Annotated in this window: 210 protein-coding genes, 2 tRNA genes, 1 other RNA gene, 1 pseudogene and 1 riboswitch (1 of these 215 cut by a window edge); of the genes and pseudogenes, 130 read left to right on the top strand and 84 right to left on the bottom strand. The window is 62.1% G+C overall.

Features of this window, described 5'->3' with window-relative positions:
- Positions 1-91: 91 nt before the first annotated feature.
- The 4 genes from FHS78_RS04390 to FHS78_RS04405 are packed head-to-tail and all read right to left on the bottom strand — an operon-like array spanning position 92 to position 3,192.
- Positions 92-469, bottom strand: coding sequence for a hypothetical protein (locus tag FHS78_RS04390; RefSeq protein ID WP_167090790.1), 378 nt, complete (start codon positions 467-469; stop codon positions 92-94).
- A gap of 16 nt (positions 470-485) precedes the next feature.
- On the bottom strand, positions 486-1,310 hold the full coding sequence (locus FHS78_RS04395) for an IS5 family transposase (protein WP_167090793.1): 825 nt from the start codon (positions 1,308-1,310) through the stop codon (positions 486-488).
- Positions 1,244-2,035 carry a tetratricopeptide repeat protein gene (locus tag FHS78_RS04400; protein WP_167090796.1) on the bottom strand — a complete coding sequence of 264 codons (792 nt, stop codon included), beginning with the start codon at positions 2,033-2,035 and terminating at the stop codon, positions 1,244-1,246. Before FHS78_RS04400 ends, FHS78_RS04395 begins: the two co-directional genes overlap by 67 nt.
- Positions 2,014-3,192, bottom strand: a complete 1,179-nt coding sequence (locus FHS78_RS04405) for a hypothetical protein (protein ID WP_167090799.1) — start codon at positions 3,190-3,192, stop codon at positions 2,014-2,016. Before FHS78_RS04405 ends, FHS78_RS04400 begins: the two co-directional genes overlap by 22 nt.
- 106 nt (positions 3,193-3,298) lie before the next feature.
- Here FHS78_RS04405 and FHS78_RS04410 point away from each other — a divergent pair, with 106 nt between their 5' ends.
- Both FHS78_RS04410 and FHS78_RS04415 read left to right on the top strand, forming a co-directional pair.
- Positions 3,299-4,159, top strand: a complete 861-nt coding sequence (locus FHS78_RS04410) for a response regulator (RefSeq protein WP_246220346.1) — start codon at positions 3,299-3,301, stop codon at positions 4,157-4,159.
- A 41-nt stretch (positions 4,160-4,200) separates the two neighbouring features.
- A complete protein-coding gene (locus tag FHS78_RS04415; protein WP_167090802.1) occupies positions 4,201-6,006 on the top strand; it encodes a sensor histidine kinase in 1,806 nt (601 codons plus the stop codon).
- A 45-nt stretch (positions 6,007-6,051) separates the two neighbouring features.
- Here FHS78_RS04415 and FHS78_RS19750 read toward each other — a convergent pair whose 3' ends face one another.
- Positions 6,052-6,366, bottom strand: a complete 315-nt coding sequence (locus FHS78_RS19750; protein ID WP_425500289.1) for a 2Fe-2S iron-sulfur cluster-binding protein — start codon at positions 6,364-6,366, stop codon at positions 6,052-6,054.
- 64 nt (positions 6,367-6,430) lie between these two features.
- Here FHS78_RS19750 and FHS78_RS04425 point away from each other — a divergent pair, with 64 nt between their 5' ends.
- The 6 genes from FHS78_RS04425 (at position 6,431) to FHS78_RS19220 (ending at position 11,209) form a co-directional block, all read left to right on the top strand.
- Positions 6,431-7,606: a thiolase domain-containing protein gene (locus tag FHS78_RS04425; protein WP_167090808.1), complete on the top strand. Its 1,176-nt coding sequence runs from the start codon at positions 6,431-6,433 to the stop codon at positions 7,604-7,606.
- A complete protein-coding gene (locus FHS78_RS04430) occupies positions 7,603-7,992 on the top strand; it encodes a Zn-ribbon domain-containing OB-fold protein (protein WP_167090811.1) in 390 nt (129 codons plus the stop codon). The genes FHS78_RS04425 and FHS78_RS04430 overlap by 4 nt, the downstream gene beginning before the upstream one ends.
- Positions 7,993-8,145: 153 nt before the next feature.
- Positions 8,146-9,756, top strand: a complete 1,611-nt coding sequence (locus tag FHS78_RS04435; protein ID WP_167090814.1) for an acyl-CoA synthetase — start codon at positions 8,146-8,148, stop codon at positions 9,754-9,756.
- Positions 9,757-9,781: 25 nt separating this feature from the next.
- Entirely contained in the window at positions 9,782-10,567 is a 786-nt protein-coding gene (locus FHS78_RS04440; protein ID WP_246220347.1) for a glucose 1-dehydrogenase, read from the top strand.
- Positions 10,568-10,684: 117 nt separating this feature from the next.
- A complete protein-coding gene (locus FHS78_RS19580; protein WP_281356561.1) occupies positions 10,685-10,960 on the top strand; it encodes a hypothetical protein in 276 nt (91 codons plus the stop codon).
- A gap of 33 nt (positions 10,961-10,993) precedes the next feature.
- A complete protein-coding gene (locus FHS78_RS19220) occupies positions 10,994-11,209 on the top strand; it encodes a 4-hydroxythreonine-4-phosphate dehydrogenase PdxA (protein ID WP_205305200.1) in 216 nt (71 codons plus the stop codon).
- 17 nt (positions 11,210-11,226) lie between these two features.
- Here FHS78_RS19220 and FHS78_RS04455 read toward each other — a convergent pair whose 3' ends face one another.
- Positions 11,227-11,694, bottom strand: coding sequence for a MaoC family dehydratase (locus FHS78_RS04455; RefSeq protein WP_167090817.1), 468 nt, complete (start codon positions 11,692-11,694; stop codon positions 11,227-11,229).
- An 88-nt stretch (positions 11,695-11,782) separates the two neighbouring features.
- Positions 11,783-13,048, bottom strand: coding sequence for a cytochrome P450 (locus tag FHS78_RS04460; protein ID WP_167091717.1), 1,266 nt, complete (start codon positions 13,046-13,048; stop codon positions 11,783-11,785).
- Positions 13,049-13,162: 114 nt separating this feature from the next.
- Here FHS78_RS04460 and FHS78_RS19325 point away from each other — a divergent pair.
- Positions 13,163-13,300, top strand: a pseudogene (locus FHS78_RS19325) (cytochrome P450); the annotation flags it as partial.
- Between the two features lie 82 nt (positions 13,301-13,382).
- Here FHS78_RS19325 and FHS78_RS04465 read toward each other — a convergent pair.
- Both FHS78_RS04465 and FHS78_RS04470 read right to left on the bottom strand, forming a co-directional pair.
- Positions 13,383-14,123: an enoyl-CoA hydratase/isomerase family protein gene (locus FHS78_RS04465; RefSeq protein ID WP_167090820.1), complete on the bottom strand. Its 741-nt coding sequence runs from the start codon at positions 14,121-14,123 to the stop codon at positions 13,383-13,385.
- Positions 14,124-14,217: 94 nt separating this feature from the next.
- The gene (locus FHS78_RS04470) at positions 14,218-15,093 is read right to left on the bottom strand and encodes an alpha/beta fold hydrolase (protein WP_167090823.1); all 876 of its coding nucleotides are present in this window, start codon (positions 15,091-15,093) and stop codon (positions 14,218-14,220) included.
- Between the two features lie 139 nt (positions 15,094-15,232).
- Here FHS78_RS04470 and FHS78_RS04475 point away from each other — a divergent pair, with 139 nt between their 5' ends.
- The 6 genes from FHS78_RS04475 to FHS78_RS04500 all read left to right on the top strand — a co-directional run bounded on the left by FHS78_RS04475 (position 15,233) and on the right by FHS78_RS04500 (position 21,397).
- Complete coding sequence (locus tag FHS78_RS04475) at positions 15,233-16,063, top strand: FadR/GntR family transcriptional regulator (protein WP_167090827.1); 831 nt, start codon at positions 15,233-15,235, stop codon at positions 16,061-16,063.
- A gap of 115 nt (positions 16,064-16,178) precedes the next feature.
- The gene (locus FHS78_RS04480) at positions 16,179-17,312 is read left to right on the top strand and encodes an NAD(P)H-dependent flavin oxidoreductase (protein ID WP_167090830.1); all 1,134 of its coding nucleotides are present in this window, start codon (positions 16,179-16,181) and stop codon (positions 17,310-17,312) included.
- Positions 17,313-17,363: 51 nt separating this feature from the next.
- Complete coding sequence (locus FHS78_RS04485; protein WP_167090833.1) at positions 17,364-17,810, top strand: PaaI family thioesterase; 447 nt, start codon at positions 17,364-17,366, stop codon at positions 17,808-17,810.
- 124 nt (positions 17,811-17,934) lie between these two features.
- The gene (locus FHS78_RS04490; RefSeq protein ID WP_167090838.1) at positions 17,935-19,569 is read left to right on the top strand and encodes a flavin-containing monooxygenase; all 1,635 of its coding nucleotides are present in this window, start codon (positions 17,935-17,937) and stop codon (positions 19,567-19,569) included.
- A gap of 167 nt (positions 19,570-19,736) precedes the next feature.
- On the top strand, positions 19,737-20,990 hold the full coding sequence (locus FHS78_RS04495) for a cytochrome P450 (RefSeq protein WP_167090841.1): 1,254 nt from the start codon (positions 19,737-19,739) through the stop codon (positions 20,988-20,990).
- An 80-nt stretch (positions 20,991-21,070) separates the two neighbouring features.
- Entirely contained in the window at positions 21,071-21,397 is a 327-nt protein-coding gene (locus FHS78_RS04500) for a 2Fe-2S iron-sulfur cluster-binding protein (protein ID WP_167090844.1), read from the top strand.
- Between the two features lie 160 nt (positions 21,398-21,557).
- On the opposite strand, the gene FHS78_RS19755 is transcribed toward FHS78_RS04500, so the two are convergent.
- Genes FHS78_RS19755 through FHS78_RS04515 form a run of 3 tightly spaced genes read right to left on the bottom strand, consistent with a single transcriptional unit; the run spans position 21,558 to position 23,832 of the window.
- The gene (locus tag FHS78_RS19755; protein ID WP_167090847.1) at positions 21,558-21,854 is read right to left on the bottom strand and encodes a hypothetical protein; all 297 of its coding nucleotides are present in this window, start codon (positions 21,852-21,854) and stop codon (positions 21,558-21,560) included.
- 37 nt (positions 21,855-21,891) lie between these two features.
- Positions 21,892-22,980 (bottom strand): LLM class flavin-dependent oxidoreductase, encoded by a 1,089-nt coding sequence (locus FHS78_RS04510; protein ID WP_045448710.1) that lies wholly within the window; start codon positions 22,978-22,980, stop codon positions 21,892-21,894.
- Positions 22,981-23,019: 39 nt separating this feature from the next.
- Positions 23,020-23,832, bottom strand: coding sequence for an enoyl-CoA hydratase-related protein (locus FHS78_RS04515; protein ID WP_167090850.1), 813 nt, complete (start codon positions 23,830-23,832; stop codon positions 23,020-23,022).
- Between the two features lie 157 nt (positions 23,833-23,989).
- Between FHS78_RS04515 and FHS78_RS04520 the strand changes: the two genes are divergently transcribed.
- From FHS78_RS04520 to FHS78_RS04530, 3 genes are read left to right on the top strand one after another with little or no spacing between them, the layout of a single operon-like run.
- On the top strand, positions 23,990-25,093 hold the full coding sequence (locus FHS78_RS04520) for an amidohydrolase family protein (protein ID WP_167090853.1): 1,104 nt from the start codon (positions 23,990-23,992) through the stop codon (positions 25,091-25,093).
- 58 nt (positions 25,094-25,151) lie between these two features.
- Positions 25,152-26,834: an N-acyl-D-amino-acid deacylase family protein gene (locus FHS78_RS04525; protein ID WP_167090856.1), complete on the top strand. Its 1,683-nt coding sequence runs from the start codon at positions 25,152-25,154 to the stop codon at positions 26,832-26,834.
- 14 nt (positions 26,835-26,848) lie between these two features.
- Entirely contained in the window at positions 26,849-27,742 is an 894-nt protein-coding gene (locus FHS78_RS04530; RefSeq protein ID WP_167090859.1) for an alpha/beta hydrolase, read from the top strand.
- Here FHS78_RS04530 and FHS78_RS04535 read toward each other — a convergent pair whose 3' ends face one another.
- Genes FHS78_RS04535 through FHS78_RS04550 form a run of 4 tightly spaced genes read right to left on the bottom strand, consistent with a single transcriptional unit; the run spans position 27,743 to position 32,159 of the window.
- Positions 27,743-28,582: an IclR family transcriptional regulator gene (locus tag FHS78_RS04535; RefSeq protein WP_167090862.1), complete on the bottom strand. Its 840-nt coding sequence runs from the start codon at positions 28,580-28,582 to the stop codon at positions 27,743-27,745.
- Between the two features lie 54 nt (positions 28,583-28,636).
- Positions 28,637-30,682: an oxidoreductase gene (locus tag FHS78_RS04540; protein WP_167091718.1), complete on the bottom strand. Its 2,046-nt coding sequence runs from the start codon at positions 30,680-30,682 to the stop codon at positions 28,637-28,639.
- A gap of 19 nt (positions 30,683-30,701) precedes the next feature.
- Positions 30,702-31,550 (bottom strand): MaoC/PaaZ C-terminal domain-containing protein, encoded by an 849-nt coding sequence (locus FHS78_RS04545; RefSeq protein ID WP_167090865.1) that lies wholly within the window; start codon positions 31,548-31,550, stop codon positions 30,702-30,704.
- 39 nt (positions 31,551-31,589) lie between these two features.
- The gene (locus tag FHS78_RS04550) at positions 31,590-32,159 is read right to left on the bottom strand and encodes a carboxymuconolactone decarboxylase family protein (RefSeq protein ID WP_167090867.1); all 570 of its coding nucleotides are present in this window, start codon (positions 32,157-32,159) and stop codon (positions 31,590-31,592) included.
- A gap of 149 nt (positions 32,160-32,308) precedes the next feature.
- On the opposite strand from FHS78_RS04550, the gene FHS78_RS04555 reads away from it, so the two are divergent.
- From FHS78_RS04555 to FHS78_RS04580, 6 genes are all read left to right on the top strand, one after another.
- On the top strand, positions 32,309-33,403 hold the full coding sequence (locus FHS78_RS04555; protein ID WP_167090871.1) for a zinc-dependent alcohol dehydrogenase: 1,095 nt from the start codon (positions 32,309-32,311) through the stop codon (positions 33,401-33,403).
- Positions 33,404-33,433: 30 nt separating this feature from the next.
- A complete protein-coding gene (locus tag FHS78_RS04560) occupies positions 33,434-34,660 on the top strand; it encodes a thiolase C-terminal domain-containing protein (protein ID WP_244444463.1) in 1,227 nt (408 codons plus the stop codon).
- 2 nt (positions 34,661-34,662) lie between these two features.
- A complete protein-coding gene (locus FHS78_RS04565) occupies positions 34,663-35,085 on the top strand; it encodes a Zn-ribbon domain-containing OB-fold protein (protein WP_045448726.1) in 423 nt (140 codons plus the stop codon).
- A 38-nt stretch (positions 35,086-35,123) separates the two neighbouring features.
- Positions 35,124-36,317 carry an acyl-CoA dehydrogenase family protein gene (locus FHS78_RS04570; RefSeq protein ID WP_167090874.1) on the top strand — a complete coding sequence of 398 codons (1,194 nt, stop codon included), beginning with the start codon at positions 35,124-35,126 and terminating at the stop codon, positions 36,315-36,317.
- Between the two features lie 11 nt (positions 36,318-36,328).
- A complete protein-coding gene (locus FHS78_RS04575; RefSeq protein ID WP_167090878.1) occupies positions 36,329-37,414 on the top strand; it encodes an acyl-CoA dehydrogenase family protein in 1,086 nt (361 codons plus the stop codon).
- A 234-nt stretch (positions 37,415-37,648) separates the two neighbouring features.
- A complete protein-coding gene (locus tag FHS78_RS04580) occupies positions 37,649-38,848 on the top strand; it encodes an acyl-CoA dehydrogenase family protein (protein WP_167091721.1) in 1,200 nt (399 codons plus the stop codon).
- Between the two features lie 54 nt (positions 38,849-38,902).
- On the opposite strand, the gene FHS78_RS04585 is transcribed toward FHS78_RS04580, so the two are convergent.
- From FHS78_RS04585 to FHS78_RS04600, 4 genes are all read right to left on the bottom strand, one after another.
- The gene (locus tag FHS78_RS04585) at positions 38,903-39,106 is read right to left on the bottom strand and encodes a hypothetical protein (protein WP_167090881.1); all 204 of its coding nucleotides are present in this window, start codon (positions 39,104-39,106) and stop codon (positions 38,903-38,905) included.
- A 477-nt stretch (positions 39,107-39,583) separates the two neighbouring features.
- Complete coding sequence (locus tag FHS78_RS04590; RefSeq protein WP_167090884.1) at positions 39,584-40,705, bottom strand: ABC transporter permease; 1,122 nt, start codon at positions 40,703-40,705, stop codon at positions 39,584-39,586.
- Positions 40,706-40,708: 3 nt separating this feature from the next.
- The gene (gene rbbA, locus FHS78_RS04595; protein WP_167090887.1) at positions 40,709-43,510 is read right to left on the bottom strand and encodes a ribosome-associated ATPase/putative transporter RbbA; all 2,802 of its coding nucleotides are present in this window, start codon (positions 43,508-43,510) and stop codon (positions 40,709-40,711) included.
- A complete protein-coding gene (locus tag FHS78_RS04600) occupies positions 43,507-44,580 on the bottom strand; it encodes an HlyD family secretion protein (RefSeq protein ID WP_167090890.1) in 1,074 nt (357 codons plus the stop codon). Before FHS78_RS04600 ends, rbbA begins: the two co-directional genes overlap by 4 nt.
- 454 nt (positions 44,581-45,034) lie before the next feature.
- Between FHS78_RS04600 and mobA the strand changes: the two genes are divergently transcribed.
- The 11 genes from mobA to cobA all read left to right on the top strand — a co-directional run bounded on the left by mobA (position 45,035) and on the right by cobA (position 57,945).
- Complete coding sequence (gene mobA, locus FHS78_RS04605) at positions 45,035-45,652, top strand: molybdenum cofactor guanylyltransferase MobA (protein ID WP_167090894.1); 618 nt, start codon at positions 45,035-45,037, stop codon at positions 45,650-45,652.
- Positions 45,649-46,149 (top strand): molybdopterin-guanine dinucleotide biosynthesis protein B, encoded by a 501-nt coding sequence (gene mobB, locus FHS78_RS04610; RefSeq protein ID WP_167090897.1) that lies wholly within the window; start codon positions 45,649-45,651, stop codon positions 46,147-46,149. Before mobA ends, mobB begins: the two co-directional genes overlap by 4 nt.
- Positions 46,150-46,248: 99 nt before the next feature.
- Positions 46,249-46,857, top strand: coding sequence for an ANTAR domain-containing response regulator (locus FHS78_RS04615; RefSeq protein ID WP_167090901.1), 609 nt, complete (start codon positions 46,249-46,251; stop codon positions 46,855-46,857).
- 293 nt (positions 46,858-47,150) lie between these two features.
- Positions 47,151-48,386: a hypothetical protein gene (locus FHS78_RS04620; RefSeq protein ID WP_167090904.1), complete on the top strand. Its 1,236-nt coding sequence runs from the start codon at positions 47,151-47,153 to the stop codon at positions 48,384-48,386.
- A gap of 40 nt (positions 48,387-48,426) precedes the next feature.
- On the top strand, positions 48,427-49,848 hold the full coding sequence (locus FHS78_RS04625; protein ID WP_167090907.1) for a CmpA/NrtA family ABC transporter substrate-binding protein: 1,422 nt from the start codon (positions 48,427-48,429) through the stop codon (positions 49,846-49,848).
- Between the two features lie 11 nt (positions 49,849-49,859).
- Positions 49,860-50,783, top strand: coding sequence for a nitrate ABC transporter permease (ntrB, locus tag FHS78_RS04630; protein ID WP_167090910.1), 924 nt, complete (start codon positions 49,860-49,862; stop codon positions 50,781-50,783).
- Positions 50,784-50,787: 4 nt separating this feature from the next.
- Positions 50,788-51,588 carry an ABC transporter ATP-binding protein gene (locus tag FHS78_RS04635; protein ID WP_167090913.1) on the top strand — a complete coding sequence of 267 codons (801 nt, stop codon included), beginning with the start codon at positions 50,788-50,790 and terminating at the stop codon, positions 51,586-51,588.
- 2 nt (positions 51,589-51,590) lie between these two features.
- The gene (nirB, locus tag FHS78_RS04640) at positions 51,591-54,047 is read left to right on the top strand and encodes a nitrite reductase large subunit NirB (RefSeq protein WP_167090916.1); all 2,457 of its coding nucleotides are present in this window, start codon (positions 51,591-51,593) and stop codon (positions 54,045-54,047) included.
- A 5-nt stretch (positions 54,048-54,052) separates the two neighbouring features.
- Positions 54,053-54,388, top strand: coding sequence for a nitrite reductase small subunit NirD (gene nirD / locus FHS78_RS04645; protein ID WP_167090919.1), 336 nt, complete (start codon positions 54,053-54,055; stop codon positions 54,386-54,388).
- A 54-nt stretch (positions 54,389-54,442) separates the two neighbouring features.
- A complete protein-coding gene (locus FHS78_RS04650; RefSeq protein WP_167090923.1) occupies positions 54,443-57,115 on the top strand; it encodes a nitrate reductase in 2,673 nt (890 codons plus the stop codon).
- Positions 57,112-57,945 carry a uroporphyrinogen-III C-methyltransferase gene (cobA, locus tag FHS78_RS04655; RefSeq protein ID WP_167090926.1) on the top strand — a complete coding sequence of 278 codons (834 nt, stop codon included), beginning with the start codon at positions 57,112-57,114 and terminating at the stop codon, positions 57,943-57,945. The genes FHS78_RS04650 and cobA overlap by 4 nt, the downstream gene beginning before the upstream one ends.
- 57 nt (positions 57,946-58,002) lie before the next feature.
- Here the strand turns inward: cobA and FHS78_RS04660 are convergent, their stop codons facing one another.
- On the bottom strand, positions 58,003-58,383 hold the full coding sequence (locus FHS78_RS04660; RefSeq protein ID WP_167090929.1) for a helix-turn-helix domain-containing protein: 381 nt from the start codon (positions 58,381-58,383) through the stop codon (positions 58,003-58,005).
- Between the two features lie 132 nt (positions 58,384-58,515).
- Here FHS78_RS04660 and FHS78_RS04665 point away from each other — a divergent pair, with 132 nt between their 5' ends.
- The 10 genes from FHS78_RS04665 to FHS78_RS04710 all read left to right on the top strand — a co-directional run bounded on the left by FHS78_RS04665 (position 58,516) and on the right by FHS78_RS04710 (position 68,613).
- Positions 58,516-59,535 carry a fatty acid desaturase family protein gene (locus FHS78_RS04665; protein WP_167090932.1) on the top strand — a complete coding sequence of 340 codons (1,020 nt, stop codon included), beginning with the start codon at positions 58,516-58,518 and terminating at the stop codon, positions 59,533-59,535.
- 11 nt (positions 59,536-59,546) lie between these two features.
- Complete coding sequence (locus FHS78_RS04670) at positions 59,547-60,305, top strand: SDR family oxidoreductase (RefSeq protein WP_205305203.1); 759 nt, start codon at positions 59,547-59,549, stop codon at positions 60,303-60,305.
- A 14-nt stretch (positions 60,306-60,319) separates the two neighbouring features.
- Positions 60,320-61,102 (top strand): creatininase, encoded by a 783-nt coding sequence (locus FHS78_RS04675; protein ID WP_167090936.1) that lies wholly within the window; start codon positions 60,320-60,322, stop codon positions 61,100-61,102.
- Positions 61,103-61,382: 280 nt separating this feature from the next.
- Complete coding sequence (locus FHS78_RS04680) at positions 61,383-61,898, top strand: RNA polymerase sigma factor (protein ID WP_167090940.1); 516 nt, start codon at positions 61,383-61,385, stop codon at positions 61,896-61,898.
- Positions 61,899-62,016: 118 nt separating this feature from the next.
- Positions 62,017-62,973: a FecR family protein gene (locus FHS78_RS04685; protein WP_167090943.1), complete on the top strand. Its 957-nt coding sequence runs from the start codon at positions 62,017-62,019 to the stop codon at positions 62,971-62,973.
- 136 nt (positions 62,974-63,109) lie between these two features.
- Positions 63,110-65,734, top strand: coding sequence for a TonB-dependent receptor (locus FHS78_RS04690; protein ID WP_167090946.1), 2,625 nt, complete (start codon positions 63,110-63,112; stop codon positions 65,732-65,734).
- 55 nt (positions 65,735-65,789) lie between these two features.
- Entirely contained in the window at positions 65,790-66,383 is a 594-nt protein-coding gene (locus FHS78_RS04695) for a biliverdin-producing heme oxygenase (protein WP_167090949.1), read from the top strand.
- Positions 66,380-67,372, top strand: a complete 993-nt coding sequence (gene exbB / locus FHS78_RS04700) for a tonB-system energizer ExbB (RefSeq protein WP_167090952.1) — start codon at positions 66,380-66,382, stop codon at positions 67,370-67,372. Before FHS78_RS04695 ends, exbB begins: the two co-directional genes overlap by 4 nt.
- Positions 67,373-67,375: 3 nt before the next feature.
- On the top strand, positions 67,376-67,804 hold the full coding sequence (gene exbD / locus FHS78_RS04705) for a TonB system transport protein ExbD (protein ID WP_167090955.1): 429 nt from the start codon (positions 67,376-67,378) through the stop codon (positions 67,802-67,804).
- A complete protein-coding gene (locus tag FHS78_RS04710; protein WP_167090958.1) occupies positions 67,801-68,613 on the top strand; it encodes an energy transducer TonB in 813 nt (270 codons plus the stop codon). The genes exbD and FHS78_RS04710 overlap by 4 nt, the downstream gene beginning before the upstream one ends.
- Positions 68,614-68,659: 46 nt before the next feature.
- On the opposite strand, the gene FHS78_RS04715 is transcribed toward FHS78_RS04710, so the two are convergent.
- Positions 68,660-69,100 (bottom strand): PaaI family thioesterase, encoded by a 441-nt coding sequence (locus FHS78_RS04715; RefSeq protein ID WP_167090961.1) that lies wholly within the window; start codon positions 69,098-69,100, stop codon positions 68,660-68,662.
- A gap of 230 nt (positions 69,101-69,330) precedes the next feature.
- Between FHS78_RS04715 and FHS78_RS04720 the strand changes: the two genes are divergently transcribed.
- The gene (locus FHS78_RS04720; protein WP_167090964.1) at positions 69,331-70,122 is read left to right on the top strand and encodes an SDR family NAD(P)-dependent oxidoreductase; all 792 of its coding nucleotides are present in this window, start codon (positions 69,331-69,333) and stop codon (positions 70,120-70,122) included.
- 49 nt (positions 70,123-70,171) lie between these two features.
- On the opposite strand, the gene FHS78_RS04725 is transcribed toward FHS78_RS04720, so the two are convergent.
- The 6 genes from FHS78_RS04725 to FHS78_RS04750 are packed head-to-tail and all read right to left on the bottom strand — an operon-like array spanning position 70,172 to position 75,971.
- On the bottom strand, positions 70,172-71,416 hold the full coding sequence (locus tag FHS78_RS04725) for a hypothetical protein (RefSeq protein ID WP_167090967.1): 1,245 nt from the start codon (positions 71,414-71,416) through the stop codon (positions 70,172-70,174).
- A 6-nt stretch (positions 71,417-71,422) separates the two neighbouring features.
- Positions 71,423-72,127 (bottom strand): ABC transporter ATP-binding protein, encoded by a 705-nt coding sequence (locus tag FHS78_RS04730; RefSeq protein WP_167090970.1) that lies wholly within the window; start codon positions 72,125-72,127, stop codon positions 71,423-71,425.
- Positions 72,128-72,144: 17 nt separating this feature from the next.
- Positions 72,145-73,371: an ABC transporter permease gene (locus tag FHS78_RS04735; RefSeq protein WP_167090973.1), complete on the bottom strand. Its 1,227-nt coding sequence runs from the start codon at positions 73,369-73,371 to the stop codon at positions 72,145-72,147.
- Positions 73,368-74,588 (bottom strand): ABC transporter permease, encoded by a 1,221-nt coding sequence (locus tag FHS78_RS04740; RefSeq protein ID WP_167090976.1) that lies wholly within the window; start codon positions 74,586-74,588, stop codon positions 73,368-73,370. The genes FHS78_RS04735 and FHS78_RS04740 overlap by 4 nt, the downstream gene beginning before the upstream one ends.
- Positions 74,589-74,592: 4 nt before the next feature.
- Entirely contained in the window at positions 74,593-75,354 is a 762-nt protein-coding gene (locus FHS78_RS04745; protein ID WP_167090979.1) for an outer membrane lipoprotein-sorting protein, read from the bottom strand.
- Positions 75,351-75,971, bottom strand: coding sequence for a TetR/AcrR family transcriptional regulator (locus FHS78_RS04750; RefSeq protein WP_167090982.1), 621 nt, complete (start codon positions 75,969-75,971; stop codon positions 75,351-75,353). Before FHS78_RS04750 ends, FHS78_RS04745 begins: the two co-directional genes overlap by 4 nt.
- A gap of 179 nt (positions 75,972-76,150) precedes the next feature.
- Between FHS78_RS04750 and FHS78_RS04755 the strand changes: the two genes are divergently transcribed.
- Together FHS78_RS04755 and FHS78_RS04760 are read left to right on the top strand one after the other, a co-directional pair.
- Positions 76,151-77,941, top strand: a complete 1,791-nt coding sequence (locus FHS78_RS04755; protein ID WP_167090985.1) for a mechanosensitive ion channel family protein — start codon at positions 76,151-76,153, stop codon at positions 77,939-77,941.
- Positions 77,942-78,036: 95 nt separating this feature from the next.
- On the top strand, positions 78,037-79,104 hold the full coding sequence (locus FHS78_RS04760; protein ID WP_246220360.1) for a calcium:cation antiporter: 1,068 nt from the start codon (positions 78,037-78,039) through the stop codon (positions 79,102-79,104).
- A 24-nt stretch (positions 79,105-79,128) separates the two neighbouring features.
- Here the strand turns inward: FHS78_RS04760 and FHS78_RS04765 are convergent, their stop codons facing one another.
- Positions 79,129-80,451, bottom strand: a complete 1,323-nt coding sequence (locus FHS78_RS04765; protein ID WP_167090988.1) for a cytochrome P450 — start codon at positions 80,449-80,451, stop codon at positions 79,129-79,131.
- A gap of 272 nt (positions 80,452-80,723) precedes the next feature.
- Here FHS78_RS04765 and FHS78_RS04770 point away from each other — a divergent pair, with 272 nt between their 5' ends.
- From FHS78_RS04770 to uca, 10 genes are all read left to right on the top strand, one after another.
- On the top strand, positions 80,724-81,812 hold the full coding sequence (locus tag FHS78_RS04770) for an NADH:flavin oxidoreductase (RefSeq protein ID WP_167090991.1): 1,089 nt from the start codon (positions 80,724-80,726) through the stop codon (positions 81,810-81,812).
- Positions 81,813-82,065: 253 nt separating this feature from the next.
- Complete coding sequence (locus FHS78_RS04775) at positions 82,066-83,031, top strand: ABC transporter substrate-binding protein (protein WP_246220348.1); 966 nt, start codon at positions 82,066-82,068, stop codon at positions 83,029-83,031.
- A 44-nt stretch (positions 83,032-83,075) separates the two neighbouring features.
- Positions 83,076-84,035, top strand: a complete 960-nt coding sequence (locus tag FHS78_RS04780) for an ABC transporter permease (protein WP_167090997.1) — start codon at positions 83,076-83,078, stop codon at positions 84,033-84,035.
- A 12-nt stretch (positions 84,036-84,047) separates the two neighbouring features.
- On the top strand, positions 84,048-84,968 hold the full coding sequence (locus FHS78_RS04785) for an ABC transporter ATP-binding protein (protein WP_167090999.1): 921 nt from the start codon (positions 84,048-84,050) through the stop codon (positions 84,966-84,968).
- 5 nt (positions 84,969-84,973) lie between these two features.
- Complete coding sequence (locus FHS78_RS04790; protein WP_167091001.1) at positions 84,974-85,735, top strand: creatininase family protein; 762 nt, start codon at positions 84,974-84,976, stop codon at positions 85,733-85,735.
- A gap of 102 nt (positions 85,736-85,837) precedes the next feature.
- Positions 85,838-87,199: a type III glutamate--ammonia ligase gene (gene glnT / locus FHS78_RS04795; protein ID WP_167091004.1), complete on the top strand. Its 1,362-nt coding sequence runs from the start codon at positions 85,838-85,840 to the stop codon at positions 87,197-87,199.
- A gap of 10 nt (positions 87,200-87,209) precedes the next feature.
- Positions 87,210-87,695, top strand: a complete 486-nt coding sequence (gene nikR, locus FHS78_RS04800; protein WP_167091007.1) for a nickel-responsive transcriptional regulator NikR — start codon at positions 87,210-87,212, stop codon at positions 87,693-87,695.
- A 133-nt stretch (positions 87,696-87,828) separates the two neighbouring features.
- Positions 87,829-87,951: riboswitch (guanidine-I (ykkC/yxkD leader) on the top strand.
- A 179-nt stretch (positions 87,952-88,130) separates the two neighbouring features.
- Positions 88,131-88,937 carry an urea amidolyase associated protein UAAP1 gene (locus tag FHS78_RS04805; RefSeq protein WP_167091010.1) on the top strand — a complete coding sequence of 269 codons (807 nt, stop codon included), beginning with the start codon at positions 88,131-88,133 and terminating at the stop codon, positions 88,935-88,937.
- A 15-nt stretch (positions 88,938-88,952) separates the two neighbouring features.
- A complete protein-coding gene (locus tag FHS78_RS04810; RefSeq protein ID WP_167091013.1) occupies positions 88,953-89,582 on the top strand; it encodes an urea amidolyase associated protein UAAP2 in 630 nt (209 codons plus the stop codon).
- A 41-nt stretch (positions 89,583-89,623) separates the two neighbouring features.
- Complete coding sequence (gene uca / locus FHS78_RS04815) at positions 89,624-93,229, top strand: urea carboxylase (protein ID WP_167091015.1); 3,606 nt, start codon at positions 89,624-89,626, stop codon at positions 93,227-93,229.
- 55 nt (positions 93,230-93,284) lie between these two features.
- Here the strand turns inward: uca and FHS78_RS04820 are convergent, their stop codons facing one another.
- Together FHS78_RS04820 and FHS78_RS04825 are read right to left on the bottom strand one after the other, a co-directional pair.
- On the bottom strand, positions 93,285-96,455 hold the full coding sequence (locus FHS78_RS04820) for an efflux RND transporter permease subunit (RefSeq protein WP_167091017.1): 3,171 nt from the start codon (positions 96,453-96,455) through the stop codon (positions 93,285-93,287).
- Positions 96,456-96,517: 62 nt separating this feature from the next.
- Entirely contained in the window at positions 96,518-97,753 is a 1,236-nt protein-coding gene (locus FHS78_RS04825) for an efflux RND transporter periplasmic adaptor subunit (RefSeq protein ID WP_167091020.1), read from the bottom strand.
- A 486-nt stretch (positions 97,754-98,239) separates the two neighbouring features.
- On the opposite strand from FHS78_RS04825, the gene FHS78_RS04830 reads away from it, so the two are divergent.
- From FHS78_RS04830 to FHS78_RS04845, 4 genes are all read left to right on the top strand, one after another.
- Positions 98,240-99,184 carry a LysR family transcriptional regulator gene (locus FHS78_RS04830; RefSeq protein WP_167091024.1) on the top strand — a complete coding sequence of 315 codons (945 nt, stop codon included), beginning with the start codon at positions 98,240-98,242 and terminating at the stop codon, positions 99,182-99,184.
- 89 nt (positions 99,185-99,273) lie between these two features.
- Positions 99,274-100,971, top strand: a complete 1,698-nt coding sequence (locus FHS78_RS04835) for an AMP-binding protein (RefSeq protein WP_167091027.1) — start codon at positions 99,274-99,276, stop codon at positions 100,969-100,971.
- A gap of 148 nt (positions 100,972-101,119) precedes the next feature.
- Entirely contained in the window at positions 101,120-102,244 is a 1,125-nt protein-coding gene (locus FHS78_RS04840; RefSeq protein WP_167091030.1) for an Rv3169 family protein, read from the top strand.
- Between the two features lie 122 nt (positions 102,245-102,366).
- The gene (locus FHS78_RS04845) at positions 102,367-102,723 is read left to right on the top strand and encodes a DUF6984 family protein (protein WP_167091033.1); all 357 of its coding nucleotides are present in this window, start codon (positions 102,367-102,369) and stop codon (positions 102,721-102,723) included.
- 15 nt (positions 102,724-102,738) lie between these two features.
- Here the strand turns inward: FHS78_RS04845 and FHS78_RS04850 are convergent, their stop codons facing one another.
- Both FHS78_RS04850 and FHS78_RS04855 read right to left on the bottom strand, forming a co-directional pair.
- Positions 102,739-104,370 carry a flavin-containing monooxygenase gene (locus FHS78_RS04850; RefSeq protein ID WP_167091035.1) on the bottom strand — a complete coding sequence of 544 codons (1,632 nt, stop codon included), beginning with the start codon at positions 104,368-104,370 and terminating at the stop codon, positions 102,739-102,741.
- Positions 104,371-104,508: 138 nt separating this feature from the next.
- Positions 104,509-106,038 carry a hypothetical protein gene (locus tag FHS78_RS04855; protein ID WP_167091038.1) on the bottom strand — a complete coding sequence of 510 codons (1,530 nt, stop codon included), beginning with the start codon at positions 106,036-106,038 and terminating at the stop codon, positions 104,509-104,511.
- 178 nt (positions 106,039-106,216) lie between these two features.
- On the opposite strand from FHS78_RS04855, the gene FHS78_RS04860 reads away from it, so the two are divergent.
- The 5 genes from FHS78_RS04860 to FHS78_RS04880 all read left to right on the top strand — a co-directional run bounded on the left by FHS78_RS04860 (position 106,217) and on the right by FHS78_RS04880 (position 112,128).
- Positions 106,217-107,899, top strand: a complete 1,683-nt coding sequence (locus FHS78_RS04860; RefSeq protein WP_246220349.1) for an FMN-binding glutamate synthase family protein — start codon at positions 106,217-106,219, stop codon at positions 107,897-107,899.
- A 69-nt stretch (positions 107,900-107,968) separates the two neighbouring features.
- Positions 107,969-109,036 carry a GDP-mannose 4,6-dehydratase gene (gene gmd / locus FHS78_RS04865; protein ID WP_167091041.1) on the top strand — a complete coding sequence of 356 codons (1,068 nt, stop codon included), beginning with the start codon at positions 107,969-107,971 and terminating at the stop codon, positions 109,034-109,036.
- 7 nt (positions 109,037-109,043) lie between these two features.
- Entirely contained in the window at positions 109,044-109,991 is a 948-nt protein-coding gene (gene fcl / locus FHS78_RS04870) for a GDP-L-fucose synthase (RefSeq protein ID WP_425500291.1), read from the top strand.
- A 178-nt stretch (positions 109,992-110,169) separates the two neighbouring features.
- Positions 110,170-111,222, top strand: coding sequence for a GDP-mannose 4,6-dehydratase (gene gmd / locus FHS78_RS04875; RefSeq protein WP_343041925.1), 1,053 nt, complete (start codon positions 110,170-110,172; stop codon positions 111,220-111,222).
- A gap of 87 nt (positions 111,223-111,309) precedes the next feature.
- Positions 111,310-112,128 (top strand): acyl-CoA thioesterase, encoded by an 819-nt coding sequence (locus FHS78_RS04880; protein WP_167091044.1) that lies wholly within the window; start codon positions 111,310-111,312, stop codon positions 112,126-112,128.
- Positions 112,129-112,173: 45 nt separating this feature from the next.
- Here FHS78_RS04880 and FHS78_RS04885 read toward each other — a convergent pair whose 3' ends face one another.
- Genes FHS78_RS04885 through FHS78_RS04900 form a run of 4 tightly spaced genes read right to left on the bottom strand, consistent with a single transcriptional unit; the run spans position 112,174 to position 116,106 of the window.
- Entirely contained in the window at positions 112,174-112,884 is a 711-nt protein-coding gene (locus FHS78_RS04885; RefSeq protein ID WP_167091047.1) for a copper resistance protein B, read from the bottom strand.
- Positions 112,881-114,602: a copper resistance system multicopper oxidase gene (locus FHS78_RS04890; protein ID WP_167091050.1), complete on the bottom strand. Its 1,722-nt coding sequence runs from the start codon at positions 114,600-114,602 to the stop codon at positions 112,881-112,883. The genes FHS78_RS04885 and FHS78_RS04890 overlap by 4 nt, the downstream gene beginning before the upstream one ends.
- A gap of 42 nt (positions 114,603-114,644) precedes the next feature.
- Positions 114,645-114,995: a hypothetical protein gene (locus FHS78_RS04895; RefSeq protein ID WP_167091053.1), complete on the bottom strand. Its 351-nt coding sequence runs from the start codon at positions 114,993-114,995 to the stop codon at positions 114,645-114,647.
- Between the two features lie 43 nt (positions 114,996-115,038).
- Positions 115,039-116,106, bottom strand: a complete 1,068-nt coding sequence (locus FHS78_RS04900; protein ID WP_167091739.1) for a carboxylesterase family protein — start codon at positions 116,104-116,106, stop codon at positions 115,039-115,041.
- Positions 116,107-116,269: 163 nt separating this feature from the next.
- Here FHS78_RS04900 and FHS78_RS04905 point away from each other — a divergent pair, with 163 nt between their 5' ends.
- Positions 116,270-119,575, top strand: a complete 3,306-nt coding sequence (locus FHS78_RS04905; RefSeq protein WP_167091056.1) for a carboxyl transferase domain-containing protein — start codon at positions 116,270-116,272, stop codon at positions 119,573-119,575.
- A 6-nt stretch (positions 119,576-119,581) separates the two neighbouring features.
- On the opposite strand, the gene FHS78_RS04910 is transcribed toward FHS78_RS04905, so the two are convergent.
- Positions 119,582-120,286, bottom strand: coding sequence for a TIGR02466 family protein (locus FHS78_RS04910; RefSeq protein ID WP_167091059.1), 705 nt, complete (start codon positions 120,284-120,286; stop codon positions 119,582-119,584).
- 40 nt (positions 120,287-120,326) lie between these two features.
- Complete coding sequence (locus FHS78_RS04915) at positions 120,327-121,250, bottom strand: PGAP1-like alpha/beta domain-containing protein (RefSeq protein WP_246220350.1); 924 nt, start codon at positions 121,248-121,250, stop codon at positions 120,327-120,329.
- Positions 121,251-121,316: 66 nt separating this feature from the next.
- Between FHS78_RS04915 and FHS78_RS04920 the strand changes: the two genes are divergently transcribed.
- The 4 genes from FHS78_RS04920 (at position 121,317) to FHS78_RS04935 (ending at position 130,988) form a co-directional block, all read left to right on the top strand.
- Positions 121,317-122,591 carry a TIGR03032 family protein gene (locus FHS78_RS04920; protein ID WP_167090787.1) on the top strand — a complete coding sequence of 425 codons (1,275 nt, stop codon included), beginning with the start codon at positions 121,317-121,319 and terminating at the stop codon, positions 122,589-122,591.
- A gap of 267 nt (positions 122,592-122,858) precedes the next feature.
- Positions 122,859-129,170: an autotransporter outer membrane beta-barrel domain-containing protein gene (locus tag FHS78_RS04925; RefSeq protein ID WP_167091062.1), complete on the top strand. Its 6,312-nt coding sequence runs from the start codon at positions 122,859-122,861 to the stop codon at positions 129,168-129,170.
- Positions 129,127-130,251, top strand: coding sequence for a hypothetical protein (locus tag FHS78_RS04930; protein WP_167091065.1), 1,125 nt, complete (start codon positions 129,127-129,129; stop codon positions 130,249-130,251). Before FHS78_RS04925 ends, FHS78_RS04930 begins: the two co-directional genes overlap by 44 nt.
- Before the next feature lie 122 nt (positions 130,252-130,373).
- On the top strand, positions 130,374-130,988 hold the full coding sequence (locus tag FHS78_RS04935; protein ID WP_167091068.1) for a hypothetical protein: 615 nt from the start codon (positions 130,374-130,376) through the stop codon (positions 130,986-130,988).
- Between the two features lie 17 nt (positions 130,989-131,005).
- Here FHS78_RS04935 and FHS78_RS04940 read toward each other — a convergent pair whose 3' ends face one another.
- Positions 131,006-134,128, bottom strand: a complete 3,123-nt coding sequence (locus tag FHS78_RS04940) for an efflux RND transporter permease subunit (protein WP_167091071.1) — start codon at positions 134,126-134,128, stop codon at positions 131,006-131,008.
- A complete protein-coding gene (locus FHS78_RS04945) occupies positions 134,125-135,222 on the bottom strand; it encodes an efflux RND transporter periplasmic adaptor subunit (protein ID WP_167091074.1) in 1,098 nt (365 codons plus the stop codon). The genes FHS78_RS04940 and FHS78_RS04945 overlap by 4 nt, the downstream gene beginning before the upstream one ends.
- Positions 135,223-135,380: 158 nt before the next feature.
- Here FHS78_RS04945 and FHS78_RS04950 point away from each other — a divergent pair, with 158 nt between their 5' ends.
- Positions 135,381-136,397 carry a GNAT family N-acetyltransferase gene (locus FHS78_RS04950; RefSeq protein ID WP_167091077.1) on the top strand — a complete coding sequence of 339 codons (1,017 nt, stop codon included), beginning with the start codon at positions 135,381-135,383 and terminating at the stop codon, positions 136,395-136,397.
- A gap of 65 nt (positions 136,398-136,462) precedes the next feature.
- Here FHS78_RS04950 and FHS78_RS04955 read toward each other — a convergent pair whose 3' ends face one another.
- On the bottom strand, positions 136,463-137,065 hold the full coding sequence (locus FHS78_RS04955; RefSeq protein ID WP_167091080.1) for a superoxide dismutase: 603 nt from the start codon (positions 137,063-137,065) through the stop codon (positions 136,463-136,465).
- A gap of 450 nt (positions 137,066-137,515) precedes the next feature.
- On the opposite strand from FHS78_RS04955, the gene FHS78_RS04960 reads away from it, so the two are divergent.
- Positions 137,516-138,025 (top strand): Hsp20 family protein, encoded by a 510-nt coding sequence (locus tag FHS78_RS04960; RefSeq protein ID WP_167091083.1) that lies wholly within the window; start codon positions 137,516-137,518, stop codon positions 138,023-138,025.
- A gap of 106 nt (positions 138,026-138,131) precedes the next feature.
- Positions 138,132-138,443, top strand: a complete 312-nt coding sequence (locus FHS78_RS04965) for a DUF1150 family protein (RefSeq protein ID WP_167091086.1) — start codon at positions 138,132-138,134, stop codon at positions 138,441-138,443.
- Positions 138,444-138,533: 90 nt separating this feature from the next.
- Here the strand turns inward: FHS78_RS04965 and ptsN are convergent, their stop codons facing one another.
- From ptsN to FHS78_RS05005, 8 genes are all read right to left on the bottom strand, one after another.
- Positions 138,534-138,998: a PTS IIA-like nitrogen regulatory protein PtsN gene (ptsN, locus tag FHS78_RS04970; RefSeq protein ID WP_167091089.1), complete on the bottom strand. Its 465-nt coding sequence runs from the start codon at positions 138,996-138,998 to the stop codon at positions 138,534-138,536.
- Positions 138,999-139,107: 109 nt separating this feature from the next.
- Complete coding sequence (gene hpf / locus FHS78_RS04975) at positions 139,108-139,686, bottom strand: ribosome hibernation-promoting factor, HPF/YfiA family (RefSeq protein ID WP_167091091.1); 579 nt, start codon at positions 139,684-139,686, stop codon at positions 139,108-139,110.
- Positions 139,687-139,952: 266 nt separating this feature from the next.
- Positions 139,953-141,482, bottom strand: coding sequence for an RNA polymerase factor sigma-54 (gene rpoN, locus FHS78_RS04980; protein WP_167091094.1), 1,530 nt, complete (start codon positions 141,480-141,482; stop codon positions 139,953-139,955).
- Positions 141,483-141,538: 56 nt separating this feature from the next.
- Complete coding sequence (gene lptB / locus FHS78_RS04985) at positions 141,539-142,369, bottom strand: LPS export ABC transporter ATP-binding protein (protein WP_167091097.1); 831 nt, start codon at positions 142,367-142,369, stop codon at positions 141,539-141,541.
- A gap of 78 nt (positions 142,370-142,447) precedes the next feature.
- Entirely contained in the window at positions 142,448-143,062 is a 615-nt protein-coding gene (lptA, locus tag FHS78_RS04990; protein WP_167091100.1) for a lipopolysaccharide transport periplasmic protein LptA, read from the bottom strand.
- On the bottom strand, positions 143,059-143,817 hold the full coding sequence (gene lptC / locus FHS78_RS04995) for an LPS export ABC transporter periplasmic protein LptC (protein WP_167091103.1): 759 nt from the start codon (positions 143,815-143,817) through the stop codon (positions 143,059-143,061). The genes lptA and lptC overlap by 4 nt, the downstream gene beginning before the upstream one ends.
- Positions 143,818-144,074: 257 nt before the next feature.
- Positions 144,075-144,692 carry a ribonuclease D gene (locus FHS78_RS05000; RefSeq protein WP_167091106.1) on the bottom strand — a complete coding sequence of 206 codons (618 nt, stop codon included), beginning with the start codon at positions 144,690-144,692 and terminating at the stop codon, positions 144,075-144,077.
- Between the two features lie 49 nt (positions 144,693-144,741).
- Positions 144,742-144,828: transfer RNA gene (locus FHS78_RS05005), tRNA-Leu, on the bottom strand.
- A 185-nt stretch (positions 144,829-145,013) separates the two neighbouring features.
- On the opposite strand from FHS78_RS05005, the gene FHS78_RS05010 reads away from it, so the two are divergent.
- The 4 genes from FHS78_RS05010 to queG all read left to right on the top strand — a co-directional run bounded on the left by FHS78_RS05010 (position 145,014) and on the right by queG (position 148,395).
- Complete coding sequence (locus FHS78_RS05010; RefSeq protein ID WP_167091109.1) at positions 145,014-146,012, top strand: complex I NDUFA9 subunit family protein; 999 nt, start codon at positions 145,014-145,016, stop codon at positions 146,010-146,012.
- 51 nt (positions 146,013-146,063) lie between these two features.
- Positions 146,064-146,474 (top strand): Cu(I)-responsive transcriptional regulator, encoded by a 411-nt coding sequence (gene cueR, locus FHS78_RS05015; RefSeq protein ID WP_167091113.1) that lies wholly within the window; start codon positions 146,064-146,066, stop codon positions 146,472-146,474.
- A 120-nt stretch (positions 146,475-146,594) separates the two neighbouring features.
- On the top strand, positions 146,595-147,275 hold the full coding sequence (locus FHS78_RS05020) for a glutathione S-transferase family protein (protein WP_167091117.1): 681 nt from the start codon (positions 146,595-146,597) through the stop codon (positions 147,273-147,275).
- On the top strand, positions 147,256-148,395 hold the full coding sequence (queG, locus tag FHS78_RS05025) for a tRNA epoxyqueuosine(34) reductase QueG (protein WP_167091120.1): 1,140 nt from the start codon (positions 147,256-147,258) through the stop codon (positions 148,393-148,395). The genes FHS78_RS05020 and queG overlap by 20 nt, the downstream gene beginning before the upstream one ends.
- 2 nt (positions 148,396-148,397) lie before the next feature.
- Here the strand turns inward: queG and FHS78_RS05030 are convergent, their stop codons facing one another.
- A complete protein-coding gene (locus tag FHS78_RS05030; protein ID WP_167091123.1) occupies positions 148,398-149,174 on the bottom strand; it encodes a tetratricopeptide repeat protein in 777 nt (258 codons plus the stop codon).
- Positions 149,175-149,240: 66 nt separating this feature from the next.
- On the opposite strand from FHS78_RS05030, the gene FHS78_RS05035 reads away from it, so the two are divergent.
- On the top strand, positions 149,241-150,107 hold the full coding sequence (locus FHS78_RS05035) for an SDR family oxidoreductase (RefSeq protein WP_167091126.1): 867 nt from the start codon (positions 149,241-149,243) through the stop codon (positions 150,105-150,107).
- Between the two features lie 93 nt (positions 150,108-150,200).
- The gene (locus FHS78_RS05040; RefSeq protein ID WP_167091129.1) at positions 150,201-150,614 is read left to right on the top strand and encodes a translational machinery protein; all 414 of its coding nucleotides are present in this window, start codon (positions 150,201-150,203) and stop codon (positions 150,612-150,614) included.
- A gap of 7 nt (positions 150,615-150,621) precedes the next feature.
- On the opposite strand, the gene FHS78_RS05045 is transcribed toward FHS78_RS05040, so the two are convergent.
- The gene (locus tag FHS78_RS05045; protein WP_167091132.1) at positions 150,622-151,419 is read right to left on the bottom strand and encodes an alpha/beta hydrolase; all 798 of its coding nucleotides are present in this window, start codon (positions 151,417-151,419) and stop codon (positions 150,622-150,624) included.
- Between the two features lie 77 nt (positions 151,420-151,496).
- Between FHS78_RS05045 and FHS78_RS05050 the strand changes: the two genes are divergently transcribed.
- The 3 genes from FHS78_RS05050 to infC all read left to right on the top strand — a co-directional run bounded on the left by FHS78_RS05050 (position 151,497) and on the right by infC (position 153,763).
- Positions 151,497-152,696, top strand: coding sequence for a glycosyltransferase (locus FHS78_RS05050; RefSeq protein WP_167091135.1), 1,200 nt, complete (start codon positions 151,497-151,499; stop codon positions 152,694-152,696).
- Positions 152,693-153,049, top strand: coding sequence for a hypothetical protein (locus tag FHS78_RS05055; protein WP_167091137.1), 357 nt, complete (start codon positions 152,693-152,695; stop codon positions 153,047-153,049). Before FHS78_RS05050 ends, FHS78_RS05055 begins: the two co-directional genes overlap by 4 nt.
- A gap of 174 nt (positions 153,050-153,223) precedes the next feature.
- Positions 153,224-153,763, top strand: coding sequence for a translation initiation factor IF-3 (gene infC, locus FHS78_RS05060; protein ID WP_167091742.1), 540 nt, complete (start codon positions 153,224-153,226; stop codon positions 153,761-153,763).
- 57 nt (positions 153,764-153,820) lie between these two features.
- Here the strand turns inward: infC and FHS78_RS05065 are convergent, their stop codons facing one another.
- Entirely contained in the window at positions 153,821-154,780 is a 960-nt protein-coding gene (locus FHS78_RS05065) for a glycerophosphodiester phosphodiesterase family protein (RefSeq protein ID WP_167091140.1), read from the bottom strand.
- 208 nt (positions 154,781-154,988) lie between these two features.
- Between FHS78_RS05065 and FHS78_RS05070 the strand changes: the two genes are divergently transcribed.
- The 7 genes from FHS78_RS05070 to FHS78_RS05100 all read left to right on the top strand — a co-directional run bounded on the left by FHS78_RS05070 (position 154,989) and on the right by FHS78_RS05100 (position 161,232).
- On the top strand, positions 154,989-155,282 hold the full coding sequence (locus FHS78_RS05070) for a hypothetical protein (RefSeq protein WP_167091143.1): 294 nt from the start codon (positions 154,989-154,991) through the stop codon (positions 155,280-155,282).
- Positions 155,283-155,539: 257 nt separating this feature from the next.
- Complete coding sequence (locus FHS78_RS05075; protein WP_167091146.1) at positions 155,540-155,788, top strand: hypothetical protein; 249 nt, start codon at positions 155,540-155,542, stop codon at positions 155,786-155,788.
- Positions 155,789-155,897: 109 nt separating this feature from the next.
- Entirely contained in the window at positions 155,898-157,145 is a 1,248-nt protein-coding gene (locus tag FHS78_RS05080) for an LLM class flavin-dependent oxidoreductase (protein ID WP_167091149.1), read from the top strand.
- 11 nt (positions 157,146-157,156) lie between these two features.
- Positions 157,157-157,495, top strand: coding sequence for an I78 family peptidase inhibitor (locus tag FHS78_RS05085; protein WP_167091152.1), 339 nt, complete (start codon positions 157,157-157,159; stop codon positions 157,493-157,495).
- 112 nt (positions 157,496-157,607) lie between these two features.
- Positions 157,608-158,954, top strand: a complete 1,347-nt coding sequence (locus FHS78_RS05090; protein WP_167091155.1) for a sensor histidine kinase — start codon at positions 157,608-157,610, stop codon at positions 158,952-158,954.
- Between the two features lie 103 nt (positions 158,955-159,057).
- Complete coding sequence (locus FHS78_RS05095; RefSeq protein WP_167091158.1) at positions 159,058-160,194, top strand: iron-containing alcohol dehydrogenase; 1,137 nt, start codon at positions 159,058-159,060, stop codon at positions 160,192-160,194.
- 183 nt (positions 160,195-160,377) lie between these two features.
- Complete coding sequence (locus tag FHS78_RS05100; protein WP_167091161.1) at positions 160,378-161,232, top strand: phytanoyl-CoA dioxygenase family protein; 855 nt, start codon at positions 160,378-160,380, stop codon at positions 161,230-161,232.
- An 8-nt stretch (positions 161,233-161,240) separates the two neighbouring features.
- Here FHS78_RS05100 and FHS78_RS05105 read toward each other — a convergent pair whose 3' ends face one another.
- The 4 genes from FHS78_RS05105 to FHS78_RS05120 form a co-directional block, all read right to left on the bottom strand.
- On the bottom strand, positions 161,241-162,212 hold the full coding sequence (locus FHS78_RS05105) for a magnesium transporter (RefSeq protein ID WP_167091164.1): 972 nt from the start codon (positions 162,210-162,212) through the stop codon (positions 161,241-161,243).
- Between the two features lie 82 nt (positions 162,213-162,294).
- Entirely contained in the window at positions 162,295-162,822 is a 528-nt protein-coding gene (locus FHS78_RS05110; protein ID WP_167091167.1) for a VOC family protein, read from the bottom strand.
- A gap of 10 nt (positions 162,823-162,832) precedes the next feature.
- Positions 162,833-163,150: a CcdB family protein gene (locus FHS78_RS05115; protein ID WP_167091172.1), complete on the bottom strand. Its 318-nt coding sequence runs from the start codon at positions 163,148-163,150 to the stop codon at positions 162,833-162,835.
- Positions 163,151-163,161: 11 nt separating this feature from the next.
- Positions 163,162-163,383, bottom strand: a complete 222-nt coding sequence (locus tag FHS78_RS05120; protein WP_246220352.1) for a type II toxin-antitoxin system CcdA family antitoxin — start codon at positions 163,381-163,383, stop codon at positions 163,162-163,164.
- Positions 163,384-163,608: 225 nt separating this feature from the next.
- On the opposite strand from FHS78_RS05120, the gene rpmI reads away from it, so the two are divergent.
- The 6 genes from rpmI to FHS78_RS05150 all read left to right on the top strand — a co-directional run bounded on the left by rpmI (position 163,609) and on the right by FHS78_RS05150 (position 169,809).
- Positions 163,609-163,815, top strand: a complete 207-nt coding sequence (gene rpmI / locus FHS78_RS05125) for a 50S ribosomal protein L35 (protein WP_167091178.1) — start codon at positions 163,609-163,611, stop codon at positions 163,813-163,815.
- A 57-nt stretch (positions 163,816-163,872) separates the two neighbouring features.
- A complete protein-coding gene (gene rplT / locus FHS78_RS05130) occupies positions 163,873-164,229 on the top strand; it encodes a 50S ribosomal protein L20 (protein WP_167091181.1) in 357 nt (118 codons plus the stop codon).
- Positions 164,230-164,409: 180 nt separating this feature from the next.
- Positions 164,410-165,501 (top strand): phenylalanine--tRNA ligase subunit alpha, encoded by a 1,092-nt coding sequence (pheS, locus tag FHS78_RS05135; RefSeq protein ID WP_167091183.1) that lies wholly within the window; start codon positions 164,410-164,412, stop codon positions 165,499-165,501.
- Between the two features lie 175 nt (positions 165,502-165,676).
- Positions 165,677-168,109 (top strand): phenylalanine--tRNA ligase subunit beta, encoded by a 2,433-nt coding sequence (gene pheT, locus FHS78_RS05140; protein WP_167091185.1) that lies wholly within the window; start codon positions 165,677-165,679, stop codon positions 168,107-168,109.
- Between the two features lie 66 nt (positions 168,110-168,175).
- Positions 168,176-168,976, top strand: a complete 801-nt coding sequence (locus FHS78_RS05145) for an alpha/beta fold hydrolase (RefSeq protein ID WP_167091188.1) — start codon at positions 168,176-168,178, stop codon at positions 168,974-168,976.
- A gap of 8 nt (positions 168,977-168,984) precedes the next feature.
- Positions 168,985-169,809, top strand: a complete 825-nt coding sequence (locus tag FHS78_RS05150) for an enoyl-CoA hydratase-related protein (RefSeq protein ID WP_167091191.1) — start codon at positions 168,985-168,987, stop codon at positions 169,807-169,809.
- A 3-nt stretch (positions 169,810-169,812) separates the two neighbouring features.
- Here FHS78_RS05150 and FHS78_RS05155 read toward each other — a convergent pair whose 3' ends face one another.
- Positions 169,813-170,688, bottom strand: a complete 876-nt coding sequence (locus FHS78_RS05155) for a 5'-nucleotidase, lipoprotein e(P4) family (protein WP_246220353.1) — start codon at positions 170,686-170,688, stop codon at positions 169,813-169,815.
- 105 nt (positions 170,689-170,793) lie between these two features.
- Between FHS78_RS05155 and lepA the strand changes: the two genes are divergently transcribed.
- A complete protein-coding gene (gene lepA / locus FHS78_RS05160; RefSeq protein WP_167091193.1) occupies positions 170,794-172,596 on the top strand; it encodes a translation elongation factor 4 in 1,803 nt (600 codons plus the stop codon).
- A gap of 93 nt (positions 172,597-172,689) precedes the next feature.
- Here the strand turns inward: lepA and FHS78_RS05165 are convergent, their stop codons facing one another.
- Positions 172,690-172,986, bottom strand: coding sequence for a hypothetical protein (locus FHS78_RS05165; protein ID WP_167091196.1), 297 nt, complete (start codon positions 172,984-172,986; stop codon positions 172,690-172,692).
- Positions 172,987-173,169: 183 nt separating this feature from the next.
- Between FHS78_RS05165 and FHS78_RS05170 the strand changes: the two genes are divergently transcribed.
- Positions 173,170-173,259, top strand: a tRNA-Ser gene (locus FHS78_RS05170).
- 188 nt (positions 173,260-173,447) lie between these two features.
- Here FHS78_RS05170 and FHS78_RS05175 read toward each other — a convergent pair.
- Both FHS78_RS05175 and FHS78_RS05180 read right to left on the bottom strand, forming a co-directional pair.
- Positions 173,448-174,002 carry a TadE/TadG family type IV pilus assembly protein gene (locus FHS78_RS05175; RefSeq protein ID WP_167091199.1) on the bottom strand — a complete coding sequence of 185 codons (555 nt, stop codon included), beginning with the start codon at positions 174,000-174,002 and terminating at the stop codon, positions 173,448-173,450.
- A 3-nt stretch (positions 174,003-174,005) separates the two neighbouring features.
- Positions 174,006-174,572: a TadE/TadG family type IV pilus assembly protein gene (locus FHS78_RS05180; protein WP_167091202.1), complete on the bottom strand. Its 567-nt coding sequence runs from the start codon at positions 174,570-174,572 to the stop codon at positions 174,006-174,008.
- A gap of 305 nt (positions 174,573-174,877) precedes the next feature.
- On the opposite strand from FHS78_RS05180, the gene FHS78_RS05185 reads away from it, so the two are divergent.
- Positions 174,878-176,185: a TadE/TadG family type IV pilus assembly protein gene (locus FHS78_RS05185; RefSeq protein ID WP_167091205.1), complete on the top strand. Its 1,308-nt coding sequence runs from the start codon at positions 174,878-174,880 to the stop codon at positions 176,183-176,185.
- Positions 176,186-176,316: 131 nt separating this feature from the next.
- Here the strand turns inward: FHS78_RS05185 and FHS78_RS05190 are convergent, their stop codons facing one another.
- Positions 176,317-176,835, bottom strand: coding sequence for a pilus assembly protein N-terminal domain-containing protein (locus FHS78_RS05190; RefSeq protein ID WP_167091208.1), 519 nt, complete (start codon positions 176,833-176,835; stop codon positions 176,317-176,319).
- A 214-nt stretch (positions 176,836-177,049) separates the two neighbouring features.
- On the opposite strand from FHS78_RS05190, the gene FHS78_RS05195 reads away from it, so the two are divergent.
- The 10 genes from FHS78_RS05195 (at position 177,050) to FHS78_RS05240 (ending at position 186,883) form a co-directional block, all read left to right on the top strand.
- Positions 177,050-177,805 carry a Crp/Fnr family transcriptional regulator gene (locus FHS78_RS05195; RefSeq protein WP_167091211.1) on the top strand — a complete coding sequence of 252 codons (756 nt, stop codon included), beginning with the start codon at positions 177,050-177,052 and terminating at the stop codon, positions 177,803-177,805.
- A gap of 282 nt (positions 177,806-178,087) precedes the next feature.
- Entirely contained in the window at positions 178,088-178,255 is a 168-nt protein-coding gene (locus FHS78_RS05200) for a Flp family type IVb pilin (RefSeq protein ID WP_167091247.1), read from the top strand.
- A gap of 234 nt (positions 178,256-178,489) precedes the next feature.
- Complete coding sequence (locus FHS78_RS05205; RefSeq protein ID WP_167091250.1) at positions 178,490-179,011, top strand: A24 family peptidase; 522 nt, start codon at positions 178,490-178,492, stop codon at positions 179,009-179,011.
- A 37-nt stretch (positions 179,012-179,048) separates the two neighbouring features.
- A complete protein-coding gene (cpaB, locus tag FHS78_RS05210) occupies positions 179,049-179,834 on the top strand; it encodes a Flp pilus assembly protein CpaB (protein WP_167091253.1) in 786 nt (261 codons plus the stop codon).
- A gap of 20 nt (positions 179,835-179,854) precedes the next feature.
- Positions 179,855-181,312, top strand: coding sequence for a type II and III secretion system protein family protein (locus FHS78_RS05215; protein ID WP_246220354.1), 1,458 nt, complete (start codon positions 179,855-179,857; stop codon positions 181,310-181,312).
- 37 nt (positions 181,313-181,349) lie between these two features.
- Positions 181,350-182,060 carry a CpaD family pilus assembly protein gene (locus FHS78_RS05220; RefSeq protein ID WP_167091259.1) on the top strand — a complete coding sequence of 237 codons (711 nt, stop codon included), beginning with the start codon at positions 181,350-181,352 and terminating at the stop codon, positions 182,058-182,060.
- Positions 182,060-183,415, top strand: a complete 1,356-nt coding sequence (locus FHS78_RS05225) for a CpaE/TadZ family protein (protein WP_246220355.1) — start codon at positions 182,060-182,062, stop codon at positions 183,413-183,415. Before FHS78_RS05220 ends, FHS78_RS05225 begins: the two co-directional genes overlap by 1 nt.
- A gap of 17 nt (positions 183,416-183,432) precedes the next feature.
- Positions 183,433-184,899: an ATPase, T2SS/T4P/T4SS family gene (locus FHS78_RS05230; protein WP_167091262.1), complete on the top strand. Its 1,467-nt coding sequence runs from the start codon at positions 183,433-183,435 to the stop codon at positions 184,897-184,899.
- Positions 184,900-184,916: 17 nt separating this feature from the next.
- Positions 184,917-185,903 (top strand): type II secretion system F family protein, encoded by a 987-nt coding sequence (locus FHS78_RS05235; RefSeq protein ID WP_167091265.1) that lies wholly within the window; start codon positions 184,917-184,919, stop codon positions 185,901-185,903.
- Between the two features lie 8 nt (positions 185,904-185,911).
- On the top strand, positions 185,912-186,883 hold the full coding sequence (locus FHS78_RS05240; protein ID WP_167091268.1) for a type II secretion system F family protein: 972 nt from the start codon (positions 185,912-185,914) through the stop codon (positions 186,881-186,883).
- Between the two features lie 84 nt (positions 186,884-186,967).
- Here the strand turns inward: FHS78_RS05240 and FHS78_RS05245 are convergent, their stop codons facing one another.
- Entirely contained in the window at positions 186,968-187,918 is a 951-nt protein-coding gene (locus FHS78_RS05245; RefSeq protein WP_167091271.1) for a tetratricopeptide repeat protein, read from the bottom strand.
- A gap of 187 nt (positions 187,919-188,105) precedes the next feature.
- Here FHS78_RS05245 and FHS78_RS05250 point away from each other — a divergent pair, with 187 nt between their 5' ends.
- Positions 188,106-189,236, top strand: coding sequence for a TAXI family TRAP transporter solute-binding subunit (locus tag FHS78_RS05250; RefSeq protein ID WP_167091274.1), 1,131 nt, complete (start codon positions 188,106-188,108; stop codon positions 189,234-189,236).
- A gap of 22 nt (positions 189,237-189,258) precedes the next feature.
- Here the strand turns inward: FHS78_RS05250 and FHS78_RS05255 are convergent, their stop codons facing one another.
- The gene (locus FHS78_RS05255) at positions 189,259-189,942 is read right to left on the bottom strand and encodes a glutathione S-transferase family protein (RefSeq protein WP_167091277.1); all 684 of its coding nucleotides are present in this window, start codon (positions 189,940-189,942) and stop codon (positions 189,259-189,261) included.
- A gap of 128 nt (positions 189,943-190,070) precedes the next feature.
- Between FHS78_RS05255 and FHS78_RS05260 the strand changes: the two genes are divergently transcribed.
- The 3 genes from FHS78_RS05260 to FHS78_RS05270 all read left to right on the top strand — a co-directional run bounded on the left by FHS78_RS05260 (position 190,071) and on the right by FHS78_RS05270 (position 192,760).
- Positions 190,071-191,444, top strand: coding sequence for a leucyl aminopeptidase family protein (locus FHS78_RS05260; RefSeq protein WP_167091280.1), 1,374 nt, complete (start codon positions 190,071-190,073; stop codon positions 191,442-191,444).
- 81 nt (positions 191,445-191,525) lie between these two features.
- On the top strand, positions 191,526-191,888 hold the full coding sequence (locus FHS78_RS05265) for a MarR family transcriptional regulator (protein WP_167091283.1): 363 nt from the start codon (positions 191,526-191,528) through the stop codon (positions 191,886-191,888).
- Positions 191,885-192,760 carry a C40 family peptidase gene (locus tag FHS78_RS05270; protein WP_167091286.1) on the top strand — a complete coding sequence of 292 codons (876 nt, stop codon included), beginning with the start codon at positions 191,885-191,887 and terminating at the stop codon, positions 192,758-192,760. The genes FHS78_RS05265 and FHS78_RS05270 overlap by 4 nt, the downstream gene beginning before the upstream one ends.
- Positions 192,761-192,763: 3 nt before the next feature.
- Here FHS78_RS05270 and FHS78_RS05275 read toward each other — a convergent pair whose 3' ends face one another.
- The 6 genes from FHS78_RS05275 to FHS78_RS05300 form a co-directional block, all read right to left on the bottom strand.
- A complete protein-coding gene (locus tag FHS78_RS05275) occupies positions 192,764-194,392 on the bottom strand; it encodes an ABC transporter ATP-binding protein (protein WP_167091289.1) in 1,629 nt (542 codons plus the stop codon).
- Positions 194,389-195,456, bottom strand: a complete 1,068-nt coding sequence (locus FHS78_RS05280; protein ID WP_167091292.1) for an ABC transporter permease — start codon at positions 195,454-195,456, stop codon at positions 194,389-194,391. Before FHS78_RS05280 ends, FHS78_RS05275 begins: the two co-directional genes overlap by 4 nt.
- Positions 195,457-195,459: 3 nt before the next feature.
- Positions 195,460-196,566 carry a microcin C ABC transporter permease YejB gene (locus tag FHS78_RS05285; protein WP_167091295.1) on the bottom strand — a complete coding sequence of 369 codons (1,107 nt, stop codon included), beginning with the start codon at positions 196,564-196,566 and terminating at the stop codon, positions 195,460-195,462.
- Between the two features lie 9 nt (positions 196,567-196,575).
- Positions 196,576-198,489, bottom strand: coding sequence for an extracellular solute-binding protein (locus FHS78_RS05290; RefSeq protein ID WP_167091298.1), 1,914 nt, complete (start codon positions 198,487-198,489; stop codon positions 196,576-196,578).
- On the bottom strand, positions 198,486-200,339 hold the full coding sequence (locus tag FHS78_RS05295) for an extracellular solute-binding protein (RefSeq protein ID WP_343041926.1): 1,854 nt from the start codon (positions 200,337-200,339) through the stop codon (positions 198,486-198,488). Before FHS78_RS05295 ends, FHS78_RS05290 begins: the two co-directional genes overlap by 4 nt.
- 138 nt (positions 200,340-200,477) lie before the next feature.
- Positions 200,478-201,119 carry a c-type cytochrome gene (locus FHS78_RS05300; protein WP_167091304.1) on the bottom strand — a complete coding sequence of 214 codons (642 nt, stop codon included), beginning with the start codon at positions 201,117-201,119 and terminating at the stop codon, positions 200,478-200,480.
- Between the two features lie 322 nt (positions 201,120-201,441).
- On the opposite strand from FHS78_RS05300, the gene FHS78_RS05305 reads away from it, so the two are divergent.
- Together FHS78_RS05305 and FHS78_RS05310 are read left to right on the top strand one after the other, a co-directional pair.
- Positions 201,442-202,239 (top strand): 3-deoxy-manno-octulosonate cytidylyltransferase, encoded by a 798-nt coding sequence (locus tag FHS78_RS05305; protein ID WP_167091307.1) that lies wholly within the window; start codon positions 201,442-201,444, stop codon positions 202,237-202,239.
- 40 nt (positions 202,240-202,279) lie between these two features.
- Positions 202,280-203,155 carry a prephenate dehydratase gene (locus FHS78_RS05310; RefSeq protein ID WP_167091310.1) on the top strand — a complete coding sequence of 292 codons (876 nt, stop codon included), beginning with the start codon at positions 202,280-202,282 and terminating at the stop codon, positions 203,153-203,155.
- A 3-nt stretch (positions 203,156-203,158) separates the two neighbouring features.
- Here the strand turns inward: FHS78_RS05310 and nudC are convergent, their stop codons facing one another.
- Positions 203,159-204,103: an NAD(+) diphosphatase gene (gene nudC / locus FHS78_RS05315; RefSeq protein WP_167091313.1), complete on the bottom strand. Its 945-nt coding sequence runs from the start codon at positions 204,101-204,103 to the stop codon at positions 203,159-203,161.
- A gap of 156 nt (positions 204,104-204,259) precedes the next feature.
- Here nudC and ffs point away from each other — a divergent pair.
- The 4 genes from ffs (at position 204,260) to recR (ending at position 207,244) form a co-directional block, all read left to right on the top strand.
- Positions 204,260-204,356: signal recognition particle sRNA small type (ffs, locus tag FHS78_RS05320), an RNA gene on the top strand.
- Positions 204,357-204,417: 61 nt separating this feature from the next.
- On the top strand, positions 204,418-206,310 hold the full coding sequence (locus tag FHS78_RS05325; RefSeq protein WP_167091316.1) for a DNA polymerase III subunit gamma/tau: 1,893 nt from the start codon (positions 204,418-204,420) through the stop codon (positions 206,308-206,310).
- 3 nt (positions 206,311-206,313) lie between these two features.
- On the top strand, positions 206,314-206,631 hold the full coding sequence (locus tag FHS78_RS05330) for a YbaB/EbfC family nucleoid-associated protein (RefSeq protein WP_167091319.1): 318 nt from the start codon (positions 206,314-206,316) through the stop codon (positions 206,629-206,631).
- Between the two features lie 13 nt (positions 206,632-206,644).
- Complete coding sequence (gene recR, locus FHS78_RS05335; protein ID WP_167091322.1) at positions 206,645-207,244, top strand: recombination mediator RecR; 600 nt, start codon at positions 206,645-206,647, stop codon at positions 207,242-207,244.
- 2 nt (positions 207,245-207,246) lie between these two features.
- Here recR and FHS78_RS05340 read toward each other — a convergent pair whose 3' ends face one another.
- The 3 genes from FHS78_RS05340 to FHS78_RS05350 all read right to left on the bottom strand — a co-directional run bounded on the left by FHS78_RS05340 (position 207,247) and on the right by FHS78_RS05350 (position 210,616).
- A complete protein-coding gene (locus tag FHS78_RS05340) occupies positions 207,247-208,593 on the bottom strand; it encodes an alanine/glycine:cation symporter family protein (protein ID WP_167091325.1) in 1,347 nt (448 codons plus the stop codon).
- A gap of 112 nt (positions 208,594-208,705) precedes the next feature.
- Positions 208,706-209,362, bottom strand: coding sequence for a cytochrome b/b6 domain-containing protein (locus FHS78_RS05345; protein WP_167091328.1), 657 nt, complete (start codon positions 209,360-209,362; stop codon positions 208,706-208,708).
- A 135-nt stretch (positions 209,363-209,497) separates the two neighbouring features.
- On the bottom strand, positions 209,498-210,616 hold the full coding sequence (locus FHS78_RS05350) for a DNA recombination protein RmuC (RefSeq protein WP_167091331.1): 1,119 nt from the start codon (positions 210,614-210,616) through the stop codon (positions 209,498-209,500).
- Positions 210,617-210,757: 141 nt separating this feature from the next.
- Between FHS78_RS05350 and def the strand changes: the two genes are divergently transcribed.
- Genes def through truA form a run of 3 tightly spaced genes read left to right on the top strand, consistent with a single transcriptional unit; the run spans position 210,758 to position 212,957 of the window.
- Positions 210,758-211,276 carry a peptide deformylase gene (gene def / locus FHS78_RS05355; RefSeq protein ID WP_167091334.1) on the top strand — a complete coding sequence of 173 codons (519 nt, stop codon included), beginning with the start codon at positions 210,758-210,760 and terminating at the stop codon, positions 211,274-211,276.
- A 5-nt stretch (positions 211,277-211,281) separates the two neighbouring features.
- Positions 211,282-212,214, top strand: coding sequence for a methionyl-tRNA formyltransferase (gene fmt / locus FHS78_RS05360; protein ID WP_246220363.1), 933 nt, complete (start codon positions 211,282-211,284; stop codon positions 212,212-212,214).
- Positions 212,214-212,957 carry a tRNA pseudouridine(38-40) synthase TruA gene (truA, locus tag FHS78_RS05365; protein WP_167091337.1) on the top strand — a complete coding sequence of 248 codons (744 nt, stop codon included), beginning with the start codon at positions 212,214-212,216 and terminating at the stop codon, positions 212,955-212,957. The genes fmt and truA overlap by 1 nt, the downstream gene beginning before the upstream one ends.
- Positions 212,958-212,990: 33 nt before the next feature.
- Here the strand turns inward: truA and FHS78_RS05370 are convergent, their stop codons facing one another.
- The 5 genes from FHS78_RS05370 to FHS78_RS05390 form a co-directional block, all read right to left on the bottom strand.
- Positions 212,991-213,599, bottom strand: a complete 609-nt coding sequence (locus tag FHS78_RS05370; RefSeq protein WP_167091340.1) for a hypothetical protein — start codon at positions 213,597-213,599, stop codon at positions 212,991-212,993.
- Positions 213,600-213,610: 11 nt separating this feature from the next.
- On the bottom strand, positions 213,611-214,786 hold the full coding sequence (dapE, locus tag FHS78_RS05375) for a succinyl-diaminopimelate desuccinylase (protein ID WP_167091343.1): 1,176 nt from the start codon (positions 214,784-214,786) through the stop codon (positions 213,611-213,613).
- Positions 214,787-214,831: 45 nt separating this feature from the next.
- A complete protein-coding gene (gene dapD, locus FHS78_RS05380) occupies positions 214,832-215,683 on the bottom strand; it encodes a 2,3,4,5-tetrahydropyridine-2,6-dicarboxylate N-succinyltransferase (protein ID WP_167091345.1) in 852 nt (283 codons plus the stop codon).
- 87 nt (positions 215,684-215,770) lie between these two features.
- Complete coding sequence (locus tag FHS78_RS05385) at positions 215,771-217,057, bottom strand: EAL domain-containing protein (protein WP_167091348.1); 1,287 nt, start codon at positions 217,055-217,057, stop codon at positions 215,771-215,773.
- A gap of 136 nt (positions 217,058-217,193) precedes the next feature.
- Positions 217,194-218,570 (bottom strand): carcinine hydrolase/isopenicillin-N N-acyltransferase family protein, encoded by a 1,377-nt coding sequence (locus FHS78_RS05390; RefSeq protein ID WP_167091351.1) that lies wholly within the window; start codon positions 218,568-218,570, stop codon positions 217,194-217,196.
- Positions 218,571-218,689: 119 nt separating this feature from the next.
- On the opposite strand from FHS78_RS05390, the gene FHS78_RS05395 reads away from it, so the two are divergent.
- Complete coding sequence (locus FHS78_RS05395; protein ID WP_167091354.1) at positions 218,690-219,169, top strand: glutathione peroxidase; 480 nt, start codon at positions 218,690-218,692, stop codon at positions 219,167-219,169.
- Between the two features lie 89 nt (positions 219,170-219,258).
- On the opposite strand, the gene FHS78_RS05400 is transcribed toward FHS78_RS05395, so the two are convergent.
- Entirely contained in the window at positions 219,259-219,921 is a 663-nt protein-coding gene (locus FHS78_RS05400; RefSeq protein WP_167091754.1) for a YiaD family glycine zipper/OmpA-like lipoprotein, read from the bottom strand.
- A 393-nt stretch (positions 219,922-220,314) separates the two neighbouring features.
- Here FHS78_RS05400 and FHS78_RS05405 point away from each other — a divergent pair, with 393 nt between their 5' ends.
- The 4 genes from FHS78_RS05405 to FHS78_RS05420 all read left to right on the top strand — a co-directional run bounded on the left by FHS78_RS05405 (position 220,315) and on the right by FHS78_RS05420 (position 223,898).
- Complete coding sequence (locus tag FHS78_RS05405) at positions 220,315-221,079, top strand: SDR family NAD(P)-dependent oxidoreductase (RefSeq protein WP_167091356.1); 765 nt, start codon at positions 220,315-220,317, stop codon at positions 221,077-221,079.
- A gap of 8 nt (positions 221,080-221,087) precedes the next feature.
- The gene (locus FHS78_RS05410; RefSeq protein ID WP_167091359.1) at positions 221,088-221,543 is read left to right on the top strand and encodes a GNAT family N-acetyltransferase; all 456 of its coding nucleotides are present in this window, start codon (positions 221,088-221,090) and stop codon (positions 221,541-221,543) included.
- 77 nt (positions 221,544-221,620) lie between these two features.
- Entirely contained in the window at positions 221,621-222,475 is an 855-nt protein-coding gene (locus FHS78_RS05415; RefSeq protein WP_167091362.1) for an SDR family oxidoreductase, read from the top strand.
- A 118-nt stretch (positions 222,476-222,593) separates the two neighbouring features.
- Positions 222,594-223,898 (top strand): alkyl sulfatase dimerization domain-containing protein, encoded by a 1,305-nt coding sequence (locus FHS78_RS05420; protein WP_167091365.1) that lies wholly within the window; start codon positions 222,594-222,596, stop codon positions 223,896-223,898.
- Between the two features lie 213 nt (positions 223,899-224,111).
- Here FHS78_RS05420 and aptA read toward each other — a convergent pair whose 3' ends face one another.
- Positions 224,112-225,440 (bottom strand): omega-aminotransferase AptA, encoded by a 1,329-nt coding sequence (gene aptA, locus FHS78_RS05425; RefSeq protein WP_167091368.1) that lies wholly within the window; start codon positions 225,438-225,440, stop codon positions 224,112-224,114.
- 142 nt (positions 225,441-225,582) lie between these two features.
- Between aptA and FHS78_RS05430 the strand changes: the two genes are divergently transcribed.
- Positions 225,583-226,212 carry a cupin domain-containing protein gene (locus FHS78_RS05430; RefSeq protein WP_167091371.1) on the top strand — a complete coding sequence of 210 codons (630 nt, stop codon included), beginning with the start codon at positions 225,583-225,585 and terminating at the stop codon, positions 226,210-226,212.
- A 222-nt stretch (positions 226,213-226,434) separates the two neighbouring features.
- Complete coding sequence (locus FHS78_RS05435) at positions 226,435-228,084, top strand: autotransporter domain-containing protein (protein ID WP_167091374.1); 1,650 nt, start codon at positions 226,435-226,437, stop codon at positions 228,082-228,084.
- A gap of 3 nt (positions 228,085-228,087) precedes the next feature.
- On the opposite strand, the gene FHS78_RS05440 is transcribed toward FHS78_RS05435, so the two are convergent.
- The 3 genes in view from FHS78_RS05440 to FHS78_RS05445 are tightly spaced (at most 43 nt apart) and all read right to left on the bottom strand, a layout consistent with a single transcriptional unit that may run on beyond the window.
- On the bottom strand, positions 228,088-228,603 hold the full coding sequence (locus tag FHS78_RS05440; RefSeq protein WP_167091377.1) for a hypothetical protein: 516 nt from the start codon (positions 228,601-228,603) through the stop codon (positions 228,088-228,090).
- Between the two features lie 43 nt (positions 228,604-228,646).
- Entirely contained in the window at positions 228,647-228,859 is a 213-nt protein-coding gene (locus tag FHS78_RS19225) for a hypothetical protein (RefSeq protein ID WP_205305207.1), read from the bottom strand.
- Positions 228,781-229,120, bottom strand: partial view of a VOC family protein gene (locus FHS78_RS05445; RefSeq protein ID WP_205305208.1) — the 3' portion only. It continues 62 nt past the right edge of the window; the window shows 340 of its 402 coding nt (coding positions 63-402); its start codon lies beyond the right edge, outside the window — the gene reads right to left on this strand; its stop codon occupies positions 228,781-228,783. The genes FHS78_RS19225 and FHS78_RS05445 overlap by 79 nt, the downstream gene beginning before the upstream one ends.

A 229,120-nucleotide genomic window follows, 5' to 3' on the forward strand; every position in this document is an offset into this window, starting at 1 on the left:
TAGCCTCCATGGAGAAACTCCTTCCCGCCAATCAACGGGAAGCAAAATCAATCATCACCTCAAAATGCGAAAGGTGGGGCTACAACACCGCTTACGAATTGTAGAGGATGGTCTTGTTCGATCCTTCATGAATTTCGGACTCCTCGCCGATCGAGGTGACCACCGACGGCGCCGCGTTCACATATACGCTGCTATTCACATTCTGCGGCGTGAGGCGCACGGCATATTCGATTTCAGGGATCGAAAGAGACAGCTCACTCAGTATACTGACAGTAGATTCTCCGGCCTCCTTCTGCCAGTCCTGCGTGCGCGTCGCTCCGAGTTGAACCGTCAAATCGTTGAAGAAGTCGGTTCCTCTCGATTTGGAATCCGTGGAATAGCGGCGCACGAAATAGATATTCGCAACGATATTGAGGTTACGGCAGATGTCGTCCCTGGCGTTCTTGTCGCATGTCAGAGCCTGAATCATAAAGGCGGCAATGATTTCATGGCCTTGCGAGACGTCGTGTGACGATGCGGATGTGGGCGATGAAGAGCCATGCGATGGCGCTTTCGATGGTTCTCTCCCAGTCTTTGGCGAGGCGGCGTGACCTGCCAAGCCATGCGAAGGTGCGCTCGACCACCCATCGGCGCGGCAACACCTCGAAGCCTTTGGCGAGATCGGAGCGCTTGATGACCTCGACCCTCCACTCTCCGATCTTCGTCAAGGCGCCGCGCAGTTTTTGCCCTGCATATCCGCCATCGGCGAAGACATGACGCAGCCATGGGAAGCGGTAGCGCGCCCTGGCGAGCACAGCAGGCGCGCCGTCACGGTCCTGGATATCGGCGGCGTGAACGAGGGCGGTGACGAGGAAGCCTTCCGTATCGGTCAGGATATGACGCTTCCTGCCTTTTGTTTTCTTGCCGGCATCATAGCCCACCGGGCCACCGCTTTCGGTGGTTTTCACGCTCTGGCTGTCGATCACACCGGCCGTCGGCTGAGCCTCTCGTCCCATCCGCTCCCGGGCAGCAAACAAAAGGTGGTGGTTGATCGTCTCCAGCAAACGCTCGTCACGCCAGCGGTAGAAATATTTCTGCACCGTGGAGAAAGGCGGAAAGTCCTTCGGCAGAAAGCGCCATTGGCAGCCCGTCGAGGCGATGTACAAAAGCGCGTTCACGACCTCCCGCAAATCCGTCCGGCGCGGTCGGCCGATCCGGTTGGGCACCGGCATGAAAGGCTCGATAAGTGCCCATTCCCCGTCCGTCAGGTCGCTTGCGTAGCGCGCGCTATCCCGCTCATACTGCGCACGTGTGATTTCAGTCCACGGCATATCGATCTCCTGTTAGTTCGCAAACCAACAGAATCATAAGCCGCTGAAATCACACACCTCTTTTTGGAACAGGCTCTCAGGCCTTTCTCCGCCTGCACATTATCGGCTTCGTGCGGAATGGTCGCGATCGGGCTGGAATAGGCCGTGTCGCCCGGCAGATAGACGGCGCGGATGAAGCGGGTGGCCGGGTCGTCGTCCTGTATATGCGAGGCCTGCATGGCATCGAAAAGGGAGCGGGCGACGATTTCGTCGCCATTCTTCAGCGCCGCCATGGCGGACAATGCCCAGTATGTGCTGCGGTCGTCGATCAGCGCGGCATTCAGGAAGGCGATTTGTGCCGAAGCGAAATTTCCCAGGGACATCTCGGAAACGCCGAGTCCTATGTAGGCCGGTGCATAATCCTGGGAAAAGCGTGCCGCGCTTGAAAAGGCCGCGCGGGCAAAGACGTTCTTGTTGACCGCAAGGCTGTCGTCTTCCAGCAATTGAAGACCGTATGCGAAATGCCTGTGCCAGTCATGCCCCAGATTCTGAAACGGTATGGGCCGGTTTTCAACGCGGGGCAACCCGCCAAAACACCCGGAAAGCATGACGCATAAGCCGGCGGCCAGAGCCGCGCGACCCTGTCTGGCAAAAGAGGAAAAACGTCCGGAACGATACCGCTCCGGACGTTCAACCATTACCGTCGTGGCAGACGCCGATACGGTCAACTGCACGATTTCTTCCACTCGTCGGCCTTGTCCTTGAGGTCTTCAAAGCCGCCGAATAGCGAGGCGATACGGTCCGCGACCTTGGACTGCAGATCCTGCATCTTCTTCTCCTTCATATCGGAGACGTCTGCGAGATATCCGAAGGGCGCGGGAACCGTGACCGAGCCGAGGCTGACGCCGTGGGTTTCGCCCTTGTACTTAAACTTGGCGCGACTCTTTACCTTGATCTCGGTGTCGCTCATCGACTCGACCTTGGAGCAAAGCTTCACTTTCACGCTGCTCGTGATCGGAATCTTCGCCCAGCAGAATTCGTCTTCGTCATGATCGTCGACGAGCTTCTGGAACAGGTTGAGCTCGGTCCAGTTGTTGTCGCTCCATTTGAAATAGGAGTTGTAGGAAAGGTTGATCTTCTCCAACTGGCCGAGCAGGACGGGCTGCCCGGTCGGGTTGTCGTTTCCGCCCGCATCATCCGGGTATTCAGGATAGAGACGAAGGTCGACCTTGAGCTGAATGGTCCGGCTGTGCCCGTCAAAGCTCTTCTTCTCCTTGGCGTGCAGATAAAAGAGCGAATAGCCGTTTTCCCGAATCTCGTTGAGTTTCTCCCGCTTGTCCTGGAGGCTGGCAAGCACATGAACGATCCGGCAGGCCGTCTTCTTGGCCGACTTGTATTTCGAAACCGTGGAGCTGTCCGCCTGGTCCAGGAATGCGCCGAGAGCGGCATCTTCCGTGTCCTGATTGCATCGCATATCTGCGATATCGAGCTTGGTGTTGTCTTCATCCAACGCCGCCTGCGCAAGCTCGTTGGCATTGCTCATCGTGATGGTGACCTGCGGCGGGATGTGCTTCTGAACGTTTCCTTCGCTCAGCGGCGAGGTGTATCCGGTAAGGTCATAGGTCTTGTTGATGAGGTCGGCGGCGTCCTGAGCCTTGCTGTTGTAGTTATCGAGCTTTTCGAAGAAATCCTTCGCATAGCTGCTGGAAGTGGCGCTCGCATAGTCGTTCTCGACCTGATCGGAGGTCTTGTCCGCATCGCTCTGGAAATCGGAAATCCCCGCGGCGACATCTCCCGATTGCGCCGAACAGCTTTCGGCGGCGAGGACCGGATTGGACATGAGCGCCAGAATCGCGGCTACCGATGTCGTGCAACGGGCCCATTTCAGCACCCGGTCACACATTCTTGTCTCTGCAGTAGAAGTCACCCTGTTTCCCCTTCACGCTGGTGTGTGAGCAGGGGGTAGAACGCCCGAAAACACGTCAGGAGCTCAATACCAAGAACTGGGTATGGGCAAAGACGCGCCGCTGCCTGAAGTGCTTACCTGCATTGTGAGCGCGGGAAAGGCGGAAATCCGCCCTTCTTTGGCCGCGCCGGGGGTGTCAGGGGCATGGTTGCTGCAGCATACTTACCGGGAAGTGCGGCATTGTGAGCAGGAGAGAGGGCGGCTTCACATGAGTGTTTCAGACGGTGACGGGCAATCCGGAAAACGCGGCGCCTCCATATGCCGGATTATCGTGACGGAGGATGACGACGCCGTAAGGGAGCGGTTTGTCCGTCTGATCGCGGATTGGGATGGCGGGGAGCTGGTGGCTGAAAGCGCGACGCTGTCGGACACGCTCGCCGCGATCCGGGAAAGCGAGATAGATCTGCTGATCACCGACCTGAATCTCCCCGACGGCAATGGGATAGAGGCAATCAAGGCTCTTGGCGTGATTCAGCCGCACGCCGAGGCGATGGTCATCTCGGTCCTTGCCGATGATCGGACCGTGCTCGATTCGATCGAGGCGGGCGCATCGGGCTACCTCCTGAAAGATGCCGATCCGGTCGATCTGGTCGAGGCGATCAACGACTTGATGGCGGGGCGATCGCCCATTTCGTCCCGCATCGCGCGCGTTCTCGTCAAACGTCTGGCCGAGCGGGCGGAGCGCGCGGCGGAAGACAAGGATGCGCCGAAAATGACCCCGCGAGAAATGGATATCCTTTGGGGTATAGCGAAGGGACTTACCAGTGACGAACTGGCTGCCAGCCTCGGCATATCCCGGCAGACGATACCGGTTCACATTCGCAACATATACAGAAAGCTGCAGGTCTCGAACCGCTCGGAAGCGGTGTTCGAAGCGACGCGGCAGGGGATCATCCGGCTATGACGGCGATCCATATGACGGCTTCTGTCCCGAGAGGGCGGCATATGGCCTTGCTGGTGCTTGTCGCCGTCATCGCATTCATCGCAGCGCTTCCGCAAATCGTGCAGATTCCCGAACCGCGCCATTACTATCGTCTCGACACGGCCGAGTTCCATGAAGGGGGGAAACCGGACCGGATCGTCAGCCTGCCCGCGCGCTGGGTTCACGAGACGGCATTCGGTCCGGAAACGGCAACCTATCGTATATCGTTCGTTCCGAAGGATTTGCCTGATACCGAACTTGCTCTCTTTATTCCGGTGGTGCGGCAGACGATCGAGGTTCGTCTGAACGGGCATCTCCTGCCCCGGATGCCGCGCTCCTCATGGTCGAGCCCCAGAAGCGGATATGCTTATGCCGCAACATTGCCGCGGCGTTTCATCGACATCGGCGGAAACAACGATCTCGAAATACGTTTGATCCGGACGGATGGATGGCTCTCGGGCTATCTGTCACCCGTCTATGTTTCAGCGGCAAAGGACGTCAAAGGGTATCGCCGGATCGCCGACATGCTGACCGAACAATGGCGCGCGATGACCTTTGCCCTCCATGTCGTCGCCGTGATGGGGTTCGTGACGATCCTGCTGTTCCGATATCACGATCCTGTATTCCAGTGGCTGACGCTCGTCACCGGCTGGAGCCTGGTTCTCGTTCTCTCCCAGTCGCCGGTTGTTGGGCAATTTCTCGATGGTAGCAGGCTTTACCTCCTCCCGGGCGTCGCCGGGGTGGGACTGATGGCCATCGGTGTGGCCATGGCGCTGACGGGCCGGGACCACCCACATTGGCTCCGCATTTCCGTCTGGCTTGTGCCGCTGGCACTGTTCCTGTTCGGAGTGAGTGGTGTTGTCGGCTTACCCGCCGCCATTGTGGCCGGTATCGCCATCATGATCGTTTCCTATGCCGTTGCGGCATCGATCCTGATCCGGGGTTTCTCGCAGAACGGCGGGTGGCAAGGCGCGATGCTGTCGGTGCCCTTCGCCTTGAGCGCCTGGTTCGCCGCGCATGATCTGCTGATGGGGCTGGGCCTCAATGACGGCGTGTTCCTGCTGACGCCCTATATGCGGACGATGATCCTCGTCGTCATTATGATCGTTCTCATGGGGCGTCTGGCGCAGAGCCTTAATCTGGTCGATCAGGCCAATGATGTCCTGCTCCGGCGCCTCGCCGAACAGGAGGAGGAGCTGAATGAACTCCATGAGAGGGATCGCTGTCTGAGAGAGCAAAGCGTTCTGGAGCGGGAACGGCAGAGGCTGATGTCCGATCTCCATGACGGTCTCAGCGGCCATCTGGTATCGATCATCGCACTGGCCGAGCGCAGCGATGTGAACGGCGCCTTTATCAGTTCTTCGGCGCGTGAAGCGCTGGACGATCTTCGTCTCGTGATCCAGTCGCTGGATATCGGCGATAGCGATCTGCTTGTCGCGCTTGCGGGCTGGCGCGAGCGTCTTGAGCCGCGGTTGCGCCGGATAGGCGTCAAACTGGAATGGTCCATGGAAGCCATGCCGCAGATCACCGGCGTAACCCCTGCAAACGCACTGGCGGTATTGAGGATTATGCAGGAGGCGGTCACCAATGCCCTGAAGCATGGACCTGCGACGCGCATCTTAATTCGGGGGGAACCTCGCAGCAGGGGAGCTGCGATCATTGTCGAAAACGACCTGCACGATCCGGTGAAACCAGGCAAAGGCCATGGCGTCGTCAATATGCAGAGGCGGGCCGAAGGCTTTGGGGCTTCAGTTCGTCTTGACTTCGCAAAGTCGTGTGCCCGTTTGGAGCTGATGCTTCCCGGAAGACTTGTAAGTGAGAATTCATAACGGGTGATGCTGCTTGTGAGCAAACGGTATACCTGAGAGCTGCGGCTATTGGACGGGTTTTCGACTGGTTTCCTTGGGAACGTGAGCGCGAGAGCGCTCATTGTCACCATCAGCGGTCTGGCTGATACTCGATCGCTCGGGACCTATCATCCAGGCCTTGCCCATCTTCCCGATTACCTGGACGGACAGATCGCTGCGCGGACTAATACGACACGCAAGCACTTGTCCTTCACGTAAATCGTCTTCGCTGACATGCTGGCGACTCATGACGTCCGCTTCGTAGGCGTCTTCTATCACCCGGATTTTGCATATGCCGCAGCCGCCGTTTGACCAGCCCGCCCGGTCCAAGGTTGGGGGCAAGTTCAGGTGGACGTATCCCCCACGAATGCGCTAAGCAATAAGAAAATCATGATAAGGGATAGGGATGGGTATCAACGGAAAGTCCTATATAGTCGGAATCTACGAGCATCCGTGCCGCGCGGCGCTGGACAAGACGCTGCCGCAACTTCACGCCGAGATCGCGAAGGGCGCGCTGGCGGACGCTGGTCTTTCAAAGGACGATGTTGACGCATATTTCTGCGCCGGCGACGCACCGGGGTTGGGCCCGATCAACATGATCGAATATATGGGCCTCAACAATGTGCGTCATATGGACAGCACGGAGACCGGCGGGTCTTCCTACATCGTCCATGTCAATCACGCAGCGCAGGCCATCGCTGCGGGGCATTGCAATGTGGCGCTGATCACGCTGGCAGGCAGGCCGGTTGCCGACGCAAAAGAAGGTAAGCCCGTCCGTTACTACAACCAGCAGGCGCCGGACTTTCCGTTCGAAATGCCTTATGGCCCCAACGTCACGAATATGTACGCCATGTGTGCGATGCGGCATATGCATGAATACGGCACCACCAGCGAGCAACTCGCATGGATCAAGGTCGCCGCATCCCATCACGCCCAGCACAATGAACATGCCAGGCTCCGCGATGTTGTGACCGTGGAGGATGTCATCAATTCGCCGATGATTGCCGATCCGTTACACAGGCTCGACTGTTGCGTTATCACCGACGGTGGTGGCGGCATTGTAATGGCGAGCCCGGCAGTGGCGAAGTCGCTGAAGCGTAGCCGCGTCAAGGTTCTCGGCGCCGGTGAGGCGCCCAAGCATCTCGCGGCGGGCCAGGTCGATCTGACCTATTCCGGCGCGCGTTGGAGCGGGCCCAAAGCGTTCGCCGAAGCCGGTGTCACGCCCGCCGACATCAAATACGCCTCCATCTATGATTCCTTCACTATTACAGTGCTGGAAACGCTCGAAGATCTGGGTTTTTGCAAAAAAGGCGACGGCGGAAAGTTTGTTTCGGACGGCAATCTGATTTCCGGCGTCGGCAAACTGCCCTTCAACACGGATGGCGGAGGATTGTGCAACAATCACCCGGGCAATCGCGGCGGCATGACCAAGGTTCTTGAAGCGGTTCGTCAGGTTCGCGGTGAGGCTCACCCAAAGGTTCAGGTTCGCAATTGCGATATTGCGCTGGCGCATGGAACCGGCGGGCTTCTGGGATCGCGGATGGGCAGCGCAACCGTTATTCTGGGAAATGAAGACGCATGAGCACCGACCAGAAAAAGATCGATCTTGTGGTCAATTCCGAGAGCAAGCCCTATTGGGAAGGCGCCGCCAGGGGACAACTCCTGATCCGGGTTTGCAACGCCTGCGGCAAGGCGCATTACTATCCGCGGACGATTTGCCCGCATTGCTTCTCGGAGGACACGGCGTTCGTCGAGGCTTCGGGCAATGGCGTTATCTACAGCTATTCGGTCACGCGGCAAGCCAAGCCTCCTTATGTCATTGCCTATGTTGAGCTTGATGAAGGGGTTTCGATGCTCACGAATATCGTCGATTGCGAAATCGACAAGATTCGCATCGGACAGAAAGTCAGGGTCAAATTTACCGAGGCCGGCGAGGGATACGCGCTGCCGGTGTTCACACCCGTATGATGCGGGATTTTCGATGAACGGCATTCCGGCGTGCTTGACGGCTTGCCGGAACGTCCGGCGACGGGTCGGTTGAGGCAACGGACGGTTAAGGACGGAACGGCGTGATCGCAAAAAAGCCGACCCCCGAAGACCGGATTTTTCAGGGAGGATCATATGGCTTGGAATTTCGGTGACATTCTCGACAGTATCTCGGCGGTTTTACCGCAGGAAGCGCCCGCTCTCATTCATGGCGATCGGGTGATCACATGGGCGGAAACGACACGGAGGTCCAACAATCTCGGGCGGGCGCTGATCGCACGCGGTGCCAGGCCCGGCGACAAGGTCGCGTTCTATATGCGAAACCGGCCCGAATATGTCGAGACCATGGCGGCCTGCTTCAAGAGCCGTCTTGTCCATGTCAACATCAACTACCGCTACAAGGCGGACGAAGTTTTCTACATCTTCAATGACTCCGACGCCCAAACGGTCGTTTACGGTTCCGAGTTCCGGGACATCATCGTCGAACTGAAAGACCGGCTGACAAAAGTCGCCACTTTCATTGAAGTGAACGAAGACGGATCCGCCGCGCCCTTCGCGGAAAATTACGAAAAGATCGTCACTGGCGGAGATGGCGCGCCGCTCGGCATCGAGCGGTCTCCGGACGATTTGCTGTTCATCTATACGGGCGGCACGACGGGCATGCCCAAGGGCGTGATGTGGCGGCACAACGACATGCGCGAAGCTCAGCTGACGACGCTTCGGGCGCTGGGGCCGATCCCCGAGACACTTCCCGAGTTGGTTGAGTTTATCGCGGCTTCCGGTCCGGGACCCGTATCGATGCCTGCCTGCCCGCTGATGCACGGCACCGGCTTCATTACGGCTATAGGCAACATGATGAGCGGCGGCTGCATCGTCACGCTGGAGAGCCCGACCCTCGACGCGCATGAACTCTGGACGGCGGTTTCGCGCCATGGTGTCAATTCGCTGGCAATTGTCGGCGACGCTTTCGCCCGGCCGATGCTGGCGGCGCTCGACGAGGCGCCTGGCAAATACAACCTGGCCAGCGTCGTCTCGATCATTTCTTCCGGCGTTATGTGGAGCGCGGAAGTGAAGCGTGGTCTGCTCAGGCATTTGCCGAATGTCATTCTGATGGATTCTTTCGGTGCCTCGGAGGGACTCGGTTTCGGCAGTTCGATCATGACGGGCGCCGGCGAGGTCAAGACCGCCAAGTTCCAGATCGGCGGCCGGTGCCGCGTGTTCGATGAAAACGATCAGCCGGTCGAACCAGGCAGCGGCAAGCCGGGCATCATCGCCCTAGGGGGACCGATTCCCGTTGGCTACTACAAGGATCCGCAAAAGACGGCCAAGACATTCAAGACCATTGGCGGCGAACGCTATTCCATTCCCGGCGATTGGTGCGTTGTGGAAAAGGACGGCAGCCTGACATTGCTGGGACGCGGCAGCGTTTGCATTAACACCGCGGGCGAGAAGGTCTACCCGGAGGAGGTCGAGGAAGTTCTGAAGACTCACCCATCCGTGGAGGACGCACTTGTTGTCGGCGTGCCCGATCAGAAATGGGGTCAGGCGGTCACCGGCATCGTCACGCTGGCGAACGGCGCGAAGTTTGACGAAGAGGATTTGCGCAAGCACGTCCGCTCGCACCTCGCCGGCTACAAAACGCCCAAGCGCATCCTGGTGGGCGCCGTGCCTCTTCGCGCGCCGAACGGCAAGGCCGACTACAAGAGCGTTACCGATTTCGCGAAACGCGAGCTCGGAGTTGCGTAGACGGCGGTTTGAGTGACGGCGCCGGATGCGGCCGCCGCACTCGCAACGGGAGGACTGGATGGGACGGGTAGACGGAAAAATCGCCCTTGTGACGGGCGGCGCCAATGGCATGGGGCGTTCCCACGCCTTGCTGCTTGCGCGCGAAGGCGCAACGCTGATCGTTACCGACATGGACGAGAAGGGCGGCAAAGCCGTGGTCGAGGAGATTAACGATAACGGTGGGCAGGCGCGATTTTTCAGGCACGATGTGTCGAGCGTCCCGGATTGGGAGCGGATTTCACAGCAGGCGAAGTCCACTTTCGGACGCGTCGACATCCTCGTGAACAATGCCGGTATTCTCGTTTTTTCTGCTGTGCAAGACACCTCGAATGAAGACTTCGCACGTGTTCTCGACGTCAATGTAAAAAGCGTATTCTATGGCACGAAATATATATTACCCGCGATGAAGGCGGCTGGCGGCGGTTCGATCGTCAATATTTCCTCGATCTACGGACTGATCGGTGCGCCCGCCACGGCGGCGTATCAGGCATCGAAGGGCGCCGTTCGCTTGCTGACGAAATCGACGGCTGTGGATTATGCGCCTTTCAAGATTCGCGTGAATTCCGTGCACCCCGGAATCATTCGCACGAATATGACAAAGGATCTCCTCGGAGATGCGGATGTCGCCAAACAGGTCCTGAGCGCCACGCTCATCGGCCGGCCGGCCGAACCCGTCGAGGTTTCCTATGCGGTCCTGTTTCTGGCATCCGACGAGTCGTCCTACATGACCGGCTCCGAGGTTGTCGTCGACGGAGGCTACACGACCATGTGACACCTTGCGATGCGATGGACTCCGGATTTGTTGAGGGTCGAAGCCGGTTTGTCGCCGGGCAGGAAAATAATCGTGTGTCAGTCTCGTGGCTGGCCAAACGGCGAGGAAGGAAGCGCAATGCGTGCATCCGGTGTGAGCAACCCACTCGATCGCATTCGCCACAGGCTCGATTCTTGGCTTTTCGAGGACACATCGAGCGGGCGCTTCATGCTCAATCGCGCCATATTCACCGATCCCGAGTTGTTCGATCTCGAGATGAAGCACATCTTCGAGCACAACTGGGTGTTTCTCGCCCGGCGAAAGCTATCTTGTTCTGCTGACCGGGCCGCTCCGCGTCGCGCATCTGACCGACCATATTCCGCTCCGGCGCGTTTGCGAAATCATCAGCCCTGATTTCGTGGCGGCCGATACGATATCGTCCTCGGCATGTATCACGATCAGGGACACAGCGCGGTCAAGACATGGGGCTTTTCCGGCAATTGCGCCATCATCCTCGGGCCGTCCTACCTGCATGTGACGGTCGCGCATGGAACGGCCTATGACATTGCGGGCAAGGGCAGCGCCGATCCGGCGATGATGCTGAGCGCCATGCGCACGGTGGCCTCTCTTGCCGCGGGCCGAGGATTTCCCGAGGAACGCTGACGGCCGTATGCCGTATTTTATGTTCGGGAGGCGTCGAACCGGCCGGCCATCATTCGCAACGGCGTATATTCGATCACCGTTTCGTTCCGTTGGGTCACGATCCGGTTGCGGGTGCGCACCAGACCGCGCCCCCTGGATGTCGGTCGCGCCTGAAGCACTTTGCATTCCACATGAATTGTGTCGCCGACAAAGGTAGGTCCCTTGACGTTGAACTCCATGTGCAGGAAGGCGAGGCCCGTCTCCTGCATCATCGACTGGACGAGCAAACCTTCGGCCATGCAATAGACCAGCGCGCCGGGCACCACACGGCCGTTCATGGGGCCATGGGCCTTGAGATATTCGATATCGGTGAAGAGCACTTCCACCATGCCTGTCGTGTTGATGAAATTGACCAGGTCGGTTTCGGTGATCGTCCGGCCGATGGTGCGGAACTCCTCGCCGGCGGTGAGGTCGTTCCAGCACATGCCGAGTCCTATTTTTCGCATGCCCTCTCCTTGCAGGTAGCGGCGGCGACACGGCCCCGCCCGCGACATCCTGTGACTGATGCCCGGAAATGCGTTCCGGTGTTTTGCATCAGCCTGGAATTCTGACCGGCATGCTCGAGTAACCCTTGATCAGATTTGAAAAAACCCGCGTCGGTTCGCCAACCACTTCGATCGGCTTGTCGGGCCAGCGTTTCAGGATCTCTTCCCAGACGACGCGGAGCTGCATTTCCGCCAGCCGGTTGCCGACGCAGCGATGGATGCCGAAGCCGAAGGACAGGTGCTGGCGGGGGTGCTTGCGGTCAATGATGAAGCTGTTGGCGTTTTCGATTGCCTCCTCGTCCCGGTTTCCCGAGACGTACCACATGACGACTTTGTCGCCCTTCTTGATCTGCTTGCCGCCAAGCTCCGTATCCTGAAGAGCGGTGCGGCGCATATGCGACAAGGGTGTCTGCCAACGGATGATTTCGGGGACCATGGATTCGACGAGCGATGGGTTGTCCCGCAGCTTGTTGTATTGAACCGGGTTCTCGTTCAGGGCCAGAAGGCCACCGGTGATCGAGTTGCGGGTCGTGTCGTTCCCGCCGACGATCAGGAGAAGAATATTTCCCAGATACTCCATCGGCCCCATGTTTTTCGTCGCTTCGCCCTGAGCCAGCATGGTGATGAGATCGTTTCCCGGCTCGGTCGCGTTGACACGCTGATTCCACAACTCGGTGAAGTAGGCGGCGCAATCGCGCAATTCATTCCTGCGAGCCTTCTCTGCCTCCTCATCGCCGAAGGCGGTGCCCGCGGTGGCGACATCCGACCAGCGGGTGAGCTTCCGGCGTTCTTCCCAGGGGAAATCGAAAAGAGTGGCGAGCATCTGCGTTGTCAGTTCGATCGACACGCGATCCACCCAGTCAAAGGTTTCATTGATGGGCAGGGAATCGAGAATTTTGCCGGCGCGCTCGCGGATCGTGCTTTCGAGTTTCGCCAGATTGCCGGGTGCGACGATCGGGCTCACAACCTTGCGCTGCGCGTCGTGCTTCGGCGGGTCCATCATGATGAACATGGGCAGGAAGAAACCTTCTTCCTGATTGCGGAGGGCGACGCCGCCCAGGGTCGCTTCAGACGAATAGATGCCGTGGTTGGTGTCGACATGCATGATGTCTTTGTATTTTGTCACCGACCAGAACGAGCCGTATTCGCTTTCCTTGCAGTAATGGACCGGATCTTCGCGGCGCAACCGCTCGAAATACGGCCAGATCGCATTCGCCCTAAAGAGCTCCGGATTACTGACATCGATCTCCTCAAGCGGGATCGCGTAGGCGTCCGCAATCGGCTTGTCTCGAGCGGCACCCAGGGATTCACTCATGACGGCGTCTCCATTGCGTTTCCAGAAGCCTGCGAATGCGTGACATAGGGGGTGCCGGTTAGCCGACTCTCTCCCTGTTAAATTATTATAAGCATATTCCGGTGGGTTGCCAGATTGCATTTCCGCATCGTCTGGGAAGAAATTCTGAAGCGCCGACCCGATAATCCGATCGAAGTGGTCGGCTAACCAAAGCGGGTCATTTCCAACTTCATCAAGGGCTATGAGGCCTTGCCGGCAAGAATCCCGGGCTGAACCTGGGGGTGGCGGGTGGAAAACTTCCACCCGCCACATAAGATCGAAGGAGGTCGAAGGCAGCGCGGCGCGTGGCCCGCCGTCATTTTTTTCCGAATGAGGCGACCCGGTCGCGCGCGTCGTAGCAGGCACCGGGGCTATGCGCGAGTTCGTAGGCCAGCCCCGCCTGGGCGGTCATGCCGTCGGTCGCGCCCAGCAGACTTTTGTTGACCTGATTGCTGTAGGTTGAATTGGCGGCGATACGCTGAGCAAGGTCATTTGTCGCCTGTTCCAGTTCGACATCGTCGACACAAATGTCGACCAGCCCCATACGCTCCGCCGCCTCCGCCGCGAAAATATCGGAGGTAAACATCATCTGCTTGGCCTTCGACAGCCCGACGCGACGCGGCAGTCTTAGCGTCATGCCCCAGAGCGGGCTCAGTCCCCACTTGCTATGCGTGTCGCCGAACATGGCGGAGCGCGCGGCGATGATGATGTCCGCCGCGAGCGCAAGCTCCAGTCCGCCAGTATAGCAATGCCCGTGGATGCGGGCGACGACCGGTTGCGGCAGCTCGGCCAGCGCCTGAATGGTCTTCGCCTGGAAATGCGGTTCCGGCGGGCGCTCGCCATTCTGGATGTCCTTCAGATCGTGGCCGGCTGAAAAAGCCTTGCCTGCGCCCGTGATGATGACGCACGCTACCCCGTTAGCCTGTCCACGAAGCGCATCCACATGCCCGCGCAGTTCCTCGAACAGCGGGACATTGAGTGCGTTCAAGGTTTCCGGACGGTTGAGCGTCAGCGTACAAATACGCCCGCTGTCCTTGCGAAGAACCAGATTCGACATCGGCTTCCTCCCTTCCTCTTCTCGATCTTCATCTGTCTGACTTGTGTTCATCTGTCGAAGGCGTCGCGCGTGAATGAATCCGTCCGGGCTGGGGCTACGATGCGTCTGCGGCAGGTGCCATTCGCGTCAGAAAATCCAGAACGGCGCTTGTAAAGATGTCGTTCTTGTCGCCCGCCACCATATGGCCCGCATTTGCGACATCGATAAACTCGGAATGAGGAACAATCTCGGCGAATTGCCGCGCTGCTTCGACCGTTACGAGGTCGCTGTCGCGGCCGCGGACAAGGAGCGTCGGTATTTTCAGGGAACGTGCCGCCATTTGGAGGCGTTCGGGTTCGCGGCTGCCTTGCGGCCTTTGCGTGCCGGTGACGAAACGCGGATCCCAATGCCAGTAGTAGCGACCATTTTCCCTGAGGCGAAGGTTCTTCGCCAGTCCGCTCAGATTTTTGGGACGAGGCCGGCCGGGCATGTAGCGCGAGATCGTATCGGCTGCTTCCTCAAGTGAGGCGAAGCCCTCTTCCACATTCGACGACATGAATCCGAGGATTTTTTGAACACCCTCCATATTCATCTGAGGGGTGATGTCGACGAGGACCAGCGCCGCAAATCCGCGCCGTCCGGCCTTTGCGTATTCTCCCTGCGCGATCATGCCCGCAATGCCGCCTAGAGATGCGCCGACCAGGACCGGAGGCACGCAGAAGCCGTCCGCGATGTCGAGGAGATCCTCCGCGAAGCGCTCCATTCTGTAGTCTCCGTCCGGAGACCAGTCGCTTTCGCCATGCCCGCGCAAATCGACGGCGAGGGTGTAATATCCGTTCTGTCCCAACCTTTTACCGCAGGCTTGCCAAGCATGGCGTGTCTGTCCGCCGCCATGGGCGAGCATGACCGGACGCCCATGGTCGGGGCCGAATGCATCCGCCGCAATTTTGAGATTTTGGACAAGGGTGAACAAGGTCCGGTTTTCTGACATCAAACGCTTTTTCCAATGTTCTTCGTATGTATATTAAGAGTCAGAATCCATTATGATAAATTGATGGAATGTTGCAAACACGGACGATGGTGTTGTAGTCGGGTTCGCCCAATCGTTTCCTGATGGGGGGCGATTGGTCTTGAAAACGAAGAATGCGGGTATCCGAATGAAAGCGAGCGTGTCCGTTTCGCGAGTCGGCCGATTTCCGAAAGGATCCGGCAAGCGTGCCCTCACAGTTGCGAGGCAGATTGTCGAGGACATTGAGCGGCAAGGTGCAGAGGTCGGAGATCGCTTGCCACCGGAACAGGAGATGCTCGTACGGTATGGCGTGGCCCGCGCGACTTTGCGGGAGGCGCTCAGGTTTCTGGAACTGCAGGGCATTATTTTTCTGCGGCCCGGCCCCGGGGGGGGGCCGATCGTTCAGGAGCCCCGACCGAAAGATTTTGCCAGTACAATGGCGTTGCTGCTGCAGTTTCTCGGCACCACATTCCGTTCGCTGATTGAAGTGAGGCAAGCGATGGGCCCGACCATGGCGGCGCTTGCGGCGGAGCGTGCGTCCGATGAGGATATCGACAAGCTGAATACGTCATTGGCCACTTTGAAGACGCTGTCCGTATCTTGCGACTCCTATATGGAGGAGAACAGGCGTTTCCACGACGTGCTTGCGTGGGCGTCTGGCAATCCCTTGATCGGATTTCTGATCAGTTCGCTTCACAACATTACGAATGCGTCGGAAGTCGGCATAACTTACACCGAAGGCGAGCGTGATTATCAGATCAAGGCGTACGGACGGCTTCTCAAGGCGATTGAAGATCGCAATCCGGACCTCGCTTTCACCGAAATGTCCCGGTTCATAAGTCGATCCGACAAGTATCTGGAATCTCGTCATCCCGACATCATGTCCAAAATCGTGCGTTGGCAGGATGTGGACGACCTGAGTGTGCCGCGAACTCCCCGACGGAAACGCTAGGCGAGTGCTAGCGATTTCGATGTCGTTTTTTGCGGCACTTGCGCCGCTCCTTGGGCGTCGCTAATTTATGATCATAAATAACGCGACCGATGAAGTCGCCCATGGGAGGTTAGCTATGACTCTGCATAGCCGAGTATGTGATATTCTGGGAATTAAATACCCGATCTTGCTGGCCGGTATGGGCGGCGCTAGCGTTCCACGGCTTGCGGCGGCGGTATCGAATGCGGGTGGCCTCGGTGTGCTTGGCGCGGCTGCTTGTTCTCCCGATCAGCTGCGCGAATGGATTCGGGAAACGCGATCGTTGACGGACAAACCATTTGGGGTAGACACGCTGCTGCCAGCCTCAGTGCGCAGGGAAGCCTACAAAGGCAAGGCGGGTCCGTCTCCGATGGATTTGCTGCCTGAGTACCAAAAATTCGCGCAAGATTTTCTGAAGAAGGAAAACATTCCGCCGCTGAAATCCAGGGCGCGGGAATCCGAGGAAGCTCACCGGTCGTCAAAATCGAACGCGCCGCTGTTTTCCAAGGAATTCTTCGAAGCGCAAATGGAAGTCGTTGTTGAGGAGCGGGTTCCTGTCTATGCGGCGGGTCTCGGCAATCCGGGGCCATGGCTTGATCGGCTTCACGCCAACGGCACCAAGGTGATGGCGGTCGTCGGCGCGGTAAAGCATGCCCTGCAGGTGGCCAATTCCGGCATCGACCTGATCGTTGCGCAAGGCCATGACGGGGGTGGGCACAATTCACCCGTTGGAACGATGGCGCTCATTCCGCAGGTTGTCGATGCGATCGCGGGCCGCATTCCCGTGCTTGGTGCGGGCGGCATTTCCGATGGGCGCGGCATCGCGGCTGCAATGATGCTCGGCGCCGAAGGTGCCTGGATCGGTACGGCGTTTCTCGCCACCGACGAGGCGGGCATCGAGGACTTCCAGAAGGAAGCGATTGTCGAGTCGGGCGACGGTGACACACTTGTTTCTCGAACCGTCACCGGAAAGCCGGCCCGGATCATTCGCAACAAGTGGTCCGAGGCTTTTGTCGAGGCGGGTCTGGAGCCGTTGCCCATGCCCTTCCAGCCCATGGTTGCGATGCCGGTGCTGGCGGCGGCGGCGGCGGTAAAGCGGAAAGACATCGCTCCCGGTTTCGCAGGGCAGGGCATGGGTCTCATTCACAAGGTAAAGCCGGCTGCGGAAGTCATGGCCGATCTCGTGAAAAGCGCCGAAAGCTCGTTGAGCAGCGCAAACGCCTATCTGTAAGCCTCGGCTGCGCGCCCTGGGATCATTCATTGAAGGTTCGGAGAAAACGAAATGACAATTGTTGCAAAACTGCCGGAGTTCAACCAGGAGATCGCGGAGGGTTTCATAAACGCCAGCAATTCAATGAAAGGGTTGCCCGAATTTCTGGGGGTCCGCATCACGCATATCGAGCCGGGCAAGCTCACTGCCGAGATGGAAGTTTCCGACCGGCTGTTGACGCCGATCGGAAACATGCATGGTGGGGTGCTGGCTGCGATGTGCGACCATGTTCTCGGCTGCGTTTGCTATCCGCATATGCGGAAAGGACAGTGGGCGGCCACGACGGAATTCAAGCTCAATCTGCTGGCGCCGGTATCGTCGGGCAAGGTGGTAGCAGTGGCCGAATTGATCGCGATGACAAAATCGACTGCGGTGGTTCGTATAGATGTGACGAACGAGGGCCGCGCCTGTTGTGCGGCTCAGGGCACCGTTCTCATTCGCGATCCAAAGCCCGCTTAGGCAACGCAGCTCCCCTCCCGGCGCTGCGAGGAAGATGCTCGGCGACCGAATATGATTTCGATGAGGTAAATTCCGGAACGACACTCACCGCTTCGTGGTGGGGATATGAAGGAAAGCGGTTTTCATGAGTTCGGTACAATCCAGCCAGACGCAAAAAAATGACGATGCCGAAGTGTTCGATGCCCTCATTGTCGGAGCGGGATTCAATGGCATCTATCAGCTTCACCGCTTGCGGCAAGAAGGTTTCAAAGTGCGCCTGTTTGAGGCCGGTGCCGACATGGGGGGCATCTGGTACTGGAACTGCTATCCTGGCGCGCGGGTCGATTCTCATGTCCCGATTTATGAATTTTCGATCGAGGAGTTATGGCGCGACTGGAACTGGACAGAGAGGTTTCCGGCCTGGGATGAGTTGCGCCGCTATTTCCATTACGTCGACCAAAAACTCGATCTCAGCCGTGACATAAGATTTGGCACGCGCGTCAGCGCGGCGGAATTCGACGAAGCGCGCGATCAATGGGTCATCCGCACGACCGATGGCGCCGTCGTGCACGCCCGGTTCTTTATCCTTTGCACAGGTTTTGCTTCGAAACCCTATATTCCGAACTACAAGGGTCTTGAAAGTTTCGCTGGAGAATCCATTCACACGGGATTGTGGCCCCAGGAAGGCGCCAGTTTCACGGGCAAGCGGGTTGGCGTCGTGGGAACCGGCGCGAGCGGCGTTCAGGTGGTACAGGAAGCCAGCAAGGACGCGGCACATCTGACGGTGTTCCAGCGCACGCCGATCCTCGCTCTGCCGATGCAGCAGCGCAAGCTCGACGTCGAGACGCAGGAGCGGATGAAGGCCGATTATCCGGAGATATTCCGTATACGGCGGGAGACGTTTGGCGGATTCGACATCCTTAGGGACGAAAGATCCGCGCTGGACGTGCCGCCGGAAGAGCGCTGCGCGCTTTATGAAAGGCTTTGGCAGAAAGGCGGCTTCCACCCCTGGATCGGTGGTTTCTCCGACATCCTGACGAATGAGGAAGCAAATCGTACCGTGTACGATTTCTGGCGCGACAAGACCCGCGCCCGGATCAAGGATCCGGCATTGGCCGATAAACTCGCGCCGATGGAGCCGCCACATCCCTTCGGCGTCAAGCGGCCTTCGCTGGAGCAGTGGTATTACGAAGTGTTCAATCAGGACAACGTCAGCCTGGTCGATGTGCGTGAGACGCCCATCGTGGAAATAGTTCCCGAAGGCGTGCGCACGGCGGATGGTCTGGTTGAACTCGATATGCTTGTTCTGGCGACGGGGTTCGACGCCGTGACCGGCGGGTTGACCCAGATCGATATACGCGGGACGGGCGGTGTGACGCTCAAGGAAAGATGGACCGAAGGCGCGCGTACTTATCTCGGTTTCGCGACGTCGGGATTCCCGAACATGCTTTTTCTTTACGGTCCGCAGAGTCCTTCCGGATTCTGCAACGGCCCGACATGCGCCGAATTGCAGGGTGAGTGGGTCGTCGGTTGCCTCAAACATATGCGCGAGAATAACAAGCGGCGGATCGAGGCGACCGCTCAGGCGGAGGAAGAATGGACGCAGTTCCTGAACGCCATCGCCGACATGACGCTCTTTCCCCGGGCCGATTCCTGGTACATGGGTGCCAACGTTCCCGGGAAACCGCGGCAGCTTCTGAATTTCCCCGGCGTGCCCATGTATATGGACCGGTGCAATACCGCTGCGGCCAAGGATTATGAGGGATTCGTCTTGGATTAATGGAGCTGCGGTAGCCTCGCTGCCGGTTTTTTTGGGGGGGGGGGCGCGCCTGAGGGACAAAAGCGTTTGACGCTGAATCGTCCATGATTTATTATAATGAATTATACAAAAGATTGCATACGCTATGATGGGGATGCTGCATAGCTGTCGAGTGGGAGGACGGAGAGATGACGACCGACACATTGGCTAGAGATCCGGCTTCGACGGTCCCGCTTTCTCAGATGGATGTCAGCGACCCGAAGCTCTTTCAAAGCGACACGATCGGGAGCTACTTCGCTCGGCTGCGGCGGGAAGACCCCGTCCATTATTGTCCCGAGAGCGCCTACGGGCCCTACTGGTCGGTAACGAAATTCAACGACATCATGCAGGTCGAGGTGAACCACCAGACGTTCTCCTCGGAAGCTAAACTTGGTGGCATCGCCCTGCAGGACATGCAGGGCGGCGAAGCGTCGCTTGAACTAGAGATGTTCATTGCGATGGATCCGCCCAAGCACGACGCTCAGCGCAAGGCAGTCAGTCCGGTGGTCGCCCCGTCCAATCTTGCTCTGCTGGAGCCCATCATCCGCGAGCGTGCAGGGTTTATTCTCGATTCGCTACCCATCGGCGAGGAGATCGACTGGGTTGATCGGGTTTCCATCGAGCTTACGACGATGACGCTGGCGACACTGTTCGACTTCCCCTGGGAGGAGCGGCGCAAGCTCACGCGCTGGTCGGATGTTACGACAGCAACGCCGGAGACGGGCGTGGTTTCTTCGTTTGAGCAGCGCCGCGAGGAGCTCCTCGAATGTGCGCAATACTTCAAGGACCTTTGGGACAAGCGGGCCAACGAGCCGCCGAAGCCCGATCTGATCTCGATGATGGTGCATTCGCCGGCGACGCGGGACATGCCGTATCTCGAATTTCTGGGCAACCTGCTTCTTCTGATCGTCGGCGGTAACGACACCACGCGCAATTCCATCAGCGGCGGGGTGCTCGCCCTTAATCAGAACCCGGCCGAATACCGCAAGCTCATGGCCGATCCGGGCCTCATCCCGAAAATGATCCCGGAGATCATCCGCTGGCAGACGCCGCTGACGCATATGCGTCGGACGGCGCTCATGGACGCCGAAATCGGTGGCAGAAAGATCAGAAAGGGCGACAAGGTCGTCATGTGGTACCTCTCGGGAAACCGGGACGACGAGGTGATCGACCGTCCGAACGAGTTCATCATCGACCGCCCGAATTCCCGTCACCATCTTTCCTTCGGTTTCGGCGTCCATCGCTGTATGGGGAACCGCGTGGCGGAGTTGCAGTTGCGCATCATCTGGGAAGAAATCCTGAAGCGTTTTAGCAAGGTGGAGGTCGTCGGCGCGCCGGAGAGAACGCTGTCCAACTTCATTCGCGGGTTCACCTATTTGCCGGTGAAACTGCACCCGCATTAGTTCGCGACGGAGCGGCGCCCCCCGTTCCATCGCGAAAACGCTCCAGGCGCCGTTTCATCCTGCATGATTGATGAGAAAAAATGCCTACAATCATTTTCATCGAGCCGGACGGCGCCGAATATCCCATCGCGGTCAAGAGCGGCACAACCGCGAGGGATGCCGCGGTCAACAACGGTGTGCCGGGCATCGATGGCGATTGCGGGGGCGAGTGCGCCTGCGCGACCTGCCATGTGCATGTCGATGCCGCGTGGATGGCCCGGACCGGCATGGCCGAGCCCGGCGGCATGGAAGCCAACTTGCTACAATTTGCCGAAGGTTCGACGGAAAACAGCCGCCTTGCTTGTCAGATCACGATGACCGACGATCTCGACGGTCTCATGTTGAGAATACCTGACGGTCAGCACTAGTCGCAGTCGGCGCGCGGGTTTCGAGGTTCCTCCCCCCGATCCTCCCCTTGAAAGACGGGCGTCGACTGCCCCTTGGGTCGAGATGGATCCCCCCGACCCAAACCTCGTCTTCGTGCTGATCCTGAAAGTCGGCGGCGTTGGAATACCGAATCAACCGAAATCATTTGCCTTCGACGGTGCCGCTCTTCCCGGGTGTCAGCATAACAGCGCTGTCGTCATCTTTTCCGGCCCGCGAAGTTCGTTTATTTCGTGAGGGTTCGATCTTGCGGGCCATGCGTTCGATCTTGAGCGAGGAGAGGCGCTCGCCATCGCTGCACTGTCCCGGCAATTTCCGGACCGGCTCATCGGGCAGGCATCCCTGTGATCGGAGAGATGCATCGGAGCATCCGGCTTTCCACGCCGCCAGATCGCCGTTACCAAGGGATCGACGATAAAGCCGGGTCGTCGCCGAATTCATGGACCAGACCGGAACGAGGCTTCCAGAAGCGGACGCGTCAAGCCACCTTGCGTTTGCTGCTCTTTCTCAGGGCCGGTATGACGTGTCTGGCAAACGAACGCATGCTTTCGGCTGCTTCCTCGTAGCTCATGCCACCGAAAAGGAAGCAGGGATTGATGTCGAATTCGCCCAGAAGCGATTTGCGATATTCGAACTTCTCGACGATTTCCTTGGGCGTCCCCCAGGCCGTGACATCGAGGTAGGTCTTGGCCATTCCATCCTTGCCGAGCGCGCGAATGGCGTCGACGGCCTGGGCATAGGACTCGTAGCCCTTGGCGTTCTTAAAATGCTCGCCGGCCAGTTCATAGTGATCGAGTACCGAAAGCAGATAGTTGGTCACATATTTCTGTCCCAACTCCTTCGCGCGAGCAGGATCGGTGTCGCAATAGGTGAAGTCGCATATCATGATCGGCGGCGCGTCTTCGCCATGCTGCGCCTTGTACGCAGCCTTGTATTCCTTGACGGCCTCGGCCTGAGCTTCCCACGGCTTTTGAGCGAAGATCACCATCCGCGCGCCAGCCTTCGCGCACTGAAGAACGGATTCCGGCGACATGGCGACCTGATAGATGCGCCCCTTGAAGGAGCCGCGCGGATTGGGACGGATTTCTATCCGCTTCTGCGGATAGAAGGGGCCGCTTCCTTCGATGAAGCCGGTCTCGAGAGCGTCTATAATCATCGGGCTTGCTTCATCGAAGCGTTGGCGGGCTTCGTCCATGTTCACGCCCATGCCGTCATATTCCTTGCGCGCCAGACCGCGCCCCATCCCGAAGAGCGTTCGGCCTTGGCAAAGGTGATCCAGCAGGACGACCTTTTCCGCGATCCGAACGGGCACATTCCAGGGAAGGATGACAGCGCCGGTGCCCAACTTGATGCGTTTGGTGCGCGCCGCCATGTAACTCAGGAACTGGGTGTTGTCGGGACAAAACGAATAGTCCTCGAAATGATGCTCGACGGGCCACAATGCGTCAAAGCCGAGTTCTTCCGCCAAAAGCCCGAGACGGATCTCCTCGTCATAGACCTGGCCGTCGGTTACGCCAGAGTTGGCTCTGTCGAAATTCTGAAAAACCATCTGAATGCCGAACTGCATCGGAACGTCTCCCCGTGGTAATGATTTCGGTTTCTTGCTTCAACGGCCCTTATAGTTTGGCTTGCGCTTCTCCATGAATGCCTTGGGCCCCTCGCGGGCATCCTCGGTCTTGAACACGGGGGCTGCGAAGCGCGACTCCATACCCATCGCCTCGCTCTCGGGGCGTCCCAGACATTCGCGGGCGGATTTGCGAATCGCCTGAACGGCGATCGGCCCATTCGCGGCGATCTTCTCCGCGAGTTCGAATGCTGCGTCGAGCACCTGCTTCTGGGGGACGACACGATTCAGGAATCCCAGATCGTAGGCCTCCTGCGCGCTGATCAGGTCGCCGGTGAGCAGCAGTTCCATCGCCCTTGCATAGGGTATCTGGCGCGGAAGACGCACCGTTGAGCCGCCGCCCGGAAAAATCGCCCATTTGACCTCCTGCACGCCGAGCTTTGCCGTATCCGCGGCGATACGCATGTCGGTTCCTTGTGCCAGCTCCATCCCGCCTGCGACGGCAAAGCCGTTGATCGCGGCGATGACCGGCTTTGTCACATCGAATGTGCGCAACAAGCCGTTGGCCAGGATATTCGGATCATCCAGAATTTTCTGGTCCCATTCGTTTTGCGGCTTGCGTGCGCCATTTATGAGCGGGATGAGCTGCCCGAGATCCGCGCCCGAACAAAACGCCTTGTCTCCGGCGCCGGTGACGATGGCGACGCGGATATTCGCGTCGTCGCGCACCTCCTCCCAATGGCCGGCAAGCCTGACCAACATTTCCGGACTGAACGAGTTACGCGCTTCCGGGCGGTTGAGCGTGATCAGCGCAATATGGCCCTTTTTTTCGAGCAGGGCCGGTTCCATCGTCATATTCGCGTCTCCCCTGAATAACAGATATGTGTTTTTGATTGCATGAATATAATTTATCTGGACTCGGGTTGTGCCGCCAGCGAAGATTTATGATCAGAAATTGTCAAATTAAAAGAGTCGCGACCTTGAAACCAAATGCGATGCTGGGAGAGCGCCAATGATCAAGAAGCCCATATCCGCGGATTCGCACATCACCGAACCTCCGCATTGCTATGTTGATTACATTGATCCCAAATTCCGCGATCGCGCGCCGCGCATCCAGCGGATCGACAAGATTGGCGACGCTTTCATCGTCGATGGTATGGGGTCTCCGGTTCCGATGGGGCTGGTGGCCGCCGCCGGCAAGGATCCGGCGGAGATCACGACGGAGGGTGTCGCTTTCGAAGACCTGTGGAAGAGCGGCTGGGACGCCAAGTTCCGCGTTGCGGACCAGGAGAAGGATGGCATTGCGGCCGAGTTCATCTATCCGACGGTCGGAATGGTGATCTGCAACCATCCCGACTTCGACTACAAGAAGGCCTGCTTCGACGCTTATAATCGCTGGTTGCAGGAATACTGCGGGGAGGCACCCGACCGTCTTTACGGTCTTGCGCAGGTTTCCATGCGATCACCGGAAGATGGCGTTGCGGAAATCAGGCATGCGAAGGAGATGGGCTTCAAGGGTGTGATGATGCCCGGAAACCCCGCCGTCGAGGATTATGATTCAACTGTATACGACAAGGTCTGGGCGACCGCTGTCGAGTGCGACATGCCACTCTCGTTCCACATCCTGACCGGCAAATCGGACAGTCTTTCGGGGCAGGTCCGGGGTCCGCGTATCAACGGCTTCCTGTCGATCATTCGTGGCTGCCAGGACGTGATGGGCACCTTCATATTCGGCGGTGTCTTCGATCGCTTCCCCGACCTAAAGGTTGTCTGCGTCGAGGCCGATGCGGGCTGGGTTCCGCACTACATGTATCGCATGGACCATGCCTACAAGCGTCATCGCTACTGGATGAAGGCGCCGCCGCTCAAGCGGATGCCGAGCGACTATTTCAACGACAACATCTATGTGACGTTCCAGGACGACTGGGTTGCCTTCAGGATGAAGGATATGTGCAATGTTCGCCGCCTGATGTGGGCGAACGATTTCCCGCATTCGGATTCGACCTGGCCCTGGTCGCAGGCAATGCTGGAAGAGCACACGAAAAATCTGAGCGAGCAGGAACGCAACTGGATATGCCACGACAACGTCGCTGAACTCTACAAGCTCGCCGTTTGACGATCCGTATACTGATGTCAAGGCGCGGGTTTTTTCGATTCACGGGGAGGACGTTTTCATGGACTACGATCTGAAGATCGTGGGTGGATTCATTGTCGACGGCACCGGCTCTCCGGGCTATGCCGGAGACATCGGTATTCGCGATGGCAAAGTTGTGGCTATGGGGCAGGCCCCCGCCGGGGCGAGGACGACTATCGACGCCCGGGGGCAGGTCGTTGCCCCCGGCGTCGTCGATATACATACGCATTACGATGCCCAGCTTCTGTGGGACAGGAATCTGTCGATCTCGCCGTGGCACGGTGTGACGACGGTCGTGGTAGGCAATTGCGGGTTCGGCATTGCGCCGACGCGCAAGGAGCATCGCGGTCTTATTTTGCGGACGCTCGAAAATGTCGAGGGCATGAGCGTCAAGGCGCTGGAGGCCGGTCTCGGCGACGAATGGGGGTTCGAGACGTTTCCCGAATATCTCGACGTCGTGGAAAAGAAGGGTACGTTGATTAACGTAGCCGTTCTTCTGGGGCATACGCCGCTTCGTCTCTATGCCCTCGGGCCTGAATCCACTGAACGGGCGGCGCGGCCGGAGGAGGTCAGGCATATGAAAAGTCTGATGCGCGAGGGCCTCGAAGCGGGCGCACTCGGTTATGCGACATCGAAATCGCCGACGCATGTGGGCTACGAGGGCAGGCCGGTTCCAAGCCGACTGGCGGCGTTCAGCGAGATACGGGAGATTGCGTCGGCGCTGGGCGAGGCGGGCGAAGGCGTGATACAGGCGACTGTCGGCAAGGAACTGTCATTTGATGAATTCGCGGAATTGAACCGCGTTTCCGGTCGCCATGTCAGTTGGACGGCGTTGCTGGGCGGTGGCGGGGTGCTGAATGTCGGCTCCGCAGCCGAGCAGTTGGCGCGCTCAAACGAACTTCAGTCGGCTGGTTACGCGGTGTTTCCGCAGGTCACCTGCAGGCCGCTCAATTTTGAATTTCGATTCGATCAGCCGTTTCTGTTCCAGAGCATGCCGGTCTTCGCGCCGGTGAACAAATCGGACCACGCGGAAAAACTGAAGCTTTACGCCGACAACTCTTTCCGGGCGGGATTCCGGGATGCGATGCGTGGTCCGATCCTCAATGCATGGGACAAGGCGGTCATCGCTTATTGTCCGGATCGGCCGGAATTCGCGGAACGGCTGGTGCGTGACGTCGCAGCGGAACTCGGATGCAACTCGATCGATCTTGCGTTGGATCTCTCGATTCAAAGCGATCTGCAGACACGGTTCCGCCTGCCTGTCGCAAACGCCGACGAAGACGAAGTGGCAACGTTGCTGCGTGATTCCTGCACGGTGCTTGGCCTCTCGGACGCAGGCGCGCATGCGAGCCAACTCTGCGATGCATGTTTTTCCACGCATCTTCTCGGAAGATGGGTCCGTGAAAAGCGCGTTTTGACGCTGGAGGAGGCGGTCCGGATGCTGACATCGCGGCCCGCCGAGGTGTTCGGCATCAAGGATCGCGGTCGCCTCGCTGTGGGAATGCCCGCCGATGTCCTGATCTTCGACGCCGAAACGGTTGGCGCAAGTTCCCTTCGCAGGGTCTATGACCTGCCTGCTGGCGAAGACCGGCTGATTTCCGATGCCTCGGGCATTTCGGCCGTCGTCGTCAACGGGACATTGATCCGGCGCAATGGCGTCGATGTGTTGGGCGCCGAAGGTCGTTTGCCGGGCCGTCTGCTGCGCCATGGCGCAGCAGCCTGAGGAGGGCGTGAAGAATGAGTCTTGAGGAACTTGCTGTCGTTCGTCAGCTGCTTGCGGGCCTTGTGACAGGGGAGGCTCGTTCTCTTGAGGATTTTCGTACCTCGTATGACGAGGCTGGCAAGGCGTTCGGTCTTCCCGAAGGCGTGACGGTCACGCCGGTTTCCGCCGGCGGGGTTCCCGGCGAATGGCTGGCGCCGGCTGCCGGTGCCGGCAAGCGGGTTTTGCTCTATCTGCATGGAGGAGGCTATGCGCTTGGTTCTCTCGACTCGCATCGCCATCTTGCGGCGCACACAGCTCTTGCCCTGAATGGCCGGGTTCTGCTGATCGACTACAGGCGGTCTCCAGAGCATCCATTTCCGGCGGCGGTCGATGATGCGCTTGCTGCTTATCGCTGGTTGACCGAGACGGGCGTCGACCCGGCGAAGCTCGCTGTGGCGGGGGATTCAGCCGGCGGCGGCCTGACGGTCGCCGTGCTTCTGGCGGCGCGCGATGCCGGTCTCAGACTTCCGGCTGCGGCCGTTTGTATTTCGCCGTGGGCCAATCTTGAAAATAAAGGTGCCTCTTATGGCGCGAAAGCGAATGTGGACCCGATGGTGCGCCATGCCGATCTTGAGCTGTGGACGGCGGCCTATCTGGGAACTTCAACCCCGCGCAGGGCGCCTCTGGCATCGCCCGTATACGCCGATCTCAATGGATTGCCGCCATTCCTGATTCAGGTAGGCAGTTCGGAGGTTTTGCTCTCGGATAGCCACTTATTGTCCGATAGATTGAAAGAGGCTGGCGTATCCGTCGATCTCCATGTCTGGCCGGAGATGATTCATGTCTGGCACTGGTTTGCGCCGGTCTTGAGCGAAGGCCGCGCGGCGATCGACGAGATGGCCAGCTTCCTGGATACAAAGCTCGGATGATTATGGCGCTGTATCGTCGTCGATTTCAAGTTGGTCCTCGTCGTCTACAGTCTCCTTAAAGCCTTGCCCGTTTTGTGAGATGTGCTCGGCGATAGCGTTTTTCAGTAACGCCGTGAACGGTTGTTTACGATTGCGAAAATACTCGTTGGGAGCGGCTATCCCGATCGCGACCGAGCGTCCGGACGGGCCAATCGGAATGGGCATCGACAGCATGGTCGCTCCCGGCGTCACGAGATCGCTGTAAAGCGCAAGGCCGCGTTTTCTGATTCTTTGCAGTTCGTCTTCGATCTCCTGCATCGATTCCCGCCGCTCCGGCATGGCGGCAAGGGCATCATGAATCAGACGTCTCGCTTCGGGCAACGGAAGTTCGCTCAGCAGAACGCGGCCAATCGTCGAAAAAGCGAGCATTCGCTTGGTGCTTGGCTTGACATGGAAGCGGATGGGCGACGTACCTTGAATCACCTTCACATATTGAGCATAAGCACCTAGACGCGCGGCGAGGATGATCGTGCATCCCGTATCGGCCGAAAGCCGTCTCATAAGGCGCTGGACATTCCGGATCGGTAACGCCTCGGCTTCCACCCAGTTTCCCAGCAGAGATATCCGGATGCTTGGAAAAAAAGTCTTGCCCCGGTCGTCGTGCTCCAGATAACCGAGGCTCACGAGGCTTTTCAGAAGGGCGGCGGTGCTGGAATGAGGATAACTCAGCGCCTGCGCTACGTCTTGAATCGTCACTGGGCGTCTTACTTCGTCGAAATACTCGAAAATCTCCAGAACACGGGTCGCGGATTTTACCGTTGCAGCCGAGGGCTGTTCGGATTTGAGGACATTAGCGTTCATGCGACAACTCTGATTTATATGGTCTCTTCCGCGCCTCGTTTTTCGTTTGCTTCCTCAAAGAGAGAGCGCGAGGCGCGTGCCATCTTCGATCGCTCTGACCGCATCGAGTTGCTGAGGCTTGTCGACACCGCCGATTGCGTGAACGGGTTTGCCCAGGGACCGCGCCAATGACAACGCATCGTCCACCGATTCCTGTCCGGCGCAGACGACAATCGTGTCGACTTTCAACGTCTGCGGTCTGCCGCCGGTCTCGATGTGGAGCCCGGCATCATCGATTTTTCGATAGGTTACATCGCCTGTCATCGTAACGCCGCGGAACATCACCTCCAGAAAATTCGCCCATCCCCTGGTCTTGCTCAAGCTGGCACCGAAGCTGGCACGCGGCTTGCGCTGGAGAAGATGAATCTTGCGCGATGCCGGCCATTGATGATTGGCGGGCAGCAAAGCGCCTGGCTGCGTATAGCTCAAGTCGATTCCCCACTCGGAGGAAAATCCCTCGACATCGGGATGCGACGGATCGTGTGGGCCGTGCGGATGAGACAGGAGCGTCGCCACGTCGAAGCCTATGCCGCCGGCACCGACAATGGCAACTTCGGTACCGACGCGTGCGGTGTCCGTGATTGCCTCTACATAGGTCATAACCGATGGGTGATCCGCACCTGGAACGTCGAGATGGCGCGGGCGAACTCCGGTTGCGACGACGATTTCGTCAAATCCCCCGCTCTCCAGGTCGGCGAGTGAAGCCGGTCGGCCGCAACGGACCTCGACGCCCAGTTCGTCGAGCCGGTTCCTGAAATAGCGGATAGTCTCGGCATAATCCTCCTTGCCGGGAATCCGCCGTGCCAGATTGAATTGACCGCCGATATCGATGTCGGCTTCGAATAGCGCAACCTTGTGGCCACGTTCGGCCGCCGTTACCGCGCAGGCAAGACCCGCCGGGCCGCCGCCAAGGACCGCAATGCATTTTCCTCGGGTCGCTGGTACAATCTTGAATTCGACTTCCCGGCATGCCGCAGGGTTGACCATGCAGGTTGTCAGCCGTCCGGTGAAGGCGTTGTCGAGGCAGGCCTGATTGCAACCGATGCAAGTATTGATTTTCGACGATGCGCCCGATGCCGCTTTCGCAACAAAATCGGGATCGGCCAATAGTGGACGCGCGAGCGAAACCATGTCGGCTTGTCCGTCTGCAATCAGTTGCTCCGCTTGCTCCGGCGTATTGATCCGGTTGGACGCGACCACGGGTATCGCGACTTCCGCCTTGAGCCGCTTGATCGCCCAGGTGAAAGCTCCGCGCGGCACCATATGAGCGATCGTCGGCACACGCGATTCATGCCAGCCTATGCCGGTATTGAGGATGTTTGCTCCGCTTGCCTCGACATCTTTTGCGAGGGCGGCGACGTCCGGCCAGGAATTGCCCCCCTCGACAAGATCGAGAACGGATATCCGGTAAGCGATAATGAAGTCCGGTCCGCAACGCTTGCGGACACGCCCGACGACCTCAACCGGCAAGCGACGCCGGTTCTCCGCCGAACCGCCCCAGCCATCTGTACGCTGATTTGTACGCGCCGCGGTGAACTGATTGAGAAAATAGCCCTCCGAACCCATGACTTCAACGCCGTCATATCCGGCTTCGCGTGCGAGCGCCGCGGCGGTGCCAAAATCCTCGATGGTCTGGAGGATTTCATCTTCGCCCAGGGCGCGGGGCGTGAGCGGATTGATGCGGGACCTGACTGCGGAGGGAGCCACCAGTTCTTCATGTCGACCGTAGCGCCCCGCATGCAGGAGCTGGAGAACGATCTTTCCGCCCTCATCGTGGACGGCGCGTGTGATCACACGATGACTCTCAACGAGGTCCTCGGTCATGACCGACGCGCGCTCCGCAAGCCTTCCCGCCCTGTTCGGCGAGATGCCGCCGGTAACAAGAATTCCGACGCCACCCTTAGCGCGTCTTGCGAAGAATTTGGCCTGTCGCTCGAAACCGTCCTGCATCTCCTCGAGGCCGGTGTGCATCGATCCCATCAACACGCGGTTTCTGAGCGCAGTAAACCCGAGATCGAGCGGGGCAAGCAGATGAACAAATGTATCTGGCGTTTTTTTCACTTCGACCAATTTCCGTCCATCAGGGCTTGAATTCCGCTTTGGCCTGAGACAGTACGACATTGCCGTCTTGCGTCTCGGCCTGCACGATCGCGACTCCGTCGCCCGTTTTCCAAATCTTCGTTATAATGGTGTCGCCGAAATAGACCTGAGCGGCAAAGCGTCCGCTGAGAGATTTGAAGCGGGCGGGATCGTTGCCGCAAAGCTCGCGCAGGACCGCGCGGCCGACAAAGCCATATGTGCAAAGCCCGTGAACGAAGGGCTTTTCAAAGCCACCCAGTTTGGCGAAGTCCGGATCGATGTGGATCGGATTGCGGTCGCCCGAGAGGCGGTAGATTGCCCCTTGCTCGGGGCGCGTCGTATCCTCGACCACTGCGTCAGGCGTCCGGTCCGGCGGCGTCGAGTCGACGCCCGCAGGGCCGCGCTCTCCGCCGAATCCACCGGCGCCGCGTACAAATAGCGTTGCGTGAGTTTTGAAGAGGGGTCCCTTCTCGTCGGAACCTGTACTCTCAACCCCGATAACGGCCGCCTTGCCTTTGTCCCAAACCTCGGAAACGCGCGCCGTTATCTTGACCTTGGCCGATGAGGGCAGGGGACGCAGCAACTCGACGGATTGCTCGCCATGCAGCAGCATTTCCAGCTTCATCTCGACGCCGCTCATCAGCCCGGCGAGCCCTCGCCCGCCGGGGATGACGGCGTAGGTCGGCAGAACTTTCGGTCCTCTGCCTTCATAAATGAAATCAAGCCCATCGGCGGGTCGAGCGCCGACGCCGAGTGCATAGAGCATCGTGTCCTTGTCGGACCATTCCACATCGACGGCCGGAAACGTCATGCCGACCAGATCCTTCGAAATCGCCTTTTTCCCGCTCATTATCGTAATCCTGTTCCGCAATTGTCATTTCTTGCGCGCTCAAGGTTTCTTGCCGTCCGGTGGCCAGGCGACGACGCCATCCTCAAGCGGAATCTTCAGGCTTTTGAGCAGTTGCGAGAAAAGCGTCCAGTTTCCGATGGCAACAACCAGTTCGATCCGTTCTTCTACCGTTTTCAGGTGTGCCGCACAGGCCGTCCAGGTGGCGTCCGAAATCATGCCGCCGTCGAGCGTCTCGTCGGTCGCGGCGAGAATGGCACGGTCGGCGTCGGACAGGCAGGAAGCGTTTTTCCAGTCCCGCGTGGCGACCAGATCCGCCTCCGGAATGTCCAGCATGCGGGCGACCCGCCAATGCTGTGTCCATTCATAGAACGATTTCGTCTTCCAGCCGATACGCATGATGATGAGTTCGCGCAGTCTTGCATCGAGCTTGTTACCCTGGAAAAGCAGGGTGTTCAGCGTCGAGGCAAGCTCGCGCGCTACATCGGGATGGCGGAGCAAGACCCTGAAGACGCTGAGTGGCGCCATTTGATCGGATATGCCGGCTTTCGCGGCTGCGGCCGCCGCTTCCGCTATCGACAGCAGGGGAACCCTGGGCGTTTCATCGGTCATTATTATTTTGTCCTCCCCCGAAATTTTGCGAAGCGGAAGTTTAGGGCTTCGCATTCTACGTTTGAATCTTTATAACACATACAAGGATAAAAAAATATATATGTGTTATCGACGCGTCGTCGGTGCCGACACCAAGCAGGGAGTTGAAAATGTTGCCGAAAAAATCGATGGCGATGGTGCAGACGGCTCCGCGCAAACTCGAAGCCCGAGATTTGCCGATCCCCCAGATCGCCGACGACAGCGCCATCCTTCGCATCGAAGCCTGCGGCATTTGCGGCAGCGACTACGAACAATACGAAGGGGCCTTGCAGACTCCGATGCCGGTGATTCCGGGCCACGAACCTCTCGGGATTATCGAGGCAATTGGCGACAAGGCCGCCAGGCGCTGGGGCGTCGATGTTGGTGATCGGGTCGCCATCGAGACGATGTTGTCGTGCCATTGCTGCGACACCTGTGTCGGCGGGCATTATCACCTCTGCGACCGCCGCCAGATCTACTCATATATTCCGCTCGCGGAGTCGCCGGGCCTCTGGGGCGCCTATTCGCAATATATGTACCTCGCGCCCAACACGATCCTTCACAAGATGGACAAGAACCTTCCGGCGGAACTGGCGGTCATGTTCAATCCGCTGGGTGCGGGCTTCCGCTGGGCGGTCGAGATTCCGCAGACGCAGGTTGGCGATACCGTTTTGATTTTTGGACCCGGACAGCGCGGGCTTGCGAGCGTCGTTGCCGCACGTGAAGCCGGCGCGGGAAAGATCATAGTCACGGGCCTTGCGGCCGATTCAAACAAGCTCCAGATGGCGCTTGCTCTGGGCGCCGATCACATCATCGACGTGCAGAACGAAAATGTTGTCGATCGCGTGCGGGCGTTGACAAACGGAAAGGGCGCGGACGTCATCGTTGAGGTTACATCCTACGCGACTCAGCCGGTCCGTGAAGCCCTGGATTGTGTCCGTATGGGCGGAACGGTCGTCCTTGCCGGCGTCAAGGGATTTAAGCCCGTCTCCGATTTTGTGTCCGACCTTATCGTCATGAAGGAAATCACCATCAAGGGCGCGATCGGCGTTACGTCGTCGGGATACAAGAAGGCGATCGAGATGATCGAGCGCCGCAAATATCCTCTTGAGCTCATGCACACTCATAATTTCGAGCTTGAGGAAGCTGAACTGGCGATCAAGACGCTGGCGCGCCAGATCGAGGGGCGGGAATCCGTCCATTCCTGTCTCATTCCGGCGACTTGATCTGTCTACAGAATATTTTCTACGGAAGGTGTGCGGCGGATCAACGAAAAGGCTGCGTGCCTGGGCAATGATGATGAGGGCAGTTTCGTGAAGAATTTCAGCGACAAGGCTGCGATCGTCGGGATCGGCGAGACCGGCTATGTAAAAGGGTCGGACCAGACGGCCGTGGCCATGATGCTAGACGCCGCCAGGCGGGCCATCGCGGATGCGGGGCTGAAGCCTGGGGACATCGACGGCATGGTGCCGCCGCCCGTCTATACAACCTCGGAGGAACTGGCCGCCAACCTTGGCGTCGATGTGCTGCGATATGCATCGACGGTCAACATGGGAGGCGCGAGCCCGACTACGGCGTTGCAGAATGCCGCCATGGCCGTGGCCTCCGGTATCTGCGACAACGTGCTGGTCACGCTCGGCTGGAATGGCTACTCGGCGCTGCGTCCAAAAGCGGGGGTGCCGCCAAGCCGGCCAATGAACATGAACACGCTGACCTCGACCATCCGGGGTTACTATCTCCCCTATGGCGTTCTGTTGCCGGTGCAGATGTATGCCTGGCTCGCGACGCGGCACTCGAAACTTTACAATGTTGGCCCCGAGGCGACGGGTTGGATTGCGATGGCGTGCCGCAAGCATGCCCAACTCAACGACCGCGCCCTGACCTGCGGTCAACCGATGACGATGGACGATTACATGCGGTCGCGCATGGTATCCTCGCCGTTCCGTTTATTCGATTGCTGCCTCGAGACGGATGGGGCCTGCGCCGTCGTGGTGACGAGCGCCGAGCGGGCGAAGGACTTGCCTCACAGGCCAGTCTATATCTCCGGCGCGGCCGAGGGCCATCCTTATCCTGCCGACGATATTCCGTCACGGCCGGATCCTTTCAAGATCGGTTTGAGCTACGCCGCGCCACGCGCTTTCGCCATGGCCGGCGTGACACCGAAGGACATGGACTTTCTGCAGGTCTACGACTGTTTTACCTATGTCGTGCTGCTCCAGCTCGAAGCCTTGGGTTATTTCGAGCCGGGTGGCGCACTCGATTTCGTCAAGGATGGACAGATCGAGCTCGGCGGAAAGTTCCCGCTCAATACGCATGGCGGGCTTTTGAGCGAGGCGCATGTGTGGGGCCTCAATCATGTGCTTGAGGCGACCCGCCAATTGCGCGGCGATGCGGGCAAGCGGCAAATTCCGGATGCCGAAATCGGACTCGTGACCGGATGGGGCGATCTCGGCGATGGCAGCCTCGCGATTTTGAGGAGGTAAAAATGGAAATTGAGCAACCGAAATATCCTCAGCCCGCGACCGTCGATCCGGTCGACGCGGAGTTCTGGAAGCTTTGCCAGGACAGCGTCCTGCGGTTTCAGCAGTGCAGCCATTGTGATACCTGGCGGTTCCTTCCGCGCTACATGTGCGCAAAATGCGGTTCGCCGGATTACGAGTGGATGCCGAGCAGCGGGCGCGGGCGCATTTTTTCCTGGACGGTGACCTACCAGCCCTTTCATCCGGCTTTCGCACGCGACGTGCCCTACATAGCGGCGGTCGTGGAATTGGAAGAAGGCGTCCGCATGGCGACGCGCTTGCTCGACTGCGACCCGGAGGCAGTTGAACTGGACATGCCTGTGGTCCTTGTCTTCAGGGATATCGGCGACGGATTCATGCTTCCGTGTTTCAAACCTGCGCCGAAATAAAAGCAAAGCCAATCGCATCTACGCATCGGAGATCGAAAATGGATCTGGCATACAGCCCCAAATACGAGGCCTTCCGGGAAGAGGTCAGGGCGTTCCTGACGAAATACAAGAGTCAGGCGCCTAAGGGTCTCGGTGCTGCCGGGCGCCCGTCTCCCGAAGCCTGTTCCTGGCAGCAACTGCTGATCCAGCACGGCTATGCCGCGCGGACGATTCCGAAAGACTACGGAGGCTATGGTGCAAAGCCGGATATTCTCGAATCGCGCATCATCGCGGAGGAATTTTCCGCTGCTCGTGTTCCTTCGGCGTTGCAGAACCAGGGTATCTCCATGCTGGTGCCGACGCTTCTCGAGCTTGGCACCGAGGAGCAGAAGAAAAAATGGGTGAAGCCGACGCTTCGCGGCGAGGTGGTCTGGTGCCAGGGATATTCCGAGCCTGGTTCCGGTTCGGACCTCGCCAGCCTTCAGACAAGGGCGACTGTCGATGGCGACGATTTCGTCATCAACGGCCAGAAGATCTGGACCAGCACCGCGCATGAGGCAGACATGATCTTCTGCCTGGTGCGCACCGAGCCCGACAAGCCGAAGCATGAAGGCATTTCCTATCTGATTTTCTCGATGAAGACGCCCGGCATCGAAGTCCGTCCGCTCACCACCATGACGGGCCATGCCGAATTCAACGAAGTCTTCTTCACCGATGTGCGCGTGCCGAAGACGCAGATCGTCGGCCAGCGCGGGCAGGGGTGGTTCGTCGCCAACGCAACGCTGAAACACGAACGCGGAATGCTGGGCGATCCGGCCGCTATGGAAACCAGGTTCCAGGCCCTTGTCGATCTGATGCACGAGGAGACTGTCGACGGGCAGCGGGCCATCGACAATCCAATTTTCCGGGACCGCCTTGTAAGGCTTCAGGCAGAACTTGCTGCCATGAAGTTCAATGGGCTCCGGCTGCTGACCAGCGCCAGCAAGGGTGAGGATCCCGGCTTGGCGCGTCTGATCGTGAAGCTTCAGTCCTGCGAACTTACCCATCAAATATCGGCGCTCGCGATCGACGTCATGGGAGAGCTTGGCGTTCTCTACGACGACAGCCCCTATCTGCGCAGCCACGGCTCGTGGCAGTGGGGATACATGTTTCAGCTCGGGCTCATCATCGGCGGCGGCACGGCGCAGATTCAGAAAAACATTATTTCGGAACGTGGGCTTGGAATGCCGCGCGAACCGAAGCTGGCAAAATAGGAATTTATCCGATGGAATTTGCATTGTCGGAAGAGCAGCGCCTGTTGCAGGACAGCGTCCGCCGTTTTCTTGAACAGAATTCGCCGCTTGACAAGGTGCGCCTTGCCGCCGGGAACACGCATACTGTTCAGCGGTCCCTGTGGGCGGGCGCCAGCGAACTGGGTATCCCTGGAATGCTGATTCCGGAAGATTTTGGCGGCATGGGTCTTGGGTTTCTCGACGCGGCGATCGTTTACGAGATGTTCGGTCGGTATGTGGCGCCGCTGCCTTTCCTTGGGACCGCCGTCATGGCGCCGCTCGCGCTGATGCTTGCAGGCAGCGAGGCCCAGCAGGAAAAGTGGCTGCCGAAGATCGCCGCAGGCGAGATTATCGCAGGCGTGGCCGTCACGGAAAGCATCGGCGTCCGCGAAGGTGCCGGCGTGAAGGCCGGGAAGGGAACGCTCACGGGCAAGGCCCTCTTCGTAGTCGACTGGGCTGAGGCCGATCTCTACATCGTGGCCGACAGCGACCATGGATTTCATCTCGTTTTGCCCGACGCGAAGGGTTTGTCGCGGCGGGCGCTCGACACCATCGACAAGACCCGATCGGTTGGCGAACTTGTTTTCGACCAGGTCTCGGCTGAGCCCTTGCCTCGATCCAGCGCCGACGCGGTTGCGCGGGTGATAGATGCAGGTAGGGTCATGCTTGCTGCCGACACCCTCGGCGCGGGTCAGATGATGATCGAGAAGGCAGTTGCTTATGCGGGAGAGCGCAAGCAGTTCGGTCGTGTGATCGGGTCGTTTCAGGCCGTGAAACACCTCTGCGCCGAGATGGCGGCCGCTCTCGAACCATCGCGTTCGCTGGTGTGGTATGCGGCCCATGCGCTGGACGAGGTGCCGGGCGACGCGCGCCTCATGGCATGTCATGCCAAGAGCCATTTGTCGGAAGTGGGCCGCTTCGTCGCGCGCACCGCGACCGAGGTTCATGGCGGCATGGGCTTCACCGATCTGCTTGGCCTGCATTACTGGTTCAAGCGTATTGGTTTCGATCGGCAGCTGTTGGGCGGGCCGGAGCTGGTTCGTCTCGAAGCGGCGCACTTGCAGGGCTGGGCTGCCTAGACCCCGACCCGGGTATCGGGAAGCATGGATACGGTTGTCGATGTGTGTTGCCGCGACTCACGGCGCGGTAATATTCGCATCGGCCCGGCAATGGGGAGAGAGGCGGATTTATCGCGGCCAACCTTTCGACGGAATTTTTTGAAAGAGGCGGACAATTCGGTCTTTTGCCCGCCCGGAGAAATTCATTATAATAAAAATACAATCACCCGGATCGTCGCCGCGAAAGGTCAGCAGATGGATATCGAGCTTACGAAAGAGGACGATGCCTTTCGCGCGGAAGTCCGCCGGTTCATTTCGGAAAAACTCCCCAGGGAGCTCGCGGAGAGAGAGACAGTGGGCGCGTCTGGCGAGCGCGGGGCGCTCAGGCGCTGGCAGAAGGACCTCCACGAGAAAGGCTGGGTAGCGGTCAATTGGCCCAGGCAGTATGGCGGCACTGGATGGACGCCGATGCAGAAGCATATTTTCAACGAGGAGATGGCCGCCGCTAACGCGCCGCGTCTGTCGCCTTTCGGTCTGTCGATGGTCGGGCCGGTGATTTACACTTTCGGCAACGAAGAACAAAAGAAGCAGCATTTGCCGGGTATATTGTCGGGAGATGTTTGGTGGTGCCAAGGCTATTCGGAGCCAGGATCCGGATCGGACCTCGCCTCGCTGAGGACCAGGGCCGTGCGTCAGGGCGACCATTACATCGTCAACGGCCAGAAAATCTGGACGTCGTACGCCCACGAAGCCGATTGGATATTCTGTCTCGTGCGAACGGATGAGACCGCTAAACCGCAGGAAGGTATCTCGTTCCTTCTGATCGACATGAAGACGCCCGGCATCGAGGTGAAGCCCATCATTTCCATCGATGGCCTGCATCACTTGAACGAAGTTTTTTTCACTGACGTCAAGGTGCCGGTGACGAACCGCATCGGCGATGAAAACAAGGGCTGGACCTACGCCAAGTTCCTGCTCGTCAATGAGCGCACCGGCATTGCGGGTGTTCCCGAGTCCAAGCGCAAGATCGCGCACCTCAGAAAAATCGCCAGACAGGAAAGGCTTGGCGATGGCACGGCGCTGGCGGACGATCTGGCATTCATGACGAAGCTCTCCGAAATCGAGGTAAAGCTTACGGGGCTCGAATATACCAATCTGCGGATCGTCGCGGATGAGGTGGCGGGCCGCCCTGCGGGCCCCTCTTCTTCGACCTTGAAGATTGTCGGGACCGAAGTTCAGCAGGCGTTGTCGGAGCTTGCCGTCGAAGCAGCCGCCTTCTACGCCATGCCGTTCCAGAGGGAACATTTGATGGGAATCGCCAATGAAGCGCCCGTCGGGCCCGCCTATGCGGTGAGCGTGACAAGTGCCTATAATTTCGGTCGCGCCGCTTCGATTTATGGCGGTTCGAACGAAATCCAGCGCAATGTCATCGCAAAGGCCGTTCTGGGACTTTGACGGACCATCTAGGATGCGTCCCTTTTTTTATGTCAGTCCACCAACCCTTCAGGCTCAAGCCGCCCGCGAATAGCGCTTGAGCTGGTGATCGACATTGCCGAACTGGGTGTCGATCACGGTGAGGTGATTGTAGCGGCCGACATTGAGTTCGTCGGTCATGCCCATGTAGCCGACCACTTCGGCGGAGAACGCCGCAATCGCCCGATCGGTCGCCTTCTCGACGAGAGGAAGGCCTTTCTTTTGCGCTAAGCAGCGCATCGGTGCCGACCTTGACGTTCTCGAAGGTGATCTCCAAGGCGCGTCGCATCAGACCACCCATCGGCGCGGCAGCACCTTGAACCGCGCCGGGTTTGCCGGAGGCTCCAACTCCTGAAAAGGTGCTGGGCGCGGGCGGTTCGGAAGCCGAAATAGTCCCTGTTCCCTCGCGAAAATTCCCTGATATGCCGATTGAATTTCCCTGTTCCGGCTTTTAGGGAAATTGATGCTAAGTCACGGAAATTGCAGGGATATTTCGGCGGTGTTTGGCGCTCAGGGTGCGGATTCGGACGAAATTCCCTGTATTTTCCCTGAAAATCAGGGAATCAAGCAGAGGCAACAGGTCTGTCGACTGTCGACACCACCAGTCCTTCCCCAGCAAAACGAAGACCTTCAGACCTCTCCGCAAATTCTCCGTCGTTCCGGGGACTTGTGGCCCATTTGTGCATCGCAGAGCTTCGAGCGACCGTCGCTCCCTGCTCAGGTCATCAAGGTGATGGTGCGGCGGAATCGGGCGAGGGCGATGCCGAACAAGGCGGATCCGATGAGGACAAGGGAGACGAATTGCGGCCAGACGACGCTGAGCCCCGCCCCGCGAAAGAGGATCGATTGTGCGAGCATGACGAAATGCGTATTGGGGGCGGCCAGCATGAGATACTGCACAAACTCAGGCATGCTTTCACGCGGCGTCATGCCTCCCGACAGCATCTGGAGGGGCAGCAGAACGAGCATCAGCAGGAGACCGAATTGCGGCATGGAGCGAGCAATCGTCGCCAGAAAGATGCCCATGGAAGTCATCGCAAAAAGATGAAGCGCCGCACCGACCAGAAATAGAGGGATCGATCCCTGAACGGGGACCGACAACACGCCCTGAACGATGACCGCCAGAGAAAATGCAGAGGCGGCGAGAACCACCAGCCCCATCGCCCAGACCTTGCTTGTCATGATCTCGAAAGGCGTGATGGGCATCACAAGCAGATGCTCGACGGTGGCATGCTCTCTTTCGCGAATGAGAGCCGCGCCTGTCAGAATGATGGAGAGCATGGTGATGTTGTCGATTACCTCGACGATCGCGCCGAACCAGGATTTGTTGAGTTCGGCATTGAAACGCGATCGAACGGTCAGGTTGACGGGAACTCTCTGCACATCCTTGTAGCGTTGTATGAAGGCTCTCACCTCGTCATTGACGATTGTCTGGACATAGCCGGTCCCGTTAAGAGCCTGGGTCATCTGCGTCGCATCGATGTTCAACTGGATGGCCGGCGCCCGCCCCGCGAGCACGTCTCGCTGGAAGTCCGGAGGAATATCGAGCACGAATGTGTTGAGGCCCTCATCCATCCGCGAATCCATCTCCTTTTGCGTGATGAGCATCGGCGCAGCGAAATAAGGAGGCCTGAAAGCGTCAATGATGCGTTGCGAAAGGGGCGAGCGGTCTTCGTCGACAATGGCGATCGGCGCTCTGTTGAGCGTTTCGGGCATGGCGGTCGCGGCGGTGTATATCGCGAAAGTGAAGGCATAAACGATCAGGAACAGCATGATCGGATCGCGCGACAGGCTGCGCAGCTCCTTGACGCCGAGATGCAGTATGTTCGCCCATTGCATGAGTCAGCGCTCCTGCTTGCTCAGGAAAAGAGTGGCCAGGCCGAGCAGGACGGGGATGCTCACGACGAGCGGTATGAAGGAGGCCGACAAGTCGGAGAAGCCGAGGGCCTTGGAAAAGGTGCCGCGGGCGATCGCCAGGAAATAAGTCGTTGGATAGATCTCTCCGACTATCCGGCCCATTCCCTGCAATGAGGTGACCGGATCGGTGAGACCGGAAAAGCTGACCGCCGGCAACATGGTCAGGATGGCCGTGCCGAACAGAGCGGCTATCTGGCTCTTCATGAATGTGGAAATAAGCAGCCCAATCGCGGTGGCGCTGGTTACGTAGAGAACGGCACCGGCGAAAAGCGCGAAGAAACTCCCTTTCAGGGCAACGCCGAAAATCGTGACGGCAAGTCCGGTGAGCAGCAGGAAGCTCAGCGTCGAAAGCGCGACATATGGCAGCTGCTTGCCGAGAAGGAATTCGATCCTCGTTGTCGGCGTGACATAGAAATTGGTGATCGATCCCAGCTCTTTCTCCCGCACGATGCTGAGCGTGGCGAGTATGGCGGGAATCATCATCAGAAGGATGGGAATGACAGCCGGAACCATGGCGGTCAGGCTTTCGACATTGGGATTGTATCTGTATCGGATTTCGACACTGGCAAGACCTTGCAACGCGGCGGCCTGGCCGGATTCGCGGGCCCTGACCTGCAGCCAGTGGGCGTGCATCGCCTGTACATAGCCCTGAATGGTTTCCGCGCGGCTGGGCATGGAGCCATCGACCCAGGCTCCTATCGAGACTTCCCGGCCCCGGGCGAGATTGCGGGCGAAACCGGGCGGTATCTCAATGGCAAGACTGATATCGCCGGAGCGCATCCGCTCATCCATCTCGGCATAGCTGGAAAGGGGCGGCTTCTCGTCGAAATAGCGCGAACCTGAAATGCCCAGAGCATAGTCTCGGCTTGTCGTGGTCCGGTCGCGGTCGAGGACGGCAAAGGTCAGCCCCTCGACGTCCATCGTGATGCCGTAGCCCATGACGAACATCAGCATGGCGCTGCCGAGCAGCGCGAGAGTCAGGCGGATAGGGTCGCGCCTGAGTTCAAGCGCTTCCCGGCGCGCATAGCTGAACATGCGCCGGGGGTTGAAAAAGCGTCGGAGCCATCGGAACCGGTCGGATACCGGGGTGCCGGGGCCCGGCGAAGCAATGATGCTCTCCTCGGCCTCCTGCGCGGTTTCCGCCGGAGCCGGGCTGCTTGCCGTCGCGTCTTCCAGATAGGCGATAAACGCATCTTCCAGCGTCGCAGCGTCGCGTTGCTTCACAAGGGCGGCGGGCGTATCCGTGGCGAGCACCTTTCCCGCATGCATCAGGGAAATCCGGTCGCATCGCTGCGCTTCGTTCATGAAATGGCTTGAAATGAAGATCGTCACGCCGTCATTGCGCGACAATTCGACAAGCATTCGCCAGAATTTGTCGCGTGCGCCGGGGTCGACGCCCGAGGTCGGTTCGTCGAGGATCAGCATTTCGGGTTTGTGGATCATCGCCACGGCAAGCGAAAGGCGTTGCCTGATGCCGAGCGGCAGTTTGCCCGGCAGCATGTCGATCTGTTCGGAAAGGTCGAAACGTTCGACCATCTCGTCGACGCGCGCAGGAATATCGTCAGTAGGAACCTTAAACAATCTGGCATGAAGAACCAGATTCTGCCGCACCGTCAGTTCGGAGTAGAGGGAAAAGGACTGGGACATATATCCGACGCGGCGGCGCGTTTCGATGTCATGCGGGTCCACTTCCTTGCCGAACAGCCATGCACGCCCCTCGCTCGGGGGAAGGAGGCCCGTCAGCATTTTCATCGTCGTGGTCTTGCCGCAGCCATTCGATCCGAGAAAGCCGAATATCTCGCCGCGCCGGATACGAAAACTCGTGTGATCGACGGCTGTGAAGTCGCCGAACCGCATGGTGAGTCCCTGGGCTTCGATTGCGACTTCACCGTCTTCGTCGGCGGCTCTGGGCGGGATCTCGACCGGCCGATAGTCTTTGCGCTCTTCTTCGGGCAACAATCGGATGAAGGCGGCCTCAAGCGAGTCGGCGCCCGTATAGCTTAGAAGACCCTCGGGGGTTTCGGTCGCGAGCACCTGGCCTTTATCCATGGCGACGAGCCAGTCGAAACGGGCCGCCTCTCCCATATATGCCGTCGCGATAAGAACGCTCATGCCGGGATGGTCCGCACGGATCGTATCGATCAGCTCCCAGAACTGCTTGCGGGACAGAGGATCGACGCCGGTGGTCGGCTCGTCCAGGATGAGAAGGTCCGGGTCGTGGATGAGAGCGCAGCACAGACCGAGCTTCTGTTTCATGCCGCCGGAGAGCTTGCCGGCCGGGCGGTCGGCAAAGGGGGCCAGGCCGGTGGCCTTTGTCAGTTCTGCGATACGGCGCTTTCTCTCGCTCGCGTCATGGCCGAACAGGCGACCGAAGAAATCGATATTTTCGTAGACGGAAAGCGTCGGATAGAGGTTCTTGCCGAGCCCCTGGGGCATATAAGCGATACGCGGACATACCGCCCGGCGCTGCTCGGCATTCGTCATATCGCTGCCCAGCACGTCGAGCTCACCGCTCTGCAGGCGGCGCGCGCCGGAAATCAGGGCAAGCAAGCTCGATTTTCCGACACCGTCAGGACCGATCAGGCCGACCATCTGGCCCGACGGGATGTCGAGGCCGATGTCGAGAAGAGCATGTTTGTCGCCATATCGGAGACTTACGCCCCGCAGCCGCACCACCGTCTGCGAGGCTGGAGTGGCGTTGTTTTGCGCCGCTACCCCGTCGGTCATTCCGGTTGCCTGATCAGCAGATCAGACGGCCATGCCGCTTCCGGATCGATTTTGACATAAGCCATGCCGGGCAGGCCCGTTTTGATCTGCCGGAGGTGCCGCTTCAGCAACGCCGGATCGATACGAGCTTTGAGGCGGAAGGTGAGTTTCAGGCGCTCTTCCACCGTCTCGACCGTCTTGGGCGTGAACTGGGCAACGTCCGACACATAGGACACTTTGGCGGCGATGACATATTGCGGAGCGGCGTCCAGAACGATCCGCGCTTCCGATCCCAGCGCTACCCGGCCTGCCGATTCCGTCGGCAGAAAAAATGTCATATAGACGTCGCTGAGGTCGACCATATTCAGCACGGTGCCGCCAGCGGAGAGGACTTCGCCGGGTTGCGCAACCCTGTATTGAACGCGCCCGTCGCGCGGTGACGTAAGCGTGCTGTCGTCGATATCCGCCTGGATGCGTTGAATGGTGGCGCGCACCGCTTCGCTTGTCGAACGGGCGGCGATCACTGCCGCCTTCGCATTGCCGAGCGCGGCCTCCGCCGCGGCGACATTGGCCGTAGCGGCTCCCAGAGCTGCCTTTCCCGCCTGGAATGCCGCGCGGTCGTCGTCCAGTTTCTGTCGCGAGGCATTGCCGCGCGCAGCGAGTTTCTCTGTACGGTTGAGTTGAGCCTCGGCTGCGTCGAGTTCGGCCTGCCGTTGCAGGACCAGTGCCTTGGTCGATTCCAGTTCCGCTTCCCGCTGGCGGACCTGGCTTTGGGCGGTTTCGATGCCGATGAGCGCGCTCTGCAATTGCGCCTCGGCTTCGCGAAGCTGAGCATTGAGCACCGCTGTGTTCATTTTCGCGAGAGGCTGCCCGCGAGTGACGAAATCGCCTTCATTGACGAGAATCTCGTCGATCCGGCCCGCTGTCTTTGTCGCGATATCGATCTCGACGGCCTCAATACGGCCATTGCTGCCGGTAATGCCCTCCGGCAGGCCGTTGGGTTGCAAGGCCCACCATGCAATGAGCGCCAGAACGAGGAGCAGGGCGAGGCCGCCTGCCTTCACAAGTCGATTTTTGGATAATGCTGTCATTGATTTGAACTTGCGACCGGCTCGCACTGCATCCCGACCGTCGGGTTGAGCCGAAGCGAGGTCACCGCTTGGCGGTACTCCCAACATTGATCCACTGATTGTGAGGTGTGGACCGAGCCTCTCTCAAAGCGATTTATTCTAGGAAGACATCGTAGGAGGGAGACTTGATGTATCGCAACACCGGGCAAAGAATTTCGGGAATGATTCAGAGAGGTAAAGCGCGACCGGCGCCGGTCTCGTGGCGGTCGCCCGCCACCCGGAAAACCGGGTCATGCCGAACGGCCGGGGCGACCCCGGCGACCTCTCCGGGCCGGAAGCTATCCGCCCCTGACCGTCTCCAAAGGCCATGACGCAGGAATGTTTTTTGTTTATCTAGGGGTCGCTGCCGTAGCCATCCTTGTCCGCGGCGTCGGAAGAGGGATGGCTCACGGGTATAAAGGACATGGGAATATTCATGTTACCGCTTGGAGTGGTAGTCGCGGGCGGAAGCGCTGAGCGAATGGGCGGCGGCGAGAAACCCTTGCTGCCGCTTGGCGGCAGGCCGCTCATTGAGCATGTCGTCGAGCGGGTGAGGCCGCAGCTCTCCGAACTTGTACTCAATGTGAGAGACGAACAGTCCGATCGCTATGCTGACATCGGGGGCGGCAGTCTGCCTTTCCTGTTCGACGCATTCGGCGGGCAGGCGGGCCCGCTTGGCGGTGTGCTGGCGGGGCTTGACTGGGCGGCGACGAAAGCGGCTTCGGCCTGGCTCGCGAGCTTTCCGTCCGATACGCCCTTTCTGCCATATGATCTCGTATCGCGCCTGATGTCCGTAGCGGATGACGATGTGCCGGTCGTCGCGACGGCTGGCGGGCGAATTCAGGCTTTATGCGCTGTCTGGCCGGTCTCATGCCGTGACCGGCTCCGGAGCGGTGTTGAAGCCGGCCGTTACAAGAGCCTTTGGTGGACGCTTTCCGATTTGGGCGCGCAGGAATGCGCGTTCGATGACGAAGAGGCATTCTTCAACGTGAATACCGTTCAGGACCTCGCGCGGGCGGAGCAGCTCGCCGGACCCGGTCGAGGAGGCGCATGAACATCGTCGGCATCGTCGGATGGCGAAACAGCGGCAAGACCACGCTGATCGCCCGGTTGATCGGAATCTTCTCGGAACGGGGGATTTCAGTGTCCACGATCAAGCATGCCCATCATGCCTTCGATATCGATCATCCCGGTAAGGACAGCTTTCTCCATCGGGAGGCGGGTGCACACGAAGTCCTGGTCGCCTCCTCCCGGCGCTGGGCGTTGATGCATGAGATCGGCGAAGGCGAGGAACCCGCGCTCGAAGAACATCTTGCGCGCCTGGCGCCGGTCGATCTGGTGATTGTGGAGGGCTACAAGCGTCATCCGCATATCAAGCTCGAGGTGCGCAGGGACGGGCAGGAGGCACCGGCGCTCGCAGATGGGGATGAAGACATAGTCGCCGTTATCGCCGATTTCCCCCTGCCGGACAGCGCAATTCCCGTTCTGCCGTTAAACGACCCGCCGGCCGTTGCGCATTTCATCGCGGAATACTTCAAGCTGAATGTGTAGTCGGCCTCCGCAAGGGGCTGGCGGCGGGTGGAACGGAATTTGCTGCAATTTGCATGTTGGCCGGATATACGGCGCACATTTTCTCCGTGGAATTTCAGCATGACGGCGCAGGAGCCGGACACTTCCAGACCCCTGAAAATACTCATCATCGACAGCAATGATGAGCGCGCGGCCGTCGTGGAGTCGGGGCTGTCCGACTATGGCGATGCGCAGATTCTGCGGGTGGGGCTCCTGACGGACCTTGCGCGTCAGGTGGAGGAAATCCAGCCCGATGTGATCTTCGTCGATGTGGATTCGCCCGATCGCGATACGCTGGAAAGCATGCGCAATGTCTCCGATATCGCGCCGCGTCCCATCGTCATGTTCGTCGAGGAAAGCGAAGCCTCCCTTGCGGAGGAGGCGCTGCGCGCCGGCGTCAGCGCCTACATCGTCGATGGTCTGAGCGCCAAACGCGTAAAGCCTATCCTCGATGTCGCCATTCTTCGCTTCAAGGTCTTCCAGACGATGCGCGAGGAACTCGACCGGGCGAAATCCGACCTCGCCAGCCGCAAGACGATCGAGCGCGCCAAGGGACTGCTCATGCAGCAGCGCAACGTCACCGAGGAAGAGGCTTACAAGCTCCTTCGCACCACCGCGATGAAGGAGGGCAAGCCGATTCTGGAGATTGCCGACAATCTCATCTCCATCGCGCGATTGCTCAAGGGCTAGGCAAACTCTGTCTGAAAACTAATCAGGCAGTTCATTTTTTGTGCAATGCGGTAAGAAATTCCCTTTTAAAATCAATTGCCTATTGCGTCTTGTGCTCTATTGCATATCGTCGGCTTCAGGTTGAGCGCTCATTCGACGCGCTCCCCCGTTTCGGGCAATGGCGGTCGAGGCGGACATATCGGGCCAAGGGCGGCCCTTCCAGGCAATGGCGTCTGTGCCAGCGAGCGATCGCTGGGCAGGCGCTTTTTTTGTTTTTGGCGGTGCGAACCGCGTATGTCCGAGGTGAATGTTCCATGCGACTGAACAAGATCAGGCTCCTCTTCCCCCTAACGCTGTTCGCCATTGTCACGGCAAGCCTCTGGAGCGGCCATGCAAGCGCGGACTCGCTTGGCGAGGCCATCGACAACGGTACGCCCATCATCAATCTCCGCATGCGCTACGAGCATGTGGACCAGGACGGCTTTGCCAATGACGCCGATGCGCTGACGGGCCGGGCCCGTCTCGGTTACGAGACCGGAAGCTTCTACGGGTTCTCGTTCCTGACCGACTTCGACCTGATAACGCATTTCGGCGCGGAGGATTTCAACAGCACGGTGAACGGGCGCACGGCCTATCCCGTGGTCGCCGATCCCGACATGGGGCAGCTCAACCGGTTGCAGCTGTCCTATGCGGGGCTGCGGGATACGCATGTCGTGGTCGGACGCCAGCGCATCATCCTCGACAATGCCCGCTTCGTCGGCAATGTGGGCTGGCGGCAGAACGAGCAGACTTTCGATGCCGCGCGCCTGACCAATACGAGCCTGCCCGACACGACTATCGACTACGCCTATATCCGTCGTGTGAACCGCATTTTCGGCGCGGGTAGCGCCGCGGGCGAGTTTGAGGGCGACACGCATCTCGTCAATCTGGCGTATGACGGTATCGGCTTCGTCGATCTCACGGGCTACGCCTATCTGCTGGACCTGAACGAAGCGCCCGCCCTTTCCACGGCGACATACGGTCTTCGCGCATCGGCGCCTTTCCACCTTTCTGGGCAGGCAAGCCTGACGCTGACGGGCGAGTATGCGCATCAAACGGATTATGCGGACAACCCGCTGTCGCTCGACCTCGACTACTACCTCGCAGAGGCGAAGCTGAGCTATGGCCCTGCCGGGCTGACCGGCGGATATGAGGTGCTCGGCAGCGACGGCACGACCGGCTTTTCCACGCCGCTGGCCACGCTGCATGCCTTCAACGGCTGGGCGGACGTTTTTCTGACGACGCCGGGCAGTGGGCTGGAAGACGCCTACGCCAAGGCGTCATACGCGCTGACCGGATTGCCGGTGGGGCGCAAGCTGGTTCTGGCCGTCGCCTGGCACGACTACTCCGCCGAAGAAGGCGGTGCCGATTTCGGCAATGAAGTCGATGTGGTCGCCAATCTCGTCCTGACCGACAGCCTCTCACTCAATCTGAAATTTGCGAGCTATGACGGCGAGGGCGGTTATGCGAGCCGCGACAAGAGCTGGGTCTCGCTGACTTACGCCTACTGAACAAGTGTTCGACGAACCCGATTACCCCTCGAAGGAGCCCATGATGAAAAAGGATGACTCTTCGAAAACGCCCCGCAAGGTCGCCCGCCGAGATGTGCTGACGACCGGAGGTAAAATTCTTGGAACGGCGGCCTTGTTGAAAGCGGCAAGCGCCGTTGTGCCCGGCGGCGCTTTCGCAGCCAGCGGCGAGGTGCTTGAGAAGACCGACCTCACAATGGGCATCATTCCGCTTACGGATTGTGCGCCGCTCGTGATCGCCCATGAAAAGGGCTACTTCAGGAACCACGGCATCAACAGCCAGATCTCGAAGGAAGCGAGCTGGGCCAATATTCGCGACAAGGTGTCGATCGGCGCGCTCGACGCAGCCCATATGCTGGCAGGCATGCCGATCGCGTCGACCCTGGGTGTCGGTGCCATCAAGAAGCCGACCATCACGTCCTATTCCATGGATCTGAACGGCAACGGCATCACCGTCTCCAACGAGCTTTACGACCGGATGGTGGAGGCCGACCCGGAGGCCATGGCGGAGCGTCCCGTCTCCGCCCGCGCGCTGAAAAAGGTGATCGACGCCGACAAGGCAGCGGGCAAGCTGCCCATGACCTTCGCCATGGTGTTTCCGGTATCCACCCACAATTACGAGATTCGCTACTGGATGGCGGATGCGGGCATCGATCCCGACAAGGACGTGCGCCTCATCGTCATTCCACCGCCCCAGATGGTTGCAAACCTGCGCGCCCAGAACATTGTCGGCTATTGCGTCGGCGAGCCCTGGAACGAACGCGCCGTGATTGCCGGCATGGGCAAGACGCTTATCACCAATTACGAGATATGGAACAACAATCCGGAGAAGGTGGTCGGCGTCAATCTCGACTGGGCGGAAAAGAACCCGGAGACCCACAAGGCCATGATCCGCGCGCTGGTCGAAGCGGCCCAGTGGATGGACAAGCCGGAAAACCGCCTTGAGGTCGTGGAGATCATCTCGCGCAAATCCTATGTGAACGCGCCCGTCGATGTCGTGAAGATGTCGATGACGGGCACCTTCCGCTATGCGATCGACGAAGATCCCCGTCCGCTCCCCGACTTCAACGTCTTCTACCGCTACGCCGCGACGTTCCCCTGGAAAAGTCACGCGGCCTGGTTCATCTCGCAGATGATCCGCTGGGGACAGATCGAAGAACCGGTCGATATCCGCAAGACGGCAGGCGACGTCTACCGGCCGGACATCTATCGCGACGCCGTGAAGGATCTTGGCATCCCGGTCCCCACCATCGACTGGAAAACCGAGGGCACTCACAAGGAGCCCTGGACGCTGACCGATGCGACCGGGCCCATCCGGATGGGACGCGATGCGTTCTTCAACGGGGATGTCTACGACCCTGCGAAAATCCCCGAATACATCGACGGCTTCGACGTCAAGCATCTTGCCATGTCGATGGACGAACTTGCCAAGCTCAACTCGTAAGGAGAGAGCCGATGAAGTCTGCAGCCCTGACACTCGTCGATCCGACGGGAGAGGACCTCGTGAAAGAACCGCATGCCGGGCCGCGGCCCGTTTCCGCCGACGCCGCGTCAGCCGGAGATGGGGCGGAAGCTGCCGAGCGCGAGGGACGTGAGCGGATGGAAAACCTGTTGCGCGTCGTCCTGCTGCCGGCGGTGACATTTGCGCTCGTTCTGCTCGGCTGGACCGTCATGCAGAAGACGCTGGTTCCGGCATTTCCCGACGTACCGGCGGTCTGGAACAAGGCGGTCGAAGTTTTCTCCGACCCCTTCTATGTCTACGGACCCAACGATATGGGCATTGCCTGGCAGGTCATGTACTCGCTCGGGCGTGTGTTGGCGGGGTTCGGGGCGGCCATGGCGGTCGGCATCCCGGTAGGCTTCCTCATCGGCTCCAGCAAGACCTTCGAGCGCGCCTGGCTTCCGCTCATCAACATTCTGCGCCCGGTGAGCCCGCTCGCCTGGCTGCCTATCGGCCTGCTTATTTTTCGCGCGGTCGATCCTTCCGCCATCTTCGTGATCTTCATCACAAGCATCTGGCCGATGATCCTGAACACGGCGGCGGGTGTGAAGGCGATACCGCAGGACTATCTCAACGTCGCTCGCGTGTTGAATTTCAACCGTCGCGAGATGGTGACACGCATCTACATACCCTCGACCCTGCCCTACATGCTGACCGGGATGCAGCTGTCCCTTTCGACGGCATGGATGGTCATCGTCGCGGCTGAAATGCTCACCGGCGGTATCGGCATCGGCTTCTACATCTGGGACGAATGGAACAATCTTTCCGTGCCCTCGATCATCGTGGCCATCGTCATCATCGGTGGCGTGGGGATCGCTCTCGAGGCGGTGATGAATGCCGTTCGCCGACGCTACGACTACACCATGCAGGAGGGCTGACATCATGGACAAGCATCAGGCACAGCTTCATGTGAGCAAGCTCGGCAAGACGTTCAACACGCGCTCGGGAAGCTTCGAAGCGCTGCGCGACGTCGAGCTTTCGGTCGGAAAGGGCGAATTCGTTTCGATCATCGGCCATTCCGGGTGTGGCAAGTCCACGCTGTTGAACCTCATTGCAGGGCTGGAAGACCCGACGCTCGGAGGCGTCCTTCTCGAAGGCGAACTTGTGCAGGGGCCCGGCCCGGAACGCGCAGTCGTCTTCCAGAACCACTCGCTGCTTCCATGGCTTTCGGTCTACGAGAATGTTCGCCTGGCGGTCGACAAGGTCTTTGCGGGCAGGAAAAGCTCTGTCGAACGCGATGAGTGGACGCGCGAAATGCTGTCGCTCGTCAACATGGACCACGCCGCGAACAAGCGTCCTTCTGAAATATCCGGCGGCATGAAGCAGCGCGTCGGTATCGCCCGCGCCCTGTCCATGGAGCCGAAAGTGCTGCTGCTGGACGAACCCTTCGGAGCGCTCGACGCACTGACCCGGGCCCAGCTTCAGGACAGCGTGATGGACATTCATGCGCGCCTTGGCAACACGGTCGCCATGATCACGCATGATGTCGACGAGGCCGTTCTGCTGTCGGACCGCATCGTGATGATGAACAACGGTCCGGCTGCCGGGATCGGCATGATCCATGAAGTGAACCTGCCGCGCCCGCGCCGACGGCTCGAGCTTGGCGAGAACGCCGATTATCTCGCGGCGCGCGCCGCGGTGATGCGCTTCCTCAACGAAAACAGGATCGAGAAGGCGGCTTGACCATGAGCGAGCGAAAGAAACTGGTCGTTATCGGAAATGGCATGGCCGGTTGCCGAGCGGTGGAGGAGCTGCTCGCGCGCGCCCCGGATATCTATGACATCACCATCTTCGGCGCCGAGCCGGAGGTGAACTACAACCGGATCATGCTGTCGCCCGTGCTGGCCGGAGAAACGACCTTCGATGAAATCATCATCAACGGGCGCGATTGGTATGACGAAAACGGCATCGCGTTACGTGCCGGCGAGGAGGTCATTGCCATCGATCCTGCAGGCCGCCAGGTTCTCACCGACAAGGGTGAGCGTACCGGTTACGACCGGCTGCTGATCGCAACGGGGTCCATGCCTTTCATCATTCCTGTGCCCGGAGCGGCGCTCGACGGGGTGATCGCCTTTCGCGATATCGCGGATGTTCGCCGCATGACGGCGGCTGCCGGCAAAGGCGGCCGGGCGGTCGTTATCGGCGGCGGCCTGCTGGGGCTGGAGGCTGCCAACGGTCTCAGGACGAACGGAATGGATGTCACCGTCATCCATCTCACAGACACGTTGATGGAGCGCCAGCTCGACGAGGCGGCCGGTTTTCTGCTCCGCCGGGAGCTGGAGTCGCGCGGCATTGAAGTTCTGACAGGCGCCTCGACGGAGGAAATTCTGGGAGAGAATGTCGTCGAAGGCGTGAAACTGAAGGACGGCCGTGTGGTGCCCGCCGGTCTCGTCGTGATGGCGGCCGGAATTCGTCCCAATATCTCGCTTGCGCAGAAAGCGGGGCTTGAATGCAATCGGGGCATTCTCGTGGACGATTTCATGCAGACCTCCGATCCGTGCATCATGGCGGTCGGCGAATGCGTGGAACATCGCGGACAGGTTTATGGACTGGTTGCGCCCATATGGGACATGTGCCGCGCCGCGGCCGACACGCTCGCCGCCGTCGACAGCGACGGATATGGCGGTTCGGTCACCAGTACGAAGCTCAAGGTGACCGGTGTCGATGTTTTCTCGGCAGGCGATTTCGCGCCTGGCGACGACCGCGACGACATCGTCTATCGCGATGCGGCGCGAGGCATATACAAGCGTATCGTTATCTTCGATGACCGGATCATCGGCGCGGTTCTCTATGGCGATACGCAGGATGGCAACTGGTATTTCCAGCTGCTGAAGGATGCCGAGGATATTTCGGAGAGCCGCGAGACGCTCATCTTCGGACCGGCCTTTGCAGGAGGCGCGACCGCGGACCCTAACGCGGCCGTTGCGGCCCTCGCCGACACGGGCGAGATCTGCGGCTGCAACGGCATTTGCAAGGGGGAAATCGTCGGCGCCATCCACGAAAAGGGGTTGACCTCGCTCGCCGAGGTACGCGCCCACACCAAGGCATCTGCATCCTGCGGATCCTGCACGGGGCTCGTCGAGCAGCTTTTGTCTCTCACGCTCGGCGATACCTATAACCCGGCGGCGGTGGAGCAGGTTTGCGGCTGCACCGAGCTGGGGCATGACGATGTCCGCCGCCTGATAAAGGCGAAAGAGCTGAAAACCATTCCCGAAGTCATGCAGGAACTGGAATGGAAGACGCCCGACGGGTGTGCCAAATGCCGGCCCGCCCTCAACTACTACCTTGTCTGCGACTGGCCGGAGGAATATGCGGACGACTACCAGTCGCGCTTCATCAATGAGCGAGTCCACGCCAATATTCAGAAGGATGGCACCTATTCGATCGTGCCGCGCATGTGGGGCGGCATGACGAGTTCTACGGAACTGCGCGCCATCGCCGATGTGGTGGACAAGTTCGATATTCCCGCCGTGAAGGTGACCGGCGGTCAGCGTATCGACATGCTGGGCATTCGGAAGGAAGACCTGCCGGCTGTCTGGGCCGATCTCGGAAAGGCGGGTTTCGTGTCCGGTCATGCCTATGCCAAAGGTCTCCGGACGGTGAAGACCTGCGTCGGCACGGACTGGTGCCGCTTCGGTACGCAGGACTCCACCGGTCTTGGCGTGCGCATCGAAAAATTCATGTGGGGATCCTGGACGCCTGCCAAGGTGAAGATGGCCGTCTCGGGCTGTCCGCGTAACTGTGCGGAAGCGACCTGCAAGGATGTCGGCATTATTTGCGTCGATTCCGGCTTTGAGATCCATTTCGCGGGGGCTGCCGGTCTGGAAATTCAGGGAACCGAGAAACTCGGCCTGGTCGCGACCGAAGAAGACGCGCTGGAGCATGTCGTGGCGCTGGTCCAGATGTACCGGGAGCAGGCCCGTTATCTGGAGCGCATCTATAAATGGGCAAAGCGCGTCGGTTACAACGAAATTCGCCGCCAGATCATGGAAGACGGCGAGCGTCGCAGGGCCTATTTCGACCGCTTTGTCTTCTCCCAGAAATTCGCCCAGGTCGATCCCTGGTCCGAGCGCGTGTCGGGCAAGGACAAGCACGAGTTCAGGCCCATGGCGGATATCGGTTTTCCCCGAGCGGCGGAGTGAAGGCGATGAGAAACTGGATCGAAATCGGCAACCTCTCCGATATTCCCTTGCGGGGCGCACGCTGCCTGGAAACGCCTGCCGGCCGGATCGCCGTCTTCCGCACGGCGGCGGACGAGGTTTATGCCATCGAGGATCGCTGCCCCCACAAGGGCGGACCTCTCAGCCAGGGCATCGTACACGGCACGGGCGTGACGTGCCCCCTGCACAATTGGGTGATGTCGCTGGAGACGGGCGAAGCCCTCGGTGCGGATGAAGGAGCTGTGCGCACTTTCGATCTGAAACGCGACGGCGATCGCATTTTCATCGACGCTGCGGCGACGGCGGTCGCAGCGGCCGAATAGGCGGGGAGGTGTCGGCGAGGCAATCGATGCTTGTTTCGCGTCAGGCCAACGACAATGACAAAAAGCGCCCCGACAAAAACCGGTTCGACGAAAACCACTTGTCCCTATTGCGGTGTTGGCTGCGGGGTTTCCGCGCAACGGGCAACCGGACGGCAGGCGGTGATCGCGGGAGATGACACGCATCCGGCCAATTACGGGCGCCTTTGCTCCAAGGGGAGCATGCTGGGCGAGACGATCGGTATGGAGAAAAGACTTCTCCATCCGGTCCATCGGGGAAAACGTATCGGCTGGTGCGAGGCGCTTGACGAAATGGCCAGGCGTTTTTCCGATACGATTGAACGTCACGGGCCGGATGCGGTTGCCTTCTATGTCTCCGGGCAGCTCCTCACCGAAGATTACTATGTCGCCAACAAGCTGATGAAGGGGTTCATCGGCAGCGGCAATATCGACACGAATTCGCGTCTGTGTATGTCGTCCGCCGTGGCAGGCCACAAACGCGCTTTCGGCGAGGATGTCGTTCCCGGATGCTACGAGGATTTCGAAGAAGCCGATCTCGTCGTGCTGGTCGGCTCCAATACGGCCTGGTGCCATCCGATCCTCTATCGCCGCTTGCTTGAAGCGAAAGAGAAGCGGGGAACGCGCATTGTTGTGATCGATCCGCGGCGCACGGCCACTTGCGACGATGCCGACCTGCATCTTGCCGTCTCGCCGGGTGCCGATCTTGCCTTGTTCAATACGTTGTTCTGCGAACTCCACGCGCGCGGTGCCGCGGATACCGCCTTCGTGTCGGCGCATACGGAAGGTCTGGACGATGCGCTTGCCATGGCCGCGACCGGTCGTGGATCGCTTGCATCGGCGGCCGGGGCTTGCGGTCTCGATGAAAACGACCTGGAGACATTCATCCGCTGGTTTGCTGAAACGGAACGTACCGTCACGCTGTTCTCGCAAGGTATCAACCAGTCCGAAAAGGGCGTCGATCAGGTCAATGCCATCATCAACTGTCATTTGCTGACGGGGCGTGTGGGCCGGCCCGGTATGGGCCCCTTTTCGATGACGGGTCAGCCCAATGCGATGGGCGGGCGCGAGGTGGGAGGGCTTGCAGGTCAGCTCGCCGCGCATCTGGAATTCTCCGGCGAGGCCTGCGACCTGCTCTCCCGCTTCTGGGGGACGGACAGGCTCACGACAAAGCCGGGGCGCAAGGCGGTCGATATGTTCGATGCCATGGCGGACGGAAAGATCAAGGCCGTCTGGATCATGGCAACCAATCCGGCGGTGAGCCTGCCCGATTCGAACCGCGTCCGCGCCGCCCTTGAGCGATGCGAATTCGTGGTGTTGTCCGATTGCGTGGAAGGAACGGACACAGCGATCTATGCCGACATGCTTCTGCCGGCGGCGGCCTGGGGAGAAAAGAACGGTACGGTGACGAACTCCGAACGCCGTATCTCGCGTCAGCGCGCTTTTCTGGACAGGCCGGGCGAAGCGCGGCCCGACTGGTGGATGGTGAGCGAGCTCGCGCGGCGCATGGGCTTTGCCGACGCGTTTTCCTATGACGGCCCGGCGGATATTTTCCGCGAACATGCGGCGCTTTCCGCTTTCGAAAACAATGGAAGCCGCGTCTTCGACATCGGGGCCCTCGCCGGTCTTTCGGAGGAAGATTACGACGCACTGCAACCGGTGCAATGGCCCATCCGGCGGAACGCTGCGGGGTCGGCGCGCCTTTTCGGCCTCGGTGAATTTCCTACTGCGACAGGCAGGGCGAAGTTTGTCGGGACTCCTGTGTCTGCTTCCTCACCGGATCGGAATTTCCCGCTTGTGCTGAACAGCGGTCGTATTCGCGATCAATGGCACACCATGACGCGAACCGGCTTGTCGGTAACGCTGAGCGCAAACGAGCTGGAGCCCTTCGTCGAAATTCATCCCGATGACGCCCGTGCGCGCAATATCGGCGATGGACACCTCGTCCGGCTGGAAACGGAACAGGGGCAAGCGGTTGCCCGCGCGCGCATCGCGCCCGGTCAGCGCCGTGGCTCGCTGTTCATGCCCATTCATTGGTCGGACATGAACAGCGCTGCCGGAGCAGTTGGGCGTCTCGTGCATCCGCTGACGGATCCGGTCTCCGGCCAGCCCGCATTCAAGAATACGAACGTGCGCCTCGGCCCGCTGGAGCCTGTATGGCATGCCTTCTTCCTGACCCGCACCGAGATCGCGACAGCCGGGTTCGGCTATTGGACGCGCCGCAGGATAGAGGCGGGGTATCTCTATGAACTGGCCGGGCTGTCTGATGGCGAGCGTTCTCCCGAAATGGATGCGCTGGCGGGCCCGCCGCTCGAGGGCGACGAAGTGATTGAAATGCGCGACGATACGCTCGGATCGCTCCGCACCGCTCGCTTGAATCAAGGCAGGCTGATGTCCTGCCTGATGCTGTCGGGAAACGGACGGCTCCCCTCGCGCGATTGGCTGGCAGGCTTGTTTGCGTCCGGTGTATTGGACGACGAAATGCGCCGGGCGCTTCTTTCCGGGCAATCCGCGAGCGGCAAGCCGCAAGGTCCCGTCGTCTGCGCCTGCATGGGCGTTCGTGCCGATACGATCGTCGATGCCATCGCCGAACACGCACTCACCAATGTGAAGGAAGTGGGCGAATGCACGGGCGCGGGAACGAATTGCGGATCGTGCCGGGCGGACATCCGAAAACTGATCGACGAACGGCAGAGAGAGGAAGCGGCATGAGCGCTATCCGTCGACGCGAAGCACAGGTTTCCTTTGTCGGCGCTGGACCCGGCGATCCCGAATTGCTGACGATCCGCGCCCTGCAAAGACTTCAGTCTGCGCGGGTGGTTTTACATGACGCTCTGGTGCCGCGGGAGATACTCGGCCTTGTCCCGCCGGATGTTCGCCTGATCAGTGTCGGCAAGCGCGCGGGAAGGCATTCCATGCCGCAGGATCGTATCAACACCCTGTTGGTCAGGCTGGCACGGCGAGGCCACCGTCTGGTCCGGCTCAAGGGCGGCGATCCCGCGATATTCGGACGCCTCGCGGAGGAGGTCTCGGCGCTGAAAGAGGCTGGCGTGAGCTATGAGGTCGTCCCCGGCATTACCGCGGCATCCGCCGCTGCCGCCGCTACCGGCATTTCTCTCACCCTGCGCGGCAAGGCGCGGCGTGTGCAGTTCGTGACGGGGCATGCGGAGGACGGCAGCGATTTCGATCCCGTCGCATCGGGCCTTTGCGACCCGCATGTCACCAGCGCGATTTACATGGCGCGCAAGGCAGCGCCGAAAATCCAGGCCGGACTGCTTTCCGCGGGGTGGTCCGGAGAAGCGCAGGCACTCATCGTCGGGAATGCAGGGCGCGCGGACGAGGTTCAGATACGCACAAGGCTGGATGCTCTTTCCCGGAGTTTGGCCGCGCTGCCGCGCGAGACGGCCGTCATTCTTCTCCTGGGGGCGGCTATTCGAGGGGAAACAAGAGAGCGGGCGAAGCCCCTGAACGTGCCGACAGCAGTCCATTGTCCGTTTGAGAATATGACCGTTCCCGGCCGGTCTCGTGTGAAAATCCCCTGAAATTAAGGGAACCGGACAGAGGCAACTGGTCTGCCGCCTGTCGACACCGCCGGCCCCTCACGCCAGCGCCTTGCGGAAGATCTCGATTGCGTTGTCGAAGAAATCTTCCAGGCGGCTTTTGAGGTCCGGCGACAGGGCGATCAGCTTGGCGCGTCCGTCGCTTGGATCGGGCAGTTCGACGATGAGCCCTTTGGCGACCGCGTTGTCGAGATACTTCTTCGCGGTCTGCGGGCTGAGATGGCGCATGAGAAGGAGGGCCTCCTGTTTACGCACCGGCGTTTCGGCGGCCCAGAGGCCGGTATAGAGGTCCGAATAGTTGATATCCAATATGTCCTTGTCCTGAAGGAAGCGGACCCATGAGCCGTCCATGGCGTTCAGGGCCTGGACGAATTTGTGGCGCTGCCGATGGCGTTCGTCCGGTTTTGCGGATCTCTTCATGTGTCACCTGCCGATATTTTCGCCTATATGCACACAAAACCGGCAATAAATAAACAGATAAAAATAGTTGTAATTTTAGAGGTAGTTTCGTATCGTCCGGACATCGCCTTTCCCGTCACGAGGAGCCCGGCCATGCCATCACACTCAACTTTCTGGCGTCATAGCGATGGCGCGATCCCCAACACGCTTGCGTTCTCCTATATCGCCGTCGCGCATGCCGCCGGCATCGCCCTGCTGGCGCTCGGTCATCCGGTCGCGTGGATCGCGGGCACGCTGCTTGTCGCCCATTCGCTGATCGTCGCGGCCTATCTGATCCACGATCTCGCGCATATGGCGATCTTCAGTAGCCGCAAGGTCACGCTCGCGGTCGGCGAAATGCTTTCATGGTTTTGCGGCGCGGCCTATGCGCCCATCGCCCGTATCGTGCGCATGCATATGCGCCATCATGTCGACCGCGCCGATCTGGCGCTCTTCGATCCGCGTGTCTTTCTGAAAACGGCGCCGGGCTGGCTTCGCCGCCTCGTCTACGCGCTGGAATGGTGTTACGTCCCGGCGGTCGAACTCATCATGCATTACCAGGTCGTGGCGCGGCCCTTCATCCGGAAGGAATTCGCATCGGAGCGGCCGCGCGTGATTTTCGTCGGCCTGACGCGCGTTGCGTTCTTCGTCTTCCTTTTCATGCTGAGCCCCTGGGCGCTGCTGGGTTACGCGGTCGCCTATATGATCTTCCTGACCGAGCTTTTCATCGCCGACGCCTATGCCCATGCCTATGAGTTCTTTCTCGTCGACAGTGCGAATGAAAAGGTCTCGCGCGAAGGCCGGGGCGGCGACGATTACGATCTGCACCACACTTATTCGAACCTGATTTCGGTCCGCCATCCCTGGCTCAATCTGCTCAACCTGAATTTCGGCTATCACTCCGTGCATCACGACGCGCCCACCATCCCCTGGTACAGGCTGCCGGAAGTGCATCGCCAGAGCTACCCGGCGGACGCGCCGCAGGTGCTGCCCTATAGCGAGCTGTGGCGTTCGTTCCGGGCCAATCGTCTCAAGCGCATCGAAGCGCTCGACGCAGGGTCCATCGGCGAAGGGCCCGGCCGCGCCGACGGGTTCCTCGGCGTCCATGGCGTCTCCTTCCTGACCGTCGTGTGAGAGGAAAGAGCGTGAGCGACGACGCGATGGAATTCGCCGGCAAAACGGTACTCGTGACGGGCGCGGTCACGGGTATCGGCCGGGCGGCGGCGGAAGCCTTCCTTCGGGAAGGCGCGACGGTCGGCGTCAATCATCCCGGTCAGCCGGCGCTATTCGCCGGGATGGCCGATGAACTGCGCGACCTCCCCGGCAAACTGGTCGAATGCGAAGCCGACGTTTGCGATGCGGCTGGCGTGCAGCGCATGGTCGACGGGTTGGCGAAAGCGACCGGCAGGCTCGACGTGCTCGTCAACAATGCGGGCATCTCGCAGGTGAAGCCCTTTCTCGAAACCACCGAGGACGACTGGAACAGGATCATCGATACCGATCTCAAATCCGTCTTTCTCTGTTGCCGCGCGGCGATCCCGCATATGCGCGCGCAAGGCGGCGCGATCGTCAATATCGCATCGGAACTGGCGCTCAGCGGGCGCGCGCATTTCGCGCCCTATACGGCGGCGAAGGGTGGGGTCATCAGCCTGACGCGCTCTCTGGCGCGCGAATTTGCGCCGTCGATCCGCGTCAACGCCGTGGCGCCCGGTCCGACGCATACGCCCATGCTCGAAAAGGAAGCGCAGGTGCCCGGTCATGAGGAGGATGTGAACGAGATTCCGCTGGGCCGTTATGCCGACCCTTCCGAGATTGCCCAGAGCATTCTCTTTCTGGCCTCGTCGCGGGCGAGTTTCTTCTGCGGCGATGTCGTCAGCCCCAATGGCGGCGCGGTGATGCGCTGAAGGCGAGAGTTGAAATGATCGAAACGGAATATGCCCATCGGCGGATCGACCTCATGTCCTGGACGACCTATCGGGACCGGCTGAAAGACGATCCGATCATCTTCCTGCCGGCCGGCGCCCTCGAACAGCATGGGCCGCATCTGCCGATGGGCTGCGACGCCATTCTCTCCGCCGCCATGGCGGCGCGGGCGGCCGAGGCACTGGACGGGCTGCAGCTGCCGGGGTTGCGCTATGGCTACAAGTCGCAGTCCCGCAGTGGCGGCGGACAGCTCTTCCCCGGCACGACGAGCCTGGACGGCGCGACGCTGACGGCGATGCTGCGCGACATTCTGCGCGAACTGGCGCGGCACGGCGCGCGCCGCGTCGTCGTCGTCAACGGTCATGTGGAGAACCAGTGGTTCCTGACGGAGGGCATCGACCTCGCCTTGCGGGACCTTGCGCGGTCGCAGGAGGAGATGCGGGTCGTGCGCTGCGAGTACTGGAACTACACGCCGCAAGCCGTTCTGGAGAGCATGTTCGAAGGTGCCTTTCCGGGCGTCGATCTGGAGCATGCGGCGCTTCTCGAAACATCCATGATGCTCGCCTTGCAGCCGCACCTGGTCGATCTCGACGCACTGCCGGAGGATGCTACGGGGGCCTTTCCCGGACATGACGTCTATCCGCAGACCGGCGAGGGCGTGCCGTCATCCGGCGTATTGGCGCCCGCCCGCGCGGCCTCGGCCGAAAAGGGCAGGACATTGATCGAGAGTACCGTGGCGGAAATGGCCGCCGCCCTGCGCCGGGAATTCGCGATCTAGGGCGGACGCGCTCTGAGATGGCGGGCTGAAAACCCTCTCCGGGGCTGCCGGGCCCCGATCCCTTTTCTCTTCCTCTGCATGACTTGCCAGCGGCGCGGAACTTATATAAAAATGCAAATCATTCGCAATTAACTGGGGCAAGTGATGTCGGGCGGGGGCGCTTGGTTATCCGCGCACAGGGCGACGGAGCATGCATCGGCATGTGCCGATCCCCGCGTCGGAACTGTTTTCATATCCGGTGACGGGCTGCCGGCTTGCCTTTCGAAGGAGACAGGGTGCGATGACGGCGTGGCGTGATCGTGTCGCACAGTTGTTCGTGAACCATCATCGCCGTCTCGAGGCGATGGTGACGCGGCGTGTCCATAACCGGGAGGTGGCGTCCGAGCTGGTGCAGGATGTGTTTTCGCGCGTGTTCAAGAGCGGCAGCCGCGGCTCGCTCGATGCCGATACCAAGGTCTTGTACGCGGCGGCGCGCAATGCGGCGACCGAGCATTTGCGGACGGAATGGCGTCGAGACCGGATCATGGACCGGATCCAGCCCCAGCAACTCGCCTGCGAGACGCCGACGCCCGAACAGGTGTTCGAAGGACGCTCGGAGCTGGAAGCGTTGAATGGAGCGCTGGAGGAACTCAGTACCCGCTGCCGGGAGATTTTCATTCTCCACCGGGTGGAGGGGGTGCCGAATGCCGAAATCGCCGCGCGCTTCGACATTTCCGTCAGCGCGGTGGAAAAGCATATCGCCCGGGCCTTGCGCCATTGCCAGGCGAGCCTTTCGGCCTATCGGGATCGTATGTAATCCTGTTTTGTACATTATATGTGTGGATATCGCTTCGCCGTCCGTTTAACAGGACAGGAGACCGACAGGTCCACGCGGTGCGTACAGGCGCATGTGCTCAATGCCGAACGGGTAGCAGATGGGTGTCGAGAGCCGGCCGACGGAAAAACAGAAAGACGATGCGGCGCTCTGGCTGGCCAAGCGGGCAGGCGGCTCCATGTCGCGGACGGAAGCGCGCGCTTTCGACGAATGGCTGAATAGGGATGCCGGAAACCGGCTGGCCTTCGACGAAATGCGCGTTCTCTGGGCGCAGTTGGAGGCGCCTGCCGAGGTGACGGCCAGCCACTATCCGCTGCGCGGCGCTTTTCAGCGTTTTTTCTGGTCCGTGCGGACATGGGCCGCCGCCCCCGCCGCGCTTGCAATGGTTCTGCTGTCGATCTGGGTCGTGAATCCCGAGATGCTGACGGACTGGGGGGCGGATATCGCATCGGGCCACAAATCGGTCACCGAAGTGAATTTGCCCGACGGCTCGTCGGCCTGGATAGGCGCGGACACCGCCCTTGCGCTTCATTTCAGCGAAACGGAACGGCGCGTGGATATCCTGCATGGCGAGGCCTTCTTCGATGTGCGGCATGGCGGGTCCCCCGCCTTCGTCGTGGAGGCCGAGGGCGGCAGGGTTCGTGTCGTGGGAACCCGGTTCAACGTCAATACGCTGGGCGACACGATGCATGTCGTCGTGCAGAAGGGGCGCGTGGAGGTCACCGGAAAAAAGGACTCCGAGCCCAGGATTCTCGTGCCGGGCGATCTCGTCTCCGTGAGGGAGGGGCATGCGGGCCCGGTGAAAGCCGCGAATATCGACGACGAACTCGCATGGATGTCGGGGCGTCTCGTCGTGAGGGATCGTCCGGTAAGAGAAGTGGCCGGGATATTGTCGCGGCAGGAGCCCGGCTGGATCGTCGTCGGCGATCGGCTCGGTGTGGAAACCGTATCGGGCACCTTTCCGCTCGATGACATTGATGCGGCATTGAACACGATTGCCGCCGCCACGGGCGGCGAAATCATACATGCGACACCCTGGGTGACGGTCGTCTACTGACCCCTCTTCGCGGCCGAACCGCACATCTCCGGAAAATTTCATCCTGCAAGTGAGGATCACTCTCATTCGCGCATTTTACTCGGTGAAAGGTCGAGGACGACCGCCTTGGCCAGTAGTAAAAAAGGGGTGATTTTCGATGTCGGGGACTGAAACCGGAAGACGTTGTCTTGCTGCATATCTGATGGGCGGGACGGCGCTCGCATTGTCCGCCCTGTTCGTGTCTTCCCCGGCTTCGGCACAAGAAGTTCCCGCCGCCAGCGAAGTCCGGCGTTATGCCTTCGACATAGACGCAAAGCCCCTGGCCGAGGCGATCGCCGATGTCGGCGCCGTATCGGGATGGCGTATCGCCTATTCCTTCGAGCTGCCGGAAAATACGGTGAGCGGCGGCCTGCGCGGCAACTTTACCGTGGAAGAAGCGATGCGCCGCCTGCTGTCGGGCACCGGCGTGACCTACCGGGTAAGCGGTGCGCAATCCATCGTGCTCGACCGGATGCCGGTCGCCGACGATGACGCCCTGATGCTGGATGCGATCGATATCACGGCCGTGCCGGTGCAGAATCCGGCGGATCTCAACTACGAATCCTCCAGCTCCGTCGTCTACATTCCTCAGGAGGAGATTCAACGCTTTCGGGGCACGTCGGTCGGCGATTTCCTGAAAGGCCAGCCCGGCGTGATGACGGGCGACAATCGCAATAGCGGCGCCATCGACATCAATATTCGCGGCATGCAGGGGCAGGGGCGCGTGCCCGTCGTCATCGACGGGTCCGTCCAGCAGAATACGGTTTATCGCGGATATTCGGGCGTCGCCTCGCGCAACTATATCGATCCCGACCTGATAGGCGGTGTGGTTATCGAGAAAGGCCCGAGCTCGGGCGTCTACGGCACCGGCGCCACCGGCGGTGTCGCCGTGATGCGCACCTTGCGGGCGGACGACATCGTAAAGTCCGGCAATAGCTGGGGCGCGCGCATCCGGGGCGGGTTGATGGGCAATACGAGCGAGCCACCGCCGCCCTACACAACCGGCGGTTATTACGGGTCGGGGAGCTACCCTTACGGCGGCCTGCCGAGCGATCTGGGGGCGCCCACCGGCATGAACCGGCCCGCCTTCCTGGAGCCGACGGCCGGTTTCGGCAGCGCTGCCATCGCCTACAAATCAGACCGGATAGATCTGCTTGGGGCCTATGTGCGCCGCAAGCAGGGCAACTATCACGCCGGAACGAAGGGCGATACGCCCACACCCATCATCCGGGACACCGGCTCTGGATACACTGTCGGTTTCGAGGGGCTGAACCGCTTCCGCGCGGGCGAAGAGGTTCTGAATACCTCGATGGAAAACACCTCCTACCTCATCAAGGGGGAGTTCCGTCCCTGGGCAGATCAAAGCCTCACGCTTTCCTACCGCCGGTATGAAAGCGAGTTCGGCGAGCTGATGCCCTCCGTCATCATTCGAGGAGAAGGCGCATTGCAGGCGCCGCTTTCCGAAGTCACGGTCGACACCTATACGGCGAACTACAACTGGAATCCGGCCGACAGCGATCTTTTCGATCTGACCGCCGAAGTCTGGCGTACACGGACGGAAACGCAGATCCGGACGCCTTACCGTTTCTTCGGCTTCGACTTCGGTCAGGGCTACTGGGATGTGGCGAAGCGCTGGGGCGGCACAATCTACAACCGGACGAAACTCGATACCGGTGTCGGCGATTTCACTTTCGACTATGGCGGCTCCTATACGGCCGGCACCATCGAGCCGCCCGAGGATGTCGCGAGCAAGGATCCTGGCGCAGGGGGTATTCTTGAGGCGCGATATGCACGCCGCGAAGAGGGGAGCGCCTTCCTCTCCGGCGAGTGGAAACCCTTCGACTGGCTCAAGCTGGAATCGGCTGTTCGCTACACGGCGGCGCATTCCCGCGATAACCGCCCCTCTTCCGGCGGGGTCGTGCATAACGAGCAGACCAATGCCGGCTTCGCGCCGATCTATGCGATCACCGTGGAACCGCTCGACGGGTTCCAGGTCTACGGGCGTTACGCGGAAGCGATCCGTCTGCCGAGTATCTTCGAGACGTCCGGCGGCTGGTCCCAGACCCCCGATCCCGATCTCGACCTGAAGGCGGAACGGGCGCAGGATTGGGAGTTCGGCGTCAACTATCTCAAGAACGGCGCGTTCCTTCAGGGCGATGCCCTGCGCGGAAAGTTCGCTTACTTCAACAACTACGTGAAGGACTATCTGACGCGCAGCATCAACACCTGGGGCGGTTTCGGCGGCGCACGCATTCGCAACATGGAACATGCCTGGTTCGAAGGGTTCGAGGCGGAACTGAACTATGACGCAGGCGTGGTCTTCACCGGCATGTCGGCAACGCTCCACACCTATGCGGAGTTCTGCCGGCAGAAGGAGGAGTGCTGGAGCGGCGGCGTGAAGAACGGCTATGCGCAGATGCACTTGCCGCCCGAATGGACGGCGGATGCCACCCTGGGAACGCGCCTCTTCGATGAAACGCTGACGCTCGGCGGACGCGTGACCTATGTCGGCGACCGCCCGGCATCCTCATCCAACAGGGATAGCGGCGGCTATACCACGCTGGCCATATGGGATCATTACACGCTGGTGGATTTCTTCGCGACCTACGAAGTGAACGAGAATCTCAGCCTGGATGTGAACGTCGACAACGTGCTGGACGCCTACTACATGGATGCGCTCAATACCGGCCTCATGCCCTCGCCGGGAAGAACCTTCCGCGCATCCTTCACCTACAATTTCTGATCCGTCGCGGCCGAGGCCATGTCTCGCCAGACAGATTTGTACAAGGAGTTTTTCAATGGAGATCGAGGATGTGCGCGGCCGGGAAGGACGATGGCAGCGCCTGAGAGCTTCGACGCATGAGGCGCATGAACAACTGGACAAGGCGATCATGGCGTCGGAGCCGTTCGCCGACCGCGACCGATATGGCTGCTTCCTCCGGATGCAATATATCCTTCATCGCGATGTCGACGCGCTTTATCTCGACCCCGTCCTGGGCGGTTTGCTGCCCGATCTGGCCGACCGGCGCAGGCTGGGTCTGATCGAGAAGGATTTCGAGGATTTGGGGCTCGCATTGCCGTCGCCCGAAAAGGCGCCGCTCTTCGGCGCGAGCGCGGATGTGCCGCGTGCGGCGGGCTGGCTCTATGTCGTGGAAGGATCGAACCTTGGTGCAGCTTTTCTTCTCAAGGGCGTCGCGAAGATCGGGCTTTCCGAAAACAACGGCGCGCGTCATCTGGCGGGGCATCCCGACGGGCGCGGGCTCCACTGGCGCCGCTTCACGGCAGCTATCGACGGGCTCGAATTCGGGGAGGTCGAGGACGAGAGAATGCTGCAAGGCGCGGATGAGGCATTTGCGCGGGTGCGCGAGATAGCACAAGAGGTCTTCGCATGAGAGCGGTGGGTCGATTCGTTCCGCACATACTGATCCTGTGCGGGTTTCTCTTCATATCGGCAATCGGCTCGTCGGCCGGTGCGCAGGAGGCGCCGGTGAAGCCGGCGGACGAAGCGCCCCTGGCGGAAGGGCTGAATGCGGAGACGATGTCGGAGGCCGCGCCCGATAGCCCGTCCCTGGATACGGACGCGGACGAAGCCGAAGCGCCGGACGCCGAAGCGCAATCGGCCGAAGGGCAGGACGCCGAGGAGGAAGCGGAGGAAGATACCGGCCTCCCGCACGACCTGTCGCCCTGGGGCATGTTCCTGTCGGCGGACTGGGTCGTGAAGGCCGTCATCATCGGTCTCGTCTTCGCATCCGTGGTGACCTGGACCGTCTTCCTGGCCAAGAGCGCCGAGATCCTCATTGCGGAGCTTAGGGCGGGCCGGGCGAGCGACGAGGTGCTTGGCGCCGCCGGTCTTTCAGACGCGGTGGGTCTGCTTCAGGATCGATCCGGCCCTGTGGCGGACATGGTTCGCGCAGCCGACAAGGAGGTCTCTCTCTCCGCGGCGGCGCTCGACGGCGCCGGCGGCGAGGGTCTGAAAGAGCGTGTGACGTCCAGATTGCTGAGGATCGAAGCCGGCGCAGGCAAGCGGCTGAACAAGGGAACGGGCGTTTTGGCGACCATCGGGTCCACCGCGCCCTTCGTCGGTCTGTTCGGAACGGTGTGGGGCATCATGAACAGCTTCATCGGCATTTCCGAATCCCAGACGACCAACCTCGCCGTCGTGGCCCCCGGCATTGCCGAAGCCCTGCTCGCAACGGCCATCGGCCTCGTCGCCGCCATTCCGGCCGTCGTGATCTACAACATGTTTGCGCGCTGGATCGCCAGTTACCGTCACGGGCTCGCAGACGCCGCCGCGGGCGTCGAACAGCTTGTGAGCCGGGATATCGACTTCCGGTCGGCCGGCATGAGTGCGACGGCTCCCAAATCCCTTTCGGCTGTTTGAGAGATGGCGATGCGCAGCCGCGACGATATCGACCGCCTGGAAGAGGCGCATGAGATCAACGTCACGCCTTTCATCGACGTGATGCTCGTGCTGCTCATCATTTTCATGGTGGCCGCTCCCCTGGCGACGGTCGATATGCCGGTCGATTTGCCGGCCTCCTCGGCCGAGCGGAAAGAGCGTCCGAAGAAACCCGTTTATCTCAGCCTCGATGGCGGCAAGAGCGTCGCCCTGGGGAACGAGCCGGTGGAACGCGATGCGCTTCCCGCCGCGCTCGCCAAGGCGACGGATGGCGACACGGATCGCCGGATCTTTCTGCGGGCGGACAAACAGGTGGAATACGGTGCCGTCATGGACCTCCTCAATCTGCTGCGGGACAATGGCTATCTGAAAGTCGCGCTGGTCGGTCTCGAAGGTGCGGCGGCGGCGCCATGAGGCGGTGGCGGGAAAGCGGCGGACGATCGGGCCTTGTGCTGTGGGCGTCCGCGTCGATCATGGCGCTCGGCGCGCATCTGGGACTTGCCTGGTGGATCCTGCACGAACCGGACGCGGCGATGCATACGCTTCCCGCCGACGCGATGATGGTCGAACTCGCGGCGGAAAGGATGGCGCCGACGAACGAGACCAGAGCCGATCTCGCACCCGACCTTCTGGAAATGCAGGCCGCCGCGCCGTCGAAGAAGCAGGAAGCGGAAAAGCCGGAACCGGTCGAAAAGCCGATGCCCGAGCCCGATCGCGAACCGGAACCCGAAACCGAAAAGAAGGTCGACAAGGCCGAGGTGGCCATTCCCTCCAGGCGTCCGGAGCCGGTTCGCAGAAGCGAAGAGGCGCAGGAAGCGCAGGCGGATTCGCGCGCCGCGCCGGCCCCGCGGACATCCGCCCCAAGCAAGGTGGAGGCGCCCCGCGCCGACAGGCTGGCCGCGCCGCAGGCCGTGCGAGGCGTAAGGGTGCCGAACGACGTCAAGGTGACCTGGCAGGCGCGGCTTGGCGCGCATCTGGCGCGTTACAAGCGCTACCCCTCCGACGCGAGAGCGAACGACGAAACCGGCATCGTCTATATGCGCATGTTCATCGAGCGCGACGGCGCCGTTTCCGCTGCCTCGGTCTACCGCTCGTCCGGTTATGCCGCGCTCGACCGTGCCGCCATGGTGCTGGTCGAGGAAGCATCGCCGGTACCGCCGCCGCCGGAAGGAATGGAAGGCGATATCGTGGTGCCGCTCAGATACAATCTGGAAGGAAGGTGAGGCGCGCCTTCCCTTGACCTTTTCCCTGGAAGAGGGGCCGGGGCCGTCAGCTTCCGCCAAGTGCCGATTTCGATGCCGCTTCCACCTTGTCGCGGGGCATCAGCATCAGCGTCGAACTGGCCTTGGCGAGGATATTGCCTTCGGTATCGACGAGGCGGCCCTCGAAAAAGCAGGTGCGACGTCCCTTGCGTTCCACCCAGCCTTCAGCGATCACCCGGCCCGGGCGCGCGGGCGCAAAGAAGCTGACCTTGAGTTCCAGCGACATCGGCACGATGCCGTCGCCCACCATGCCGATACAGGCATGCGCCATGGCCGCGTCGATCCAGCCGGTCACGAACCCGCCCTGGACGACGCCGCCCGAATGGCACATATGCGGCCCCGCCTCATACTCGATGCGGGCCCGTCCTTCCGGCGTCATTTCGATAATGCGGACAAAACCAAGGCTGTGACCCAGCCCGTCCTCGGCGGACGACTCCAATGCAGACATTTTGTTCTCCTGACCGCCTTTCTGAGAGACGGTTTTGATCGTTGGGTGAGACGAATGGACAGATATGTAGCCCATGAAGAGGCGCTCTGGCGAGCCTGCCGTAGGGTCGGGCGAGGGGGACGACGGTCGGATTGGCGCAAATCGGAAAACGCGTCATGCTGACGGCGCAAGACGGCGTCGAGCCGGACTGAAATGCACAGAACAAGAAGAAGCGCTAGGGAGGAGCACTCATGAAACTCGATGAATCCGTATCCGCTGTCGTAACCGGTGGCGCATCCGGTCTCGGCAAGGCCACCGTGACGGCGCTGCGCGAGAAGGGCGTGAGGGTCGCCATTTTCGATCTCAACAAGGAAAACGGCGAGAGGGTGGCGAAGGACCTCGGGGCTCTTTTCTGCGAGGTCAATGTGATGGACGAAGAAGCTGTCGATGCCGCCTTCGCCAAAGCGCGCACCGCCAACGGGCAGGAGCGTATTCTCGTGAATTGCGCCGGCGGCGGGCGCGGCGGCAAGACCATCGCGCGTGACAAGAAGACCGGTGAAATCATTCCCTTCAAGATTTCCGACTTCGAGTATGTGCTGGGTCTCAACACCGTCGGCACCTTTCGCTGCATCGTGAAGAGCGCAGCTGGCATGGCGACGCTCGACCCGCTGGAAAACGGCGAGCGCGGAGCCATCGTGAATACAGGCTCCGTCGCAGCCGAGGACGGGCAGATCGGGCAGGTGGCCTATTCCGCGGCCAAGGCGGCGATCAAGGGGATGACGCTGACGATAGCGCGTGACCTCTCGCGCGAAGGCATCCGGATCAACACGATCCTCCCCGGCATCATGGCGACGCCGCCCATGCTGGGCGTGAAGGACCGCGCACCGCAGATTTTCGATAACCTCGCCGCGTCGGTTCCCTTTCCGCCGCGCCTGGGCGATCCGTCGGAATATGCCGACCTTGCACTCACCATGCTGCGCAACGGCTATTTCAACGGCGAGACGGTCCGCCTCGACGGCGCCATCCGCATGCCGCCAAGGTGAGAACGACGGGCGACGGGTATCGTCCGCAACAGGCCCCGGTGTACCGGGCTCAGAAATAGCGTCGGAGCTGCAGATAGACCCGTGTCGGCTGCTCGGCATAGGGTGCGCCGGCGCCGGTGACCGGCAGTCCGCCGAATTCGGTGTCGGCCGGGCCGATGGGAAGCTGCGCCCCGGCAATGAGGTTAAGATTGTCCTCAAGCGACCATGTCGCTTCGCCGAGCGCGTAAAAGCTGCCATCGTTGAGATTGGCGATCAGCGTCGGCGCGATCTCCAGAAGCGGCGTCCATTGCAGCGTACCGCCGAGCGAAAGATAGTCGCGGCCCGTATTGAACACCTGCCCGCGCAGCAGACGGTCGGTGAGCGGGGCGGGCAGGCCGGTGACCGAATAGTGCCGGTCGTCGAGCCCGAAGCCGTTGCGGTAATATTCGGCAAACGCGGTGGCGTCGCGCCCGGCGAGGGTGAAGGCATCGCTGATATTCGCCAGCGCGGAGACATAGGTCCGGTCGTCATTCACATGGGTCGGTACAAGTTCCGCGTTCCATGTGGCACCGCCGAGCGCGCCGCTCACACCCAACGCCGCGACGGTATCGCCATGATCCTGCGCGGCCAGAAAGCTGGTGCGCCACGGCCCGAGGGCGGTGTGGAACAAAAGCGCGAAGGAACTGGCATCGAGCGTCGGATCGTCGCCCCTTCGCGGCGGACGGGGCACGGCGACGAATTGCAGGTCCGATCCGTCGTCGAAGAGATATTGCGTATAGAGCATGTCCGCGCCCGGCTTGTATTCCGTATCCGTCGCATCGGGCGAGAACGGGTCGAACAGGTCCATCGGGTGAAAGACAAGACCGGACCCCCATGTCAGGGCCTGCCGGCCCGCGCGCATGACGATATGCGCCCCGGTATAGCCGATGGACAGCCGGTCTATGCGTTGCGTGAGCGTGAAGCTGTTCCCGTCGATGGTGGTGTCGGTCAGATCCCACCACGTCCGCGGCGGCGCGTCGGGAAACAGGGCAAGCGCTTTTTGCCGCGCGGCAAGGAGCGGCGTGTCGCCGGTGACGGCACCGAGCTGATACTGGAAAGCGAAGCGCCATGAGCCCCGGCGCGGTTCCCAGGTCACCCGCAGATTGCCGAGCACATCGTTGCGGTCGCGCTGGCCCAGCAGGGCGGAAACGCTTCGGTCGCTCTCATGCGCAAACACATCCTGCAGTTCCAGCCGGCCATGCACCGGCGCGGCGTGGCCGGGCGCGGCCTGGAGCGCAAGCAAGGAGGCAAGGAGAATGAGGCCGCGGGGGTTCATATTGGCTCAGCCTGCCATCTCGAGTGTGCGGCGTTCGTCCGAAGCGACGCGGCCGTCTGCAATGACGATATGGCGGCGCGTGCGCGAGATGACGCGGTCGTCATGCGTCGCCATCAGGAATGTGACGCCATAACGTTCGTTGAGCCGGGACATCAATGCGATGAGGTCTTCCGCCGTCTGGGTGTCGAGATTGGCGGTGGGCTCGTCGGCCAGCACGATGGACGGACGGCTCGCCAATGCGCGCGCCACGGCGACGCGCTGCTGCTGGCCGCCGGAAAGGCGAGACGGACGCCGGTTCTCCATGCTCTCCAGCCCGACCTGTTGAAGCATCTCCTTTGCGCGCTCCCGCCGCTCCGCCGCCGGAACATCCATGAGCTGCAGCGTGAATTCGACATTCTCCACAGCCGAGAGAACGGGAATGAGATTATAGGCCTGGAAGACGAAGCCGATCTTGCGCAGGCGAAGGTCGGCGAGGTCCTCATTGTCGAGCGCTGTGAGATCCTGCCCGTCAATGCTGATCGTCCCGTCTGTGGGGCGGTCGAGCCCGCCGACGATATTGAGAAGCGTCGTCTTGCCCGACCCGGACGGACCGGCCAGCGAGGCGAAGTCGCCCTGTTCGATGGCAAGGTCGACGCCGCGCAGCGCCGGCACGTCTATCGAGCCCTGACGGTAATGCTTGGTGATGCCCTTGCAGTCGACGATGGCGGTCATGGCTCTTTCCCTCTTTCCTAAAAGCGTCCCATGGCTTCGACGGGGCTCACCCGCGAGGCGCGGCGCGCGGGCCAGAGCGTGGCGACCACGCCAAGCGTCCAGACAATCAGGCTGTAAAGTACGAAATCGCCCGCATCGACCTTCGGGTAAAGAATGTGGCCCGCGCCGACCAGTTCCGCGCCCCGCCCCAGAAAGCCGAGATCGATCCCGTTGGGAAAGGCCTGAACCGACAGCACGGACAACGCGATGCCCATGCCGACCCCCACGCCGATCAGCATGGCGGATTCGAGCGTGACTTCCATCAGCACCAGGCGCGGCCGCATGCCGAGCGCCTGCAACAGGCCGAATTCGCGGATGCGCTCGAAGACGGCCATGAGCTGCGTGTTGACGATGCCAATGGCCATCAGCGCGAACATGATCCAGAGCCACATCAGAATGAATTCGTTGAAGAAGGTGCTGACCGCATAGGAAAGCGGTGCCAGCGTTTTCCAGCTTTGAATGTCGAGGCCGGGCGACGACGCTTTCATTCGCGCGAGGACATCGGCAATGTCGCGATCATCAGGCGTCACGAAGGCGATCTCGGTGATGTCGGTGCCGATGCCGGTCAAGGCCTGCGCGGTTTTGAGGCCTGTGAAAGCGAACTGGTCTTCGGTCTGTTGCGGGGCCGCGTAGAGTCCGACGACCTGAAAGGCGCGCTCGGCGAGTTTGCCGTTCTCGTCCTGCGCCATCACGACCACGCGCTTGCCGATGCGCGTCTTCAGGCGGCGGGCGAGGTTTCGCCCGAGCACGATGCCCGTATCCGCCGGTCCGTCGAGATAGCGCCCGTCGCCCACCCGGTCCGGCAGCACGGACAGGCGGCGCTCCCGCGCGGGATCGGTGCCGACCAGCGTCATGGGCAGGGTCTTGTATTCGCTCTGCACGATGGCGGCGACACGCAGCCGCTGCGTATAGGCCGTGACGGCGGGCGAGGCGAGAATGCTTTCAAGTTCGCCGCCCGGCTGCGCCGTGCGATGGGCGACCGTGGGATCGTCCAGATAGCCCGTGGCGTGGATCTGCCCTTCGCCGGTCATCAGTTTCAGCGTCGTGTCGCGGCTCGATACGGACCATGCCTTGAGCAGCACCGAGAAGGTGAGGATGGACCAGAGCCCGACACTGACCACAAGCACGGTGATGATCGTGCGCCGCGGATTGCGCCAGAGATTGCGCCAGGCGAGCGGCAGGAGAAGGCGGAGCCGGTCCATCATGCAGACCTCATCGCGGTGACGGGTTCAAGGCGCCTGACGCGGGCATAGGGAATGAGACCGGCAATCGCGACGGAAACCAGAATGGCGAGCGGACCCGCCGTTGCGCTCAGCAGGCTGAGTTGCGGATAAAGCGTGGAAGGCATGTTCCATTGGGAAAACAGCGCTTCCGCGCCGGGAAAGGGAATGCCCTGCCTTGTCGCCCATGCGGTGATCGCCGAGCCGGCGGCGATGCCGATGACCGCGCCGGTGCCGGCGAGAAACAGGAGTTCGAGCCAGACCATGCGTCCGATCTGCCGCGGCTTCATGCCGATCGCCATCAGCATGCCGAACTCGCGGGTACGCTCCAGGACCGACATCAGCAGCGTGTTGAGAATGATGAAAACGACGATGATGACCAGGCTCACATAGAGCAGCGCGGAGAAACTGCCGTCGAGAAGGATCGCATCGTGAAGCGCCGGCTGAAGTTGGGTCCAGTCCCGCGCCACGAGATCGTGTTTGCGGGCGATCCGCGCGAGCGAGGGGATCGCGGCATTGATGTCGGAGAGCCTTTCGCCGCTGACGGCGATCAGGTTGACGCTGCCGCTCATTGCAAAATCCTGTTGGAAGCGGGCCAGCGGCATTTCCACCACCTGACGGTCGAGATCGGGGGAGCCGGTGGAGAAGATGCCTGCGACCTTGAGGATGTTGGCGGCGATGGAGCCGTCCTGTGCCGAGCCCAGCATGGTCAGGCTGTCGCCGGGTTTGAGTTTGAGATTGCGGGCAAGGCCTGCGCCGACTACCACCGCGTTTTCGTCGCCGGGCTGGAGATAGCGGCCCGCGGTGACGGTGGAGCCGAGATTGGAAACCTTCGCCTCGCTTGCCGGGTCGATGCCGATGATCGCCGCGCCATAGCTTTGCGGGCCGTTGGAGAGGATCGCATAGCTCGCCGCGCGCGGCGTGGCGGCGGTTACACCCGGGAGAGCGACCAGATCGGCGATCAGCGGGCCATAGTCAGGAATCGATTTGCGAATATCCGGATCGTCTGCATAGCCGGGCGGTTGCAATTGCGCGAAGCCGTCCATGAGCTTCAGCACGCTTTCCTTCATCGTACCATAGGCGCCCTGCTGCAGCGCCAGCAGGAACACGGTGATGGTGCCTGCAATCGCGATCGAACCCAGGCTCAGCGCGGTTCGATGCGGCTGCCGCCAGATATTCCGCCATGCAAGCCCGACGAGCATGAAATCAGTTCCTCGGATTTTGCAGGTTGGAGAGCGTGAAGAGATAGCCGGGCATGGAACCGTTGAACGTCGCGGTCTTCGTTTCGATGCGGGTCCATTTGCCGTCCTGGTTTTCCGGGCGCATGGTCATCACGACGGGGTAGTCGCGGCCGCCGACCGTGGAAACCTTCTCCGTCGTCATGACCCGCACCGGCTTCATGTCCTGGTCGTAATAGGTCTCGCCCAGCATGATGCCGTCGTCGCGGACCCTGACCGTCCGCTTGCCCCATACGACGGGCGCGCCGGGTTTGGGGGTGGCGTCGATGGAATAGACCGTGTGCGGTCCGTCCTTGGTCGAACCGGTCAGCTTGTGCGTGTATTTGGTCAGAAGGTCGTTGGCCTTGGACAGGTCGTTATAGGAGAAGTCCGACCCCATCCAGGATTGCGCCAGCATGGAAGCCGGCAGCTTGATGACCTGATTGAGTTTGGGATTGAAAACCCAGGTCTCATCGCCCTTTTTGAGCGTGGCATTGCCCGCGTCCTTGGCGGGTGCCGTGAAACGTACCAATGCGTCGTCGTCGCCTTGCGTCCATGTCTTCATTTCCATGGACCGCTCCCAGTCGGGCCGGTGCACTGTCATGGTCATGTCGGTCTGCGAACTGTCGGCCCGCCAGTTGTCGAAGGCGGCGCGCAAAAGCGCATCGGGGTCCGGGGCGGTCGTGTCGGCGGCCGCGGGGGCGGTCATGGCGGCGGCGACCAGAAGGACGAAAACGGCTTTCCGGATCATTGTGCTTTCCTCGTGTCGGTGCCGATGCCGTCGAACAGGGAGCCAAGAAAGGCGCGGCACCAGGCTTGCGGGTCGAAGCTCCTGTCCAGCCAGTAGTGGAGGGCGAGATTGTCCACGGCGCCGATCAGCATGCCGGCGGTCGCCTCGACATCGATATCCTGCCGGATCGCGCCTTCCGCCTGCGCCTCTCGAATGAGACCGGCAAGCTCCGCCCGGTAGGAGGCGTAGAGATTTTTCATCGCGTCGGAAAAGCGGTCGCGCGTAGCCGGCTTGGCGGCGGCCGCCCAGACTTCCAGCGAGACAGGGTAGAGCGCCAGATGCTCCAGCAAAGCGCCGATGGAGGCGTCGGCGAAGGCCATGATGCGTTCACGCGCGTCTTTGTAGTCGCCCATGCGCTCCATGGCCGAAACCATGATGAGCTGCTGAAACCACTCGAAAACGCCGAAGAAGAGATCTTCCTTGTTCTTGAAATAGTCGTAGAGCGAGCCCTTGCTGATCCCGGCGGCGGCGGCGACCGCCTCCATGGAGGTGGAATCATAGCCCTCCCGGGCAAAACAGGCGGAGGCGGCTTCCAGAATTTTCTGACGCTTGGCGTCGCGATCGACGATACGGGCCATGGGTTCACTCATTTATGACCGACTGGTCGGTCATTTATAGTCCGGCCGCTTCTCATTGGCAAGTCCGGATGCGACCGGGGTGCCGTGCGCCGGCCGCGTCCGATCCGGTAAAGGCGCTGTTAACTACGATCCTCCTAGGCTGGCCATAGTCGAAACAGCGGCCATGGGCTGAAAATACGATGCGTCATTTGCTTCGCCTGAAGGCGGCCCGCGCACTCTCCGTCCTCTTCCTGTCTGCCGCCTTCCTGTCAGGTGTTTCGGCATCCGCCGCGATGGCGCAGCAAAGCGCGGCGGAGAGCGATCCGGTAGCGGCCTCGCCGCTCTCGCCTTTGCCCAATGCCTCTCCCCGTCAGACCTTTTCGAGCTTTACCCGGCTCACCGACGATGTGGAAAAATCCCTTCTGGCGGCCATCGAACGGGCGGAGGAGAACAATGCCATTTTCGATACCGAGGAAGTCTCCGCGCTGAAGAAGCAGGCGCTGGCCGCTCTGATGAAGGCCACGACCACGCTCGACCTGTCATCCGTGGCGCCCGCCAGCCGCCGCTCGGTGGGGATCAGCTCGGTTCTTCTCCTCAAGGAAATTCTGGACCGCCTCCCCGAACCGGACCTAGCCGCTATCCCCGGCAGGGCGGAGGTGGCCGCCGGCAAGGCCGATCATGGTTGGGTTCTTCCGGGCACCGAAATAAGGATGGTCCGCGTCGAGGGGGCGGATGGCAGTCCCGATTATCTCTTCTCGGAAGACACGGTACGGCGCTTGCCGGAGTTTTACGCGCTTGTCCGCGATATGCCCGAACGCTCCGGCGGAGCGATGGACTTCTATCAGGATTTCGTTCTGGGGCCGGGCCTTTCCATGCCGGTGGAGTTCTACCGCTACGTGCTGGAGCTGCCGGACTGGATGCGGTCGAGTTTCAATGAGCAGGCGGTCTGGCAATGGATGGCATTTGCGTTCATGACCGTGCTCCTCGCCCTTGCCGTGTTTGTGCTGTTGCGCTGGGAGGGGCGGCGTGTCCAGCCGGTCAATCCGGTCGTCCGTTCGCTGGAGCGTATGATCGCGCCTCTTCTGATCACGGGCCTGCTGGAATTGTATCTCTGGCTGAATGACGACTTCGTCAATTTGACGGGCGATTTTCTGGCCGCTCTGCAACTCGTCGTGCTGGCTCTTCAGGCGATTGCCGTGGCCGTCGTCATCGTGCTCAGCTTCAATGCAGTGGCGGCGATGATCGTGTCCATGCCGCGTGTACGCAAGGAAAGTCTCGACGCCAGTCTCATCCGCCTCATACTGCGCGTGCTCGGCATTCTGGTTGCGAGCTATGTGATTGCCTTGGCCGTGGCGCGAATGGGCGTCCCGCTATACGGCATCATCGCAAGTCTGGGTGTTGGCGGTCTCGCGCTTGCGCTTGCCGTCCGCCCGACGCTGGAAAATTTCATCGGCGGTATCATCCTCTATGCGGATCGTCCGGTAAAGGTCGGCGATTTCTGCAAATTCGGCAGCATGGTCGGCACGGTGGAGGAGATTGGCCTGCGCTCTACCAAGGTGCGCGGGCTGGACCGGACGCTGGTGACGGTGCAGAACTCGGAATTCTCACAGATGTCGATCACGAACTACACGCGCCGCGATGCGAACCTGATCAATACCGAGATCAGGCTGCGCTATGAAACAACGCGCGAACAGCTTTCCGACATCATCGACAAGGTCGCGGAGATGCTGCGCACCGACGAGCGCATCGATCCCGACACGGTTCGCGTCTGCCTGAAGGAACTGGGCGATTATTCTCTCGATCTGGAAGTTCGTGGAATGGTGCGCAGCGCGGATTGGGGAACCTTTCTGAAGATCCGGGAAGAGCTGCTCCTGCGCGTAATGGGGATCGTGCACGATAACGGTTCCGATTTCGCATTTCCCTCTTATACGAACTATCTGGGAACGGATAATTTCACTGCCGGGGCGGATGCCGCCGACCAGCCGGCCTGACCGGGGGCATGATGGAAGAGCCTGTTTTTGGGCACGAAGCGGCGGGCAGAGAGACGCCCGCGGGCGGGCGCCTGACGCCGATCCGGCGCGAATGGATGCTGGGTGTGGCGATTGTCACGAGCCTCGTTTTTCTCTTCTTCGGCGAGCGGATCTTTCAGGGGCTGTCGAACGGGGTCTGGCTCGGGCTGCTCTTTGCCTGGCTTTTTGCCGTCGTGCTCGGCGCGGCGGTCGGCGTCGTCCGCCATGCCGAAGCGCTGTCCGAACGGCTGGGCGAGCCCTATGGCACATTGGTGCTGACGGTTTCCATCGCCTTGATCGAAGTCATGAGCATCACCGCGATCATGATGCATGGTGGCGCCAATCCGACTCTGGTGCGCGATACGCTGTTTTCGGTCGTCATGATCGTGATGGGCGGCATGGTCGGTCTCTCCCTCTTGCTCGGCGCTTTGCGGCATCACGAACAGAGTTTCAACCTTCAGGGAGCGAACGCCTATCTGGGCGTCATCGTGCCGCTGGCGGTCTTCAGCCTGATCCTGCCCGATTTCACCCAAACGACGGAGGGCGGAACCTACTCCCTCGGCCAGATGATCATGCTGGGCATCATGGCCACCGGCCTTTACGGCATATTCCTGCTGATCCAGACCGGACGACACCGCGCCTATTTTTCCCATGCCGATATTGGCGGGGAGGAAGCGCATGAGACGGAAGGAACCGGCATCCTGCCGCATGCGCTCCTGATGCTCGCCTATATGGTGCCCGTCGTTTTCCTGGTCGAGCAGCTTGCCGTGCCGGTCGATTATGTGATCGAAACCCTCCATGCCCCTGTGGCCATCGGCGGCGTCGTCATGGCGACGCTGGTCGCAACGCCGGAGGCGATAGGCGGGGTGAAGGCGGCGCTTCGTAACCAGTTGCAGCGCTCGGTGAACATCTTCCTGGGCTCGGTGCTGGCCACAATCGGCCTGACCGTGCCGGCCATGTTGGCGGTGGCATATTGGGCGGGGTTCGACCTGGTTCTGGGGCTGGAGCCGAGCGACACGATCATCCTCGTGCTCATGCTGGCGGTAAGCGTCATCACCTTTTCGAGCGGTCGTACGAACCTGCTTCAGGGCGCGGTGCACGTCCTGGTCTTTATCGCCTTCCTCTTCTTCATCTTTCAGCGATAGAAGCGGGTCGAAGCCCGCCCGCCCTCACTCGCGCAGCATCACCGGCAGTTCGGTAATGCCGCGGATGAAGTTGGAGCGCAGATATTTCGGATCGCCCACGACCTCCACATTCTTGAAGCGCTTCATGATCTCTTCCCAGAGAATGCGAAGCTGCATCTCGCCGAGCCGGTTGCCGACGCAACGGTGAATGCCGAAACCGAAGGAGAGGTGGTGGCGTGCGCCTTCGCGGTCGATCCGGAATTCGTTCGCGCGCGGGATCTTTTCTTCGTCCCGGTTGCCCGACACGTACCACATCGCAACCTTGTCCCATTTCTTGATCTTCTTGCCGCGAATTTCCGTGTCCTCGAGCGCGGTGCGGCACATATGGGCGACCGGGCTCTGCCAGCGAATGATCTCCGACACCATGTTGGGAATGATGTCCGGATTGTCGGAGAGCTTCTTGTACTGCTCCGGAAACTGGTTGAGCGCGAGAACGCCGCCGGTGATGGAATTGCGCGTCGTGTCGTTGCCGCCGACGATCAGCAGCAGCATGTTGCCGAGATATTCGTTGGGCGGCATGTTCTTGGTCGACTCGCCATGCACCAGCATCGAGATGAGATCGGAGCCCGGTTCCTCGCGCGCCGCGCGTTCCTTCCACACGGCGTCGAAATATTCCCAGCAGTTCCAGAGCTCCTTGAAACCTTCTTCCGGCGTCTCGAAATATTCCGGATCGCCCAGCCGCTCCACCGTGTCCGACCAGTGGATGAGCTTGTGCCGGTCTTCCTGCGGCACGTCGAAAAGCGTGGCGAGCGTGCGGCCTGTCAGTTCCACCGACACCTGCCTTACCCAGTTGAATTCCTCGTTGCGCGGCAGGTTGTCCAGAATGTGCCCCGCCCGCATGCGGATGAGGTCCTCTAGCTGGGAGAGGCTGTCGCTGGTGAACATGGGCTGCACGATCTTGCGCTGCTCGTCATGCTTGGGCGGGTCTTCCATGATGAACATGGGCAGATAGGTGAGAGGGTCCGGCTCGCCTTCGATGGGCAGGCCGCCGAGACGAATGCCGCCATTGCGTATATCTGACGAGAAGATCTGGTGATGCGTGTCGACATACATGATGTCTTCATATTTGGTGATCGACCAGTAGCGCCCGTATGGGCCGTTCTCGGAGAGGTGGACCGGATCCTCCTCCCTCAGCCTTTCGAAATAGGGAAGAACCGTGTTGGCGCCGAAGAGATCGTCATGCGCCGGGTCCAGATCCTCGACCGGAATGGAGTAGGGATCCCTGTTGACGTCGATCTTCCATTGCGCGGCGAGTTCCGCGTTCGAGCGGGTATAGTCCTGGCGGACGGTGGTTCTGCTTTCCGACATGATCGTCTCCTCTCCGACCTTTTCGGCAATTCTATTGTCGGGCATGTGGCCCGGTCCATTGCATGTGGGGCCTTGCGGACGCCTTTGCCATACACACCTGCCCCTTGACGCAGCGGCAGGCGCCCCCTGCGTGATCCGGCTTTGTCGAAATGCCGCCGGCGCGACAGGTCTGTGTGCTTGACATAAATAGAGCGGGCGGCTTCCATCCGGCACCGGCCCGCGCATGCGGGGCCGCGCCTTTCTTCTTTCGCCGAAAATCAGAGACCGCCATCATGACCACAGCAAAGCTTGCCGAGCCGCTTTCCCTTGCGCATGGCCCCGCCTGGAAGAACCGCTTCATGCTGGCGCCGCTGACGAACCAGCAAAGCCATGCGGACGGGACGCTGTCGGAGGATGAATTCCGCTGGCTCACCATGCGCGCGGAAGGCGGCTTCGGCCTGACCATGACATGCGCCGCCCATGTGCAGGCGCAGGGACAGGGCTTTCCCGGTCAGCTCGGCGTGTTCGGTGACGAGCATCTGGAAGGGCTGACGAAGCTTGCCGGAAAGATCGCCGCGGACGGGTCGGTATCGTCCGTGCAGTTGCATCATGCGGGCATTCGTGCGGCGAAGGGTATCGTCTCCGACATTGTGGGCCCTTCCGAGGACGCCGATACCGGCGCCCGCGCCATGACGGGCGCGGAAGTCGAAGCGGCCCGCGATGCTTTTATCCGGGCCGCGCAGCGCGCCGAGAAGGCCGGTTTCGACGGTGTGGAAATTCACGGCGCGCATGGCTACCTGCTGGCGCAGTTCCTGTCCCCCGAACTCAACCGCCGTGACGACGAATATGGCGGGTCGCTGGAAAACCGCGCGCGCCTCGTCATGGAAGTGATCGATGGTATCCGCGCCGCCTGCCATCCGGACTTTCAGGTCGGATTGCGGCTGTCTCCCGAACGCTTCGGCCTGAAGCTCGCGGAAGTGCGCGACGTGGCCGCCGAAATCCTGCGGCAGGGAAAGATCGACTATCTCGACATGTCGCTCTGGGATGTCTTCAAGGAACCGGTCGAGGAGGCTTTCCAGGGCCGCTCGCTGATGAGCTATTTCACCGAGCTGCCGCGCGGGGATGTCCGCCTCGGCGCGGCGGGCAAGATCATGAGCGCGACCGATGCCGTTCAGGTGATCGCAAACGGATGCGACTTCGCTGTGATCGGCCGGGCCGCGATCCTGCGCCACGACTTCCCGCGCCGTGTGCTGGCCGATCCCTCTTATGTGTCTCCGGCCCTGCCCGTTACCGCCGGGCATTTGCGCGATGAAGGGCTGGGCGAGGTCTTCATTGCCTATATGAGCGGCTGGAAGGGTTTCGTGGCGGAAGAGGGCGCCTGATCGTCCCGTTCCGCCGGCTGCCCGGAAAATGCGCCTGCACATGAAATGAGCGGACCGCCGCGCAACCCGCTTGTGTGCTGTGCAACATAAGGGGCGGGACCCCTCCGAAATACCCGCCTGAGGCCGAAAACTCCCGGCATTCTCCCATTCCGCCGCTTGGCACGGGGCTTGCTCCTAGTATTACGCATTTTGCATTTCGTAATACTGACCAACCTCGGGAGTTAATGTGATGGGTCTCAGGAGAAGTCTTGGAATGGCGTTGGGCCTGGCCATGTCGGCAATCATGCTGGCCGCGCCCGCCCGCGCCGAAGCCCCGCTTAAAATCGGTTACAGCGACTGGCCCGGCTGGGTGGCCTGGCAGGTCGCCATCGACAAGGGCTGGCTCAAGGAAGCCGGTGTCGCCGCGGATTTCCAGTGGTTCGACTATGTGGCGTCCATGGATGCCTTCGCCGCGGGCAAGCTCGACGCGGTGAGCGTCACCAATGGCGATGCGCTCGTCATGGGCGGCAGCGGCACCAAGAGCATCATGATCCTGGTGAACGACTACTCCAACGGCAATGACATGATCATCGCCAAGCCGGGCATCAAAAGCCTCGCGGAACTGAAGGGCAAGAAGATCGGCGTCGAGATGGGCTTCGTGGACCATCTTCTGCTGCTGAACGGCCTGGAGAAGGCCGACATGACGGAATCCGATGTCGAACTCGTCAATGTCGCCACCAACAACACGCCCCAGGTGCTGGCCTCCGGCGATGTCGATGCGGTCGGCGCCTGGCAGCCGAGTTCCGGTCAGGCGATGAAGCTGGTTCCGGGCGCTCGCCCCATCTACACCTCGGCGGATGAGCCCGGCCTCATCTACGACACGCTGACTGTGACGCCGACGAGCCTTGCGAACCGCCGCGACGAATATGTGAAGCTCATCAAGGTCTGGGACAAGGTCGTGAAATATATCAACGACCCCGAAACCCAGCCCGACGCGCTGAAGATCATGTCCGCTCGCGTGGGCCTGACGCCGGCGCAGTACAAGCCGCTTCTCAACGGCACGAAGCTCCTCACCCTCGAAGAAAGCTCCAAGTTCCTGGAGAAGGGCGACGGCTTTTCCTCTCTCTACGGATCGTCCCAGATCTCCGACGACTTCAACGTGAAGTACAAGGTCTATGCCGATCCCCAGGACGTCGACAGCTATATCGATCCGTCTCTCGAGGCGGATGCCCTGAAGTAAGTCGCGTAAGCGTTGTAGCGTAAAGAGTAGCGCCCGGGGGTGCCATGAGTCGGACAAACTGGTTCTCGGTTCAGACGGAACTGTCGTCGCAAGCAAAGACCGTTCTCGGCGTATTTTCCTTCATACTGCCGATCCTTGTCTGGAGTATCGTGAGCTATGTGCCCGTCGTGTGGCACCCCCTGGTGCAAATCACCGATCCCGGCAGCGTTTCCTACCTGCAGGTAGACATGCGGATGCCGCGCGGCCCCTTCGAGGACGCGGTGGCCGAGGCGCAAGCGGAAGGTCAGGCGCCGCCTGAGGGCTTCCCCGCCAACCCGGTCTATCTGCCCGCGCCGCATGAAGTGGCCGAGGCGCTCTATACCGCCTTCGTCACGCCGCCCCCGTCGAAAGACATGCCCTGGCTGCATCAGAGCCTGTGGCATTCGATCCAGGTCATCTTCTGGGGCTTCTTTCTCTCCTCGGCCATCGGTGTGCCGCTGGGCGTGCTTTGCGGGGCCTATGCGCCCATCTCGCGCCTCACCGAGCCTTTCGTGGAATTCTTCCGCTATCTTCCCGCGCCGGCCTTCGGTGCGCTCGCCGTCGCCATTCTGGGGATCTATGACGGCCCGAAGATCGCGATCATCTTCATCGGCACCTTTTTCCAGCAGGTGCTCATCATCGCCAACACGACGCGCAAGCTCGATGGCGCGCTCGCCGAAGCGGCGCTGACGCTGGGCGCGGGCAATCTCCAGCTTCTGACGCGCGTTGTGGTGCCGGGCGTCCTGCCCGATCTTTATCGCGACCTGCGCATCCTGCTGGGCTGGGCCTGGACCTATCTGATCGTGGCCGAGCTGATCGGCACGACCAGCGGCATCACATGGTTCATCACCCAGCAGGCGCGTTACCAGCACTTCGAGAACGTATACGCGGCCATCATCATCATCGGCATCATCGGCCTCGGGACCGATCTCGTTCTGGGGATGCTGGCCAGGCGCTTCTTCCCCTGGGACCGCAACGGAAAATAGAGCGAGGCAACCATGAACCCGGAAAAGGCATTACCGTCCTATCTCGACCAGTCCGACGCGGTGCGCGAGCGCTTCGAGCGGCTGAAGGAGCGCCCGAAAATTCTCGAAGTGAAAGGCCTCGACAAGGTTTTCGAGACGCCGAAGGGCGAGACGGTGGCGCTGAAGGACATTCACTTCGACACCCATCGCCGCGAATTTCTGTGCGTTGTCGGTCCGTCCGGCTGCGGCAAGTCCACGCTCATCCGCATTCTGGCCGGGCTGGATGCGCAGACCGGCGGCGAAGTGCTGCTGGAAGGAAAGCCGGTGCGCGGGCCGGGCAAGGATCGCGGCATGGTGTTCCAGGGCTATACGCTCTTTCCCTGGCTGTCGGTGAAGCGCAACGTCATGTTCGGTCTCACAGTGAACGGCATGGGGTTCCAGGAGGCCGAGCGCCAGGCACTGCAATGGCTGGCGCTGATCGGCCTGGAAAAATTCGCCGACGCCTATCCGCATCAATTGTCGGGCGGCATGAAACAGCGCGTCGCTATTGCGCGCGCGCTCGCCAACCAGCCGCGCATTCTGCTGATGGACGAACCTTTCGGCGCGCTGGATGCGCAGACCCGCGCCAGGATGCAGGCGCATCTGCTGGAAATCTGGCGCAAAATCGACATCACCATCGTCTTCATCACCCATGATCTCGACGAAGCGATCTATCTCGCCGACCGCGTATTGGTGCTGAAGGCGCATCCGGGCGAGGTGCAGGAGCTGATCGAGGTGCCGGTGCCGCATCCGCGCAAGATGGAGCAGTTCATCTCCGACGAATTCCTCGCCACCAAGGCGCGTCTCGAAGAGCTGATCTATGCCCATGAGGAAAAGGAAGAGGGCGAGAGCGAGGAAGAATACGACTATCCCGATATGCCGCGTCTCGTCGAAGTCGACGACAGTGTGGATTGACCGCCATGCAATGGGCTGAGCGCACATGGGAAGAACTGCCCGGCGATCTGGAGGCCGCAGCCAACGCGGCCATCCTGCCGGTCGGCGCGACCGAGCAGCACGGACCGCAGATGGGCTGCGGCATGGATGCGGTGCTCGCCGACAAGCTCTGCCATGCCGTGTCGGAGCGCACCGGCATCCCCATGCTGCCCACCATGTTCTATGGCTGCTCCATCGGCCACAGCAGGCGCTGGCCCGGCACGATTGCGCTGCAGCCGATCACTCTCATCACGCTCGTCAAGGAGATCGGCGACTGGGCTTACCATTCCGGCGTGCGCCGTCTCTTCATCGTAAACACGCATGTGACCAATGCCGCGCCGCTTCGATGCGCGCTGGAAATGCTGCGCGCCGAGCATGACGACATGATGGTCTCGCTCGTCAATTCTGCCACGGTGAGCGCGCGCGTGCGCGAGTTCCATTTCGCCGATGGCGGTGACTGGCATGCCAATGATGCCGAGACATCGCTCATGCTGGCGACCGCGCCGGAGATGGTGCGGCCGGAAAAGCTCGATGCTTCGGACGATCCCGACCGGACCGACGGGCTCGTCTTCTCCCATCCCGTGAACCGCACCAGCCGCAACGGCGTGACCGGCGCGCCCTCGCGCGCCTCCGCCGAAAAGGGCGAAACATGGTTCGGCTGGATGGTCGAAGACCTCAGTGAATTCATGGAACGGGGCCTCAAGGAAGAGCCGCCTCTGCCCCACTCCTATTTCGAGCGGGGCGGCTGACGAAGCAATGCATGGCGAGTGACTGAATTCGATGTGCCGGCGCGAAAGCGCTCGGCGCAAAACGGGAACGCATGACCTGTCGCGAGAGAGAAAGGCACGGCAATGATGACGGATGAAGAGATCACGACGATCCAGAAGGAACTGCGCGCCAAGGGCGTCAAATACTGCATCGGCGCCTATGTGGACATTCACGGCGTGCCGAAAGGCAAGGTGGTGCCGATCGACCATCTGCATCACATGGCGCATGGCTCGGAACGCTATACGGGCTACGCGCTGGACGGTCTCGGACAGGCGCCGAACGATGATGAGATCACCTCGATTCCGGATCTCAGCCATATCGTCCAGCTTCCCTGGGAGCCCTCCGTTGCATGGATGCCCGCCGATAACGGGTTTCAGGGTGCCCCCTATCCGCTGAACACCCGCGTCGCGTTGAAGAACATGCTGGCGAAGGCGGCGGAAATGGGCTTCGGCTTCAATCTCGGTATCGAATGCGAAATCTTCGTCCTGAAGCAGAACGAGGACGGCTCGCTCTCCGTGCCCAATCCGAACGACAAGCTCAACAAGCCCTGTTACAGCGTCGAAGGGTTCATGGATCAGTTCACCTGGCTCGACAAGGTGGCGACCTGCATCAACGATCTGGGTTGGGATCTCTACTCCTTCGATCATGAGGATGCGAACGGCCAGTACGAATTCGACTTCGCCTATGCCGATGCGCTCACCATGTGCGACCGGCTGGTCTTCTTCCGTTACATGGCCAAGGAGTTCGCCAAGCAGGAAGGCCTGCTTGCGACCATGATGCCCAAACCCTTCGCCGACAAGACGGGTAATGGCGCGCATTTCAACATGTCGCTCTACGACCTGAAGACAGGCGGCAATGTCTTCGCTTGCGATCCGAAAGACGATCCGCGCGGGCTCGGCTTGACCGAGACCGGCTATCAGTTCATCGGCGGCATTCTGAAACACGGGCCTGCGCTCTGCGCCGCCTTCGCGCCGACGGTGAACAGCTACAAGCGTCTCGTGCGCCAGGGTGCGATGAGTTATTTCTCATGGGCGCCGGTCTTCAACTCCTACGGCTCCAACAACCGGACGAACTCCGTCCGTGTGCCCGCCGGCGGAGGACGCTGCGAGTCGCGCAATGCAGACGGCGCGGTGAACCCCTATCTCGCCGCCACGCTGGCGCTCGCCGCCGGTCTTGAAGGCATCCGCGAAGGGATCGACCCGGGCGATCCGAACGAGGATAATCTCTACACGATTTCCGAGTCGGAGCGCGAAGCGCGCGGCATTCAGTTCCTGCCGCAGAACCTGCAGGAAGCGGTGGCCTGCTTCGCAGACGACCCGATTACAGAGGCGGCGCTGGGGACGGGGCTTCGCGACGAGTTCGTCAAATACAAGTCCGAGGAATGGCAGGCTTACCATCTCGCCGTCAGCGAGTGGGAAGTGGAACGCTACAGCCATCTTTTCTGAAGGGTGAAAAATGTCCGGGAACGGCCCGAACAATGGGAATGGCACACGGACCCTCGACAGCAGGCCCGTAAGCCGCATCAGTATTTCCTTGCCGGAGGAATTGCTGACCGAACTCGACCAGATGGTCGAGGATCGGGGGTTTCAAAGCCGGTCCCAGGCGATCAACGACATGCTCCACCAGTTTCTGGTGGAGCATAAGCGCGAGCGCGGCGACGAGGTGATGGTCGGCATCATCACCATCTATTACGACAACACGGCCAACGGCCTTCAGAAGCAGCTCGCGGACCTTCAGTACCGCTATATCGACGAATGCATCAGCTCCCTCCATGTCCATCTGGCGCATAACCAGACCATGGAGGTCGTGCTGGTGCAGGGGCCGGCCCGAAAGCTCCAGGCGATCGCCGACGAGATGGTCACCAAGCGCGGTGTCATCGCCGGCAAGATCCAGCTCATGGCCGCGGTCATTCCGCCGCTTCACCCCTTTAGCGGCGACTGATTGGAGACCGAAGCGGCAAGCTGACTAAACTTTAGGCAAAAGAGCAGATATTGAGCGTGGCCCGGCGCTGCTGAATCGGGCAAGCCAAGGCTTATGCCCCTTTATCCATGGCATAAGGTTTGCGATAAAGAGAACAGGCAGTGGCTAGGGTTCCGGCCGCAATCGGTTTCACGATCGGTGCGGCGACTGGTCCGAGAGCTACACCCTGACCGGTCAACAGCGGTCAGGTACACGGCGGGACAAAAGCCCGGGAGACGGATGCGATGCGAGGATTGGCATTGCAGGCCGCCGTGTATAGCCGATCCTCCAGACTTCATGCGGCGGCACCATCGCCGGCAGGACGACCTGCTGGCGACCTCTTCCGGCCTTGCCGGAAAATTGCCCGGACGGCCGGGCGCCGGTTCACATGCCGGCATGGTGTAAGGAGATGGAGAGATGGCACAAAGTGCTGACGACGCCCGCGCCGACGAAAAGGCGCGCTACGACGCACTCTTCGCGCAAGGCCGTGCGAAACGCCGGGACATCAGCGAAGCGCCGGGCAATCCCCGCGACATTCCCGAAAACGACGTTCTTTGGCACGAGACGCTGCCGGGCAGCTGGGGCTGGTCGCGCCGCGTTCCGCGCGGGCAGTCCCTGCGCATCGCGGCGACGGGTCCGAATTCGGGCGTTTCGGTCTTGCTCTACAACGCCGCGGACCCGACCGAGCGTTTCAACGCGGGCGACACGGTGAAGATCCAGTGGAGCGCGGCGCTGCAGCGCGGGCGTGTGCTCTTTTCCGATATGGGCCGCGTACTCGCTTCCATTACCGACGACACCTTCGGCCACAATGATGCGCTGGCAGGCGGCTCCACGCCGCTCAGCAATGAGCAGAAATATGGCGACGCCACGCTGCGCTCCTCGCGCGGCAATTTCATTCTGCTCGCCGCCAAGCACGGCCTCAGCAAGGCCGATGTGCCGCCCTGCCTGACGCTCTTCGCCCCCGTCGCGGTCGATGCGGAAGGCCGTTTCGTCTGGGAAGGCGAGGGTGCGTCCGCTGGCGACTATGTGGATCTGCGCGCGGAGATGGATCTGCTGGTCTTCGTCTCCAATTGCCCGCATCCGCTGGCGCCCGGTGACTACAACCCCTCCCCTGTCGACCTCACGGTCTGGCAATCGCCGCCACCCGCCGCGGACGATTTCTGCCGCACGGCGACCGAGGAAGCCGTTCGCGGCTTCGAAAACACAGACCCCCTGTTCCGTTGAGGCGAGGATAAACCCATGCAGAACATCGAACGCGATCCCGCCGAGGCGATCTACGACTTCACCGTTCCCGCAACCCGGCCCTGGTCCTACATGCTGCCCAAGGGGCAGGTGCTGCGCATCGTCGACCTCGAAGGCCAGCAGGCCGTCGACACGCTCTTCTACAATGCGCATGACACGGAAGAGCGCTACAGCGCGCAGGACACTGCCCGCATGCAGGGCTCGCCCTATGTCACGGCGGGCACCGGGATCTATTCCAGCGAGGGCAATCTGATGGCCACCATGCTGGCCGATACGGCGGGCGGTCACGATACCTCCGCCGGGGCCTGCAGCGCGGAGTCGAACACGGTACGTTTCGGCCATGACAAGAAATACATGCATAGCTGCCGCGACAATTTCGTCATGGAACTGTCGCGACATGGCATGACGAAGCGCGATCTCGTCAGCAACATCAACTTCTTCATGAACGTGCCGGTAGAGCCGGACGGAACGCTCGCCATCGTCGATGGCGTGTCGAAGCCCGGTGACTATGTGGAGCTGCGCGCGGAGATGGACATTCTCGTCTTCATCTCCAACTGCCCGCAGGTGAACAATCCCTGTAATGGCTTCAACCCGACGCCCGTGCGCACGCTGGTCTGGAAGGCTTGAGCCTTCCAGACGATGCGGAGTGAGGCCAAACGGAGACGTTCATGTTCAAGAAAGTACTGATCGCCAATCGCGGCGAAATTGCCTGCCGTGTCATCCGCACGCTGAAGCGGATGGGCGTAGGGTCCGTGGCGATCTATTCCGACGCCGACCGCTTTGCCCCCCATGTGCGGCTTGCCGATGAGGCCGTGCGCGTGGGACCGGCGTCGGTGTCGGAAAGCTATCTCAATGTCGAGGCGATCCTCGAAGCCATCAGGCAGACAGGCGCGGAAGCCGTCCATCCCGGCTACGGTTTCCTGAGCGAGAACCCCGACTTTGTGGAACGTCTCGACAAGGAAGGCGTCGCCTTTATCGGGCCTCACCCCGAGCATATGCGGGCCTTTGCGCTGAAGCATACGGCGCGCGATCTGAGCGAGGAGAGCGGCGTGCCTTTGCTGCCGGGCTCCCCGCTCGTACACGATCTCGAAGAGGCGCGCGCCCATGCCGCCCGGATCGGCTATCCCGTCATGCTGAAAAGCACGGCGGGGGGCGGCGGCATCGGGCTTCAGCTCTGCAAGTCGGAAGAGGAGCTGCCGCGTCTCTACGAGACGGTGAAGCGGCTGGCGCAGGCGAACTTCTCCGATGCCGGTCTTTTCGTCGAAAAATTCGTGGCTCAGGCCCGGCATATCGAGGTGCAGATCTTCGGCGATGGAAAAGGCAAGGTCATCGCGCTGGGCGAACGCGACTGTTCCGCGCAGCGCCGCAACCAGAAAGTGCTGGAAGAAACCCCGGCGCCCAACCTGCCGGAACTCGTGCGCCGTGAATTGCACGAGGCGGCGGTCCGCCTCGGCGAAATCGTCGGTTATGCCTCGGCCGGTACGGTGGAGTTCATCTATGACGCCGCCGAACACCGCTTCTACTTCCTGGAGGTGAATACCCGCCTGCAGGTGGAACACCCGGTAACGGAAGAAGTGACCGGCCTCGATCTTGTCGAGTTGATGGTCGCCCAAGCCGCGGGCGATCTCGACGATCTGGATAACTACAAGCGCATGCCCGAAGGTCATTCCATCGAGGTGCGTCTCTATTCCGAAGATCCGGGCAAGAACTTTCAACCCTCCTCCGGCCTGCTGACGGAAGTGAGCTTCCCGGACGATATTCGCGTCGACGGCTGGATTGCGACCGGCACCGAGGTGTCGCCCTTTTACGATCCGATGCTCGCCAAAATCATCGTGAAGGGCGCAACGCGCGAAGAGGCGGCGGCAAAGCTCGCCGATGCGCTCGACGGCTCGTCGGTCTATGGCATCGAAACCAATCTCGACTATCTGCGCCAGATCGCGTGCTCGGCTGATTTCCTCGAAGGGAAAATGCTGACCTCGACGCTGGCGGGGTTCGCGGGCAATAGCGCCGCCATCGATGTCGTGTCGCCCGGCGCGCTGTCGAGCATTCAGGATTATCCTGGCCGCATCGGCTATTGGGATGTCGGCGTGCCGCCTTCCGGTCCCATGGACCCGCTTTCGCACCGTCTGGCAAATCGGCTGGTCGGCAATGCGGAGGACGCGCCCGCGCTCGAAATGACGCTGATGGGCCCAACGCTTGCTTTCCGCAGGGATGCGGTGATTGCGCTCACCGGTGCGGATATGGAGCCGACGCTCGACGGTGAGCGAGTACCGCTCTGGCAGGCGGTCGAGGTGAAGAGCGGCCAAACGCTCGCCCTCGGTCAGGTGAGGGGGGAGGGCCAGCGCGCCTATCTCGCCATCCGCAACGGCTTCGACGTGCCGGACTATCTGGGTTCGCGCTCGACCTTTACACTGGGCCAGTTCGGCGGCCATGCGACCGGGGCGCTCAAGACGGGCGATGTGCTGCGCATCCGCCGCGAGGGCGCGGTCACGGCCGCCGCTGCCGAGCCGCTGGCGGAACCCGACCGCCCCAAGCTGCAAAGCGAATGGGAAATCGCGGTGCTTTACGGCCCGCATGGGGCGCCCGACTTCTTCCTCGACGAAGATATCGAAACGCTCTTCTCCACCGCTTATGAGGTGCACTACAACTCCGCGCGCACCGGCGTCCGCCTCATCGGCCCGAAGCCGAAATGGGCGCGCAAGGATGGCGGCGAGGCGGGATTGCATCCCTCCAACATTCACGACAATGCCTATGCGGTCGGCACGATCGACTTCACTGGCGACATGCCCATCATCCTCGGTCCGGATGGGCCGAGCCTTGGCGGTTTCGTGTGCCCGGCGACGCTTGCGAAAGCGGAACTCTGGAAGCTCGGCCAGTTGAAGCCGGGCGACAAGGTGCATTTCCGCCGCATTGGCGACGAGGAAGCGGAAGCCATGCGCCGCCGGGAAGAGGAATGGGTCGCCAATCTTGCCTTCCCGCATCGGCCAGCGCCCGCCACTTATTCGCCTGCTACGGTGGAGAAGGCCGTGCTGGGCCGCATCACCGATCTCGAAACGGAAGTCACCTATCGCCGCGCGGGCGACGACTATCTGCTGATCGAATACGGCCCCATCGTGCTCGACTTTGCGCTGCGCTTCCGCGCGCATGCGATGATGGTGACGCTGCGGGAGAAGATTCTCCCCGGCATCATCGAAATGACACCGGGCATCCGCTCGCTGCAGATCCATTACGACCCGGATATGCTGCCACTGCCGCGCCTCATGGATATCCTGGAAGAGGCGGAGCGCGCCATGCCGTCCGCCGCCGATATGGAAGTGCCGAGCCGCACGGTATATCTGCCCCTTTCATGGGACGATGAAGCCGCGCAGGAAGCGGTGCGGAAATACGCAACGCTGGTGCGGCCCGACGCGCCCTGGTGCCCGTCCAATATCGAGTTCATCCGCCGCATCAACGGTCTCGACGGCATTGAGGATGTGAAGCGCATCCTCTTCGAGGCCGATTACATGGTGATGGGGCTGGGCGACGTCTATCTCGGCGCGCCCGTGGCGACCCCGCTCGATCCGCGCCACCGTCTTGTCACGACGAAATATAATCCCGCCCGCACATGGACGCCGGAAAACGCGGTCGGTATCGGCGGCGCCTATCTCTGCGTCTATGGCATGGAGGGGCCCGGCGGCTATCAGCTTGTCGGCCGCACCGTGCAGATGTGGAACCGCTGGCACAGCACAAAGAACTTCGAGCCGGAAAAGCCCTGGCTGCTGCGCTTCTTCGACCGCTTGAAATTCTATCCCGTCTCGGCGGATGAATTGCTGGAAGCGCGCGAAGCCTTCCTCCATGGCGAGTTCGAGGTGAAGGTGGAGGAAGGCACGTTCCGCCTTGCCGACAATATGGCCTTCCTCGAGGAGAACGCCGAAAGCATCGAGGCCTTCCGCGTGAAGCAGCGCCGCGCCTTCGAGGAAGAGCGCCAGCGCTGGGAAGAACAGGGCCTCGCCATGAGCGAGATGGAACCCGACGCGCCCGTGGAAGAAAACGCCATCGACGTGCCCGACGGTGGCAGGCTCGTCGATGCGGGCGTGCCGGGCAATGTCTGGTCGGTGGATGTGAAGGAAGGCGATGAAGTGGAAGCGGGCCAGCCGCTCGTCATCCTGGAATCCATGAAAATGGAAATCGAGGTCAAGGCGCCGGAAGCCGCTCGCGTCCACGAAATCCACTGCGCGCCCGGCAAGATGGTGCAGGCGGGCCAGACGCTGGTGACGCTCGTCCCGCTCGATTAGGACTTGCCGAAGCGAAAAGAAAAGAGGCGGCGAATAGATCGCCGCCTCTCCTCATTTAGTGGCTGGTGCTTTCCCGCGCTTGCCCGCCGGCGAACCGTTCGCGCATCCGCGCCGCAGCCCGCCGCGCCACGACATAGAAGACCGGGGTGAAGACAAGGCCGAACCCGGTCACGCCCAGCATGCCGAAGAAGACGGCGGTGCCCAGCGACTGGCGCATCTCGTAGCCCGCGCCCGTGCCCAGCATCAGCGGCACCACGCCGAGGATGAAGGCGAAGGACGTCATGACGATGGGACGGAGCCTCAGCCGTGCCGCTTCCATCGCCGCTTCCGCAATCGGCTGGCCGCTGTCTTCGGCCTGCTTGGCGAACTCCACGATCAGGATCGCGTTCTTCGCGGCAAGGCCGATCAGCACGATAAAGCCGACCTGCACGAGAATGTTCACATCGAGGCCGCGCATCAGCACGCCCGTCACCGCCGAGAGCAGCGACATCGGCACGATGAGGATGACCGCAAGCGGCAAGCTCAGGCTCTCATACTGCGCCGCCAGCAGCAGGAAGACGAAGACCACGGCCATGGAAAAGGCGATGATCGCCGTATTCCCGGCCAGCTTCTGCTGAAGCGCAAGCTCCGTCCATTCGAAGCCGAAGCCCTGGTCGAGGGTTTCCTTCGCTTGCGTCTCCACCGCGTCGAGCGTCTGTCCGGTCGAATAGCCGGGCGCCGTGTCGCCCTGCACGGCGGCGGCCGGATAGAGGTTGTAGCGAGCCACCCGGTCGGGGCCGGTCGTGTCGGAGAAGGTCGCGACCGATCCGAGCGGCACCATGCCGCCCTCGGCATTGCGCACCTTGAGCCGCGCAATGTCCTCCGGCGTCTTGCGATAGATGTCCTCGGCCTGCGCATTCACGCGGAAGGGCCGTCCGAAGGCCGTGAAGTCGTTCACATAGGCAGACCCCAGATAGACCTCCAGCGTCCGGAACACATCGGGCACGGCGACGCCGAGCTGCTCGGCCCGTACGCGGTCGATATCGACATGGAGCTTCGGCGTCGAGGTGTTGAAGATGGTGAAGGCCGAAGTTGCCGCAGGTGCGTCATTGGCGGCTTGCGCCAGCGACTGCGCTTCCTTCTCCAGCGCCTTGTAGCCGATGCCCTGGCGGTCCTGCACATAGCCCTTGAAGCCGCCTGCATTGCCGATGCCGCGCACGGGCGGCGGCGGGACGACCATGATCATCGCATCCTGATAGGCACCGAAGGTCTCGCGCAGTTCCGACAGCACTTCATTGACGTCGTGACCGCTCGACACGCGCTCGCCGATATCTGTCATGGTGAAGAAGATGGCTGCCGAGTTCGACGCGGTGGAGAAGGTCGCGCCGTTGAGACCGGCAAAGGCCGCCGCATGTTCGATCTGCGGATTGGCAAGGCCGTCCCTGATGACGCGGTTCATCACCGCCTGCGTGCGGGAAAGCGAAGCGCCCGGCGGGAGCTGAACGACGGCGATGACGTAGTTCTGGTCCGTTGGCGGCACGAAGCCCTTAGGCGCACGCTCGAACTGGAAACCGGCTAGCAGCATCAGTCCGCCATAGACAACCAGCATCATTGCCGAGCCGCGAATAAGACGGCGAACCAGCAGCGAGTAGCCGTTGGAGGTGGCGTCGAAACCGCGGTCGAACTTCTCGAAGAACCAGGTAAGCGGGCGTTCCCAGGCCTTGCGGTCCTCCGCCGCCTTGCGCGGCTTCAGCAGGAGGGCGGCAAGCGCGGGCGAAAGCGTGAGCGAAACGCCCGCCGAGATGACCGTCGCCGTGGCGATCGTCACCGCGAACTGCCGATAGAACTCGCCCGAAATACCTTCGAGAAAGGCCGTGGGAATGAAGACGGCGGAAAGCACCAGCGCGATGGCGATGAGCGCACCGCCTACCTCGTCCATCGTCGCATGGGCCGCATCGCGCGGGGTGAGGCCCTCATGGATCCGCCGTTCGACATTTTCCACCACCACGATGGCGTCGTCGACCACGATGCCGATGGCGAGCACCAGGCCGAAAAGCGAGAGATTGTTGAGCGAGAAGCCGAAGGCCTGCATCACCGCGAAGGTGCCGACGAGCGATATCGGGATCGCGACAATGGGGATCACCGAGGCCCGCACGCTTTGCAGGAAGATGAAGACGACGATGGAGACGAGGATGATCGCCTCATAGATCGTCTTCTCCACTTCGTGCACGGACTCCGCCACGAATTGCGTCGGGTTCCAGATCACGTCATAGGCAAGCCCGGGGGGAAAGTCCTTCGACATTTCCTTCACTGTCGTCAGGACGCGATCCGCCGTCTCCAGCGCATTGGAACCCGGCTGCTGGTTGAAGAGAAGCGCGACGGCGGGGTTCTCGTCGAGCTGCGCATTCGTGTTGTAATCCTGTGCGCCGAGTTCCACGCGGGCGACATCCTTCAGCCGGACGAGCCGTCCGCCGGTGTCCTGCTTGACGATGACGTTGCCGAATTCGTCCGGCGTCTTCAGGCGGCCCTGCGCTTCGAGGTTCACCTGAAAGGCGCCCTGATTGTCGGTCGGCGGCGCATCGAGCGTCCCGCCCGCGATTTCGACATTCTGCCCGCGCAGCGCCGTCACGATGTCCGCGCCCGTCAGCCCGAAGGAGGCGGCCCGTTCCGGGGCGATCCAGACGCGCATGGAATATTCGCGAAAGCCGAAAGCGCGGATCTGCCCGACGCCCTTAAGGCGCTGCAGCCGGTCGCGCATCTGCAGCCGGATATAGTTTGAGATGTAGAGCTGGTCGCGGCTGCGGTCGGGCGAATACATATGCACGACGAGCAGCGCATCCGGATTGGCCTTGATGGTGGAGATGCCGAGACGGCGCGCCTCTTCCGGCAGACGCGGTTCGGCCAGCGCCACGCGGTTCTGCACCAGCACCTGCGCGGTATCAAGATCGGTCCCCGGCTTGAAGGTGACGGTGATCGTGGTCTGACCCGCCGCGCTCGACTGCGACGAGATATAGAGCATCCCGTCGACGCCGTTGATCTCTTCCTCGATGGGTGCGGCCACGGTTTCGGCGATCGTCTCCGCCGATGCGCCGGGATAGCTTGCCGTCACCTGGATGGTCGGCGGCGCGATATCGGGATATTGCGATACGGGGATCGAGAAATAGGCGACGATGCCCACCAGCAGCAGAAGCGTCCAGATGACGCCGGCGAAGATGGGGCGGTCGATAAAGAATTTGACGGCGTTCATGGCAGCCCTCCATGGAGCGCGACGGAAATGAAACTGAAATCTCGGGTGGAAGAGGCGGCGCCTTAGTGCGCCGCCTGCTCCAGTTGTGCTGTACGGGTCGGCTGGGGTTCGACGGTCATGTCGGCGGAAACGAACTGCGTTCCCTTGACCACGACCTCGTCGTCGGGGGCGAGCCCGGTGCGGACGATGCGCTTTTCATTGTCCTTCGGGCCCAGCGTCACCTCGCGCCGCTTCACCACGTCGTTCTCGTCCACTACCCAGACGAACTTGTCGGTCTGGTCGGTCTGCACGGCGGAATCGGGGATCAGCAGCGCGTTGTATTCCGCCGAGCCCGGCACCTTGATCCGGGCGAACATGCCGGGCGCGAAGGAGTCGTCGGCATTGTCGAAAGTGGCGCGGGCCCGCAGCGTACCGGTGGACGGGGCGATCCGGTTGTCGATGAAGCTCATCTTCCCGTCGTGAACGAAACCGCTCTCGTCCAGCAGGCGCAGGCTCACCCTGGTATCGTCGCCGCCGGTGACGCTCCGGTCGCCCTGCTGGTGCAGGCGGAGATATTTCAGGTGATCGGCTTCGCTCATGTTGAACTCGAAATAGATCGGGTTCGTGGAGACGATGGTGGTGAGCAGCGTACCGCCTTGCGCCCCGCCATTGATGAGATTGCCGCGGCTGACATAGTTGTCGCTGATGCGCCCGCTCACCGGCGCGCGCACTTCGGAGAATTCAAGGTTGAGACGCGCGGTTTCCACATGCGCTTTCGCCGCTTCGAGGCCCGCCTGCGCTTCCTGCAAGGCCGCCAGCCGGTTGTCCTGCGTGGCCTTGCTGATCGTGCCCCGGCGCACCAGTTCCTTGCCGCGCGCATATTCTTTCTGCGCATTGGCAAGCGCGGATTCGCGCGCTTTCACGTCTGCCCGGGCGGCGTCGAGTTCCGCCTGGAAGGGACGGGGATCGATCTTGAAGAGAAGGGCGCCCTGCTCGACGAACTGACCGTCCCGGAAATCGACTTCCTGCAGATAGCCGGAAACGCGAGCGCGCACTTCCACGCTGTCCACGGCGCGGAAGCGGCCCGTATATTCGTCCCATTCGATGAGCTTCTTCCGGGTCGGACGTTCGACGGTCACTTGCGGGGCCTGCTGCGCCTGCTGGACCTCGCCCGCATCGGAATGCGTGAAGTCGAAATGCGTACCGCCGATGGCGAGGCCGCCGGCGATCACGATGGCGGCGCCGATATAGGCCGCCCGCCTGGAATATTTGCCGGCAACGCTGTTTGCCGGCGTCTCGGATGCGTTCTGATGGTCCATGGTCGGCCTCACTCATGACAGACCCGTCGCAGAGGCCGGAAACCGGAAAGCCGGTCGGCAGTCTTGCAAGGGGTTGGCGTTGACACTTGAAGGATCGGTCCGGGATTACCGATTGAAGCCATGTGGGGCCGAATTCGCAGTTTTATTAGTGCGGTGCACCTTAATTCATTCGTAAGGACAGCTTGTGAATGAGGCGGCTGGCCGACGACATGCGCAAATTCGCGCCATCCCGCCGCAAACCGGGCATGTATTTCGTCCTATTTTACGTACAAATAGGCCATATGTTTAATATTTACAAATTAAAAAAGCAAAATAGACGAGGCATAGTAGGTTACCCCTAGGGAAAGGGGTGGCAATTTGGACACGCGGGGTGGAGAATACGCCCGGCGAACCGATGGGCCGATTGTTGCGGGTCGACAGCGGCCCCATCTAACCGGCGTCGCATATTTTCCGGTGTTTAACCCCGGTACAAAGGGGGGCTTTTGAATGGCCACGCAACTCTCCAACGCTCTGGCAGCTTTTGTGTGCGCTGCGGAAACGGGCAGTTTCGCCGCGGCGGGCAAGGTGCTGGGCGTCTCCGCGCCCGCTATCGGCCAGAGCGTGAAGCGGCTGGAAGACGCCTATGGCGTGGTGCTGATCCGGCGCACCACCCGCAAGATGAACCTGACGGCGGAAGGCGCGCTGCTTTATGAGCGCGCCCGGGAGCCGCTCCGCGCGCTGGATGAGCTGGACGGCATTTTCCGCGAAACCCGCAGCACGATGAGCGGTCCTATCCGCCTGACCTCGCCGCGCGGTCTCGGTTGCCGGCTCGTGCTGCCGCTCGTTGCCGAATTCCGGGTGGATTACCCCGATGTCGTCTTCGAGCTCGATTTCACCTATCAGCAGCGCGATTTCATCGATGACGGCGTGGATCTCGCCTTCCGCGTGCTCTCTCCGGAAGACTCTTCCATGATCGCCCGGCGCCTCACCTGCAACGAACACTGGACGCTGGCCTCGCCGACCTATCTGGAAATGCATGGAGAGCCGTCGCATCCCGACGACCTCTCCGGGCACCGGACCATCGTCTGCCAGAAGCGTTTCAGCGATCCGATGATCGCCTGGCAATTCGATGTGGCGGGGAATGTGCGCACCTTCCCACAGGAACCTGACCTCATCCTCAACGATCCGGATGCGATTTGCGAAGCCGCCGCGATGGGAATGGGCATCATCCAGATGCGCGACGATTATGCGCGGCCCCTTGTGGAGCGGGGCGAGCTGACGCCAATCCTGAAGGACTTCACGGCACCGGCCAATGCGCTCTATCTCTGCTACCCCTACAAGGAGCACCTGCCGCTGCGTGTGCGCACCTTCATCGATTTCGTGGTGGACCGGGTAAAGGCCGACGAGACCGGCTGCGCGCCGCATGAGGGCTTTCACGCCGCGCGGAAATAGAGGGATCGCTTTCCTTTGATTTCGGCTGCCGGATGAGGTTTTCTTTTCGGAAAGCGCGCGGGAGACGCGCTATCCGGGAGGAGGTCCCCATGGGCACGGCGATAGAGCAATTGTCATATGTGAAGGGCGCGGAGACGCCGCCCTTGCGCGAGGAAACCATTGGCGCGGCGCTCTCATCCGCCGCGCGAGAATGGGGCGAGCGCGAAGCCGTCGTCTCGGTTCACCAGAATATCCGATGGACCTATGCGGAGCTGAACAAAAAGGCGGATGCGCTGGCCGCGGGCCTTCTCGCGCTGGGCCTGAAACCCGGCGACCGGCTCGGCATCTGGTCGCCCAATAATGCGGAATGGGCGCTGACTCAGTTCGCGACCGCCAAGGCGGGCATCATTCTCGTCAATATCAACCCGGCCTACCGGCTTTCGGAGCTCGAATACACGCTGAACAAGGTCGGCGTGTCGGCGCTCGTCACGCCGGCACGTTTCAAGACCAGCGAATATGTCGCGATGGTCGAAACGCTCGCGCCTGAAATCGCATCGTCGGATGGTCTTCTCGAGGCCGCGGCGCTTCCGCATCTCAAGCATGTCATCCAGATCGGCGGGACCGCGCGCCGCGGGTGGCGGCAGTTCGGCGATGTGGCGGGGCTCGCGGGCGATGCGGACCGCACGGCGCTTGAAGAGATCGGCAAGACGCTCGATTGCCGCGATCCGATCAACATCCAGTTCACCAGCGGCACGACGGGCCTGCCCAAGGGCGCGACCCTTTCCCATTACAACATCCTCAATAACGGTTTCTTTGTCGGCGAGGGCGTCGGCCTCGTGCCGGGCGACCGTCTCTGCATTCCCGTGCCGCTCTATCATTGCTTCGGCATGGTGATGGGCAATCTCGGTTGTCTGACGCATGGCGCGACCATGGTCTATCCCGCCGACGCCTTCGACCCGCTTGCCGTGCTCGAAACCGTCGAGAACGAGAAATGCACGGGGCTCTATGGCGTGCCGACCATGTTCATCGCGGAACTGGGACATCCGGAATTCGAGCGTTTCGACCTTTCCTCGCTCCGTACCGGCTGCATGGCGGGCTCGCCTTGCCCGGTGGAGGTGATGAAGCAGGTGATCTCGCGAATGTATATGGGCGACGTGACCATCGCCTATGGCATGACGGAGACGAGCCCGGTGAGCTTCCAGACCGGCAAGGACGATCCGCTGGAGCGCCGCGTTTCCACCATCGGCCGCGTGCAGCCCCATCTCGAATGCAAAGTGGTGGATTTCGACGGTAACACCGTGCCGCGCGGGGAGGCCGGCGAGCTTTGCACGCGCGGCTATTCGGTGATGCTCGGCTATTGGGACGAGAAGGAGAAGACCGCGGACGCCATAGACGACGAAGGCTGGATGCATACCGGCGATCTCGCCACGATCGACGGCGAAGGCTATGGCAACATTGTCGGGCGTCTGAAGGACATGGTCATTCGCGGCGGCGAGAACGTCTATCCGCGCGAGATCGAGGAGTTCCTCTATCGCCATCCCAAGGTGGAGGACGTGGCCGTGGTCGGCGTGCCGGACGAAAAGTTCGGCGAGGAAATATGCGCATGGATCGTTCTGCGCCAGGGCGACGAGTTGAGCGAGGAAGAGATCAAGATGTTCTGCCGCGGCCAGATCGCGCATTACAAGGTGCCGCGCTATGTCCGCTTCGTGGAGGAATTCCCGCTGACGGTGACGGGCAAGGTCCAGAAGTTCCAGATCCGAAAAAAAATGATGGAGGAGTTGGACCTCACCGCATCCGACACTGCCTGAGCGGCGGTTCCGCTGCGTCAGCCGAAAGCGGACATGGCGAAGCCCGGCACTTTCTGAAAAACTGCGATGAGCGGCGTTTGAAAAGACCGCATCAAAACAGGGAGGGGCCGACCGTGCTGTTGGTCCTCGGCAACACAGAGGCCCGGCAATGCTCAACAAGCTCGACGATTACCCGATCCATCAGACGCCTGAACCGATCGCCCATCCGGCGACCAGCGACCGCAATGTCTATGACCGCACATGGTTCAACGGCTATGCGAAGGACGGGTCGTATTATTTCGGTATCGGCATGGCGATCTATCCGCATCGCGGCATTCTCGACTGCGCGTTCTCCGTGGTGACGCGCGACGGACGCCAGCATTGCTTTTACGGTTCGCGCCGCGCACCGACCGAACGTACCGAGATGCAGGTCGGTCCCTTCCGTATCGAAATTCAGGAGCCGATGCTGCGCACCCGTGTCGTGCTGGACGACAATGAAAGCGGCATTTCCTGCGACCTCTCCTTCTCCGGCCGCACGGCGGTCATCAAGGAAGCGCGCCAGACGCTTTATTCCGGCCCGCGCGCGGTGATGGATGCGACACGTTTCGATCAGTTCGGCCGCTGGAGCGGCACGGTCCGCCACCCCGATGGGGAGATCGCGGTGGATGACGGGATGTGCCTCGGCACCAAGGACCGTTCCTGGGGCGTGCGCCGTGTCGGCGAACCGGAAACGGGCGGTGCGCCGGCCATGCCGGGCGGCATCTTCTTTCTCTGGGCGCCGCTTGTCTGGGACGATCACGTGTCGCATGCCATCTTCTTCGATGGGCCGAAGGGCGAGGCGCTGGTGCGCGAAGGGCTCACGGCCCCGCTCTATGCGAGCGAGGCGGATGTGCCCGGCGTCGAGGACGGCAAGGACGAGCGCATGGCGACGGCGAAGCATCGCGTTTCCTATGTGCCGGGCACGCGCCTGGCGAAGTCGGCCGAAATCGATCTCGTCGACCTTGAAGGCGGCACCCGTACCATCAGCCTGGAACCGATCCTGAAATTTCAGATGAAGGGTCTCGGCTACACCCATCCGGAATGGGGGCAGGGCATGTGGAAAGGCGAGCTTGCCACGGGACATGAGTCTTTCGATCCGAAACAGCTCGACCCGCTGGCGATGGAAAACCTGCATGTGCAGCAGGTGGTGCGCGCAAGCGACGGCACGCGTGAAGGCATGGGTGTGCTGGAGCAGATTTGTATCGGACCTTATGCCCCCGCCGGCTTCACGGATTTTTTCGACGGCGCGAAGTAACGCCGTGCTGAACGAGTTTTGTGCGGATCGCCGCCAAAAGGGTGGCGATCCACAGCGATTTTTTAAGACGGTTATGTGAGTTTCCGCGGGCTTGTTGACGACAACGCTCGAGGAAATCGCCCATGCACAAAAGGCGCTTGCTGCGGCCCGAAGAAAAATTGCTGATCTCGAACGCGGCCCGATGTCTGGACGGCGCGCGCAGCGGACGGCTCCTGTCGGATATGGATTGCGCCACCGCGCGATCCGAACTGCCGGACGGCTCGATCGTGGGGTTCGAGCTCGACGGATACGACAGGCCCGAAGCCTGGCAGCAGCGCATGGTTCCGGTGGAGATGGAGGTGGACGATGAGGATGGCGGGGAAATTTCCGCCACCCTCTATGTCGATGCCAATGATCGCCTGCTCGAGCTGGAGCTGGTCCGCCGCTGCGGAGGTCCCGTCGTCAGGCCTCGCTGGCAGACGCTGCGTCTTTGGGCATGACGACGGGTAGTCTCTTCAGGCCCCGAGACGGAAGCCTTCATAATCCGCGGCGGCCACTTCATCGAGCTTCTCGCCATAGACGCCGACGCCGCCCGGATAGGGCATGAAGAGCCTCGGCTTGCCCGGCACGTTTGCGCCCATATACCAGGAATTGGCTTGCGGATAGAGCGTCTCCGCGGCGACCTCGTTCACATGCGCGACCCATTCGTCTTCCGCTTCGGGCGTCGCTTCGATCGTGCCGATATTGCCGCTGGTAAGACGTGAGATGCAGTCCGTGATCCAGTCCACATGCTGTTCGATAGAAACGATCATGTTGCTGAGCACCGAAGGGCTTCCCGGCCCGGTGATGAAGAACAGGTTCGGGAACCCGGCGGAGCCGAGCCCGAGATAGGTCCGCGGTCCCGCCTCCCATTTGTCGCGCAGCCTGAGCCCGTCCCGGCCCGTAATGTCGACCGCGAGAATGGCGCCCGTCATGGCGTCGAAGCCCGTGGCGAAGACGATGGCGTCGGCCTCGTATTCCTTGCCGCCGGCCAGAACGCCCTTTTCCGCGATGCGCTCGATGGGGAGTTCGCGCACATTGACGAGATCGACATGCGGCTCGTTGAAGGTTTCGAGATAACCGGTGTCGAGGCAGAGACGTTTCGTCCCGACCGGATGATCGTTCGGCATCAGTGTATCGGCGATCTCCGGCTCCTTGACGCGGGCCTTCATTTTCGCCCGGGCGAAATCGGCGGCGATATCGTTGGCCTCCGTCGTGGCCATCATGTCGCCATAGGAGCCGAGAAAGGCAAAGCCGCCGCCTGTCCAGCGGGTTTCCATCTCGCGCTGTACGTCTTCGGGCATCATCTCCCCGGAAAGCGCTTCGTTGTACTCGAAGGCGATGATGCCGCCGGCCGTCGTGCGCGCATGCTTGCGGTCTTCCAGAAGCGTTGTGCGCCGCGCAGCGATTTCTTCCTCGCTCAGCGGCCTGTTTCCGGCCGGAAGGGTGAAATTCGCCGTGCGCTGGAACACGGTCACATGATCCGCCTGTTCCGCGATGATCGGAATGCTCTGGATGCCGGATGAGCCGGTGCCGATCACGGCAACGCGGCGGCCGGTGAAATCCACGCCGTCATGCGGCCAGCTTCCGGTGTGATACCACTTGCCCTTGAAGTCTTCGAGGCCTGCGATGTCCGGCACGCGGGCCGCCGAAAGGCAGCCCGTCGCCATGATGAAGAAGCGGGCCTGAGCGCGGTCGCCCTTGTCGGTTTCGATCTGCCACAGCCCGGAAGGCGTATCATAGTCGGCGGACGTCACCCGGGTGTTGAACCTGATGTCCTTTTTCAGGTCCAGCTTGTCTGCGACATAATTCTGATAACGGAGAATTTCCGGCTGCGCGGCATAGCGCTCCGTCCAGGTCCAGCCGCGCTGAAGGTCGTCGGAGAAGCCATACTGATATTCGAGACTTTCCACGTCGCAGCGCGCGCCCGGATAGCGGTTCCAGTACCAGGTGCCGCCAACGCCGTCGCCCGCTTCGTAGACGCGAACGTGAAGTCCTTGTTTGCGAAGCCGGTGCAGCATGTACATGCCGGCAAACCCGGCGCCGACGATAATGGCGTCGTAGTCGTTCCCCGATGTGGATGATGGCGCGTGTTTCTCCGTAGCCATGGTTTTTCTCCTCCCTTTTCGTTTTGCCGAAATTGTAACGCGCAGCGAAGCGCGGGGAAGGAAAAACGGAGTACGTCCCCGCATTCCGCAAATTTTCGCAACTGCGGAATCGTGAATTCCCGGTATAGGGAAGGTGCTTTACGTCGCGTCTTCCCTCAGGCGGTCTGTCCGCCGGAGGAGGAGCCGTCCGAGCAGAACGAGGCCTGCGAGGAGAATGGGGCCCCAGAGCTGGATCAGCGCGGAGAGAAGGAAACGGACGCTTTCGGTCAGCCAATGCGGGAGCAGCAATCGGTCGCTGAAGGCCCGCCCCGTCAAATCCGGATGCAGGACGGAGAGAATGGTCGGATCGGTGGCGAGGCGCGCAAGGCGTTGAGGATCCGGATAGGGAATGTGAAGGTCCGGTTTGTTTTCCAGATGACCCATGTCGCCTGTGCGAAGAAAGGCTTTCACATTCCCGGTTTCGACCTGGAGGAGGTACCCTCTCTCCGACGCCTGCAAGTATTGATCCGTATAGCCTGCGATGACGACCCCTGCCACGACGAGTACGAGAAAGCCCGCTGCGATGCGTGTTCGTCTCGGGCCCAATGCGGAAATGCGCTTGCGGTACAGATCGAGAGACTTGTTTCGCCACGTTTCGAATTGCGCCAGATACAGAACCGCGGCCATGTTCAAGAGCGGGCCAAGAAGCAGTGTATCGCGGTAGCGTGAAGCGGTTGGCCCGGCCGCGCGCCCATAGGCAAGGGTGATCCATTGCCCTCCCAGCCAGAATGCGAAGGCAAGCAGCGTCCATTGAAACGATGAAAGCGGATGCGGCTCCCGCCAGGATTTGTAGAGGATGGAAAGCAGGGGGGCATTGATCAGGATCGCCAGGACGATGCCGCCCCAGGGCCAGCCGGCGACATCGGTAAAGGCGCCTAGAAAGTCCAGCAAGCCATGTGCCTGAAGCCGTTCATGCGCCGGGATGTGCGCAACATACGATATAGCGCAGACGAAAAGGGCTGCTTCCAGCACGAGGCCTGCAATTTCCTTTGGGGTGCGCGATCTCGGTCCGGCGACGAGCTGAAACCCGTGAATGGCGGCAAGCGCGGCAAAAACCATCGCGCCCGACGAGAGACTGAAATAGGCGGCGATACCGGCAACCAGCCCGCCGAGCCAGTTTCGCCCAAAGGCCGGAGCGGACGCGGAAAGCCAGAGTGCCAGAATGGAAAAACCGAACAGGAAATAGAACTGCGATTGAAAACCGGAGAGCGTGTTCTCCCACCCGAACGGAATCGTCAAAAAGATCGCGGCGAAGATCGTCAGGACAAGACGGTGCCTGTCTGCCAGGGGGCGGAGGAGGATCCAGAGCAGGGCGGTCTGGAAAAAGGACTGAAGACCGGCATTGACCGCCATTTCAAGCCGGGGCGCCCACACGCCGGTCGCTTCGAGCATGGCAAGCTCGAGGAGCCGCGTGAAAAGAATGCGGTGTTCATTGTGCGAAGCGAAGAGATGTTCCGGCCCGAGCGTTCCCTCCAGATAGGGTTTGAACAGGCCGGCGCCTTCCGCGTCCCATTGATCCCAGAAAGGAAGGTTGGAGCCGAAGAGCTGGATGAACAGCAATTTGCTTCCGAGAACGACCAGAAAGACCGGGAGCGTGTAGTAGAGCAGTCGCTTGCTTTCGTCCGTCACAACGCATTCCTCTACACACAAAGCCTTCGGGGACAGCGAACGGCCCTCTCCCGGTGGGGCGGTGCCGGTCCTGAAAAATGACATTATCTCAACTTGTTCTCGCTTCCATCATCCCTATTGTGATTGGAAACATATGCACAATCATGCCGTTGGCGGGGGAATGAGAGGAGGCCGTATCTTGTTCGAATTTGTGAGGATGCTGTTGCGCCGTGGCGGCACGCCGCAATTTGTCCTGCCCGCCACGCTTCTGGGATTGAGCCTCCTGATCCTTCTGTCGTCCTTCGTCTTCCCGGTACTTCTCTGGGGGCTTGCGGTCACGCTGCCGCTGCTCGCGCTCTCGGCATATGATTTTCACCAGTCCGCCCATACATTGACGCGCAATTATCCGTTGTCTGCGCGGTTCCGCTGGTTCTTTGAAGACCTCAGGCCGTTTCTGCGTTCCTACATTGTGGAGAGCGATCTGGAAGGGCGTCCTTTCGACCACGATACGCGCGCCCTCATCTATGCGCGCGCCAAGAACGAAGTGTCCGTTCACCCCTTCGGCACCGAACTCGACGTCTATTCGGAAGAATATGAGTGGATCGGACATTCCATCGCACCGAGCCGGAACGTCGCAGAGGACTTCCGCGTGGAGGTCGGCGGGCCCCAATGCACGCAACCCTATTCGGCCTCCATCCTGAACATCTCGGCGATGAGTTTCGGATCGCTCGGTGCGAATGCGATCGAGGCGCTCAATCTGGGAGCGAAGAAGGGCGGCTTCTATCACGACACCGGCGAGGGCGCGATCAGCCCCTATCATGAAAAACATGGCGGCGATCTCGTCTGGGAACTCGGGACGGGTTATTTCGGCTGCCGGGCGAAAGACGGAGCCTTCGATCCGGAAGCCTTTCGCGACAATGCGCAGCGCGATCAGGTGAAGATGATCGAAATCAAGCTGAGCCAGGGCGCCAAGCCGGGCCATGGCGGTATGCTGCCCGCGCCCAAGGTGACGGAGGAAATATCAAGGACAAGAGGTGTCGAGCGCTATACCGACTGCATCTCGCCGCCCGGGCACAGCGCCTTTTCCACGCCCCGGGAAATGCTCGAATGGGTCGCGCGGCTGAGGGAGCTTTCCGGCGGTAAGCCGGTGGGCATCAAGCTTTGCATCGGCCAGCCGCATGAGGTCTTCGCGATCATGAAGGCGATTCTCGCTACGGGCATCCATCTCGATTACGTCGTGGTGGACGGCGCCGAAGGCGGGACGGGAGCGGCCCCGCTGGAACTGTCCGACCATATGGGAATGCCGTTGCGCGAAGGTCTGATCGTGATGCGCAATGCGCTTGTCGGCACCGGCCTGAAGGAGACCACCCGGCTGGCCGCCGCGGGCAAGGTTTACAGCGGCGCCTCGATGGCCTTCAACGTGTCGGTGGGCGCGGACTGGTGCAATGCGGCGCGGGCCTTCATGTTCTCTCTGGGCTGCGTACAGTCCATGAAGTGTCATACGGGCGAATGTCCGACCGGCATCACCACGCAAGACCCCTGGCGCCAGCGCGGCCTGGTGGTGGGCGACAAGGCGCAGCGTGTCTATCAGTACCATAAGGCAACCGTGGAGGCCTTGCGGGACATCGTGGTCGCCGTGGGGCGCGAATCCCCCTGGGAGCTTCGCCCCTATGATTTGCGCCAGCGCCTCAACGCCGCGGAGATGCGCGCGATCGACCGGATCTATCCCTTCGTCGAGCCATCCAGCATTCTGGAAGACCCGGAAGGCTCCTCCTATGCGGAGTGGTGGGCGGCCGCGGATCCCGATACATTCCGCCCCGTGCGGGAAATCGCCGCCATCCGGCGCCGGAGCCGCGGGCCGACCAGGGCCGAACGGCATTGAGGATCGCGGGTTTCCGTGTCAATAAGGTGGCGGCAGCTTGCCTGGTCGTAGTCAGCGCGAAACGGATTCATGAGCAAAACGGCACTTATCACCGGTGTAACCGGGCAGGACGGCGCCTATCTGGCCGCCCTTCTCCTCTCCAAAGGCTATATCGTCCATGGCGTGAAGCGCCGCTCTTCCTCATTCAATACCGCGCGGGTGGATGCGCTGTACGACGACCCGCATAATGAAGGCGTCTCCTTCTTCATGCATTACGGGGACCTGACGGATTCCACCAATCTCATCCGCATCATTCAGGAAACCCGGCCCGACGAGATCTACAATCTCGCCGCCCAGAGCCATGTGCAGGTGAGCTTCGAGACCCCGGAATATACCGCTAATTCCGATGCGATCGGCACGCTGCGCATTCTGGAGGCGATCCGCATTCTGGGGATGGAAAAGACGACGCGCTTCTATCAGGCCTCGACCTCGGAACTCTACGGCAAGGTGCAGGAAACGCCGCAAAGCGAGACCACGCCCTTCTATCCGCGCAGTCCCTATGCCGCCGCCAAGCTCTATGCCTACTGGATCACGGTCAACTACCGCGAGGCCTATGGCATGCATGCCTCCAACGGCATTCTCTTCAACCATGAAGGGCCGACCCGCGGCGAAACCTTCGTCACGCGCAAGATCACCCGCGCCGTCGCCGCCATCGAACTCGGGCTTCAGGACCTCCTCTATCTCGGCAATCTCGACGCCAAGCGCGACTGGGGTCATGCCCGCGACTATGTGGAAGGCATGTGGCGCATCCTGCAGCAGGACGAGCCCGACGACTATGTGCTGGCCACGGGCGAAACGCATTCGGTGCGCGAATTCGTGGAACTGGCCTTCGCCGAAGTCGGCCGTGACATCGAATGGCGCGGCGAGGGTGTCGAGGAAATCGGCGTCGACAGGAAAACCGGCGAGACGCGCGTGAAGATCGACCCGCGCTATTTCCGCCCCACCGAGGTGGATCTTCTGCTGGGCGATCCTTCCCGGGCGAAACAGCGTCTGGGCTGGGAGCACACCACGACCTTCCCGGAACTCGTGGCCGAAATGGTGGCCGCCGACCTCGAAACCGTCGCGCAGGAGGCGGCCCGCAAGGCACGCCATGACTGACGGTGCCATCTATTCGTTGAAGGGCAAGAAGGTCTGGGTCGCCGGCCATCGCGGCATGGTGGGCGCGGCCCTGATGCGCCGGCTCGCCTCCGAGGATTGCGAACTGCTGACGGTGACGCGCGACACGGTCGATCTGCGCCGCCAGGCGGAGGTCGAGGGATGGCTGGCCGAGCATCGGCCCGAGGCCGTGTTCATTCCGGCGGCGCGCGTCGGCGGCATTCTCGCCAATGACAGCTTTCCGGCGGAATTCCTCTACGACAATCTGATGATCGAAGCGAACATCATCAACGCCGCGTGGCAGAACGGCGTGGAGAAACTTCTGTTCCTCGGCTCGTCCTGCATCTATCCGAAGATGGCCGAGCAGCCCATGAAGGAAGATGCGCTGCTGACCGGCCCGCTGGAGCCGACCAACCAGTGGTACGCGGTCGCCAAGATCGCCGGCATCAAGCTCGCCCAGGCCTATCGCCGTCAATATGGCTGCGATTTCATTTCGGCCATGCCGACCAATCTCTACGGTATCGGCGACAATTTCGATCTGGATTCGAGCCATGTCCTGCCTGCCCTCATCGCCAAGATGCATATGGCAAAGGAAGCCGGCGATGCCGAGGTGGTGATCTGGGGCACGGGCGCGCCGAAGCGCGAATTCCTCTATGTCGACGATTGCGCCGACGCGCTGGTGTTCCTGATGACCCATTACTCGGGCGAAGAGCACGTCAATGTGGGCTATGGCGACGACCTCACCATTCAGGAACTGGCGCAGAAGGTGAAGGCTGTCGTCGGCTTCGAGGGCGCGCTCGTAAACGACACGTCCAAGCCGGACGGCACGCCGCGCAAGCTGATGGACAGCACGCGCCTCCACAATCTGGGCTGGCGCCCGCGCACCGGGCTCGACGAGGGCATTGCGAAGGTCTATCGCTGGTATCTCGAGACGGGCGGAAACGGGCGCGGAGTGTGAGTGAGCGGCGAATGGAAGCGCGCTTTTGCTTCATTCAGCCCCGTCAACGAGGTGCCATTCGTCCTCGGGGGTGCTAAAGATAAACCTGTCCCGAGACGAAGAGCAGAAGCGGCGCGTGTCATTCAATAACCCGACAAATTCCCCGTCACTGAGAGAGGCGTCCCGGCCGAGGGTCGCCGTGGTAACGGGTATTACCGGGCAGGATGGCGGCTATCTGGCGGCTTTTCTTCTTGCGCGCGGCTATGAGGTGCATGGGCTGGCGCGCGAGCCTGCGCGGCTGGAACGCTCTCGGCTGGCGGATGCCGGAGCGGATCTCAACCGCAACCTCATCCTGCATCGGTGCGACATCGGCAAGGAAGCCGATCTCGACGGCCTTATTCGACGGATCGATCCCGACGAGGTCTATAACCTTGCCGCGCAGTCCCATATCCACGCAAGCTTCGACGATCCCGCCGCCACGACGAATGTGAACGCGACGGGCGCGATGAAACTTCTCACCGCCGTCCTGCGTCTCGACCGTGGCCGGATACGCTACTATCAGGCGTCGAGTTCTGAAATGTTCGGCGACGCGCAAGGCCGGTGGCAGAACGAGGAAACCCCGCTTCACCCGTTGAACCCCTATGCGGTATCGAAGCACGCGGCCTTCGAGGCGACGATTAATTTTCGCGAGGCCTATGGGCTTCACGCCTCCAACGGCATTCTCTTCAACCATGAAAGCCCCTGGCGCGCGCCGACCTTCGTGACCCGCAAGATCACGCAGGCCGTGGCCGCCACCTGCCTGGCGGGAGAAGGGACGCTGCGCCTCGGCAATCTGGATGTCCGCCGCGATTGGGGGCATGCCCGCGACTATGTCGAAGGCATGTGGAAGATGCTTCAGCAGGACGCCCCGGACGATTACATTCTGGCGAGCGGTGAAAATCATTCCGTACGCGAATTTGTCGAGATCGCCTTCGCGGAGATCGGCCGGACAGTGCGCTGGCAGGGCGAGGGCGTGAACGAAAAGGGATACGACGAAACGACGGGAGAGCTGCTCGTCGAGGTCGATCCCGCCTTCTTCCGGCCGACGGACCTCGGCGCCACGCTGGGGGATGCGCGCAAGGCCCGTGAACGGCTGGGGTGGCATCCGAAAACGAGTTTTCGCGAGCTTGTCGCGGAGATGGTCGCCGCCGATATCGCTCGCGCTGAAGAACAGGCGCGTAGGGGCGCCGGCATCACCCGTTCGTCGGACTGAACGGCAAGATCGTTTGACCTCGGCGCGAAAGCCGGTAAAAACGCGCATGCCGAGTTTATCTTCTGACTGTTTTCAGGACGGGGTGTCATGAGCGATCGTGTGTTTTTCGATCTCAAATCGACCCACAACCCTCACCGCTATCATCTTCAGGTCGAACCGGGGCTTTCGGTCGGCCCGCCCGGCAATCTGTTCATGTTCGGCGGTGTCGGCATGGCGGCTTCCATCCGGGCGATGGAGCGCACCTGCGAGCGTCCGACCGTCTGGGCGACGGCGCAATATCTTTCCTATGCGCGTCCGCCCTCCATCGTGGATCTGGATGTGCTGGTGCCGGTGCATGGCAATTACAACAGTCAGGCCCGCGTGATCGGCCATGTGGGCGACAAGGAAATCCTGACCGTCAATGCGGCGCTGGGCGCGCGCCCGAGCGAATTCTCGCATCAATGGGCGGTTGCGCCCGATGTGCCGGGGCCGGAAAATTTCGAGCCCGCCGAACACTGGCGTGGTGACGATCGCGATCCCGATCTTCATACCCGCATCGATATGCGCGTCGTGAAGGGCCGCTACGGCAAGGACCGCACCGGCGGAGAGCTGTCGCCGGACGGCCAGGTCGTGCTCTGGGTGCGCCCGCTGGAAGATGTGCCGATCGACAGCGCCATGCTGGCCGTTTTCGCCGATTTCGTGCCATCCGCCATCGGCAACGCCATCGGGCGGAACGCGGGGGGCAACAGTCTCGACAATACGATCCGTTTCCGCCACATCGTGCCGACGGAGTGGGTGCTTTGCGATATCCGCATCCATGGCGTGCATGGCGGCTTCGGTCATGGCCGCATGCACCTCTTCGCACAGGATGGTGAGTTGATGGCCTCGGCGAGCCAGTCGGTGATCCTGCGCATCCACGACAAGTGATGGAAGGAATGGCGACAAGGCCGCCCCTCCGCCACCTCTCGGTCGTCAGAACATCAGCCGGACGCCCGCCACGAAGGACAGGATGTCTGGGTCTTCTCCCGACGTGCGGACGAGGCTGGACGTTGCGCCGAGCTTGCGTTCCCAGTTCACGCCGATATAGGGAGCGAATTCACGTTCGATTTCGTAGCGAAGCCTCAGCCCCGTTTCGAGCGAGGTAAGGCCCGCTGCGATATCGGTATCCCTGTCATCGGACAATGCCGCATCGAGCGTCAATGCCGGCTGCAATACGAGGCGCTGCGTAATGAGGATGTCGTAATCGGCATCCAGGCGCAGCGAAAGGTCGCCCTTCTCGCTCACAAAGGCGCTGGCATCGATCTCGAACCATTGCGGCGCAAGGCCGCTCGCACCGATTACGGCATAGGTCCGGTTGGGGCTCGGTTTGAGGTCCTGCCGCACACCGATATGCAGATCGAAGAAGTCGGAAACCATGCGCTGGTAGCGCAACTGGAACTCGGCTTTCTCGTATCGGCCTGAACTGATCAGATAGTCGATATCGGCCTTGCCGACCAGCTTGTGCTCGTCATTGCCGATACGAAGCTGTCCTTCCGCGACCGCCATGTCGCCGCCCGGCTGAACGCGGTATTCGAGACGGTTGACGAACAGCGCGGCAAAAACGTCATCGTCGGACATTTCGGCCTGCGCGGGCAATGCGGCCATAAGGAAGCCGGCTGCGAGAACGAGAGACAGGTACTTCATTCCTCGTTCTCCTTTGTCCGCAGGGCCGCCTGCTGCGATGGCCCGCCTTCGACGATGATCTTGCGAAACATGCCCGTGCCCATGTGATACATGAGGTGACAATGAAAGGCCCATTCGCCGGGAGCATCGACTTCCGTCTCCGTATAGACGGTCTTGCCCGGTGCGATGCTCACGACATGCTTGATCGGGTCCCACCGGCCCTTGCCCGTGTCGAGAATGCTCCACATGCCATGAAGGTGCATGGGATGCGTCATCATCGTCTCGTTGACGAATTTGAAGCGGACGCGCTCGCCATATCTGAGGCGGATGGGTTTGGCATCCGAATATTTGACGCCGTTTATCGACCAGAAATAGCGCTCCATATTGCCGGTCAGGCGGAGTTCGATTTCGCGTGTTGACGGACGGTCCTCATAGAGCGGCCGGGCGGCCTTGAGGTCGTCATAGGAAAGGAATTTCCCGCCATTCGGTGCCTTGGGCGTCAGCCCGCTGCCCGGTGCGTAGAATGGGTCGGAGGGTTTGTCTGTGTCCGGCATATCGTGCCCGGGCATGGCGTGTCCCATCGCGGCATGATCCATACCGGCCTTCGGCTGCATCGCCCCGGGCTGCCCGTCATGCGCCATGGCGTCGCTGTCCATGACACGGCCCATCGCGTCGTGATCCATCCCCCGATGCGCCATGCCCATATCGGCCATGGTGAGCTGGGGACGAGGGGACATGGGCGGTATGGCGGCTTCCATGCCCTTGCGGGGTGCCAGCGTGGCGCGGGCGTATCCGCTTCGGCTCATCGCCTCCGCGAAGACGGTATAGGCGCGCTTGTCCTTCGGCTCCACGATGACGTCATAGGTCTCGGCCACCGCGATGCGGAATGCGTCCACGGCGACCGGATCGACTTCGTTTCCATCCGCCTGGACGACCTGCATCTTCAATCCCGGTATGCGGACATCGAAATAGGTCATGGCGGAGGCGTTGATGAAGCGCAGGCGGATTCTCTCGCCCGGCTTGAAGAGGCCGGTCCAGTTCTGGTCGGCGTTGCGGCCATTGATGAGAAGCGTATAGCCCGACACATCGGCGATATCGGTGGGCATCATCCGCATATCGCCCCAGTCCGCCCGGTCGCGCAGTGTGGCGCCGAGGCCGTCCTGTCTGATATCGGACAGGAAGTCGCCGACGGTGCGCTGGTCGCGATTGTAGTAGTCGGAACTCTTCTTCAGGTTGTGCAGGATGGTCTGCCCGCTGTCATTGTGCATGTCCGACAGCACGACGACATAATCCCGGTCATAGCTGAAATTCTCCGGCGTTTTCGGATCGATGACGATCGAGCCATACATGCCCTCCTGTTCCTGAAAGCCCGTGTGACTGTGGAACCAGTAGGTGCCGCTCTGCCGGATCGGAAAGCGATAGGTGAAGGTTTCGCCGGGTTCGATGCCGTCGAAGCTGATACCCGGTACGCCGTCCTGCCGGTAAGGCAGGACAAGGCCGTGCCAGTGAAGCGACGTATCGACGTCGAGCGTGTTGGTTACGTTGATGGTGACCTCTTCGCCTTCCTTGAAGTGAAGCGTCGGGCCGGGAACGGTCCCGTTGATGGTAAGCACCGTTTTGGGTTTCCCGGTCACATCGGTTTGCGTCTTGCCGATGGTGAGGTCGTAGGTGCCGGCCCAGGCCGCCGTCAGCGGCAGCGCGACCAGCAGGGCGGTAAGGCCCGTTATGCGTCTGTGCATGGATAGTCCCAGGTTGAGTTTCAAAAAGCGTGTTTTGAAAACTCAGCCTCGGGGAGGCGGGCCGTCTGCCGGGGAAAGGGCCGTGCGCTGGCGGTGAACCGCGGGTCGGGGGAGCCCCGAAATCAGCGCCGAGCCGTTGAGCGCGCTCGTGGCGATCAGTGCCGGCGAGCAGCTCCCGAGGTCGCAGCAGGCATGGGAGCCGGCCATCCCGCGGTCGCTTGCGCGTAGCGATGGGTCGGTCGCCTGATGAGGATGGCCGTCCGTCATTTGCATGACGGTCTCCATCGTCCCTTCGGCATGGCAGGTGACGGCATCCGCATGCGCGAGGGGGGCCGTTGCCAGCGGCAACAGCAATATGATCGCGGCAAGCGCTATGCGCAGGACGGTAGCCATGAGCTATGTATAATCCTTCCAGTAACAGGAAGGTCAAGCAGGCTCAGCGCATCAGCCAGTCCGCGATCTCGCTATTCACCTCGCGCGGATAGGTATGGGAAAGGTCGTCGATTTCCCGATAGGTGACGTCTGCCCCGGCTTCTTCGAGTGTGCGCGTCGCGGTTTGGGCCATCTCCACATTGAACATCCAGTCCTTCGCGCCATGGGTGATGAAGATGGGCAGGCCCTCGATCCTCTCCTTCTCCAGAAAGCTCACCAGCAGCGGATGGAAACTCGCCGACATGGGCGCAAGATGGGTGAAGGGAGCATCCGCGAGCATGCCGCTCACATAACAGAACGTGCCGCCATCGCTCATGCCGGTCATCAATAGCCGGCTCTCGTCCACATTCCATCTTTCGCGCACGAAATCGAGCATCCGCTTCAGGCTGTCGCTGTCGACATCGGGGCCGGCGAGCGACCATGTGCTGTCGCGTGATGTCGGCGAGAGCAGGATGGCGCCCCGCGAGCGCGCCGTGCGGAGCCAGCTCCAGATGAAATCCCGCCCGTGCCCGCTGCCGCCATGCAACGCCATGATGAAGGGGTGAGGCCGGTCCGGCGTATAGTTCTCCGGTACATAAAGGGAAAAGCCGCCCCGCTCGCCCTTGTCGTTGCGGGCATGCATCAGGCCCGTCTCGTGAGGGCTCTCCGCGCCTTCCGCGAGCGACGCCAGCAGCGCCTCGTCCCGCCTCGCATCCTCCTCGAGGAAAAAGCGGCTGACCGGCGGCAGCATCTGCGTCAGGGGATAAAGCGCCTCCAGCGCACGGGACTGGTGGCGGAAGGCGCGATAGGCGGCGAACACGCCTTGCGGGTCGTCTTTCGCACCCCGGATTTCCTCATGCGCCATCAATGCTTCGTCGGCGGCCTTTTCGATTTGCTCCTTGAAGCCCGCCATGGCCTCCGGCCACTCGGCATCGCGGAACGGATCGATGGCGTCGCGCAGCGGCCGGTCGGGTTCGCCCATCTGTTCGACCAGCGAGGCGAAGCTCGGGGGGTGGATATGCCGGGCGATATGGCCGAGCGCATCCAGCGCATGCAGGAGCGGCGGCACGGTGGCGGTGATCGCCTCCAGCATGGCTTCCTGTTTTTCCACGGAAATCTCTTCGCTCAACGCCGGTTTCCTCCCTTTTCGCCCGAGACTAGACGCCGGGTCCGGTCGCGGCCAGCCCATTTGCAGATCGGGTCATGCCGCCTATGCTGAGATAAAAGAAATTCGAATAAGTCCGGGAAGGCTCTTCATGACATTCGGGAAACTGCTGATCGCCAATCGCGGCGAGATCGCCATCCGTATTGCCCGCGCGGCGTCGGAAGTGGGGCTCACAAGCGTCGCCGTTTATTCCGACGACGATGCGCGTTCGCTCCATCTGCGCATGGCCGACGAGGCCGTGGCGCTGAAGGGCTCCGGCGCGGCGGCCTATCTCGACATGGATGGCATCATTGCCGCCGCGAAGAGCGCGGGCTGCGACGCGATCCACCCCGGCTATGGTTTTCTGTCGGAAAACGCCGCCTTTGCCGAAAAATGCGCCGAAGCGGGGCTCGCCTTTGTCGGGCCGCGCCCGGATGTGCTGGATCGCTTCGGCGACAAGGCCAAGGCCCGCGCGCTGGCGTCCGAATGCGGCGTGCCGCTGCTGGAGGGAACGTCCGGCGCGACCAGCCTGGAGGAAGCGCGCGACTGGTTCGCAAAACTCGTGGAGCGGGAAGGCGACAGCGCGGCCATCATGTTGAAGGCGGTCGCGGGCGGCGGCGGGCGCGGCATGCGCGCCGTGCGCGCGCTGGAGGAGCTGGACGACGCCTATGCCCGCTGCCGGTCGGAAGCGAAAGCCGCCTTCGGCATCGGCGATGTCTATCTTGAGCGCTTCATCCCCCATGCCCGTCATATCGAAGTGCAGATATTGGGCGACGGCACGGAAGTCACCCATCTCTGGGAGCGCGAATGCACCATCCAGCGCCGCCACCAGAAGCTGATGGAAATTGCGCCGAGCCCCTCCCTCTCATCGGGCATGCGCGAGCGACTGATCGAAGATGCGCTGACGCTCGCCCGCGAGATCGGGTACGACAATATCGGGACCTTCGAATTCCTGGTCGATGCGGACAGGGAAGGCAATTATGCCTTCATCGAGGCCAATGCCCGCCTGCAGGTCGAACATACGGTGACCGAAGAAGTGACCGGCATCGACCTTGTGGAAACGCAGCTCCGCCTGGCGCAGGGCGCGACGCTGGAGAAACTCGGTCTCGATGTCGGCGAAGTGCCGCTGCCGCGCGGATACGCGATCCAGCTCCGCGTGAACATGGAGACGATGGATGCAAGCGGCGCCGCGAAGCCCGCCGGCGGCACGCTCAGCGCTTTCGAGCCCCCCTCCGGCCCCGGCGTCCGCGTCGACACCTTCGGCTATGCCGGCTACACCACCAATCCGAATTTCGACTCGCTGCTGGCCAAGCTGATCGTCCATCACGCATCGCCGGATTATGCCGAAGTGGTGGCGCGCACGCGCCGCGCCCTTGCCGAGTTCCGCATCGAGGGATGTCCTACCAATATCGGTTTCCTGCAGAACCTCATCGCCGACGACGCGGTGGCCGCCAACAATGTCTATACGCGCCTGATCGACGACCGCGCCGCCGAGCTGACGGCGGAAGGCACAAAGGCCCAGACCAAACGCTATTTCACCGATGGCGCCGCCGCCGAGACCTCGACGCGCATGAAGGTCGAAGGCCCGGCGGGGACGGTGCCTGTCGGCGCCCCCATGCAGGGGAAGGTGGTGAGTATCGATGTGACGCCGGGCGAGGAAGTGCCCGCGGGCACGCAGCTTGCCGTGCTGGAGGCGATGAAGATGGAGCATCTCGTCCACGCAGCCGAAAGCGGCATTGTGCGCGAGCTCGGCGCGGAACCGGGGCAGGTACTCTTCGAGGGCGACCCGCTGATTTTCATCGAGCCCGCCTCGGTCGATGCCGCCTCGCAGGCGGATGAGGCCGACATCGACCCCGACCATATCCGTCCCGATCTGGCCGAGGTGATCGAGCGCCACGCCATCGGTCTCGACGAGCGCCGCCCGGAAGCGGTGGAGCGCCGCCGCAAGCGCAACCAGCGCACCGCGCGCGAGAATATCGCCGATCTTTGCGACGAGGGCAGCTTCATCGAATACGGCTCGCTCATCCTTGCCGCGCAGCGCCGCCGCCGCTCGATGGAGGATCTCGTGAAAATGAGCCCCGCCGACGGTCTCATCACCGGCATCGGCACGGTGAATGGCGACAAGTTCGGCGAGGAACAGGCCCGCGCCATGGTCCTGTCTTACGACTTCACCGTCTTCGCGGGTACGCAAGGTGCGATGAACCACAAGAAGACCGACCGTGTACTGAAGATTGCCGAGGACTGGAAGCTGCCGATCGTCTGGTTCGCGGAAGGCGGCGGCGGCCGGCCCGGCGATACGGATTCGCCGGGTGTGGCGGGCCTCGACACCCCGTCCTTCCTGAAATTCGCGGAGCTGTCCGGCCTCGTGCCGCTTGTCAGCATCGTGTCCGGTCGCTGCTTTGCGGGCAATGCGGCGCTTGTCGGCTGTTCCGACGTCATCATCGCGACCGCCAATTCCAATATCGGCATGGGCGGCCCCGCCATGATCGAGGGCGGTGGCCTCGGCGTCTATGCGCCGGAAGATGTCGGTCCCATCGACGTGCAGACGAAAAGCGGCGTCGTGGATATCGCCGTCGAGGACGAGGCGGAGGCCGTGGCGGCCGCCAAGCAATATCTCTCCTATTTCCAGGGATCGTTGGGCGATTGGGACGAAGCGGATCAGCGGCTCCTGCGTCAGGCGATTCCGGAAAACCGGCTGCGCGTCTATGACATCTACAAAGTGATCGACCTTCTGGCGGACAAGGGCTCTGTACTGGAGCTGCGCCGCGATTTCGGCATCGGCATCGTCACCGCGCTGGTCCGTATCGGCGGCAAGCCCATGGGCCTCATCGCCAACAACCCGAAATATCTCGCCGGCGCCATCGATGCGCCCGCCGCCGACAAGGCTGCGCGCTTCATGCAGCTTTGCGAGGCCTTCGGCCTGCCGGTTCTATCGCTCTGCGACACGCCGGGCTTCATGGTCGGACCGGATGTGGAGGCGGATGCACAGGTGCGCCGCGTCTCGCGCATGTTCGTCACCGCGGCAAGCCTGACCGTTCCCTTCTTCACGGTGGTGCTGCGCAAGGGCTACGGCCTCGGCGCGCAGGCCATGGCGGGCGGCAGCTTCCACGCTCCCTTCTTCAACATCTCCTGGCCCACCGGCGAGTTCGGCGGCATGGGGCTCGAAGGTGCGGTGCGGCTCGGCTACAAGCGCGAGATGGAAGCGATCGAGGATCTGGAGGAACGCGAGGCCTTCTTCCAGAAGATGGTCGCGAAATATTACGAGAACGGCAAAGCCATCAACATGGCCTCCTTCCTCGAAATCGACGAGGTGATCGACCCGATGGAAACCCGCCGCTGGGTGATGCGGGGTCTTGCCTCCGTGCCGCCGCGCCGGGAGGCGAAGCCCAAGCACCGGCCGTTCATCGACACATGGTGAGCGCCGCTATGCGCCCTTGGCCCGGAAGCCCATATTGAAGGCGATGGAGACGCGGGTCTCCTCGCTCAGATTGGGCTGCACCGCGTGTTGCAGCCATGACGGAAAGACGATCAGCAGGCCCGGCGCGGCCCGGTATTGCAGTGCCTGATTGTTCATCCTTGTGCGCTCCTTCACCGGATAGACGCTCATAATGCGTTCCCGAACCGGATCGTAGAACTCGATATTGCCCGCGCCTTCCGGCACTTTGGCGTAATAGGTGCCGGACAGGATGGCATTGGGATGCACATGCGCGCGGTTATAGTCGCGCGGCCCGTTCCTGTTGATCCACATCTCCTGGAAGACGAGATCGAAACGGTCGAAGTCGAAAGCGAGTCTTTTGGCGCAGCCGACGCAGGTCCGTCCGATAATCCCGCGAATCTCGGCAAGCTCCGGCCGCCTGTGCAGATCGGACGGGCTGTGCCAGCCGCCGACATTCGAGCGCGTCACATGAGGCAGTTCGCGCTCATATGTCTCCATTGCGGAGAGAATATCCGCGTCGATCCGCTCATGGTCGAGAACCCTGCGCGGCCAGATCGGCGTCGAAAACCAGAGTTCCGGCGCATAGCCGTCTTCCGTGTCCGGCGTCCGCGCGGCGGGCATGGCGGGGGCGGGGTCCGCGCTCTCCGCTTCCGGTGTCGAAAGCGGCGCCTCCCGCTCAAGCGTGTCCTGCATGTCGTTCCGTCTCGTTTTGAACCTGCCGACGGGAAGGCTATCACCGCGTTGCGTCGCGGGGGCGGGCCGATGCCGCCGATTTGGGGCGATCGCCGGGGCAGGAAGGAAGGCGAGCGGCCAGCGCCGGCCAGCGCGCCGCCCAGTCGTCCCGATGGCCCATATCGGGGATCACGATCTGCCGGGCACAGTTGCGCGCGGGCATGTGCCGAATGAAGCTGGCGGCGATCATGGGCGGCACCACCTCGTCCTCGCCGCCGGAATAGTGGATTTGCGGCAGGCGCGCGATCCTTGTCGCCACATCGAGCGGGTCCAGAGATCCGTAAAGGGCCGTCACATGGTGATAGGCGGTGAAGGCCGCGCTATCGAGCGGCGCAGCTATCGTGACGAGGCTCGCCACATCGTCGCGGCGTGCTGCGAGCAGTGCCGCGACGGCGCCGCCGCCCGAATAGCCGACAAGCCGGATGGCGGGCGCATGCGCTTCCGCCTTCAGCGCGTCCAGCGCCTGGTTCACCGCCTCCACCACCTCTTCGCCATAGCGCGCCACGGTCCATAGGTCCGCACGGCAGTTTCGGGCCCCCGCCGCGCCGTCGACCGTACCGGTAAACTGGCACGGCCGCGCGAGATAGACGGTATTCGGTCCCGGGTCGGCGGCGGCCACACCGAGCATGGTCATGGAAACAGGTGTCGGGTCGGATGAAGGTTCGTTTCGCGTCTTCCAGGCGGCGCCGTCCCCCTCGATGAAAACGGTGAGCGGCTCGCCCTCGGCGCGGGTCTTGCGGAATCCAACCAGATCGAACCTTGTTGTCGCGAGGCGGAACTTCTCAAGCCCGCCATGCTGCGCCACGCTTGCCGCCTTGGCCTCCCGCTCCGCGAGCGGGGGAGCGCCTGCGCAACCGGCCAGGACCATTGCCAGGAGGCCGGTCGCCAATCGTACCGGATCGCCGCGCAGATTCATGTGCTTCATGACCTTGCGCTTCCTTTCCTGAGACGAGCGGTTCATGCGTCAGCAATCTTGTGGGTGGAGAGAAACGTGTCCAACAGGAAGTCCGAAGTGAAGAAAGCCGGGTCCGGAAAAGAGCCGGCAAAAGAGGTCGCAAAAGAAGGGGCCGCCACCGGCGGTTCCGCCGACCATAAGAATGCGCCGGGGCAGGCGGCGCAACCGGCAAAACCCAAGACGCAGATTTCCTGCTCGCGAGGCTTCTCCGACTGGATGGCCCGGAACAATCTGAGTTTCGGTTTTACCTCCTACCAGTCGGGCCGGCTTTATCTCGTCGGGCGCCTGCCGCGCGGGAGGATAAGTTTCCACGAACGTCATTTCGTGCGGGCCATGGGCGTGGCCGCCTCGCCGCAGCGTCTCTATCTGGCAAATCACTTTCAGATATGGCGCTTGGAAAACATATTGCCCGCCAATGCCAGCGTGGACGGCTTCGACCGCAACTATGTGCCGAGAAACGCCCAGACGACGGGCGATCTCGACGTGCATGAAATGGGGATCGACAAGAACGGCCGGATCGTTTTCGTGAACACGAAATATTCCTGCCTGGCCACGCCGAGTCTCACCCACAGTTTTCGCCCCATCTGGAAACCGCCTTTCATCTCCCGCCTGGCGCCGGAGGACCGTTGCCATCTGAACGGTCTCGCCATGCAGGACGGAGAGCCGCGCTACGTCACGGCCGTCTGCAAGAGCGACATCGTCACCGGCTGGCGCGACCGCCGCGCGGAGGGCGGTTGCATCATCGATGTGACGACCGACCGGATCGTGACGGAAAAGCTCTCCATGCCTCATTCGCCCCGTCTTCACGACGGCAAGCTGTGGGTACTGAACTCCGGGCGCGGTGAATTATGCACGGTGGACCCCGATACGGGCGCCGTGGAGGCGGTGGCCTTTCTCCCCGGCTTCCTGCGCGGGCTCGCCTTTGCCGGTCCCTACGCCTTTGTCGGACTTTCCCTGCCGCGCGACGGATCCTTCTCGGGGCTGGAGCTGGACGGGGAACTGACCCGGCGCGACGCCGAACCCTGGTGCGGCGTGCAGGTCGTGGATACGCGCACCGGCGATATCGTGCAGTGGATCAGGCTGACCGGCGAGGTCAGGGAACTCTTCGATGTGTTCGTTCTGCCGGGTGTGCGCAATCCGATGGCGACGGGGTTGATGGACAGCCAGATCCAGAGTCTGGTGACCATAGAAAACTGGGCGCCGGACGATGCCCCGTCCGGAGAGCGCGCGGCCGACACGGATATCGACGGAGCTGAGCCCGAAAAGCCGAACCTGGAGATGCGATCCGAGGTCGTTACGGAAGACGCCTGAGCAATTAATCTGTAAACAGAATATGAAGAAAAGGCATGGCGCGGCCGGTGTTTACCGGCCGCGCTTTTCGTGTTTGGGCATCAGTTGCCATGTTGGATCGAATATGGATGAGAAAGGCGTCATGGGACCGCACATCATTGTTGAGTGTGCGTGCGTCGGCGCTTGATACTCCGGTCACGTTTATTGGTTTTGCATGCCGATGTATCGAGGGAAGTGGGCACTCCCGTGATGCGTGCGGATGCGCACTGTTACCTCTGGGGGAAATGAATGAGCCGCACTCAGCGCACGCCCGCAACCGTATTGTCTTCGTCGAAGATCGCCGGAAGCGCCTACAACTACTACAGCATGACGGTCGAAAATCAGCGGGGTACGGATCAGCGGACCGCCGGCAAGATGCGCCGGCTCTTCGCCTCGGCTCTTCTTTCGACGGCATCCGCGGTTGTGATCGCGAGCCTTTCCGGCACTCCGGCGCGCGCGGATACGATCGGCGGCGGCGGGGCCTGTGTTCCCCTGACGCCGCAAAACGGCGATACGGTCACCTGCGCCGGCACGTTTGACGAAACGCTTTCCTTCTCCGAGGTCGAAGACCTGACGGTTGTGCTGCAGGCGGGTGCGACGGTACGGCCCTTTTTCGAGGATGCGGAAGGTATCGTCGTTCGGGCCGAGAATGAGGAGTACGGCAACGGAACGGTCAAGAACTACGGTCTGATCATCACCGGCGACGAGATAAGCGAAGGCGCGGACGGTATCGATGTCAGAACCATTTACGACGCCACGGTCGTCAACGGCGCCTCCGGCTTTGTGACGACCTATGGGGCCGGCTCGGACGGTATCGTCGCAGATGCCTATTATGGCGATGCGAGCGTCACCAATGCGGGCACGGTCGGCACGAACGGCGAAAATGCTTACGGTCTCGTGGCGTATTCCTATTGGGGCTACGCCTATGCGGGCAATAGCGGTACGGTTTCGACCGATGGCGATTATTCGGGCGCGGTCTATGCCGCGGGCGACGAGGGGGCGACGGCAGTCAATACCGGCCGGGTCAGCACGGATGGCGAGGCCTCCTATGGCGTGGTCGCCAACGCCTATGAAGGCAATGCGAAGGCGACGAATGACGGCGTGATCGAAATCTTCGGCAGCGAGTCGAGCGCCCTCACCGCCCATTCCGGCGAAGGCAATGCCACGGTTCGGAACTATGCCGACGGCGAGATCACCGGCGCTGAAGGTTTCGACGTCGATGGCGGATGGGCCTGGAGCGACGAGGGAAATGCGACGGCGTCCAATGCCGGCGATATCGTTCTTTACGGCGACAATTCGTCGGGCCTGATCGCGGTGGCCGGCGAAGGGCTGGCAACGGCGACCAATAGCGGCTCGATCGACATTTATGGCGAGACGGAGGGCATTTCCTTCGAAGACGCCATGGCCGGACTTATCAGTTCGGACCCGACCGAGGTGGTCGATTATCTGTCGGTCGGCCTGATCGCGGTCGGCGACAGCGCCTCGGCCACCAACTATGAAGGCGGCTCGATCTTCGCGACCGGTCAGGATGCCGGGGGTATGCTGGTGATCGCGACTTCGCCGGAAGGGACGGCCTCGGGAAGGAACGACGGGTCGATCTCGACCGGTCAGGCGGTATACGAGCCGTATGCCACGCCCGGTTATCATGATGCCGCGGTCGGCATGCTGGTGATCGCCGATGACGGCGGTGCGACCGTCTACAATGGCGGCGACATCGAAACCTATGGCGTCGGCAGCATGGGGGCCGTCGCGGGCGCCCGTGGCGATGCCACGGCGACGAATTCCGGCACGATCTCCACCGGGACCGTGCAGGGCGAGGCCTATTCCGCCGGCGAGGAGAGTCGCACCTCGCCCGGTCTCGTGGCCCTGTCGACGGCCGCCGATGCGACCGCGACGAATTTGGCTTATGGCGTGATCGAAACCTCCGGCGACAATTCCTCCGGCATGGTGGCGCTGGCGCCGGAAGGCACGGCGGCCGCGCATAATTACGGCAGGGTCACGGTCAACGGCGAAGTGGACGGGATTGCCGCGGAAGAACTCGTCGGGATCCTCACCGGTGCCGGCGAGCCTTACGTGTCGGAGGAAACGGCGGCGAAATATCTCGTGACCGGCGTGGTGGCCATCGGCGACCGGGCCTCGGTCTGGAACCATGAAGGGGCGACCGTCACGGCAACCGGTCAGGATGCATCGGGCATGCTGGCCGTTGCCACCTCCACCGAATATGCCGCGCTGGCGCACAATGACGGCACCATCTATGCGGGGCTGACGGAGGGCTATCACGACGCAGCCTTCGGCATGGCCGCCATCGGTGGCGAAGGCGGTGCGGCCGTCAACAATACGGGCGACATCCAGACGGGCGGCCTGCTGGGCTTCGGTGCCCTCGCCGCATCGGATGGCAACGCCGTCGGGTACAATTCCGGCACCATCACCACCGGTAGCGAGGAAATGGCCGGCGATACGCTGGGTGGCTTCGGTATCGCTGCGGCCTCGGTCAGCGGCAAGGCCTATATCGGCAATAGCGGCGATATCGAAACCTTCGGCCCGGCGGGCCTTGGCGCTGTCGCCATCGCGGGCGGTACGCCCGACGGGCTCGGGGAGCCCGAGGCTCCCTTCTGGGTAATGGCGAAATACCTGCCCGAGATCGTTGCCGAATACGGCACGGCTCTGGTGCTCAACGATACCGAGGCAAGCATCGTCACGCATGGCGATTTCGGCATCGGCGCCGCCGCTGTCGGTTTCCTTGCCGGTGTTGAAAACCGGGGCGAGATCCGGACGGACGGTCTGGCATCCGTCGGCGCGGCGTCGCTCGGGCTTTATGCCAGCGTGCATAATGCGGAAGGCGGCACGATCACGACCGGTGCCGCCGATGGCGATGACATCGGGGCTGTCGGTATGCTGGCCGGCGGTTTGCGCCTGGGCGCGGCGGAGAATGACGGCACCGTCACGACCTATGACACGGGCGGCGTCGGTGTCGCAGCCATCGGCGCCAAATATGCGGTGGCGCAGAACGGCTATGACGGCAGCATCACGACGCATGGCGACTACAGCCTCGGCATGGTGTCGGCAAGCCTCTTTGCCGCGGCGGCCTATAATGACGGCGAGATTTCGACCGGCGGCGACGTCTCCATGGGTGTCGCGGCTGTCGGCTCGCTCTATGCGGTTCTGGACGAACTCGATCCGGACATCACCTCCGGTATCCTCGACGGCGTCGAAGATTACCTGGAAGGCCTCGATGCGCCCGGCGAGTTCGGCGAAGCTTCCGGCACCCTTGCCGCGAACGGCGAAGGTGGCACTGTCGACACGGAAGGCGATTTGTCGGTCGGCGTGATGGCGCTCAACTTCGACAATGAAGCTCGCGCAGGCAATATCGGTCACGTTACCACAAGCGGCGAATATGCCGCCGGCGTGGCTGCGTTCAGCGTCGGCGAGGACGCCTATGCCTATAACAACGGCTCCATCGAAACCTCGGGCGACTACTCGGCGGGTCTGATGGCGTCCGGCGGCGCCCAGCCGGTCTGGACGCTGTTCCATGCGACCGGTCTCGGCTCATACGATCTGGAAGCGGTCTTCCCCGATCTCGAGCCTGAGGACATGGAAGGCGATGCCGTTGCCGTCAACTACGAAGACGGCGCGATTTCGACAACCGGCTATTCCGCGACGGGCGTTGAGGCCTGGACGACCAACGGCTATGCGGCGGCCGTCAATTTAGGCACCGTGACGACGGGGTCGGAAATCGTGCCGCTGACGCCAAGTTATGACGGTGCCGATTCGGCCGGCCTGTGGGCATTCAGCTGGGGCGACGACGTGCTCTCCACCGCCTATGCCCTCAATGCCGGCACGGTGACGACCTGGGGCGACGACGCCGCGGGTATGCGGGTCGGGGCAGTGCAGGAAGGGGTCGATATCACCGGTAGCGGTGCGATGGAGGGGGCCGTCGACGGCGCCATCATCGTGGCTCGCGCGGAAAATGCCGGCGACATCGTAACGCATGGCGACGGCTCCGACGGCATCGCCGCCGAAGCGAACGGCGACGTGCGCTACTACGACTATGTCGAGTATGAGATCGTCCATCTGGACGCCGGCGCGAGTGTCGACAATAGCGGCTCCATCACGACATATGGCGATTACAGCAACGGTGTGAGCGCGCAGGGCCCGCATGTCGAAGTCGTCAATGAAGCGGATGCCACGATCACGGTGAACGGCGACTATTCGGTCGGTATCGAGGCGCGTTCCTTCGGCCTGGCCACCACCGAGGTCGAAAATGCCGGCACCATCACGGTCAATGGCGACTATTCGGCGGGCATCTATGCCACGGGCGAATACGTTACCATCGAGAATGGCGCGACCGGCGTGATCGACGCTTCGGACTCCTATGCCGGTGTCATTCCGGGTGATGAGTACGGTCTCGGTATTCTCGTGAACGACTCCCGCGACATCACCATCGACAATGCCGGCAAGATCTACGGCACGGTCGCGGTGGGGCATGCGCTCGGCTTTCACATCGACGCCATGTTCTATAACGACACCGACCTCACCAATACCGGCACCATCGAAGGCAATGTGATCCTCGCTTCCGGCGACGACACGGTGCTGAACGAGGGCGGCACGGTCTCGGGCGGTATCTATACCGGCAGGGGCGACGACGAGGTCACTATCTCCGGCACCGGCAACGAGATCGGATACGGTATCCACTCCGCCGCGGACGAATACGACTATTCGACGCTGACCTTCGAGCAGACCGACAAGCTGACGCTGGACAACGGCGCCGCACACAGCATCTTCGAGGGGCCGGGCGGCCTGTCGCCCGAAGGTGCCAATGGTCTTGCGATCAGCGGTTTCGACCGTATCGATTTCAAGGACGGCACCACCGTTTTCGACGAAACCGACATCCTGACCAACAAATATGCAGGCGATATCGTTCTGCATCAGGGGGCCAAGGTCTCTGCGCTGGACGATATGTGGATCGGCGCAGGCTCCTTCCAGGTTGGTACCGGATCGGGCGAAGGGATCGATACCTATGCCGATCTGGAACTCACCCATGGCGCGGCCGTCTATTCCACCGCGGATTTCGATTTCGCCAATGGCGGTCGCTTGATCGTCGGCATCAACGGCGACGACGATACGGGCTTCATCTCCACGACGGGATCGATGACGGTCGCGGGCCCGACGCTGGACGGCGAAACGGTGGTCGAACCGGGCTTTACCGTCTATGCGAATGTGATCGCAGGCATCGACCTGACCGTGGGGCACGATCTCGACATCGGTTATGCCGAAGAAGGCGTCTATCTGACAGGCGACGCGGCTCCCACCGCGGTCGACAATTCGATCCTCTTCAACTTCACCTCCGGCGCGAACGAACATGATTTCTACCTGACGGTCGGCCGCGAGCAGACGATCAACGACATCATCGACGATGGCGGCGACGGCACACCGAACAAGGACAGCATCTCCAGCGCGCTGGAAGGCTATCTCGCCAATGTGCCGAAGGATAACCCGATCGTCGTTTATCTCTCGGGCAACTGGCCGAACGATCCCGAGGCTCAGGCCGCGGCGCTTCGCAAGCTGGTCGAGGAAACGGTGCCGGAAGAGGCGGCTCTTTCGGGCCAGAGCCTGGTCGCGGCCACCGATGCGGTGCTCGACCTGATCATGGACCGCCTGAGCGGTGGCGGTTTCCAGACCGCCTCCAGCGAAAGCGGCGTGAGCGGCGTCTCGGCCGGCGACATGCCGCTTGGCGGCGACGGCAACTGGGCTCTCTGGGGCCGGGCCGGCAAGAACTGGGCGACCTTCACGCCGTCCGGCGCCAATGGCTTCGATGCCGATAGCTGGGGCGTCTCCGGCGGCATAGACGGCGAGCTTGCCGACAATCTGCGAGTGGGTGTCTCCTACTTCTACACCAAGGCCGATTTCGACGAGAACGGGGCCGGCGCAAACAGCAATGCCGATATCGACGGCAACGGGGTCGTGGTCTATGCGACCTACCGGCCGGCACCCTGGTACCTCAATGCCTCGCTGGGCTATGGCTGGAACAGCTACAAGAGCAAGCGCTTCGTGACGGGCTTCGGCACGAACGAAGCGAACTATGACGGCAAGCAGATCATGGGGCGCGCCGAACTCGGTTACATCCTCTCCGAGGGGGCGCTCGACATCACGCCGCATGTCGGTTTGCGGGTGAACCTGCTCGATATCGACGGCTACACGGAAACAGGACCCGCGCCGGCCGTTACGGTCGATAGCCGGGACGTCAACAGCGTTCGCGGCGTGCTGGGCCTGGGGCTGCGTTACACGGCCGATCTGGGCAACGCTGGCAAGATCGTTCCGGAAGGATATGTCCGCCTGCTGAACGAGTTCGGCAGTCCGGACGAGGCCATCACCGGCAATATCGTCAGCGGCGGGGCCTTCAGCACCAAAACCGTCGCCCGGGACGATCTGAGCTATGCCTTGGGAGCGGGCCTGACCTATGCGATGAACGACAGCGTCAGCCTTCGTGTCCACTACAATGGTGAATTCCAGAGTGACTATGACGAACACGCGGTCTCCGCATCGTTCCGCTTCGCCTTCTGACGAAGGCGCGGCAACCGAAAACGGACGGCATCCCGAAAGGGGTGCCGTCCCGCTTTTCGACCCTGCCAATATCGAATATCGGCCGGTCTGGCGCAGGGACGATGAACGGGTCATGCGCGATGCCATGGAGATGTGGCAGGCCGAAGGCATTCTGCCCGAAGGCGTCGACCCGGCCGCGCGCGCCAGAGAACTCGTCATCGCCATCTATGATGGAGAGACGCTGGCCGGATGTCTCACCGCGGAGGTCCATCCCCTGCGCGAGCTGGGAGAAAAGTTCGCCTTCGCCCGCAGTTTCATTCGCCCGGCCTGGCGCGGTGCGCGGCTGACGGATCGATTGATGATCGACGGTCATGCCGAACTCGGTCGATGGGCCGCGGCGCATCCCGACGAGAAGCTGGCCGGATCCGCCGCGATCTACCAGAACCACAATCTCGGTGCCCGGCCGGTGGAGCCGTCGGGCCTGACCTTGTTCGGCTATACCGGCAAGGGGCTTCAGAAGCGCGTTCTATGGTTCGACCACTATCGCTTGCCGGTCGACGATCCGGCTCATGCGGAGGAGGCGGCGTCGGCGGGGCAAGCGAGCTGGCGTCTGACCCCGGTCGGACGGAACGGCGCGGATGATCGCGCCTTGCGCGAGGAAGCATGCCGTTTCTGGCGCGACCGGAATGTCTTTGCGCCGAACACGGATCTTTCCGGCCCCGCCGCGGCGTTGAGCGTGATGGCGCATGACGGGGAAGAGATGATCGCAACCTCTTCGCTTCGTATCGTCCCGCTTCCGGCCCTTCGGCGACGCTTTGTCATGCTTCGCTGTTTCGTGGCGCCGAGATGGCGCGGGACCGGCTTGCGGGAAGCGCTGGCCGCTGAGAATTTCCGGCTCACCGAAACGGATTTCGCCGCCTCGGACAGCCCGGCATCGCCCGCAGGTATGCTGACGATTTGCGGCGGCGAGGATCGCTCCCCCCGGCCCATTGACGGCGCCGGCTTTATGCTGGCCGGCTATGCGCCGGAGCGCGATCAGGTTCGCTTGCGCTGGTTCGGCCATGCGCGGATCGCCCCCGCGCGCCGCCCTCTGTCGGCGTGAAGAAAAATTGTTCTTTAAAACAGTTAGTTAGGTCATTGTGCGCTGCATGATTTCCGCATGCCGAAGTGAGTGGTATGCTGACGGTTCCGCCATGGGGGAGTGTGCGGAAGCGGGGAGGAAACATGAACGAGCATGCGGCATTGGGCTATCTGCAATCGGACGCAAACCCGTTGATCCGGGCGATCGAGGCGGGGGTTGCGATCATGCGGTCGGAAGAGGCGTTCCGTCTCTATTCGGTGGCGCTGATTGCGGCGCTGCTGCTGGTGTCGGTCATGGTGGTCTGGCGTATCCTGGCCGGCGCGGCGGCCGACAACGCTCCCGAGCATGATACGCGCCGGCGTCTTGCCCATCGCTTCACCGGCTTGATGATCTGGGGCTTCGGCGTGCCGAGCCTTGCACTCTTCGGCGGGATTGCCGCCTATGTCGACCTCATCGGCGGTGCGCCGGTCTTCGTCGAGGCGGCAAGCGGTCAGGCGGCGACGGTGCCGGGTCTGGGCGCCATCGCGCTTTTCGTCACCGCCCAGTTCGTGCAGGCGGCGCTTCTCGACATCTTCCATATCTATGCGAGCTTCGGGGCGACGCTGAGCGTTCACCCGAAGGCGGCAGCGTTCGGCGCGGTGGTCATTGCCTATCGCATCGTCATCGCCCTCTCGACCCTGGGGCTCCTCTATTTCCTCTGGCGCTCCACGCGCATTCTGTCGCGCGCCGTGGCGTCGTCGAAATCGCAACACGCCTGAAGAGCGCGACCGGCCGTTCAGTCGGCGCTTTCCGGCAGCTCGACCTGCTGCGCGGCTTCGCGTTCCAGCCGTTTGCGCGTGTCGTCCGGCGCACCCGTATGGCGGGCGAGCGCCTGATAGGCGACCGGTACGACGAAAATCGTGAAGACGGTCGCGGAGATCACACCCGAAAACACGACCAGGCCGATGGCCGCGCGCGTTTCCGACCCCGCTCCGAAGGAAAGGATGAGCGGCACCGCGCCCGCCGCTGTCGTCACGCCTGTCATCAGGATGGGGCGCAGGCGAATGGTGGATGCTTCTATCAGCGCGTCGCGGAACGGGCGGCCTTCGCTGCGCAGCTGATTGGCGAACTCCACGATCAGAATGCCGTTCTTCGCCGCCAGCCCGACCAGCATGATAAGCCAAATCTGCGTATAGATGTTGAGCGAGCCGCCGGTGAGATAGATGCCCGCCAGCGCACCTGTCATGGCAAGCGGCACGGTGGCGATGATGATGACGGGATGGATGAAACTTTCGAACTGCGCCGCCAATACGAGGAACACGACGAGCAGGCCCAGCGTGAAAACGAAGGCGAGCGATCCGCCCGACTCGATGAAGTCGCGAGACTGACCCTTGTAGTCGATGACCGCCGACGCCGGCAGCTTCTCTCTTGCCTGGGTCCGCAGATAGTCCAGCGCGGCCCCCAGCGAATAGCCCTCGGCCAGATCGGCCTCGATGGTGATGGCGCGCACACGGTTGAACCGGTTGAGGCTCGACGGGCCGGCATATTCGGTCACTTTCACCAGATTGGCGAGCGGAATGAGCTCTCCGGTCCGGTTTGAGCGGACGAAGATATTGTTCATGTCCGCCGGCGTTCGCTGTTGGCTGCGCTCGCCCTCCAGGATCACGTCATATTCCTCGCCATCCTCGATATAGGTGGTGACGCGCCGGGACCCCATGAAGGTTTCGAGCGTACGGCCTATGTCGTCCACGGTGACGCCGAGATCGCCCGCCCGGTTCCGGTCGATGGAAACGCGGATCTGCGGTTTCGTTTCCTTGTAGTCGTCGTCCACGTTCAGCAGGTTCGGATTGTCCTGCCGTATCGTGTCTTCGAGAATGTCGCGCCATTCGGCAAGCTGCGCATAGGTGCCGCCGCCGATCACGAATTCGACGGGCTTCGACGTGCTGCCTCCAAAGCCCTGCCGCATGATGGGAGAAATGCGCACCCCGGCGAGATCGTTCGTCTTCTCGCGGATCTCGTCCATTATGACCCCGGCGGGCCGTCGGTCGCTCCAATCCGCCAATACGCAGATGGCGATGCCGGTATTGAAGCTCGACAGATTGCCGAAGCTGCGCGGTGCGCGTATCAGCAGGCGCTTCATCTCCCCGCTTTCGACATAGGGCGTCAATCGCGTCTCGATCTCGTCCATATAGTCGCTCATATAGGAAAAGGACGCGCCCTCGGGTCCGTTGACGGAAAGGAAGAACACGCCGCGATCTTCCTTCGGCGCATATTCCGACGGTATCGCGACAAAGAACGCATAGGCGGCGCCCACCAGGGCGAGGAAAACGCCAAAAGTGATGATGGGTTTGCCAAGCGCCTTGTCGAGCGCCTGCGCATACCCGCCTTGTAGCCGGTCGAAACCCGCATCGATCAGCCGCACCAGTTTCGGCTGGCCTTCCGGTTTCTTCAGCAACTTGGAGGCGAGCATGGGCGAGAGCGAAAGCGCCGCGAAGGCGGAAAAAGCGATGGCGGCCGCCATGGTCACCGCGAATTCGGTGAAGAGCCGTCCGATCTGGCCTTCGATGAAGGCAAGCGGCAGGAACACAGCCACCAGAACCAGTGTTGTCGCGATGACGGCGAAACCCACCTGTCTCGCCCCCCGAAAGGCGGCGACGAGCGGCGTCTCGCCTTCCTCCATCCGGCGATGGATGTTTTCCAGCACCACGATGGCATCGTCCACCACCAAGCCGATAGCGAGCACCAGCGCCAGCAGCGTCAGCAGGTTGATGGAAAATCCCAATGCGTAAAGCGCGATACACGAGGCGATGAGCGACACGGGCACTGTCGCCGCAGGGATGAGCGTGGCACGCAGGCTTCCCAGAAAGAGGAAGATCACCAGCACCACGAGGACGATCGCGATGCCGAGCGTTTTATAGACTTCCCGCACGGCCCCTTCCACGAACACGGAACGGTCGTAGCTCTGTTCGATCGACATGCCCCCGGGCAGGTCGCGGTTGACGAGCGCGGCTTCCCTTTTCGCCGCCGCCGCCACGGAGAGCGTATTGGCCTGGGACTGCTTGATAATGCCGAGCCCGACCATCACCACGCCATTGCCGCGATAGAAGGTCCGGTCTTCCTCCGCCGCGCGCTCCACACGTGCCACATCGCCGAGGCGTACCAGATAGCCGCCCGTGCCCCGCCCGAGAACCAGCGCGCTGAAATCGCCGGCGGTATGGAACCCGCGTTCCACGCGCGCGGTGAACTGGCGCTGCGTCGACTCCACGCTGCCCGCGGGCAGCTCCACATTCTCCGCTCTCAGCGCGTTTTCCACGTCGTCGACGGTCAGCCCGCGCGCGGCCAGCGCCGTCCGGTCGAGCCAGATGCGCATGGCATAGGAGCGTGCACCCGAGAGCCGGACCCGGGCCACCCCGTCCAGCACCGAAAAGCGGTCCACCAGGTAGCGCCGTGCATAATCCGTCAGCTCCAGCACGCTCATCTGCGTGCTCTGCACATTGAGCCACATGATGACGTCGTCGCTGGAGTCGACTTTCTGGATATCCGGCGGATCGGCGTCTTCGGGCAGATTGTCGACGACGCCCGACACGCGGTCGCGAATATCGTTGGCGGCTTCGTCCACATCGCGCCCGGGATTGAACTCGATGGTGATCTCCGATTCGCCGTCGCGGCTTTCCGAGCTGATGAAGGCGATGCCGGAAATGCCGGCGATCCGGTCTTCGATCACCTGCGTGATCCGTGTCTCGATCACCTGCGCCGCGGCGCCGGGATATTCCGTGTCGATGGAAACGATGGGCGGGTCGATATCGGGATATTCGCGCAAGGGCAGGCGTTCATAGGAGATGACCCCCACCGCGATCAGCAGGAGGCTCATCACGGCGGCGAAAACGGGCCGTGTGACCGATATGTCGGAGAGCTTCATTGCAGCTTCTCCACTTGCGTTGCGTCCGCCCGGTCCGCGGATTTGATGAGCTCGCGGATCGACTGGCCGGGCTTCGTTTCGCCGAGAACCCGCACATGATCTCCGTTACGAAGGCGCATCGCGCCATGCGTCACCAGAAGGTCGCCCGCATCGAGGCCTTGAAGGATTTCGACCTGGCCGGGCCGGCGCCCGCCGATTTTCACCTCGCGGCGTTCCACCTCATTGTCCCGCGCGCGGTGGACGACGAAGACGAAATTCTTCTCGCCTTCCGGCAGCAGTGCTTCCTCCGGCACGACCACGCCCTGGCGCGGCCGCTTCATCAGCTCGACCGTCATCAGCAGGCCGGGCTTTATCCTGAGATCGGGATTGGGCAGGACCGCGCGCGCCATCGTCGATCGCGTCGCCGGATCGACGCGGGGGGAAACGCTGCTGATCTCGCCGCGAAAGGTTTCGCCGCCCAGGGCTTCCGACGTCGCCTCGATTTCAAGTCCCGCGACCAGTTCGGAGATATGCGTGGCGGGGACGGAAAAATCGAGCTTGATCGGGTCGAGATCGTCCAGCGTCGTGATCACGGTGCCCGGCGTCACCAGGGCGCCGGGGCTGATATTGCGCAATCCCACCACGCCGTCGAAGGGCGCGCGGATCTGCCGGTCGGCCAGGCGCGACCGTGCCGCTTCCAGATTGGCCGTCGCCTCTTCCAGCGCGGACCGGCGTTCGTCGAGCGAAGCGGTTGTGGCATATTGCCGGCTTTCCAGCTTGCGCGCCCGGTCATAGGCGGTCTCGGCCTCGACGCGGCGTGCATCCGCCGCTCTGACCGCAGCTTCTTCTTCCGCGCGCTCCAGGCCGACGAGCAACTGCCCCTCCTTCACCCGGTCGCCATCGTCGAAGCCGATCTCGACAACTTTCTCGGTCACATTGGAGGTGATATCCACCGTCTCGTTGGAGCGCGTCGTGCCGATGGCTTCCACCCGGTCCACGAAACGCTGCAGCGTGGCCGTTGCGACCGCCACGGGCGGTCGCTGCTCCGCGGCAGCCGCGGGCAGGGCCCAGAGCGCAATCAGGCCGGCAAGGAAGAAACGGAAACGACGTGGCATAGGAGAACTCCGGCAAACTTTAAAAAGCTGTCGAGTATCGCTGCTCCCCCCAACGATTATGTGACTGTAATCCATTTTGGCGGAATTCGCGCCGACGATTGTCGGGAGGGATCGAATGTCGGTTGAGGCATCGGTTCCGCACCGCATAATTACGCCTGATGGCTGGAGAAATTCGCTACATACCCGTCTGGCAGGCACATAATCCGCATATCCGCGCAGATGCGATGGCGCTCTGGGCGAGGCTGAAGGTGTTGCCGGCACAGGCCGATCCCGTTGCCCGTGCCGACGAGATCTGCATGGCGGCCTATGACGGCAATCGGCTGGTCGGCGTGGAAACCTGCCGCGTGCGTTTTCTTGCCGCGCTCGATGCCCGCTTCGCCTTCACCAATGTGCTGGTGGACCCCGATTATCGGCAATGCGGGATTTCGTCGGCCCTCCTCCTGCATTCCTACTACCTGCTGGCGGGGTGGGCGCAGGCCCATCCCGAAGAGCGTCTCGCCGGAACGGGCTTCGTCCTCGTCAATCCGAAACTGGGGCGCCGCCCCGTTGTCGGCGACGGCTTCTTCCTGATCGGCTTCAGCCATGAAGGCCATCAGCTGCGGATTACATGGTTCGAGAATTACCGCCTGCACGATCGCGATCTCGCGCTGTCTTCAGGCTCCGGGCATGCGCTGCGCTGGGAATGGGCGTGGCGGCGCAATGCTTCGGGCCCCGTCGCCGATGCGATGGCGCTCTGGACGAAACTGGGCATGCGGCCCCGAGGCGTCGAGACCAGAGACAGGACGGCGGAGATCAGCCTTGTCGGCTATGACGGGGAAAGGCCCGTCGCGGTTTCCACCGTGAAGCCCGTTTTCCATCCCGGGCTGGGCGAAATCTTTGCAGGCCTGTCCCTGGTCGTCGATCCGGCCTACGCGCATGCGGATGTCCGGCACAGAATGGCGAAGGAGAATTTCAGTCGGCTGGAGCAATGGTCGGCCGCCGATCCCGGCAAGCCGTGGGCCGGGCTGATGACGGTCTATGAAGACCCTGAAATGGGGGCCTTCCCGGTCGATCCGTCCGGCCTCGTTCTCGCAGGATATGCGAAATCGGGCGGTCAGATCAGGCTCAACTGGTTCGCGCATGCACAGGTGGAACCGGGGCGGGCGGTGGAGAAGCCTTTTTTGCTTTCCGGTTGAATTCGGCATGAAAAAGCCGCGCGCAGGGTCTGCGCGCGGCTCGTCTTGTTCCGTATGCGGAAACGTCAGATCGCCGCTTCGTAGTTCGCCTCGGCGAATTCCCAGTTGATCAGGTGATCGACGAAGGTCGCCAGATAGTCCGGACGGCGGTTCTGGTAGTCGAGATAATAGGTGTGCTCCCACACATCGGTGGTGAGGATCGGCACGTCCTTGCCGGTGATCGGCGTCTCGGCATTGGCGGTGCCATAGACGGCGAGCTTGCCTTCCGGCTTCAGCACCAGCCAGGCATAGCCCGAGCCGAACTGGCCGGCGCCCACCTTCTTGAACTCGTCCTTGAACTGTTCCAGGCCGCCGAAATCTTCCTTGATCTTGTCGGCCAGCTTGCCCTTGGGCTCGCCGCCGCCATTCGGCTTCATCGAATTCCAGTAGAAGGTGTGATTCCACACCTGGGCGGCGTTGTTGAACACGCCCTTCTTGGAGGTGTCGCCCGCGACCTTGCGGATCAGCTCGACAAGTTCCAGATCGGCAAGCTCGGTGCCCTCGATCAGCTTGTTGCCATTGGTCACATAGGCCTGATGGTGCTTGCCATAGTGAAAGGACAGCGTCTCGGCGGAAATATGCGGCGCGAGGGCATCCATTTCATAGGGAAGTTTGGGGAGTTCGAGCATGGGGCTTCTCCTTACTGGTTTGACGCGGCCCCGGCATTCTCGGGGCCGGACCGGTCCGACGCATACGCAACAGAACGCCGCGTATCTCGGATTGTCCGCATGGGATGCGGGCTTGTTTATATGCCCCCACTAATCGGAGATGCGGGCCGGATTTTCAAGACGGTATAAAAAATTTATTAGGGAACAAAGCGACTTATGAGCAAGCGCATAATCCCTAAAAAATTGTGGGTAATGCGGCCGCGGCGCGGAGGCGACGGCTAAACCCTTGAGTTCGTGGCACGAATTTTCGGCAGAGCGCGCATCGCCGCTTGTGCCCGCACCGGTGCGATGAACTTGCAACGGCGCGACGGAATTACCACATCTTACGGAACGGTGCCCATTCCGGGGCCGTGCCCTGCGGGGGTGCCCGCGGGGTGGAGCAAAGTCGCTTGGAAGAGGACTTTGAAGGCCATGAGCCGTATGACGCAGTTCAACAGCCCGTTTCTGCTCGGTTTTGAACAGATCGAGCAACTTCTGGATCGTGTGGCGAAATCCTCCGACGGATATCCGCCCTACAATGTCGAGCAGTTGCCTGCGCCGGCGGAAGATGGCGAAGCGGCCGGCTCGGACATGCTGCGGATCACGCTGGCGGTTGCCGGCTTCTCCCGTGACGAACTATCCGTCACCGTCGAGGACAACCAGCTCGTCATCCAGGGCCGCCAGCGTGAGGAGAACGACGCGAATTACCTTCATCGCGGCATCGCCGCCCGCCAGTTCCAGCGCAAATTCGTGCTGGCAGAAGGTGTGGAGGTCGTCGGCGCCAGGCTGGAGCACGGTCTTTTGATTATCGACCTTCTTCGCCCCGAACCGGCAAAAACAGTCCGCCGGATCGAAATCGACGATGGCGACGGAAGAACGAAGGGGTCACCCATCTCTTCCTCGAAACCCGGACGCAAACGGATCGAGGAGGATGCGGTCTGAATTGAAGCGCGTCGGGAGACGAGACGCGCGGCAATGAAACGACCGTCGAGGTCGTCGCATGGCGCTGAGACAAGGCCCGCGGCGAACCGTCTGAAAGGAGTATGACATGCGTAAGGACAATGACCGGTTCGACGATACCGGAAACGAAATACCGAATGCCGGCTGGGGCGCGGAGGATCTGCGTACGCTGAGCGACGAGGCTTTCGCCAATGCGGGCGTGGGCAACATCGTCTATGTGCGGGAGGTTCTGGCAGGCGACCTGGTGTCGGAGTTCGGCAACGAGATCGATGTGCCCGCCGATACCGTTCTCTACTCGGTCCATGCCGCCAATGGCGAGCGCATGGCCGTGCTGGACAATCGCGATGCCGCCTTTGCCGGCGCGCGCCAGTACGACCTGGAACCCGTAAGCGTACACTGACGGGCGCAACAGGCGTCGAATTCGACAGGCTGAAAATGCGAAGCCCCGCCGTCTCCGGCGGGGCTTTTGCGTTTGCGGGGTCTGACGCGCTCAGACGGCGCTGGTTGCGGCCGGTTCGGTCAGGATGGCGTAAAGCGCGGCGGCATCGTCGGTCGCGCGGAGCTTTTCCACTACCGCGCCGTTCCGCAGCAGGCGCGACACGCGCGCCAGCGCTTTCAGATGGTCCGCGCCCGCGCTTTCCGGCGCAAGCAGCAGGAAGATCAGGTCCACCGGCTGGTCGTCCACCGATTCGAAATCGATCGGCGTGTCGAGCCGCGCAAACAGCCCGTGCAGCCGATCCAGTTCGCCCAGCTTGCCATGCGGAATGGCAATGCCCTGGCCCACGCCCGTGGAGCCCAGGCGCTCGCGCTCGAGCAGCGTTTCGAAGATAGAGCGCTCGGAGACGCCGGTGAGGTCCGCCGCGCGCGCGGCGAGTTCCTGCAGCGCCTGCTTTTTGCTGGTGACCTTGAGATGCGCAAGCACCCCTTCCGGCCGTACCAGATCTTCAAGCTCCATGATCCGCACCCTGTTCTGCTGAGGCTGTGGCCGAAGCGCGTGTCCATGCGCCGGGCGGGTGCCGGGCAGGGGACGTGCGCTGGCTAGAGCGGTAAAGCTTCTCACGGTCTCAAGCCTTTTGTGAATCGCGGCTGGTATCGACCCAGCCGATATTGCCGTCCTGACGCCGGTAGACGAGACAGAGGCCGCCATCGCCATTGCGGAACATGACGAAGGGCGCGTCGCTCAGATCCATGCGCATGACCGCATCGCCCACGCTGAGTTTCGGAATGTCCGTCGTGCCTTCGGCGATGATGACCGGCTGCGCGTCCTCTTCGACTTCCTCATTCTCGGAGACCGCCTCGATCACGAAGGACGGCACCGTCTCGGCGGGGAGTTCGGGCTTGTTGTTGTTGTTGTGGTTTTTCAGCTTGCGCTTGTAGCGCCTGAGCCTCTTCTCCAGCCGTTCCAGCGCGGCGTCGAAGGCGGCATAGACTTCCGTCGCCTGGCCCTCGGCCTTCACATACATGCCGGAACTCAGATGCACCGCGCAATCGGCGCGATAGTTGAATCCGTCCTTGGTGATGGTGACGTTCGCATCTACCGGACGATCGAAATATTTGTCGACGGCGGCTTCGAGCCTGTCGGTAACATGGGTGCGGAGCGCATCTCCGATGTCGAGATGATGGCCGCTGACCTGAACCTGCATTGAGAGACCTTTCCGGGTCGCAATGTCCCGATGGACTGCCTGTGGCGAAGCGCGCCGCCCTGTCCGCGGGGCCTCGCCCCGAGCCAGGATTGGCTTCTGCTATCTGCCGCGTCGCGGAGATTCTATCTGCCACGCCGTCATCAAGCGCGTGGAAACTAGTGGGGCCGCCATAAGGTGTCAACCGGGACCCTGATAGAGCCTTAAGATCGTTTTGAATCAGTGTGTTACGGGTTTATCCGGCACTCTGCCGCATGGCGCCGGCCCGCTCAGGCATAGGCCTTCTTTTCCCGCCGCCGCTGGACCGAGGACGGGATGCTCAGGGCTTCCCGGTACTTCGCCACGGTGCGCCGGGCGATGTCGATCCCCTGGCCTTTCAGGATTTCCACGATGTTGTCGTCGGAAAGAACGGCGTCCGGCCGCTCCGAATCGATCAGTTCCTTGATGCGATGGCGCACCGATTCCGCCGAATGCGACGCGCCGCCTTCCGTTCCGGCGATGGCCGAGGTGAAGAAATATTTCAGCTCGAATATCCCGCGCGGCGTGGCGATGTATTTGTTCGAGGTCACGCGGCTGACGGTGGATTCGTGCATCGAGATCGCATCCGCTACCGTCTTCAGGTTCAGCGGCCGCAAATGCTGCACGCCATACATCAGGAAGGCATCCTGCTGCCGGATGATTTCGGACGCCACTTTCAGGATCGTGCGCGCGCGCTGGTCGAGGCTCTTCACCAGCCAGTTCGCATTGTTGAGGCATTCCGACACATAGGCCTTGGCCTTGGCGTCCGCGAGGCTGGAGACTTCCGCGTAATATTGCTGGTTCACCAGAACCCGCGGCAGCGTTTCGGAATTGATCTCGACGAGCCAGCCACCGTCCGATCCCCGCCTGACGAACACGTCCGGAATGACCGGCACCACCGGTTCGTCGCCGAACGCAAGGCCGGGCTTGGGGTTGCAGGCACGGATGTCCTCGATCATGCCGGCGATGTCGTCGCGGTCCGCGCCGGTGACCTTCATGAGCTGGTCGAAATCGCGCTTGGCGAAAAGCTCCAGGTGATCGAGGAAGTTCTCCATGGTCGGATCGAGCCGGTCGCGCTCGGCAAGCTGGATCGCGAGGCATTCTTTCAGGTTGCGCGCGCAGACGCCCGCCGGCTCGAAACCTTGCAGAACCTCGAGCACGCTGAGCACGTCCTCGATTTCCGCGCCGAGCCGTTCCGCAATCTCTTCCATGTCGGCGGTGATGTAGCCGGCCTCGTTCACCTGGTCGATGAGGTAGGCGCCGATCAGGCGGTCCTGCGGCACTTTGAGGGACATCTGCATCTGTTCGGTGAGATGTTCCGAAAGCGTTGCCTCGCGCGTCAGCGTGGCTTCGAAGCTGTATTCGTCGCTGCCCTGTCCGCCGCCGCCGGAGGTTCTGAGCGACTGCCAGTCGGAGCTTGAGGAGCCCGCGGCGGCCGCTTCGTTCTGCACGTCGCTGCGCGCCTCGTCGGCATAGACATTGTCGTAATCGGTATCGAGGTCGCTTTCCCGGCCGGGCAGGGGGGAATCTTCGCTGAGGGAGAGCTGGTCCTCTGACCACCGCGTCTCGGAGGACGATTCGGCAGCGGTGTCGTCGCGGGAGCGCTCGTTCTCGGGCTCGCCCGAACCGGATTCGAGCAGCGGATTGCGCTCGAGTTCCTGTTCGACATATTCGGCAAGCTCGAGATTGGAAAGCTGCAGCAGCTTGATCGCCTGCTGCAGTTGCGGCGTCATGACAAGGCTCTGGCCTTGTCTCATCTCCAGCCGCGGTGCGAGCGCCATGAGCTCCTATGCCCCCCGTCCGTTACGCATTACGATCTCAAGCCCCGTCATCTTCGTCACAGGCTGAACCGGTCGCCGAGATAGAGACGGCGCACATCTTCATTGCCCACGATTTCGGAAGGCTCGCCTTCCATCAGCACCTGGCCATCGTGAATGATGACCGCGTGGTCGATCAGTTCCAGCGTCTCGCGCACATTGTGGTCGGTGACCAGCACGCCGATGCCCCTGTCCTTCAGATGCGCCACGAGATCGCGGATATCGCCGATCGCGATCGGGTCGATACCGGCGAACGGTTCGTCGAGCAGCATGAAGGAGGGTTGCGTGGCCAGCGCGCGCGCGATTTCCACGCGCCGCCTTTCGCCGCCCGACAGCGCAATGGACGGCGTGCGGCGCAAATGGGTGATCGAGAATTCCGCCAGCAGATCGTCCAGCGCCGTCTCGCGCCTGTCGCGGTCGCGTTCCACCACTTCCAGCGTCGCGCGGATATTCTGCTCCACGGTAAGGCCGCGAAAGATCGAGGCCTCCTGCGGCAGATAGCCGATGCCCATGCGCGCGCGCCGGTACATCGGCAGTTCGGTCACGTTGAGACCGTCAAGCGCGATGCTGCCGTAATCGGGCCGGATGAGGCCGGTAATCATGTAGAAGACGGTGGTCTTGCCGGCGCCGTTCGGGCCCAGAAGGCCCACGGCCTCGCCCCGGTGGAGGTTGAAGCTGACGCCGCGGACGACGGGCCGTCCCTTGAAGCTCTTGCCGATCTTTTCGACCTGAAGCCCGGCATTGCGGGTGACCAGCTGCGGCCCGCCATCGGCGGAACCGGAGGCTTTTTGCCCCCCTTCCGCGTTTGCGGCGCGCTGTGTCGCGCGATGTCCGGTCTGGATCGAAGTCATTGCCACCTCAGCCTTGAAAGCTCATCAAAGGACACTTGGCATTAAAATTGTATGAAATGCCGCGGATTACCAAGCCCCTTATTCCGCCCCGTTGTCCTCGGGAGGCTGGAAAAGGCCTTTGACCCGCCCGTTTCCGCCATTTTCCGTCCCCCCGGACGAATTGCCGCCGGTCACGCGGCTCTCGCCGCTATTGAGGTCGACGAAGAGCCTGGTCCCCCGGATGACGTTCTCGCCCTGCCGCAGCACGACGCTGTCGCCCATATTGATGCGCCGCGTGGCGACCTGGTATTCGGCCCAGTTGCCGCTCGCCGATTGCTGGTCCGGCGCGCTCACATGCACGCTGCCCGTGGCCCGGATCCTCTCGATCCGGTTGCCGCCATTCCCCTGCTTGTTGACATAGAAGACGGTCAGCCGGTCCGCTTTCATGCGCACGTCGCCCTGCACCACGACCACATTGCCTGCGAAGGTGGCGGTGCCTTTCTTGTCGGCAACTTCCAGCCGGTCGGATTCGATTTCGATCGGCGCATCGGGCTCATTGGCGAAACCGGTCATGCCCTGCGCCTGCGCCGTCGTGGCGGCGCCGAGGCATATCGGGGCGAGCAGGGCGCCCAGCAGAAGGGCATGGCGCAATGCGGGGCGCCTCGCCCCGATGCCCGCAAGGCGTCCTGCCCGGACGGTCGTCAATCGCTTCATTGTGCCCCCTCGTTCTGATCGTCCGGCGTACCGGCTTGCGTCTCGTCCTGGCTTGCATCGGATCCGGAATCGCCGCCCGGATAGATCGTCGCCTTCACCCGGCCGCGGAAATTGATGATCTCCGACATATTGTCGGCGGACATGCTGTCGGCGCGCAGCGTGCCCATCGGCCCCTGACCCCAGACCTCGTCGTCGCTCTCGACCGTTCCCTTGTCGAAATTCACATCCGCTTGCCTTGCGTGGAATTCATACCCTTGCGTGGTGAAGAGATCGACCTTGTCGTCGAGCTTAAGCGTCTGGCGGTCGGTGTCGAGAAGGCCCTTGGCGGCATTCAGCGTCAGCCAGCCATTCGTATCGTCGGTCTTCAGGTCCGCGTCGATATTTTCCAGCCGCACGAGATTGGGCTGCGTGGCGTCCTGCGTTGCGGTATCCGCGTTCAGCTCATAGGGGCGGCCGTCCTGGTTGAGGCCGCTCACGCGCGGGCTCACCATGCGCAGATCGTCATTCTGGGTGGCGATGTCGCGAAACGTGATGTCGAGCTTGTCGTCGCTATCGAAAAATCCCGAATAGACGAAAAGCGAGACGAAAAGTACCACGGCGGCGCCCGGCAGCAGGAATTTCATGAAGCTGACGAAACGGCTGTAGCTCGATTTGGCGGGGCCGTCGCCCCCCGACGGCATGCCGTGTCCGACAGAGGTGTGAGAAGGGGCGCCGCGGCCATTGCGCGGCGCCTGCCGTCCTGCCGGTTCGTCCATCTGGTCTTGCTCCACTTGCGGCACGGTCGTTCTTCTTGCGTTTCGTCTGGCGGATTCGGGCGGTTTCACGCTCGTCCCGAAGCCTTTTTGCTGCAGGAGGGGGCCGCATGGGACAGCCTTTGCCGGCCGGCAAACCGGCCATTGGCCGCGCGCCTTGAGTATGCGCGCAAGCCTTTCCGGGCGTCAAATGGCCAGATCCCCGTGATGCGGGAAAAAATGACGCCTTTTCAAGGAGATGGAGAGAGGTTCGCGCAGAATCAATGCGCGAAAATGTCCTCTTCCGCCCAGCCCGAGAGATCGAGCGAGGCGCGCACCGGCAGGAAGGCGAAGCAGGCCTTGGCAAGCTCCATCCGGCCTTCGCGCATCAGCATGCCGTCCAGCGTTTCCTTCAGCGCATGCAGATGCAGCACGTCGGACGCCGCATAGGCCATCTGCGCATCGCTGAGCTGATCGGCGCCCCAGTCCGAGCTTTGCTGCTGCTTGGACATGTCGACGCCCAGCAGTTCCCGGGAAAGGTCTTTCAGCCCGTGCCGGTCGGTATAGGTGCGTACCAGCTTGGAGGCGATCTTGGTGCAATAGACCGGCGTCGTGACCACGCCCAGATAGCGCTGCATCATGGCGACGTCGAAACGCGCGAAATGGAAGATCTTCAGCACGTTCTGGTCGGCCATCAGCGCCCGCAGATTGGGGGCGTTATACGTGCCGCGGTCGAGCTGGACAAGATGGGCGGTGCCGTCGCCCGCCGACAGCTGAACCACGCAGAGCTGGTCGCGATGCGGGTTCAGTCCCATCGTCTCGGTGTCGACGGCCACGCTGTCGCCGAAGGTCAGTCCGTCGGGAAGATCGCCCTTGTGAAGCGTGATCGTATCCGACATCGGCGCTCCGCTCGGCAGGCGGCGCGGATGCGCCGCCGAAGAAAGAGAATGGTGCCCAGGAGAAGACTCGAACTTCCACGCCCTTGCAGGCGCCAGCACCTGAAGCTGGTGCGTCTACCAATTCCGCCACCTGGGCACTTGGAGGCGTTGACTTAAAGAGGCGGGCAGGGTTTGTCAATCGGATGAAGGGCTCATTCCCGCCTTTTTGATGCTCGCCGGCCTGCAGGGCCTTTCGGGGGACTTTGCTGCAAGGCACCATTGGGCTATCTAGGGGTGGAGTTCTGGCCGCAGGGCTTACCAACGCGTTCACTCGAGGCAGGCATGTCGAATTCCACGGAAATCCGGATCAAACGGCTCAAACCCGGCGCGACCATCGCCATATTCGGCGCATCCGGCTTTCTCGGGCGCCACATCGTCCAGAATCTGGCCGCGCGCGGGTATCGCATCCGCGCGGCGGTGCGCCGGCCCAACGAGGCAATGTTCCTGAGGCCCATGGGCGCCGTCGGCCAGGTCGAGCCGTTTCAGGCCAATGTGCGCGACGATGCCTCCGTTGAGGCGGCCATTCGCGGCGCCGATGCCGTGATCAATCTGGTCGGCATTCTTTCCGAAAGCGGCAAGCAGACTTTCCAGTCCGTCCAGAGCGAGGGCGCGGTCCGCGTGGCGCGCGCGGCGAAGGCGGCGGGGATTTCCGTCTTCGTGCAGATGTCGGCCCTGGGCGCGGATGCCGAAAGCGGGTCCGACTATGCCCGCACCAAGGCCGAAGGCGAAGCCGCGGTGCGCGAGACGCTGCCGGAAGCGGTGATCCTGCGTCCTTCCATCGTCTTCGGGCCGCAGGACGGCTTCTTCAACCGTTTTGCCGCGATGACGCTCGTCTCGCCTGCCCTGCCGCTCATCGGCGGCGGCAAGACGAAGTTCCAGCCGGTTTATGTGAAGGATGTGGCCGAAGCCGTGGCCCGCGTGCTGGAGCGGCCCGATACCGCCGGCAAGACCTATGAGCTGGGCGGCCCGGACACGCGCAGCTTCAGGGAACTGATGGAACTGACGCTGCGCGAAATCGGCCGCAAGCGCGTTCTGCTGCCGCTGCCTTTCGCACTGGCGAGCTTCATCGGCTGGTTCACACAGTTTTTGCCCGGTGCGCCGCTCACCGTCGATCAGGTCCGCCTTCTCCGTCACGACAATGTGGTGAGCGAGGAAGCGCGCAATGAAGGCCGCACACTGGAAGGTCTGGGCATCAAGCCGGTCATGGCGGAGGCGATTCTCGAAACCTATCTTTTCCGCTTCCACCGTCAGGGCCAGTATGCCCAGTATAAAACCAGCTAGGTACAAAACCGGTTAGGGGCGGCAAGTGCCGCCTATCGCGAAGGAGCCGGCATGAATATCGGCGAAGCGGCGACAAGATCGGGCGTTCCCGCCAAGACGATCCGCTATTACGAGGATATCTCGCTGATCGACGCCCCGCGCCGCGGGACGAACGGCTATCGCGATTATTCGCAGGACGATGTCCATACGCTGCGCTTCATCGCCCATGCGCGAGGGCTCGGTTTCACCGTTGCGCAATGCCGGGACCTGCTGGCGCTCTACAACGACCGCGACCGCAACAGCGCCGATGTAAAGCAGATTGCCCGGGACCATATTTCGGAGATCGACCGCAAGATTGACGAGCTCCGGTCCATGCGAGCGACGCTCGACAGGCTCGCCCGCAAATGCCATGGCGACGAGCGTCCCGACTGCCCGATTCTCGACGAGCTGTCCGCCGACATTGCCGGCGAGAAGGAGGGCTGAAGGAGCGGAGGGGCGATTTCGCTTAACGGCGGCGGTGTTTGCGCGATAGTAATGAAACGCAGCGATTCACCTGTCGTATCCTAGCCCCGCGGCTTTTTTCCCCACTGCCAGATTGCCGATATGCGCACCCTCTTTCACATGCCTATTTCTCCGGCCTGCCGGACTTTGCGCCTTCTGATGGCGGAAAAGGACATTGCCTTCGAGCTCGTCGAGGAGAAGGACTGGGAACGGCGGCTGGAATTCCTCGCTCTCAATCCGGCGGGCGAGGTTCCCGTGCTGGTGGAGGAGGATGGCGAGCCGCTGGCCGGCGTTATGGCGATTGCCGAATATCTGGAAGAAACCTGCCCCGACGCCCCGCTCCTGCCGGGGGATGCGAAGGCGCGCGCCGAAGTGCGCCGCATCGTGGACTGGTTCGACCGGAAATTCGCCGCGGAGGTGAGCGAAGGCCTGCTCTTCGAGAAGGTGACGAAACGCTACCTCCATGCCAGCCAGGGCGGCGGCGGGCCGGAAATGGCCGTGGTGCGCGCCGCGCTCCACAATCTGCGCTACCACCTGGATTACATCAGCTATCTGATGGAAGAGCGGAACTGGCTGGCGGGCGAGGCGCTCACCCTTGCCGACCTCACCGCGGGTGCGCATCTTTCCTGTCTCGACTATGTCGGGGACGTGCCCTGGAACCAGTATCCGGCGGCCAAGGAATGGTACATGAAGCTGAAATCGCGCCCGGCCTTCCGGGGCATTCTCGCCGATCATGTGCCCGGCATGCCGCCCCCGAAATTCTATGCCAATCTCGACTTCTGAAAACGCGGATCTGAAGACGCGCATCGCGGCGAAAGCGCGCGAGGCGGGTTTCGATGCGGTCGGCTTTGCGCGCGCCGATGCGCGGCCCGACCTGCCCGCGAGACTGTCGCGCTGGCTGGAGCTGCGCCGGCAGGGCGATATGGGCTGGATGGAAGAGACGGCCGCGCGGCGCGCCGACCCGCTGACGCTCTGGCCGGAGGCGAAAACCGTCGTCATGCTCGCCATGAATTACGGCCCGGCGGAAGACCCGCTGCCCCGGCTGAAATGGCGCGACCGGGCCGTCGTCTCCGTCTATGCGCAGAACCGCGACTATCACGATCTGGTCAAGAAGAGGCTCAAACGGGTTGCCCGCTGGCTGGCGGAAGAGGCGGGGGTGGAGGTGAAGGTCTTCGTCGACACCGCGCCGGTGATGGAAAAGCCTTTCGCGGAAGCGGCAGGGATCGGCTGGCAGGGCAAGCACACCAATCTCGTTTCGACCGAGCTTGGCTCATGGTTCTTTCTCGGCGCCATTTTCACCACGCAGGCGCTGGAACCCGACACGGCCCATGACGACCGTTGCGGCTCCTGCCGGGCATGTCAGGACATCTGTCCGACAGATGCGTTCCCGCGGCCCTACGAACTCGATGCGACGCGCTGCATCTCCTATCTCACCATCGAGCATAAGGGACATATTCCGCGCGAGTTCCGCCGCCCGATGGGCAATCGCATCTATGGCTGCGACGATTGTCTGGCCGTCTGTCCCTGGAACAAGTTTGCGCATGAGGCGCGCGAGACGGCTTTCCATCCGCGAGAAGACCTGCTGTCGCCGCTTCTTGCCGATCTCGTCGCGCTGGACGATACGGCGTTCCGTGCCCGCTTTTCAGGCTCGCCGGTCAAGCGGATCGGGCGCGACCGCTTCATCCGCAATGTGCTGGTCGCCATCGGCAATGCCGGCGATCCGGCCCTGGCGATCCATGCCGAACGCCTGCTGTCCGATCCCTCGCCGCTTGTGCGGGCCATGGCGGTCTGGGCGCTGGGCGAATTGCTGGACGGGACGCAACTGGCGGTATTGGCAAGAGAGTATCTGCCACGGGAAGAAGATGCGGATGTGCGGGCCGAGTGGCACTCGGCCGCCGGCTGACCCTATTCCGTATCGAGCAGTCTGCGGGCTTCCTGTGCCTCCGGCGCATCGGCGCGGCCGGTCTCTTCGGCAAAGCGCACCACGTCCTGCCAGTCCACCCGCGCCGCCGCGACCTGTCCGAGATCGGCGCGCACGCGCCCGCGCTCGAGCAGCACGTCGAGACGGTGCCGGGCCGTCTCCGCCGCGCGGTTGATGTCGACCTCGGAGGCTTTGGGATAACCGAGCTTGCGATTGGCGGTCGACCGCATCACCAGCGCGTCGATGGTGAAGGGCTCGCGCGCCAGCGCCTCGCTGGTATCGGACCGCACGGCCTTCCAGTCGCCGGCCAGCGCATCCTGCCTGGCCCGGCCGATATAGTATTCCGCCTCGTCCGGCTCGCGGGCAATCGCATACCCGAACGCCCGGCGCGCCTGTGCATAGTCCCCGGCAAGGCCCCAGGCATCGCCCGCCTGCGCATAGACCTTGGCGCGCTCTGTGTCCGGCGCACCCGTCATCGCCTCGGCGAGATCGAAGAACAGAAAGGCCGCTTTCTCGTGCCGGCCCTGCGCGCTCAGGGCCAGTCCCTCGCAATGCGTCGCGGCGATGAGGGCACCGTCCGTCTTGGCCGCCTTGCGCCATGCCGCCGCCTGTTTTTCGGCATCGGCGGGATTTTTCTGCACGAGGTCGAGGCAGGACTGATAGTCGTTTACCTTCCCGCTTGCCGCGCTCGCCTGCGACGCATAGGTGAGAGGGACGAGCACGGCGAGAAGGCCGAGGAGATATGTCGGGTTCCGTTTCATGGCCGGTAAGGTCGGGGAGCGGCGCGCGAAAGACAAGTTAAAACGGCGGAATTTATGAGCGATCGGATGAGCAAGCGTTTGTTCTGTTTCGGGTTCGGTTTCAGCGCCGAAGCGCTGGCGCGTCGTCTCGCGCCGAAGGGCTTTGCGGTCGCGGGCACCACGCGCAGCGAGGCGAAGGCGATGCGCATGAAGGCCGAAGACGTCGAGCCCTGGCTTTTTGCGGACGGGAAGGGAATCGCCGACCCGGAAAGGGCGCTGGCCGGGACGACCCATCTCCTCGTGTCCACGCCGCCGGGACAGGAGGGCGATCCCGTGCTGGCCGCTCACGCGGGGTTTCTCAGCCGCCTCGCGCCACAGCTTGAGTGGGTGGGCTATCTCTCCACCACGGGCGTCTATGGCGACCGGCAGGGCGAGTGGGTGGATGAGGAAAGCGCGCTGACGCCTGACACGGAACGCGGCCTGCGTCGCGTCCGTGCCGAAGAAGACTGGCGTGCGCTGGGCGCGCCGCTCCACATCTTTCGTCTGGCCGGCATCTATGGGCCGGGCCGCAACCAGCTTCGCAGCCTGAAGGACGGCAAGGCAAAGCGCATCGTGAAACCCGGGCAGGTCTTTTCGCGCATCCATGTGGACGACATTGCCGCGGTCCTGGAAGCCTCCATTGCCAGACCCGATCCGGGAGCGGCCTATAATGTCTGCGACGACGAGCCTGCACCGCCGCAGGATGTCGTTCTCTATGCGGCGGAGCTTCTATGCATGACGCCGCCACCCGAAATCCCCTTCGAGGAAGCGGAGCTCTCACCCATGGCGGCGAGCTTCTATGCCGATTCCAAGCGCGTCTCCAACCGGCGCATCAGGCAGGAGCTCGGGGTGGATCTTTCCTTCCCGACCTACCGCGAGGGCCTGAAGGCTCTGCTGGACAGCGGCCGGTTTTGAGGGGCAGGCCCGTATAACCCCTTATTGCCGCTGTCATGCGGGCTTGGTAGCGATGGTGACGCATCGTTTCGCGCTTACGGAGAAGAAGCCCCCATGCCGCACCAAATGTCGCACCATTTCCACGCCATCGTCTGGATCGACCATCACGAGGCCCGCATCCTCGATTTCAATCCCGACGATACGCAGAGCGAGACGGTGCATCCGCGCCACCCGGTAAAGCATCTGCATGTGAAGGCGGGCACCCTGTCGAGCTGGCGCGCGCCGGAAGACAAGGATTATTTCGACGAGGTGTCGACGAAGCTCGCCGATATCGGCGAAGTGCTGCTGGTCGGTCCGGCCAATGCGAAATTCGAGCTCTACAAATATCTGCAGGCGAAACATCCGCAGACGGCGGAGAAGGTCGTCGGCATCGAAACCGTCGACCACCCCACCAATGGCGAGTTGGTAAACTATGCGAAGGCCTATTTCATGAAGGCCGACCGCATGCTGCCGCAGATCGTCGAATAAAGGCGGCCTATCGCTCCGATTCCGCGATCATTGCTTCGATCTCGCCCGTCAGCCGTGCAATGTCGGCGGGCGTGGAGAGGCGGTGATCGCCGCGCTTGGAAAGAGTGATCGTCACATCGTCGCTTTCCAGCATCTCGACGAGCTTCATGGCGTGTTGCCAGGGCACGTCCTCGTCCTTCATGCCCTGGAGAATACGCACCGGGCAGGTGAGCGGAACGGGCTTGTCGAGCAGCATGTGCTCGCGCCCCTCTTCGATGAGTTTCATCGAGATTTCATAGGGCTCGTCGTCATAATCCGAGGGCTGGCGATAGATGCCGTCGCGTTTCAGCGTCGCCTTCACCTCGTCGGAGAAGCCTTCCCACATCAGCGCCTGCGTGAAATCCGGCGCGGGCGCGATGAGCACCAGGCCGCGCACGCGCTCCGGACGGGACAGCGCGGCCAGAAGTGCAACCCAGCCGCCCATGCTGGAGCCGATCAGGATCTGCGGTCCCGCCGTCTTCTCGTCGATCATGGCCAGCGCATCGTCGCGCCAGCGCCCGATCGTGCCTTCGGTGAACCTCCCGGAGGACGCGCCATGACCGAAATAGTCGAAACGAAGGAAGGGGCGCCGGGCCGTCTTCGCCCAGTCGGCCAGCGCCGTGGCCTTGGTGCCTGTCATGTCGGACTTGAAACCGCCGAGCCAGGTGAGGCCCGTGGGCCCCGCGGGCGCGGGCGGCATTTCGCGCATATAGGCGATCGTCTCGGCCTCTGCGCCGGGCGTGATCGGCGGGCGGGCGAACTTGCCCGTTTCGGTCGTCTCGGTCATCTTGGGCATCCTCGAACGATCTTCTCTAAAGGCCGCGCCTAACCTGTGGCTTCGCGCGCCGAACCGCAAGGACCGACATGACTCCCGACCGCAATCCGTTTGCCGATCTGGGTAAGCCGACGATCCTGCAGGTGATCCCGGCGCTGGAAACGGGCGGGGCGGAGCGCACCACGGTGGATGTCGCCCGCGCGGTCGTCGCGGCGGGCGGGCGGGCGCTGGTCGCCAGCCGGGGCGGGCGCATGGTGCCGGAGCTGGAGGCGGTCGGCGGCGAACATATCGAGCTTGCCGCCCATTCCAAGAACCCGGTGGTGATGGCCCTCAATGTGGAGCGCCTGACGCGCCTCATCGAGCGCGAGGGCGTCAGCCTCGTTCATGCGCGAAGCCGCGCCCCGGCCTGGAGCGCGCTTGCCGCGGCGCGCCGCTCGGGGCGCCCCTTCGTCACCACCTATCACTCCAGGGTGCATGACAGGCCCCGCCTCAAGGTCTTCTACAATTCCGTCATGGCGAAGGGCGACGCCGTCATCGCCAACAGCGAATACACCGCGCAGCGCATCCGCCATATTCACACGCCGGACGAGGCCCGTGTCTTCACCGTCCCCCGGGGCGTCGATATCGCCGGGCTGGATGCGGACAAGGTCGAACCCCTGCGCATGGAGATGCTGCGCGAGGCATGGAAGCCCTATGAGCTGGGCCCTCTCTTCATCCATCCCGCGCGGCTGACGCGCTGGAAGGGGCAGTTCCTCTCCATCGAAGCGGCGAAGATCCTCTTCGAGGAAGGCGTCACCGCCTTTTCGCTCTGCATTGTCGGCGACCATCAGGCGCGCGAAAGCTACAAGGCCGAACTGGAACGCCAGATTACGGATGCCCGGTTGGGGCCGCATGTGCGCATCTGCGGCAATTGCGACGACATGCCCGCGGCCTATGCGCTGGCCGATGCCGTGATCTCGCCTTCCATCGAACCCGAACCCTTCGGCCGCACGGCGGTGGAAGCGCAGGCCATGGCGCGGCCCGTCATCGTCTCCGATGCGGGCGGTCAGCGCGAGACGGTGCGCGATCCCTCGGATGAAGGCGGTGTCGAGCAGGCGACGGGCCTTCGCGTGCCCGCCGGCGATGCCGGGGCGCTCGCGGCGGCGATGCGGAAAATCATCGATATGAGCGAGGCCGAACGTCACGCCATGGGCCGGAACGGGCGGATGAACGCGGTGGCGCATTATTCGGTCGGCGCCATGTGCCACGCGACGCTCGATATCTATGCGCGCCTGCTGGCCGCGAAATGACTGAAAAGGGCACGGCTCCCGGCCCGATCATGGTCATGATGCTTCATGGCGGCCCGGACCGCCTGAAATCCGCGCTTGAGCGCATATCCGCCGCCCATCCCGGCGCGGCGCTGCTGCTTCTGAGCCATGCGGGCGCCGAAGCCCCGCCGGAGATCCCCCTTGCCGCCCATTGGCGGGACGGCAATATGCGCGGTCCCTTGCGGTTTCTGGCGCTTTCCCGCCGCCTGTCATGGGCGGGCGCGGCGTGCGGTTACGACCTTGCGCCGACCGCCCGAAGCCGGTTTCTGCGCCGGTCGGTGAGGCCCGCCATCCCCTGGCATGAGGTGGAAAAGACGTTGCCGCCCGTTTCTTGACTTGCGGCGTCGACATCTCAAATCTATAGCATTGCAGCGTAAACCCTGCGGTCGGGGCTTCCGGCGAAGCTCCGTCATGCCACGAAGGAGAAAAAGGCATCGGCCTTTCTCCGGCTGGCATGAAGGTCTGAGTAGGAAAACAGGCCGGCTGCCCAGTTCGAAGGAGACCAGTTCATAGCTCGCAGACCGCACCAGGCGCCCGCACCGTCAAAAGACGGCCCGCGCGTCAACGACATGATTACCGAACGCACTGTGCTGCTGATCGACGCCGAAGGCGAGAAGCGCGGCGAGGTGCCGATCGAGGAAGCCATGCAGATGGCCGACGAATCCGGCCTGGATCTGGTCGAGGTGTCGCCCAATGCGAAGCCTCCCGTATGCAAGCTGCTCGATTACGGCAAGTTCAAATACCAGGCCCAGAAAAAGGCCAATGAGGCGCGCAAGAAGCAGAAGACCGTCGAGGTCAAGGAAATCAAGATGCGCCCCAACATCGACACGCATGACTACGAAGTGAAGATGCGCTCCATGCTCCGCTTCTTCGACGAAGGGGACAAGGTCAAGGTGACGCTCCGCTTCCGTGGCCGCGAGATGGCGCATCAGGAACTCGGCATGCAGCTCCTGAACAAGGTGAAGGAGGAGGTCGACGAGATCGCCAAGGTCGAATCCTATCCCCGCCTCGAAGGCCGCCAGATGGTCATGGTGCTGGCGCCGCGCTGACGCCTGCATTGGACGAAGACGAAAAGGGCCCGGCGGATTCCGCCGGGCTTTTTGCGTTCAACGCGGAGAAAGGACCCTCGACAGCCGGTCCGGCCGGTCGGTCAGGATCGCATCGACGCCGAGCGCGATGAGGCGCCGCATCTCTTCTTCGTCGTCTACCGTCCAGCAGGACACCGAGAGCCCTGCCTCGCGGCAGAAGGCGACGCTCGCCGCCGTCACGTCGCCATGCCAGGCGAACCAGCCGTCGGTAGGCGCGGCGGTGATGGCCTTCAGCATGCGTGTGGCGAAATCCGGTCCTTCCCGCTCCCGCCAGTCATAGCCGTTCGCCCAGGGCGCGCCCGCGGCGGAGATGGCGCGCAATGTCTCGTCCTGCGAGCCCGGCTTGTCCCGCGCGGCGGAGGGGTCTTCCGGATCGATCTGGTGGAAGGGCAACGTGGTGAAAGCGTTCTCGATTTCCGGTGCGATCTCCTTTGCCCGCGCCAGCGCCCGCCAGTCGAAGGAGACGAAGGTCACCTGCTCCGAAAGCCCGTGCTCGCGCGTTAGCGCCACGGCGGCTTCCGCAAGCATGGCGGGATCGGCGGATTGGCTGAGGTCCAGCAGCGCGGTCTTCAACTCCACATAAAGCCGGAAATCCGCACCCGCCTTTTCCTTCGCCAGCGCATAGACGTCGCGGAGCGCCGGAATGCGCGCCCCGTCGAAAGATGTCTGCTCCGGATAGCGCGCCGAATACCCCGCACCGGGACGTAGTCGCCCGATGTCGTAGCGCTGCATTTCCTCGAAGGTGAGGTTTTTCAGGAGCGGGGTCGGGCGCGTCAGCCAGTCGCCGCCGGGCCCGCGGGCGATGGCGGGTTTCAGGCTCTCATCGTGATGGACGGCCAGTGTCCCGTCCGATGACAGATGCACATCGAGCTCGATCCCGTCCGCACCGGATGCGATGGCCCGCTCGAAGGCTTCCATGGTGTTTTCCGGCCAGAGGCCCGCGCCGCCCCGATGAGCGACCTTCAATACCCGTCCCAACCCCGTTCTCCGCCATTTTTGTGCGACCCGTTGCGAGGGAGGCTAGCCGCGAAGCCCTCCGCCGTCCATTGCTCCGGATTGGAGTGAATTCTCCCTGTTCGGCGCGCGTGATTCACCAATACCAAATTGAAAGGAGTAAAACTAAGGATGTACCCAAGGGCAGGCAGTCGGAAAGGTCTGTTTGCCGGAAAAAGGCGGAGTGAACGGAATGGTTTCAATCTTGAAGCGCATGTTCGGAAAGGCGATCCCGCACCGGCGCCGGGTTTCCTATTACGATTCCCAGACTTTCATGCGGCGGGCACTGGAAAACACCGGTTTTATCGACCTGATACGCTTTTCCGACGAGGAACTGGAGCAGGTCATCGCGGCCAACAAGAATTCCGGCTGGGTAGACGCGGCCCGTCGCGAAATGAAAACAAGGCGGGAAATCCGGCAGAAGCTCGGTATCCGCGAAGGCGAGCGGCAGGAATTTCCCGGGCGGGACGGCCTGGCCGCCGAGTAGCGCCGGCCCGATCGGTTTCACGCCAATCCATATGCGTCATGAAACCGACTGAATTCGGTGTTGGAATGACGATGTGAGCTGGCTTTACTCCACAAAAAATATGTGAAAATGTTGCCGGCAATGTTGCGCGACGCGAATGCCATGCCGCCAAGGTCCGTTGCCGCGACAAGAGCGGCCGACATGTCGCGAGAGGAAGAACGCCCAGGGTTTTTGCACTCGGAAGAAGCTCGCCTTCTTCCCGACGAGCCGGAAGCGTCATGCCTGTACTCTCATTCTGGCGCCGGTTTTTCGGGCGCCGCAGACGACACAAGACTTCTTTCTACGACTCCCAGCATCTGATGCGCGAGGCCGCGCGGGAAGATGTGTCGGGGTCGCTGCGTCATCTGTCCGATGAAGCGCTGCGGGAGATCGTCGACACGGAAAGCGGCAAGCCCCGAGGGGAAGGTGCGCGCGCCGAGCTGGAGAAGCGCCGCGAAAAGACGGACCGGTGCGGCGGTGCCGACTAGGCTGCATGTTGCAGCGCATGAAAATCTTTTGCCCGCGCCGCCTTTGCAAGAAGCAGGGTCGGGGTGTCTATAATCCTCCCAACGACAAAAAAAGATTTGGGAGGATCTCATGCGTTTCGGCGTTTTTTATGAATTGCAGCTTCCGCGGCCATGGGGAGAGGGCGACGAACACCGTCTTTTCCATGAGGCGCTGGAGCAGGTCGTGCTGGCCGACCGACTGGGGTATGACCATGCATGGGAAGTGGAGCATCACTTCCTGGAGGAATATTCGCATTCCTCCGCACCCGAAGTATTTCTCGCCGCCGCCGCCGCGCGGACGGAAAACATCCGGATCGGCCACGGCATCCGGCAGGTGATCCCGAACTACAATCATCCCGCCCGCACGGCCGAGGCGCTGGCGACCCTCGACATCATGTCGAACGGGCGCGTCGAATTCGGTTTCGGCGAAGGCGCGACGCGGTTGGAGCTTGGCGGCTTCAATATCTCCGCCAAGGAAAAACGCGCCATCGCCATCGAGGCGGCGGAGCAGATCGCCAACATGATGACCATGACGCCCTATCCGGGGTTCGAGGGGCAGTATTTTTCCATGCCCTGCCGCAATGTGATCCCGAAGCCCATGCAGAACCCGCATCCGCCCATGTGGATGGCCTGCACCAATCGCGACACGATCCGCGTCGCCGCGCAGCTCGGTGTGGGCGCGCTTGCCTTCTCCTTCGTCGATCCGGAAGAGGCGAAGAACTGGACCGACATCTATTACGGCATCATCAAGTCCGACGAGTGCAGGCCCATCGGGCATTCGGTGAACGCCAACATCGCCATGGTGTCGAACTTCTCGCTGCATCATGACCGCGCGGAAGCCATCCGCCGCGGCCATGAAGGTTTCGAGTTCTTCGGCTATGCGCTGAATGCACTTGTTGCGCACGACACCGTGCCGGGCCGCTCCAACCTCTGGGGCAGCTATATCGATGCGCGCGGCAACCGGACCGAGGAAATCGTTGAGGCGTCCAAACGCGCCGACGCGATCGCCACCGGCATCGGCACACCGGACGACATGCGAAAGCATCTCGCCGCTTTCGAGGAGGCGGGCGTCGATCAGGTGATCTTCATGCAGCAGGCGGGCCGCAACAAACACGAAGAGATCTGCGAGTCGCTGGAACTTTTCGCCGCCGAAGTCATGCCGGACTTCGCCGCCCGCCGCGCGGAGCGGGAAAAGAGGAAGGCGGAAGAATTGGCGCCCTATATCGAGGCTGCGTTGAAGCGCAAGAACTGGATGCAGCCGCTTGCCGACGAGGACATCCCGGTCGTCCAGGCATCGGTGAAGAAGGCGCAGGTCAACCAGAATTCGGCAGCCGATTGAGGAAGATTGTCATGCGGCCGGAAAGATATGCACTCGTCTCGATAATGATCTGTGCGGGCTTTCTGGCCGCATGCGACCAGGAGGGAGCGTCCATGCCGGCGCACAAGCCACCTGAGCAGAGTTCCAGAATGGCGGAAGGCTGCAGTGCGGTAGCAGCGGGATTTGCAGATCAATGGGTAGGCAAGCCTTATGAGGAGCTGCAGCATATGCTCGAAATTTCCCGTGTGGCGCATATCAGCCGGACCCGCTTCTTCGAGAAAGGCTCCATGCTCACCATGGATCACGTGCCGGATCGGCTGAATGTCGAATATGACAAGGACGGGAAACTCATCCGGATCTTTTGCGGCTGATTGTGGCGTTTAGGCACAGATCGCATATTCTCCCGGCGGGGCGGAAAATAATAATTTCTTAAATAGCATTCTTCATGCTTCTTCCGACGGCAGCCCGCCGTCGGGAAAGCCGATGCAGGAAAGTCTTCCACGCCTGAACTTGCGCAATGCGCGCGCCTCCGTGCCGGTACTGGCCACGGCGGTGGCGGTGCTTTATGCCTTCCTGACGCCGGGGCATTATCTCCTCGTCGAAGGGCCATGGCGGGACATGCTGATCGTGTCCGCCGGCGCAAGCGGTCTCGTGGCCCTTGCGGTTGCCGTCGGGTTCACGCGCGATCCGCGTCTGTTCCATCACCCCTATATCGTCGAGGCCGTGCTGCTGGGGTTGGTGGTATGGAACACGGTCATTCATCAGCTATTGATCGGCTCGCCCAACCTGACCACCAATGCGGCTTTCGCGATTGTGGGCCTCGGGCTGATGTGCCATCGGCGGTTCCTGTATTTCGCCTTGTCCGGCGTTTTGATCTCGGCCGTCCTGGTCGCATGGCGTATGAACGCGGACGATGGGCACTGGCCGCATTTCCTCTTCGGCATGTTGATCGCCACGACCCTGAGCGGCGCGGTCTATGCCATGCGTTGGCGCCAGAGCAAGGCGCAAGCCCGCCGGGACGCATTGCAGCGCGACATGATGCGCAGAATGTCGGCGCATGAGGCCGAACTGGCGACGGCGCTTAGCCGTGCGGATGAAATGGCGGAGAAGGCGCAGGAAGGCGCGGTCTCCAAATCGAGATTTCTGGCCAATATGAGCCATGAGCTGAGGACTCCCCTCAACGCACTGATCGGTTTTTCCGAGCTGTTGAAGAGAAATCATCCGGATTCGGGAGATCCGGAGCGAGAGTATATCGGGCAGATCAGCGAAAACGGCCAGATGTTGCTCGGCATGATCAACGACCTCCTCGATGTCGCCAAAGCCGATTCCGGCCGTATGCAGCTCAATATCCAGGAAGAGGATCTGGAGGATATCGTCCATTCCGCGGTCGCCACGATGAAGCCGCTCGCCGCTGAGCGGCATCAGCAGCTGACGGTCCGGATCGAATGCGGCGACAGCCGTGCCATGGTGGATGTCCGGGCGATGAAACAGATTCTGCTGAACCTGGTTGCCAATGCCATCAAATACACTCAGCGCGACGGCATGATCGAACTCAGGCTGGAGCGCAAGAGCCGGGGCTTCGTCATTTCCGTGACCGACAATGGATGCGGGATCGAGACGGCGAGACTGGAATCCATTTTCGATCCCTTCGAGCAAGTGGACAACAGCTACGACCCCAATCACCGGGGGACCGGCCTCGGCCTCTATCTGGTGAAATCGCTGACCGAGTTGCAGGGCGGAAGCATTCATGTGGAATCGGAGCCCGGCCGGGGATCTTCCTTTGCGATCTTTCTCCCGGCGCTCGAAGCCCGTCGCTCCATTTCCGCCTGACGCCGCGAACGATCCTCCCTTCCCTACGGGAAACTTGTGCTAGGCTTGTCGAAAGCCCTTCGATGAAAGGGCGACAATAACAGCACCAGGGAGGAGGCCCGTCATGGCCAATCTGACATTCTGCACGACCACCGTTCTCGATCACGGCGCCATTAGCCAGCTCGCCGCCGCGCTGCAGGCGAACGGCATCAAGCGTCCGCTGATCTGCACCGACAAGGGCATCGTCGCAGCCGGCATCCTCGACAAGGTGCGCGGCGCCATCCCGAACGACATTCAGCCCGTCATCTATGACGGTACGCCCGCCAACCCCACCGAGAACGCGGTGCTGGAGGCCGGCGAGATCTACAAGTCCGAAGGGTGCGACGGCATCGTTTCGGTCGGCGGCGGCTCTTCCATCGATCTCGGCAAGGCGGTGGCCTTGAACGTCACGCATGAGGGCGATCTTCTGGGCTACACCGCCGGCATGGGCGGCGTGGCGAAGATCGGCGCCGTGGCCCCGCTCATCGCCGTGCCGACGACCTCCGGCACGGGCAGCGAGGTGTCGTCCGGTTCCGTCGTCATCATGAACAATGGCGAGAAGTTGATCCTCGCCTCGAAGAATCTCATTCCCCGCATGGCGATCTGCGACCCGCAGCTCACCATCGGCCTGCCGCCCATGCTCACCGCCGCCACCGGCATGGACGCCATGGCGCATTGCATCGAAGCCGTGTGCTCGCCCCAGGTGAACCCGCCGGCCGAAGCCGTGGGCCTCGACGGGATCCGCCGCGGTCTCGGCCAGGGCTTTCTCGAAGCCGCCGTCGCCGACGGCAAGAACGAGGAAGCGCGCTGGAACATGATGCTCGCCTCCACCGAAGGCGCGATGGCCTTCACCAAGGGCCTCGGCGCGGTGCACTCGATGAGCCATGCCTGCGGTTCCATCAAGGAACTCGGCCTGCATCACGGCACGCTCAACGCCGTCGTGATGCCGACCGTGCTGCGTTACAACCATGACCGCATCGGCGAGGCGCTGCCCCGCATCCGCGAGGCGATGGGGCTGAAGCAGACGGCGGATGTGGCCGAGGAGATCGAGGCGCTGAACCAGCGTCTGGGCCTGCCGAAGAATCTGAAGGAAATGGGCGTCACGGAGGACCGGATCGATTATCTCTCGGCCCACGCCGCCCGCGACGTTTGCACCTTCACGAACCCCAAGCCCGCGAGTGCGGAAGAATATGCCGGCATGTTCCGCGACGCGATGGCATAGGCGACAGGCTTCGCAATCGCAGGAATCGGGGCGGGTGGCCTTTGTGGCGCCCGCCCTTTTTGCATGAACTCCACCTCGTTTGCGTACAATATATACGCAAATTTGGCATAAGCCTGAATCTTCTCTACCGTGCCGCAAGGGTCGCCGGGAGGGCGCCTTGAGACAAGAAACGGGGGAGGAAACATGCCGGGACAGAACGGTATCGATCTCGATGCTAAAATGGAGGCCTTCGAGCGCGACGGCTTCGTCATTTTCGAGAATGTGATCGAAAAGGATCTGGTGGAGGAAATCCGCGACGAGCTGCTGCGTGTCGAGCGCGACAACGATATGGGCTTCCGCGATACCGACTTTGAGGGAAAGAACACGGTTCGCATCTACAACCTGCTCGCCCATGGGCCGACCTTCTGGAAGATCCCGATCCATGGGGCGACGTTGCCCTTCGCCGAGCGCGTGCTGGACGAGGAGCTGCAGGTTTCATCGGTGAGTTCCATCACCCTCTGCCCGGGGCAGGGCGCGCAACCTCTGCATGCGGACGATCAGCTGATCCCCGTGCCGAAGCCGCACCAGCCCTTCACGCTGAACTGCGTCTGGGCGATTTCCGACTTCACGGAGGAAAACGGCGCGACCCGTCTCGTGCCCGGCAGCCACAAGGCGGGCGGCATGCCCGATTACGATATCGACTGCGACACGATCGCCGGCGAGATGCCCGCGGGCTCGGTGCTCTTCTGGCATGGCAGCCTCTGGCATGCGGGCGGCACCAACCGCTCCAACGACCGCCGCTTCTGTGTGGCGAACTACTACTGCGCAGGCTTCATGCGCCAGCAGGAGAACCAGCAGCTCGGCATCCCGCTGGAAGAGGCGCGGAAGTTTCCCAGACGGTTGCAGGAGCTTTGCGGCTATTCCGTCTATCGCGGGCTTTACGGCCATGTGGACAATGCCGATCCCATCGGGATGCTGGGCCGCGAGGATGGCAACAAGCTGATCTGGCAGCGCACCTATGACGAGATGTATGAGGACCGGGCAGGCGCCGCCGAATAGGCGGCGCCTCACATCGTCTTGACCACGAAAGCGGCCATCACCGCGAAATAGACGATGAGACTCAGCACGTCCTGAACGATGGTGGCGACGGGCCCGGAACCGAAAGCCGGGTCCACGCCCATTCGGCTCAGGATCCAGGGGAAGACGAGGCCGACGCTCGACGCCGCCCCGCCTGCCGCGACCAGCGACAGCGCCACGCCGAGCCCCAGCCGCGCATCCCCGAACCCCGCCCATATCAGCAGGAAGGAAAGCGCCCCGAGTGCGAGGCCGAGCAGCAGGCCCGTCGCAAGCTCGCCGCCGAAGATCGCCCAGAGCGGCTTGTGGCTGAGCGACAGCCCACGCACGGCAACGGCTTCCGTCTGCGTGCCGATGGCGTCGGCGAGATAGACGAGCGCGGGGATGAAGAAGGCGATCTCGACATTGGCCGACAGCTCGGTCTCGAACCCCGCCATGATGGAGGTCGCCGCGATGCTGCCGCCAAGCCCGACCAGCAGCCAGGGCAGGCGCCGCGCGAACCGGCTGAACGGCGAATCCTCCAGCGCATGCCGCGCCGTGCGGGTCGCTTTCATCGTGCCGGTGAAGCGCTGCATGTCTTCCACATGTTCGCGCCAGATGACGTCGAGCAGCCGGAGCGCGGTGACGCAGCCGAGCAGCTTTCCCTCCGCGTCCACCACCGGCACGTCGGAGACGTCGTTCTCGCGGGCCAGCGTCGCGATGGCTTCCTGATCGGTCTCGGGCGTGACGCGCGGCCAGTCCGTCCGCATGAGCGAGGCGATGTTTCTGTCCTCGGACGCGTCGTAAAGCGTGACCAGATGCATCGCGCCCAGAAAGCGGCCGCCGTCATCCGTCACGAAGACCGGGTCCACCACTTCCCATTCGTTTTCATGGAGCCGGTGACGCCACTCCCCCGCCATGCCGTCGGCGGGCAGCGTGGCGACGCGGCGGCTCATCAGATGGCCGGCGGTTTCGGGCTGGAACATGGACGGTCTCCGGCACGGTGAGGCGATGGGACGAGAGTGCCTGCCGCCTGGCCTTTCGCCAAGCCGGGAAACTGAGTAGGCCTCAGCCGACCGGCCGGATCGGGTCGCTGCCGTCCCACTCCATCGCGGCTTTTCGGATATGCTCGAAGAACTTGCCCTTGGCGCCGCTGATATCGGACATCTCGATCACCGTGCCGGGATGGGTTTCGGTATCGAAATAGACGAAACGCCCGTCCGGCCCGTTGATCTGTCCCTCATGGCCGATCTTGTAGCCCGCCGCCAGAGCGCGGTCGTAATCGGCCTGATAGTCGGTCGTCCAGTAGGACATATGCTGCAGCCCCTCGCGGCCCGCATTCAGGAAATCCATATACATGGAGGGCGCATCGTTGCGCTGCTGGATGAGCTCGATCTGCAGGTCGCCCGTATTGGCGAGCGCAATGCTCATTTCCACGGGCGAGGGCTCGCCCTTATAGGTGAACCAGTCGCACTTCACCCGCTCGATGTAATAGAACGGCCCGATGCCCAGGACCTCCGTCCAGTGCGTGAGCGCCGCCTCGATATCGCGCACCACATAGCCGTTCTGGCAGACCTTCCCGAAAAACCGGCTCATTGAATTCTCCCTAAATGCCCGTCATCAGAAAATCGACGGCGGCGATGATGTCGTCGCGGCGATCTGCAAACGAGGTCACGATGTCGTCCCCAAGAAACGAGGCAGACACACCTGCGATTTCGAGCGTGGACAGGATGAGTTTCTGTCCTTCCGCCTCGAAAACCGGATTGAGCCGCGTCATCGGCAGTTCGGCCCGCGATAGCGGGACGAGCGGTGCGACCACCCGCAACGCTCGTGTTTCGATGACATCGTGCTGCAGAAGGAGGAAGAAGGGAATCTCGTCGCGGCTGGAGGAATGACGATTCCGGTAGACGTCGAATTGCGCCATTCACTCTATCCTCAGAACCGGCGCAGCCCGTCGCTCCACACCCCGTCCCGTTCGATGCGGCGGTTGAAGGCCTCGATGGCCTCGCGGTTTTCTTCCTTCCAGCGTCGGCGCTCCTCGTCGCGCGCCCTTTCGCGAAGGGCCTCTTCCAGCGTCGCGGACAGGTTGACCTTCATCTCCTTCGCTCGGGCGAGGAGGTCCGCGTCGACGCTCAGATTGACGGCTTTCTTTGTCATGCGCATAGCATATGCGCATACATAATGCGCATCCAGCAGGAAATGCCGTCAAACGCTTGACCTCGGCCCTTTTTCCCTTATAAATCCGCGACTTCGGGACGGGCCGGCCTGTAGGGCATGCCTCGCCCGTCCGAAAGCCATGACCCGAACCCGCGCACCTTTTCGGTTTCTTCAATGAAATCAAGGTCTTCACTTGCGGGTTCCATCTGAAGAACGGAGAGCGAAATGCCCAAGCTGAAGACCAAGAGCGGCGTGAAGAAGCGTTTTTCCTTCACCGCCACCGGCAAAGTGAAGCGCGGCCAGACCGGCAAGCGTCACGGCATGATCAAACGGACCAACAAGCAGATCCGCAATTTGCGCGGCACGACCATCGTCCATGAGGCCGATGCCGAGCGCATCAAGAAGGTATTTGCGCCCTACGGCCTGAAGTAAGCCGCCCAAAACGGCCAAGAGGGTTCGTCCGGTTTTTATCTCTCAAGGAGAATTATCATGTCCCGCGTGAAACGTGGCGTTACCGCCCATGCCCGCCACCGCAAGGTGATGAACAAGGCGAAAGGCTATTACGGCCGCCGCAAGAATACTTTCCGCGTTGCCAACCAGGCCGTGGAAAAGGCCGGTCAGTACGCCTATCGCGATCGCCGTACCCGGAAGCGCAATTTCCGCGCCCTCTGGATCCAGCGTATCAATGCCGGTGTCCGCGAGCACGGCCTCACCTATTCGCGATTTATCGACGGCCTCGGCAAGGCTGGCATCGAGGTGGACCGCAAGGTTCTCTCCGATCTCGCCATCCGTGAGCCGGAGGCCTTCAAGGCGCTTGTCGAGCAGGCCAAGTCCGCGCTGAACTGATCGCGGACCGCCTCTGACGGGCGCCGGACCGCCCCCCGGGAGATACTCGGGGGAGAGGCGGATCGCCGGATTGCTCGCCTTCCGTTTTCTCTCTGATGTCCCCCGCCGGGTTCGGTGCGGCAAGCGCTGTCATATGGCGGCGCGATAAAGAGCGAAGACGGAAAGCGACAGGCGCTGCAAATGACCGATCAAAGCGAACTCGACCGCCTCGAGGCGGAATTCACCACCGCCATCGGGGATGCGCTGGACGAAGCGACGCTGGAAGACGTCCGCATCGCCGCGCTGGGCAAGAAGGGCCGCGTCTCCGAGCTCATGAAGGGGCTCGGCAAGATGACCCCGGAAGAGCGCAAGGAAATGGGGCCGAAGCTGAACGGCCTCAAGGACCGGCTGAACGAGGCGCTTGCCGCCCGCAAATCCGCCCTGAAAGAGGCGGCGCTGGAAGCCCGGCTTGCCACCGAAAAGGTCGATGTGACGCTGCCCGTGCGCGACAGCGCGCTAGAGCAGGGCCGCATCCACCCGCTCTCCCAGGTCTATGACGAGGTCATCGCGATCTTCGCCGATATGGGCTTCGCCGTGGAGCAGGGCCCGGACATCGAGACCGACCGGTACAATTTTACCGCGCTCAATTTCCCCGAAGGCCATCCCGCCCGGGAAATGCACGACACCTTCTATTTCGAACCGGGGGAAGACGGGTCGCGCCTCCTGCTGCGTACCCATACGAGCCCCGTTCAGGCGCGCACCATGGAAGCCGGCAAACCGCCCTTCCGTTTCGTCGCGCCCGGCCGCACCTATCGCTGCGACAGCGACCAGACGCATACCCCCCAGTTCCACCAGATCGAGGGCCTCGTCATCGACGAGGAGACCCATATGGGCCACCTCAAATGGACGCTGGAGGAATTCCTGCGCGCCTTCTTCGAGGTCGAAGGCGTGGAACTGCGCTTCCGCCCGTCCTTCTTCCCCTTCACCGAGCCGTCGATGGAAGTCGATGTGCGCTGTGCGCGGCTCGGCAACGAGATCCGCATCGGCGAGGGCGACGACTGGCTGGAAATTCTCGGCTGCGGCATGGTGCATCCGAACGTGCTGAAAAACTGCGGCGTCGATCCGGAGAAATATCAGGGCTTCGCCTTCGGCATGGGGATCGACCGCATCGCGATGCTGAAATACGGCATCCCTGATCTGCGCGCCTTCTTCGAATCCGATCTGCGCTGGCTGAGGCATTACGGCTTCGCCGCGCTCGATGTGCCGACACTTGCCGGAGGGCTCTCGTCGTGACGTCGATGTTTTCTCATCTGCCGCATCCCCCCCTCCCAACCCTCCCCCGCAAGGGGGGAGGGCTTACCCTTCTTACCTCCCCCTTGAGGGGGGAGGTCGCCCGCCGAAGCCCGAAGGGCGAAGGCGCGGCGGGTGGGGGTGAGGCGACACGGCAAGGCGCAAGCGAGGTGTCCCGATGAAGTTCACTCTCTCCTGGCTGAAGGATCATCTGGAAACGGACGCCACGCTCGACGAAATCGTCGAGAAGCTGACCATGCTCGGCCTCGAGGTCGAGGGCGTGGAAGACCCCGCGCAGCGCCTCGCCCCCTTCGCGGTGGCAAAGGTGCTGGAAGCCGGTCCGCATCCCGATGCCGACAAACTTCAGGTGCTGAAGGTTCGCGTCCTCATCGAGGGCGAGGAAAAGGATCTGCAGGTCGTCTGCGGCGCGCCAAATGCGCGCGCCGGCATGAGCGGCATTTTCGCGCCGCCCGGCGCCACCATTCCGGTCAACGGCATGGTGCTGAAGCCGACGAAAATTCGCGGCGTCGAGTCGAACGGCATGATGTGTTCCGAACGCGAGCTGGAACTCTCCGACGAGCATGAAGGCATTGTCGATCTGGAAGGCGACTGGGCCGTCGGCACACCCGCGGCTGAAGTGCTGGGGGCCAACGACCCGGTGATCGAGATCGCCATCACGCCAAACCGGCCGGACTGCCTCGGCGTGCGCGGCGTCGCGCGCGATCTCGCGGCGGCTGGTCTCGGCCAGCTCATCATCGACGACATCCCGGAAATCGACGGCAAGTTCGAGAGCGAGACGAAGATCTGGCTCGATTTCCCCGCAGGCGCGGAAGATGCCTGCCCGGTCTTCGCAGGCCGCATGGTGAAGGGCGTGACAAACGGCCCGAGCCCGGAATGGCTGCAAAAGCGCCTGAAGGCCATCGGCCTGCGCCCGATCAACGCGCTGGTCGATATCACCAACTACATCTCCTACGACCGGGGCCGCCCGCTCCATGTCTATGACGCCTCGAAGCTGAACGGCGACATCGGCGCGCGTCTGGCGAAGCCGGGCGAAAAGCTTCTCGCGCTGGACGAGAAGGAATATGAGCTGACGCCGGAAATCTGCGTCATTGCCGACAGCGCCCGCGTACTGGGCCTTGCCGGCGTGATGGGCGGCGAGGAATCGGGCTCGACCGAAGAGACGACCGACGTCTTCATCGAGAGCGCCTATTTCGATCCCATCCGCACTGCCCGCACAGGCCGCGATACCGGCATCGTGTCGGATGCGCGCTATCGCTTCGAGCGAGGCGTGGACCCCGCTTTCGTGCGTGAGGGGCTGACGCTCGCGACCCAGATGGTGATGCAGCTTTGCGGCGGGAGCCCGAGCGGCGAGGTAATCGCGGGCGCGGAGCCGGTGACGGAGAAGGTGATTTCCTTCGATCCGGCCCGCGTGAAGCGCCTGACCGGCCTCGATCTGAAGCGCGAAGAGTCCATCCGTATCCTGACGGCGCTGGGTTTCGATGTGACCGAGGGCGAGCGGCTGTCGGTCAAGGTGCCGAGCTGGCGCCCGGATGTGGAAGGCGAGGCCGACCTCGTGGAAGAAGTCGTGCGCGTGCATGGCCTCAATGAGGTGAAGTCGGTCGCCCTGCCGCGCCGCCACGAGGTCGCGCAGCCCGTTCTCACCACGTCGCAGAAGCGCGAGCGTCTGGCGCGTCGCGTGCTGGCCGCGCGCGGGCTGGTGGAAACGGTCAACTGGTCCTTCATCCCCGGTCCCCATGCCGATCTCTTCGGCGGCGGGGCTGCGACGCCGGGGCTGAAGCTTGCCAATCCGATTTCGAGCGACATGAGCGACATGCGCCCGAGCCTGCTGCCGGGCCTCATCGCGGTCGCGGGCCGCAACACGGATCGCGGTTTCGGCGATCTCGCCCTTTTCGAGGTCGGTCAGCAATTCGAGAGCGAGGAGCCTTCCGGTCAGGTGCTGGCCGCCAGCGGTATTCGGCGCGGCACGGCGCGCCCCGATGCGCGCGGCCGTCACTGGCAGGGCAAGGCCGGTTCGGTCGAGGCGTTCGACGCCAAGGCCGACGCAGCGGCGCTGCTGGCAAGCCTCGGCGCGCCGGTCGACAACCTGCAGATCTCCGCCGATGCGCCTGTCTGGTATCACCCGGGCCGCTCCGGTGTCTTCCGTCTCGGCCCGAAGAATGTTCTCGGCTATTTCGGCGAGATCCATCCCCGCGTGTTGGGGGAAATGGACATCGCCGGCCCGCTTGTCGGATTCGAGATATTCCCGGATGCCATCCCTGCGCCGAAGAAGAAGGCGACGCGCGCAAGGCCGCCGCTCGATCTGCCGGACCTTCAGCCGGTTCGTCGCGACTTCGCCTTCGTGGTGGCGTCGGACGTTCCTGCCGACAAGCTCATCCGCGCGGCCAAGGGCGCCGACAAGAAGCTCATCGCGGGCGTTTCGCTGTTCGACCTATTCGAGGGCGGGTCGCTGGGCGACGACCGGAAGTCGCTCGCCATCGAGGTGACGCTCCAGCCGGTCGAAAAGACGCTGACCGACGAGGAGCTGGATGAGGTCTCGAAGAAGATCGTCGCGGCGGTGGAAAAGGCAACGGGCGGCACACTCCGGGGATAAGGCGGCATTTGCCGTCCTGCCGCTCCCGCCGCACTATGGGTGAACAAGAAACGAGGGGAGGCCGGGATGGCGGGCTTTGAGCCTTATGAAACGACCCGCAAGGACAAGGATGGGCAGGAAATACGTCTGACGGGCCATGCCGTCGGCAACGCAAACGGCAGCACCGTGGTGATGCTTGCCTCTCTCGGGCGACCGGGAAGCGATTTCGACGACCTCGCCGAAAGGCTGGCACTGAAGGGCTACCGCGTCATCCTGCCGGAACCGCGCGGGATCGGCGCCAGCGACGGCCCGATGAAAGGGCAGACGCTGCATGACCTTGCTGCCGATGTCGCCTGTGTCATCGAAACCCAGGCGGTAGCCAGGCCGATTACGCTGTTGGGGCACGCCTTCGGCAATCGCCTGGCCCGCACCACGGCGGCGGATTACCCTGCGCTTGTTTCCCGGGTCATCCTGCTTGCCTGTGGCGGCCTCATCGAAATGCCGGAGGAAAGCCGCAAGGCGCTGATCGGCTGTTTCGACGAAAGCCTGTCTCCGGACGAGCACATCGAATGCGTACGCAAAGGCTTTTTCGCGGATGGGAACGATCCGGAAGTCTGGCGCGAAGGCTGGTATCCCAAGGTCATGCTGATGCAGTCCTCCGCCGTGCGCGCCACGGATGTAGAAGACTGGTGGGAGGCGGGCGGCCAGCCCATGCTGGTCATGCAGGCGCTGGACGACGCGATCGCGCTGCCCGCCAATGCGCAGGACATCAAGAACCGTCTTGGAGAACGCATTACGCTCGCCGAACTCCCCAATGCGGGCCACGCCATGCTGCCCGAGCAGCCCGAAGAGATCGCCCGCATCGTCGCCACCTATCTGGAGGCGTGAGACGGGCGATGGAGCTGAAAACGATCCGATACGACATCGCGGGCGGCATCGCTCTGGTGACGCTCTCGAGGCCTCATCGGCGCAATGCCTGGACGGGGCGGATGCATATGGAATACCGCCATGCGCTGGAGCGCGCCGAGGCCGACAAGGCGGTGCGCGTTATCGTGGTGACGGGCGATCCGGAGGGGAAGGCTTTTTGCGCGGGCGCGGATATGGCGGCGCTGGAAGGCCATTCCGAAAAAGGCAGATACGACCCCGGCACCGACGACACCATCTCCATGCCCGGCTATGGCGTCGCGCCGGAATTCGATGCGACCTTCGCCTATCATTTCGGCCTGTCGAAGCCCGTCATCGCCGCCATCAACGGCGCGGCGGCGGGCGTCGGTCTGGTCCTTGCCGCCTATGCGGATATGCGCTTTGCCGTGCCGGGGATAAAATTCACCGCCGCCCATGGCCGCTATAATTTCCCCGCCGAGTTCGGTCTGTCCTGGATCCTGCCACGCATCATGGGGCTGACCCATGCCAATGACGTGCTGCTGACGAGCCGCGTCTTCACCTCCGACGAGGCGATGGAGATGGGCTTCCTCAACAAGCTCCTGCCGCCGGAAGAGCTGATGAACCATGTGCTGAATCATGCCCGAACCATGGCCGAAACATGCTCGCCGGGCTCGCTGCGCGTGACGAAACACCAGATCTATCGCGACCTGCATCGCGATGCGGCGAGTTCCGTGGAGGACGCCGAAAGGCTCCTGACCGAGATGATCCGGGACCCCGACTACAAGGAAGGCGTGAAGGCTTTCATGCAGAAGCGGAAAGCCGAATGGAAGGGGTAGGCGCTATTGCGCTTCGGGTTCCCAGGGTGTGAGCGCCTCCATCTGCAGCTTGCGCCGTTCGGCGGCGGAGAGGCTGTAATCGCCCTTGAAGGGCGCCTGTTCCCATGAGCCATAGGTCGGGTTGGGCAGCATGATCCAGTCATGCCCCCAATGGGCCTTGTCCGCTTCGAACACCTTGAGCCGATCGGCCGCGGTGCCTTTGAACCTGTCGGTGAAATCGCCGAAATTGTCGCCCATCAGCAGGACGATCCGGTAGTTCCTGACGATGAAGGCGCGGCGTTTGCCCTTGTATTCGTCCCAGCCTTGCGCGGGATCCTGCGTCAGCACCGTCTCGACATTGCCCCCCATGGGAAAGCCCATCTTGACGAGGTTGCCGCGTGTCGCCTCTTTCTCGCCCACCGGGCGGTTGGTGACATAGAAGATTTTTACGCCCTTTGAAGTCGCATATTTGGCGAAGGCGAGCGCGCCGGGGATAGGCGTGGAAACCTCGTCCTTCACGAAGGCATCCCAGCTTTTGAACGAGAAGTGCTCGCCCGTGGCGATCAGATGGGCCATATAGGCCGAATTGTCGAGCACCGTCTCGTCGACATCCACGACGACCGCCGGGGGCAGGGCTTCGTAATCGTCCGTTTGCTCCGTGGCGGCGGTCCATGCCGGATCGGCCAGAGCTTCATCGAGGCGAATGCGCGCCAGCGCATAGGCGCTAAGCGCCGCCGCTTTGTACTCGGTCGAGCTTTGCATCCAGAGGGCGGCGCCAAAGCCGTCATTCTGCGCGGGCGGGCTGGTTTCCGCGGCCATGCCGGGCACGGTTCCGATCGCCAAAATCAGCCCCGCCATTATGCCGACCGCCGAGATGCCCCGTTTCAAGCTTCCGATCATTGAAATACCCCTGTCTCGAACTTGCCCGCCGGGCCGCTCAAAAAGCCCCGATTGGCTTCAAACCCGCCCAATGCTATATGGGCGCGTCTTAGCATAGAAAGCCAAATGACCGACCTTTCGCACATTCGCAACTTCTCAATCGTGGCCCATATCGACCATGGCAAGTCGACGCTGGCCGACCGCCTCATTCAGGTATGCGGCGGGCTCACCGAGCGCGAGATGAAGGAGCAGGTGCTCGATAACATGGATATCGAGCGCGAGCGCGGCATCACCATCAAGGCCCAGACGGTCCGGCTCGACTATACCGCCAGGAACGGCGAGACCTATGAGCTGAACCTCATCGACACGCCCGGCCATGTGGATTTCGCTTATGAAGTGAACCGCTCGCTGGCGGCCTGCGAAGGCTCGCTTCTGGTGGTCGATGCCAGTCAGGGCGTGGAAGCCCAGACGCTCGCCAATGTCTATCAGGCGATCGAGGTGAACCACGAGATCGTGCCGGTGCTGAACAAGATCGATCTGCCCGCCGCCGAGCCGGAGCGCACGCGCGAGCAGATCGAGGAAGTGATCGGCCTCGACGCCTCCGAGGCCCTCGAGATTTCGGCGAAAAGCGGCCTTGGCATCGAGGACGTGCTGGAAGCGGTCGTGCATCGCCTGCCGCCGCCCAGGGGCGATCTCGAGGCCCCGTTGAAAGCGATGCTGGTCGATAGCTGGTACGACCCCTATCTCGGCGTCGTCGTGCTGGTACGTGTCGTGGACGGCCAGATGAAGAAGGGCCAGCGCATCCGCCTGATGAAGACAGGCGGCAGCTACACCGTCGATCAGGTGGGTATCTTCAAGCCCAAGAAGGAAACGGTCGCCTCGCTGGATGCCGGCGAGATCGGTTATTTCACCGCGTCGATCAAGGAAGTGGCGCATGCCCGTGTCGGCGACACGGTGACGGAAGAGAAACGCCCCTGCGAGAAGGCGCTGCCGGGTTTCCAGCCGCAGCAGCCGGTCGTCTTTTGCGGCCTCTTCCCGGTGGACGCAAACGATTTCGAGGATCTGCGCGAGGCGATGGGGCGGTTGCGTCTCAACGATGCGAGCTTCGAATATGAGATGGAGACGAGCGCCGCGCTGGGCTTTGGCTTCCGCTGCGGCTTTCTCGGACTTTTGCATCTGGAGATCGTGCGCGAGCGTCTGGAACGCGAATTCAATATCGATCTCATCACCACCGCGCCCTCGGTCATCTATCATGTCTATATGACCGACGGCTCCATGGTGGAGATGCATAATCCGGCGGACATGCCCGATCCGGCGCGGATCGACCATCTGGAAGAACCCTGGATCAAGGCGACGATCCTGGTGCCCGACGATTTTCTCGGCGCGGTGCTGAAGCTTTGCGAAGACAGGCGCGGGACGCAGATCGACCTGACCTATGCCGGCTCGCGCGCCATGCTGGTCTACCGCCTGCCGCTGAACGAGGTCGTGTTCGACTTTTACGACCGGCTGAAATCGGTCTCGCGCGGCTATGCGAGCTTCGATTACACCATTGAGGCTTACGAACCGGACAATCTGGTACGCATGTCGATCCTGGTGAATGACGAACCGGTGGATGCGCTGGCGACCATCGTGCATCGGGACCGCGCCGAACAGCGCGGACGCGGCATGTGCGAAAAGCTCAAGGAGCTCATTCCCCGCCAGATGTTCAAGATCCCGATTCAGGCGGCGATTGGCGGACGCGTGATCGCGCGCGAAACGATTTCCGCCATGCGCAAGGACGTGACGGCCAAATGCTATGGCGGCGACATCACGCGAAAGCGCAAGCTGCTGGAGAAGCAGAAAGAGGGCAAGAAGAAGATGAGGCAGTTCGGCCGGGTGGAAATCCCGCAGGAAGCCTTCATTGCCGCTCTGAAGATGGACGACAACTGATCGGCGCTCTCTGTTTCCGGACGTGAAAAACCGCCCGGCCAATGGCCGGGCGGTTCATTCCCCTCTTGGCCCTTTCGGGCCGCCCGCGTCGTCCTAGTCCTTGCGGCCGAGCAGCGCTGCGATGGCCGCCACCACGACGCCGAGTACGCCGATGACCGCCCAGGCGGGATAGGACATGACGGTCTCGATCGGGCCCGCAGCGCCCTCCGCCGTGCCGTCCGTCGCCCAGCCCATGAAGGCATCATGGGACCCCGGGTTGAGCAAGGTCCAGAGCTCGCTGGTGGAGCGGATCACCACCTCGCCGGCCTCGAGCGAGCGCAAAGCGTCGGAGCCGAGCGCCATCAGCGCGACGATAATGAGTACAAGTCCGATGACCCGAACAACAATCATGGATATGAGCCCCCCAGCTCCAGCACCGTGACAAAAACAAGCGTTGGGAACGGTAGCGCCAGAAACTGTCCCAAACAAGCACACTGCTGTGAAGATTGTGCGGCGAATCAAGGGGATGGCAGTTGATTCAGCCACAACGATGCGTATAGTGCCGCCCTCTGCGGCCAATGCGCTGCAAAATGCGGAGGGGTGGCCGAGTGGCTGAAGGCGCACGCCTGGAACGCGTGTATACGGGCAACCGTATCGAGGGTTCGAATCCCTCTCCCTCCGCCATAGATTTTTCCACTTGAAATCAAGATGTTGAGACCCGCCGCCCGGTTGGAAGGGCGAAACGGTTGGCCCCGGAATCGCCTGGATTGCCTGCGCGCTGCGCTGCAAAACGCCCGGGCGCGGAGACAGCGAATCCGTCGATGCGGCAGAATTGCTACAGGCCGGGGCAAATTATGGTTAACGAGCGCCGGTCAGTTCGTGCGGGCGATCTGAAGGGAGCGCCGCGGCCTCAGATAGGCTTCATCCGTGAACACGAAGGGGCTCGTGAAATATTTCCCGAGCAGGGAGGTGTAGGTGAACTTCACCTCCGCATAGATCACGCTATCCCCGCCCGAGGTTAGCCCGGCGGGAAGCGCGAGGGTCGAATTCTTGCCGCGCGCGGACATGTTGTAGCCGTCGCTCCAGGCCACCTTGGTATTGTTGTGGCCGTCGGCCACGACGCTGGTGACGCGCATCTTGAGGTTCGAGGCGTCGAACGGCGCCATCACCGCCGCTGTGGCGGCAAAGATGTCGGTCATATCGTCATCGGTTATGACGGCGGACTGAGCGACCAGGTCGGCCACGGTCTGGGTGGCGAGTGTCACGCGGCGATTGGCCGTCAGGGCATCGGTAATCTCCAGCGCGCCGAAATACATTATGATCATCAGCGGCAAGATGAGCGCGAATTCCACCGCGGCGATGCCCCTCCGGTCGCCTGCGAAGCGACGGAAGACGCTGGAAATATGCGAGCGCGGGTCCCGTTTCATGACTCAGTTCACCGGCGGAAGCGCGGCGCCGAACGGTTCGTTGCGGAACGCGACGCTGGAAACCAGCAGACGGCCGTTTCCGGATACGTTCGACAGGCCGATGGCGGTTGGGCTTATCACGTCCCAGACGTAGTAGGCGCGCACGAGAACGATGTCGCCTGCAGTGCCCGGTTCGAACCGATGATGTTCGACGACATTGCCGTCCGCATCGATCAGCGGGGCGAACACGACCGAGGTGAAACTGGGAAAGGTCTGCACATCCACATTGAGATTGCTTTCGCAGTCGCTGATCAGCGTCATGCGGTCGCAGATGAAGGTTGTGAAGTCGGACTCGCCCCATCCCTGCATCTGGGCCTGGCCGGTGCGGACCATGCGGCCCGCCTGGGAGACCACGCTGTCCATATTCGCATTGGCAAAGAAGGTAAGACAGGTCTCGATGATGGCGAAGAGCAACATGAAGAAGGGCGCGGCCAGCAGCGCGAACTCGACCGCGGTTACGCCTTTCTCTTCCCGGCGGAACCGGCGCAGTCTGGCGAAAAAGCCGCCTTTATTGTCGCCAAGCTTGTCCATGAGCCGGTCCGAACGCTTTCTGTCGGTGGAGAATCCACGCCTTGCTCCCATCCATAGCGGACCTGCTCTTACCAAATCGTAAGTGAGGCGCGCGACATTTGAGGCGAAGTACCGGAAGCCCCGGTTTCCGGTATCCTGATGTTTGCCGGCGCAGGGATGCGGTGTCGTTCGCCGCCGCGGGATTATGCTTAAAATTGGTTCAAGCTGCGCCGCGGGGCTTCACCAAAAATTAGGAAGCAGAACCTAGAAATGAAATCTGGAGACTGGCGCTTTTTGCGCGCGTTCTCGGATTGGAGTTCTTCGGCATGTCGGGCATGAGAAAGCGTCTCACGTTCACTCACGCGATGCGTTACCTCGGCGTCTTCAAAAGGGACAAGCGAGGCAATTTCGCGACGATCTTCGCTCTTGCGCTTATTCCCATTCTTGTGGCGATGGGCGCGGCGGTGGATATTTCGCGTGCCTATGTCGTGCAGTCGCGCCTGCGTTCCGCGCTCGACGCGGCCGGCCTGGCCGTCGGGACGGCCACCGGCAAGACCTCCACCGAAGTACAAAACATCGCTCAGGCCTATTTCGACGCGAACTACCCGGCCGAGAAACTCGGCGTTCCGGGCACGATCAACGTGGTCGACAATGGCGACACCGTCGATCTGAGTGTGACGGCGGAATTGCCGACCACAATCATGCATATTGTCGGTATCGAGGAGATGGACGTCTCGGCGACGTCCCAGATCAAGCGGCAGGGCAAGAAGCTCGAAGTGGCGCTGGTGCTGGATAATACCGGTTCCATGGGGCAGCGCGGCAAGCTGCCGGCGATGAAGGATGCCGCCAAGCTCTTGCTTGAGACGCTCAAGAATTCCAGCGCGGCGACGAGTTCCGGCGACGTCAAGATCGCTGTCGTGCCTTTCACCGTCGACGTGAATGTCGGCAAGGAAATGAAGAACGAGAACTGGATCAGGTGGTCGACCACGACACAGGAATATGTGTGTACCGGCTATTGGTGGTGGGAGACATGCGAATGGAAAGATGTCACGACCACGGTCAACAAGAACAGTTGGAAAGGCTGCGTACAGGACCGGGACCAAGATTACGACGTCAGCAATACCACTGCGGATCCGGCTGACGACACGACGAAATATCCTGCCGAATCCAACAATTCCTATTGTCCGTCGGCCCCGATCCTGCCGCTTACGGACAATTGGGACGTGATCGAGGCAAAGATCAATGCGATGAACGCAAGCGGCAACACCAACACGACCATCGGCCTTGCATGGGGTTGGAATATGGTGACTTTCGGTGGGCCGGAATCGACGGCGGCGGCCAAAGCGGACGACCTGGAGAAGGCGATCGTTTTCCTGACCGACGGCGAGAACACGCAAAACCGCTTCACCAGCTCGCGAAACCAGATCGACGACCGTACGGAGTTGATCTGCGACGCGATACGCGAAGACGAGATCAAGGTCTACACGATCCGTGTGATCGAGGGGAACGCGACCCTGCTGCGTAACTGCGCGACGGAATCCGGTATGTATTACGACGTGGATCAGGTGGACGAGCTGAAAAGCGTGTTTGCGTCCATCGCCTTGCAGCTATCCAATCTGCGCATCGCGAAATGAGGCGGCGCCGGGACGCAGGCACGCCAGAGGCGAAAATGTCGATGCGTGGACGCTGAATATCAAAAAGCCCGGAAGCAATGCTTCCGGGCTTTTTTGTGCGTCGTATCTTGCGCGTCGCCGGCCTGGAGAGACTACTCGTTGTTCGCCGGCGAAGACTGTTGCGCCATGGCATTCGCAGCGCCCGTCAGCGCTCCGGCCTGTTTCATCAGGTTATCGAAGCGGGGAACGTCGTCGCCCTGCGCCGCCACGGCTTCGCAGCGTGGCGCGCAATTATAGGTGTACTGGCCCGTGCCGCGCGTAAGCGTGACGATGCCTTCGTCAGGCGCGGTAATGTTGATCGCCAGATTGAGGATCTGCTTGCCGTCCTTGTCGAGAGCGATGAGATCCGTCTGTCCGTGGTTTTTGCCCAGGATATAGACGAGCGTCGAGCTCTGCACGTTGATGTCGGCCACCCTTGGGTTGGAAAGCAGGACCGTCGCCGCGGGCGAGGTCAGGGTGAGCGGGCGGGAGCTGTTCACCGGCACTTTCATGTCGTCCGCCTGCGCGGCGGTGGCGACGATCGCGGCAAGCCCTGCGCCTGCCATGGCGGCGACCAGGCAGGTGCGGAGAGTTGAGGCGCGGCGGTCGCCTTTGAATGTTTGTCGGTTCATGTCTGCCCGTCCTGACACTGAATGTCCCGTAATGCCAACTGGTGGAAGCCTGCGCGGGAAACTGCCCGGCGCGATTCTCTTGTGCACGATAGCGCCAAGGAATGAACGATCTGTTGACTAATCCGGAGCTTGGGACGGCCGGATTAACACCTGTTTAAAGGCGGCGGCCTAGATTGGCCTTCTGTCGATATTCGATATTGTTGAGGTGCGGCGCATGTTTGGCGGAATCTCCCGGGGAGAACAGGCACAAGGCGGCGGCCGCTCACTCGCCCGGATTGCCATTCTTTCCGACCTGCCGCGCAAGGAACTTGCGCTGCTTTCCACCGAATGTGAGTGGCGCGAGATGGCGCGGGAAGAAATCGTTCTCTCCTCCTCCGCGGGCGATGCGCTTGACGGGATCGTCTTCGTCGTCGCCGGAGCGGTCAGACTGGCCCGGCCCAATGGGCTGACCGGCCAGATCGACTATCTGGACGTCGCCGCCGGCGGGCAATTCGGCGAAATGGCGGTTTTTGGAATCCCCGATCCGGAGCTGACGGTGATTGCCAGGGAAGACGGCCTTCTCGCCATCCTACCCCAAATCCGCTTTGAGGAACTGCTCACCCGCGAGGAAAGCGTCTCGCGTGCACTTCTTGTTCAGTATGCGCATTTGCTGAGAAGCGGCAGGGATGCGGAACCGGACAACGCACTGTCCGATGCTGCCGATCTAACAGGCGAACAACGCGTCTATGGGGAATTGATCTCGCTCGCGGAGCCCAGGGCGGGTGAGGGCGGCAGTCCGGGTGGTCTTTTCGTCGCCAGGTTACCCCGCCATCGCGAGTTGGCCAGTCGCCTGGCGACCACCGAGGAAGTCGTGGCTCGTGCGATCGCGGCTCTCGTCCGGGATGGCGTTGCGGTCCGCGAGTATCCTGGGCTTCTCATCAGGGACGAACAGTCGTTGCGCCGTCTCTATGAAAAAAAATCACACGGCTGAATTTTTAACCTGGAAGTAACCAAACTATTTTTCTGCCGATATGAGCTATGCCGTATCGAAGCGACACAATGCCAATGCATGTGGAGTAAATATATGTATTTTCTTCTGTCGTTTTCAAGTTATCGGAAAGTGTTCATGCATTAGAACCGAATTGGAAGGGCGGGGTTAGTTTTTGGGTAACGTGTCTCGTCTAGTATTCCAGCCAGTCCGAAAGGGCGGCCTTCGCGGTAGAAGCGCAGGCCTGGTGCTGTCGATAGTCACTTAAGTTCAAGGAGGCTTGTTATGAGCCAGTTTCTGAAGTCTTTTGCAAAGAACGAGTCCGGTGCGACCGCGATCGAATATGGTCTCATCGCCGCCGGCATTGCGGTTGCGATCATCTTCGCCGTCAATACTCTCGGCTCGACGCTGAAAGGCGTGTTCACAGACGTGAATTCGCAGATCGGAAGTTAATCGCCGCAAAGCGATCCTCCCCCAAGGGAGGATGCAACTCAGGCCGCGGGAACCGTTATGGTTTCGGCGGCCTTTGTCGTTTGATCCCCGTGCATGTGAGTCAACCTTGAAAATGTTCAGTGATGAAACATTAAGGCCGCTCGTTTACGTCAAATTTACGGTCGCCCGCCCAGTATTTCCTTGAAAGTCTGATCAAGGCCGTCCGATCCCCGGGCGCCGGAAGGTCAGTTGAGGATGGGCAATCAGGTGATCAATCTCGTGGCCATTATCGTCTTTCCGCTCGCCATGATTTTCGGGGCGCTCTGGGATCTGACGACCATGACGATCCCCAACTGGCTGACGGTTTCGCTGGCCGCCGCTTTCGTGGCGGTCGTGCCCTTTGCGGGAATGGGGATGGAGCAGATCGGTTGGCACCTCGTCGCCGGCGGTGTCGCGCTTGCGGCGGGAATGACGCTTTTCGGCTTCGGCTTTATCGGCGGGGGCGATGCAAAATTCGTGGCGGCCGCCGCGCTCTGGATCGGATGGTCCGATCTGCTCGGATATCTCATTGTTGCCTCCATCTTCGGCGGTGCGCTGACGCTTGCCATTCTGGGGTTTCGCCGTTTGCCGCTGCCGCAGGTGCTCGCCCGCCAGGCATGGGTAGCGCGGTTGCACGATCACCGCGAAGGCGTGCCCTACGGCATTGCACTCGCGTTGGCCGGGCTCGTGATTTTCAGGGACTCACAATGGGTCGCCATCGCAGCTTCAGCCGCATGAGAGCGGCGAATGATCCGCGTGGAAAGGAAATGAACATATGAACGCCGCACGCATTGGAGTTCTGGTTCTGGCGTTGGTCGCAGCGGGCATTGCCGCTTTCCTGGCGCGCGGGCTTGTCTCGTCGGATGAGAGCAAGCAGGTCGCGCCCAAAGTCGTCGAGGCGCCGACCTCGGAAATTCTTGTCGCGTCCGACAACATCGAAACAGGCGGCCGCCTGACAGCCTCGAACATGAAGTGGCAGAAATGGCCTGACAGCGCGATGAACCCGGTTTTTATCACCAGGGAAAAACGCTCGCAGGCGCTGCAGTCTCTGGACGGTGCTATTGCGCGACTGCCGATCGTCAAGGGTGAGCCGATTGTTCCCGACCGGCTGGTCTGGACGAAAGGCAAGGGCTTGATGTCCGCTCTGCTGCAGCCCGGTATGCGCGCGGTGGCAATCCGTATTTCGCCGGAAACGAGCGCTGGCGGATTCATCCTCCCCAATGACCGCGTCGATGTCGTTCTCACGGGCCGGTCTTCCGGCGGCAGCCGCAATGCCGTCACGGCTGAAACCATCATGCGCAATGTGCGCATTCTCGCCATCGACCAGCGCTTCAACGAAAAGGAAGGCGGGCAGGTCGCTATGGGTAAGACGGCGACGCTCGAACTGACGCCGGCACAGGCGGAATTGATCGCCATGGCCCAGGAAGAGGGAAAGCTGACGCTCTCGCTTCGTGGCATCGGCGACAAGGAAATCGCAGGCGGCGACGCGGCGGATGAAGTCGAAGGCTCGGTTGTCCACGTTGTTCGTTTCGGCCAGCCCCAAACCGTCCGCGTGAAGTGACTGCCATGAGGAACGAAACCATGACGGCAAAAGCACACTCCCTGAAAACGCGAAGCTGGCGCTGGCTGCGCACGGGCTTTCTTGTGCTTTGCGCCGCGGCGCTGTGTTGGGAACCGGCGACCCCGCTCTACGCGGCCGATGCCCGGCTGGTGAAAATCGACCAGGGCGGTACCGGTCAGGACTCGCGAGCGATCGTGCTGGGGCTCGACAAGGCCGCGATTGTGGAGCTGCCGGTGGCGGCGCGCGATGTGCTTGTCTCCAATCCGGAGATTGTCGACGCGGTGGTGCGCACAAACAAGCGTACCTATCTGATCGGACTCAAGGTCGGACAGACCAATGCCTTCTTTTTCGATGAGGACGGTCGCCAGATCCTCAATCTCGAAATTCGCGTGGAGCGCGACCTTGCGAGCTTGCGCGATGCTTTGAGCCATTACTTCCCCGACGCAAAGATCGATGTGCAGGCCATGAACGACAACATCGTGTTGTCGGGCGTGGTGGCCAGCGCTTCCGCCGCCGACAAGGCCCGCACCTTTGCTGCGCGCTTCATCGGTGCGAAACCCGACGACAACCGCATCGTCAACATGCTGTCGATTTCGGGCAAGGAGCAGGTGATGCTGAAGGTCACGGTCGCTGAAATGCAGCGCACCGCGATCAAGCAGCTCGGGATCAATCTGTCCGGCCTGGGTAGCGTCGGCAATGTCGCGCTGGGCGCGGCGACCAACAACGCGCTGAGCTTGCAGGGGCAGGCTCTTGGCGGCCTGACCGGCGTGGCCAGTTACAATGAAAAGTTCCAGCTTGGCGGTGCGCTGCAGGCTCTGGAGCGAACCGGCCTGCTGCACACGCTGGCCGAACCGAACCTGACGGCCATCTCCGGCGAAGCGGCAAGTTTCCTTGCGGGCGGCGAATTCCCGGTGCCGGTATCGCGCGACAATAACGGCAACATTCAGCTGCAGTACAAGCCGTTCGGTGTCGGGCTCAACTTCACGCCCGTGGTACTCAGCGATGGCCGGATAAGCCTGAAGATTTCGACGGAAGTGTCCGAACTGACCTCCGAGAACGCCTTTGTGTTGCAGGGAACCTCGTCGGACGGCGTGACCGTGCCCTCGCTCAAGGTACGCCGTGCGGAAACCACGCTCGAACTGCCGAGCGGCGGGTCCCTGGTCATGGCGGGCCTTCTGTCCGACCAGACCCGTCAGAACATCGACGGTGTACCCGGTGCGAAGGATCTGCCTGTTCTGGGCGCCTTGTTCCGCAGTCGCGATTATCAGAAGAACGAAACCGAACTCGTGGTCGTGGTCACGCCGTATCTTGTGGGCCCGACCGCGCGCAAGAACATCGCCCTCCCGACCGACGGCTATTCGCCGCCGAGCGACATGGACACCATCCTGATGGGCAAGCTCAACGCGACCTATGGACTGAAAGACAGCCAGCCCGCGGGCAAGACGCTCAAAGGTCCCGTCGGCTTCGTCGTGGAATGATCAGGGAAAGGCATCGGATATGACTATGAACCGGAATATGCCGAGAACGACGGTGAAGGCCGCGATGCGGGCCGGATGGCGTCCGCTTTTTGCCGCCGCCGCGCTGCTGGCGCTGGCCGGGTGCGGCGGGTTCAATGGCCGCGAGGAGGCCTATTACACGCCTGAAAACATGCATCCCATCACCGTGTCGAAGGACGTCGCGACGCTGAAACTCGACGCGGCGATGGACCTCGGCTATTTGAACGATCGCCAGAAAATGCAGGTCGCCGCGTTTGCGCGCGCCTATACCGAGCGTGGCCACGGCCCGATAGTGGTCTCCGTGCCCGACCGCAGTCTGAACAAGGGCGCCGCGTCCTATTTTCTGAACGACGTCAGCCGTGCCCTGGCGGATGAAGGTGTGACTGACGACCGGGTCGTCTACAAGCCTTACCAGGTTGCCGCGGACAAGACATCGGCTCCCGTTGTCATGACGTTCAATCGGTATGTGGCGCAGGCGAGCCCCTGCGGCGACTGGTCGATGAACTATTCCTACAATCCCAAGAATCTCAATCCGCCGAATTTCGGCTGTGCGACCCAGAACAATCTCGCTGCGGTGATTGCCGATCCGGCCGATCTGGTGCATCCGCGCACCATGGATCCGGCGGATGCGGAGCGCCGCAGCGTGGTGCTCGACAAGTACCGCAAGGGCGAATCGACCGCGGCGCAACGCGCCGACAGCGACTCGGCCTCGGTCAGCGAGGTGAAGTGATGAGCGACGTAGCCTATAACGACGATATGGACACCGAGGCCCCGCCGGTCGCGACGGAAGATCCCGCGCCCCCGCCGCGTGCCGAGGATGAGCCGCGCGGCACTCAGCCTGCAAACGACCAGAATGCGGGCGAGGGAGGGCTGGCACCCGTCATGAAGCCGGTGCCGCGGATCACCATTCACGCGTTCTGCGAGTTTCCCGAAAGCGGCAGCACCATCCAGCGCGCCGGCGAAGACCGTCGCCTGGCCAAGGCGCATCTGACGGTTCATATGGGCGGTGTCGCTGCCGCGGTCGAGCAGTATCAGACCACATCCACGCCCAATCTGATCATCGTCGAAACCTCTGCGTCCGGAAACGAACTCTTCGGCCAGCTCGGCGCCCTCGCGGAAGTATGCGACGCGGGCACGAAAGTGATCGTCGTCGGTCACCTGAACGATGTTTCCCTCTATCGCGAGATGATCCGCCAGGGCGTGAACGAATATCTCGTTGCCCCGTTGAAACCGCTTGCCGTGATCGAGGCCGTCTCGCGCCTCTATATCGATCCCGATGCTCCCCCGATCGGGCGGACTATCGCCTTCATGGGCGCCAAGGGCGGCGTCGGCTCAAGCACCCTTGCGCATAATATCGGCTGGTCGATCGCGGCGGGTTTCAATGAAGACGTCGTGATTGCCGATCTGGACCTTCCCTTCGGCACCGCGGGCCTCGACTTCAATCAGGATCCCGCCCAGGGCATCGCCGACGCGTTGACCGCGCCGGAGCGCCTCGATGACGTGCTGCTCGACCGTTTGCTCGTCAAATGCACGGACAGGCTGAGCCTGTTCGCGGCCCCGGCGGTTCTTGACCGAGAATATGAGGTCGATACGGAATCCTGCGAAAGCGTGATCGAAATCGTTCGCGCGGGCGTCCCTTGCGTGATCGTCGATCTGCCGCATATCTGGTCGCCCTGGACGAAGAAGGCGCTTCTGGCCGCCGATGAGGTGGTCATTACGGCGATGCCGGACCTTGCCAGCCTGCGGAACACGAAGAACCTGGTAGACCTGATCCGGCAGGCCCGTCCCAATGATGCGCCGCCTCACCTCGTTCTGAACCAGGTCGGCGTTCCCAAGCGGCCGGAAATACCGGCAAAGGATTTCGCTGAAGCGATCGGAATGGACCCCGCACTGGTGATCCCGTTCAACCCGGGTCTTTTCGGCACGGCCGCCAATAATGGCCAGATGCTGGAAGAGCTCGAACCGAAGGGCAAGACCTCGGACAATTTGCGCGATCTCGCACAGATGCTTTGCGGGCGTGAAGCGAGTGCCGGGAAGGCGCGTAAATCGTTCTCGCTCAAGAAACTGTTCAGCCGAAAAGCCTGAACCGGAGGTAGTGGAAAGTGTTTGGACGCCGGAACGAAGGACAAGCTGTTGCGCCCCGCAAGCCCGCGGCGCCGTCCCGCCCCGAGCCTCAGTCCGGTGGGCAGAAGTCCGGCGGGCAGAAGACCGGTGCGCCGAAAGCGCCGCCGCCCAAGCCCGCGCCGGCGCAACCGACGCCCGCTGCGCGACCGAGCGCGGCCGTGGATGAGCGTTCCGAGAACTACTATCAGATCAAGACCACGATCTTTAACGCGCTGATCGATACGATCGACCTGACGCAGCTCGCCCAGCTCGATACGGAAAGCGCGCGCGAGGAAATTCGCGACATCGTGAACGAGATTCTGTCGATCAAGAATGTCGTGATGTCGATTTCCGAGCAGGAGGCGCTGCTCCAGGATATCTGCAACGACGTGCTGGGCTATGGCCCGCTGGAACCGTTGCTGGCCCGCGACGATATTGCCGACATCATGGTGAATGGCTGCGAACGCACCTTCATCGAAGTGAACGGCAAGACCGAAGTGACGGGCGTTCGCTTCCGCGACAACAGTCAGCTCATGAATATCTGTCAGCGTATCGTGAGCCAGGTCGGCCGCCGTGTCGATGAATCGAGCCCGATATGCGACGCGCGCCTGCCGGACGGCTCTCGTGTGAACGTGATCGTTCCGCCTCTCGCCATCGACGGCCCCGCGCTCACCATTCGTAAGTTCCGCCGCGACAAGCTCAAGATGCAGGATCTGGTGGAGTATGCCTCCATCTCTCCGGAAGGCGCAGAGGTTCTGGGCATTATCGGCAAGGTCCGGTGCAACGTCCTGATCTCCGGCGGTACGGGGTCCGGTAAAACGACGCTCCTGAACTGTCTCACCGCCTTCATCGAGCATGACGAGCGCGTGATCACCTGCGAAGACGCCGCCGAACTTCAGCTCCAGCAGCCGCATGTGGTGCGTCTGGAAACGCGCCCGCCCAATCTTGAGGGACAAGGGCAGGTGACGATGACCGAACTCGTTCGCAACTGTCTGCGTATGCGTCCCGAACGCATCATCGTGGGTGAGGTGCGTGGACCGGAAGCCTTCGACCTTTTGCAGGCCATGAACACCGGTCATGACGGTTCCATGGGTACGCTCCATGCGAACAGTCCGCGTGAAGCCTTGTCGCGTCTGGAAAGCATGATCACGATGGGTGGCTACAACCTGCCCTCGAAAACCATCCGTGAAATGATCGTCGGGTCGATCGACGTGATCATTCAGGCCGCGCGCCTGCGAGACGGTTCCCGCCGGATCACGCATATCACCGAAGTGCTGGGCACCGAAGGCGATGTGGTGATCACTCAGGATCTCTTTGTCTACGACATGGAGGGGGAAGACGAACACGGCCGCATCCTCGGCAAGCACAAATCGACGGGCATCGCCCGTCCCGCTTTCTGGGACAGGGCGCGCTATTACAACCAGCACCAGAATCTCGCTGCGGCACTCGACCGCGCGCAGGACTGAACGGAAACGATAGCCGGATGGATCAGGCCACGTTCATCATCATTGCGATTTCGTTCCTCGTTGCCGTGGGCATCGGGGGCGTCGGCCTGGTTTTTGTCGGTGGACAGAATTCCACACAAAAGCGCGTTGCGCGCGTGGCCGGGCCCGGTCGTGCGAAAAACGTCCGGGGAGACAGCGAAGTCGACAGCGGCGAAAAACGCCGCAAGCAGATGCAGGAGACGCTCAAGGGCCTGGAAGAGCAGCAGAAGAAACACAACAAGAAGCTCTCTCTGGCCATGCGTCTGGAACGGGCCGGCCTCAAGATCGATACGCGCTCGTTCCACATGTTGAGCGCGATCGTGGGGCTTATAGTGGCGGCGATTCTTCTCCTGACGGGATTTTCCACCCTTGTCGCCATGCTGGGCGGTTTCGCGTCCGCTTTCGGTGTGCCCCGCTGGATCCTGAAATTTCTCATCAACCGGCGCCAGAAAGATTTCGGCGAGGAGTTCGCCAATTCCATCGACGTCATCGTGCGCGGTGTGAAGGCGGGCCTGCCGATCAACGACTGCCTGAAGATCATCGCCAATGAAGCGCCCGATCCTGTGGGACAGGAATTCCGCGACCTCGTGGAAGGGCAGCGCGTCGGCGTTTCGATGGAACAGGGGCTGTTGCGCATGTATGAGCGCATGCCGCTGGCCGAAGTGAACTTCTTCATGATCGTCCTGAATATTCAGCAGAAGACGGGCGGCAATCTTTCCGAAGCGCTGGGCAACCTTTCCCGCGTGCTGCGTGATCGCAAAAAGATGCGCGGCAAGATCAAGGCGATGTCCCAGGAAGCGAAAGCCTCCGCGGCTATTATCGGCTCGCTCCCGCCGGGAGTCATGGGGCTTATCACCCTTACCTCGCCCGGTTACATGGATCTCCTCTTCTCCACCACCTTGGGCAATGTCCTGATTATCGGCGGCGCCTGCTGGATGTTGTGCGGTGTGCTGGTGATGAAGAAGATGATCGACTTCAAGTTCTAGGACGCACAATGCTGCAGACCTTCGATGCTCTGTTGACGCTTGAAAACGTGGTTATGCTGCTGACCGCGATGGCCGCCTTTGCAACCATCGTGACGCTGGCCTTGCCGCTTTTCGATCAGGACAAGCTCGATACGCGCATGAAGGCGGTGGCGAGCGAGCGCGAGGCGATGCGCGCCCGCGCGCGTGAACAGCTGGCCAATGAACGGACCAGGTTGCGCAGCACCCCCAAGGGGCTGATCAAGCAGGTCGTCGACCAGTTCGGTCAAGGCGGCAATCTGCTTGAAAACCAGGCGCTCAAGGACAAGTTGCGCCAGGCGGGGTTTCGCGGCACAGCACCGCTCTACACCTTTGCTTTCTTCCGCTTCGTGATGCCGCTCATTCTTTTCGTCGTCACGCTGTTCTATCTGGGCGTGGTCGACGATTTCGGCCTGAGCCCGGTCGCGCGCCTCGCGGCCGCCGCGGCCGCGGCCTTTATCGGTTTCTATCTGCCCAACCTCTTCGTGGAAAACGTCATTGCGCGCCGGCAGGAGTCGATCCGCAAGGCCTTCCCCGATGCGCTCGACCTTCTGCTGATTTGTGTGGAATCCGGCATGTCGATCGAAGCGGCCTTCCAGAAGGTCGCGAGCGAAATCGGCATTCAGTCGGTGGAACTCGCGGAGGAACTGACGCTCACGACGGCCGAGCTGTCTTATCTGCAGGACCGACGTCAGGCCTATGAAAATCTGGCGGCGCGTACCGGGCTGCCGGGGGTAAAGGCCGTGGTGACGAGCCTTGTGCAGGCGGAACGCTACGGTACGCCGCTGGGGACGGCGCTGCGCGTGATGGCACAGGAAAATCGCGACATGCGTATGTCCGAAGCCGAGAAGAAGGCCGCCGGGCTGCCGCCCAAGCTCACCGTGCCGATGATCCTGTTCTTTCTCCCGGTACTCTTCGTCGTCATTCTGGGCCCGGCCATCATTCAGGTTATGGATATCCAGTAGAAAGACCGAGAGGGACGGACACGAAAAAGGGCGCTTCCGGTCAATCCGAAGCGCCCTTTTTGTCGACCGGGAAGATCCGACCCCTCAGGAAGAGGGAATGCCGGTCCGAGGGTTGCTGCCATTGCCGTCCAGCGTCTTCAGCTTTTCCCATAGGGCCGGCTGGCTCAGCATGGATTTCAGATAGGAGATGTTGTTTTCCGCGATATTGGGCGGCAGGTCTGCGCGGGCAAGACGGCGCGCCTCCTCGAAATGCCCCTGGAGCCCCAGAACCACGGCAAGGTTCTGCCGGGCGGAGGCGCCTGCATTGGGATTGGCGACCGCCTGGCGCAGGACCTCCTCCGCCTTGTCGAGATCGCCTTCCAGCGCATAGGAAAGCCCCATATTGGTGAGCACGGACGGCTCGCCCGGCGCCAGCTCCAGTGCCTTGTGATATTCGCCACGCGCTTCGGCGTAGCGCCCCATCTGATCGTAGGCGACGCCGATGGCGGAAGGCAGTCTCCAGTCCCTGGAAGATTTTCCAAACGCCGCCTGCAGCATGGAAACGCCCTGATCGACGCGGCCGCTGGCCACCAGCACCTTGCCATACTCCCCGAGCACCGCCGGATTGTCCTTGTGCAGGAGCTGGATGCGCTGCATCACCGTCCCCGCCTGATCGTAGGACCCGATATGGCGAAGCGCGCTCGAATACTGGACGGCGATCTCCGCATTGTCCTGATGGCGGTCATGCAGGTAACTCCAGCACGTAGCCGCGGTCACATAATCCTTGGTCTTCAGCGCTTTGAGCGCGGCGGCGCGCAGCTCCTCGTCGCTTTGTCTGGTCCGGGCCGGTGCCTGGCTCTCGGTGCCCGCTCTGGCCGCCGTCGCTTCCGGCGCGGCGGTGCCGCTTCCCGTCGAGGCGCAACCGCCAAGCGCGAGCATCGAACAGACGGTCGCCATCGCCAGATAGGACACACGGCGTTCCGACCGGCGCCCTGACCGACGCTGCGTCCGGTCTGCCGGATTAGTATGGAAATCCTGGATAAGCGGCTTGGTCATCGCTTCATATCCCGCAATGATGGTGGCAAGCCAAAAGGCGCGGCAGCGCCCACCCGGCTCTGCAAATCTGATCTTCGGCTACACCTGTCAAGAAAGGATTAATTATAAGAATTGAGGCGAACGCCCCATTCGGGGAGGTGGTCGCTGCCTAGAATAAGCGCCGTGCGGCCGAAAAAGGCATGAGGGAATGCGGGACATATTGGAAGAAATCCGGCGCCGTTTGAGCGAGCGCCGTCTTGCCGGGCCGGTGCTGGCGGTTCTGGGGCTGCTGCTGCTCGTCGCGTTGGGTGTCGCCTCCTGGTGGCGCGCCCCGGACACCTTCGAGGACGGACCGGATATCGTCACCTTCTTCCAGATCGGTACAGGCAGCGTGGACAGCCCTTATTTCGCGGTGGGCGAGCGGCTTGCCGGGGCGATCAGCCGACCGCCGGGCACGCCCTCTTGCGATGACGCCGGTCCTTGCGGCGTCAGGGGGCTGGTCGCGGTGGTAAAATCCTCCGCCGGCGCCGCCGCCAATATTCGGGCCGTCGAGGCGGGGCAGTTCGAATCCGCGCTTGTACCCGCCATCATGCTCGATCTCGCCTTTCGCGGGCGGCAGCCCTTCAAGGGCGAGAAGCCTTATAGCGGCCTGCGCGCCGTCGCTTCCGTCTACCGGGAAAACGTCTTCGTCGTGGCGAGCCGTGGCGCGCATATCTCGCGATTTGAGGATCTGCGGCAAATGCGCATCGCCGTCGGGCCCAAAGGCTCGCCCTTGCGCGAGACGGCATTGCGGGTCCTGGCGGCTTACGGCATCGGACCGCGCAATGCGGTTCTGAGCGACGAGATGCCCGAGCGCGCGGCGGACCTCGCTTTATTCGGTCAGCTCGACGCCTTCTTCATGATCGGCGAGCCCCGCGCACCGCTTCTGCGCAGCCTGACGGATCGCGGCGCAGTGGATATCGTGCCGATTAACGGGCCGCAACTGGAAGCGCTGCGCGAGACGGCTCCCTTTCTGGTACCGGTGACATTGCCGGCGGGAACCTTCCGGTTGACCCCGGCCATCGAGACGCTGTCCACACCGCTGGTCTTCGTCTGCGATGTCGATACCACCCCCGCTCTGGTGGAGGAGGTCACAAGGGCGCTCTTCTATCCGGGCAATCACATGCTGCTCTCGCCGCCGGGTCTGGATGGTCTTCTGCCCGGCGAAGGGGAGGAGGAAATGAAGATGGCGGTGCAGGGATTGCCGATCCCGCTGCATCGAGGTGCCGCGGCCTTCTTCTACGGACAGGGAATCGTATCGGAACCGCCATTGACGCAGGTTCCCCTCGAACGGCCCTGACAGACCTTGCGTAAAGCCCGCCTCAGAGGAGGCCGCGCTCTTTCATCTCGGTGTGCGCTTCCGCCGCCCACTCCTGCATGGCGGGCAGGCGCAACACGGCATCCATATAGGCGCGCGCCATCCCGTCTTCATCGCCCAGAGCGGCCGGGTCGATCTCATAGGTAACGAAGCGGGTCACCACGGGCGCATACATGGCATCCGCCGCGCTGAAACGGCCGAACAGAAACCCCTCGTCTCCATCCGAAAGCCGGCCGAAACGCAGGCGCGCCTCGCGCCAGATCGCGACGATCCGACGCGCATCGTCGAGAGCTTCCTCCGTATGGCCCTGGCCCGGATAGCGGTTGAGGATGTCCATGGGCATCTCGCGGCGAAGCGCGGTGAAGCCGGCATGCATTTCCGCCGCCGCCGCCCGCGCCACGGCCCGGGCGCCAGCATCCTCCGGCCAAAGCTTCTTCATCGGGAAGAGGTCGGCGATGGTTTCGAGAATGGCGAGCGATTCCGCGATGACGAGCCCGTTCCACTTCAGCGCGGGCACCGTTCCCGCAGGGGAATGAGGCAGAATCTGCGCCTTGGTGTCGGGCTGCCGTAGCCTGATCGAGCGTTCGTAAAAGGGCAGGCCCGCCTGCCGCATCGCAAGCCAGGGGCGCAGACTCCAGCTCGACCAGTTTTTGTCGCCGATCACCAGTTCGAAGTCGAAAGCCGTCATCTCTTTCACCGGGATATGGTCCTGTTTGCGAGCGGGAAAGGGCCTATATAGTCTCTTGAACGGCAAAACGCATGCAATAGCTGCGTTCTGTCCCGTTCCGTTTCTCTTCCCGTTCCAAGAGGCTGCCCGTGCTCGATTTCTTTCTTGCTGACAAGGACAAGGCGGCGACGCCGATATGGCTCGTACGCGCAGAGGAGCTGGAAGGCTGGTGCAGCGCCCATGCCGGAGCGGGCGCTGCATGGGTGGAGACCAACGGCTTCAAGGGAGAGGCGGGAAAGGTACTCCTCCTGCCGGATGCTTCCGGTGCCGTGTCGGGCGTGCTGCTGGGGACGGGCGACGGGTCGGATCCGTTGATCACGGGTGCGCTGGCCTCCGCCCTCCCACCGGGCGAATACCGGCTCGCGGGCGGTTTCGACGGCGAGCCGACGCTTGCCGCGCTGGGCTATGCGCTCGGCACTTATCGCTTCACCCGCTATAGCGGCAAACCGCGTGACTGGCCCCGCCTCGTCCTGCCGCAGGGCGTGGATGGCGAGGAGGTGGGAAGGCTCGCTCGCGCGGTGTTCCTCGCGCGCGATCTCATCAACACGCCGGCCAGCGATATGAGCCCCGCCGATCTCGCAGAGGCCGCGCGGCGCGTTGCGGAGGCACATGGGGCGGCGATCGACACCATTGTCGGCGATGAGCTGCTGGCGCAGAACTACCCGATGGTCCATGCGGTGGGCCGCGCCGCTGCCGTGGAACCGCGTCTGATCGATATACGCTGGGGGCGCGAAGACGCGCCGCGTGTGACGCTGGTCGGCAAGGGCGTGTGCTTCGATACCGGCGGGCTCGATCTCAAGCCGTCCTCCGCCATGGGGTTGATGAAGAAGGATATGGGGGGCGCGGCGGCGACGCTCGCATTGGCCCAGCTTCTCATGGAAGCCGGCCTCGACATCCGCCTGCGGCTCCTCATCCCGGCGGTGGAGAACAGTGTTTCCGGCAATGCCTTCCGCCCGGGCGACGTATTGCAAAGCCGCAAGGGGTTGACGGTCGAGATCGGCAATACGGATGCCGAAGGTCGGCTCATTCTCGCGGATGCGCTGACCGAGGCCGACAGCGAAAGTCCCGACCTGCTGATCGACATGGCGACGCTTACCGGCGCGGCCCGCGTGGCGCTGGGCCCGGACCTGCCGCCCTTCTACACGCATGACGACAATTTTGCCCGCGACCTGGCCGGTGTCGCGGAGGCAACCGCCGATCCGCTCTGGCGGATGCCGCTTTGGAAGCCTTACGACAATTGGCTCGACAGCAAGATCGCCGATGTCAGCCACATCTCCGACGGGCCCTTCGCAGGGTCGGTGACGGCGGCGCTTTTCCTGGCACGCTTCGTGGAAAAAGCGCGGGTCCATGCGCATTTCGACATCTATGGCTGGGTGCCCAAACCCAGGCCCGGCAGGCCCGTGGGCGGCGAAGCGCAGGCCATCCGCGCGCTCTTCCAGCTCATCAGGCGACGGTACGGCTGAACGATCTTTGCCTTGCGGCAGCGCGATGCGCCGATAGACTATCCCCGATGCCGGGCCCCAAAGCCCGGATGGGGGGATACAATGTTGGGCAGGATGGAGGCGCCGGAGGCGCTGAGACTGTGGCGGCGCGTCGTGGTGGAGGGGATCCGGAGCGAAAGACCGGATCTGACCTCGAGACAGCTCGCCCTCATGCTCATCGTCTATCTCGATCCGCCGCCGCATACGGTGCGGGGGCTTGCCGTGGCGCTGGGCGTATCCAAGCCCGCGATCACGCGCGCGCTGGATACGCTGGGCAGCGAAGGGATGCTCAAGCGCGTACGCGATGAGGCGGATCGGCGGAATGTCTTTGTGCAGCGTACGGCGAAGGGATCGGTTTTCATGGAAGAGTTCGGCGAGGCCATCAGCGCGGCGGCGATGAATGCGAAAGGCGATGCGGGAGAATGAGCCGGTCGCGTACGCTGGATCGGCGGCTTAACCCGTACCGGGACGACCTGGCCGCGGCTCATCTGCGCGGCGAAGTGAAGGCGGACCGCTTCGAGGATGGCCGGGACATGCAGGTCGTGGCCGGTCAGCTTTGCTTGCTGCGCGAGCCACGGCCCGATGCGCCCATGGATACGCAGCTTCTCTTCGGTGAGGTTTTCCGCGTTTACGAAGACAAGTCGGGCTGGGCCTGGGGGCAGTCTGCGCAGGACGATTATGTCGGCTATGTCGCACGGGAGGGGCTTGCGCCCAAACCGTCAAAGCCCACGCACAGCGTGGCCGCGCTTCGCACCTTCATCTATCCCGAACCCGATTTGAAGACGCGGCCCGCCACGCCCATTTCGATGAACGGGCTTGTCACCGTGATCGGGGCGAAGGGGGACTACAGCCGGATCGACCGGGGGGGCTGGATATTCACCCCTCATCTCGCCCCTGTGGGGGCACATGCGCGAGATTTCGTTTCCGTCGCGCAGGAGTTTCTCGGCGTTCCCTATCTTTGGGGCGGGCGCGACAGTCTGGGCCTCGATTGTTCGGGGCTGGTGCAGATGTCGCTCGAGCGAGCGGGCATTTCGTCCCTGCGCGACACCGACATGCAGGAAGCGACGCTGGGCGAAGCGTTGCCCGAGCCGATCGACTTCACCACGCTGAAAAGGGGCGACCTCGTTTTCTGGAAAGGCCATGTCGGCATCATGCGCGACGATCAATGGCTGATCCACGCCAATGCCCATCACATGCGCGTGGCCGAAGAACGTCTCGATATCGCCATGTCGCGCATAGCGCGCGGGGAACATGGGCATGTCACCAGCATCAAGCGGCTGGCCCTTCTCGGGGGGTGACGGTCAGCCCGCCAGGTCGCCCTCCGGCGTGGCGACGAGGTCGAAAGCCGCGGCCATCAGGGCTTTGGTGTAATCCGTTTTCGGATGATCGAATATCTCGTCCGCCGTTCCGACTTCCACCACCTTGCCGTTGCGCATGACGATGATGTCGTCGGAGAGCGCCCGGACGACCTTCAAATCGTGGCTGATGAAGAGATAGCCGAGATTCATCCGCTTCTGCAGGTCGCGCAGCAGGTCGACGATCTGGGCCTGCACCGACATGTCGAGCGCGGAGGTCGGTTCGTCCAGCATCACGAAATGCGGCTCCAGCGCCATGGCCCGCGCAATCGCGATACGCTGGCGCTGCCCGCCGGAAAATTCATGCGGGTAGCGGTCCTGCGCCGCCGGGTCGATGCCCACTTCCTGGAGCGCGCTGCTCACCCGCTCGCGCCGCTCATCGGGGGTGAGGCCCAGCCCTTGCACGATGAGGCCTTCTTCCACGATCTGGCTGATCGACATACGCGGCGACAGGGACCCGTAGGGGTCCTGGAAGACGATCTGCATCCGGCGACGCAGCGGGCGCAGCTCGTTCTGCTTGAGCCCCTGAATGTCCCGCCCTTCGAACCGCACCGGGCCCTCGCTCGACAAAAGCCGCAACAGCGCAAGGCCCAGCGTGGTTTTACCGGAACCGGATTCGCCCACCACCCCCAGCGTACGGCCCCGCCTGACCGTCAGCGATATGCCGTCCACTGCCTTCACATGGCCGACCGTCCTGCGCAGGAAACCGCGCTTGATCGGGAACCAGACCTTGAGGTCGTCGGTCTCCATGATGACGGGGGCATCCTCGGCGCCGCCAAGCGCTCGGCCTTTCGGTTCGGAGGCAAGCAAGCGTTGCGTATAGGCATGCTGTGGATTGTCGAAGACGGTTTCCGTCTCGCCTTGCTCAACGATCTCACCCTTCGTCATGACGAAAACGCGATCCGACATTTTCCGTACCACGCCGAGATCATGCGTGATGAGCAATAGCGCCATGCCCATCTCGTCCTTGAGCTTTTTTAAAAGCGCAAGGATCTGCGCCTGCACCGTCACGTCGAGCGCGGTGGTCGGCTCGTCGGCGATGAGCAGGTCGGGTTCGTTGGCGAGCGCCATGGCGATCATCACGCGCTGGCGCTGTCCGCCCGAAAGCTGGTGCGGATAGGCGCCGAGGCGGTCCTGCGCATCGGGAATGCCGACCTTGTCGAGCAGTTCCAGTACGCGCGCGCGCAACCGCTCTCCGCGCAAGCCTTTGTGAAGTTGCAGCACTTCGCCCACCTGCCGCTCGATCGTATGCAGCGGATTGAGCGACGTCATGGGCTCCTGAAAGACGACACCGATCTTGTTGCCGCGAATGGCACGCATCGTCTTCTCATCGGCGCCGATGAGATTGCGGCCCTCAAACATGATTTCGCCACCGGGGTGGCTCGCCTGCGGATAGGGCAGCAATTGCAGGATAGAGAGCGCGGAAACGGATTTCCCCGATCCGGATTCGCCCACCAGCGCCACCGTCTCGCCAGGCCGTATGTCGAAGGAAATACGATCCACGGCCAGTATCTCTTCGCCTTCGGAGCGGAAGGCAACGGAAAGGTTCTTTACATCGACAAGCGGCGCACTCATTGCATCACCTTGCGCGGGTCGAACGCATCGCGCACCGCCTCGCCGATAAAGATCAACAGGCTCAGCATGACCGCGATGGAGAAGAAGCCGGTCAGCCCTAGCCAGGGCGCCTGGATATTCGCCTTGCCCTGCGCCAGCAATTCACCGAGCGACGGAGAGCCCGGCGGCAGGCCGAAGCCCAGAAAATCCAGCGAGGTCAGCGTGGTGATCGACGAATTCAGAATGAATGGCATGAAGGTCAGCGTCGCGACCATTGCATTGGGCAGCAAATGCTTGAACATGATTTTTGCATTGGTGAGCCCCAGCGCGCGCGCTGCGTTTACATATTCGAAATTGCGACCGCGCAGGAATTCCGCACGCACCACGCCCACCAGCGCCACCCATGAGAAGAGCAGCAATATCCCCAGCAATATCCAGAAATTCGGCTCGATGATCGCCGCGATGATGATGAGCAGATAGAGCTGCGGCACGCTCGTCCAGATTTCGATAAAGCGCTGGAAGAGCAGGTCCGTCCAGCCGCCGAAATAGCCCTGAACGGCACCGGCCGCCACGCCGATGATCGACGACAGAATGGTGAGCGTCAGGCCGAACAGTACGGAAATGCGGAAGCCGTAAATGAGCCGCGCCAGCACGTCGCGCCCCTGATCGTCCGTGCCCAGCCAGTTCTCCGCCGAAGGCGGCGCGGGCGCGGGCACAGGCAGGTTCAGGTTGATCGTGCGATAGTCATACTCGACAAGCGGCCAGACGATGAGCCCGTGCCCTTCCTTCTCGATGAGGTCTTTCACCACGGGGTCGCGATAATCCGCCTCCGTCTGGAAGAAGCCGCCAAACTCGGTTTCGGGATAGGACACGAAAACCGGAAAATAGGGCTCCCCTTGATAGAGCACGAAGAGCGGTTTGTCGTTGGCGATGAACTCCGCGAACAGCGTGACGGCGAAGAGGACGAGGAATATCCACAAGCTCCAGTAACCGCGTTTGTTCGCCTTGAAGTTGCGCCACCGCCGTCTGTTGACGGGGCTTATCCGAATCTCGGGCAAGGCGGGGCGGGGGAGCGAGAGGGCCATGGATCAGACCTCCCTCGTTTCGAAATCGATGCGCGGGTCGACCCATGTATAGGTGAGGTCCGAAATCAGCGTGATGACGAGGCTGATGAGCCCGAAAATATAGACAGTCGCAAATACCACCGGGTAGTCGCGATTGACGATGGACTCGAATGAAAGGAGTCCCAGCCCATCCAGCGAGAAAATCGTCTCGATGAGAAGCGAGCCGGTGAAGAAGGCGCCGATGAACGCACCCGGGAAGCCCGCGATCACGATCAGCATGGCATTGCGGAAGACATGACCGTAGATCACCTGCCGCTCGGACAGGCCCTTGGCGCGCGCCGTCATGACATATTGTTTCTTGATCTCGTCCAGGAAGGAGTTCTTGGTCAGCAGGGTCGTCGTCGCAAAGGCGCCGATGGTGAGCGCGGTCACCGGCAGGATGATGTGCCAGAGATAGTCGAAGATCCTGGCGAAGAAGCCGAGATCGCTCCAGTTGTCGGAGACGAGGCCGCGCAAGGGGAAGACGTTGAAGAAGCTTCCCCCCGCGAAGAGCACGATCAGGAACACCGCGAAGAGAAAGCCGGGTATCGCATAGCCGATAATGATGACGGCGCTGGTCCATACATCGAAGCGGCTGCCGTCCTGTACCGCCTTGCGGATGCCGAGCGGGATGGAAACGAGATAGGTGATGAGCGTCGTCCAGAGCCCCAGCGAGATCGAAACCGGCAGCTTTTCCTTCACGAGTTCCAGCACGCTGACATCGCGGAAATAACTCGTGCCGAAATGAAAGCGCGAATAATCCCAGATCATCTTGCCGAAGCGCTCATGCCAGGGCTTGTCGAAGCCGAACTGTTTCTCAAGCTGTTTGATGAACTCCGGATCGAGCCCCTGGGCGCCGCGATATTTGCCGCCCATGGAAGCGTCGCCGCCCGACAGATTGGCCGATTGCGAGAAATCGCCGCCACCCCCGCCGATGCGTGCCGTGGCGGAAACGGCCGTACCCTGAATTTCCGCGATGATACGCTCGATCGGCCCGCCCGGCGCGAACTGCACGACGACGAAGCTGATGAACATGATCCCGAGAATGGTCGGCACCATCAGCAGCAACCGGCGGAGAATATAGGCGGCCATACGGTCTCTCTACTCGTTCTTGCCGGAAGTATCGGCCTTGTCCGGGGCCGTCCACCAACTGCGCAGGACACCCCGTTCATAATCCGGTTTCTGCGGGGGACGGTCATAGATATCCCAGAAGGCGAGGTGATGGGATGCCTTGTACCATTGCGGGATCCAATAATGCCCGGCCCGGAGCACGCGGTCGAGGGCACGGGCACCGCTCACTTGTTCTTCCGGGGTGGCCGCGGCGATAACCTTCTCGATCAGCGCGTCGATCGCGGGGTCGGCGATGCCCGACAGGTTGCGCCCGCCCGCCACATCGGCGAAGGCGGAGGACCAGTAGCTCCTGATTTCGATGCCCGGGGTCAGGCTCATCGAGTAGCGCTGCACGATCAGGTCGAAATCGTAATTCTTCATGCGGTCCTGATATTGCGCGGAATCGACCAGCCGGAAGCGCGCATCGACGCCCAGAATGCGCAGATTCTTGATGACGCCCGCGCAGATGCGTTCCCACATCGGGTCGTCCTGCAGAAACTCCACCGTCAGCGCTTCGCCATCGGCATTGACGCGCCTGCCGTTCTCGATGGTCCATCCCGCCTCGACGAAAAGCTGCGCCGCCTTGCGCAGCATCGCGCGGTCCTGCCCGGACCCGTCGGAGGCAGGCGGTGAGACCGGCTCGCCGAACACGGTCGCCGGCAGCTCGTCTTTCCACGGAGCTAGCAACGCCCGTTCGGCTTCGGAAGGCAGGCCTTGCGCCTTCATGGGCGAGTTCTCGAAATAGCTCTCCGTGCGCTGATAGAGGCCGTAGAAGAGGTTCTTGTTGGCCCATTGGAAATCGAAGGCGAGCCCGAGCGCCTGCCGCACACGCGGATCGGCAAACTTTCGCCGCCGCGTATTGATGAACCAGCCCTGCGCGCCCGAAGGTGTACCGTCCGGCAGTTCGAGTCGCTTGACGCGCCCATCCTGCACGGCGGGAAAATTATACTCCGTCGCCCAGACGCGGGAGGTGAACTCCTCGCGCATCGTGTAGGCGCCGGTCTTGAACGCCTCGAACTCCGCCGTCCGGTCCCGGAAATACTCGAAACGCAGCCGGTCGAAATTCCACTGGCCGACATTCACATTGAGGTCGCGCGCCCAATAGTCGGCGACCTGCTCGTAAGTGAGAAACCGCCCGGGCTTGAAGTCGCCGATCCGGTAGGGGCCGCTGCCCAGCGGGGGCTCGAGCGTGGTCTCGTCGAATGTGGTGGCGGTGTAATAGGCCTTCGAGAAGATCGGCAACTCGCCCCCGATGAAGAGCGGCAGGTCGCGCGTCTGCTTGCCCGTGAAGGTGACGGTGAGCGTATGGCTATCGGTCGCGACCGCTTCCTTCATCTCGCGCAGATTCTGCGAGATGAGCGGATGACCTTGCCGCTTGAGCAGCATGAGCGAGAAGGCGGCGTCCTCGGCGGTCAGCGGCGTGCCGTCGTGAAAGCGGGCCTCCTTGCGCAGGCGGAATGTCAGGACATTGCCATCCGCGGACAGCGCCGCGCTTTCCGCGACAAGCCCATAGACCGCGCTCGGCTCGTCATAGGCGCGCGCCATCAGCGTATCGAAGACGAGATCGAGTCTTTGGGCCGCGTTGCCCTTGAGGATATAGCCGTTGAGCGTGTCGAAGGTGGTGAAGCCCGCATTATAGGCTGCCGTGGGGCCGACCTGCGAAAGCGTGCCGCCCTTCGGCGCATCCGGATTCACATAGTCGAAATGCGGAAAGTCTTGTGCATATTTGAGCCCGCCGAAAAACGACATGCCGTGCCGCGGCCCCGCGCCCGCCACCTTTACCGGCTTGTTCCCTGCGGCCATGGCCGGCAGGGAAGGAAACGCAAGGCCGCCGAGACCCGCGGAGGTGGCCGCGCCCGCCAGGATCAGGAAATCGCGGCGCGCAAGCGAGCGCTTGTCGTTCATTGCGCGCCGTCCCCGGCTTTCCTGTTTGCATCCGCCGAATGCCACCAGATGTTCGGAAAGCCGATCGCATATCCGGGCATGGTGCCGGGGTGAGCGATACGCGACCAATAGGCGACACGGAAATAGCCCGCATACCATTGCGGCACGACATAGTGCCGCCACAGCAGCACACGATCGAGCGCATGGGTGGCGACGACGAGATCCGTCCGGCTCTTCGCATAGATGATCTTGTCGATCAGCGCCTCGACCACCGGATCGCAGATGCCGATCACGTTACGGCTGCCCGGTGTCTCGGCCGCCTGACAGCTCCAGAAGTCGCGCTGTTCGTTCCCCGGCGACATGGATTGCGGGAAGGACTGGACGATGATGTCGAAATCGAAATTGTCCACGCGGTTTTCATATTGAGAGGTATCGACGGTGCGAATGGTCGCGTCGATGCCGAGCCGTTCCAGCGATTGCTGGTAGGGCAGAACGATGCGCTCGAATGTGGGCGAGGAAAGCAGGAATTCGACGCTCATCTGTTCGCCGGTCTTCTGGTTGATGCGCTTCCCGCCCTCGATGGTCCATCCCGCCGCGTTCAGCAGATCGTTGGCCGTGCGAAGATTGGCGCGGTTGTTCCCGCTGCCGTCCGTCTTCGGTGTTTTATAGGGCTCGGTAAAGAGGGCCTTGGGGAGCTTGTCCCGGAAGGGCTCGAGAAGCGCCAGCTCCTTGCCTTTCGGGATCCCCGATGAGGCCAGTTCCGAATTGGCGAAATAGCTGTTCGTGCGCGTGTACTGGCCATAGAAGAGCGCCTTGTTGGCCCATTCGAAGTCGAACGCATAGTCGAAGGCTTCGCGCACACGCGGATCGCTGAACTTGCCGCGTCGCAGGTTGAAGGCGAAGCCCTGCATCCCCTGATTGTTGTCCGTGTCGATCTTCTCGAGCTTGACGCGCCCGTCCTTCGCGGCGGGAAAGGCGTAGGCGGTCGCCCAGTTCTTTGCGCTCGATTCGATACGGAAATCCACGCGGCCCGTCTTGAAGGCTTCCAGCGCCACGGTGGGATCCTTGAAATACTCGAAGCGTATGCGCTCGAAATTGTTCTGTCCGACATTTACCGGCAGGTCTTTCGCCCAGTAATCCTCCACACGCTCATAGATGATGCGCCTCGGCGTCTCCACCTTGGCGATCTTGTAGGGCCCGCTTCCCAGCGGCGTCTCGAGCGTCGTCTTGGTGATGTCGCGTGCCTGGCCGTCAGCGTTCTTGCCCGTCCAGTAATGCCGGGGTAGCACCGGCAACTGGCCGACGATCTGTGGCAACTCGCGATTGCCCTTTTCCGAAAAGCTGAACTTCACCTTTCCGCCCGGCAGTTTTTCTGCCGTCTCCACGTTGCGGTAATAGGCATTGTAGAAGGGGTTGATCTTCTTCAGCTCGTTGAAGCTCCAGATCACGTCTTCCGGTGTGATGGGGGTCCCGTCATGGAAGCGGGCTTCCTTGCGCAGCGTGTAGGTAACGGACGAAAAATCGTCCGGATGCGACACCGTTTTCGCAACGAGCCCGTATTCGGCGCTCGGTTCGTCATAGCTGGGCGCCATCAGCGTGTCGTAGATGAGCGAAAGACCGGCGGCCGGATTGCCCTTGACGACGAAGGTATTGAGGCTGTCGAAGCCGCCCGTCGTTCCCATGGCAACCTCGCCGCCCTTCGGGGCGTCGGGGTTCACATAGTTGAAATGGGCAAAGTCGGGGCCGTATTTCAGCTCGCCGAAAAGCGAGGATCCATGGCGGGGCGTGTCGTCTGCCTGGGCCGGGTGAAAAGGCGCGGTGAGAAAGGCGCCGATCGTCAGCGCGGCCAGCATGGCGGTCGCATATCGCACTTGGGTCCTCCTCCTTCTTGCGGCCATTTCCATTCCGTATTGGGAATAAGACCATTTTTAGCCATATGAACGCCAAAACAAAACGCGCCCGGAAATTTCCGGGCGCGTTCCGCATTAAGCTTTCGTAAGAGAGGGCGATTATTCCGCCGGCGTCTCTTCGCCGGTTTCCGCCGGGGCGGCCGCGTCGCCGCCTTCTTCGGCCGGGGCGGCGGCATCGCCACCCTCTTCGGCGGGGGCTTCCTGCTTCACTTCGGGAAGCGGCAGGTTGGAACCCAGCGTGTTCAGATAGGCGATCACGTCGGCGCGCTTCTCGTCTTTCTTGATACCGGCAAAGCCCATCGCCGTGCCCGGAGCATAGTCCTTCGGGCTTTTCAGGAAGTGGTCCAGGGCCTCGAAGGTCCATTTGCCGCCGATTTGCTTCAGCGCATCGGAATACCCAAAGCCCGGGAAGGCGGCGATTTCGCGACCGACCACATGATAGAGGTCCGGGCCGATCTTGGCGCCGGCGCCTTCCTCGAAATTATGACAGGCTGCGCAGACCTTGGCCGCTTTTTCGCCCTTGGCCGGATCGGCCTCGGCCAGCAGTACCGGCAGCGGCGTCGCCTTCTCTTCCTGCTTCGGCGCCGCGGCACCGCCGTCCTCGGGCACGTCGACCGCGTAGGACTGAGGATCGGCCGGTTCGGTGGTGAACAGCGTCTCGCTCAGCGTTGCGACTGCGAGGATGAGAAGCACCGAGAAAAGTACGGCACCTGCAAACTTGTTGAATTCGAATGAGTCCATCGGCTCCTGCTCCGCCAGGGTCGTGTTGCGGGAAGCGGGTTGATTAGGCTTGGCTGGATCGCGGGCTGGCCGCGCTTCCGCCCAGGCGAGGCCCCCCGCGGAATTGGCGCGGAGATTAGCCGCTTCCGCCCGTCAGTCGCAAGCCGTATATAGGGCGGAAACCGCCAAATGCCGCCGGATCGCCGATGCAGCGCCCGGCGAACCGGCAAAACGGGCTCAAGCCAGCCGCTTCTGCGCAGGTGTCGCAGCGTCCGGCTGGACTTCGGGGTTGCGTCGATCCGCCGCACCACCTGAAATGACGCCCGCATGGGAGAGAGACAGCATGACGGGACCGCAATCCACCGCCGGAAAATCGACCGCAGGGGCGCATGCCGGCAATCCGCTGATCGTGATTCCGGCCCGCATGGCCTCCAGCCGCCTGCCGGGAAAGCCGCTTGAGGATATTGGCGGGGCGCCCATGATCGTCCAGGTGCTGCGCCGGGCGGAGGAGGCGGAACTGGGGCGGGTCGTGGTTGCGGCGGCGGAAAAGGAAATTGCCGACGCGGTAACGGCCTCGGGCGGCGAGGCGGTGCTCACCGATCCCGACCTCCCTTCGGGCTCCGACCGTATCTGGCAGGCGGTCAATGAACTCGACCCGCAAGGCCGGCACAGCATCGTCATCAATGTGCAGGGCGACCTGCCGACGCTCGATCCGGCGCTGATCCGTGTCGCTTACGAGGCGCTGATCCGCCCCGGAGCGGATATCTCGACGCTGGCCGCCGTCATCACCGACCCGCAGGAACGCGAGAATCCGAATGTAGTGAAGGCCGTGGCCGCTTTTCCCGAGGTCGCGAAGGGCGAAACCCCTTTCGCCCGCGCTCTCTATTTTACCCGCGCCACCGCGCCCTGGGGCGAGGGGCCGCTCTATCACCATATCGGTCTTTACGGCTATCGCCGCGAGGCGCTGTCGCGTTTCGTGGGGATGCCGCCTTCGCAGCTCGAGCAACGTGAAAAACTCGAGCAATTGCGGGCGCTTGAGGCGGGCATGTCCATCGAAGTGGCGCTCGTTGACACCGTTCCGCTCGGTGTCGATACTCCCGCCGATCTCGAAAAGGCGCGCAATGCGCTAGGCTCGAGCTAGAAGGGCCGGGCGCGGCCATCATGTTCCGGAAAGCGAAAAGATGAGCGAAACCCTCGCGGCGAACACCATTGCCTTCCAGGGCGAGCCGGGAGCCAACTCCCATATTGCCTGCCGGGAAGCCTTCCCCGACATGACGGAAATGCCCTGCGCCACCTTCGAGGAAGCGATCGCCGCCGTGCAGGAGGGAAGGGCGCGTCTTGCCATGCTGCCCATCGAAAACTCGCTGGCGGGCCGTATCGGCGACATCCACCATCTCTTGCCCGAATCCGGCCTCTATATTGTCGGCGAGCACTTCCTGCGCATCCGCTTTCATCTGATGGCGGTGAAGGGCGCGAAGCTCGAAGGCCTGAAAACGGTGCAGAGCCAGGCGCCCGCGCTGGGCCAGTGCCGCAAGGTCATCCGCGAGCACGGATTGCGCATGGTGGTCGGCGCCGACACGGCGGGTTCCGCGCGTGAAGTGGCTGAAAAGGGCGATCCCGCGCATGCCGCCATCGCAACCTCGCTGGCTGCCGAGATCTACGGGCTCGAAATCCTGAAAGCCGATATCGAGGATGCGGAGCACAACACGACCCGTTTCCTCGTCATGGCGAAAGAGCCCAATGACGCCGAGCCGGAAGACGAGCCGGTGATCACCAGCTTCATCTTCCGTGTGCGCAACGTGCCCGCCGCGCTCTACAAGGCGCTGGGCGGCTTTGCCACCAATGGCGTCAACATGACGAAACTGGAGAGCTATCAGCTCGAGGGCACCTTCAATGCCAGCCAGTTCTATGCCGACATCGAAGGCCATCCCGCCTCGCGCCATGTGCGTCTGGCGCTGGAGGAACTCGAATTCTTCACCTCGGAACTGACGATCCTCGGCGTCTACAAGGCGCATTCCTATCGCGCCGGTGTGGCGGAGCGGCTGGCCGGCCGATAACGGTCAGCCTTCGGCAAATGCCTTGATGAGCTGATGCGCGATGGCGAAGGGCGGCGGGAACCAGGCGGTGCCGTCTCCCTTTCCGGCGAATATCGCCTGCACTTCCTCCCGCGTGAACCAGCGCCCGCCGGCAAGCTCCACCCCGTCGATCTCGAAATCTTCCGAGGCCGCATGGGCGATGCAGCCGATCATCAGCGAGGACGGGTAGGGCCAGGGTTGGGTCGAGTGATAGCTCACCCTGTCGACCTTGATGCCGGCTTCCTCATCCACTTCGCGGGCAACCGCCTCCTCGATCGATTCGCCCGGCTCCACGAACCCGGCCAGCGCGGAATACATGCCCTTGGGCCAGATTTTCTGGCGGCCCACGAAGCATTTGTCCCCGAACACCGGCAGCATGATGACGACGGGATCGGTGCGCGGAAAATGCTCCGCCTGGCAGGTTGGGCAGACGCGCTTGTAGCCCGCCTCGGAAATGGCGCTTTCCGAACCGCAGACCGAGCAGAAGCCATGCCGCGCGTGCCAGTCGATCATGCTTTTCGCCTGGGCGAGAATCGCGAGTTCGGTGGGTGGCAGCTCGCCCGCCATGGCGATCTCGCGCAGTTCCTCGAATGCGCCGAGGCCCTTTAGCGGGCCGTTGTTTTCCGGGTCCTTCAGATGGCTGATATCGACCGCGAACAGGGCCTTGCCGCGCCGGTTGATGCCGAGAAAGACGGTGGTGGCCGCTTCGCCGCCCAGCTCCTCGATGACGGCGGTGCGGAGCCAGCCCACATCCTTGCCTGCGCCCTCCTGCTCTTCCGGCAGGATAAGGGGACGCAGTTTCCACAGCGGCACGAAAAGGCTGGTCGGCGCGGCAAGCTGTTCGGCGATCCATGCCGGATCGGTGCGGCGGTAGCTGGCGCGGTCGAGCGGATTATTGGCGAAGATATTGGGATTTTCAGGCAGGCCCATGCGCGTTGGTCTCTTCTGGTTTTGAGGGCGAATTCGAAGGTGGCGCAGCGTGGCACAGCCCCGCCCGAGTCTCAACAAAAGGCGGAATTCCGGGCCTTTGCTCTCGATGTGTGGCGACCCTTGCATCATGGGGGCATTCCAACGATATTGGGCTTGGGAGGTTGGCGGCGGACGGGTCCCTCGCCAACCCGGTCAGGTCCGGAAGGAAGCAGCCGTAACGAGATTGGCTCGGGTCGTCTGTCCAGCCTCCCACCTCATTCAAACTTCTGCGCGACAGCTTTTCCGCGTGGGCTCTGGAGGGACGCGGACGTTCCATGGATGACAACGTGGATGATCTCGTTCCCGATGAGGAGCCGCACAAGCCGGATCCTGCCACCGAGCCGGGCTTCGACCTGGGCGACGACCCGGCGCCCGATGCGCCCGCGGCCGATGCCCCCGGGACCGGCAGCGGCTATCAGGTGCTCGCGCGCAAATACCGGCCCACCGTTTTCGAGGATCTGATCGGCCAGGAGGCCATGGTCCGCACGCTGCGCAACGCCTTCGAGCAGGGGCGTATCGCGCATGCCTTCATGCTGACCGGCGTCCGCGGCGTGGGCAAGACGACGACGGCGCGCATCCTTGCCCGGGCCCTTAATTATGAAAAGCCCGGCGAAGGTCGGAATGCGGGCGGGCCGACCATCCATATGGACGGCTTCGGCGTTCATTGCGAAGCCATCATGGAATCCCGTCATCAGGATGTGCTGGAGATGGACGCGGCCTCGCGCACCGGCATCGACGACATCCGCGAGATCATAGACAGCGTGCGCTACCTTCCGGTTTCCGCGCGCTACAAGGTCTACATCATCGACGAGGTCCACATGCTCTCCAAGGCCGCCTTCAACGGCCTTCTGAAGACGCTTGAGGAACCGCCCGCCCATGTAAAATTCATCTTCGCCACCACCGAAATCCGCAAAGTGCCCGTGACAGTGCTGTCGCGCTGCCAGCGTTTTGATTTGCGGCGCCTGTCGGCGGAGGAGCTGACGGGGCTGCTCACAGGCGTCGCGCAAAAAGAACATGTCGAACTCGAAGACGCGGCGGTGAAAATGATCGCCCGCGCGGCGGACGGGTCGGCGCGCGATTCGCTTTCGCTGCTCGATCGTGCGATTTCGCATGCGGAAGGCCGTATCGTCGAGGCGGATGTGCGCGACATGCTGGGCCTTGCCGACCGGGCGCGCATTTTCGACCTCTTCGATCTTCTCATGCAGGGCGATATCGCCGGCGCGCTGGGCGAGCTGCGGGCGCAATACGATGTCGGCGCGGACCCGGTGGTCGTGTTGTCCGATCTTGCCGATCTCACCCATTGGCTGACGCGATTGAAGCTCGTGGACGGCGCGGGCGACGACCTGGCCATGTCGGAAACCGAGCGCGAGCGCGGACGCGCCATGGCGGAGAAGCTGCCTATTCGGGTTCTTTCCCGCGTCTGGCAGATGCTGCTGAAGGGCATAACCGAGGTGCAGAACGCTGCGCGTCCCATCGCAGCGGCCGAAATGGTTCTCGTTCGTATCGCCTATGTCTCGGACGGTTCCGGGCCGGAAGAGCTTCTCGAACAGTTGAAGAGCGGCGGCGCGGTATCCGTGTCGCGCGGCGCGCCCGCCGGTGGCGGAAACGGGGGCGGCGGTACCCGTGCCCATCTGCGCTCGGTGCAGGGCGGCGGTCAGGCCGTCGCACAGCCGCAGGCGGAATATGTGGAGGCCGCGCCCGCCGTCACGCTCGACAGTTTCGAGGCAGTGGTCGCCTGGTTCGGCAAGCAGCGTGACATCCGTCTCAAGACCTTCCTCGAATCCGGTGTGCGGCTGGTGAGCTTCGAGCCCGGCCATATCGAAATCAGCCTGCTGGATGAAACGCCCGGCAGCATCGCCAATGAAGTCGCGACCAAGCTGAAAGGCTATACCGGCCAGCGTTGGGTCGTCTCGCTGGCGCGTGCGGGCGCAACCAATGCGCCGACGCTGCGCGAGCAGGCGCAGACGCGCGAAGAGATGCTGAAGGACGAGGCGCGCAAGGACCCGCTGGTTCAGGCGGCTCTCAATGCCTTTCCGGGCGCCGAGATCGTGAGCGTGCGCATGCCCGACATGGAACTGCCGCAAGGCGAAGAGATCATGCCCGCCGATCCGGACGAGGCCCCCGAGGATTTCGAGGGCTTGCCCATTGGCGACGATGAAATGGAGTGACGCGTGAAAAACCTTGGCGACCTGATGAAGCAGGCCCGCGAGCTGCAGGGCAAGATGGAACAGCTTCAGACCGAGCTTGAAACGCTGGAAGTACAGGGCAGCGCCGGCGGCGGCATGGTGAATGTCACCATGACGGGCAAGGGCGAGGTGGTGAAAGTCGCGATCGACCCCAGCCTGATGAAGGAAAACGAGCGCGAAATTCTCGAAGACCTCATCGTGGCCGCGTCCGCCGATGCGAAGGGCAAGGCCGAGCGGGCTGCGCAGGACAAGATGAAGGAGCTGACCGGCGGCCTTCAATTGCCGCCGGGCCTCGGCCTTTGACGGCGATACGCGCATGAGCGTTGCCGGACCGGAAATCGAACGGCTGATCCAGCTTCTGGCAAAACTGCCCGGGCTGGGACCGCGTTCCGCGCGCCGCGCCGTGCTGCAACTCATCAAGAAGAAAGACGCGCTACTCATACCGCTGGCCGCCGCCATGGCGGATGCGGCGGAAAAGGCATGCATCTGTTCCACCTGCGGCAATGTCGACACGCGGGATCCTTGTACGATCTGCGCGGATCCCCGCCGCGATGCGGCCTCCATCTGCGTGGTGGAAGAGGTCGGCGATCTATGGGCGCTGGAACGCGCAGGCGCGCATCAGGGCCGCTACCATGTGCTGGGCGGCGTGCTGTCCGCGCTGGACGGCGTGGGACCGGATGACCTCAATATCGGCAAGCTCGTCGAGCGCGCGACGAATGGCGAAGTGACGGAAATCATCCTCGCCATGAACGCGACCGTCGACGGTCAGGCTACGGCACATTACATCATGGACCGGCTGGAGGGGACGGGACTTTCGATCTCCCGCCTCGCTCACGGCGTGCCCGTGGGCGGCGAACTCGACTATCTCGACGACGGCACGCTGGCCGCCGCCATGAAGTCGAGACGCCCTTTCTGACTTTATCCCTTTTCCGCGGCGAAATAGGCCTTCGTCATCGCGAAGATGCCCGGCGCGAGAATGAGTAGTCCGATCAGGTTCGGTATCGCCATCATCGCATTCAGCGTATCGGCCAGCAGCCAGACGAAACTGAGGCTCGTCGTCGCGCCGATGGGGATCGCGATCACCCAGATAATGCGATAGGGCATGATCGCCTTCACGCCGAACAGGAACTCCACCGCCTTCTCCCCGTAATAGCTCCAGCCCAGAAGCGTGGTGAAGGCGAAGACGGAGAGGGCGACAGCCACGATCTCGTTGCCGAAGGCGAAGGTATGAGCGAACGCCGCCCCTGTCAGTTCCGCGCCCCGGTCTCCACTTTGCCAGGCGCCCGAGGTGATGATGACGAGACCCGTCATGGTGCAGACGATGATCGTGTCGATGAAGGTGCCGAGCATGGCGATGAGGCCCTGCCGCACGGGATCGTTCGTCTTCGCCGCCGCATGGGCGATGGGCGCGCTCCCCAAGCCCGCTTCATTGGAGAAGACGCCGCGCGCAACGCCCATTTGTATCGCGGCGGCCACCGAGGCGCCGGCAAAACCGCCCGCGGCGGCGGCGGGCTCGAACGCATGGTGCAGGACGAGGGACAGGGCATCGGGAATGGCGCCAGCATTGAGGGTGAGGACGACCAGTGCCGTGCCGATATAGAGAACGATCATGCTGGGAACGATCGCGCCGGCAACATCGGCGATGCGGCGAATGCCGCCGATCAGAACGAGCCCTACCGCGATCATGATGACGATGCCGGTAACCCATTCGGGGACCGCGAAGCTCGTATGCAGCGCGTCCGCAACGGAATTTGCCTGGGTCGTGTTGCCGATACCGAAACCTGCGATAGCGGCAAAAACAGCGAAGGCAGGGGCCAGGAAATTGGCGATAGCGGAAAAGCGCGCGCCGACGCCGTTCTTGATGTAGTACATCGGGCCGCCGACATGATCGCCGTTCTCGTCGACTTCGCGATAGGCGATGGCGCAGACCGCTTCGGAATATTTCGTCGCCATGCCGACAAGCGCGATCAGCCACATATAGAAGAGCGCCCCCGGCCCGCCGGTATAGATGGCGGTTGCGACGCCGACGATATTGCCGGTGCCGACGGTTGCCGCGAGCGCCGTCATCAATGCCTGGAAAGGAGAGATGTCGCCTTCGCCTTCTGAACGCTTGAAAAGCATGCCAAAGGCCGTGGGAATTTTGCGCAACGGCATGAAGCGCAGGCCGATCATCAGGAGCAGACCCGTAAGCCCCAATGCGACCAGCATGGGCTTGCCCCAAAGCTGACCGTTTATCCACTCCAGATAAGCGGTGATGAAATCCATGCCCCGTTCCCCTCAAATGCCGTTTGGCAGCGCGCCCGATACGCTGCCTCGGGGAAACGGTAGCAAAAGAGAGCGGCTTTGCCGCCCTCTTTTTTGAACCGTGAAGGGAGGGTCAGCTCCGTTTCTCGCCGGTCACCATGGCCTGGGGCAGGTTTTCCTTATGTGCGAAACTTGCCAGCGCCACACCGCCCAGATGCAGGATCACCAGAAACAGGGCGAGGTTTGCGAAAAACTCGTGGACCTCTTCCAGCGGGTTTTCCTGATGTTCGCGGCCTTCGCGCTCCTCGCCATACTCGTCTTCATCGGCATAGGCCGGCGTGACGATCATCCCTTCGGCGGCGCGTATCGCCTCTTCCGGAATGATGAAGCTCTGCTCCCCGCCGCCCTCGTCATGGCTGAAATACATAAAGGCGCCGGTGCCGGTCGTGCCTGCGAGCGAGAGGAGAAGCGCAATCACCATCGCGCCGCCTGCCGGGCTGTGGCCGACATAGCGTTTGGCGCGAAAGGTGATGAGGTCGCGGAGATAGCCGAACACCTTGCCGGGCGAGTAGACGAAATCGGAAAAGCGCGCATGCTCGGGGCCGATGAAGCCCCAGACGATACGGGCGGCGACAAGCCCCGCGACCGTGAAACCCGCCGTGATGTGAAGCCATTCCGGCTCGCCTTCGGTGAGGTAGGCGACAATGAAGCCGGTCGCCAGAGTCCAGTGGAAGAGGCGGACAAAGGGATCCCAGACCTTGACCATGGCCGGGGAGGAGGTTTCTGACATGACGGAACTCCTGTTCTGCGCCCGGTCGCTGATGATGGGCGTGTGGAAGATGTAAACTACACCTTCAACGCAGCAGAATTCCGAATCCGTCGTGCGTCAGAATGTCCCGTATACTGATGAAATTGCGGATTATTCTTATTTGCTGCCGAGCAGATCCTGCGTTGGCTTGGTCGGTGCGATGGCTGTGTCTTCTTCCTCGCTCATCTCGACTTCCTGGATTTTCTCGCTCCGCTTGGCGATGCGCTCCGTCGATGTCTTGATGTCGTTGATGTCGCCTTCGGCCTGCCGGAAATGGTTGCCGAGCTTGTCCACCCGCTTGTCCAGCAGTGTCACATCCTGAAGCAGCAGGCCGACATATTTCTGGATGACGCCCGCCTGTTCGCGCATCCGCGCATCCTTCAGCACCGCGCGCACCGTGTTGAGTGTCGCCATCAGCGTGGTCGGCGAGACGATCCAGACGCGGGCCTGGTAGCTCTTCTGCACCACATCGGGGAAATTCGCGTGAAGTTCTGCATAAACCGCTTCCGAGGGCAGGAACATCAGCGCCGATTCCGCCGTCTCCCCGGGCACGATGTATTTTTCCGAAATCGCCGCGATGTGCTTTTGCAGGTCGGACCGGAACTGCCGTGACGCGGCCGTTTTCCCCGCTTCGTCCTGCGCGTTCCGCAGCGCGTGATAGGCGTCGAGCGGAAACTTGGCGTCGATCCCGATGGAGCCGGGCGGATTGGGCAGTTTGATCAGACAGTCGACACGGGAGCCGTTGGTGAGCGTGGTCTGGAAGGAATAGGCCGAGGGCGGCAGCGCGTTCACCACGATGTCGTTGAGCTGTACTTCGCCGAAAGCGCCTCGTGCCTGCCGGTTCGCCAGAATGTCCTGCAATCCCACTACCTGGCTGGAAAGCTCAGTGATGTTCTTTTGCGCTTCGTCGATCACGGTCAGCCGGTTGGTGAGGTTGCCAAGCGTCTCGGCGGTCTTCTTGGCGCTGTCTTCCAGGCTTTGCCCCATGCGTTGCGAGACGTTCTCCAGCCGCTCGTTCAGCGTCTGGGTGATCTCCTGCCGGGTTTGGGTCTGAGCTTCGGAAATGCTCGCAATACGGCCTGCCAGTTCGGACTGCTGCTGGATGAGCTGCTGCACCAGCCGTTCCGCTTCGCCGTCGTCGTTATCCGGCTTGCGTTTCAGCGCAAACATGACGAGCCCGCCCGCCGCCACAATGGCGGCGGCGATGATCAATGCGATAAGGAGCGCGTCGCTCATGAAGATCCCTTTCGTTCCGGGGCCGACTATATCCGATTCACGGCGCGCGGCCCCAGCTTCGTTAACGCACTGATATGATGAAGAAAACTGTTCCGAAAGGCCCGGCTTGACCCCGCGCGTCCGGGGGCTTACCTAATCGTCATGGCCATACGCGAAATCATAACCGCGCCCGATCCGCGCCTGAAACAGGTCTCGAAGCCCGTCGAGAAGGTGGATGACGAGTTGCGCGTCCTGATGGACGACATGCTGGAGACCATGTATGCCGCGCCCGGCATCGGCCTGGCTGCCATCCAGATCGGCGTCCCCAAGCGCGTCATCGTGATGGACCTCGCCAGGGAAGGCGAGGAGCCGCAGCCCCGCTATTTCGTGAACCCGGAAATCCTGACCACCTCGGAAGATATGGCAGTCTATGAAGAGGGCTGCCTCTCCGTGCCGGATTTTTATGAGGATGTGGAGCGCCCGGCGACCTGCCGCGTCCGCTATCTCGACTATCAGGGCGAAATCCGCGAGCATGATTGCGACGAGATGCTGGCCACCTGCCTTCAGCACGAGATGGACCACCTCGAAGGCATTCTCTTCATCGATCACCTCTCGCGTACCAAGCGCGAGATGATGCTGAAAAAGCTCGCCAAGCAGAAAAAATTCAAGGAACCCGCGTGACACCGCTGCGTATCGCCTTCATGGGTACGCCCGATTTCGCCGTGCCCGTGCTGGCGGAACTTCTGGCGGCGGGGCACGAGGTCGTTGCCGTTTATAGCCAGCCGCCCCGCAAGGCCGGACGCGGCATGGCGGAGACCCCCTCTCCCGTTCACAAATTCGCAGAGGAAGCGGGCATTCCGGTCCGCACACCCGCTTCGCTGAAATCGGAGGAGGAGCAGGCCGCCTTTGCCGCGCTCGACCTCGATCTCGCGGTGGTGGTGGCCTACGGCATGCTGTTGCCGAAACCCGTTCTCGATGCGCCGCAGCTCGGTTGCCTAAATCTCCACGCCTCGCTGCTGCCGCGCTGGCGCGGCGCGGCCCCCATCCAGCGGGCGATCATGGCAGGCGATGCGGAAACCGGCGTCATGGTGATGCAAATGGAAGAGGGGCTCGACACCGGCCCTATCCTGCTTGCCGAGCGTGTGGCCATCGGTCCGGACGACAATGCAGGTACGCTTCATGACCGTCTCTCGCAGATCGGCGCATCGCTCATGGGCCGCGCATTGGCTGCCCTGAGCCTTGGCCAGTTGACGCCGACGCCCCAGCCGGAAGACGGCGTAACCTATGCGAAAAAGATCGAAAAAGCCGAAGCGCGGATCGACTGGTCGCGCCCGGCGCGTGATCTCGATTGCCATATCCGCGGCCTGACGCCTTTCCCCGGCGCATTTTTCGAGACGGTCCGCGACGGTAAACCGGTCCGCGTGAAGGTGTTGAAAGCGCAGCCGGTGGACGGAAAGGGAGGTTCCGGCGAAGTGCTGTCTCTCGAAGGCGGGATTACCATTGCCTGCGGCGAGGGCGCGCTGCGTCTCGACACGCTGCAACGTGCCGGCAAGGGCGCCATGCAGGCCGGCGATTTCCTGCGCGGCTTCAAGCTGGAAAAGGGCGAAAGGCTCGGCTGATGCCCCGCTACAAGCTCACCATCGAATATGACGGCTCGCCTTTCGTCGGCTGGCAGGCTCAGGCCAACGGGATGTCGGTCCAGCAAGTGCTGGAAGAAGGCATCAAGGGCTTCTGCGGGCAGGATGTGCGCGTGGCGGGCGCGGGACGCACCGATGCGGGCGTTCACGCGCTCGGGCAGGTTGCCCATATCGATCTCGAAGAGGAAGTTCGGCCCGACACGCTGCGCGATGCCGCCAATGCGCATATGCGCGGAAAGCCGGTCGCCATCGTCGAGGCCGAGTTGGTGCCGGACAGTTTCGAAGCGCGTTTCGGGGCCATCAAACGGCACTATCTCTACCGCATCGTCAATCGTCGCGCGCCGCTGACGCTGGATGCGAAACAGGCCTGGCTCGTCCATCGCCCCCTCGATGCCGACGCCATGCATGAGGCGGCGCAGGCGCTGATCGGCAAGCACGACTTCACCACCTTCCGCTCCATGCAATGCCAGGCGAAATCGCCGGTGAAGACGATGGATCGCATCGCCGTGTCGCGCTACGCGGAAGAAATCGAGATTACCTGCGAGGCGCGCTCTTTCCTGCACAATCAGGTCCGCTCGATCGTCGGGACGCTGAAGCTCGTCGGCGAGGGTAAGTGGACGCGCCGCGATGTGGAAAAGGCGCTGGCCGCGAAAGACCGTGCTGCCTGCGGGCCGGTGGCCCCGCCCGACGGACTTTATCTCGTGCGCGTGGATTATCCGGACTGAGGATCGTAGTCGGTCCTCGGGGCCTCGACCGCGCTACATCGCGCCTGTTGTAACGCCCGGCATCAGGAGCCAGCCGACCACCTGACTGACGGTGATGCTCAACACGAAATCGAACAGGACGAGCGCAAGGGCGATCGGCTGTTCCGCGCCGAAAACCGTGCGTGCGATCTGCCAGCGATACCAGCCGAGCAGGGTCCAGCCCGGCATCGTCAACATGGTTGCAACCGCCGCCGAAATCGCGCCAAGGGAAAAAAGCGCGAAGGGAATGGCCATCGCCAGCGCCGTGAAGAGCGTTCCCCAATTATAGGTAACGATATAGGCGCCGAAGGAGTTGACCAGTCCAAGCCGCTGAGAGGCGGGGATCATGGCGAAAAGATAAAGCACCCAGTGCAGCAGCGCCCCGATGATATAGGCGCCGGTAAAGGTGCCAAGATCCGCATTGGTCTCGACGCCGAATTCCGTAGCCATGCGCCAAAGCGCCGTCGCCGTGAGGAAATAGACCGGTATGGCGAGGATCATGGCGAAGAAGGAATTCACCACGCCGTAGCCGTCGATACGGAAGCAATCCCGCGCGCTGGCTTCGCGAAGCGTGAGACGCCACGCCCCGACCAACGCATTGCTGATTTCTTCCGCGCCGGGCATCGGAAAGTCCCTCAGTCCGGCCGCGCGGCGAAATAGCCGCGCAGAATGGCTTCGTAGACGTCGGTCAGCCGCGCAATATCCTCCACCAGCGCATTCTCGTCCGCCTTGTGCATGGTGGCGTTGGGCAGGCCGAACTCCACGACAGGCGCATAGGCGCGGATGAACCGGGCATCCGATGTGCCGCCGCTGGTGGAAAGCTCGGGCGTCTCGCCGGTCGCCTTCGCGACGGCATCGGCGACGAGCGCGGAAAAGGCGCCCGGCGCGGTCAGAAAGGCTTCGCCGGAAATCTTCGTCTCGAACTCGTAAGCGCCGCCCGCCTCTTCCGTGACCGCGTCGAAGACGGAGCGCATCCATTGATCGAGCGAAGCGCCGCTATGCTCGTCATTGAAGCGGATATTGATCTGCGCCCGTGCGCTGCCGGGGATAAGATTCGTGGTCGGATTGCCGACATCGACCGAGGTGATCTCGAGGTTCGAGGGCTGGAAGTGATCGTTGCCCGCATCCAGTACGCGCGCATCGAGGCGGCGGAGCATTTCCAACAGGCGCGGCACCGGATTGTCGGCGAGATGCGGATAGGCGACATGGCCCTGTACGCCGCGCACGGTGAGCCAGCCATTGATGCTGCCCCGGCGGCCGATCTTGATCATGTCGCCAAGCGCCTTCACGCAGGTCGGCTCGCCGACGACGCAATGGGAGAGCGTCTCGCCGCGCGCATCGAGCGCCTTCAGCATCTTCACCGTCCCGTTGACGCTCGGGCCTTCTTCGTCGCCGGTGATGAGCAGACTCACCGAGCCCTCGATTTCGTCGGGCGAGAGGCGCGAGACGGCGGCGATGAAACAGGCGATGGCGCCCTTCATGTCGGCCGCGCCACGGCCGAACAGCCGGCCCGCCTTGATCTCGGCGGCGAAGGGCTCGACCGACCAGGCCGATGCCTCGCCCACCGGCACGACGTCGGTATGGCCGGCAAAACAGAAATTGGGACCGTCCGAGCCCAGCCTTGCATAGAGATTGTCTATGTCGGGCGTGCCGGGTTCGGAAAAGGGCATGCGCTCGCAGGCAAAGCCCAGCGGTGCCAGATAACGCTCCAGCACGCCAAGCGCGCCTTTATCCTCGGGCGTCACGCTGGGACAGCGGATCAGCTCGGCGGCGATTTCGACCGGATCGTAAGGGGCGGCGGGCTTTGTCATGGCCAAATGCTCTACCCGCTGCGCGAGGTCCGGTCAAATGGACCCTCAGGTACGCAGGAGCTCGTTGATGGAGGTCTTGGAGCGTGTCTGCGCATCGACCGTCTTCACGATGACCGCGCAATAGAGGCTCGGGCTGGGAGAGCCGTCCGGGTTCGGTTTGCCCGGCAGCGAGCCCGGCACCACCACCGCATAGGGCGGGACCCTGCCGATATGGACCTCGCCCGTGGCGCGGTCGATGATCTTGGTGGAGGCGCCCAGATAGACGCCCATGGAGAGGACCGCGCCCTCGCCCACGATCACGCCTTCCGCGACTTCGGAGCGTGCGCCGATGAAGCAGTTATCCTCGATGATGACCGGATTGGCCTGCAAGGGCTCCAGCACGCCGCCAATCCCCGCGCCGCCCGACAGATGCACATTCTTGCCGATCTGGGCGCAGGAGCCGACGGTCGCCCAGGTATCCACCATCGTGCCTTCATCGACATAGGCGCCCAGATTCACGAAGGAGGGCATAAGCACCACATTGGGCGCGATATAGGCGGAGCGGCGCACCACGCAGTTCGGCACGGCACGGAAACCGGCTGCGCTGAATTCGCTCTCGCCCCAGCCCTCGAACTTCGACGGAACCTTGTCCCACCAGCTCGTATCCTTGCCCGGACCGCCGGGAATCGCGGTCATGTCATTGAGGCGGAAAGACAGGAGAACCGCCATTTTCAGCCATTGATGGACGAGCCATTCGCCCTGGAATTTCTCCGCGACCCGGGCCTCGCCCTTGTCGAGCGCATTGAGGGCCTCGTCGACCGCCTCGCGCACCTCGCCCTTGGTGGCCGAGTTCACCTGATCGCGCTCTTCAAAGGCGCGTTCGATAACGGGCTTCAGATCGGCAAGGCTGGCGCTCATGTGGCGTGCTCCCAAAAGGCTTCAAGAAAGGGCTGGCGCAAGATAGCGGCGGGCCCTTTCCTGTCAACCGAGGGAGACGGGGGCGGCTCAGGCGGCGGCGATATCCGCCTGTGAAAGGGCGGGAACGGCCTCGACCGGGCTCGTATCGTCATGCCTTACCGGGCGCGGCTCGCCGAAGAGGTAGCCCTGGCCGTATTCGGCATTGAGGTCGAGGACGTTGACCACTTCGCGCTCCGCCTCGATCTTGTCGGCGACGAGCTGGATGCCGTTGCGCTGCAAAAGCTCCTTCAGGTCGCCGGCATGGATATCCCCGCTCGCATTGTTGTCGAGCAGCGTCTGGGCGGAAACCTTCACGAAGCGGAAATTCCGGTCGTAAAGCTGGGCCGGGTCGAATTTCAGGCTGGTCACCTGGTCCATCGAGAACCGGAAGCCCAGTTCGGTCAGCGCCTCGAGGCTTTCCTGTTCCAGCGGTCCCAGTCCGTTCACCGTGCTCTGGCTGAACTCGAAGATGATGTGATGCGCCAGATCACTGTTGTGCCGCATATAGTCGATGAATTGCGGGAAGAAATCGGAATCGAGCAGCGAAAAGGCGGAGATGTTGCAGAAGATCCCCACCTGCGCATTGCGCTGCATCAGCTTGCGCACCACCTGCACGCAGCGGAAAAGCAGAATGTTGTCGACCGTCGGCATCATGCCGGCGGGCTCGGCCACGCGCATATAGTCGCGCGGCATGATAAGCGCGCCTTCATCGGTCCGCAGGCGCGACAGCGCTTCGTAGAACACCGCCTTGCGCTGCGGCAGCGTCACGATGGGTTGCAGGTAGAGGTCGACCCGGTTCGTCTCCAGCGAATGGCGGATCGTGTCGAGGAGTTCGGTATCGTTCATTTCCTCGACGGGCATAACGGGGACCGGCGGCGGCGTATCGCCTTCCGGGGCCTGGCGCGGCGCCTCGTTTTCGGCGGGAAGGGCGGCGTCGCCCGGCATACCGAGGCCGCGCGTTTCCGCGAGTCTTTTCACGAGAGATTCGACGACACGGATTTCCGAGAAGATGCGTTCCATCCGCTCCTGCGTCTCGCGCTCGAAGCGTTCCTCAAGTTCCACGATGCGATCGCCGGCACGGTCGAGGTCCTGCGAAAGCTGGCTCGCAAGGTCCGACAGCCCGTCGAGTTCCTTGCGTACTTTCTTGCGCTCGATACCGCGCGCGATGGCGCTATGCGCCTCCGCGCCGAGAAGGCAGGCAATGATGCCGCCCAGCGTCGCAAGTTTCGGATCGAATCCGCCAATGGTCATCAGCCCGTAGCCGACCCCGATGGACGGCACGATATAAAGACCGGTAGCGACACCGTTGAGGATGGTGGTCTTGATAGACGGCATGAGTGCCCACCCCTTTAACCCAGTTGCCCAACGCGGCCCGTTCCCAACTCGATTGCCCAATCGAATGGCCGCAGGAATTCACTCTCCCTTCACCTTAAGGAGCGAGGGCTTGCCAATCCGTTAACCAAAAGGCGGATCAGGCGGGCATCCGGGCGCGGCGGTTGAGGCTCGCCCAATGGGCCGCCATGGGCGGGGAGGGGCGGTAGGCCGGGGTTTCCGGCACGGAACGGACAAGATCGAGCCAGCGCGTCTCGGCCCGGTCGGCTTCTGCCCAGAGGCCGCGGGCGAGCGCGGCGGCTTCTTCAGGAGAGGCGTTACGCGCCATCAGGGCGTCCACATCGCTCAGGAAGCGCGCTTCCAGACGGTCCCGCTCGGTCGCATAAGCTGCCATGCGGTCGGGGTAGTTGCGCAATACGGCGCGGTGCAGTTGCTCATGCCGCCACCAGCGGGCGCGGGCGTCGAAATGTCCGCCTGGCACCGGCCCGAAATCCGGCAGTGCATCATTGGCCATGCCGGGGCCGAAAAAGACGGGGCGGAATATTCCCGTATCCGGTGCGGCGCTTGCCGTCATCCAATGGACCGACCAGCCATCGCGATATTCGGCGACCCAGGATTGCGTCGTCTGGCCGAACCGCCGGACGGGGCCATAGGTGGCGTGCGCGCAGATGGACCCGGCCAGAATCCCGTCGGGCCGCCAGTCCGACTGCATCGCCGCCTGACGTCCCCGGTCGCGCAGATTGGCCATCATGGCCGCCGGGGTAAGGTAGTACCCGCCGCCGAGAAGCTCGCTCGCGCGGCACCAGCGCTGATGACCGCTCGAAAGCCGCGAGCGGCCCCGATTGGCATAGGCCGCCTCGAAGTCGAGTGCGTTGGATTTGTCGGCGAAGCCTTTCTCGACCGCTTGTGAGACGAGGCCGGCGCTCGCCCGGTCGATGCGCGTGCCGATCGTATAGGCGTTGGAAATGGCGCGGCGGTAGCCATCTGCCTCGCTCACGCGCTGGGCGGCCCATTCGCGCCCCACCGTCTCCAGCACATAGGCCGCCCCCAGACGGTCGGCGATGATGAAGGAGTTGTGATATTCGAAACGCCCGGTATGAGCGCAATTGCCGCCCTGGCCGTGGCGTTCGAGCAGCGAAGTGATGACGTCGAGCGCTTCATCCGCACTTGCGCAGCGCTCGAGCCCCAACCGCAAAAGATCCATGCCGATAAGCGCAGGTTCGCTCTGCGGCGGGACCTTCGCATGCACCGCTTCATTGCCGATGACGACACCGTGCTCGTTCGACCCCATTTCCGCCCCCCACATCCAGTAGGGTCGTGAGAGCAGCACGGCATGGGTGCGCCGCACCTGCGGGATCGCGATGTAGGTGCAGGTAAGCTCCGCTCCGGCCTCGTGCTCGGCGGCTGCCACCGGGCAGAGATATTGCGCTTCGTTCGCCTCCCGGTCGGAATTCTTGGCAAAGAGCACCGCGCCCTTCGCGGAGGCCTGCGGCAGCGCCACCATCGTATCGCACATGAATGAATCTCCCTCGTGGCAGCATCCTATCTGAAGTGTTCCCGGGGCCGAAGCGGGGCATAGGAGGCGTCCCCCGGCCCATGCTAGGCTTCCCTCAACAATCGGAAAGGAGGCCCGGCATGACGGCATATCAGTTCGAATTCCGTACCATTCGCGGCGAGGCGCTGCCGCTTTCGAGCTTCGAGGGACAGCCGGTGCTCGTCGTGAACACGGCGAGCCAGTGCGGGCTTACGCCGCAATATCGCGAGTTGCAGGGCCTGTGGGAGCGCTACAAGGGCAAGGGCCTTGTGGTGCTCGGCGTGCCGTCGAACGATTTCGGCGCGCAGGAGCCGGGTACGGAAACGGAGATCGTGGAGTTCTGCGAGGTGAACTATTCCGTCGATTTCCCCATGACCGAAAAGCAGGTGGTGATCGGCGGCGAAGCCCATCCTTTCTATCGATGGGCGGTGGAGATCGCCGGTGAGGATGCCGCGCCCAAATGGAACTTCCACAAATATCTGATCGGTCCGGAAGGCGAATTGGTGAATGTCTTCCCAAGCAAGATGAGCCCGCTCGATGCGGCCATCGTCGACGAGATCGAGAGGCTCATCGGTACATGAGGTCCGTTGCGGTTCGCAGCATGTGATCTCTACAAAACAAAAAAGGCCCGGCATCGCTGCCGGGCCTTTCGCATTTCGTATCGCGCCGGTCAGTTGGTCAGCGGCGAGAGACGGATTTCCACGCGGCGGTTCTGCGAGCGGCCTTCCGCCGTGGCGTTGGAGGCGATGGGATTGGATTCGCCCATGCCCGTCACATAGAAGCGGCGGCTGTCGAGGCCCTGGCTCACCAGATACTGCGCGACGCTGTTGGCGCGGCGCTCGGAAAGCGCCTGATTGTATTCGGCAGAACCCGTGGAGTCGGTGAAGCCCGCCACGTCGATCAGCGTCTTGTTGTATTCCTTCAGCACGATCGCAACCGAGTTCAGGACGTCATAGAAGTTGGAGCTGATATCCGAAGAGTCGGTGGCGAAGGTCACATTGCCCGGCATGTTCAGGATGATGTCGTTGCCGACGCGCGTCACGCTCACGCCGGAATTGCGCAGCTTGCGCGTGAGTTCCGCTTCCTGACGGTCCATGTAATTGCCGATGGCGCCGCCGGCCAGCGCGCCGACGCCCGCGCCAAGCAGGATGGCGTTCCGGTTTGCGCCGCCCCGGCCGATGAGCGCGCCGCCGAGGGCGCCTGCGAGGCCGCCCAGAAGGGCGCCCTTCGTGGCGCTGCTGGTCTGCTGTTCGCCGGTATAGGGGTCTTGCGTGGTGCAGGCCGCCAGCCCCAGCGACGAGCACATCACCACGATTGCGAATTTCTTCAATATCATCATCAAGCTCCGGTTTGAGGAGGCCGGACCCGCTCGCATGGGCCCGGTTCCCGAAATTTTTCCTGTGTCGTGACGACAGGCTGCCTCGAAGGGCGAAGCCCCGTTTCCCTTGTCACGCGCTTATAGTCATTCGCGTCCCCCGGCGAGCCGAAAGTGGCGGCGCCGTCCGTCGGCAAATTCCCGCATATGGCCGTAGCGGGCCTGTGGAATTGGCCTGCGCTAGTGTACAAAACCATGTCGGTTTATGCGACAGCCCATATTGACGTGCGCCCATGGCAGAATGTCGACAATCGGGCCGGCTCACCGGCAGGGTAGGTCACCGGGGCCGTTTATACCCGGACAAGGAGCGGCCCGAAGCAAGGGCCGCCAGCTTAAGGAGGGAGCGAATTCATGTCTCTATTCGATCTGACAGGCAAGGTTGCCGTCGTCACCGGCTCGACCCGGGGTATCGGCGAAGCCATCGTCCATCGCATGGCCGAACAGGGCGCCAAGGTGGTGGTCTCGAGCCGGAAGGCGGAGGCCTGCGAGAAGGTTGCCGCCGACATCAACGCCAAGCATGAAGGCGCGGCCATCGCCGTGCCCTGCAACATTTCCGAAAAGGCCGATCTCCAGCGTCTGGTGGATACGGCGAACGAGACTTTCGGAAAAATCGACATTCTGGTCTGCAACGCGGCGGTGAACCCCTATTTCGGTCCGTCGAAGGACATTCCGGACGAAGCCTTCGACAAGATCATGGACGTGAATGTGCGCAGCAATCACTGGCTGTGCCACATGGTTCTGCCGCAGATGGTGGAGCGCAAGGACGGGGCGGTCATCATCGTCTCCTCCATCGGCGGCCTGAAGGGGTCGCCCATTCTCGGCGCCTATTGCCTGTCCAAGGCGGCGGACTTCCAGCTTGCGCGCAATCTCGCGGTGGAATTCGGCGAGCACAATATCCGCGCCAATTGCATCGCGCCGGGTCTCATCAAGACGGATTTCGCCCGCGCGCTCTGGGAAGATCCGGACATCCTCAAGCGCTCCACGGCCGGTGCGCCGTTGAAGCGGATCGGCCTGCCGGACGAGATCGCGGGCGCGGCGGTTTTCCTGGCGAGCCCCGCCGGGGCCTTCATGACGGGCCAGTCGGTCGTCGTGGATGGCGGCGCCACCATCGCCTGAGGAAAGAGATGACAGATCGCCCGCTCTATATCCGTCCCTTCACTGTCGGCGACCGCGCGGCCTGGGACGAGATGTGGGCGGGCTATCTGGCTTTCTACGAAACCTCGCTGGAGCCCGCCGTCTCCGACGATACGTGGGAGCGGTTTCTGGAGCCCGCGCCTGGCCATCTGGGCCTGATGGCGCTGGACGAGGAAATCGGCCCGGTCGGCTTTGCCCACGCGATCGTCCATCCGGGCACATGGAGCCCGAGGCCCGTCTGCTATCTCGAAGATCTTTTCGTGAAACCCGACATCCGGGGGCATGGCGTGGGCCGTGCCCTGATCGAGTGGCTCGCGGAACGCGGGCGCGGGGAGGGCTGGCTGCGCATTTACTGGCAGACCGCGAAGGACAATACCCGCGCTCAGGCGCTTTACGACAAGCTCGCCGAACGCACCGACTGGGTGCGCTACGAACTGGATCTCTAGTATTCCGCACCGCCGCTAGTGACCGCGCAGCGTTTTTCGGTCATTCTCCCCCGAACGTGGAACGGGAGGAGACGGGTATGAAGAGCGCAGTCGTGACGGGCGTATCGACGGGCATCGGGCGAGGCGCCACCAAAGTGTTGGCGGAGAACGGCATTCACGTTTTCGGGACCGTCCGTAAACAGGAAGATGCCGATGCCCTGAAGAAGGAATTCGGCGACCGCGTCACACCGCTCATCCTCGATGTGACCGACGAGGCGGCACTGAGACAGGCCGCTGCGGAGGTGCGCGAAAAGCTCGGCGGCGAAAAGCTGTTCGGCCTCGTCAACAATGCGGGCATCGCGGTATCCGGCCCGCTGGTGGAAATCAATCCCGACGATGTGCGCACGCAGCTCGAAGTGAACGTGATGGGTCCGCTGCTGTCGACCCAGGCCTTTGCGCCGCTGCTCGGCACTGATCCGGACCTCAAGGGTGAGCCCGGCCGGATCGTCAATATCAGCTCGGTGGGCGGCAGGCGGGCCTTCCCGTTTCTCGGTCCCTATTCGGCCTCGAAATTTGCGGTGGAAGGCATGTCGGAAGCGCTGCGGCGCGAACTCATGCTCTTCGGCATCGACGTCATCGTCGTCGCGCCCGGTGCCGTGCGCACCAATATCTGGGACAAGGCGGAAGAGATCGACGTCGCGCCCTATGCGAACAGCCCCTATCTCGACATCCTGCAGAACTTCCAGACGAATTTCGTGGCGCAGGGGCGGAAGGGCCTCAAGCCGGAATATCTGGGCGAGGTGATCCTGAACGCGCTGTCGGCCCGAAGCCCGAAGACGCGCTACGAGGTGTCGCCCGACCCCTTCATCCAGCAAATGATGACGCGCTACCTGCCGCCGCGCATGCTGGACGGGCTTATCGCAAAAATGATCGGTCTTAACAAGAAGAAATAAAAGGGTTTTTAGAAACGCATTTCGCCTGACGAAATATCGGAAGGCGGCGCGTGACATATGAACGGCCCTGGCGGACTCTCGCCCTGCATCAGACAGACAATTGCAGGGATGGAGACCGATGGCCGACCTTCTGGAAACTTCGGCGCGCTTTATCGACAACGACATTTACGAGGGCGCGGGGCTCATCAACCGCCCCACCACCGAGCTGTCGGAAGTCGGCGACGGCATCGCGCTTATCGAGGCCTTTTCGCATGTGGTGACGTTTCGCACTGGCGACGGCCTTGTGCTCTTCGATACCAGTCTCGAAGCCTTTGCCGACGGCGTGAAGAAATCGCTGCGCCGCTGGACCGACGAGCCCGTCTCCAACATCTGCTACACCCATGGCCATGCCGACCATGTGGGCGGCACGGGCTGTTTCCTTTGCGAGGCGCAGGAGAATAGGGCGAAGAAGCCGCGCGTCATCGGCCATGAAAACGTGACCCCGCGCTTCCGCCGCTACGAGCTGACCAACGACTACAATTTCACCATCAATGCGCGCCAGTTCGCCCCGGCTGAAGAGCTGCGCATGGGGGAAGGCACCGGCCCGACGCATCGCCGCTTCGGCCCCGATCCCTGGGTGAACCCGGATGTGACCTTCCGCGACCGCATGTCGTTCAAGGCCGGCGATACGAGCTTCGAGCTGCATCACGCGATCGGCGAGACGGACGACCATCTCTGGGCCTGGGTGCCCGAGCACAAGGCGATCTGTTCCGGTGACTTCGTGACCTGGGTCTTTCCCAATGCGGGCAATCCGCAAAAGGTCCAGCGCTATCCGCTGGAATGGGCCAATGCGCTGCGCGCCATGATGGCCTATGAGCCGGAACTCCTGCTGCCCGCGCACGGTCTGCCCATCGCGGGCAAGGCACGCATCGCCTCCGTGCTCGACACCATCGCCAGCGCGCTGGAAGAGATCGTGAGCCAGTCGCTTGCCATGATGAATGCGGGCGCACGGCTCGACGAGATCATCCATGGGGTGAAGCTGCCCCAGCGCTATTTCGACAAGCCTTACCTCAAGCCCGTCTATGACGAGCCGGAATTCATCATTCACAATATCTGGCGGCTTTACGGCGGCTGGTATGACGGCAACCCGTCGCGCCTGAAGCCGGCGCCGGATGCGGCGGTGGCCGCCGAAGTGGCGGCGCTGGCCGGCGGCAATGCCGCGCTCATTGCGCGGGCCCGCGAGCTTGCGGAAAAGGGCGAGATGCGGCTGGCCTGTCACCTGGCGGAAATGGCCGCGCTGGCCGAGCCCGACAGCCGGGAGGCCCATGCCGCCCGTGCCGAGGTCTACGGCAAGCGCCGCAAGGAAGAAGCGTCCCTCATGTCCAAGGGTATTTTCGGCTTTGCCGAGCGCCAGTCGAGGCAGAAATCGGGCGCCAACGACTAGCCGAACGGCCAAATAAAAACCCCTCGCAGGGGGGAGCTGCGAGGGGTTTAAATTCGGGATCGGCCTGAGGGGGAGGGGAGGGCCGGTCCCGTTACTATCAGAGGGAACAAGCCTTAGGTGGGTTGCGCATCGCTCTCCCGCAAGGGGCCAAGCGGGGCAAGGGGTCTGCCAAAGTGTCGCACCCCTTGAGGCCCCGATTTTCCGCCGTTTGCCTCAGCCTGCCCGGTCCAGCACGTTCCGGAACTTTTCGAAAATTTCCGCAACATGGGACTCCTCCGCGATCAGCGGCGGGGACATGGCCAGCGTGTCGGCGGAGACGCGAAGCATGATGTTTTCGTTATGGAATGCATCACGCATCACGTCGAAGCCGCGCTTGCCCGGCAGCCCGTCCACCGGCGCAAGGTCGAAGCCGACGGCAAGGCCGATGGTGCGGATATCGAGCACCAGCGGATGATCCTTCAGCGCCATGGCGGCTTCCGCGAAAGTCGGCTCCAGCGCGCGGGCGCGCTCGAAAAGGCCCTCGTCGCGATAGAGGTCGAGCGTGGCAAGCCCCGCTGCGGAGGCCATGGGGTGACCCGAATAGGTGTAGCCATGGAAAAGGTCGATGGCGTGGTCGGGGCCCGTCTGGAAGGCTTCGTAGATGTGATTGCGCACGATGCAGCCGCCCATTGGCACGGTGCCGGAGGTGATGCCCTTGGCGAAGGTGAGGATATCCGGGGTGACGCCGAAACGCTCCGCAGCCGTGGCATGACCGAGGCGCCCGAAGCCGGTAATCACTTCATCGAAAATCATCAGGATGCCGTGCTGGTCGCAGATCTCGCGCACGCGCTCCAGATACCCCTTGGGCGGCGGCAGCACGCCGGTCGAACCAGCCATCGGTTCCACGATCACCGCGGCGATGGTGGAGGCATCATGCAGCTCCACCAGGCGCTGAAGGTCGTCGGCGAGATGCGCGCCCCATTCCGGCTGGCCGATGGTGAAGGCCTGCTCGTCGCGGTTATAGGTGTGACGGATATGGTCGGTGCCGGACAGAAGCGGTCCGTAGAATTTGCGATTGGCGACCATGCCGCCGACCGAGATGCCACCGAAGCCGACGCCGTGATAGCCGCGCTCGCGACCGATGAGACGGGTGCGGCTGCCTTCGCCGTTCATCCGGTGATAGGCGATGGCGATCTTGAGCGCCGTGTCGCCCGCTTCCGAACCCGAATTGGCGAAGAAGACATGGTCGAGATCGTTCGGCGCGAGCTGCGCAATGCGGCTGGCCAGCTCGAAGGCCTTGGGGTGGCCGAACTGGAAGGAGGGCGCGAAATCGAGTTCCGCCGCTTGGGCCTGGATCGCGGAAACGATGGGCTCGCGGCAATGGCCGGCATTGCAGCACCAAAGCCCCGCCGTGGCGTCGAGCACCTGTGCGCCGTCGGTCTTGTAGTAGTGCATGTCCTTCGCGCGAGAGATCAGGCGCGGCTCGCGCTTGAACTGCCGGTTGGGCGTGAAGGGAAGCCAGAAGCTTTCAAGATCGTTCGGCGCAGGGGCATCGGCGCTCATGATGCGGTCTCCTTGAGGCAATCGCGTTGCAAAATCTGTATCGGGAAACTAACCGATTGAAATATTCTCGCCACCCGAAAGCAAGGCGGCCCGGCGGTATTTTCATGCGTGACTTGATTGCCGCGTCTAGTATCTTAAACGCATGGCAGGCGATTTCAGACGCGCCCACGGCGCAGGCGACAAACCGGCAGCCCCCGGAACGGAAACGGCGGAGGCGGACGACGATGTCCCCGATATCGGCTCGCGACTGAAGGAGCTGCGCAAGATGCACGGGCTCTCGCAGCGCGAGCTCGCCAAGCGCGCAGGCGTCACCAACGGCACGATCTCGCTCATCGAGCAGAACCGCATCAGCCCGTCCATCGGTTCGCTGAAAAAGGTGCTGGGCGGTTTTCCGATCTCGATTGCCGACTTCCTGACGCTCGACCTGAAGCCGCGCCGCAAGGTGTTCTATGAAGCGAAGGAGCTGCGTGAAATCTCGAAAGGCGATGTGAGCTTCCGCCTTGTCGGGCGCGACACGCGGGGCCGCTCCATCCAGATGATGCATGAGCGCTATGTGCCCGGCGCCGATACGGGCGAGGAGATGCTTTCCCATGCGGGCGAGGAATGCGGCATCGTGATTTCCGGCGTGATGGAACTGACCGTGGGCGGCGAGGTGCGCAAGCTGGTGGCGGGCGACGCCTTCTATTTCGACAGTCGCCTGCCGCATCGTTTCCGCAATCCCGGCACCATCGATTGCGTCGTTGTCTCCGCCTGCACGCCACCCAGCTTTTAAGACGCTCTTAACTTTATCCGTACCGGGAGGGATGGGACGCGTCATGTTTATGGTAAGCGCGTGACGATCCGCTTGTTCGAGATCAAAAAACCTCCCGATTTCACCGCGTCGGTCCCGAAAGGGTTTTGAAGGCGCGCCCGCCGATGCTCTCATGGCGAAAGTGCCGCCGCCCGCATGGCGGGCAGGGCAGGATCACGACAAATTGCCGGATCTACGGGGTACATGACGCGCAGAGCTGTCTCGGTCTTCGCATTATCGGGTCTGTTGGCGTCCGTTTGGGCGGGCGGCGCCCTCGCTGCGCCCGACAACGTACCGGACAGCTATATCTTTTCCGACCAGAACAGCCTGATCTCCATTCATCTCGATGCGCTCGAGCGGGCGGCGGCCGACAAGACAGGCCTGTCCGCCACCGAATTGAGCTTTGCGGGCGCGGGGGGACCGCAACTCGATCTCTCCGCGCTTCCCGATATTCACGAAGTGCCGGGCATGAGCGCGGCAAGGCTGCGCGAGGCGACGCAATGTACCGCCTGCGATCCGCAAGGCGCTGCGCGGATGACGGGCCGTCCGGCTGAAATTTTCAGGGATGCCTATGTCGAGGCGGCTGCGAAGGGCTGGCAGGCGGGCTATGCGGTAATGGCGGCGGCAGCCGATCGCGCGCCCCCCGCCGCGCAGACGGCGAATTTCGGGAGCGAACGGGCCTATCTCGGTTTCATCCGCCGGATCGTGCGCGGCTGGCAGCAGGCGGTCATCGACATATACGAGGCCGACGGACGGCTCGGGGACGACCGGGCCGCGCGCTACCGCGAGGCGATCGGGGGCGCGATGCTGCCCCTGGCGGCGACGGACCGGGCCCCGCTCAGCGCGCGTTTCGGCTGGGCATCGGGCGACGAACTTGCCATGCGCGATCGCTGGCGCCGCGAGGCCCGGCGGATGGAACCGGACGCCGCGGACAAGGTCATTCATGAGGCCCGTCAGGTCGCGTCGGGTCTGGCGCCGATGCCCCTTCTCCGGCCCGAAAAACCCGCTGCGCCGGCGCCTGTCGACCTCCTGCCGGTCGCGCAATTCGTCTCCGGCCTCGCCTGGCGGCATCTGGCGCCGCGCAGCCTCACGCTAGGCAATGGCAAGAATATCGGTTTCTGGGCCCGTACCGCGGGCACCTGGAAGGTCGGGCATGCGACGCGCCGCCTTGCAACGAGCGGCGGTGTGGCCTACCCGCTCGCCGATAACTGGGAGACCGGCGCGATCCTGACATGGGAAGAAACCCATCGCGCGGCGGCTGCGTCGCGCGCCGCGCTGAACGGTCGGGCATGGCTCGTCACGCCCTACATTGCCTGGGCGCCTGAAAGCCATACGCGCATTCGGGTATATGGCGGTTATGGCTGGCGTGAGGACAGGGTGGAAAATCCCGAAGGCGCGGAACGCTATGCTGGCGAGGGCTGGCTCAGCGGGGCGGGGATCCGGGCGCGCTGGAAGCTGGACGAGGAAGGACGTTTCGTCTTCAGCCCGTCGGGGAGTCTGGATGCATCGCGGACCGGTGTGGCCGCATACCGGGACGGTATCAGCGAAACCCGTATTCGCAAGCGCGCTACCGGCAAGGGGCGGCTGACGGTAAAAGTGGCACCGACCGAATATTTTGCCGCCATCGAACCCTATTCCTCGATCTCCTCCCAATGGCGGCTGGACCGGATCATCTATGGCGCCGCGGCCGGGGAGGCCGCCGCGACGCGGCACTTCGTGCACGCGGTGGAAACGGGGGTAAGGCTGAGGGCAAGAGCCCTGCCTTTCAGCACCAGCCTGCGCGCAAGCCTGTCCGATGCGGATGACGAAGAGGAAGAGGTCCGGATCGGCTGGAGTTTCAACTGGCCGCTCTAGGCGTCAAAAGGGCTTCACCACGGCCAGAAAGATGGCTGCGGGAATGGTGGTGACGACCAGAACCGTGCTGACCCGCAGGAAGCGCCAGTGAAAGGCGACGGCGGCCTCGTAGGATTCCATGTCGCCCGCGAGCCGCATCTCGCGCTTGGGCCGCGAGAAATGCGAGATGCGATAGTCCACGATCTCCATCGGAATGAAGACGAGAAGGACGAGAGCGAGCTTCGCGGCCAGCCAGCCCGATGTCTCCGGCGACCAGCCGCCGAGCCAGAGGAGCGTGAGCCCGGTCAGCAGCACCATCGGAAAGGCGACGTGTTCCAGCACCACGCCCCGGTCGAAGGCCTCGATCATGCGGTTGCGGTGCGCGATGGCATCTGCGTCGTCCGGGTTGGCGAAGGCCTTGCGGAAGGCCGGCAGCACATAGTTCTGATAGGCGACGGCGGTCGAAAACGCCCAGATGGCAACGAAGATCAAATGTGCGAATTTGATCTCCGCATACCAGGGCATCAGCAGGTCTTTCATCCTGCCTTATCTCCTCTCGGCAATTCGGCGGTTTTACCGGCGATCAGGCGCTGGCCGTTTCCTTGGCGGCTGCGCTGTGCGTCTGGATGTCCGCAGGCGGCTTGGAGAATTCCGGCTTCTCCGCCGTGAGAGCGGCCAGGGCGTTCTTCCGGTCTTCTTCGTTGAAGCTGCCCGTCGTCAGGCAGAACTCGACGAAATTGTCGTTCGGGTCCTTGGTGTAGATCGAGTAGCACCAGTTATGGTCGATCTCGAGCACGTCATGACCGGCAAGCGCTGCTTGCGGGCCTGCAGCTCGTCCATATCCTTCACGTCGAAAGAGATGTGATTGATATGGTCGGGCACGCCCGCGGCCTTTGAGAGATTGGTCTCGACATTCTCCGTTCCCGGCATGTCGTGCATTTCCCAGAAGGCGATGAATTTGGAATCGTCTTCCATGCGGTAGAAGAAATGCTTGGCCCAACCGCCTTCCGGCGAGGGGCCGACTTCGACCTTCACGAGCTGGAACCCCATCACGCCT

This window comes from Parvibaculum indicum (assembly GCF_011762095.1).
GTDB lineage: Bacteria > Pseudomonadota > Alphaproteobacteria > Parvibaculales > Parvibaculaceae > Parvibaculum > Parvibaculum indicum.

Coding starts and splice junctions, on each gene's coding strand:
- FHS78_RS05035 (WP_167091126.1), top strand. CDS start 149,241: ATGAGCAAGCGTTTGTTCTGTTTCGGGTTCGGTTTCAGCGCCGAAGCG.
- FHS78_RS05215 (WP_246220354.1), top strand. CDS start 179,855: ATGACGGCAAAAGCACACTCCCTGAAAACGCGAAGCTGGCGCTGGCTG.
- FHS78_RS04780 (WP_167090997.1), top strand. CDS start 83,076: ATGAGTCGGACAAACTGGTTCTCGGTTCAGACGGAACTGTCGTCGCAA.
- mobA (WP_167090894.1), top strand. CDS start 45,035: ATGTTACCGCTTGGAGTGGTAGTCGCGGGCGGAAGCGCTGAGCGAATG.
- FHS78_RS04935 (WP_167091068.1), top strand. CDS start 130,374: ATGAACGAGCATGCGGCATTGGGCTATCTGCAATCGGACGCAAACCCG.
- FHS78_RS05350 (WP_167091331.1), bottom strand. CDS start 210,616: ATGAGCGACGCGCTCCTTATCGCATTGATCATCGCCGCCGCCATTGTG.
- FHS78_RS04410 (WP_246220346.1), top strand. CDS start 3,299: ATGGGCAAAGACGCGCCGCTGCCTGAAGTGCTTACCTGCATTGTGAGC.
- FHS78_RS04590 (WP_167090884.1), bottom strand. CDS start 40,705: ATGCAATGGGCGAACATACTGCATCTCGGCGTCAAGGAGCTGCGCAGC.
- FHS78_RS05275 (WP_167091289.1), bottom strand. CDS start 194,392: ATGAGTGCGCCGCTTGTCGATGTAAAGAACCTTTCCGTTGCCTTCCGC.
- FHS78_RS04715 (WP_167090961.1), bottom strand. CDS start 69,100: ATGTCTGCATTGGAGTCGTCCGCCGAGGACGGGCTGGGTCACAGCCTT.
- FHS78_RS04960 (WP_167091083.1), top strand. CDS start 137,516: ATGAGCCGTATGACGCAGTTCAACAGCCCGTTTCTGCTCGGTTTTGAA.
- FHS78_RS04810 (WP_167091013.1), top strand. CDS start 88,953: ATGCAGAACATCGAACGCGATCCCGCCGAGGCGATCTACGACTTCACC.
- FHS78_RS05110 (WP_167091167.1), bottom strand. CDS start 162,822: ATGAGCCGGTTTTTCGGGAAGGTCTGCCAGAACGGCTATGTGGTGCGC.
- FHS78_RS04940 (WP_167091071.1), bottom strand. CDS start 134,128: ATGAAGCTCTCCGACATATCGGTCACACGGCCCGTTTTCGCCGCCGTG.
- FHS78_RS05385 (WP_167091348.1), bottom strand. CDS start 217,057: ATGCCGTCTATCAAGACCACCATCCTCAACGGTGTCGCTACCGGTCTT.
- FHS78_RS04525 (WP_167090856.1), top strand. CDS start 25,152: ATGGACTACGATCTGAAGATCGTGGGTGGATTCATTGTCGACGGCACC.
- FHS78_RS04905 (WP_167091056.1), top strand. CDS start 116,270: ATGACATTCGGGAAACTGCTGATCGCCAATCGCGGCGAGATCGCCATC.
- dapD (WP_167091345.1), bottom strand. CDS start 215,683: ATGAGCGCCAGCCTTGCCGATCTGAAGCCCGTTATCGAACGCGCCTTT.
- FHS78_RS05115 (WP_167091172.1), bottom strand. CDS start 163,150: ATGGCGCAATTCGACGTCTACCGGAATCGTCATTCCTCCAGCCGCGAC.
- FHS78_RS04635 (WP_167090913.1), top strand. CDS start 50,788: ATGGACAAGCATCAGGCACAGCTTCATGTGAGCAAGCTCGGCAAGACG.
- FHS78_RS04755 (WP_167090985.1), top strand. CDS start 76,151: ATGCGTCATTTGCTTCGCCTGAAGGCGGCCCGCGCACTCTCCGTCCTC.
- FHS78_RS04680 (WP_167090940.1), top strand. CDS start 61,383: ATGACGGCGTGGCGTGATCGTGTCGCACAGTTGTTCGTGAACCATCAT.
- FHS78_RS04495 (WP_167090841.1), top strand. CDS start 19,737: ATGACGACCGACACATTGGCTAGAGATCCGGCTTCGACGGTCCCGCTT.
- FHS78_RS04615 (WP_167090901.1), top strand. CDS start 46,249: ATGACGGCGCAGGAGCCGGACACTTCCAGACCCCTGAAAATACTCATC.
- FHS78_RS04600 (WP_167090890.1), bottom strand. CDS start 44,580: ATGACAGCATTATCCAAAAATCGACTTGTGAAGGCAGGCGGCCTCGCC.
- FHS78_RS04745 (WP_167090979.1), bottom strand. CDS start 75,354: ATGATCCGGAAAGCCGTTTTCGTCCTTCTGGTCGCCGCCGCCATGACC.
- nikR (WP_167091007.1), top strand. CDS start 87,210: ATGTCCGGGAACGGCCCGAACAATGGGAATGGCACACGGACCCTCGAC.
- FHS78_RS04735 (WP_167090973.1), bottom strand. CDS start 73,371: ATGATGGACCGGCTCCGCCTTCTCCTGCCGCTCGCCTGGCGCAATCTC.
- FHS78_RS05165 (WP_167091196.1), bottom strand. CDS start 172,986: ATGATTGTTGTTCGGGTCATCGGACTTGTACTCATTATCGTCGCGCTG.
- mobB (WP_167090897.1), top strand. CDS start 45,649: ATGAACATCGTCGGCATCGTCGGATGGCGAAACAGCGGCAAGACCACG.
- FHS78_RS04900 (WP_167091739.1), bottom strand. CDS start 116,106: ATGCTGGAGGCGATCACCGCCACCGTGCCGCCGCTCCTGCATGCGCTG.
- FHS78_RS05180 (WP_167091202.1), bottom strand. CDS start 174,572: ATGGACAAGCTTGGCGACAATAAAGGCGGCTTTTTCGCCAGACTGCGC.
- FHS78_RS05345 (WP_167091328.1), bottom strand. CDS start 209,362: ATGTCAGAAACCTCCTCCCCGGCCATGGTCAAGGTCTGGGATCCCTTT.
- FHS78_RS19755 (WP_167090847.1), bottom strand. CDS start 21,854: ATGAATTCGGCGACGACCCGGCTTTATCGTCGATCCCTTGGTAACGGC.
- rpmI (WP_167091178.1), top strand. CDS start 163,609: ATGCCCAAGCTGAAGACCAAGAGCGGCGTGAAGAAGCGTTTTTCCTTC.
- FHS78_RS04835 (WP_167091027.1), top strand. CDS start 99,274: ATGGGCACGGCGATAGAGCAATTGTCATATGTGAAGGGCGCGGAGACG.
- FHS78_RS04510 (WP_045448710.1), bottom strand. CDS start 22,980: ATGCAGTTCGGCATTCAGATGGTTTTTCAGAATTTCGACAGAGCCAAC.
- FHS78_RS04485 (WP_167090833.1), top strand. CDS start 17,364: ATGACAATTGTTGCAAAACTGCCGGAGTTCAACCAGGAGATCGCGGAG.
- FHS78_RS04535 (WP_167090862.1), bottom strand. CDS start 28,582: ATGAACGCTAATGTCCTCAAATCCGAACAGCCCTCGGCTGCAACGGTA.
- FHS78_RS04430 (WP_167090811.1), top strand. CDS start 7,603: ATGAGCACCGACCAGAAAAAGATCGATCTTGTGGTCAATTCCGAGAGC.
- FHS78_RS05080 (WP_167091149.1), top strand. CDS start 155,898: ATGCGTTTCGGCGTTTTTTATGAATTGCAGCTTCCGCGGCCATGGGGA.
- FHS78_RS04390 (WP_167090790.1), bottom strand. CDS start 469: ATGATTCAGGCTCTGACATGCGACAAGAACGCCAGGGACGACATCTGC.
- FHS78_RS04695 (WP_167090949.1), top strand. CDS start 65,790: ATGGAGATCGAGGATGTGCGCGGCCGGGAAGGACGATGGCAGCGCCTG.
- FHS78_RS04585 (WP_167090881.1), bottom strand. CDS start 39,106: ATGCGCTGCTTAGCGCAAAAGAAAGGCCTTCCTCTCGTCGAGAAGGCG.
- FHS78_RS05200 (WP_167091247.1), top strand. CDS start 178,088: ATGAGCCAGTTTCTGAAGTCTTTTGCAAAGAACGAGTCCGGTGCGACC.
- FHS78_RS04435 (WP_167090814.1), top strand. CDS start 8,146: ATGGCTTGGAATTTCGGTGACATTCTCGACAGTATCTCGGCGGTTTTA.
- pheS (WP_167091183.1), top strand. CDS start 164,410: ATGACCGATCAAAGCGAACTCGACCGCCTCGAGGCGGAATTCACCACC.
- FHS78_RS04665 (WP_167090932.1), top strand. CDS start 58,516: ATGCCATCACACTCAACTTTCTGGCGTCATAGCGATGGCGCGATCCCC.
- FHS78_RS04805 (WP_167091010.1), top strand. CDS start 88,131: ATGGCACAAAGTGCTGACGACGCCCGCGCCGACGAAAAGGCGCGCTAC.
- hpf (WP_167091091.1), bottom strand. CDS start 139,686: ATGCAGGTTCAGGTCAGCGGCCATCATCTCGACATCGGAGATGCGCTC.
- exbD (WP_167090955.1), top strand. CDS start 67,376: ATGGCGATGCGCAGCCGCGACGATATCGACCGCCTGGAAGAGGCGCAT.
- FHS78_RS04890 (WP_167091050.1), bottom strand. CDS start 114,602: ATGCACAGACGCATAACGGGCCTTACCGCCCTGCTGGTCGCGCTGCCG.
- FHS78_RS04825 (WP_167091020.1), bottom strand. CDS start 97,753: ATGGACCATCAGAACGCATCCGAGACGCCGGCAAACAGCGTTGCCGGC.
- FHS78_RS05325 (WP_167091316.1), top strand. CDS start 204,418: ATGGATGACAACGTGGATGATCTCGTTCCCGATGAGGAGCCGCACAAG.
- FHS78_RS04440 (WP_246220347.1), top strand. CDS start 9,782: ATGCGGCCGCCGCACTCGCAACGGGAGGACTGGATGGGACGGGTAGAC.
- ptsN (WP_167091089.1), bottom strand. CDS start 138,998: ATGGAGCTTGAAGATCTGGTACGGCCGGAAGGGGTGCTTGCGCATCTC.
- lptB (WP_167091097.1), bottom strand. CDS start 142,369: ATGACTTCGATCCAGACCGGACATCGCGCGACACAGCGCGCCGCAAAC.
- FHS78_RS04460 (WP_167091717.1), bottom strand. CDS start 13,048: ATGAGTGAATCCCTGGGTGCCGCTCGAGACAAGCCGATTGCGGACGCC.
- FHS78_RS05185 (WP_167091205.1), top strand. CDS start 174,878: ATGTCGGGCATGAGAAAGCGTCTCACGTTCACTCACGCGATGCGTTAC.
- FHS78_RS05045 (WP_167091132.1), bottom strand. CDS start 151,419: ATGACCGAGACGACCGAAACGGGCAAGTTCGCCCGCCCGCCGATCACG.
- FHS78_RS04775 (WP_246220348.1), top strand. CDS start 82,066: ATGGCGTTGGGCCTGGCCATGTCGGCAATCATGCTGGCCGCGCCCGCC.
- cpaB (WP_167091253.1), top strand. CDS start 179,049: ATGAACGCCGCACGCATTGGAGTTCTGGTTCTGGCGTTGGTCGCAGCG.
- FHS78_RS04910 (WP_167091059.1), bottom strand. CDS start 120,286: ATGCAGGACACGCTTGAGCGGGAGGCGCCGCTTTCGACACCGGAAGCG.
- FHS78_RS04955 (WP_167091080.1), bottom strand. CDS start 137,065: ATGCTCGAACTCCCCAAACTTCCCTATGAAATGGATGCCCTCGCGCCG.
- FHS78_RS04850 (WP_167091035.1), bottom strand. CDS start 104,370: ATGGCTACGGAGAAACACGCGCCATCATCCACATCGGGGAACGACTAC.
- truA (WP_167091337.1), top strand. CDS start 212,214: ATGCCCCGCTACAAGCTCACCATCGAATATGACGGCTCGCCTTTCGTC.
- FHS78_RS04725 (WP_167090967.1), bottom strand. CDS start 71,416: ATGAACCCCCGCGGCCTCATTCTCCTTGCCTCCTTGCTTGCGCTCCAG.
- FHS78_RS04845 (WP_167091033.1), top strand. CDS start 102,367: ATGCACAAAAGGCGCTTGCTGCGGCCCGAAGAAAAATTGCTGATCTCG.
- FHS78_RS04785 (WP_167090999.1), top strand. CDS start 84,048: ATGAACCCGGAAAAGGCATTACCGTCCTATCTCGACCAGTCCGACGCG.
- FHS78_RS05075 (WP_167091146.1), top strand. CDS start 155,540: ATGCCTGTACTCTCATTCTGGCGCCGGTTTTTCGGGCGCCGCAGACGA.
- FHS78_RS05030 (WP_167091123.1), bottom strand. CDS start 149,174: ATGAAACGGAACCCGACATATCTCCTCGGCCTTCTCGCCGTGCTCGTC.
- FHS78_RS05285 (WP_167091295.1), bottom strand. CDS start 196,566: ATGGCCGCCTATATTCTCCGCCGGTTGCTGCTGATGGTGCCGACCATT.
- FHS78_RS04395 (WP_167090793.1), bottom strand. CDS start 1,310: ATGCCGTGGACTGAAATCACACGTGCGCAGTATGAGCGGGATAGCGCG.
- FHS78_RS04925 (WP_167091062.1), top strand. CDS start 122,859: ATGAGCCGCACTCAGCGCACGCCCGCAACCGTATTGTCTTCGTCGAAG.
- FHS78_RS05050 (WP_167091135.1), top strand. CDS start 151,497: ATGACTCCCGACCGCAATCCGTTTGCCGATCTGGGTAAGCCGACGATC.
- FHS78_RS04790 (WP_167091001.1), top strand. CDS start 84,974: ATGCAATGGGCTGAGCGCACATGGGAAGAACTGCCCGGCGATCTGGAG.
- FHS78_RS04685 (WP_167090943.1), top strand. CDS start 62,017: ATGGGTGTCGAGAGCCGGCCGACGGAAAAACAGAAAGACGATGCGGCG.
- FHS78_RS05070 (WP_167091143.1), top strand. CDS start 154,989: ATGGTTTCAATCTTGAAGCGCATGTTCGGAAAGGCGATCCCGCACCGG.
- def (WP_167091334.1), top strand. CDS start 210,758: ATGGCCATACGCGAAATCATAACCGCGCCCGATCCGCGCCTGAAACAG.
- FHS78_RS05090 (WP_167091155.1), top strand. CDS start 157,608: ATGCAGGAAAGTCTTCCACGCCTGAACTTGCGCAATGCGCGCGCCTCC.
- FHS78_RS19580 (WP_281356561.1), top strand. CDS start 10,685: ATGCGTGCATCCGGTGTGAGCAACCCACTCGATCGCATTCGCCACAGG.
- FHS78_RS05020 (WP_167091117.1), top strand. CDS start 146,595: ATGCGCACCCTCTTTCACATGCCTATTTCTCCGGCCTGCCGGACTTTG.
- FHS78_RS05290 (WP_167091298.1), bottom strand. CDS start 198,489: ATGAACGACAAGCGCTCGCTTGCGCGCCGCGATTTCCTGATCCTGGCG.
- FHS78_RS05105 (WP_167091164.1), bottom strand. CDS start 162,212: ATGTTCCAGCCCGAAACCGCCGGCCATCTGATGAGCCGCCGCGTCGCC.
- FHS78_RS05010 (WP_167091109.1), top strand. CDS start 145,014: ATGTCGAATTCCACGGAAATCCGGATCAAACGGCTCAAACCCGGCGCG.
- FHS78_RS04660 (WP_167090929.1), bottom strand. CDS start 58,383: ATGAAGAGATCCGCAAAACCGGACGAACGCCATCGGCAGCGCCACAAA.
- FHS78_RS05415 (WP_167091362.1), top strand. CDS start 221,621: ATGAAGAGCGCAGTCGTGACGGGCGTATCGACGGGCATCGGGCGAGGC.
- FHS78_RS04550 (WP_167090867.1), bottom strand. CDS start 32,159: ATGACCGATGAAACGCCCAGGGTTCCCCTGCTGTCGATAGCGGAAGCG.
- gmd (WP_167091041.1), top strand. CDS start 107,969: ATGAGCAAAACGGCACTTATCACCGGTGTAACCGGGCAGGACGGCGCC.
- FHS78_RS04530 (WP_167090859.1), top strand. CDS start 26,849: ATGAGTCTTGAGGAACTTGCTGTCGTTCGTCAGCTGCTTGCGGGCCTT.
- lepA (WP_167091193.1), top strand. CDS start 170,794: ATGACCGACCTTTCGCACATTCGCAACTTCTCAATCGTGGCCCATATC.
- FHS78_RS05405 (WP_167091356.1), top strand. CDS start 220,315: ATGTCTCTATTCGATCTGACAGGCAAGGTTGCCGTCGTCACCGGCTCG.
- FHS78_RS05435 (WP_167091374.1), top strand. CDS start 226,435: ATGACGCGCAGAGCTGTCTCGGTCTTCGCATTATCGGGTCTGTTGGCG.
- FHS78_RS04965 (WP_167091086.1), top strand. CDS start 138,132: ATGCGTAAGGACAATGACCGGTTCGACGATACCGGAAACGAAATACCG.
- FHS78_RS05305 (WP_167091307.1), top strand. CDS start 201,442: ATGACGGGACCGCAATCCACCGCCGGAAAATCGACCGCAGGGGCGCAT.
- FHS78_RS04880 (WP_167091044.1), top strand. CDS start 111,310: ATGAGCGATCGTGTGTTTTTCGATCTCAAATCGACCCACAACCCTCAC.
- FHS78_RS05395 (WP_167091354.1), top strand. CDS start 218,690: ATGACGGCATATCAGTTCGAATTCCGTACCATTCGCGGCGAGGCGCTG.
- FHS78_RS04690 (WP_167090946.1), top strand. CDS start 63,110: ATGTCGGGGACTGAAACCGGAAGACGTTGTCTTGCTGCATATCTGATG.
- FHS78_RS05150 (WP_167091191.1), top strand. CDS start 168,985: ATGGAGCTGAAAACGATCCGATACGACATCGCGGGCGGCATCGCTCTG.
- FHS78_RS04820 (WP_167091017.1), bottom strand. CDS start 96,455: ATGAACGCCGTCAAATTCTTTATCGACCGCCCCATCTTCGCCGGCGTC.
- FHS78_RS05220 (WP_167091259.1), top strand. CDS start 181,350: ATGCCGAGAACGACGGTGAAGGCCGCGATGCGGGCCGGATGGCGTCCG.
- cueR (WP_167091113.1), top strand. CDS start 146,064: ATGAATATCGGCGAAGCGGCGACAAGATCGGGCGTTCCCGCCAAGACG.
- queG (WP_167091120.1), top strand. CDS start 147,256: ATGCCAATCTCGACTTCTGAAAACGCGGATCTGAAGACGCGCATCGCG.
- FHS78_RS04455 (WP_167090817.1), bottom strand. CDS start 11,694: ATGCGAAAAATAGGACTCGGCATGTGCTGGAACGACCTCACCGCCGGC.
- FHS78_RS04415 (WP_167090802.1), top strand. CDS start 4,201: ATGGCCTTGCTGGTGCTTGTCGCCGTCATCGCATTCATCGCAGCGCTT.
- lptC (WP_167091103.1), bottom strand. CDS start 143,817: ATGGACGAACCGGCAGGACGGCAGGCGCCGCGCAATGGCCGCGGCGCC.
- FHS78_RS04770 (WP_167090991.1), top strand. CDS start 80,724: ATGACCACAGCAAAGCTTGCCGAGCCGCTTTCCCTTGCGCATGGCCCC.
- FHS78_RS05100 (WP_167091161.1), top strand. CDS start 160,378: ATGCCGGGACAGAACGGTATCGATCTCGATGCTAAAATGGAGGCCTTC.
- FHS78_RS04915 (WP_246220350.1), bottom strand. CDS start 121,250: ATGAAGCACATGAATCTGCGCGGCGATCCGGTACGATTGGCGACCGGC.
- FHS78_RS04650 (WP_167090923.1), top strand. CDS start 54,443: ATGACAAAAAGCGCCCCGACAAAAACCGGTTCGACGAAAACCACTTGT.
- FHS78_RS04750 (WP_167090982.1), bottom strand. CDS start 75,971: ATGGCCCGTATCGTCGATCGCGACGCCAAGCGTCAGAAAATTCTGGAA.
- FHS78_RS05085 (WP_167091152.1), top strand. CDS start 157,157: ATGCGGCCGGAAAGATATGCACTCGTCTCGATAATGATCTGTGCGGGC.
- rpoN (WP_167091094.1), bottom strand. CDS start 141,482: ATGGCGCTCGCACCGCGGCTGGAGATGAGACAAGGCCAGAGCCTTGTC.
- FHS78_RS04465 (WP_167090820.1), bottom strand. CDS start 14,123: ATGTCGAATCTGGTTCTTCGCAAGGACAGCGGGCGTATTTGTACGCTG.
- FHS78_RS04470 (WP_167090823.1), bottom strand. CDS start 15,093: ATGTCAGAAAACCGGACCTTGTTCACCCTTGTCCAAAATCTCAAAATT.
- FHS78_RS05420 (WP_167091365.1), top strand. CDS start 222,594: ATGGCCGACCTTCTGGAAACTTCGGCGCGCTTTATCGACAACGACATT.
- FHS78_RS04840 (WP_167091030.1), top strand. CDS start 101,120: ATGCTCAACAAGCTCGACGATTACCCGATCCATCAGACGCCTGAACCG.
- FHS78_RS05225 (WP_246220355.1), top strand. CDS start 182,060: ATGAGCGACGTAGCCTATAACGACGATATGGACACCGAGGCCCCGCCG.
- nudC (WP_167091313.1), bottom strand. CDS start 204,103: ATGGGCCTGCCTGAAAATCCCAATATCTTCGCCAATAATCCGCTCGAC.
- FHS78_RS04710 (WP_167090958.1), top strand. CDS start 67,801: ATGAGGCGGTGGCGGGAAAGCGGCGGACGATCGGGCCTTGTGCTGTGG.
- FHS78_RS05120 (WP_246220352.1), bottom strand. CDS start 163,383: ATGACAAAGAAAGCCGTCAATCTGAGCGTCGACGCGGACCTCCTCGCC.
- lptA (WP_167091100.1), bottom strand. CDS start 143,062: ATGAAGCGATTGACGACCGTCCGGGCAGGACGCCTTGCGGGCATCGGG.
- FHS78_RS04765 (WP_167090988.1), bottom strand. CDS start 80,451: ATGTCGGAAAGCAGAACCACCGTCCGCCAGGACTATACCCGCTCGAAC.
- FHS78_RS05265 (WP_167091283.1), top strand. CDS start 191,526: ATGTTGGGCAGGATGGAGGCGCCGGAGGCGCTGAGACTGTGGCGGCGC.
- FHS78_RS04575 (WP_167090878.1), top strand. CDS start 36,329: ATGGAATTTGCATTGTCGGAAGAGCAGCGCCTGTTGCAGGACAGCGTC.
- pheT (WP_167091185.1), top strand. CDS start 165,677: ATGAAGTTCACTCTCTCCTGGCTGAAGGATCATCTGGAAACGGACGCC.
- FHS78_RS05235 (WP_167091265.1), top strand. CDS start 184,917: ATGGATCAGGCCACGTTCATCATCATTGCGATTTCGTTCCTCGTTGCC.
- FHS78_RS05145 (WP_167091188.1), top strand. CDS start 168,176: ATGGCGGGCTTTGAGCCTTATGAAACGACCCGCAAGGACAAGGATGGG.
- FHS78_RS05310 (WP_167091310.1), top strand. CDS start 202,280: ATGAGCGAAACCCTCGCGGCGAACACCATTGCCTTCCAGGGCGAGCCG.
- FHS78_RS05040 (WP_167091129.1), top strand. CDS start 150,201: ATGCCGCACCAAATGTCGCACCATTTCCACGCCATCGTCTGGATCGAC.
- FHS78_RS04490 (WP_167090838.1), top strand. CDS start 17,935: ATGAGTTCGGTACAATCCAGCCAGACGCAAAAAAATGACGATGCCGAA.
- FHS78_RS04580 (WP_167091721.1), top strand. CDS start 37,649: ATGGATATCGAGCTTACGAAAGAGGACGATGCCTTTCGCGCGGAAGTC.
- FHS78_RS04555 (WP_167090871.1), top strand. CDS start 32,309: ATGTTGCCGAAAAAATCGATGGCGATGGTGCAGACGGCTCCGCGCAAA.
- FHS78_RS04730 (WP_167090970.1), bottom strand. CDS start 72,127: ATGACCGCCATCGTCGACTGCAAGGGCATCACCAAGCATTACCGTCAG.
- recR (WP_167091322.1), top strand. CDS start 206,645: ATGAGCGTTGCCGGACCGGAAATCGAACGGCTGATCCAGCTTCTGGCA.
- FHS78_RS05430 (WP_167091371.1), top strand. CDS start 225,583: ATGGCAGGCGATTTCAGACGCGCCCACGGCGCAGGCGACAAACCGGCA.
- FHS78_RS05095 (WP_167091158.1), top strand. CDS start 159,058: ATGGCCAATCTGACATTCTGCACGACCACCGTTCTCGATCACGGCGCC.
- FHS78_RS05410 (WP_167091359.1), top strand. CDS start 221,088: ATGACAGATCGCCCGCTCTATATCCGTCCCTTCACTGTCGGCGACCGC.
- FHS78_RS05340 (WP_167091325.1), bottom strand. CDS start 208,593: ATGGATTTCATCACCGCTTATCTGGAGTGGATAAACGGTCAGCTTTGG.
- FHS78_RS04625 (WP_167090907.1), top strand. CDS start 48,427: ATGATGAAAAAGGATGACTCTTCGAAAACGCCCCGCAAGGTCGCCCGC.
- FHS78_RS04945 (WP_167091074.1), bottom strand. CDS start 135,222: ATGCCACGTCGTTTCCGTTTCTTCCTTGCCGGCCTGATTGCGCTCTGG.
- FHS78_RS05055 (WP_167091137.1), top strand. CDS start 152,693: ATGACTGAAAAGGGCACGGCTCCCGGCCCGATCATGGTCATGATGCTT.
- aptA (WP_167091368.1), bottom strand. CDS start 225,440: ATGAGCGCCGATGCCCCTGCGCCGAACGATCTTGAAAGCTTCTGGCTT.
- cobA (WP_167090926.1), top strand. CDS start 57,112: ATGAGCGCTATCCGTCGACGCGAAGCACAGGTTTCCTTTGTCGGCGCT.
- FHS78_RS04565 (WP_045448726.1), top strand. CDS start 34,663: ATGGAAATTGAGCAACCGAAATATCCTCAGCCCGCGACCGTCGATCCG.
- FHS78_RS05300 (WP_167091304.1), bottom strand. CDS start 201,119: ATGGACTCATTCGAATTCAACAAGTTTGCAGGTGCCGTACTTTTCTCG.
- FHS78_RS05155 (WP_246220353.1), bottom strand. CDS start 170,688: ATGATCGGAAGCTTGAAACGGGGCATCTCGGCGGTCGGCATAATGGCG.
- dapE (WP_167091343.1), bottom strand. CDS start 214,786: ATGACAAAGCCCGCCGCCCCTTACGATCCGGTCGAAATCGCCGCCGAG.
- exbB (WP_167090952.1), top strand. CDS start 66,380: ATGAGAGCGGTGGGTCGATTCGTTCCGCACATACTGATCCTGTGCGGG.
- uca (WP_167091015.1), top strand. CDS start 89,624: ATGTTCAAGAAAGTACTGATCGCCAATCGCGGCGAAATTGCCTGCCGT.
- FHS78_RS05370 (WP_167091340.1), bottom strand. CDS start 213,599: ATGCCCGGCGCGGAAGAAATCAGCAATGCGTTGGTCGGGGCGTGGCGT.
- FHS78_RS04930 (WP_167091065.1), top strand. CDS start 129,127: ATGACGAACACGCGGTCTCCGCATCGTTCCGCTTCGCCTTCTGACGAA.
- FHS78_RS05205 (WP_167091250.1), top strand. CDS start 178,490: ATGGGCAATCAGGTGATCAATCTCGTGGCCATTATCGTCTTTCCGCTC.
- FHS78_RS04405 (WP_167090799.1), bottom strand. CDS start 3,192: ATGTGTGACCGGGTGCTGAAATGGGCCCGTTGCACGACATCGGTAGCC.
- FHS78_RS04520 (WP_167090853.1), top strand. CDS start 23,990: ATGATCAAGAAGCCCATATCCGCGGATTCGCACATCACCGAACCTCCG.
- FHS78_RS04895 (WP_167091053.1), bottom strand. CDS start 114,995: ATGGCTACCGTCCTGCGCATAGCGCTTGCCGCGATCATATTGCTGTTG.
- FHS78_RS05440 (WP_167091377.1), bottom strand. CDS start 228,603: ATGAAAGACCTGCTGATGCCCTGGTATGCGGAGATCAAATTCGCACAT.
- FHS78_RS05280 (WP_167091292.1), bottom strand. CDS start 195,456: ATGGCCCTCTCGCTCCCCCGCCCCGCCTTGCCCGAGATTCGGATAAGC.
- FHS78_RS05195 (WP_167091211.1), top strand. CDS start 177,050: ATGTTTGGCGGAATCTCCCGGGGAGAACAGGCACAAGGCGGCGGCCGC.
- FHS78_RS05000 (WP_167091106.1), bottom strand. CDS start 144,692: ATGTCGGATACGATCACGCTTCACAAGGGCGATCTTCCCGACGGACTG.
- FHS78_RS19220 (WP_205305200.1), top strand. CDS start 10,994: ATGTATCACGATCAGGGACACAGCGCGGTCAAGACATGGGGCTTTTCC.
- FHS78_RS04720 (WP_167090964.1), top strand. CDS start 69,331: ATGAAACTCGATGAATCCGTATCCGCTGTCGTAACCGGTGGCGCATCC.
- FHS78_RS04950 (WP_167091077.1), top strand. CDS start 135,381: ATGGCTGGAGAAATTCGCTACATACCCGTCTGGCAGGCACATAATCCG.
- rplT (WP_167091181.1), top strand. CDS start 163,873: ATGTCCCGCGTGAAACGTGGCGTTACCGCCCATGCCCGCCACCGCAAG.
- FHS78_RS04760 (WP_246220360.1), top strand. CDS start 78,037: ATGCTGGGTGTGGCGATTGTCACGAGCCTCGTTTTTCTCTTCTTCGGC.
- FHS78_RS04570 (WP_167090874.1), top strand. CDS start 35,124: ATGGATCTGGCATACAGCCCCAAATACGAGGCCTTCCGGGAAGAGGTC.
- nirD (WP_167090919.1), top strand. CDS start 54,053: ATGAGAAACTGGATCGAAATCGGCAACCTCTCCGATATTCCCTTGCGG.
- FHS78_RS05250 (WP_167091274.1), top strand. CDS start 188,106: ATGCGGGACATATTGGAAGAAATCCGGCGCCGTTTGAGCGAGCGCCGT.
- FHS78_RS05390 (WP_167091351.1), bottom strand. CDS start 218,570: ATGTGCGATACGATGGTGGCGCTGCCGCAGGCCTCCGCGAAGGGCGCG.
- nirB (WP_167090916.1), top strand. CDS start 51,591: ATGAGCGAGCGAAAGAAACTGGTCGTTATCGGAAATGGCATGGCCGGT.
- FHS78_RS04515 (WP_167090850.1), bottom strand. CDS start 23,832: ATGACGATGGAACCGGCCCTGCTCGAAAAAAAGGGCCATATTGCGCTG.
- FHS78_RS04425 (WP_167090808.1), top strand. CDS start 6,431: ATGGGTATCAACGGAAAGTCCTATATAGTCGGAATCTACGAGCATCCG.
- FHS78_RS04620 (WP_167090904.1), top strand. CDS start 47,151: ATGCGACTGAACAAGATCAGGCTCCTCTTCCCCCTAACGCTGTTCGCC.
- FHS78_RS05240 (WP_167091268.1), top strand. CDS start 185,912: ATGCTGCAGACCTTCGATGCTCTGTTGACGCTTGAAAACGTGGTTATG.
- FHS78_RS04675 (WP_167090936.1), top strand. CDS start 60,320: ATGATCGAAACGGAATATGCCCATCGGCGGATCGACCTCATGTCCTGG.
- ntrB (WP_167090910.1), top strand. CDS start 49,860: ATGAAGTCTGCAGCCCTGACACTCGTCGATCCGACGGGAGAGGACCTC.
- FHS78_RS05255 (WP_167091277.1), bottom strand. CDS start 189,942: ATGACGGCTTTCGACTTCGAACTGGTGATCGGCGACAAAAACTGGTCG.
- FHS78_RS04500 (WP_167090844.1), top strand. CDS start 21,071: ATGCCTACAATCATTTTCATCGAGCCGGACGGCGCCGAATATCCCATC.
- FHS78_RS05245 (WP_167091271.1), bottom strand. CDS start 187,918: ATGACCAAGCCGCTTATCCAGGATTTCCATACTAATCCGGCAGACCGG.
- FHS78_RS04830 (WP_167091024.1), top strand. CDS start 98,240: ATGGCCACGCAACTCTCCAACGCTCTGGCAGCTTTTGTGTGCGCTGCG.
- glnT (WP_167091004.1), top strand. CDS start 85,838: ATGATGACGGATGAAGAGATCACGACGATCCAGAAGGAACTGCGCGCC.
- FHS78_RS05270 (WP_167091286.1), top strand. CDS start 191,885: ATGAGCCGGTCGCGTACGCTGGATCGGCGGCTTAACCCGTACCGGGAC.
- FHS78_RS04480 (WP_167090830.1), top strand. CDS start 16,179: ATGACTCTGCATAGCCGAGTATGTGATATTCTGGGAATTAAATACCCG.
- FHS78_RS05190 (WP_167091208.1), bottom strand. CDS start 176,835: ATGAACCGACAAACATTCAAAGGCGACCGCCGCGCCTCAACTCTCCGC.
- FHS78_RS04885 (WP_167091047.1), bottom strand. CDS start 112,884: ATGAAGTACCTGTCTCTCGTTCTCGCAGCCGGCTTCCTTATGGCCGCA.
- FHS78_RS04740 (WP_167090976.1), bottom strand. CDS start 74,588: ATGCTCGTCGGGCTTGCATGGCGGAATATCTGGCGGCAGCCGCATCGA.
- FHS78_RS04545 (WP_167090865.1), bottom strand. CDS start 31,550: ATGAGCGGGAAAAAGGCGATTTCGAAGGATCTGGTCGGCATGACGTTT.
- rbbA (WP_167090887.1), bottom strand. CDS start 43,510: ATGACCGACGGGGTAGCGGCGCAAAACAACGCCACTCCAGCCTCGCAG.
- FHS78_RS05175 (WP_167091199.1), bottom strand. CDS start 174,002: ATGAAACGGGACCCGCGCTCGCATATTTCCAGCGTCTTCCGTCGCTTC.